We start from the raw sequence: 220,653 nt of genomic DNA on the forward strand, positions 1-220,653 counted from the left end.
ACGTTCCCAGCCCGCGCCATTCGCTGATGCGGCGCTTCTGGCGGATCTTCCGCCTCCTTGCGCTGCTCTCCATCGCCATCGCGGCGATCGCCGTCGTACTCGTCGCGCGAGGGGACGACGGAACGCACATCCACATGCTGATTGCCACCGCTTTGGGTGTCGGCCTTACCGTCCTGCTCGGCACAGCGCTGATGACGCTAAGCTTCCTCAGCTCTTCCAGCGGCCATGACGAGCAGGCGGCCACCCGCATCCGTGAGGACCCAGAATGACCGATGCCCATCGCGAGCCGATCCTGCGAATCGTGCCCGGACCGACTGACATCAACGCCAATGGCCACATCTTCGGTGGCTGGGTGCTAAGCCAGATGGACATCGCCGCAGGTATCGTCGCGTCCCGCCGCGCCAAAGGACCCGTCGCGACGGTCGCGATCGAAGCAATGGAGTTCATCGCTCCCATCCACGTGCGCGATGTGATCTCGGTCTACGCGACGGTGGAGCGGGTCGGCCGAACGTCGATGGGCGTGCGGATCGAGGTCGTTGCGCATCGCGATCTCGGCGCGACCGAGGTCAAGGTCACGGAGGGGCTGTTCACCTTTGTCGCGCTCGATGCGAATAACCGGCCGCGGGCCGTAGAGGCGCCCGTCAGTTGAGCGAGTAGGACAGCGTCCTGCTGCCATTCGCCGGCACGCTGACGCGCCAGAGCTTCCAGCCCTCTCGAGCGGGGAGGGGCTTCGTCGACGAGACCTCGGCCTGCGTTGGAAGCTCCACCTCCACCTCCTGGGTGGACGGCAAGTCGTTCGTGATGACCAGGCGAAAGGCGGTCGCCTTGTCGCGTCGAAGCTCGGTCTGTCGCGCGCGGACACCCGGAGAGGTGCCGACGGTCATTTCGACCTTGTCGCCGACGGCGCGATCGTCGAGGCTGCCTTCGCCGACAAGCAGCCGATGCCCGTCTTGCCTTCGGAACAGTGCAAGCTTGCCCGCCGGCAGTGCCAGGCCGAGACCGCTGGCCTGGTCGTTGCGCGTCCTCAGAATCCTGTTCACCGGCATTTCGAATGACCCTGGCGGAGCCCGCAACCGCAGGACGTACCGGACCTTGACCGAAGGCCGTTCCAACAAGGCGATCTGCTTCTGAGAGCGTGGAGCCACGCTGACCGCGATCGGAATACGATAGAGCCGGAGGTCACCCAGCCGCTCTTCACTCGCCATCACCTTCGCCATCACGGCCTGTGGAGCCGGCGGAGGTGGGGGCGGCGGCGCTCCGTCAAACTCGGCCCGCCGTCTGCCCGTGACGACGATATCCTGGCGGTCGTCCGGAAGGTCGCTGGTGGTGCCGCTCGGCCAGCACTGAATCCGGATGGGCTCGGCGTCACCTTGCTCAATCCGGATCCGGCGCCGGTTGAGCTTCCCTGCGACCGCCTGTGTCGCCGCCTCGGACAGAGCCGTCTCGTCGCCGTTGGCGAGGGTCAACCATCCGAACAGCCTGAGCCGGGATCCATCCTGCGAGAGTTCGCCGATGTAATCCGCCTGCCAGTCGAAGTTGTTGGTGATGTACGACAAGGTGACGTCGCGCTCGATCGGCTCGGGACTGCGGATCCGGACGGAAAGCGTCGGCTTGGCCGAGAGCGCGGGCGGCACCTGCTGTGCGAGGAGTGTCTCCGGCAAACCCGAGCAGCGCAGCGTCTCGATCCCTTCGGCGGTCTGGATCACCACGCCATCGGCAGTCGCGCGTACGATCGCATCCTGCTCCCGCACGGCACCGGTCGCGGTCGATGTCCGACGAAGTGTGAGCCGCTGGCCAAGCGACGCACTCAGCAATGCTCCCGGCGACAGCAGCCGCGCATCGCGGTTCTTCTCGAGCACCGCCTGGCCAAGGCCGGTCACGATCGCGCTCTGCGGGACGATGCCGCCGGTCACGCCTTCGAAACGCAGCTCGGTCTCGCCTGCCGGCAGGACGACGTGCCGTGTTTCGCTGACGAGCGCGTAGCCGCCAAGCCATCCGAGGTTCAATGGTTCGAGCCCGCGCTCGGGATTGCGGTAGACGGTGACCGCCACCCGGTCGGGCCGCGGTGAAGTGACGATCGGCTGCGCAACGGCCGCGCCGGCAGCGGGTAGCGCGCAGACGAGCAGCACCGGCCAGCGCATCCGTGGCTCAGTAGCGTGTTTCAAAGGTCGCAGTGAGCACGGCGCTACCGTTCGCCGGAACCGGAACGTGCCATAACGTCTCGTCGTCGCTTTGCTTCTCGGAAACGATGCTCTCCTGGATCACGCGTGTGTCCCACGAGAGACCAGACTGGTGCAGGTCGACGGTGACGGGATTCCGCCGGGCGTTCGTGACAACGTAGCGCATCTGCGTGCGCCAAAAGGTAAGCGGCCGCTCGAGCGTGCCGGTTTCGACCGTGCCGTCGCCGCGGCGGATGCGGTAACGCTCCGTCTGCTGCCACTCGGCGCCGCTAATCGTCTGCCTAGAAGCGACAATCGGCCGCACCTTCACATCGAAGGCCTGGCCTGTCGCGAGACTGATGTCCGAGCCCATCGGTGTGTGGCCGATCCGGTGCTCGCCCACGAATTGAGGATGACCGCGAGCGTCGCGTTGATAGACCCGGACCGTCCCGGCGGGGAGGGCGTCGCCCAGACCTTGATCGCGCGAGCTGGAGAAGCGCAGGACCGTGGTTGCGCTGATTGGTTCCGGGGCGGTCGACAACCAGCCGTTGCGGAACTCGTACCCGCGGCGAGATGGCGCGCCATGAACGTCGAGGAAGCTGACCTGCTTGGTTTGCTTGTCCGCGATCGTGGTGCGCTCGCGCAGGGGGTACAGATAGAAGTCGCCGATACGCTCGCGGCCGGCAGTCTCGGTGCCGGCGCGAATTAGACCCGAAGGGGGTGGAGGAGGCGCATATCGCTCGACATCCTCGCCGTCATCATAGGAGGAACGCCGGCCGACTGACCCCGCAACCAGCAGGGTCGAGGCATTCACGTACGGCGTTCCGCTGGAGTTCGTCAGCGTGATCCAGCCCTGGACGTCCATGCGACTGTTCGTCTCGTCGAACAGCGCGACGTAATCGGCGGACCAGCCCAGGCCGGGGGTCAGGTAAGTGAGTGTGACTGGCCTGGTTCCGCCGCCTTCTGTGTCGACAGTGACCGAGAGGGTCGGCCGCGGGCGGAGAGTAGATGGAACCGCGTCGAAAATGACGCGAGCGGGCAGGCCGTCGTCGCGAAGCACCTCGATGCGGTCGCCGATCTGCATCACGACGCCACCGTTCGCCGCAAGGACGATCGCGCGCTCGCGGGTTTCTACGCCGCTCGCGGGATTGACGCGCACAAGCGTGACCGTCTGGCCCACTGCATTCTGCATCAGCGCGCTTGGCGAGAGCAGGTCGAAGTCGAAATTCTGCTCGACGATGCCGACGCCGCGGCCGCTCAGGGTGACGGTAGCAGGCTCGATCTGGGCGGAGACGTCGCGGAACTCCTGGCGGCTGCGGCCGCCGGGCAAGTTCAACAGGCGCTTGTCTTCGACCAGGGGCGCGATTGTTGTTGTAGATGGTTACGGCAATGTCACCCTGCGCAGTCTGCTGCGGAGGCGCGACCAGCGGCTGGGCCGGCACGGAATCAGCCATCGCCAGTGCGCAGATGCAGGACGCACTCAAAAGCAATCGCATCGACCAGCCCCTCTCTCGACGGGAGGAGCATGATACATTGTAACGTCGACTGTCAAGCAGCGCGCATCTAGGCTGCGGCGACTTAGGCTGCGGGCGCAACCTCATCGTCGTCGGCCGGACGCGGGCGGGGAGCCCGGCGGCGCGGCCGCGGCGCAACCTCGTCCTCGACGGGAAGCGCCGTGACATTGTCGGCGCCAATCGCCGGCGGCAGGATGTCTGCGATCCCACCATTGCCGTTCACGTGCGCCGGCGCATCTGCACCGCCATCGTCGGAGTTGCCGCCGTCCCGGGTGAAGCGCGTACGCTCACGGCGTGCCGGACGCTCGGAGCGCTCCTGGCGATTGCCACGCTCCGGGCGCTCACTGCGCTCTGCCCGCTCACTGCGCTCGGGCCGGTCGTCGCGATCGTTGCGCGCCTGGCGTTCACCGCGCGGCTGCCGGTCTTCACGATCCTGGCGGTCGCCCCGCGGTTGGCGGTCGTCGCGATCCTGCCGATCATTCCGATCCTGCCGGTCGTTGCGATCATCCTGCTGATCGTCGGATGCGTCGAGCATCTCCTCGTCGCCATCCTCGTCGTCGAGATCGTCGTCGCGCGAGCGGCGCTGGTCCTCGAACCGCGAACGGCTCTCGCCGAGCACGCGGAAATAGTGATCGGCATACTGGAGGTAATATTCGGTTTGCACGCGGTCGCCGGCGAGCTGTGCATCGCGCGCCATGCTCTTGTACTTCTCAAGGAGCTGGGCGGCGTTGCCACGCTGGCGATTGTCTTGCCGATTTCCCGGCTGACCGCCGAGATTCTGACCTCGCTGGCCTCCACGACCGCGCCTGCGGCCGTTCTGACGATTATTGATCAAATGCCTACGTCCTTACGCAGTGTCTAAGCCCCCTGTGCCCCTCAGGCGGACAGGGCAGCGCTCCGGTTGGGGAGGCTGGCTCCTGACCCTCTCGTCCCTGTCTTGCGCTGAAGCGCCAAGTGCGGCCGATTGCGTCGGGGGTTGGCACGGGATGCGCTCGGCAGCTGATCTGGAGCGGCCCGGTCCTGACACTGATGTAGTGACCGCAACCCTTTCTGCCAAGTGAATTTAATCAAATCCAGGTTAGTAGCACCGCGCGGTCGCGTCCGCCGAGATCCTGCGCGACGGTTGCGCGCAGCCTGTCGCGGGCAAGCAGGCTGACTACCGCCTCGCCCTGGGAAGCGCCGATCTCGATTGCCGCCAGCCCGCCGGGGCTGAGCAGCTTCGGCAATTGCGGCGCAAGGACGCGATAGGCGCTGAGGCCTTCATGGCCGGCGAACAGTGCCTCGTCCGGCTCGTATTCCGCCACTCCGGGGCCAAGCTCGGCGCCCTCCGCGACGTAAGGCGGATTGCACAGGAGCAAGTCGAAGCGCTCGGCGATGCCTTCGGCCCAGTTCCCCATCCGGAGCGTTGCCCGGGTGTCGAAGCCGAGGCGCCGCGCATTGGCGGCCGCGTACGACAGTGCCTGACGCGATACGTCCACGCCAACTCCTGTCGCCTCCGGCCAAATGTCCAGCGCGGCCAGCAGCAGCGTTCCTGGGCCGGTGCCGAGGTCGAGAATCCGTCGCGGACCGGCAGTGCCGTCGAAATGCGCGATTGCCGAGCCGATCAGCACTTCGCTGTCCGGCCGCGGAACGAGTACGCCCGGCCCGACGTGAAGCTCGATGTTCCAGAAGGCGCGGCGGCCAGTGATGTAGGCAACGGGTTCGCCGAGCTTGCGGCGCTCGATCATCTCCCAGAAGCGGTCCGGCACAGGTCGGCTCGGCGGACTGAGGATCAGCCGGTCGCGGTCGATGTGCAGAGATTCGGCCATGAGCAACTCGGCGTCGAGACGCGCAGTGTCGCTCGTCGGCTCGAGTTGGCGCGCGGCATCCGCCAACGCGCGGTCGATCGCTTTCACGCCTCGTCGAGCCCGGCGAGCCGCTCGGCCTCGTCCTCGGATACGAGCGCGTCTATGATCTGGCCGAGCCCCGGGCCCTCAAGCACCTCCTCCAGCTTGTGCAGAGTCAGGTTGATGCGGTGATCGGTGATGCGCCCCTGCGGGAAGTTGTAGGTGCGGATTCGCTCCGACCGGTCGCCTGATCCCACCATCGATTTGCGCGCGCCGGCACGTTCGTTCGCGAGCCGTTCGCGCTCCAGCTCGAAGAGGCGCGTCCGCAGCACCTTAAGCGCCTTGGCCTTGTTCTTGTGCTGCGACTTCTCGTCCTGCTGGATCACCACGAGGCCGGTCGGAAGGTGCGTGATCCGCACGGCGCTGTCGGTCGTGTTGACCGACTGCCCACCCGGCCCGGAAGAGCGATACACGTCGATGCGGAGGTCCTTGTCGTCGATGTGAACGTCAACGTCTTCCGCTTCGGGGAGGACTGCGACCGTCGCTGCCGAGGTGTGGATGCGCCCGCCGCTCTCGGTGACCGGCACGCGCTGCACCCGGTGAACGCCGCTTTCGAATTTCAGCTTGGCGAACACGCCCGGTCCGTTGATCGAGGCGATTGCCTCCTTGTAGCCGCCGACCTCCGAGGCGCTTGCGGAGATCAGCTCGAACCGCCAGCCCTGCAACTCCGCGAAGCGCTGGTACATGCGCAGCAGGTCGCCGGCGAACAGCGCAGCCTCATCGCCCCCCGTGCCAGCGCGGACTTCGAGCATCGCGGCACGGTCATCGGCAGCGTCGCGGGGCAGCAGCTGGACTGCGAGCGCGCGCTCCGCATCCGGGAGCTTGTGGCGGATCTCGTCGGCTTCCGCGGCCGCCATCTCGCGCAGCTCGGCTTCGGCGCCGGGATCGGCAACCAGGCCGTTGAGGACCTCCAGCTCGGCCCGCAGGCGCCGGACCTCCCGCGCGGCATTGGCCACGGGCTCGATCGCCGCATAGTCCTTCGACAGACGCACGAACTCGTCCGGCGCGAGATCCTGCGCGGCCATCGCCTGCGCCAGTTCGTGCCGCCGCGCCTCGATCGAAGCGATCCGTTCCGACGAGATCTGCGTCACCGGGCGATCGCGTCCGCAAGCAGGTCGAGCGAAACAGCGCGCTGCTCGCCCGAGGTCAGGTCCTTGAGCTGCGCCTCGCCGGAATCGAGTTCGTTATCGCCAATGATGAGAGCGTAGCGCGCGCCCGACGTATTGGCCCGGCTCATCCGCTTCTTCATGTTCCCGCGATAAGCGAGGTCGGCGGCGATGCCGGCGGCGCGAAGCCCGGAAGCGATGCGCTTGGCCTCTGTTTCCGCGCGCTCGCCAATCGGCACGATGGCGACATCCGGCCGCTCGGGCGGCGGTGCATCGATCATCATCGCCAATCGCTCGATGCCGGCTGCCCAGCCGACCGCGGGCGTGTGCGGCCCACCAAGCGCCTCGATGAGCCCATCGTAGCGCCCGCCGGCCAGCACTGTTCCTTGCGCGCCCAGGCGGTCCGTCACGAACTCGAAGGCGGTGTGGCGATAGTAATCCAGACCGCGCACCAGCCGCGGCGCCCGTTCCCACTGCACGCCTGCAGCGTCGAGGCCGGAGGTGACCTGGGCGAAGAAATCGGCCGCCTCGCCGGTCAGGAATTCGTCGATAGCCGGAGCGCTGTCGACAATCGGCCAGTCCTGGTGCGCCTTGCTGTCCAGGATGCGGAGCGGATTGCGCTCGAGCCGTGTGCGGCTGTCTTCGCTGAGATCGGCAACGCGTCCACCGAAATGCTCGTGCAGCGCATCGCGCCAGGCCGCGCGAGTTTCCGGATCGCCCAAGGTGTTGAGCTTGAGGATGGCACCTTGAATGCCCAGCTCCTTGAGAAGCTGGTCTGCGAACGCCAGCAGTTCGACATCGGCCTGGGGCTCGCCGGCGCCGATGATCTCGGCGTCGAGCTGGTGGAACTCGCGGAAGCGGCCCTTCTGCGGGCGCTCATAGCGAAAGGCCGAGCCGTGCGTCGCCACCTTGATTGGCGCAAGCTGCTGCCAGCCTTCGGACAGATAAGCGCGGCATATGCCCGCCGTGAACTCCGGGCGAAGCGTGATACCTTCGCCGCCGCGGTCCTCGAACGAGTACATTTCCTTGGACACGACATCGGTGGTCTCGCCGATGGTCCGCGCGAAAACCGCCGTATGCTCGATGACTGGCACTTCGACGCGGCGAAAGCCGTACAGGCGGCGGACGCGGTCGAAGGCGCCGATCACCGCGTGAAGGCGGTCGGCATCTTCTCCGAGCAGGCTTTGGGTGCCGCGAACCGGCTGAAGTGAACTCATCGGCGCGCGCTTAAGCGCTTCGGCGATTGGCGGCAATCAGCGGCTGGTGGTCCCCTGCTGCTGCTCGCGTTCGCGCTGCTGCCGGAAGAAGGAACGCGAGGGCAGGAACAGCTTGCGGATGCTGATCAGCACCGTCCGGCCGAGCGGGTCGAGAAGGTCCGGCTGATAGCTGAAGGGCACGCGCCCGTTCGCATCGCGGACGTTCGGCCGCGCATTGAACAGGTTATTCACTTCGAACCGGACTTGCGTTCCGCGCAGCCACGGATGTTTCACGGTTAGCTCCGGAATGTCGCCCGGATTGGCGAACAACCGCAAGTTGAACGTCGCCAGCGATGAGAATCGCAGATCGTCGCCGGTCAGGTTATTGACGGTCGTTCCGCTCCTCCAGTTTGCCCCGAGGCGCGCGCCGAGACCGTTGTTGAAGTAACCGGCCTGCGCTTCGACCAGATGCCGCGGTGTTCCACCGCTTTGACCGGCGGCGCCGCCATGCAGATAGTCGAGCTCCGGCAGCCCTGGCGCGATCGTGACCTTGTCGACGAACGTGATCGTGTCGGTGAGCGAGAATTGAAGCCTTCCGCGGCTCCCGCCACCACGCCCGCCGAACCCGCCGCCACCGCCGCCACGGCGTCCGCCGAAGCCGCCGAAGCCGCCCGGCGGAGGACCTCCCGCCACGTCGGTCTGGGGAGGAGCTCCGGCTGGAGCTGCACCGCCCGCGGGCGCCGCGCCATTGGTGGCCGGAGCGGTACCGGCTGGCGGCGGCGGCGCATTGTTGCCCGAACCTCCGCGGCGGCCACCGCCACCGAATTGCGCGCGCATCTGGTCCAGAACTGCCTGGGAAGGACGGCGTGACTTCAGCGGTTTGGAAAAATCGAATCCCAGCCGCAGCGTGTCACGTTGCGAGCGATCGAAGTTCACTGGGCGCAAGTCGACGCGGACCAGACGGCCCGAAGCATCCCGCGTGAAGCGCTCCGGGAACGCGGACTCGATCGACTCCGTCACCGTGATGTTGGAGATCGGGTTGTCGATCGTCTGGCGCACGTACTCGGCACGAAGCCGCAGGTCGGTAGTCTCGAACGGCTGCCAGTTGGTGCTGAGCTTCAACACATTGCGCCGATCCGCCTGCAGGTTCGGGTTGCCGCCGGTGACGGCCGTCGCAAGCACCGTTTGGCCGGTCGTGAAGTCGAAGATGCGCGTGCCCTGCGTCTCAAGCACCGGGTCCCCGAGCTGCTGGATGGTCGGAGCTCCCTCTTCGCGAGTCCAGCTCGTGATGAAGTTCAGCCGAGCGACGGGCGACCAGTTCGCGCCCGCGCCGATGGTGGTCAGCGTGCCGAAATCCGAGAGCTGCTCGACCTCGGCATTCGCGTTCAGCGTCAGGTTGCCAAGAGCGCTGAAGTCCCTGCCGCGCCTCGAGATCGGGAGATCGACGTTAACGCCGGCAGTTCCGGTGGTGCGTCCGAGGGAGGTCTTCGTCCTCCCGTCGACATCTTCGCGCTCGCTGTTCAGGTGCGCCGTGCTGCCCCCAACGCGGACCGTCGTGCTGACGTCGCCGGCGGGGAGCTTGAAGAGATTGCCGTTCGCGGTCGCCAGGAAATCGCCCGACGCACGGGTCTCATGCGCACGATCTCTGCGAAAATCAGCGTTGTCGCGATCAGTCCGCGTGGTGTCACGCTCCAGGTCGGCATTGCTGGTCACGCTCCAGCGCCAGTCCCACTTGTCCCAGTTGAGCGCCAGCCCGGCGTGCGCGCTGTCCGCGGTCGTCTTGCGGCCGAGGTCTTGCAGAAGCGTGTCCGAGAGGCCGATCAGCGACCGCCCGTCATTGTGTTCGACTTCGGTGTTCAGCGTCGCCGACACGTTGCCAAGCACGTTACGATTGAAGGTCGCGCCTGCCCGCAGGTCGCGCTTGGTGCCAAGCAGGGACCTCGCTGCGAGGTCCTGCTGCGTGATCACGTCACCGGTCGTGCCCTGCTGCTGCAGGTCGATGTTCCGCTCGGACTCCCGCAGCATGCCGTTGCCTTCAGCGTGCAGGTTCACCGTCGTGCGACCGTTCCGCTGGATCATCAGCCGGGTCAGGTCGGCATTGGCGGAAGTGTAGCCGCCCTCAGTCGCCGTGCTCGCGCCAACTCTCGCAGTGGTTGAGCGGAAGCGTGGCCGCAGCACGAAGTTTACGACCTTCTGGTTGGCGCTGTAGCCGTACTTCAGGGCGACTTCCTCGGGCAGGATCTCGACCCGCTGGATGGCCTCGGTGGGGATGTCGCGCAGCTCACGGAAACCCGATATGCGCTGGCCGTTGAGCAGTAGCACCGGTCGCTCGCCGCCCCGCCCGCGCGAGCTTCCGATCTGCGGGGCGATTGCGTCGAGCAGCTCGGTGATGTCAGTCGCGCCGGTTGCGCGAACGTCTCCCGCATCGAGAGTGTTCTGCGGCGGGATGTCGCCGATGACGGAGCCGCGCGGCTTGCTGCCGACGACGACGATCTCCTCGCCCGCCGCGTCCCCGTCCTCCTCGGCAGCCTCGTCCGCTGGAGCCGCGGTCGCCTCCGTGGCCGTCGTCGGCTGACTGCTTGCCGGCGCCGGCTGACCTGCTGGCGGGGGCGGAGGCGCAGGCTGCTCGGCGGCAGTGCTGGTCGGGGCTGCAGTGGTCCCGCTCGGCTGGGTCTGCGCCATGGCCGGCGAGGCGAACGCGGCGCCGGCAAGGAGCGCGCTGATAGACAGTCTTGAGATCATGTGTGGCCCCTACCCCCGGCGAGTGAACGAACCCTGACAACGCCATTTGCTTCGACAAAGTGCCGAAGGGCACCGACCAACGGCCATCAAGCGCGCGTTGCATCCGGCGCCGGAATCTATGTAGAGGATCGAACCTCTACTGTTCCATCTCCAAGGAGTACCCGATGCGTCGAGCCGCGCTTGCACTGCTGCTGATGACGGCCGCTGCCTACCCGGCATACAGCCAGATCGTCCCCCCGCAGAACAGCAAGCCGGTGCAGATAGCCAAATCGGACCGGGTCCCGGCACCGCGCGATGTTCCCTATCCGGGCACGCTCCAACTGACGGTGGACGCGACGGACGTGACCCGCGGAATCTTCAAGGTGCATGAGCGCGTGCCGGTCGCTGCGGCGGGCGACCTCGTCCTGCTCTACCCGAAATGGCTTCCGGGCCATCACAGCCCCAGTGGCGAAATCCGCAAGGTTGCGGGCCTCAAGGTCAGCGCCAATGGCCAGCCCCTGAAGTGGGTCCGCGACCCGCTCGACGTGTATGCCTTCCACGTCGACGTTCCCGCGGGCGTGCAAGCGGTGGACGTAGACTTCCAGTTCCTGTCCGCGACAACCGGCAACCAGGGCCGGATCGTCATGACTCCGGATATGTCGAGCATCCAATGGGTCTCCAATTCTATGTACCCGGCGGGTTATTTCGTGCGGCAGATTCCCATCCAGGCGTCGGTCATCGTTCCGGCCGGGTGGAAGGTCGCGACGGCGCTCCGTCCGAGCGGGCAGACCGGCAACCGCATCGACTATCCGGTGACTAGCTACGAAATCCTGATGGACTCGCCGCTGATCGCCGGAGCGCACTACCGCCGCATTCCCCTCAGCGATCGTGTCGCGCTCGACGTGATCGCCGATACCGAGTCAGAACTAGCGGCAACGCCGGCGCAAATTGCCGCGCATCGCCGACTGGTCGAGCAGGCGGTCAAGCTGTTCGGCGCCCAGCACTACGATCATTATGATTTCCTGCTGACGATTTCGAACAGCCTCGGCGGCAGCGGCCTAGAGCATCACCGCAGCTCCGAGGACGGGGTTCGGCGCGGCTATTTCACGGAGTGGGAGACCCAGGGTTCGGCTCGGAACCTGCTGCCGCACGAATATACCCACAGCTGGGATGGCAAATACCGCCGCGGCGCCGACCTCTGGACGGCCGACTACAACGTGCCGATGGAAGGATCGCTGCTGTGGGTCTACGAAGGCCAGACCCAGTTCTGGGGCTATGTGCTCGGCGCCCGTTCGGGAATGCTGTCCAAGCAAGATACGCTCGACGCGCTCGCCGCCACTGCCGCTGCTTATAGCGAAGGCACGCCTGGCCGCGCCTGGCGGCCGCTCGTCGACACGACGAACGACCCGACCATCGCCGAGCGCCAGCCCCAGCCGTCGCGCAGCTGGCAGCGCAGCGAGGACTATTACAGCGAAGGCCAGCTGATTTGGACGGACGTCGACCGGATAATCCGCCAGCAGTCTCACGGCCGCCGCTCGATCGACGACTTCGCGCGGTTTTTCTATGGCATGAGGGATGGCGACTTCGGTGAGCTGACCTACACGCTCGACGACGTCGTCGCGACGTTGAACCGGGTGCAGCCTTATGACTGGCGAAGTTACCTGCAGCGCAGGGTCTATGACGTCGCCGCGCAGCCGCCGCTCGAAGGCATCAATCAGGGCGGTTACCAGCTCGTCTATACCGATGAGCCGACGAACTGGATCAAAGGCAACGAGAAGCGCGGCAAGTTCACCGACCTGACCTATTCCGGCGGGTTCAACGTCGGCGGCGACGGCAAGATCGGCAGCGTGATCTGGGACAGCCCCGCCTTCAACGCCGGCCTGACCATCGGCACCGAAATCCTCGCGGTGAACGGCCGTGCGTTCGACGGCGATGCCATCAAGGCCGCGATCACCGCAGCCAAGGGCACCAGCGCACCGATCCAGCTGCTGATCCATGACGGCGATGTGTACCGCACCGTCAATCTCGATTGGCACGGCGGGCTGCGCTATCCACGCCTGCAGAAGACCGGCAAGGGTCAGGGAACGCTCGACGCGCTGCTTGCACCGCGCTGAGAAAAGAGGGGGCTGTAATGCGTAAGATTGCGGGTTCGCTTTGTGGGTTCGGCGCAGGCTTTGCGCTCGCTGCCGCGGGATCCTCGGCTGCACAGCCGCTGCCACCCGGCCAGGCGCAGGCAGCGACGGCAGCGGCAATTGCCCGCGTGCAGCGCATCGATCCTTCGCTCCACTCGGTGATCGCGCTCGATCCGACCGCAATGGCGCAAGCGCAGCGCGTGGACGGCAGCGGTCTCCGCGGCCCGCTCGCCGGTCAGCCCGTCCTCATCAAGGACAATATCGAAGCGATCGGTCCCCTGCCGACCACCGCCGGCAGCCTCGCGCTTGTGGGGAACGTCACCAACCGTGACGCTCCGCTCGTTGCGCGTCTGCGCGCCGCTGGAGCCGTCATCCTCGGCAAGACGAACCTCAGCGAATGGGCGAACATCCGCTCGACGCATTCGATCTCCGGCTGGAGCGCTGTCGGCGGCCAGACCCGCAACCCCTGGGCGCTCGACCGTAACACCTGCGGAAGTTCGAGCGGCAGCGGCGCGGCAGTCGCGGCCGGCCTCGTCCGCTATGCAATCGGCACCGAAACGGACGGGTCGGTCACCTGCCCCGCCGCAATCAACGGCATCGTTGGCCTGAAGCCGACCGTCGGCCTCGTCAGCCGCACCCACATCGTCCCGATCAGCCACAGCCAGGACACGGCGGGCCCAATGACTCCCAGCGTCCGCCAGGCTGCCGAGCTGTTGACGGTGATCGCCGGCAGCGACCCCGCCGATCCCGCGACCCGCGACGCCGACCGCCACAAGATCGACTACTCCACGCAGCTCGACGCCGGCTCGCTGAAGGGCAAGCGCCTCGGCGTCATGCGCTTCGCATCCTCGCCAACCCTGGATCCTGCGTTCGAGACCGCGCTCGCCATCCTTCGGCAGCAGGGCGCGATCCTCGTCGACATCAAGAAGTTCGATCAGAAGGGCATCGGCGACAATGAGAACACGGTCCTTCAGACCGAGCTCAAGGCCGACATGGCCACCTACCTCAAGAGCAGCCCGGCACCGATCGCCGTCCGCAGGCTTGCCGACCTGATCGCGTTCGACAACGCGCATCAGCGACAGGAAATGCCGCTGTTCGGCCAGGAGTATTTCGAGCAGTCGCAGAAGACCAAGGGACTGAATGACCCTGCCTACAAGAGGGCCCGTGCAACGAGCTTCCAGGCGGCGGGCCCGAACGGCATCGACCGGCTGCTCCGGCAGTACAATGTCGTTGCGCTGGTCGGCCCGACGGCCGGTCCGGCCTGGCACATCGATGCGGTCAACAACGACCTCTACACGGAGGGCGGCGCCGGCAATCTGGCCGCTATCGCGGGCTATCCACATCTCACCGTCCCGATGGGGCTGATCAAGGGCTTGCCCGTCGGTCTAAGCTTCATGGGCCCGAAATGGTCCGAAGCCCGGCTGCTATCGCTCGGCTATGCTTACGAGCAGGCGCGCGGGCCGTTCCCGACGGCAAAGTTCTACCGCTCGATCGAAGAGAGTCCGCAGGTCATGCCGCTGCTTCTGCCGCAGCGCTAATGCCCGCGGCACATCAGGGAGGTATCGATGGGAGTGCACGGTATTGGCGGGCTGTTTTTCCGGGCCCGCGACCCTGAGGCGCTAACCGCCTGGTACCGCGAGCATCTCAACGTGGGCGCCGGCTGTGTCGCTCCCGGAGCGAGCGCTGGGGAGCCCGACGCATGGTCATGGATCACCACCGGGGGACCGGTCGTCTTCGCTCCCTTTGCAGCGGACACGAACCATTTCCCGGCCGACAAGGCGTTCATGCTGAACCTTCGCGTCGGGGATCTTCCCGCGCTCATCGAGCAACTGAACGGGCAAGGCATTGAAGTCACCACGAACGCGGAATGGGACCATCCGGACGTCGGCCGGTTCGCCCGGATATGCGACCCCGAGGGCAATCCGATTGAACTCTGGGAGCCGCCGGCCACCGGCGGCTAGGCTCAGCCGGCCTGGTGCCCCGCGTCCGAACGATCTGTGATCATGCGATCGCTCGCCGCGCGCAGATCCCCGGTTTCGATCTGCTTGCGCAGCCGCTCCCGGTCCCTCGAACGATAAAGCTCTTCCGCCCGGTCGATATCTTCATCGCGAACGTCGAGTGAATGAAGTGCCATCCGCGCCATCTTCACCGCGGACTCCATCACCTCGCGAACGATGTAACAGACTGGCGCATGTTCGAGCTTCACGACTGCCCGGCGGTCGAACGCGCGCAGGTAGATGTTGGCGCGAGGAAAAGCCTCATGGACCGCGTGGAGCATGTCAGCCGTAATCTGGTCGCCATCGATGCAGAACAGGATTAGCTCCGCCTGCTCTGCACCGGCCTGTCGCAGCATGTCGATCCGCGTTCCGTCGCCGAAATACACCTTCGCGCCGAAGTCGCCGGCAACGTCGATCATCTCGACGTCGGTATCGATCAAAGTGACGGGCACGTCGTTGGCAATCAGCATCTGCGCGACGGTCTGGCCGAAGCGCCCGTAGCCGACGATCAAGGCATTGGCGCCGTCGTCCTGCGGTCCGTCGCGAACTTCGCCGCGCTCGATCGGTCCCTCTCGCAGGTTGCGCGTCGCCCCCATCAGGAACGGCGTCGTGACCATCGATAGCGTCACGATGGCGCCGAACAGGCTCGCAGTTTCGGGCCGGATCAAGCCCGAACCCTGCGCCTGTGTGAACAGGACGAACCCGAACTCGCCGCCTTGACTCAGGAGCAGGCCAAGGCCGAGGGCGCTTCGCCAGGTCATCCTGAAGGCCAGCCCCATAGCCGTGATCACCGCCGCCTTCACCACAATCAGGGCGACGGCCATGCCGACGACGAAAAAGGGTCGCTCGGCAATCGCGCCGAGGTTGAGCAGCATGCCGACGGAAAGGAAGAACAGGCCCAGCAGAATCGACCGGAACGGCTCGACGTCTGCCTCCAACTCGTGCCGGTACGGTGTGTCGGCGAGCATCACCCCGGCGATAAAGGCGCCAAGGGCCGTCGACAGGCCGAGCCACTGCATGAGGGCCGCCGCCGCGAGCACCGTGAAGAGCGCCGCCACGACGAACATCTCGCGTTCGCCGAGATTGCCGATCAGCCCGAAGAGCGGACGGAGTGCAAAGCGGCCGAGCGCGATCAGCCCGGCAATTGCCAGCACCGTGTACAGCGCCAGTTGCCAGCCGGGAGGGCCGCTCGCTTCGGCACGCGTCGGACCGAGTGCCGCGACGATCGTGATCAGCGCAATGATCGACAGGTCCTGGAACAGCAGGATCGCAAATGCGCGCTCGCCAAACGGGGTCCGTAACCGCCCGGACGACTGAAGTAGCGGCAGCACCTGCGCAGTCGACGAGAGCGCCAGCGGCAAGCCGAGCGCCAGAGCCGCGGCAAGCGGAACCTTGGCGGCAAGCCAGATCAGACCGGTCACCAACAGCCCGCAGACCGCGACCTGGATCAGGCCCAGGCCGAGGATGTCACGCTTCATCATCCACAGGCGGGAAGGATTGAGCTCCAGGCCGACAACGAACAGGAGCAGGGTGATGCCAAGCTCGGCGACGCTGTTCTTTTCTTCCGCGCCGCCGACCAGCCCGAGCACGCTCGGCCCGACCACGGCGCCAGCGAGCAGGTAACCCAAGGTTGCACCGAGGCCGATACGCCGGAACAGCAAGACGAAGCCGAGCGCGAATCCGAGCAGCAGCACTCCGTCCCGGACTAGGAAGGCTTGGCCAGCGTCCTCCATGGTCAGGAGATCCTCAAATCAGCAGCAAAGCGATCCCATGGTGGAAATCACGGCACCTGTGAAGATGGTGCGGAGCCGGCGCGCAGGTGAAGCAGCCAACCCTATTTGGCACATTGAAGCGCCATCAGCGAACCGGAACAGGATGCGGGTATCGCTGACGCTCCACTATGTCCTCGTCCTATCCATCCCACGCTTGGCCCCGGCAGGGGTTTGAGGCTACTCCTCCAGGCCCAATGGACATCTATCTTCCGATCGCCGGCCAGTCCGTGAATGCGCTGCTGATCGTGGTGCTCGGCTTTCTGGTCGGCGTGCTGTCGGGCATGTTCGGCGTGGGCGGCGGCTTCCTGACCACGCCGCTGCTCATCTTCTACGGAATTCCGCCGACGGTCGCGGTCGCATCGGCGTCGACGCAGATTACAGGCGCCAGCGTATCGGGCGCGATGGTCCACATGCGGCGTGGCGGCGTCGACCTGAAGATGGCCGGCGTGCTGATCGCCGGCGGCCTGCTTGGCTCCGTGATTGGGGCCGCGCTGTTCAGGATTCTCCAGTCGAGCGGACAGATCGATGTCGTGATCAACCTGCTCTACGTGGTGATCCTCGGCGGCATCGGCGGGCTGATGCTGAAGGATTCGCTGGTGACGCTCGGCTGGATTGGCGGAAAGGGCGAGGCCGAGCCGCGCCGCCGCAACCGCTGGGTGGCATCGCTGCCGCTTCGCTGGCGCTTCCACAGCTCAGGCCTCTACCTCTCACCGATCGCGCCGTTCACGATCGGGGGGGTGACCGGGATTCTTACGGTATTCCTCGGCATCGGCGGCGGTTTCATCCTGGTTCCGGCGATGATCTACCTGCTGGGGATGCCGGCCCGCGTCGTCATCGGCACCAGTCTCGTGATGGTCCTTACCGTCACGGCCGGAACGACGATCGTCCACGCGGTCACCACCCGCGCCGTCGACATCGTCCTTGCCGTTCTGCTCCTCTGCGGGGGCGTCATCGGAGCGCAATATGGAGCCTTGCTGACCACCCGCCTCAAGCCTGACTACCTGCGCCTCGCGCTGGCGATCGTCATCCTCCTGGTCGCCCTCCGCATGTTCCTAGGCCTCTTCTGGCGCCCAGACGAAATCTTCTCGATCGAATATCTGTGAGCCGCCGCTTTCTCGCCCTTGCGCTGCTTGCAACGACGCCGCTGCTCGCGGCGGCCGACAAGCCGCTGCTCGTTCCGGACGTCTCCAACCGCAACGTCGAGATCCGCTACACGTTCACGGGCGCGCAGCTGCTGCTGTTCGGAGCGATCATCTACCCCGGCGGGCGGGCGCCGACCCGACCGGCGGACATCGTCGTGGTGCTCCGCGGGCCGGTGCAGCCGATCTTGCTCCGCGAGAAGCAGAAGATCGCCGGTATCTGGATGAACGCAGACTCGGATCGCTTCCGCTCGGCGCCTTCCTTCTATGCGGTCGCCGCCTCGCGGCCGATCCCAGACCTCGTCGACGAGCGCACCGCCGCCATCTACGAGATGGGGATTCACAACCTGCAGCTTTCGCCCGGCGGCGGCGCGCTCCCGGAGAAGGAGCGGCGATTCGAGGCAGGCCTGCTCGACCTGCGTCACCGAACTGGTCTCTATGCGGAGAACCCGCACGGGGTCGAGATCACGCAGGGCGTGCTTTACCGGGCCAACATCACGATCCCGAGCCAGGTGCCGATCGGCACCTACACGGCCGAGACTTTCCTGGTCGATCGCGGCCGCGTGCTTGCCGCGGCGACGCGCGACATCGACATCAGCAAGTCCGGTTTCGAACGCTATGTCGCGCTTGCCGCGCGGCGCCACTCCTTCATCTACGGGATCACCGCCGTCCTGCTGTCGCTCTTCCTCGGCTGGGCAGCCGCAGCGATCTTCCGCCGCCGGTTCTGAGGCCTAAGCCAATCTTAATCCATTTTCGGTAGTCCCAAGCCTGAGTTTTCACCGGTGTTGGGACCCGTAAGCACATGAACGATCAGCCGAACCTGCGTCAGTTCCTCGACGAAGTCAGCAGCTTCAGCAGCGAGGACGATGGCGCCGCCGGATCCGCAGCCGCCGCGCCGAACGTGGGCGCGATCGGCAAGGTGATCGAGATCGCCGGCTCCGGCTCACAGGTCTGCCTCAGCACCGCGTCGCTGCTGGCACTTCAATCGCATTCGGACCCCGCCATCACGATGTCTGGCCAGGTCGGCAGTCAGGTGAAGATGGTCGTGGGCAACGCATGGTTGATTGCCAACGTCCGCACGCTCCGCGCCGACAACAGCGGCGAAATCGTCGCCCAGGTCGACTTCCTCGGGGAAGGCAATCGTGATGCCAACGGCAAGATGGGCAACTTCCGCCGCGGCGTTACTCGCTATCCGATTCCGGGGTCCGAGGTGTTCCCGGTCACAACGTCCGACCTCCGCTCCATTTTCGCAGCCAGCGATGAGCCGAACATCGAGATCGGCACGGTCTACCCGACCGACGACATTCGCGGCGCGCTCTACGTCGACCCGATGCTATCAAAGCATTTCGCGGTGCTGGGATCGACCGGTACCGGTAAATCGACCTCCGTGGCCCTCATCCTGCACCGCATTTCGCAGCTGAGCCCCGAAGGTCACATCGTCATGATCGACCCGCACGGCGAATATTCCGCCGCCTTCAAGGGTTGCGGCGAGCTGTTCAACGTCGACAACCTGCAGCTGCCGTACTGGCTCATGAACTTTGAAGAGCATTGCGAAGTCATGCTGACGACGCAGGACGCGGAGCGGCAGCGCGACGCAGACATCCTCGCCAAGTGCCTCCTGCAGGCGCGGACCAAGGGCAAGGACCTCAGCCAGTATGGCAAAGTGACGGTCGACAGTCCGATTCCCTACCTTCTGACCGATTTGAACGGCATTCTGGTTTCCGAGATGGGCAAGCTCGACCGGGCCGGCGATACGCTCCCGTTCCAGCGCATCAAGAACAAGCTCGACGAGCTTCGCTCCGACCCGCGCTACACCTTCATGTTCTCGGGCATGCTGGTTTCGGACTCGATGGGCAGCCTGCTCGCGAAGATGTTCCGTCTGCCGAGCCACGGCCGTCCGATCTCGATCGTCGACGTTTCCGGGGTTCCGTCGGAGGTCACGTCGGTCGTCGTCTCGGTGCTCGCCCGAATGGTCTTCGACTATGCGATCTGGTCCCGAACCGAGGCCCAGCGGCCGCTCCTGCTCGTCTGCGAAGAGGCGCACCGCTACGTCCCCAAGGACGAGAACGCGACTGGCCAGGCCGTCCGCAAGATCCTCGAACGCATCGCCAAGGAAGGCCGTAAGTACGGCGTCAGCTTGGGTCTCATCACGCAGCGGCCGTCGGACCTTGCCGAGGGCGTGCTGTCGCAGTGCGGCACCATCATCTCCATGCGTCTCAACAATGACCGCGACCAGGCCTGCGTCCGCGCGGCGATGCCGGAAGGTGCACGAGGCTTCCTCGACGCCATCCCGGCACTTCGTAACCGCGAGTGCATCGTCTGCGGCGAAGGCGTCGCAATCCCCATTCGCGTCCGCTTCGACGACCTCGAGCCCGAAAAGCGCCCAGCCTCCTCGGACCCGAGCTTCGCCCGTCTGTGGCGCGAAACCGGCGACGAAGAAGGCATCATCCAGCGCACCGTCAAGCGCTGGCGCGGTCACGGCCGGTAGGGCGCAAAGGCTCACTTGTGGGGCCTCCATAACTTAGGTGAGTAGGCCTAAGCACCGGTGCTGCTAGCCGCGGCGCATGCCCAAATACTCGATCCGGCTGACCAACAGCCAGTTCCAGGCGCAGGACGAGCCTCGCGACTACGACAGTCTCGAACAAGCCGTGAAAGCGGCGCTCGGCTCGGCTGTCGACATCGTCCGCGACCTCGTCGACGACGCCGGCGAACGCTCAGCGACGATCGAGGCTGATGTTCTAGAAGACGAGCGCGTCGTCGCCCGCCGGATCGTCACGATCAGCGCTCTCCTTGGCGATGATGAATAGGGTCGCCCGTCACACGGCGGTGCTGCTGGTCGCACTGATGGTCATCGCGGCATTCGGCTATTCAGCGTGGGTGAACCTCGGCCGCTGAGCCCCCCAACTTGCCCGGATTCGGAACTTGGCGGCGTGAGCATCGTATCGCGTTGGACCTCCGATGATTGAAGCCCATCTCCGCAAGCTCCGCACGCGCGATGACATCTCCGCCGAAGAAGAGGCGGCAATCCGCGACGCTCTGGGCGAGGCCAAGACGGTTGCGGCGCATCGGACGATCATCCGCGCTTGGGAGCCGCTGAATTTCAGCACCCTTCTGCTGCGGGGTTGGGCGGCGCGTGTAAAGGACCTCGAAGCCGGGCAACGGCAGATCACCGAGCTTCATGTGGCAGGCGACTTCGTCGACATGCACAGCTTCACGCTCAAAAGGCTCGACCACGACGTGGTAGCGTTGACCAACTGCGAACTGGTCACGGTGCCCCACGAGCGGCTCGAGGAAATCACGGTCAAGCACCCGCACCTGACGCGGGTCTACTGGTTCGGGACAAACCTCGACGCCGCCATCCACCGCGAATGGATGCTCTCGGTCGGCCGTCGCTCGGCCCTCGCCTGCGTCGCTCATCTCTTCTGCGAGCTTCTGATCCGCCTGCAGATCGCCGGCCTAGCGGATGAGGACGCTTTCGATTTCCCGCTGACGCAGGTTCAGCTCGCCGACTGTGTCGGGCTGACTTCCGTCCACGTCAATCGGACGCTGCAGGAGCTACGCAAGCGGGGTCTGATCGAATTGAAGGACAAGCGGCTGCGCATACTAGACCTGCCCGGTCTCCAGCGCGTCGGAGAGTTCGATCCCGCTTACCTTTACCTCGAAAAGCGGCGGCGTTAGCCCCTCAGCCGCGGCGCTGGCCAGTGCTCAGCAACGCCTGGAGCCTTGCCTTCACTGCGGTCGCCAGGCCGCGGTCGACGATCTGCACGGAAGCGAAGCGAACCGAGAGGGGATTCACGGGTGCGCCGTTCTGGCGAACCTCGAAGTGCACGTGCGGCCCCGTCGAGAGGCCGCTGGAGCCGACATAGCCGATGAGCTGGCCCGCCCGGACCATGCTTCCTGGCTCGGCGACGATTTGGCTCATATGGCCGTAGATGCTCGTCATTCCCCCGGCGTGGGCAATCTGCACCTCGCGGCCATATCCTCCCGCCCAGCCGGCGCTGACGATGCGACCGTCGCCCGCCGCGACGATCGGGCTCCCCCAGCTTGCTCCAATGTCGAGACCGGCATGGAAGCGCGTGAAGTGAAGGATCGGGTGATAGCGATTGCCGAAGTACGACGTGATGTGCCCCGAGACCGGCATCATCATGCCGCTCTGAACCGGTGCAGGACGCTGGACGTTCGCGGCGTCGATCCACTCGACACGGCCGCCCGCCGTCCAGCGCACCAGCTGAAGCGGATTATCACCGCTGCGGTTGAGCCCCGCGTAAAGTAGGTTCCGCCCGCTGCCGAGAACGAGATCGAAGCCGTCGCCAGGAGCGACGTTGCCGACGTCAGTCTCGGACGCGAGCGCCGTTAGATAGGCAGCCGCAACCTCGGGTGAAGCGCCGGCTGCACGAAGCGACCAATAAAGGCCCTCGCCGACACGCCCGCGGATGCGCACGGGGCCGGTCGCGACTAGGGCAGCGGTCGGGACTGGCGCCACCACCAGTTCGGCGCGAACGGGACGAAGGGGAGCCAAAGCAATCGGCGCGGCAGCATCGGTCGGCGCCATCGCCATCCCCGTTGAGCCGCGGTTTGCCAGTGGGCTGACGCCGAGCGCCCGCCACTGAATCTGCTCGTCGCTCGATCCGCTCGTCAGGTGCGGCAGCGATGCCCAGCCGACGGTGCTGCACAGGACTGCAAGCGCGGCGAGGCTCTTCCAGCCCGGCAGCGGCCAAGTGCGCGCGATCGCAGCCGCGTCGCCACGACGGCCGAAGCTCCGCGCAGGGGTCATTGCTGCCAACATCCCCGCCTGTCTGGCGAATCGAGGTTAAAACCCGCTTAAAATCAGCGCGGAATCGGCATTTGGAACCTTGCGTTCTCCCTGCGCGCTGCCACATTCGCGATGATGGCGCCGCGTTCAGACGCTACGGTCCGGGCGATCCTCGGGCCCACCAACACCGGCAAGACGCACTTGGCGATCGAGCGGATGTGCGGCCACTCATCCGGAGTCATCGGCTTTCCGCTGCGGCTTCTCGCCCGCGAGGTCTACGACCGCGTCGTCGCGATCAAGGGCGAGAATCAGGTCGCGCTCCTCACCGGCGAAGAGCGCATCGTCCCGCCGCAGGCCCGTTACTTCCTCTGCACTGCCGAAAGCATGCCGGTACCCAGTGCCGGCAAGACCGGAGACGGTGAGTTCCAGCGCGACTTCGCTTTCGCAGCGATCGATGAGGCCCAACTCGGCATCGATCCAGAGAGAGGGCACGTCTTCACCGACCGCATGCTTCGCGCCCGCGGCCGCGAGGAAACCCTGATCCTCGGCTCCGATACGCTCCGCCCGATTATCCGCGAGCTTCTGCCCGACGTGGAGATCGTCCGCCGCCCACGCTTTTCGACGCTCCGCTATGCCGGCAGCACCAAGCTCTCGCGCCTGCCGCCACGGTCGGCGGTGGTCGCCTTCTCGGCGGAGCAGGTCTACGCGCTCGCCGAAATGCTGCGCCGCTTTCGCGGCGGCGCGGCCGTCGTCATGGGCGCTTTGTCGCCGGCCACCCGCAACGCGCAGGTCGCAATGTTCCAGCGCGGCGAGGTCGACTATCTCGTCGCCACCGACGCGATCGGCATGGGCCTCAACATGGATGTCGCCCATGTCGCCTTCGCCGGCCTGGAGAAATTCGACGGCCGCCGCGAGCGCCGGCTGTCGATCGCCGAGATGGCGCAGATCGCCGGTCGCGCCGGACGGCACCAGCGCGACGGCACTTTCGGCGCCCTCGGTCTCGGCAGCGCCAATGCCGAATTCACCGACGAAGAGATCAATGCCATCGAGGAGCATCGCTTCCGTCCGCTCGACTCCCTCTACTGGCGCAATGCCGACCTCGACTTCACCGACGTCCGCGCGCTGATCGCCAGCCTCGAGCGCAAGAGCGACGACCCACTCCTGCGCTCCGCGCCCCAGGCGATCGACCTCGCGGTCCTCAAGCTCCTCGCCGAGGACCCGTCGATTGCCGACCGCCGGGGCGTCCAGGCGCGGCGCCTGTGGGCGGTCTGTGGCCTGCCCGACTTCCGCAAGGTCGGGCCGATGCACCACGCCCGCATGGTCCGCCGCCTGTTCAGCTATGTCGGCGAGGGCGGCCACGTGCCGCACGAATGGTTCGCCGCCGAGGTCGCGCGTCTCGACAACATGAGCGGTGACATCGAGGCGCTGGCCGACCGCCTCGCGGGGATCCGCAGCTGGGCCTACATCGCGCACCGCTCCGACTGGCTGCAGGACCCCGCCAAATGGGTCGAGCGCACGGGCGAGGTAGAGGCGCGGCTCTCCGACGCGCTGCACGAGCGTCTCACGCAGCGTTTCGTAGACCGCCGCACCGCCGTCCTCGTCCGCGACATCGGCTCGCGCGGCGCCAACGCGCTTCCGGTCACCGTTGCGGCTGATGGCGAAGTCAGCGTCGGTCCGGAGCCGATCGGACACCTCACCGGCTTCGACTTCCGCGTCGATCCGAACGCCCGCCTGGCGGACAAGCGACTGCTTCTCGCCGCTGCCGAGCGCCGCTTGGGAGAGGAGCTCGATCGGCGCGCCGGCACGCTGGTCGACGCGCCCGACGAGTCATTCGCCGTGCTGGCGGAAGACAGCGGCGCGATAGCTGTCGGCTGGGAAGGGCAGGTCCTCGCCCGGCTAGCGCCCGGTCGCTCGTTGCTCGAACCGGCCCTCAGGACCGCCCGCACGCTGGATCGCCTGTCGGCCCAAAGCCGGGCCGCCCTTCGCGAGCGGCTTGAACGTTGGCTGGACGCGCAGATTGACGCGAACCTCAGGCCCCTCAAGCGCATCGCCGCCGCGGCTACCGACCCGGCCAACTCGCCCGGCGTCCGTGCCGTCGCAGCGATGCTCGCCGACGCCGGAGGCGTGCTCCCGCGCAAGGCGATGCTTGGACCGATCGCTCATCTCGAACAGGCCGACCGCCGGGCCTTGCACGCGCTCTGCATTCGCCTCGGCCCGCTCGACGTGTTCCTGCCGCCACTGCTCAAGCCGGCCGCTCAGCAGTGGCGGGCAGCTCTGGTAGCAGTCCGCACGACCCAGTCTATGCCAACGGTCCCGGCCGCAGGCGCGGCGATGCTCGCCGCCGACGCCGACCCGCGCGGCGCGGCGCTTGCCTTCCGCCGCCTCGGCCGACGGTGGATCCGGATCGACCTTGCCGACCGCCTCGCTAGCCACGCCCGCAAGGTCCGCTCGGCTGGCGGCGACAATCCGGTCAACGCGGATCTCGCGACCTCGGTTGGCCTCGACGAGGAGGCTGTCTCGCTGCTGATGGCCGAAGTCGGCTTCACGCGTGCCGGCGACGCGTGGAAATGGCGCGGCCGGCGCCAAGAGCGATCGGGCCGCCAAGCGCCGAAGTCCCACGCGTTCGCCGAACTGGCGAAGCTCAAGCGCTAGGCTGCCGTGCGGATTGACCGTTATCTCCACTGCATTCGCCTGGTTAAAAGCCGCACCATCGCCCAATCCGTCGTCGCCAGCGGCTATGTCCGCATTGACGGCAAGCGCGTCGAAAAGCCGAGCGAGGAGGTCCGCGTCGGCAGCACCGTCGCCCTTCCGCTTCATGACCGGGTGCGCATCCTGCGAGTCCTGTCGCTGCCGCTACGACGTGGCCCGGCCGCCGAAGCGCGCCTCTGCTACGAAGAGCTGGGAATTGACGCCGCAAACGCGCCGACATAGCGACGCGCCAAAGGGAGCCCGAAGCACATGACCTATGTCGTCACTGACGCCTGCATCCGCTGCAAATACATGGATTGCGTCGAGGTCTGTCCCGTCGACTGCTTCTACGAGGGCGAGACGATGCTCGTGATCAACCCGAACGAGTGCATCGACTGCGGCGTGTGCGAGCCCGAGTGCCCCGCCGAAGCCATCCTGCCGGATACCGAAAGCGGCCTCGAGAAGTGGACCGAGCTCAACTCGACCTTTTCGGCGCAGTGGCCGAACATCACCCGCAAGAAGGACAGTCCAGCCGACGCCGACGAGCACAAGGGCGAGGAAGGCAAGTATGACAAGTATTTCACGCCAGAGGCGGGTTCAGGCGACTAATCTCGCTTAGCTGCCACCATCGCGGGCAGCGCCGAACAGCCTAGCGGCGGATTCGGAAGGTATAATTCAGGCCGGCGCCGCCGGAGAGCTGATTACGGGAGCCGAACTCGCGGACGATCGGTGACTTGGCTGCATCGCCGACCAGCCGCTCATAGCGCGCATACCCGAACATGCCCCAGCGATCATTGAACTGGTAAGAAAGTCCGCTTGCTGCGCCGAGCGAGTGAACGCCGCCGCCCGGACGATAGGTCGGGAGCCCGGTTGCCAGCGCAGCGGCCAGCGTCACGCCGAAATAGGCACGCTGATAGCGTCCATCAGAGAAGGAGACTCGCGGCCCGATCGAAAAGACATAGCGGTCGTGATCGCGCCAGATGCGGTCGGCGCCGAGCGTGCCAACCACGCCCTTGTGACCGCCGATGCCTTTTACGACCTCGGCACGAAACCGGATCGACTTGATTGCGTCGTATTGGACGAATGCTCCGGCTTCGAAGGTGGTCGGCACCTTACCGACGGGCGCTCCGACGTCCGAATTTTTCCGGCTTCCCTGAATGTTGGCCGCTGGTCCGAACGAGAAGCCATCCTTCGAAACGAGGGCAACGCCGAAGCGACCGTCGGGCGCCTTGAACTTGAACTCATTGTCGCCCCGCGCGGTGTCGATGCGGAATAGCGGCCCAAGCTCCGTGCTGCTCGCTCCAATGAAATCAGGCCGCAACTGAGCCCCGACCCCTGCGCGAACGCGCATCTCGTGAGATTCCTGCGCCGTAGCCGCACTCCAGGCTGGCAGAAGGACAGCCGACGCGATCAGAATGTGTTTCATGCTGCCGTAACAGCCGTCGGTGACTTTTAGTTGCACACCCGTATCGGGTGCAGTTTTGCTACCCTGATTCTGGTCATTCGCACTTGAGCCCAAGCGATCGGTTCACCACCGTTCTAGCGATTAGGTCGGCGGCCTCGTCCGCACCCATCCCGGACGTCTCGATATGGATCTCCGGGTGTTGCGGCGGTTCGTATGGACTGTCGATTCCGGTGAAGTTCGCGATCTCCCCGGCGCGTGCCTTGGCATAGAGGCCCTTGGCGTCCCGTCTTTCCGCTTCGGAAAGCGGCGTGTCGACGAAGATCTCGATGAACTCGCCCTCCGGCAGCATCGCCCGCACCATCTCGCGGTCGGCGCGGATGGGCGAGATGAACGCGGCGAGGACGATGAGGCCAGCGTCGGCCATCAGCCGCGCGACCTCGCCGACGCGGCGGATGTTTTCGATGCGATCCGCCTCGGTGAAGCCGAGGTCCCGGTTAAGCCCGTGCCGCACATTGTCGCCGTCGAGCAGGAACGTATGCCGGCCGAGCGCGGCCAGCTTCTTCTCGACGAGGTTTGCAATCGTCGACTTTCCGGCGCCGGACAGGCCCGTGAACCACAGCACCGCGGGCCGCTGGCCCTTGAGCGCTGCGTGCGTCTCCCGGCTCACCTCGAGGTGCTGGCGGTGGACATTGAGCGAGCGGCGCAGCGCGAAGTGCAGCATCCCGCAGGCGACGGTCACATTGCTGAGCTTGTCGATGAGGATGAAGCCGCCAAGCACGCGGTTGGGGCTCGCGCCTTCGACCGCATAGGGCTCGAAGACCAGCTCGCGATCGGTCGCGATCTCGGCGACGGCAATGGAGTTGAGCTCCATGGTCGCGGCGGCGAGATGCTCGAGAGTGTTGACGTTGATCTCGTATTTCGGACTGTGGACGGTGGCGCCGACGGTCTGCGTTGCGAGCTTCAGCCAATAGCTTCGGCCCGGGATCAGTGCCTCGTCGGCCATCCACACGATGGTCGCTTCGAACTGGTCCGCCGATCGGGGCGGCGCCGTGGCCGCAGCCACCACCTCCCCGCGCGAGCAGTCCACTTCGTCGGCGAAGGTCAAGGTGACGGACTGGCCGGCCACGGCTTCGTCGAGGTCGCCATCAGCCGTGACGATGCGGGCGATTGTGGTGGTGCGCCCGGAAGGCAGAAGGCGGACCCCGGCGCCCGAAGCGATACTTCCCGACGCGACTTGGCCGGCGAAGCCGCGGAAGTCGCGGTTGGGCCGGCTTACCCATTGCACCGGCATCCGGAACGGCTTGTCCGCGTCGGCGAGTGCGTCGACCGGCACCGCCTCCAGCCAACCCAGCAAAGTCGGACCGCCATACCAGGGCATGCTGTCGGCCTGGCGGGCGACGTTGGCCCCGGTGGCGCCCGACAGCGGGATCGGCTGCCACGTCTGGATGCCGATCTCCGCGGCGAACGCGCGATAATCGCTGCAGATCGCCTCGAACGCGGCCTCTTCGAAGTCGACGAGGTCCATCTTGGTGACGGCGAGGGCGACCTGTCGGATCCCCATCAGCTTGGTGATAAAGGAATGACGGCGGGTCTGCGTCAGCACCCCCTTTCGGGAGTCCACCAGGACCACTGCAGCGTCAGCGGTCGAGGCGCCGGTCACCATGTTGCGCGTATATTGCTCGTGTCCGGGCGCGTCGCCGACGATGAACTTTCGCGTGGGCGTCGCGAAATAGCGGTAGGACACGTCGATCGTGATGCCCTGTTCACGCTCGGCCGCGAGGCCGTCGACGAGCAGCGCCAGGTCGAGCGCCTGGCCCTGCGTCCCGTGGCGCCGGCTGTCCGCCTCCAGCGCGGCAAGCTGGTCCGCCGGCACTTGCCCGGTGTCGTGCAGCAGGCGCCCGATCAGCGTCGACTTGCCGTCGTCGACGCTGCCGCAAGTGATGAAGCGGAGCAGGTCGGCGCTCAGAAATAGCCCTCCTGCTTCTTGCGCTCCATGCTGGTGCTGCCGCCGTCGCGGTCGATTACCCGGCCCTGCCTCTCCGAGCTGTTGGACGCGCGCATCTCGGCAATCACGTCCTCGACGGTTGCCGCATCGCTCTCCACCGCGCCAGACAATGGGAAGCAGCCAAGCGTCCTGAACCGCACGCGCCGGGTCCGTATGCGCTCGCCGTTGCCGAGCCGCAGCCGCTCGTCGTCGACCATCAGTATGACGCCGTCGCGCTCGATCGTCGGCCGCTCGGCCGCGAAGTAGAGCGGCACGACCGCGATCCGCTCGCGAGCGATATATTGCCACACGTCGAGCTCGGTCCAGTTGGACAGCGGGAACACGCGCATGCTCTCGCCCGTGCCGACACGTGCATTGTACAGTGACCAAAGCTCCGGGCGCTGGCGCTTCGGATTCCATCGATGGTTGCGGTCGCGGAAGCTGAAGATCCGCTCCTTGGCCCGGCTCTTCTCCTCGTCACGGCGAGCGCCGCCGAACGCCGCGTCGAAGCTATAGCGGTCGAGCGCCTGCCGGAGCCCCTGCGTCTTCCACATGTCGGTATGGAGCGGGCCGTGGTCGAGCGGGTTGATCCCCTGCCGCTCCGCCTCGGGATTGCGCCAGACGATGAGTTCGACGCCCTCGGTCGCCGCGACCCGGTCGCGCTCGGCGTACATGTCCGCGAACTTCCAGCCGGTATCCACGTGCAACAGCACGAACGGCAGCGGGCCGGGGAAGAACGCTTTGCGCGCAAGGTGCTGCATCACGGCGCTGTCCTTGCCCATCGAATAGAGCATGACCGGGCGGGCCGCCTCGGCGACCGTCTCCCGAAGAATGTGGATGCTCTCGGCCTCGAGGCGATCGAGATGGCTAAGTGCGTGCATTCGCGCTAGCGATAGGCAATCGGCGACCAAGGGCAAGCAATGGCTGCAGCGGCAGGTTCACCGCGCAGCAATGTCGCCCTGCGGTAGAAGGCGCCGCCTTTCGAATTCCCGCGCGGCACGGTTCGGCCGCGAAACACAGGAGAATAACATGATCAACTCCACTCTTCGGCTCGCCGCGTTCGGCAGCGTGCTCGCTCTGACCGCCTCGGGCCCAGCCTTTGCGCAGGCCGCAAAGCCTGCAACCGCGCCCTCGCAGATCACGCGCACCCAGCTCGGGCAGCAGCTTGACGCCGAGTATAAGGAGCTCGACGCCAACGCCGACGGCAAGCTGACCAAGGCCGAGATCGAGACTGCGATGTCTCGCCGCGCGTCGCAGGCCCAGACTCAGCTTCGTCAGGAGCAGAAGAGCGACTTCGACAAGCTCGACGCCGACCATAACGGCCAGCTCAGCCTTGCCGAGTTCCAGGCCCAGGCGACGATCACGCCGCGCGCCGGCCTCGCCGATGCCCGGGTCCAGCTACTCGACACCAACAAGGACGGCTCGATCTCGGCGACCGAATATCGCAACGGCACGCTCACGCAGTTCGATCGCGTCGACAAGAACAAGGACGGGGTCGTTTCGGCAGCGGAAGCCTCCGCCGCCCGCCAGTAATCGCCTAAAGCCGCTCGACGGCCGTGGCGCGGATCAGGACCTCTTCCTGGTCGAACATGGCTTCGAGCTTCTTGCGCCACTCGGCCCATTTGCGGCGGTCGAGCGTCTCGGCGACCACTTCGAAGATGACGATGGAGTCGCGTTCGGCGGCTCCGTCGTCATTTTTCCATCGTCCCTCGGCGGGTGCGCGGCTGTAAGCGGTGACGCCGCCGAAATCGTCCATCAGCGACTTGCTCACTCGCTCGAAAAGATCGCGCGGCTGGGGCGAGCCGTCGTTCCGCTCCAGCGGCAGGAAGATCTCGATCACGAACATCCCGCCGCGAACGCGCCGGGGTGGCGCCCGGCTCCGCGTGGGCCTATCCGCAACCTCCCCGGGGAGCCGCAAGGCTGAGAGTCGGTCGATTGGGATGAGCCCGGCGGCCGAGACCCGCTGAACCTGATGCCGTTAGCGCGGCCGTAGGGAGGCAAGACATGGCGGACGTTCCCGCACGCACCGAACTCAAAGTCACCACCGGCCCGATCCGCGGATCGCGCAAGATTCACGTCGGCGCGCCCAATCGCCCCGACATCCGTGTCGCCATGCGGGCCGTCGACCTCGAGCCCTCGTGCGGTGAGCCGCCCGTCGTCCTCTACGACACCAGTGGGCCCTACACCGACACCGTCGCCCGCATCGACATCATGGCCGGCCTTCCCGAGCTTCGCGCCAAGTGGATCCGCGAGCGCGGCGACGTCGAGGAAGTCACCCAGCGCGAAGTCCGGCCCGAGGACAATGGCCAGCTCGGTCCCGACCGCAGCGGCGGCGTCCAGCCGTTCCCCAACGTCCGCAAGCGCGTGCTGCGCGCCCGCCCAGGCGCCAACGTCACCCAGATGCACTACGCCCGGCGCGGCATCGTCACGCCGGAGATGGAATATGTCGCCACCCGCGAGAACCTCGGCCGCGAAGCCGCTCGCGAGGCCTTGGCGCGGGACGGCGAGGACTTCGGCGCCGCCATCCCCGACTTCGTCACGCCCGAGTTCGTCCGCGACGAAGTCGCCCGCGGCCGCGCCATCATCCCCAACAACATCAACCACCCCGAATCCGAGCCGATGGCGATCGGCCGCAACTTCCTGGTCAAGATCAACGCCAACATCGGCAACAGCGCCGTCGCCTCCGATGTCGCATCCGAAGTCGACAAGATGGTGTGGGCGATCCGCTGGGGCGCCGACACGGTCATGGACCTCAGTACCGGCCGCAACATTCACGACACGCGCGAATGGATCGTCCGCAACTCGCCTGTCCCGATCGGCACCGTCCCCATCTACCAGGCGCTGGAAAAGGTCGGCGGAGTCGCCGAGGACCTCAGCTGGGAAGTCTATCGCGACACCCTGATCGAGCAGGCCGAGCAGGGCGTCGACTATTTCACCATCCACGCCGGCGTGCGCCTGCCCTACGTCCCACTGGCCGCCAACCGCGTCACCGGAATCGTCAGCCGCGGCGGCTCGATCATGGCCAAATGGTGCCTCGCCCATCACCGCGAGAGCTTCCTGTACGAGCGCTTCGATGAGATCTGCGAGATCATGAAGGCCTATGACATCGCTTTCAGCCTCGGCGACGGCCTGCGCCCCGGAAGCACTGCCGATGCCAACGATGAAGCCCAGTTCGCGGAGCTCTACACGCTCGGCGAGCTGACCAAGAAGGCGTGGGAGCAGGACGTCCAAGTCATGATCGAGGGCCCCGGCCACGTGCCGATGCACAAGATCAAGGAGAACATGGACCGCCAGTTGGAGGTCTGCGGCGAGGCGCCCTTCTACACGCTCGGGCCGCTCGTCACCGACGTCGCCCCCGGCTACGATCACATCACCAGCGGCATCGGCGCCGCCATGATCGGCTGGTTCGGCACGGCGATGCTCTGCTACGTCACCCCGAAGGAGCACCTCGGCCTTCCCGACCGCGACGACGTCAAGGTCGGCGTCGTCACCTACAAGCTCGCCGCCCACGCCGCCGACCTCGCCAAGGGCCACCCCGCCGCGAGACTCCACGACGACGCGCTGTCGAAGGCGAGGTTTGAGTTCCGCTGGCGAGACCAGTTCAACCTCAGCCTCGACCCCGAAACCGCCGAGCAATATCACGACCAGACGCTCCCCGCGGAAGGCGCCAAGACCGCCCATTTCTGCTCCATGTGCGGCCCCAAATTCTGCAGCATGAAGATCAGCCAGGAAGTGCGGGAGTTTGCTGCCCGCCAGAACACTCCGATCGAGCAGTCGATTGCGGTCGAGGAAGCCGAAGTCGGCATGGCCCAGATGAGCGAGCGCTACCGCGAAGGGGGCGCGCTCTATGTTCTGGCAGCAGAATGACGATTCGCTTCAGCCCGGAGCTGGACAAAACGTCGCTCGCATCGGAGCTCGCTAACCGCCGCCGCGTGCAGATCCGCAATGTTTTGCAATCGCAGTCTGCGGCGCGTGTGCACGACATCCTCCAGAGCCGGACCCCATGGTGGCTCGCATATAACGAAGGGGACTCAGTAGCACAGGTCTCGCCCGAGCAGCTGGCGGCGCTCACTCCTGCGCAGATGGGGCGCATACTCACCGGCATCGCCCAGCGGGCCCGCTCCCAGTACCAGTTCGTCTACCGTTTCTTCCCGGTCATCAGCAGCTACTTCGCGCAGCCCCGTCCCAACGTCCCGATCTTCGAAGTCTTCGAGTTCCTTAACAGTCCCCACTCGTTGGATTTCTTCCGCGAGCTGACCGGCCAAGCCGACATCCAGTGGGTGGACGCTCAACCGACGCTCTACCGCCCGGGCGATTTCCTGAAGTCCCACTCTGATCTGGATCCGGCCAACGCGCGGGTTGCAGCCTATGTGCTGAACTTCACGCCTGTATGGGAGCGGGATTGGGGCGGCTACCTGCAGTTCTTCAACGCCTCTCACGACATGATTGAGGCGCTGCGGCCAATCTTCAACGGCATGAACATCTTCATGGTGCCGATCGATCACAGCGTCGGCATCGTGGCACCGTTCGCAACCGCCCCGCGTCTGTCAGTGACTGGCTGGTTCCGCCGCGACGCTCCTCCGGGGAAGATCGGCATTTAGCTCCGGTACACGAGGTCAGCACCGTTGAGTCAGCTTCAACTCAATTTCGACAGCGCGAACGCCGCCAGGAACCCCGCGACGGCGATGATACCCGCATAATCGTGCGTGCCCTCGAAGGCTTCGGGCACCATCGTGTCGACGACCATCGACAGGATCGCGCCTGCCGCCGTCGCCTGTACTGCGGCGACCGGCCCGGGGCCGAAGCCTGCGAAGGCGACATAGCCGGTCCACGCCGCGAGCCCTGATACCAGGGTGATCACCGCCCACATGCCCATGACGAACGCCAGCTTGCGCCCTTCCGCCTTCATGCCCGCGGCGCTCGAGAGCCCCTCGGGGATGTTCGAGAGGAACACGGCGATTACCGCGACCAGGCCGACCGCGCCGCCGCGCAGCAGGCTGACTCCGATGACGATTGATTCCGGAATGCCGTCGAGCAGCGCTCCGATCGCCAATGCGCCGCCGTTGTCCGAGTTCTTCTGCTTGTCCTTGGTCCGCTTCGCCGGGTCCGCGCGCTTGCGGTGCTTGGCGCCCCATTCGGCGACGATCTTGTTGGCGATGGTGTAGGCTAGCGCGCCGCCGAAGAACCCGGCGGCAACCGGCGTGAAGCCGCCGCTGTCCCAAGCCTCGTCCATCAACTCGAAGCTCAGTGCCGAGATCAGCACCCCCGCCCCGAACGCCATGATCGCGGCGATCACCCGCCGTGACATCGGCACGAACCAGCCGACCAGCGCGCCAAGCAGCAGCGCCGAGCCGCTCAACAAGCCCCACAGGCCGGCCTGGATGGAAACTGGCATTCGTCAGGAAAGCACGTGCCGGGCGAACTGTTCCGAGGAGTCCCGCGACCAGGCGGAAGCACCGGCTCGGCGCCGCGTCGTGACAGCAGCGCCTGCGACCGCTAACGGCAGTTGATGGATAAGTTTCCAACTGCAACTTCAGACGCTCTCAAGAGAAACAACGTTCGGGTCAGCGGGACCGGCGAACCGACGATCGTGTTCGCGCACGGATACGGCTGCGACCAGAACATGTGGCGCTTCGTCGCGCCGGCCTTCGAGGGCGAGCACCGCGTCGTACTGTTCGACCATGTCGGCGCAGGCGACTCCGACAAGGCTGCCTGGGACGCGTCGAAATATGCCACGCTGCGTGGCTACGCATCGGACCTCGTGCGGATCGGGCGGGAACTCGGTCTTGAGGGCGCCGTCTTTGTCGGCCACTCGGTAAGCTCGATGATCGGCATCCTCGCCGCCAAGGAGGCGCCCGAGCTGTTCTCGAAGCTCGTGCTGGTCGGCCCCTCGCCCTGCTACATCAACGACGCCCCCTATGTCGGCGGGTTCGAGCGGCAGGACATCGAAGAGCTGCTGCAGTTCATGGACAGCAACTTCCTCGGCTGGTCGAGCGCCCTCGCACCGCAGATCATGGGCAACGCGGACCGGCCCGAGCTCGCCGGCGAGCTGACCAACAGTTTCTGCCGGACGGATCCGGAGATCGCCAAGCACTTCGCGCGGGTCACCTTTCTGTCCGACAACCGCGACGATCTGGAGGGCGTCGACGTCCCCGCGCTCATCCTGCAATGCTCGGACGACGTGATCGCCCCCGATGCTGTCGGCGAGTACATGCACCAGCGGCTCCCGGGCAGCGTCCTCAAGCGGATGAAGGCGACGGGTCATTGCCCGAACCTCAGCGCGCCGGAAGAGACGATCGAGGCCATTCGGAGCTGGCTCTAGCGTGAGAGACGTCAACCGGCCGCCCGGTGATGGAGAGCTGCAGCCCACCGCGGAGCAGCTCTACGAAGAGGCTCCGTGCGGCTATCTGACGACCTGGGCGGACGGCACCATCGTCCGCGTCAACCGCCGCTTCCTGCAGTGGACCGGTCATTCCGCGGAGGAGGTATGCGGCCGCAGGTTTTCCACCCTGCTGACGCTTCCGGGGCGAATTTACTTCGAAACTCACTTCGCACCCTTGCTGACGATGCAGCGGGAGGTTCGGGAGATCGCCTTCGACATCGTCTGCAGGAACGGCGACCGGCTGCCGACCCTCCTCAACGCCGCGTTGCGCGACGGAATAGGCCAGGCCGGTGGCGCCATCCTCATCACCCTGTTCAACGGGAGCGACCGCCGCCGCTACGAAGAGGAGCTGCTCCGCGCCCGCGATGAGGCGACGAAATCGGCACACGCGCTTGCCGAGCTGAACCGGGAACTCGAGCAACGCGTCGCAGCGGAGGTCGCCGAGCGGCTGAAGGCCGAGGAACAGCTTCGCCAGGCGCAGAAGATGGAAGCCATCGGCCAGCTTACCGGAGGCGTCGCGCACGACTTCAACAATCTCCTGACCGTCATCATCGGCAGCCTCGACAGCATGAGGCGCGACCTCCCTGCCGTCACGGACGGGAAGGTGCGCATGCGCCTGGAGCGCCTCCGCGACATGGCGAACAGCGGGGCCGACCGCGCGGCGAGCCTGACGTCCCGCCTGCTCGCCTTCGCGCGGCGCAAGCCGCTCGATCCGCGGCCGATCAACCCGAACGAGATGCTGAAGGGGCTCGCGGACTTGCTGCAACGGACGATCGGCGAACAGATCGAGCTCGAGTGTGTCGCCGCCGCCGGGCTCTGGCAGGCGCTCGCCGATCCGAACGAGCTTGAGAGCGTGATTGTAAACCTGGCCGTCAACGCCCGCGATGCCATGCCGGAAGGCGGCAAGCTGACGATCGAAACCGCGAACGTGTCTCTCGACGACCATTATGTCGAGGCGTTCGCCGAGCCCATCCCGCCCGGACAGTTCGCGATGATCGCGGTGACCGACACCGGCACCGGCATGGACCAGCAGACCTTGCAGCAGGTTTTCGAGCCCTTCTTCACGACCAAGGAGGCAGGCAAGGGCACCGGCCTTGGACTGAGTCAGGTCTACGGGTTCGCACGTCAATCCGGCGGCCACGTGCGCATCTATTCGGAGCTCGGTCACGGCACGACCGTCAAGCTTTACCTGCCGCGCTCCACCCAGGTGGCCCAGGAACCGGCGCCTCGCGTTCCGGAGCCCCGGGTCGCAGGCGGCGACGAAGCGATCCTCGTCGTCGAAGATCATGAGGATCTTCGCAGCTATTCGGTCTCGACGCTGCGCGAACATGGGTACTCGGTCACCGATGCACCGACTGCACAGCTTGCGCTCGAGTTATTGGAGCGGTCACAGGAATTCGACCTTTTGTTCACCGACGTCGTGCTCCCGGGCGGGATGAACGGCCGCCAGCTCGCCGAAGCCGCAAGGCAGCTGAAACCAACGCTCAAGACGCTCTTCACCACGGGCTACACGCGCAACGCGATTGTCCACAACGGTCGACTCGATCCCGGTGTGGCGCTCATCAGCAAGCCCTTCACTTCGGACCAGCTCGCAAGGAAAGTCCGCCAGGTCCTCGACCAGCACTAGGGCGCTCGCTCGAAGTACCCGCCGCTGGCCCATCGCGTGGTCTCCAATCCCAGGCCACATCGCCGTGCCGAACGCCGGACTTCGCTAGTTCCCCAACCGCACCAAGGCGGTATCGAGCGCCTGCAAAAAGCGCGAACGGTCGGCCTTGGCGAACGGCGGTGGGCCGCCCGTCACTCCGGCGCCGCTGCGCAGGTCGGCCATGATTGCCCGCGTCGCGACGGCACCGCCGATGCTGGCGCTCGTGAACGGCTTGCCGTTGTGGCCGATCACCGTCGCGCCCGCCTTGAGGCAGCGATCGGCCAGCAGGATGTCGCCGGTGACCACCACGGTTTGCGCGTCCGCATGTTCCGCGATCCAGTCGTCGGCAGCGTCGAACCTGTCCGACACGACGATTCTTTCGAGCAGCGGATGGGCGGGCACGCGCAGCCAGCTGTTGCTGACGATGCTGACGGGCACTTCGCGGCGCCAGGCGACACGATAGACTTCGTCCTTTACCGGGCAGGCGTCGGCATCGACCAGGATCTTCACGGGCATCGCTGCTCCCCAGGCAGATCACCAACGCCGCCGTCCTGCGCGTCGGCGAGGCGCTGCAGGCTTGAGAAATCGTCCGGCATTGGCGCACTTCACAACACCGTGCGCGCTCAGGCAACCGAATGCGCACTCCACACGTTCGGAACGACCATGGCTAGTTTGCGTATCGCCGCCATTGTGCCGGCACTGCTTCTCGCATCTGCATCGGCGGCGACGTCGGTCCACATGCCAGTCGATCCTCTCCGCTTCTTTGCGGGCCGAACCGAAAGCGTCGGCCGCGTGAAGGTGATGATGCAAAGGGAATATGCGACGCGCAGCAGCGGCCTCGGCCGGATCGAGCGCGACGGCAGCCTGACCCTAGTCCAACAGGTGTTCGACGCTGGGAAGCCACCGCACCAGCGGACCTGGCGCGTTCGGCAGCTCGGCCCGGACCGTTATGCCGGAACGATGACCGAAGCCGCAGGCCCCGTTGCAATCGAGCGCGTCGGCGAGCGCTACCGCTTCCGCTTCAAGATGAAGGGTGGCCTCAAGGCCGAGGAGATCCTGACGCCGCTGCCAGGCGGGCGTGCGGCGAGCAACACCCTTCAGGTGCGCAAGTTCGGGATGGTGGTCGCAACCAGCTCCGGAGTGATCCGGAAGATCGGCTGACCCTTAGTCCTTGCTGAGCCCGCCCGATCCCTTGGTCGACGGATTGGCGGCGATCGTCTTCACCTTCGCCTTCTTCGGCTTGCGGGCTTCCTTGTTGGACTTCATCTGACCCTTGGCCATGCTTCACTCCTGCATGCGTTTGCTGCCAACAAGCATAGCGGCGAACGCGGCGCGTTCCTACTGCGCACGAGGGCGTCTTCGCCACCTCTCGGCCGCTGGCGCGTTGCACGCTCATGCTTGAGAACATACCCCACTGGCTCGGCCGTGCGCTGACCAACTTTCGCGCGGGCCATGACAAGCTGATGCTCGCGCGGCTGGACCTCGACAGGACCGCATCGCTCAGCCTGACAAGTCCGGCCTTTGCGCCCGGCGGACGGCTACCGCCGCGCTTCACGGCAGATGGCGAAGGCGTCTCGCCCCCCCTGGCCTGGGGCAACGGCCCGGAAGGGACTGCCAGTCTAGCAATCATCGTCGAAGATCCGGACGCGCCAACGCCTCGGCCGATGGTCCATGCGATCGTCTTCGACATCGACCCGGAGCTGAACGGCTTGGCCGAAGGCGCAATCCGGCCGGACGGCCCGGGCGGACGGGACAAGAATGTGGGCCGGAACTCAGGCCTTTCCGAAGGTTGGCTGCCGCCAGACCCGCCTACCGGCCACGGACCGCATGACTACGTGTTCCAACTGCTCGCATTGCGCGCTGGCGAGGGGAGCGACGAGCCGAGTCCCGGGCGTGATGACTTCAGCGGATATGCCGCTGGCCGTATTCTCGCGGCCGGCGTGCTCGTCGGCACTTACTCGCGCGGCGAAGAGGCGGATATCGGCGCCGTCGGCGCAAGCACCGCAGCCGCCCAGGCCTGAAGCGCTCGACACACGAAAAAGGGGCGCCCGCGACTAGCGCGAGCGCCCCCATGTCCGGCGCGTGCTCTTGCCGGATTAAAGGGTGTTGCCGCCGGCCGTGTTTCCGCCGGTCGAATTGCCGCCGGTTGTGCCGGTGTCCGTCGTGTTCCCGGTCGCGTTGGTGGTCCCGGTCGCGCCGGCACCAGCGCCTGCGGCGTTGAGGTCGGTGGTGCCGCCGGCGTTCATGTCGGTCGTCGCGTTGAGATCCGTCATGCCCGCATTCATGTCGGTCATGCCGGCGTTCATGTCGGTCGTCGCGTTGAGATCCGTCATGTTGGCGTCGGTGTTATTGGCGTTGTTGCTGCTACAGGCTGCAAGGGCGGCGAAGCCGGCCATTGCAACGAGAGTGGTCTTGATTTTCATGTCGCGTCCCCTGTGGTGGTCGGCCCGCATCAGCGCGCCGCGCGGCAAGGGGTTCCTACTGCTGAATCAGATTCGGCATGCGGCACCCGCAGAGGAGTGCCGTCCGCGCACGAAAAAAGGGCGCCCGCGGCGTGCACGCGCCCTTCTCTTCCAACGCGTGCTCTCGCGCGAAGGCTTACTTGTTGTCCGTCGCGTTATCCGCTGTGTTGCGGACCGCGTCCGCCTTGTTGTCGGCCGCATTCTTGATCGCGTCGGCCTTGTTCTCGGCGTCGTTCTTGATCTCGGCCGCCGCATTGGACGCGTTGTCCGTCAGGTTCTCGGCGACGTTGTCGGCATTGGCCGTGATGTTCTCGGCAGTGTTGTCGGCGTTAGCCTCGATCTGATCGGCGTTGTTTTCGGCCGGGCTCTGCTTGTTGCAGGCGGCGAGCGCTGCGAGGCCGGCGGCAATGGCCAGAGTCTTGGTAATCTTCATCGAATGTCCCCTGTGTGCTGAAACAGCAGTACGTAACCGCGTAACAGCCGTAACGGTTCCGTTGTGACCGCCGCCTTGCCGCAGGGTTAACTCTTGAGTGCCTTCACGGCCGCGAGCGTCTTCGCGACGTGCTCGCTCCAGTCGAGGTCGGAATGCACCATCACCACGCGGCCCTTCCGGTCGATCACGTAGGACGTGCGGTTGGTCAGGCCGGGCGCCTTGTCGAAGGCGACGTCGTAAGCACGGATGGTGCCCGGCGTCGCAGTCGCGACCGGAAAGGCGCTGCTGCATTCCTTGACGGAAAAGCGCTTGAGCGTGGGGAGGTCGTCTGCCGACATGCCGATCACCTCGGCGCCGGCCTTGTGGAACTGGGCGGCCGCCTGGCTGAAGGCGTGCGCTTCCAGCGTGCAGCCTTCGGTGAATGCCTTTGGAAAGAAGTAGAGGACGACGGGTCCGTGGCGCAGTTGCCGCTGAAGATCGAGCCGGAACGCCTTGCCGCCAATCGCCCCGGTCGTGACAAACTCCGGCGCCTTGGCGCCGACGGGTAGCGCAGCCCCTACGGGAGCGGCGAAGCTGGCAAGGGCGGCGATAGCGAGCAGTCGGCGCATCGGAAGTCTCCTAGTGGGCCGTGCCGAACAGCAAGGCGCGCCCGTCAGCGTCCGCCCGCAGCGCCGGAGAGTCAACGCTCCGGCGCTACCCACGCTGCGATCACGTAGAGGAGGAGCATGATCGGGCCGGTCAGGAGAGTCGCTGCGACGAAGCCCAGGCGGATCAGCGTTGCGTCGATGCCCGTGTAATCGGCAAGGCCGGCGGCGACGCCCATCAGCTTGGCGTCGGCGCGGTTGAGAGTGAAACGTGCGTTCATTTCGAATGTCCTGGTGAAGGGTGTGAGCTCAGGCGATCGGCAGCGAGGTTGCTGCAGAAACGAAGAGCATCGCGGTGATGAAGGCGCCGGCGAAAGCAGTTGCGGCCTGGCGAGAAGAAGAGAAAGTCGCGAACATTGGTAATCCCCTTTGAACTGTGCGGACCCGACCACCGGGTCCTGCTCACTTCATTGCAGGGACCGTGCCAATTCGAAAAAGTGCTTATATTACAGTCGCGACTTGCTGCGGCGCGCCAGAAGGCACGCCGCAGCTTGGGAATTTACACCAACATTAGGAAAGCGCGCGGCTCGCGGGGAGCAGCTCAGCTCGAGGTGAAGTCCCCGCCGTCGGGATGGAGCACCTGGCCCATCATGTAGCTCGAGTCCTCGCAGGCAAGGAACAGGAACGCGGGCGCGACCTCGTTCGGCTGGCCAGGACGTCCCATGGGCGTGTCCTTGCCGAACTCGGGGATCTTCTCGGGAGGCTGGCCGCCGAACGGATTCAGAGGCGTCCAGATCGGACCAGGAGCAACCGCGTTGACGCGGATTCCCTGCTTGATGAGGTTTTTGGACAGCGACCGCGTGAATGCCGTGATCGCGCCCTTGGTAGCGCTATAGTCGAGCAGCTGCGGCGAGCCCTTGTACATCGTCACCGACGTGCAGTTCACGATGGCCGACCCCTCTTTCAGATGGGGCAGCGCGGCCTGGGTCAGGAAGAACATGCCGAAGATGTTCGTCTGGAACGTCCGCTTCAGCTGGTCTTCCGTGATGTTGCGGATGTCCTCGTCGGGGTGCTGCTCACCCGCGTTGTTGATCAGAATGTCGAGCTTGCCGAGTTGATCGACGGTCTGCTGCACGGCCTGTTCGCAGAACTGCTTGTCGCCGATATCGCCGGAAATAGTGATCGCCCTGCGGCCTTCACTCTCGACGATCTGCTTGCTCTTCGCGGCGTCGTCGTGCTCGCAGAGATACAGAATGGCGACGTCCGCACCCTCCCGAGCGAAGAGCGCTGCGACCGCCCGGCCAATCCCGCTATCCGCGCCGGTGACGAGCGCGACCTTGCCTTTCAGACGATCCGATCCGCGGTAGCGCGGCTGCCAGTCGGGCTTTGGATCGAGCTGGCTTTCGTGGCCCGGCAGTTGGTCCTCGTGGACCATTGGCTCCATGACGTCAGACATTGCGCTTACTCCTTTGCCGCGACGCCCATTCCGCGTTCGCCGAATTCTTCGATCTTGGCCTGGTTCTGCGCGTCGTTCTCAGGCGCCTTCTCCACCGGCGTCTTGCCGACGGGACCCGGCTTGTCGGTCAGGCGGTGACCGTCGCCGGGATCATCCGACATGGCGTTGTTCTGGTTCTGCGTAAGCGGTGGATTCGAAACGTGACTGTTCTGGCCCATGGTTCACTCCTTTGCCCAAGAGGGTTTGTCAGGAGAACCTTCGCGCCGTGAAGTCAGTTCCGGCGGGTCAACGCGCTGTAAAAGCAGGCCAACCCAATCCGCAGGTTAACCGCGGCGCGCGTCCGTCGGAAGGGTCCGCGGCTCCTCGCTGCGAGCAGCAGCGGCCGGCACTGAGCCCTTGCGGCATTGGGCCAGCAGCGTCGGGAAGTCGAACGCGTTGTTCTGGTCTAGCGCCTGGACCGTGGCAGCATCGCAATCGGCAGCGCTGGAGTAGCGGGTCGGCAAGGTCGCAACGGGCGTGCAGGCCGTGCCGCCGTCGGCGCAACCCAGGATGGCGATGACGAAATATGCCGGACCCATTGTTGATTCCTTGTTGAACGCCCTTTGAGAACAGTCGCTTTGTCCTTTGGTTCCAGTCGTTTCGTCGCACGTTTGCGAGAGGGGCGCCGCGTTCCTACCTAGAGGGGGATGGCGGATCAGCAGGAGGAAGTGGCAGCGCGGCCAAGTGGCGGATTCGCAGCACTGTGGCGATTTCTGCCGATGCTATGGCCAAAGCACAACGCCGAGCTGAAGGCGCGCGTCATTGCCGCGGTAGTACTGGTCCTCGCCGGCAAGGCCGTGACCCTCGTCGGACCCTACGCCCTGAAACTCGCCGTGGACCGGATGAGTGCGCATGCGGCGTTCGCGGTCGTGATGGGCCTGGTCATTGCCTACGCAGGCGCGCGGTTCGGCGGCGTGCTGTCAGACAACCTGCGCAATGCTGTGTTCGAAAAAGTCGGCCAGGATGCCGCGCGCCGGCTCGCCGGTCAGGTGTTCCGCCACGTCCACGAGCTGTCGCTTCGCTTCCACCTGGAGCGGCGCACCGGGTCGCTGACCAAGATCGTGGAGCGCGGAACCAAGAGCATCGACATGATGCTTTATTTCCTGCTGTTCAACATCGCTCCGACGATCATCGAGCTCGGCGCGATCTGCGTCATCTTCTTCGTCAAGTTCGGCATCGGCCTGGTCGCCGCGACGCTTGCGATCGTCGCCATCTACATTGCCTTCACGCGGTGGGTGACCGACTGGAGGTCGCAGATCCAGCGGCAAATGAATGACGTCGACAATCGCGCGATCGGCCGCGCCGTCGACAGCCTGCTGAACTACGAGACGGTCAAATATTTCGGCGCCGAGGAGCGCGAGGCGAAACGCTATGATGAGGCGATCGGCGCCTTTGCGCGCGCTTCGGTGCGCAACGAAGTGTCACTCGCCTGGCTCAACATCGGCCAGTCGCTGATCACCAACCTGATGATGGCCGGAGCCATGATCTTCACGGTCTGGGGCTGGAGCCGAGGCCGCTTCACGCCGGGTGACGTGGTGTGGATCAACGGCCTGCTCATGCAGCTCTTCCGGCCCCTCGACATGCTCGGCTGGGTCTACCGCTCGATCCGCCAGGGCCTGATCGACATGGAAGCGATGTGGGCGCTGCTCGACACGCCGACCGAGGTCACGGACGTGTCCGACGCACCGCCGCTTCAGGTCGGCCGCGGCGCCATCCGCTTCGAGAACGTGCACTTCGGCTACGAGAGCGGCCGCGAGATCCTCAAGGGGCTGGACATCGACATCAAGCCGGGCACCAGCTGCGCCATTGTCGGTCCGTCCGGCGCCGGCAAGTCGACGATCGCGCGGCTGCTGTACCGCTTCTACGACCCGCAGGTGGGTCGCATCCTGATCGACGGTCAGGACATTGCCACCGTCACCCAGAAGAGTCTGCGGCAGGCCATCGGCATCGTTCCGCAGGACACGGTACTCTTCAACGACACCCTCGGTTACAACATTGGCTACGGGCGAGAGCAGCCAAGTCAGGCGGACATCGAGGCGGCCGCGCGCGGCGCAGCGATCGAGCGGTTCGTCGACGTGCTCCCAGAGCGATATGAAGCAATGGTCGGTGAGCGCGGCCTGAAGCTCTCGGGCGGCGAGAAGCAGCGGGTGGCGATCGCCCGCACGCTGCTCAAGAACCCGCCCGTCCTCGTGCTCGACGAGGCCACCAGTGCACTCGACAGCCGGACCGAACAGGCGATCCAGGAAACGCTCGACCGCGTTGCCGAAAGCCGCACGACGATCATGATCGCGCACCGGCTCTCGACCGTCGTCAACGCCAACCAGATCGTCGTGCTGGACGAGGGCCGCGTTGCAGAGCGTGGCACGCACGAGCAGCTGCTCGATGCCGACGGGCTATACGCCGAGCTCTGGTACCGCCAGGCCGCCGAGCGCCTCCAGGAAGAAACACAGGAAGCCGCCGAGTGAAGGCAGTTTCACTCCGTGGCCCTCTCGGCTAGACAGTGCGCCCACACCCGCGCCAGCTCGGTCGCGCAGCCCAGAGATGATGACCGACCCGCACCGCATCCTCAAAGAGACGTTCGGCTTCGACGAGTTCCGCGGTGTGCAGGAGCAGGTGATCGACCGTGTGCTGGACGCGCAGCATACGCTTGCCGTCATGCCGACGGGCGCGGGCAAGTCGCTATGCTACCAGCTGCCGGCGCTTGCGCGTGCCGGAACTGCGCTGGTCGTGTCGCCCCTGATCGCCCTCATGCACGACCAGATCCGCAGCGCCGATGCGCTCGGCATCCGCGCGGCGTCGCTGACGTCGGCCGATGGCGACCGCGAGCGGACGGGCGAGCGGCTGCGAAGCGGAGAGCTCGACCTCATCTATGTCGCGCCGGAGCGGGTGAACACGGCCGGCTTTCGGCAGTTGTTGCGCGACGTTCCGCTCGCGCTGATCGCCATCGATGAAGCGCATTGCGTCAGCGAGTGGGGGCACGACTTCCGCCCCGATTACCGGCAGCTCGCGGCCCTGCTGGATGACTATCCGGACGTGCCGCGGCTTGCGCTCACGGCCACCGCCGACGAGCGCACGCGATCGGATATCCTCGCGCAACTCGGCATTCCCGATGAAGGACTGATCGTTGCGGGCTTCGATCGGCCGAACATCCGCTATCATGTGCGGCCGCGCGACGGGATCGGCGGGCAGCTCAAGGCTCTGCTGGCGAGCCAGAGCGGGCCGGGCATCGTCTACGCGCCGAGCCGCGACCAATCCGAACGTATCGCCGAGCAGCTGCAAGCTACCGGGCGTCCATCATTACCATATCACGCCGGCCTTGAGCCGCAGGTGCGCGCACGCAACCAGTCGGCGTTCGTCCAGTCGGAGGAGCTGGTGATCGCCGCCACCGTCGCGTTCGGGATGGGCATCGACAAGCCCGACGTGCGCTTTGTCGCGCACGCGGCAATCCCGAAGTCGATCGAAGCTTATTATCAGGAAACCGGGCGCGCCGGCCGCGACGGCGACCCTGCCGAGGCGTGGCTATTCTGGTCCGCGGAAGACTTCGCGCGCGCTCGCCGCCGCATCGAAACGGAAGTGGAGCCGGACCGCCGCGCCGGTGAGCGCGAGCGTCTCAATGCGCTGGCGGCGCTGGTCGAGACCTCGGAATGCCGCCGCGCGATTCTGTTGCGCCACTTCGGCGAGAATCCGCCGGAGCGCTGCGGCAATTGCGACAATTGCCTGGATCCCCCGGCCGCGATCGATGTGACCGAAGTCGCGCGAAAACTCCTGTCCGCCGCGTTCCGCACCGAAATGCGGTTCGGTGTCGCCCACCTCGCCGAGGTGCTGGCCGGCAACGACAGCGAGAAGGTTCGGAGCTTCGGCCATGACCGCTTGTCCGTGTTCGGCATCGCTTCCGCAGACGAAGTCGCGATGATCCGCCCGACGGCCCGAGCACTGATCGCGCGCGATGCCTTGCGCGCGGACGCCTACGGGGGACTGAGCTTCGGACCGGGCGCGAAGCCGGTCCTGAAAGGCGAGCAGACGGTGACGATCACGGTTCCGCCCGCGAAGCGAAGCCGGAAACGCGGCGCGCGCGACGAAGGGCCGGTCGATCCGGTGTTCGAGCGATTGCGCGCTGCCCGTCGGGCGATCGCTGCCGAAGCGAAGGTCCCGCCCTACGTCGTCTTCCACGACTCGACCCTGCGGGAGATCGTCGCGGCACAACCGACCAGCCTGGACGAACTCGCAGCCGTGCAAGGGGTCGGCGCCGCCAAGCTGGCCCGGTTCGGCGAGGCAATGCTGGCCGCGCTTCACGAAGCGGATTGACATTCACCACTGCGAAAGCGCGAAGCGTCTTGAAACAAACGATAGTTTCCTGGGGAGTATCGATGATCCGTGCACTTCTACTTGCAACCGCAACGATTGCCGTGTCGGCGCCCTTAGCCGCAGCGCCTGCCCGCAAGGCTGCAGCCGGTCCGGCGACCCTTGCCGCATCGAACCCGTTCGCCAAGGCGAGCACGCTGCCCCTCCAGGCGCCGGATTTCTCGAAGATCCGCGACCGGGACTATCTGCCAGCACTGCTCGCCGGGATGGCGCAGCAGAAGGCGGAAGTGAGCGCGATCGCCAACCAGAAGGCGAGCCCGACCTTCGACAACACCGTCACTGCAATGGAGCGCTCCGGCGTCCTGCTGGAGCGGGCCAACCTCGCCTTCTCGGCAGTGAACGGCGCCAACACCAACGATGTGCTTCAGGCGACCGACACCAAGACGGCGCCGCTGTTCGCCGCGCACAATGACTTCATCTACCTGAACGCCAAGCTGTTCCAGCGCTTCAAGTACCTGCACGACCACCAGTCGGAGCTGAACCTGAACCCTGAGCAGGCGAAGCTTCTCGACGTTTATTACAAGCAGTTCCTGCACGCCGGTGCCGAACTGACGCCGGCCAAGCAGGTCCAGCTCAAGGTCATGAACAAGCAGCTCAGCACGCTGCAGACCGCCTTCAACCAGAAGTTGCTTGCCGCGGCGAAGGCGGGTGCGCTGCACGTAACGGACTCCTCTGCGCTGGCGGGGCTCTCGGCGGAGCAGGTCGCCGCCGCCCAGCAGGCGGCCGCCGACCGCAAGGTCGCCGGCTACGTGCTGCCGATGCAGAACACCACGCGGCAGCCGGCGATGGAGTCGCTGACGAACCATGCGACGCGCCAGGCACTCCTTGATGCAAGCCTCACCCGCGCCGAGAAGGGCGACGCAAACGACACCCGCGCGACCATCAGCGAGATCGCCCAGCTGCGGGCGAAAAAGGCTGCGCTGCTCGGCTATCCCACCTGGGCCGACTACGCGCTCTACGACCAGATGGCGAAGAACCGGCAGACGGCGGTTGCTTTCCTCGACCGGTTGGCGCCGGCGACCGCGGCCAAGCAGCGCCAGGAAGCCGCGGACATCCGCGCCCTCGCCAAGTCGCAAGGTGCCACCTTCGAGGTCACACCAGCGGACTGGGACTATTACGCCCAGCAGATCCGCAAGAGCCGGTACGCTCTCAACAACGATGAGCTGAAGCCGTACTTCGAGTTCAACAAGGTGCTGACGGACGGCGTCTTTTATGCCGCGAACCAGCTGTACGGGCTGACCTTCAGCGAGCGTAAGGACATCCCGACCTGGAACCCTGACATGCGCGTGTTCCAGGTCACGGACCAGGACGGCAAGCAGATCGCGATCTTCATGATCGACCCGTGGAAGCGCGACAACAAGCAGGGCGGCGCCTGGATGTCGAACCTGGTGAACCAGTCGTATCTGCGCGGCACCCAGCCGGTGATCTACAACGTCGAGAACTTCGCGAAGCCTGCCGCCGGACAGCCGGCGCTGATCAGCTGGGACGATGTCACCACGATGTTCCACGAGTTCGGCCACGCTCTGCACGGCATCTTCGCCGCGCAGACCTACCCGACCTTGTCCGGAACGAACGTGGCGCGTGACTTCGTCGAGTTCCCCTCTCAGTTCAACGAGAACTGGGCGCTCGATCCGAAGGTCCTCCCGCACTACGCGGTTCACTACCAGACGGGTCAGGTCATTCCCCAGGAACTCGTCGCCAAGATCAAGCGCTCGAGCACATTCAACCAGGGCTATGACAACGGCGAGACGCTCGAAGCCGCGCGGCTCGACCTCGACTGGCACTCGCTCCCGGCAACCGCCCCACGCCAGGACGTCGACAAGTTCGAGGCGGAGGCCCTGGCGCACGGCGGCTTCGACGTTGCCGACGTTCCGCCCCGTTACCGCTCGAGCTATTTCCTGCACATCTGGAGTAACGGCTATTCCGCGGGCTACTACGCCTATCCGTGGACCCGCATGCTGGGGCAGGACGCCTTCAATTGGTTCGAGACGCACGGCGGCCTGACCCGGGCGAATGGCCAGCGGTTCCGCGACATGGTGCTGTCGCGCGGAAACACGCTCGACCTGGCCGAGATGTACCGGGCATTCGCCGGCCACGACCCGAGCATCCAGCCGTATCTCGAATATTACGGCCTTGTCGGCTCCGACGCTGCGGCGACTGCGCCGGGCAGCGACAAGACGGCCAAGTAGGGTGATCCGCAAACTGGACGACGGCGCACTGGTCTGCAGCCAGATCGCACCAGGCGACGTCGCCCGGCTCGCGGAGCAGGGCGTCACGGTGCTGGTCAACAACCGGCCCGACGGCGAAGAGCCGGGACAGCCGGCCGCCGCAGAGATCGAGGCAGCGGCCGAAGCGGCAGGCATCGCCTACCGCTTCGTGCCCGTCCAGCGTGGGATCGGCCCTGCCGAGATCGAAGGGATGCGAGAAGCGATCCGCGCCGCCGGCGACGGCAAGCTGCTCGCCTTCTGCCGGTCGGGAACTCGCTCGGCGCTGACCTGGGCGCTCGCCAAGCGCGCGGAAGGCGCTTCGGCGCAGGACGTCGTGCGAAGCATCGCGCAAGCCGGGCTGGATCCCAGCCCGATCGCTCACCTGCTCTAGGCGGAGCGCGCCTTCACCAGGGGAAAACGTCTCCGGCGGCAATCTCGTCAGGCCGCGGTGCCCGGCCCAGCATGGCGTTGCGATGCGGGAAGCGGCCAAACTTCTCGATCGCGTCATGGTGTAGCTTCGCGTAGCGAAGGAGGGTTGCGTCACCCAGTTGCGTGAAGAGCAGGACGGACTGGTTCTGGTCCGCCACGCTCTCGCTGTGCTCAAACGGCATGTACAGGAAGCCCCGCTCCGCCGGCTCTAGTTCCTCATCTAACGCAGCCCCGATTGCCGCCTTGGCGATCGCGAGAGCGAGGTGATCGGTCGAAAACTGGTCGGCGTGACCGCGGAACATGTTACGCGGAAACTGGTCGAAAAGGATGATTGCGGCGAGCGCAGTGAGCGCGTCAGTGACGAAGGATTGGGCGGGCAGCTGCCGCTTCTCGTTCCACAGCTTGAGGAAGCGCTGGCGGATGTCGTCGTCGAGGTCCGGCCCGCCGCGCCACCATTGTTCGAAGGATAAACCGAACCAGAACTTGAGGACTTCGGCACGCCAGTCCGCAGCGGCCATTACGCGGCCGTTCCCCCGACTGTCAGGCCATCGATGAGCATACTGGGCTGGCCCACGCCGGCAGGGACACTCTGACCCGCCTTGCCGCACACGCCGATGCCGGGATCGAGCCCGAGATCGTTGCCGATGCCCTTCACCCGGGTGAGGACCGTCGGTCCGTCGCCGATCAACGTCGCGCCTTTGACGGGCTCCGCAATCCGGCCGCCGCGGATCCGGTACGCCTCGGTGCAGGAGAACACGAACTTGCCGCTTGTGATGTCGACTTGTCCGCCGCCGAAGCTCTTGGCGTAGATGCCGTCCTGCACCCGCTCGACCAGCTCGGCAGGATCGTCCTGGCCTGCCAGCATGAACGTGTTCGTCATGCGCGGCATCGGCGCATGTGCGAAGCTTTCACGCCGGCCGTTGCCGGTCGGCGCCATGCCCATGAGACGAGCATTGAGCCGGTCCTGCAGGTAGCCCTTCAGGATGCCGTCCTCGATCAGCACGGTCCGGCCAGTCGGCGTTCCCTCGTCGTCGATCGTGAGCGACCCACGCCGTTGCTCCATCGCGCCGTCGTCAACGACCGTAACACCGGGAGCAGCAACGCGCTCGCCGATTCGGCCGGAGAAAGCGGAAGTGCCCTTGCGGTTGAAGTCGCCTTCGAGGCCGTGGCCGACCGCCTCGTGGAGCAAGACCCCGCACCAGCCGGGCCCGAGGACCACCGGCATCTCGCCGGCCGGAGCGGCGGCCGCATCGAGGTTGGTCAATGCCTGAGCAAGAGCAACATCGATAGCGTCGCTCCAGGTCTCTTCCTGGAACAACTGGTCGTAGAGGTAGCGCCCGCCGAGGCCCTGGAAGCCCAGCTCGCGGCGCCCGTTCTGCTCGACAACGATCTGCACGCCCAGGCGCACCAGCGGGCGTACGTCGGAAACAACGAAATTGTCCGCACGGACGATGTCGATGACGCTCCAGCTGCCCGACAGCGTCACGCTGACCTGCGCCACCCGGGGGTCGCGCGCGCGCGCCGCGGCGTCGATACGCTCGCAAAGCGCGACCTTGTCCGCGAACGGCACGGCGGCGAGCGGGTCATCGGCGCCATACATTGACCGGTTAGTGCGCGCCGGCGCAGGTGAATGGGGCCCCTTGGCAGGGTCGAGCAGCTTGAGAGTCGCAGCAGCGCGCTCGATCGCCGCCTCGCTGATTTCATTGGCGTGGGCGAATGCCGTGGTCTCGCCAGTAACCCCTCGCAGGCCGAACCCGGATGTACTGTGGTAGTCTGCGGTCTTCAGCCGACCATCATCGAAGCCGAATGCCTCGCTAGTGCTGTACTGGAGGTAGAGCTCGCCATCGTCGCACGCGGAGAGATGGCGAGCGGCAAGTGCGCGCCCGGCGTCCGGGTCGAGGTTGCGGTAGAGGAAACGGCGCGGATCGGCGGCACTCATTCCGATTGGGTGTCCGCAGGTCCCCCAATGGTGACGAAACGGCGGTCGCAATAGCCGCACTCGACGAAGCCGCGCTCCGGATCGATGCGAAGGTAGACGCGCGGGTGGCCCAGCGCTGGATCAATCTCACCGGAACCGTCGCAGACGACCTGCGCGGTGGAAACACGGAAGACTTCGGGCGGGGGCTGAACTTGCATGAGAGCGAGGTAGCAACCCGCCCGCGACGGTTCAATGACGCGGCTTATTGATAATTGGCGCTGACGTTGAAGGTTGCCGTGTACACGCCTTCCGGCTGGTCGGCGGCAATCTGCAGGATGCCCCCGATTCCGAAAAAGAATGCGCGCGTGGTCGGGTCGATCTGCTTGATCGGCGAGCCCTGCAATGTGAGCGCGAGGACCGTGATCTTGTCACCGGCCGTGCTGGCAAGCTCGGTTGGCTGGGTCATCGTTACGATAACTTGCTGGTTCGGAGTGCCCGCGCCGCCGAAGTAGGCGCGATGACCCACTGCGCTGGGCACGCCGGTCACCCCGCCGCCGAGCGTGCGGTTGCCGGTCGTCGCGTCAATCGAGACAAATCCGGAGACCGCGGACGGAATCAAAGTGCCGAAGTCGAGGTCGTCGATCTTGGTGAGGGTCAGCGGCACGAGCACCAGCGCCTTGCCGCTCGCGTTCTTGTCCGGAGCGACGGGCTGGGCCGTGGCGGCCGTCGCCAACGACAACGCCGTAGCTGCAATGATGATGCTTCCGTAACGCACTGTCGCTTGCCCCATTGGCCCGTTCGATTGGACCGCCACAATGGACGGCCCCCCTAACGGTCCCTTGAAGATTCTAGGTAAGCGCAGGATTAATCCTGAATATCAACGCTCAAGGATATTGGACGTCCACCGTGAAAGTGCCCACGTAGGTGCCTTCCACCTGGTTGGCGTTGACGTGGAGCGTGCCGCCGACCTTGAAGGCATAGGTAGACTTCGAAGGCACGTTGCGGCGGCTGGTGCCGTCCAGCGTCCATGTGTCGACGGTCATGGTCTGGGTGCCGCCGACGCGAGTGAGAACCGACGCGGCTTTTGGCAGGCGAATGATGACGACATTGCCTGTGGGAGTAACGCCTTCGAACACGGCCGAATGCGGGAACCCGCCGACTGCCACCACGCCGCCGGTCGTCGTGATCTTGTCCGTGTTCGGGTCGACGACCGCCGTGCCCGCCGTCGTTACGGTCGCGAGCCCGAAGTCGAGGTCGTAGTTCTTCTGGACGCCGATCGGCTGGTAGATGTTGACGGCAGCAGTGGCGTTCCGGTCCGGAGCGACCCGTGTCGGAGCAGCCGCCGCCAACGGCGCCGCGGCAGCGCCGGCGAACAGGAACGCAAGACAAGAGGTGAAGGAGCGGCTCACGCGCTCCCGGCTAGACGGTTAACGTCAAGATGATTCTATCTCTTAGGGTAAACAGTGGATTTACCTTCAGCGCTTGTCGCCCAACGGGACCGCTCCTATGCCGCGGCTGGCCATGACCGAGCCCGCAATCCGCATCGAATCCCTGTCCAAAGTCTATGCAGGCGGAAAACGTGCGCTCGACGACGTCAGCTTCGATGTGCCGCGTGGCGAGATCTTCGGGCTGCTCGGGCCCAACGGCGCCGGCAAGTCGACACTGATCAACATCCTCGCCGGACTGGTCGTGAAGACCGGCGGCAAGGTGACGATCTGGGGCTTCGACATCGATCAGCACCCGAGGAACGCGAAGCGTTCGATCGGCGTGGTTCCGCAGGAGATCATCTTCGATCCGTTCTTCTCGCCGCGCGAGACGCTCGAGATCCAGGCCGGGCTTTATGGAGTGCCCGCTTCGGAGCGTAAGAGCGACGAGCTGCTTGCCGCGATGCACCTGAGCGACAAGGCCAATGCTTACGCCCGGACGCTGTCCGGCGGCATGAAGCGCCGGCTGCTAGTCGCGAAGGCCATGACCCACTCGCCGCCCATCCTGGTGCTCGACGAGCCTACTGCCGGTGTCGACGTCGAGCTGCGCCGCCAGCTCTGGGAATATGTGCGCAGGCTGCATGCACAAGGTGTCACCATCGTCCTGACAACGCACTATCTCGAAGAAGCGGAGCAGCTGTGCGACCGGATCGCGATCATCCACCATGGCCGGGTGATCGCCAATGAGCCGACGCGGCAGCTGATCGCCAAGGCGCAGGACAAGTCGGTCGTGGTCACCTTCGACCGCGACATCGTCAACGTGCCGACCAACAGCTGTTTCGAGAACATCTCGCTGGTCGACGAGCGAACGCTCGAGATCAGCTACCGCAAGGACCGCGTGAACGCAGGCGAGGTGCTGAGCGCGCTTGCTGCAAACGGGCTCGGCATCGTCGACGTAACCACGCGGGATCCTGACCTGGAGGACGTGTTCCTGAGCCTCGTCGGCTCTGACCAGGCCGCTGCGTGAGCATCGAGACCGACGTCCTCATCGTCGGATCGGGTGCGGCCGGGCTGACTGCTGCGCTGAACCTTGCCGAGACGCACAAGGTGGCGGTGATCGCCAAGGGCGCGGTCGGCGACAGCGCAACGGGACGCGCCCAGGGGGGGATTGCTGCCGTCCTGGAAGAGGGCGACAGCTTCGAATCGCACGTCAACGACACGATGATTGCCGGTGCGGGCCTTAACGACGTTCACGTGGTCGAGCATGTGGTCGAGGCGGCGCCGCGCGCGATCGAGCACCTGATCCAGCTGGGCGTGCCTTTCGCGACCGACGGGAACGCGCTCCATCTCACGCGCGAGGGCGGGCACAGCCACCGCCGGATTGTCCATGTGGCAGACGCAACGGGCTACGCGATCCAGCAGGCGCTGGAGAGTGCCGCCGCCAAGCACCCGAACATCACGCTTGTCCCGGACATGGTCGCCATCGACCTGCTCACCGGACGCAACGCGACCCACTTCTCGACCAACGGCGCGATCCACGGGCTTTACGCCTGGAACCGGCGGACGAGGCGGGTGGAACGGCTGACCGGCCGGGCAACGCTGCTGGCGACAGGCGGCGCGGGCCGCACCTACCTCTATTCGACGGCGCCGCGGGGAGCGACCGGGGACGGCATCGCGATGGCGTGGCGCGCCGGCTGCCGAGTGTCGAACATGGAATTCATGCAGTTCCACCCGACCTGCCTCTACAATCTCGACGTCAAGAACTTCCTCATCACGGAGGCTGTCCGCGGCGAGGGTGGGCAGCTCAAGCTTCCGCCAGGAGTGAAGGGCGGCGGCACTCGCTTCATGCCCAACTTCGACGAGCGCGCGGAGCTCGCCCCGCGCGACATCGTGGCCCGCGCTATCGACCACGAGATCAAGCGGCTCGGCCTCGACTACGTGCACCTCGACATCTCGCACCGCGACGAGGACTTCGTCAGGGCGCATTTCCCCAACATTTACGACAAGCTGCTTGGACTCGGGATCGACATCACGAAGCAGCCGATCCCGGTCGTGCCGGCGCAGCATTATACCTGCGGCGGCGTCGTCGTTGACCTTGATGGCCGGACGGATGCTCCCGGGCTCTATGCTGCCGGCGAAGTCACCCAGTCCGGACTCCACGGTGCCAACCGCCTCGCCTCCAACAGCCTGCTTGAATGCCTCGTCTTCGGGGAAGCCGCGGCCAAGCACATTGCCGCAAATTTCGGCGACCTGCCCGAAGTGCCCGAGATCCGGCCTTGGGACGAAAGCCGGGTCACCGACAGCGACGAGGAAGTCGTCATCGCCCAGACCTGGGGCGAGATCCGCCGCTTCATGTGGAATTACGTTGGCATCGTCCGCTCGACCAAGCGGCTGGAGCGCGCCAAGCATCGAATCGACATGCTCCGCCAGGAAGTTCGCGACTATTACGCGCACTTCCGGGTCACACCGGACCTGATCGAGCTTCGCAACCTGGTAGACGTCGCCGACCTGATCATCCGCTCGGCCTTGTCCCGGCACGAGAGCCGCGGCCTTCACTACACCCTCGATTATCCCGGCCTGCTACCCACCGCGACCGACACGGTGCTGGTCCCGTAGCACTCGCAGCTCTTATGGAGATTTTTGTTAAACTTGCGGCAATTCACTAACGTAAGTGACTCAAGAACGGCTGAAATCCGTGCTAGCCATTGGGCCAGAGCAGCCGATTCGGCTTGCTCGAGCTGGCCATCGGGGGGTGGGCGCATGACTTCCGAAGTCGAATATTACAGCCGAAGAGCCCGCGAGGAGCGGGAAGCGGTGGTCCGCACGGGGCACCCGCAAGTACGCGAAGTCCATCGGCAGCTTGCAGAAGCGTATGAGCTGCGTGTGCGCGACAGCGCGGCGCGAGTGCGTCGCTCGGCCATGTACCTGGTCGTCAACGCCGCCTGACCTAACGGCGGGGCGCACAGCGCTCCTGTTTGCCGAGTTTCGAGGCTTGTTCCCGCTGCTGGCATCGGACCGTCACGCCCGCTAGACCGGCTCGTTCATGTCCGACGTCCAGCCCACCAATCCGCAACCCCATCTCTATTTGGTCGATGGGTCCAGCTACATCTTTCGCGCCTACCACCGGCTGCCGCCGCTGACGAACCGGCACGGCCAGCCGGCAGGCGCGGTCTATGGCTACACGACGATGCTATGGAAACTGGCCGGCGACCTCAGCCGGGCCGACGGGCCGACCCACATGGCCGTCATTCTGGACGCGTCGGAATCCACGCACCGGAACGTCATGTACGACCAGTATAAGGCGCACCGGCCGCCACCGCCGGAGGATCTCGTCTCGCAATTCCCGCTGATCCGGGTCGCGACGCGCGCCTTCTCGATCCCTTGCATCGAAGAAGAGGGGCTGGAAGCCGACGACATCATCGCCTGCTACGTGACCGCGGCGCGGACTGCCGGCTGGAAAACGACCATCGTCAGTTCCGACAAGGACCTGATGCAGCTGATCGAAGACGGGCATGTCGACATGCTCGACACAATGAACGACCGGCGGATCGACGAGGCCTATGTCGTTGAAAAGTTCGGCGTCGGGCCCGGCAAGGTCGGCGACGTTCTGGCGCTGATGGGTGACAGTGTCGACAACGTCCCCGGGGTGCCCGGGATCGGCCCGAAGACGGCGACACAGCTCATCCAGCAATATGGCGACCTGGAGACCGTGCTCGCCTCCGCCGACCAGATCACCAAGCCGAAGCTCAAGCAGTCGCTGATCGAGCACGCGGGCGACGCCCGACTGAGCCGGGAGCTGGTCAGGCTGGTCTGCGACGCGAAGCTGCCGCAGCCGCTGGAAGAACTGGCGCTGCAGGGAATCCCGCCTGGGCCGCTCGGCGAGTTCCTGGCCGAGCAGGGTTTCAAGACATTGCTGACCCGGCTGGAGGGTGGCGGCTCGGTGCCGCAGGGGCGGACCAGCAGCGGCGGTGGGATCAATGCCACCATGACGTCACTCGATTTGAAGCCGAACGCGCCCGCTGCGCCCGAGCAGATCGAGGTCGACCGCTCCAAGTACGAGACGGTTACGGACGAAGCCGCGCTCGACCGCTGGATCGCGGAAGCCGGAGCGCAGGGCTTTGTCGCTCTGGATACCGAGACCGACTGCATCGATTGCGTGATTGCGCGGCTGGCCGGCATCAGCCTGGCGACCGCTCCAAACCGCGCCTGCTACATCCCGGTTGGGCATTCCGGTGCAGACCTCTATTCCGATGCGCCGAACCAGCTTCCGCTCACACTGGTACTCGAACGATTGAAGCCGCTGCTGGAAGATCCGGCGGTGCTGAAGATCGGGCACAATCTGAAGTACGACTGGGTGATGTTCGAGAAGGCGGGCATCGAGGTCGCCCCCTACGACGACACGCTGCTGCTCAGCTTCGATCTGGAGGCCGGCAGCCACGGCCATGGGCTGGACGAACTGGCGAAGCTTCACTTCGAGCACGAGTGCATCCCGTTCAAGCAGATCTGCGGGACGGGCGCCAAGCAGATCACCTTCGACAAGGTGCCGCTCGACGCCGCAACGGAATATGCTGCCGAGGACGCCGACATCACATTGCGCGTGTGGCTTCGCCTGAAGCCGCGCGTGGCGCAGGAGAACATCGCCCGGGTCTACGACCGGGTCGACAGGCCGCTAGTGGCCGTCATCGGCAGGATGGAACGACGCGGTGTGAAGGTCGACCGCGACTATCTCGCGCGGCTCAGCCGGGAATTTTCCGAAGAGATCGTCAAGCTCGAAGATCGGATCTACGAGGCTGCGCGTGGGCCGTTCACGATCGGTTCCCCGCAGCAGCTCGGGGAAGTGCTGTACGGCCGGCTAGGGCTCAAGGGCGGCCGCAAGGGCAAGAGTGGGCAATATTCGACGGACGTCAACGAGCTCGAGCGGCTGGCCGCCGAGGGTGTGCCGTGCGCCAGCCTGGTGCTCGAATGGCGACAGCTAACGAAACTGAAGAACACGTACACCGACGCACTTCAGGCCCAGATCAATCCGGAGACCGGTCGCGTCCACACCAGCTTCTCGCTGTCCGGCGCGCAGACCGGGCGGTTGTCGTCCAACGACCCCAACCTGCAGAACATCCCGATCCGGACGGAGATCGGCCGCAAGATCCGCGACGCCTTCGTCGCCGAGCCCGGCAACGTCCTGCTGTCGGCCGATTATAGCCAGATTGAGCTCAGGCTCGCAGCGCACATGGCCGACGTGCCGCAGCTGAAGGAGGCGTTCCGCGGCGGCGCTGACATCCACAGCATGACTGCGGAGGAATTGTTCGGATCGTCCGACCGCGACAACCGCAACAAGGCGAAAACCGTTAACTTCGCGATCCTTTATGGCATCTCGTCGTGGGGTCTCGCCGGCCGCCTCGGAGTCCCGAAGGAGGAAGGGCAGGCAATCATCTCGCGCTACTTCGATCGCTTCCCGGGCATCCGCAATTACATGGACGAGACGCTGCAGTTCGTCCGCGCCAACGGCTTCACGCGGACCCTGTTCGGGCGCAAGACCCACTTCCCCAACATCCGGGCCGGCAATCCGTCGATACGGGGCGGCGCCGAGCGGGCGGCGATCAACGCGCCGATCCAGGGTACCAGTGCGGACCTCATCAAGCGGGCAATGGCGCGGATGGACCAGGCGCTTGCGGAGGCCGGCCTCGATGGCGTCCGGATGCTCCTGCAGGTTCATGACGAACTCGTGTTCGAAGTGCCCGATGGGCGGCAGGAAGAAGCGGCGGCAGTCATCAAGGACGTCATGGCCAAGGCCGCCGAACCGGCAATGACGCTCGACGTACCACTGGATGTCGAAGTCGGCTGGGGCGAGCATTGGGGCGCCGCGCATTGACGGACTCGGGGCGGATCGAGGGGGCTGCCAAGGAAGCGCAAGAGACTGCCGCGCCCGACGCGGACATGGCGACGCTCGCCCGTGGCGGTCGGCTGAATGTTTTCGGGTTCGTCCTGCGACTCGCCGCGCGACTGCCGTTCCTGTTCATTGCGGGGCGCATCTACGGAGCCGCCTCGCTCGGCAGGTTCGCTTATGCCGTGCTGGTCGTCGAATTCGCGGCGCAGCTCGCGGCGCTGGGATTGAGGCGGGGTCTTGCCCAGCTCCTCGCAGACGCAAAGAAGCCGGAAGTGTGCGTCGTCGCCGATGCGTTGCTGGTGGCCGCGATCGGGTCCGTCATCGGCATGGCGATCCTGTTTGTCTTTCCGAAGGCCATGTATCCGACCACGTCGGTACACGGGATGGATCGCCTGCTTGCAATCACCGTCCTGGCCATCGCGTGGACCGACATCGCGCTCGCTGCGCTAGCCTATCATGACGACGTCGCTGCCACCGTCCGTGCGCGGTCCGTCGTAGAGCCGTGGACGATCAGCATCGTTGCCTTTGCCTGGGCCTACGTCTCCACCGAGGACGGGCTGATCGTCGCTTACGTCTGCTCGATGGTCGCAGCACTCGTCGCCGCCTTGATCCCGCTGCTGCGGTGCTATGGCATCCCGCGCGGGTGGAAACCCGACCTGCCGACCGCCTGGCGGACGGCCCGGCGCAACGTGCCCGTCGCCGCCGCGGACGCGGTGGAATGGGCGTCCCGGCGCATCGACCTGGCGGTGCTGGGCGCCTTCATGCCGGCAGCGTTCGTTGGCATCTATTATGTCGCGCAGCAGGTTGCGACCTTGCCCGCCAAGCTCAAGACCAGCTTCGAGCCGGTGCTCGGACCGGCAATCGCGCGCAAGATTGCAGCGGGGGACCTGCTTTCCGTCGCCAAGCAGGTCCGGCAGGTCGCCTACTGGATCATCGCCGCGCAGGCAGGGATCGCCCTCGCGCTCGCAATTCCCGGGCGAGCAGTGATGGGACTGGTAGGCTCGGGCTTCACCGGCGGCACGGCCATGCTCGCGTTCCTGCTTGCAGCCGAAGTGATTGCCGCCGCGGCGGTGGTCAGCGAAGCAGCGCTGATCTACGTCGCGCGGACCCGCAACATGGTGATCAGCCTCGCCATGCTCGCGATCGAGGCTGTGCTTGCAGCTGCACTGATCCTGATCATGCGACAGGAGGGATTTCCTCCAGCTTTCCAGGCAACCGGGCCGGCAATGGCCCTGTGCATCGCGCTGGCGTTCGCCTCGATCACCAAGTCGCGGCTACTGTCCCGTAAGCTCGGCGCACGAGTCTCGGGCTGGCGATGGGACGTGGCCTGGGCCACGGCGGCTGGGCTCGCCGTCGGAGCCGGCGTACACTGGCTCCTGCCGGATGTCCTGCAACTCGCTATCGGCGTGCCGGCGATCCTGATCGCCTTCGGGACCGTCTTGTGGACTACGGGCTTTGGGCCTGAGGACCGCGAACTGTTCCGGATGAACAAGAAGGACGTGCGTGAGCTTCGGGCGGCAGAACAGGCGGCAGAAGCCCGCGACCAGATTCTAGACGACCTGGTCTGATTAGTGCCGGAAGTGGCGCATTCCGGTGAACAGCATCGCCAGACCAGCTTCGTCGGCGGCCGCGACCACCTCGTCGTCACGGATCGACCCGCCGGGCTGAATCACTGCCGTAGCGCCGGCTTCGACAGCGGCGAGCAGCCCGTCGGCGAACGGGAAAAAGGCATCCGAAGCGACTGCTGAGCCGATCGTGCGCGGCTCGCTCCAGCCGTTCGTCTCCGCAGCTTCGCGAGCCTTGGCGGCAGCAATTCGAGCGCTGTCGCGCCGGTTCATCTGTCCGGCACCCACGCCCGCGGTCACTCCGTCCTTGGCATAGACGATCGCATTGGACTTTACGTGCTTGGCGACGGTCCAGGCGAACAGGCAGTCGCGGACTTCCTGCTCTGTCGGCTCCCGCTTGGTCACGCACTTGAGCTGGTCGCGGGTGACCGTGCCGTTGTCGCGATCCTGGATGAGGATGCCGCCGGCAATGACGGCGATCGTCTGCCCGGCGCGCGCGGGGTCGGGCAGTCCGCCGGTCAGAAGCAGGCGCAGGTTCTTCTTGCGGGCAAAGATGGCTCGCGCTTCCGCGTCGGCGTCGGGAGCGACCACGACTTCCGTGAAGATCTGCGTAATCGCCTCGGCAGTTTGGGCATCGAGCGGACGATTACTCGCGACGATGCCTCCGAAAGCCGAAACGCTGTCGCAAGCCAGCGCCTCGTTCCAGGCGTCGAGAAGATTGTCCCTGGTGGCCACGCCGCAGGGATTGGCATGCTTGACGATGACGATGCTCGGCGCCGCATCCCGGAACTCGGCGACAAGCTCGAGTGCCGCATTGGCGTCATTCAGATTGTTATAGCTGAGCTCCTTGCCTTGAACCTGCTCCGCCTGGGCCACACCCTTCGCGGCCGGGCCGACGGGCACGTACAGTGCCGCCTGCTGGTGCGGGTTCTCGCCGTAGCGGAGAGGCATCTTGAGCTTGCTTGCCCGGGTCCAGGTCTCGGGGAAGCGCTCCTGCTGGTCTGCGAACGCGAACCATTGCGAGATCGTAGAATCATATGCCGCGGTGAGAGCGAAGGCCTTGGCCGCAAGCCGCTTGCGCAGCTCGAGGGTCGTGGCGCCGCCGACCGCGTCAAGCTCGCCCAGCAGTGCGGCGTAGTCCGACGGATCGGTGACGATCGCCACGTGCGCGTGGTTCTTGGCGGCCGAGCGCACCATCGAGGGGCCGCCGATATCGATGTTCTCGATGATCGTGTCGCGGTCGGCACCGCTCGTGACGGTATCGAGGAACGGGTAGAGATTGACCACCACCAGGTCGATCGGAGCGATCTCGTGCTCCTCCATCGCCGCGGCGTGCTCGGGATTGTCGCGCACGCCGAGCAGCGCACCGTGGACCTTGGGGTGGAGCGTCTTCACCCGCCCGTCCATCATCTCTGGAAAGCCCGTCAGATCACTGATGTCGCGCACGGAAGCCCCGTGTTCGCGAAGCTTCGCCGCCGTGCCGCCGGTGGAGACGACCTCGACGCCGTGGCGTGCAAGCCCTGCTGCGAGCTCGGCGAGGCCGGTCTTGTCGGAAAGGGAGATGAGCGCCCGCCGAACGGGTACCAGGTCCGTCATTACTGCTCCTTTTAGCTGGTCCGGCGAAACTGCCAGCCAATTTCTCCGCCGAGGCCCGAGACCTCGCCAACGACGACGATCTGCGCAGTTCGCTGCGGCGCGCCGCGGCCGTCGACCCAGAGGCTTTCCTCTGTAGTCAGATTGCCGCCCCGGCAGCGGAAGTTCCATGGTGGAGCGCCTCGCGATCGAAGGATCGCGCCCATCCCGTCGGCAGTCGTCGTGACCTCCACCCCCGGCGAGAGGTGGAAGCGGACGGCATAGGGCACCGACTCGCGGATCTTCCTACGCCCCTTGGCAATGAGCTGATCGGCGCCGCGCATTTCCTTGCCGTCATTACCAAGCATGATGCTGCGCTTGTGGATCAGGCCGAACGCCCGGACGTAGCCGTCGTGGCTTGCCTCGAGCCGGCTTGCGTCATTGTCCTCGCTGCGGTCGATGGTGACGTCCTCGACGCCTTTCCCGAGCGATCCGTCCGGCTGGATGTTCGTGGAATTGGTGTCCGACAGCACCAACGTACTGTGCGCCGCCGTAGTGCGAAGGGCTTCCACGAGCTCGGGCGGAAGATCCGTCGGCACAGGCCCGGGGCCGCCGCAGTTGACGATGAGCCGCTGGCCACCGTCCGACATCTCGAATGCCAGCGTGGAAGCGGAGCCTTGGCCGGCGAGGCGCTGCGCCGGCGGCGGAGCGGCGTCGAGGACGACAATCGTCCCGAGCGCCGAGAGCCGTTGATAGCCCCAGCCCCGAGCCTGCCGCAGAGGGCGGGCGCGAAGCCCGCAGCCTTCCGTAAGTGCGGTCAATCTGGACGCCTCGCCGGGGTTGCAGCCTTGCCAGCTCGAGAGAGCACCATCGCCGAGAGTGACGCCATGGAGCGCGGACAGTGCGGCAGCAGCGGCGGTCTCGATGCCTTCGGGAATGGTCTGCTTCGCTGCTGAGTAGCAGGCGCGCAGGAGCCCGAGGCGGTCCACCAGAAGCGCCTGCTCGAAGGGTGAGCGGCTGACGAGGCCGCCGTCGTCGAACTGGGCACCCGCCAGCGCGCGGGCGAGGCCTGCCTCTCCGCGTGCCACACGCGGCACCCCGCCCTGGACCAGCAAGCCCGCGGCGACGACGCCGCACCAGGCCGTGACTCGCTTGAGACCAGCGGGAGCTTTTTCGGCATTCGCGTCGAGGTGGCGCGCGCCCCGGGCCAGCGTATTCAGCAAGGCCGAGCGATAGCCTGAGTCGGTGCTCGACAGGATGTACGGCGCGTAAGCGGTCCAGTAGAGAATTCGCTCGCCCCACAAATGCGGAGCCCAGGCGTCGTCGATTCGAGTGCCGTGGCCCAGGAGCCAACGGCCGACGATCGCTTCCGCCGTGGCGGCACCTCGCTCGCGTCCGGTCGCCGCGGCGAGGTCGCGGAGCCAGGAAAACCCTTGCAGGTTCTCCGCCAGCGCACCGGCCGTCGCAGCAGCGAAGTCGAGGTCGGGCAGCTCCAGCGACTCACCGCCGAAGGTGAAGCGTCCGGCGGCAAGCGCCTCCCCACGCTGACGGTCGCCGGGGACGTGGTCGCGCGGGACGGCGACCAGCTTGAGCGGCTGGCGTCCGGAGCGGGTGAAGCGCGACAGCAGCGACCCGCGGGCCAGCTTGCGGACGATCGCCCGGTCTTGCGCCGAGCCTTCTGCGGTCATTCCGGGCCTTTCAGCGCTCGAATGTTGGCAGCGTAGGAATCGGGACCGCCACGGAACGCCGCGGTTCCGGCGACGAGAACGGTTGCGCCGGCGCCCACGGCTTGCCTGGCTGTTTCAGCGTCGATGCCGCCGTCCACTTCCAACTCGACCGAGAGGTTCTCCTTCGCGATGCGCTTGGCGATCGCTTCGATTTTCCGCAGCTGACTGCTGATGAACTTCTGCCCGCCGAAGCCCGGATTGACGCTCATGACGAGGACGAGGTCGACTTCCTCCAGCACGTAGTCGAGCGCCTTCGCCGGCGTCGCCGGGTTGAGCGACACGCCGGCCTTCTTGCCGAGCGCCTTCACGCGCTGGACCGTGCGATGGAGATGGGGGCCCGCCTCGGGATGGACGGTGATGACGTCGGCTCCAGCGTCCGCGAACGAGTCGAGGAACGCGTCGACGGGCGAAATCATCAGGTGAACGTCGAACGGCCTGGTGGTGTGCGCTCGGAGCGCCTTTACGACGGCAGGCCCGATCGTCAGGTTCGGGACGAAGTGGCCATCCATGACGTCGATGTGGATCCAGTCTGCGCCCGCCGCGTCAATCGCGCGTACCTCCTCGCCCAGCTTGGCGAAATCGGCGGACAGGATCGATGGGGCGATGAGCGGCATGCGCCCGATTAAACGGGTTCAGCCCCTGCGGACAAGGCGCGCGAGAAAGAAGCCGTCGAGACCGCCTTCGGCCTCGAGCAACCCCGGCAGGATACGCACCCAGCCACGGTACAAGGGAGCTGCTTCGACAGGCAGTTCGCCCGTGGCGGGAGGCTGGAGTGCAAAGGACGCATCGGCCTTCAGGAAAGTCGCGACGCGTTCCTCGCCCTCCTCCCGTTCGAGCGAGCAGACGGAGTAGACGAGCGCTCCGCCGGGCTTGAGCCACTGCGCAGCGCGCTCGAGCAGCCGCGCTTGAAGCGCGCTGTTGTCGGCGACGATCTTCGGTCGCGCCCGGTAGAGGACCTCGGGATGGCGCCGGTAAGTGCCGGTGGCGGAACATGGGGCGTCGAGCAGGATCGCGTCAAACTGGCGCTTGGGCTTCCAGACGAGCGCGTCGCCGGCAACGAGGTCCACGCTGAGATGCGTTCGGTCCAGATTTTCCCGGAGTCGCCCGAGACGACTTTCCGACGAGTCGACGGACGTCACGCGATGCCCCGCCGCGGCGAGCTGCATCGTCTTGCCGCCCGGCGCAGCGCAAAGGTCGAGAACGTCGCCTGCTTCTCCGGGGATCAGCCGCGCCGGCAGCGACGCCGCGAGGTCCTGAACCCACCAGCCGCCAGTACCGAAGCCGGGCAAGTCCGAGACGTTGCTGCTGTCGAGACGAACATGGGCGCGCGCGAGTGAGCGCCCCCCGTGCTCCTGCGCGAAGCGGTCCGCGGCGGTAGGATCGGCAAACGTGAGGTCGAGTGGTGGCCGCTTCGCAATGAGGCGCCGGGCGGCAAGGACGACGTCCTCACCCCAAGCCGCCCGCCAGCGGTCTTCCACCGCTTCGGGGAGTTCGCAAACGTCCATCTGCGGCAAGCCACGCCGGAGCAGGGTCCCCAGCACCCCATGCACAAGGCGCCGCGGACCGCCGTCGACGAGCGGCAATGCCGTCGCGACCACCGCGTGGTCGGGCGTGCCGAGGCCGACCTTCTGGGCGAGCGCCAGGCGAATCACGGCACGAGCTTTCGAGTCGTCCGGCAGTCGCTGCCGAGTCGCGCTGTCGATGAGCGCATCGAGGTCCGGGATCCGGCGTAGGGTTTCACCGGCGATCGCCATCGCCAAGGCGCGGTCGACAGCGACGAGGTTGGTCGCTTTGCCCGCCGCAGCCTCCAGCGTCTGGCCGCGCCGCAGAACCGCGTCGAGCATCTGCAGTGCGGCCCGGCGGGCGGGAAGACCCTCAATGGTTGGCATTCGTGCTCCGGAACATCATCTTGGCGTCATGAAACGCCCGAAGCATCTGGATGCGCCCGCCTACCTTAGCAAATCGCCGCCCGTGCCGGAGCCAGAGCCCCGTACCGACGCGACGCCGCCGGCCGGCGAAGAGCAGCGGCTGGATCCCACGCGTTATGGCGACTGGGAGAAGAAGGGCATCGCAATCGATTTCTAGATTGCCTCGGCCTTGGGTGGCCGGGACAGCAGCGCTTCGAGCACCGCGTCGACGCTGAGCCGACCCGCAATGAGATCGGCAACCGCGGCGACGATCGGCATGTCGATGCCGTCATCCTGGGCGATGCGCGCGAGCACCGGCGCAGTGAATGCACCCTCGGCGATTGTTCGGCGGTCGGCCAGCAGCTCGGCGGCAGGGCGACCCTCGCCGATGCCCTTGCCAAGCGAATAGTTGCGCGAGCTTGTAGACGAGCAGGTCAGGACCAGGTCGCCGAGCCCCGACAGCCCGGCCAATGTCTCGCGCTTGGCGCCACGCGAGAGGCCGAAGCGCGTCATCTCAGCGAAGCCTCGGCCGATCAGCGCGGCACGAGCATTTTGGCCAAGACCGCGCCCCTCGACGACCCCGCAAGCGATCGCGAGCACGTTTTTGACGGCGCCACCGATCTCGGCGCCGGCAACGTCGCCAGACACGTAGATGCGGAAGGCTGGGACGGCGATCGCCTGGCGGAGCTGCTCGGCGAGCGCGAGGTCCTGCGCGGCCAAAGTAACGGCTGTCGGCAAACCCTGCGCGACTTCGTGCGCGAAGGTGGGACCTGAAAGGACCGCGAGCTGCGCGGAGGGGCACAGCTCCCGGGCAACCTCGTGCACCAGCTTGCCGCTGCGCTCCTCAATTCCCTTGGCGCACAGCAGCAGCGGAACATCGCATGACGAAGTCTGCTCCAGGACGGAGCGCATGTGCTGGGTTGGGGTCACCACGAGCCAGGCGTCGCAGTCCTGCAGCTCCCCGAGATCGCTAGTGGCGCGGATTGCGGGGTGCAGCGCGACGCCGGGCAGGAATATGGAATTCTGGTGCGAGCCGTTGACCGCTCCGACGACCTCCTCTTCCCTTGCCCACAGCAGGGTCTTTCGACCGCCGCTTGCAGCGACCTGGGCCAGTGCCGTTCCCCAGGCACCGCCGCCGATCACGCCAATCTGCTCGAAGTTCACGCCTTCACTCCCGCGCCGCGAACTTTCTCCGCGCTTTCGTCCAGCGGCCAACGGGCGCGTGCCGGCGCATCGAGACCGTCGCAAAGTCCCGCCGTGAAGCGTTCCGCACCCGCCCATGCGATCATCGCGGCATTATCGGTGCACAGCCAGCCGGGCGGAACACTGAACTGCCGGCCGTGGGCGGCAGCAAGCTCCGCCAGCGCTCCGCGGATCGCTTCGTTCGCAGCGACCCCGCCGGCGACCACAAGGGCAGGAGCGCCGCTCTGCCGCAATGCCAGCCGAGTACGATCGACGAGGCAATCGACCACCGCCTGCTGGAAGCTGGCGGCGATGTCCTGAGGCCGGAATTCGCCCGAGACGACTGCGCGTTGCACGGCACTCTTGAGCCCGGCGAACGAGAAATGCGGATCCGCCGAGCCGACCAGCGGCCTGGGCAGCGGCACCGCTTCGGGATCCCCGCTCCCGGCGATCTCTTCGATTGCGGGACCGCCGGGGTAGCCGAGGCCGAGAAGTTTCGCCGCCTTGTCGAACGCTTCCCCGGCGGCATCATCGATCGTCGTCGCCAGCCGGCGGTAATGGCCAACGCCGCGCACTTCGAGCAACTGACAGTGCCCGCCAGAGACGAGCAGCAGGAGGTAGGGGAAGCCGAGGTCGGGATCAGCCAGGCGGGGACTGAGTGCGTGTCCTTCGAGGTGATTGACGGCGACGAGGGGCTTGCCGGCGGCAAGCGCGAGGCCCTTGCCTGCCAGGAGCGCCACCATGACGCCACCGATCAGACCGGGGCCGGCAGTCGCCGCGACGGCGTCGACATCCCGGATCGACAGCTTGGCTCGTCTCAAGACATCGCGGATCAGGGACGGCAGGATCTCCACGTGCGCTCGAGCGGCTATCTCGGGGACGACGCCGCCATAGGGCTGATGAGCCTCGTTCTGGCCGACCACGGCCTGCGTCACGATTCGCCGGTCGCCGGTAACCAACGCCGCAGCGCTGTCGTCGCACGACGATTCGAGGCCCAGGATCAAAGTCATTTCGCGACCGGCCCTTTGCCTGAATGCCTCGCCATGCACTAGAGGTAGGGGCATGCAGGGACGGCTCAAGCTTGGGACACGCGGATCGCCGCTGGCGCTTGCCCAATCACGCAAGGTGGCGGCGGCAATCGAGACGGCGCAGCGCTGGCCCGACGGCTATATCGAGATCGTGCCGATCAAGACGACCGGCGACAAGGTCCAGGACCGGCCCTTGGCGGAGATTGGCGGCAAGGGCCTGTGGACCAAGGAGCTGGATCAGGCGCTCCTCAACGGCGATGTCGATTTCTGCGTTCACTCGATGAAGGATGTCGAGAGCGTCCGCCCCAAGGCGATCCATATCGCGTCGGTGCGACCGCGCGGCGACGTGCGCGATCGTTTGATCGGTGCGGAAGCGATCGACAAGCTGAAGGAAGGCGCGACCGTCGGAACATCGTCGCCGCGACGCAGAGCGCAGCTTCTGGCGATGCGGCCGGACCTGCAGATCGTCGCCTTGCGAGGCAACGTCGAGACGCGCCTGCGCAAGGTAGAGGAAGGCGAGATCGACGCGACGTTGCTCGCCTGTGCGGGCCTCAAGCGGCTCGGCATCGAGGCCGGCACCGCGATCCCGACCGAAGTCATTCTCCCGGCGCCCGCCCAAGCGGTGATCGGCATGGAGTGCCGCACCGATGACACGCGAACGCAGAGCGTACTCACCACGGTCAACAACCAGATCACTTATTCCTGCGTGATGGCCGAGCGGGCGTTCACGCGGGCGCTCCGCGCCAACTGCTCTTCACCGGTGGCGGCCTTTGCGGTGCTCGACGATGGCGATCTGAGGATCCGCGCGCAGATCTTCAGCGAAGACGGCGAGGATATCATCGAGCAGCGCGGCGTGTTCGAGTGCGGCGACGACAGGAGCCCCACGGCCATGGCTAGGGAAATGCTCGAGCAGGCGCCCGATTCCATCCGGAAGCTCTTCGATCCAGAATGAGCCGCGTGATCGTTTTGCGTCCGGAGCCGGGCGCCACTGAGACAGTCGAACGCGCCCGCGGGCTGGGGCTGGAAGCAACTGCTGTCCCGTTGTTCGCAATCGAGCCGCTCGAATGGGAGGCGCCGGAGGCGAGCAGCTTCGATGCGCTGCTGCTGACGAGCGCGAATGCGGTCCGATCGGCTGGCGAGCAGTTGAAGGATTTGCGAGGTTTGCCCGTCCATGCGGTCGGCAAGGCGACGGGGGATGCTGCGCGCGAAGCCGGGTTCGACATCGCGAGCAGCGGCGATGCCGGAGCCGAGCGGCTGCTTCGCTCGCTCGAGGCCGACATGAAGCTCCTGCACCTGTGCGGCGAGGACCGGACTACCTCCGAGGGAGCCCGACAGCAGATTACCGCCATACCGGTCTATCGCTCACACGCGATCGAGCCTGCCCCGAATCTCGAGGCGGCGGGGGCTGCGGTCGTGCTCGTCCATTCTCCCCGGGCAGGAAAGCGGCTCGGCGAGCTTGCCGGCGAGCAAGGCCTCGATCGCAAAAACATCAGCCTGGCCGCCATCAGCGCGGCGGCGGCAGACGCAGCGGGAGAGGGCTGGAAACTGGTCGAGCACGCCGAGCGGCCGACCGACGATGCGGTTCTGGCCCTCGCCGAGCGGCTGTGCGACAATCGCCCGCAGGCATGAACGCGACGACATACGGGAGGGGAACGGGCTGGGGCGCCCGGCTGGCGATCGGCATCGCACTGGTGCTGGTCGGCGCCGCCGCGGCGACGTGGGGCCTCGCCCATTATCAGTCCGCTGCGCGCTTCCTGGGCGTGGTGCCGCGTCAGCAGCAGGCGCCAGTCCAACGCATCCTTGAGGTGCCGCAAGCGCAGGTAAACGCCGCGCCGACTGTAGCCGGCCCAGCGGAGCAGGCGGAGATCGCCCAGCTGGAACAGCGGCTTTCGCGCGTAGAGAGCGCGACCCAGCAGGCCCAGGGTTCAGCCGGCCGCGCCGATGCGCTTGTGGTCGCCTTCGCAGCGAGGCGCGCGGTGGATCGCGGCGTGGCGCTCGGCTATCTCGAACCCCTGCTCGCCAGCCGCTTCGGCCCGGGGCATCAGCAGGCCGTCGCCAGCATCATCACGGCCGCCCATCAGCCGGTCCGGCTCAACGACCTGATCACCGAGTATCAGGCACTCGGGCCACAGCTGCGCAGCGGTGGGCCGAGCGACGGCTGGTGGAGCAATCTGAAGCGGCAAATGGGCACGCTGATCGAAGTTCACCGCGCCGATCGGCCGGCATCGAACCCAAGTGCGCGCTACACGCGGGCCCTTCAGCTTCTTTCCGGCGGCGACGTCGACAGCGCGCTTGCCGAAACCATGCGCCTGCCGGGGGCCGCAGCGGCGAGCGGCTGGGCGTCGCAAGCGCGGCGCTACGTGGCCGCCCACCGCGCCCTCGACGAGCTCGAGGGCGCTGCACTGATGGGCGGAACAGCCTCTCGGGGCTGACCCGGAAGAGGGTTGGCAAGCGGATCCGAGGATGCGAATCTGTGTTGGCCCGACACAGCGGGGGTTCAGCTGAAGCGGGCTAAACTGCTGGAAACCAAGCAAGTGTTCTGGAGCGGTGGGATCATGACGTCATTTCGCAGGCGGCTCGGCTTCGGCCTGGTCATGGCCGCCATGGCACAGGTCGGCGCATCGGCTGCGGAGCAGCCGGCGCCTGCTGGACCGCGGCTGCGGCCGGTTGCGCCGAAGCCGCACGCGCTCGTGGCACGGGCGCCCGCGCCTGCAGCCCTGCGTGACAGCATCTCGGCGCTGGGCCGCAGTTTCGAGGGCAAGGCCGGCATCGCGGTCGTTTCCCTTCGCGAAGGCTGGGAAGCGAAATGGAACGTTCAGACCCTCTTCCCGCAGCAGAGCTGCTCGAAGTTGTGGGTGGCGATCACGGCGCTCGACGCGGTGGATCGCGGAAGGATTAATCTAGATCAGAACGTCGCACTTGGCCGCGACGACCTGACCTTGTTCCACCAGCCGCTTGGAGATCGCATCCTCGCCGGAACTGCCAGGACGATCAGCCTGCGCGATTTGATGTTCACCGCGATCACGCAGAGCGACAACACGGCCAACGACAAGCTGCTGCGTTCGATCGGCGGCCCGACTGCTGTCCGCGACATGATTGCGCGCAAGGGCCTGGGCGCCGTTCGCTTCTACAACGGCGAGCGAGCGCTGCAGTCGAAGATCGCCGGACTCACCTGGCAGCCGGGCTACTCGATCGGCAGGGCCTTCTACGATGCGCGCACGGCCTTGCCCATGAGCGTTCGCAAGGCCGCGTTCGACCGCTACCTGCGGGATCCCTACGACGGTGCATCGCCGCACGCGGTAGCCAACGCCCTGGCGGCCCTAAAGAGCGGCCAACTGCTCTCGCCGCAATCGACCGCGCTGCTGCTGTCGACGATGGGGCAGACGAAGACCGGTGGAATGCGCGTCCGCGCCGCGCTGGCGCCGGGCTGGGAGTGGAATCACAAGACCGGTACCGGGCAGGAGCTCAATGGCAGGATCGGCGGGATCAACGACATCGGTCTGCTGACCGCACCCGACGGGTCGGTCTACGCGGTGGCGATCATGACCATTCCCGACCACACGGATGGAAGCGCGCAGGAGCTGATGCGCAACGTCGCGAAGACCGTGATCGACTACCACGAATCAGCTCGCGGCGGCTGAGCTTCACTCGACGCGGTTGCCGGCGGCGTCCTCGAGCGGCCGCACGTGCACGCTCTTGATGTTGACGAACTCCCGGATGCCATAATCAGCGCACTCACGCCCATAGCCTGAGTGCTTGACGCCACCGAACGGCATGCGCGGGTCCGACCGGACATTCTCGTTGACGAAGCTCATGCCCGCCTCGAGCTCTTCCTCGGCGATGCGGCGGCCGCGGTCGAGGTCACCCGTGAGCACGCCCGAGCCGAGCCCGAACTCGCTCGCGTTGGCGATGCGGATTGCGTCCGCTTCGTCTTCTGCAGCGATGATGGCGGCAACCGGCCCGAAAACTTCCTCGTCATGCGCCGGTTGACCCGGACGTACGTTGCTGAGCACGGTCGCCGGGTACCAGGCTCCTGCGCGGTCCGGAACTTGGCCGCCTAAAAGCAATCTGGCGCCCGCCCGCACGCTGTCGGTCACCTGTCGATGGATCTCGTCGCGCGCCTGGATGCTCTGCATCGGGCCCAACCTGGTGCCGTGCTGCGCGGGATCTCCAATCTTATAGGCGCGCATCTCGTCGACGATCGCTTGCTCGAAATCCTCAAGCACGTCGCGCACCACAATGAAGCGCTTGCCGGCGATGCAGCTCTGGCCGCCATTGACCATGCGTGCCGTAGCGCAAACCTTTGCGGCTGCCGCGACGCCTGCGTCTTCGAGGACCAGGTAGGCGTCAGCGCCGCCAAGCTCGAGCACGCACTTCTTGAGGACGCTGCCGGCCGCTGTGGCGACGCTCTTGCCCGCGGCGACACTGCCGGTGAGCGTGACCGCGGCGATATTGTCGTCCTTGATCAGCGCCTCAACATCCTTGCTCGGCAGAAGAAGGGTCCGGAAGAGATCGTGCGGTACCCCGGCCTGGTGCAGCACGTCCTCGATCGCGAGGGCGCAGCCGGGCACGTTGCTGGCGTGCTTCAGGAGCGCGCCATTGCCGGCCATCAGCGCCGGGGCGGCGAAGCGGAACACCTGCCAGAACGGAAAATTCCACGGCATTACGGCGAGTACGACGCCGATCGGATTGAAGGTGACAAAGGCCTCGGGACCATCAAGATTGACCGGCTGCGGCGCGAGATAATCCGCGGCGTGATCCGCAAACCAGTCACAGTGGAACGCGCATTTCTCCACTTCGGCACGGCCGTCGTCGACCGTCTTGCCCATTTCCTCGGTCATCAGGCGAGCAAATTCGTCCTGCCGGGCGCGGAGGATCTCGGCTGCCTTCCGCACCACCTGCGCGCGTTCGGCGAATGATGTGCGCCACCACTTCGCAAACGCGCTGCGGGCCGCCCTGGCGGCGGCCCTGGCGTCCTCGAGCGTGGCCGGATCGTAGGATTTGCCGGGTTCGCCAGTCGCCGGGTTCACGGTCTTGATCTGGTCGCGGGTTCCGGGACGAGTGAGTTCAGCCTGTTCGGCCATGATGCGTCTCCTGCCTGGGCCAGATAGTGACCCGGTGAACGCATACCAACCCGGTGATTAGACAGCTGGAGCGGGCGAAGGGATTCGAACCCTCGACCCCAACCTTGGCAAGGTTGTGCTCTACCCCTGAGCTACGCCCGCTCTGAGCTGACGCCGGCTTGCTCAATGGCTGGCCGACGGAGGTGAGGCGCGCGCCTAGCATGGCCCCGAGCCTTCCTGCAAGGCCGGTCGGACGTGCTTGTCGCGCCAGCCGTAGCCGCCCATATGAGCGCCGCGTCCCAGTCGACAAGGAGCAGCGTAAGGCCGTGGCAACTCTCGGACTGAGCGAAGGGGAACGTGAGGAGATCGAGCGCTTCGAGCGCGATGTCGTGGCGCCGTCGATGGACGCGCTCGTCATCCTCGACTTCTGGGCGGAATGGTGCGGGCCCTGCAAGCAGCTCTCGCCGACTCTCGAGAAGATCGCAGCGGATTATGCCGACAAGGGCGTGAAGCTCGCCAAGATCGATGTCGACAAGGACAAGCTGATCGCCGCGCAGTTCCGCATCCAGTCGATCCCGACCGTATATGCGCTTTATCGCGGCCAGCCGGTCGCGGACCTCACGAACTATCGCAGCGAAGGCCAGCTTACGCGCGCCATCGACCAGTTGCTGACCCAGCTGAAGATCGAAGGCCCGGCCGCGGCTGCGGAGGCCGAGATCGAACCGCTCATTGCGATGGGCGAGCAGATCCTGGACGAAGGCGACGCCGAGCGGGCGATCAACGTGTTCCAGCAGATTCATGAGATGGCACCGGACCGCCCCGACGTGATCGGTGGCCTCGGTCGCGCGCTCATCGCTGGCGGACAGGTCGATGCGGCGCGCAGCCTCCTGGATGCAGTGCCGGAGGAGGTTGCGCGAAAGCCGGAAGTCGCGCGGGCCAAGGCCGCGCTGGAGCTTGCGTCGGCAGCTCCGGCCGCGCAAACTTCGGCGCTTGAGGCAAGGCTCGCGGCCGATCCCGAGGATCACGAGGCGCGGTACGAGCTCGCAGGAGCGATGATGGCGGCCGGAAACCGCGATGGTGCGGCCGATGCCTTGCTCGATCTCATCCAGCGCGATCGCGAATGGAACGGCGGTGCTGGCCGGACGCGGTTCCTGCAGCTGCTGGAGGCGCAAGGTCTCGAAGACCCGTGGTCGCGTGCCCAGCGCCGGCGCCTGTCCGCCGTCCTGTTCACATGAGCCGCTCGCTCGTCGTCCCGATCTTCCCGTTGCCGGGCGCCATTCTGTTCCCCCGGTCACAGCTGCCGCTGCACATCTTCGAGCCACGTTACCGGGAGATGGTTCGCGAGGCGATCGACGGCCCCGGGCGCATTGGCATGATACAGCCGCAGCGGGTCGACGATGACAACAAGGCGCCACTCTACGCCGTCGGCTGCCTCGGCGACGTTGTGAACGTCGAGGAACTGGACGACGGCCGCTACAATATCGTTTTGCATGGCGCGAACCGGTTCCGGGTCGTCGGCGAACGCGCTTCCGATTCGCTCTATCGCTGCGCGGAAGTGGGCATTGGAGCCTTCGACGACAGCGAGCCGGCGCCGCTGTCGCTGGGGCAGCGTGCCGAGGTCGAGCGCGAGGCACGGCGGCTTGGCGACGCGTTGGGATTGGCTGTCGATTGGGACGCTGTCGGTCGTCTGGACGACGAGATGCTCGTCAACGCGATCGCTCAGGTCGGGCCGTTCGACGTCGGTGCGAAACAGGCTCTTCTGGAGCAGGCGACGCTGGACGGTCGCGCGGACCTCCTCGTCCAGCTGATGCAGTTCCACCGTGCAGCGGTCACCGGCGGGATCGAGATCGAGCCGACGCTCCAGTAATCAGATCGGCAGGCCGCGCAGCAGAAGTGGCAGGTCCCCGCTGGTGCCCCGCGCCTCCGACATCATGCGGTTGCGGACCGGCGACAAGCGATCGATCACACGCATTCCCAAGCGGCGCACCGCCGAAGCCGTATGGCCCGGAACTGCATAGAGGCGGGTCAGGGTGTCCGTTGCGAAAGCGACGGACAGCGCATCGAGAGAGCGCCAGCGGTGGTAGCGGTCGAGCAGCTGGCGATCGCCGAGGTCGAGGCCAAGCCGCGCACCGTCGACCAGCACCTCCGCCAAAGCGGCAGCATCACGGAAGCCGAGGTTCAGCCCCTGTCCGGCGATCGGGTGGATGGCGTGCGCTGCATCCCCGACCAGCGCCAGCCTCTCAGCGGTGATTACGGCCGCGTGGTGGAAGCCGAGCGGGTAGGAAGAACGCGGCGCCAGCATCTCGATCTTGCCGAGGAAGCTTCCCATCGCCGCCTGTGCCTCGCCGGCGAAGTCATCGTCACTCAGCGACAGCCATCCGGCCGCATCGGACTGGGGCACCGACCAGACGATTGCGGAACGATGTCCGCCTGCGTCGTCGGTCATCGGTAGGATGGCGAACGGACCGGTCGGATAGAAGATCTCGTAGGCGACATGGTCGTGCGGCATCTCGATGCGGAGCACGGACACGATCGCCTGATGTTCGTAGCGCCAGCGGGCGACGCGGATGCCCGCCTCCTCGCGCGTCCGCGAGTTCCGCCCGTCGGCGGCGACCAGCAGCGGCGCGCTCAGCTTTCGCCCATCGTCGAGAGACACGACAACCCCGTGCTCGTTTCGCTGGACGTCGGCGACCTGAGATCTCCAGAGCAGCCAGGCATTGCGAGCCGCCTCCGCACGGGCATGCAGCGCGGCGCGCAGATTCCGGTTCTCGTGCATCCAGCCGAGCGGCTCATCATCGTCCGGCTCGAAGTGGAGGCCTCCCGGCTCTAGGCGATCGGCCACGGCGATCTGCCGAATGGGGCAACCTGGCTCGGAGAGATGGGCGGCAACGCCGATGGCGGTGAGCATCCGCATCGAGCTAGACGACACGGCGCTCGTGCGACCGTCGAACGCCGTGCCGGTCCGCTGGCCGGGATCCGCCGGATCGACGACGATGGCCGACAGGCCGCTGCAGTCGAGTGCGGAGGCGAGCGCGAGCCCCACCATGCCGCCACCGAAGATGATCACGTCCGCGCGGTCCATCGGCTCGCCCTAGCCCCGTGCCGCATCGACGCCAACAAGTTCGCTTGACCGCGGAGTCCGCGTGGGGGATTCTAGCGTCGAAACTGAACCGGGTGGGATCGATGGCGACCGTTGCAGCAGCCCGCGCTTCGAAGCGCGAACTGGCGCCCGACTGGCGTGACGCACTGCGCGACGCCGTGCGGCGTGTCTTTGTGCGCGGCATCGGCTTGCTGCTGGTTGGCGTTGCAGTTGCGTTCGCCGTCGCACTGGCAAGTCACAGTCCCAATGATCCGTCACTGAGCACGGCAGCGGGCGGACCGCCAGCGAACTGGCTGGGCAGCGTCGGCGCCTACGCCAGCGACCTGCTCCTGCTGTTCTTCGGACTCGGCTCGATCCTGTTCCTCCCGGTCATCGCGCTTGCGGGCATTCGCATGATGCGCCTTCGCGATCCCGGCCGCATCGGCCGTGGGATGCTGATTGCTGCCGGGGGCGCGGTGCTGATCGGAGTGGCGCTCGGGCTGACCAGCGGATCCGCCGTATCCGGTCTCCCGGGCGGTTGGGGAGGAGCGCTTGGGCTTGCCGGCGCGCATGGCGTTGCGGCAGCCGTCGGCCTAATTCCCAATCCTTCGATCGCCGGGCCGCTGCGCCTCACGATTTTGCTGCTGTTCGGACTGGCTGGTCTCGCGCTTGGCTACGTCGCGGTGGGCCTGGGCGACGAGGAACGCGTTTGGGTGGCCGGCCTGGCTCGTGCGCGTGGCGGCCGTGAACGCCGCGCCGCGCCGCGCGCCACCGAGATCCGCGACGAGGGGCCGGCGCCCGCCTCGCCGCCCAAGTCGCGCCCGGCGGTTGCGGTGGTCGAGCCGACGCGATCGGCTCCTCCGGCCACCAAGGGTTCGAACCGGAAGGTGTCGGCGCAGCCGAGCCTCGCACTGGGCGACAGCTTCCAGCTGCCAACTGTGGAGCTACTTGCTCCGCCGCCCGAGAAGGGCAAGCAGCAGATCGATCGCGCGGGACTGGAGCGCAACGCCCGGCTCCTCGAATCGGTGCTGGAGGACTTCCACGTACGCGGCGACATCGTCGAGGTGCGTCCCGGCCCAGTGGTCACGATGTACGAGCTGGAGCCGGCAAGCGGCATCAAGGCCAGCCGGGTCATCCAGCTCGCCGACGACATCGCCCGAAACATGTCGGCGCTCTCGGCCCGCGTGGCGACGATCCCGGGCCGCAGCGTTATCGGCATCGAGCTTCCGAATCCCAAACGCGAGGCAGTGAGCCTGTCGGAGCTGATCGGCAGCCAGGCTTTCGAAGACCAGAACATGTCGCTGCCGCTGATCCTGGGCAAGAATATCGCAGGCGACCCGGTCATCGCCGATCTCGCGCCGATGCCGCACCTGCTCGTCGCCGGCACGACCGGATCGGGCAAGTCGGTCGGGCTGAACTGCATGATCCTGTCGCTGCTCTACCGGTACGGTCCGGAAGACTGCAAACTGATCATGATCGACCCGAAGATGCTGGAACTGTCGATGTACGACGACATTCCGCACCTGCTCGCGCCCGTTGTGACCGAGCCCGGCAAGGCGGTGCGCGCGCTCAAATGGACAGTCGAGCAGATGGAGGAGCGCTATCGCATGATGGCGAACCTTGGCGTTCGAGCGCTTCCGAGTTTCAACGCCAAGGTCCGGGAAGCGAGGGCGAAGGGCGCCAAGCTCGGCCGCCGCGTCCAGACCGGCTACGACGGCTCCAGCGGTCAGCCGATCTATGAAGTCGAGGAGCTCGAGTACGAGGTCCTGCCGCAGATCGTCGTCATCGTCGACGAGTTGGCCGACCTGATGATGACGGCGGGCAAGGAAGTCGAGTTCCTGATCCAGCGGCTGGCGCAAAAGGCGCGCGCCGCCGGCATCCACTTGATCATGGCGACTCAGCGCCCGTCGGTCGACGTCATCACCGGCGTCATCAAGGCCAACCTGCCGACGCGGATCAGCTTCCAGGTCACCAGCAAGATCGACAGCCGGACCATCCTGGGCGAGCAGGGCGCGGAGCAGCTGCTGGGCAAGGGCGACATGCTCTACATGCCCGGCGGCAAGCAGATCATGCGCGTCCACGGTCCTTTCGTCAGCGACGACGAGGTCCGCGCCGTCGCGGAGCATTGGCGCAAGCAGGGAGCGCCCGACTACGTCCAGGCGGTCACCGAAGAGCCGGAGGACGGCGGCTATCTGTTCGACGGCCAGCCGACCGGCGAGGACGACGCGGAGACCCAACTCTACCGCAAGGCGATCCAGATCGTCGCCGAGAGCCAGAAGGCATCGACGTCCTACCTTCAGCGTCAACTCCGCGTCGGCTACAACAGCGCCGCCCGGCTCATCGAGCGGATGGAAAAAGACGGCATGGTCGGCCAGCCGGACCATGTCGGGCGCCGCGAAGTGCTGATCGACTCCGACGGCCATCCGATCTGATCGGTTCGTTCCTGAACCGTACGGCACTGCCAAGTTCAGTATGCATTCAAGGGCGAAGCGCCATTCGTGCCGCCAATTTCCCGGGAGTTGAACATGAATTTCGGCAAGTCTTTCGCGCGTGTGCTCGCGCCGGTGGCGATCGTCGCCGCCGCAGCGCCTGCCGCTGCGGCGGACAACGCGGACCTCGCGAAGGTGAACGCGCACATCACTTCGGTGCAGACCATGACGGCCGATTTTCGCCAGACGGACGGCCGGGGCCGCTCGGTCGTCGGAACGCTGCAGCTGAAGCGTCCCGGTCATGTGCGCTTCCAGTACGGAAGCGGCGACCTGCTGCTGGTCGCCGACGGCAAGCGCCTGTGGTTCCTCGACTACCAGGTCGGCCAGAAGAACAGCTGGGACCTCAACAAGACGCCGCTCGGCATCCTCCTGTCGTCCAACCCAAACGTGAAGCGCATCGGGCGCATCCAGCCGACCAAGGACAACCGCATTGTCGTCATCCGCGCGAGCGGCGGGATGGGTTTCGGCAGCCTGATCCTGGCCTTCCTGCGCTCGCCTTCCGCACCGGGCGGCCTGCAGCTGTACGGCTGGACGGCCATCGATGCGCAGAACAAGAAGACGACCGTCCGACTCTCGAACGTCCGCTACAATGTGGCCGTTCCGGACAGCGCCTTCTCGTTCCGGTTGCCGACGAAACACCGGTAATAATCCGTTTCAGATAGGGACTTGTTCATCGCTGCGTCATCGGCGGCGGGATATGGAGAAGTTCGATCTGGTGGCTAGGGGTTTCCCCCCTGTTACCCTTGCCTCGGATCCCTTGCGTGACGAACGCTTGGCGGCCCTCGCTCCATGCCCCCGGAGCGGGGGCCTTTGCTTTACGTGCATACCCTGTCCCGGCGGACGCTTCGCTCGCAAAGACGAAGCGGCGTGGCTACATCGGCAACCGTGGCTACCATCAAGATCGCGTCATGGAACATCAACTCGGTGCGCGCGCGGATCCCGCTCGTGGAGCGGCTGATCGCCGGCGAGCAGCCGGACGTACTTTGTCTTCAGGAAACCAAGGCTCTCAACGAGGTCTTCCCGGCCGACATGTTTCGCGCGCTCGGCTACCGGCACCAGCAACTGAACGGGCAGAGGATGCACCACGGCGTTGCGATCCTGAGCCGCCTCCCCCTTTCCGACCCGGGCCGCTACGACTGGCAGGACAATGGCGAGGCGCGGCATATCGGAGTGCGCCTGGAATGCGGCATTCGCCTCGAGAACGTCTACGTGCCCGCCGGTGGCGACACCCCCGACCGGACAGTGAACCCGAAGTTCGGCCAGAAACTCGATTTCATCGAACGCATGACGCGCTGGTCCGAGGGCCTGCGGGAGCCCACTGTTATCGTCGGCGACTTCAACGTCGCGCCGCTCGAGTGCGACGTCTGGAGCCACAAGGCGCTCGTCAACGTGGTCAGCCACACTCCCGTGGAAGTCGCGGCGCTCAACCGCCTCCAGCAGGCCCACAACTGGATCGACATCGGCCGCCGCTTCGTGCCGGCGCCCGAACGCTGCTTCACCTGGTGGAGCTACCGCTCGCCGGACTGGACGAAGAACGATCGCGGCCGCCGACTCGACCACATGTGGGCCTCGCCCGAGCTTGCCGGGCACCTGAAGGCCCACACGGTCCTCGAGCCCTGCCGCATGTGGGAGCGGCCCTCCGATCACGTGCCGCTGATCTGCGAGATCGAGGCTTGAGGCAGGCGACGTCGCCGGTGCGACACGCCATCGCGGCATTGCGCGCGGGGCGTCCGGTGTGGATCGATTCGGCGGCACCGGTGACGGTCCTCTCGGTCGAAACTGCGACACCCGAACTGCTCGAGTTGCTCGATGCGGACAGAAGCGCCCGGCTGCTGATCACCGGCGAACGGGCAGCCGCCCTGGCGCTGGGCAACATGCGAGATGCCGCTGACGCCAAGGCTCCCGTCCTGGTCGCACGCGAGGAGTGGCTGAATGTTGAGACGGCTCTCGCGCTCGCGGATCCCGGCCGCGACCTCGGTCGCGGTCTCATCGGCCCTCTGCACCCACTGCCGCTCGACTGCACCGACTCGGCCGCCGCGGCAGTGAAGCTCGCGACAGCCGCGGGGCTTCTACCGGCGCTTTGGGTCCTCGCGGAACCGGTTGCGCAGGCGGCAGTCAGCGCCGCCGAAGCCCTGGGCAGCGGAGGTGCCGTTCAGCTCCTCACGCGGGCGAAGCTGCCAGTCGAAGGGCTCCCGGATACACAGATCGTCGTCTTCCGGTCGGTCGCCGATGGGCAGGAGCATGTGGCGCTGGTGGTCGGCGCATTCGGCGGCAAGCCGCCGCTGGCCCGACTCCACAGCGAATGCCTCACCGGTGACGTGTTCGGGTCGCTCAAGTGCGATTGCGGGCCGCAGCTCAGGGAAGCGCTGCATATCCTGGGTGAGAATGGCGGCGGCATATTGCTCTACTTGCGCCAGGAAGGCCGCGGAATCGGGCTCGCCAACAAGATCCGCGCCTATGCGCTGCAGGACCGCGGCCTCGACACGGTCGATGCCAATCGCCGACTAGGCTTTGCCGACGACGAGCGCGGCTATGCCGACGCGGCTGCGATGCTGCGAGCGATCGGCGTCGACCGTGTTCGGCTGCTCACCAACAACCCTTCAAAGGTGGCGGGGCTCGAGGCTGCCGGCGTTTCGGTGATGGAGCGCGTGGCGCACCACATGCCCGCCAATCCGCACAATGCAGACTATCTCGCGACCAAGCGCAAGAGGAGCGGCCATCTAGCCTAGGCCGACCATGCGGCGGACGTCATCGAAACTATAGGCAATCTCGCTGACACCGAGCTCGCGAAGCATGTGGTCATGTCCGTCGAAGCAGTGCGACCCGCCCGCGAAGCCGATGACCCGCGCGCCGGACGCCAGTGCTCCGGTCGCTCCGACTCTCGAGTCCTCCAGGATGACGCACTGGTTGATGGGCACCTCGATGCGCTCCGCGGCATGCAAGTAGATGTCGGGCTGCGGCTTGCCGCGCTCGACGTGCTCGCGGCCGCTGTAGACGTGGTCGCCGAACGCATCGCTCAGTCCCAGATGCGCGAGGTGGCCCCTAATCCACTTGGTGGAGCTCGACGAGGCCACGGCTCTCGGCAGCGTCGGCGGCAGAGACTGCACGAAGTCGACCGCGCCGACTACGGCCGCGATGCCCTCGCGCAGAGCATTGCGGCTCCGCTCCCGCAGGCGTTCGTGAAATTCGGGCGGGAGTTCCGCCCCGATCCTCCCCTCGATCGCAGCGACGAAGTCGGGGCCGGCCAGTCCCGTGTAATGCTTGATTGTCTCGGCAGCGCTGTGCCGGTGGCCAAGGTCGGTCAATAGCTCGGCAAGCGTGACGTTACCCTCGAACTCGCTTTCGAGCAGTACGCCGTCGAAGTCGAAGATGATGGCGCCGAGGTCAGGCATCGTCGTCGAACAGCGCGCTTCCGACCCGGACCGCCGTTGCACCGAGCATGACCGCCGAGCGGTAGTCCGCCGACATGCCCATGCTGAGACCCGTGACGTCATGCCGCCGTGCCAGCTCTGCGAGAAGCGCGAAGAACGGCGCCGGCTCCAGGCCAACGGGCGGAATGCACATGAGCCCGGCGAGCGGCAGCGGGGATGTGCGCACTGCTGCGACCAGTTCCCCGGTTTCGCCAATTGCACAGCCGCCCTTCTGCTCCTCCTCGCCGATGTTCACCTGGATGTAGACCGCGGGGTGCCGGTCAACCTTCTCGGCCTCGCGCACGAGGGCCTCCAGCAGCGAGCGACGGTCGAGCGAGTGGATGACGTCGAACAGGCGCACCGCTTCGGCGGCCTTGTTGGACTGCAGGCGCCCGATGGCGTGCAGCCGCAGGTCCGGGTGGCGGGCGAGCGCCGGCGTCCACTTCGCAAGTGCCTCCTGGACCCGGTTCTCGCCGAAGCTGCGCTGCCCGGCCGCGATGAGCGGCTCAATGGCTTCGATCGGGCGTCCTTTGCTCACTGCAACAAGTTGCACGTCGCCCGGCTCACGGCGGGCGACGCGGGCGGCCGCGGCCATGTCGTCGAGGATATGTTGCCGGCGGTTGGCAGCGCTGCTCATCGTCCGGCGCTATAGGAAGCAGCATGAACAGTCGCCAGAGACCTTGGCCCCGGCAGTGGCTCATGACCGACGAGCGCCTCGGAGACCGGCTTTGGGACGCCATCGCGCGGCTGCCGGACGGCGAGTCCGGAATCGTGTTCCGCCACTACGCGACACCCGAGCGCGAACGGCAGGCCTTCGGACTGAAGATCGCGGAAGCGTGCCGGGCACGGTCCATCGTGCTCGCCGTCGCCGGTGACTCCGGCCTGGCGCAGCGGCTGGGCGCGGACTTGGTCCACAACCCTTCTTGGCCGCCCGGCGACATGCCGTTTTCCCTGCCTGTCCACACGCTCGACGAAGCGGCCCGCGCGAGTGCACTGGGCGCTACGGTGGTTTTCGTGTCGCCGGTGCACCCGACCCGATCCCATCCCCATCGGGTGGCGCTTGGCCCGTCGGCGGCCGCGCAGATGGCGGAGGCGGCTCGCGTACCGGCGATCGCTTTGGGTGGGATGAATGCGCGCGCGTTCGCGGCGTTACCCGAACGCGTCTTTTACGGTTGGGCCGGAATCGATGCCTGGCTCAGCCCGGCAGATTAGAACTTGAAGGCGGTGCCCACGTAGACGGCCTGGCTGTCGCGCCGCTCGTCGCGGAGTGGCGTCAACCGCTCACGATCGACCTGGTAGCGGACGCCGCCGGTCAGATCGAGGCGCTTGGAAAGCGAATAGGAGCCGCCAAGGTCGAGCGAATAAGCCTCGCCTTCCCGAAGCGCGGCAACCGCCCGACCTTGGGGCCGGTCAGCACCGACTGCGACGCGGCCAGTGAACCGCGGAACGGAATAGCTGACACCCACAACTGCAGTCTCGCGACCGCCGAGCGTGTGTTCGGCATCCTTGGACTTGGCGACGTCTCCTGAGACAGCGAACCGGCGCCAACCAAGCGCTACGCCGAGGTTGTAGCTGGCGACCGTCAGGCTGGTGAGCTTCGTCGGAGCGCTCGCAGCAGCGACTCCGCGCACGGCCGGTGCGGCGGCGCGAGCCCGGATTGCGACGCGAACCTGTGACGGACGCCCCTTTGCGGCCGCCGGAGTGAAGGTCAGATCGGTCAACGAGAGCGGCCGATTCGCGAAGGCTTTCGCAAGGCGCGGATCGCCGTTTGCAGGGGTGAACGAACCGATCGGATCGAAGCTCAGCGAGACTGCAGGCGCGCGCTTCTTCGTGGGATTAGAAGTGGTTGCGAGCGCAGGCGACAGTGCGAGGCCGGCCACGGCGCCAAGCGCCGCCACCCAAATCGCTGTCGATGCACGCCGGCTCGGCACTCTCATTCTCCCCGTGTCGAGAGTCGATATAGTCCGGCCAGCCTGAAGGTTCCATGAGCGGAATCGATTCGGCTGCAGGCTGTTGCCGACTCACAACAATACCGGCCCAGGGCGGGACATGCTTGCGAGAGGCCCTTGACCTCCTATAACGCACGCCAACTGCTTTGACGCTCTTCGAGGACCACCGAATGCACCGCCTTCCCAAAGCCGCTGCCGCACTCATCGTCCTGGCGATCGCCACCGGAGGCTGCACCCGTAACCGCACCCTGCCCACGACACTGGCGCCGTCCCGGATCACGACGATCGGCGTCAACGCCTACCTGTGGCGCGCGGCCATCGATACCGTTTCGTTCGCTCCGCTGCTGCAGGCGAATGAGACGAGCGGCGTCATCATCACCGACTGGTACGCGAACCCCCGCGCCCCCGGAGAGCGCGTCAAGCTCACGGTCTCGATCCTTGACCAGGACCTGCGCGCCGACGCGCTGCGCGTGGCGGCGTCGCGGCAGGTCCAGCAGAATGGCGCCTGGGTCGATGCGCCGGTGTCGGCGGCGACCGTACAGAAGCTCGAGGACATCATCCTGACCCGGGCCCGGGACCTCCGCCGCGCCACCATTCCCGGCTAAAGAGTTCGCATGACCGGGCGCTTCGACCCGAGCGCGGCCGATAGCCGCTGGCAGGCGCGTTGGGACGAGCAGGGCTGCTTCGCCGCCGACAGCAACAGCAACAAGCCGAAGACCTACGTCCTCGAGATGTTCCCCTATCCATCGGGGCGCATCCACATGGGCCACGTCCGCAACTACACGATGGGCGACGTGATCGCCCGTTACCGCCGGATGCAAGGCCACGAAGTGCTTCACCCGATGGGTTGGGACGCGTTCGGCATGCCGGCCGAGAATGCGGCGATGGAACGCAAGGTTCATCCGGGCGAATGGACCCGGTCCAACATCGCGACGATGCGCGAGCAGCTCAAACGGCTTGGCTTTGCTCTCGACTGGAGCCGCGAGCTCGCGACCTGCGATCCTGCCTATTACGGGCATGAGCAGGCGCTCTTTCTCGATCTGTTTGAAGCCGGACTGGTCTACCGCAAGGAAAGCGAGGTCAACTGGGACCCCGTCGACATGACCGTGCTCGCCAACGAGCAGGTGATTGACGGTCGCGGCTGGCGGTCAGGGGCGGTGGTCGAGCGGCGCAAGCTTGCGCAATGGTTCCTGCGCATCACCGATTTCGCGGAAGAGCTGCTCGAGGGGCTCACGTCACTCGACGATTGGCCGGACAAGGTGCGGCTGATGCAGGAGAACTGGATCGGCAAAAGCCGCGGCCTTCAGTTCAGCTTCCGGCTGACGGAGCCCGTTGCGGACACTGAGGCGGTCGAGGTCTTCACGACCCGACCGGACACCATCTTCGGAGCGAGTTTCCTGGCCGTTGCCGCTGGGCATCCGCTGGCGGCCGCGGCTGCGGCGGCGGATCCCGGCGCGCGCTCTTTCGTTGACGAGTGCCGGGCAGGTGGCACCAGCGCTGCGGAAATAGAAACTGCGGAGAAGAAGGGCTACCGGACGAGCTTCGAGGTCGTGCATCCCCTCGATCCCGAGTGGCGGTTGCCCGTCTACATCGCGAACTTTGTCCTGAGTGACTACGGCACCGGAGCGCTATTCGGCGTTCCTGGTCACGACCAGCGCGATTTCGAATTTGCGACGCGGTATCAGCTTCCGATCCGGAGGGTCGTTGCGGCGGGTGCGGAACTCGCGTCGGAGCCGATCGGCACGGAAGCGGAGAACGCGCCCGGGATCGCGGTCAACTCACGTTTCCTGGATGGACTGACGAGCGCCGAGGCCAGCGCCGAGGTGATCCGCCGCGCCGAGGCTGCTGGCTGGGGGAAAGGGACGGTCCAGTACCGGCTTCGCGACTGGGGCGTGTCGCGCCAACGCTATTGGGGCACGCCGATCCCGATCATTCGCTGCGAATCGTGCGGGCCGGTGCCGGTCCCGCGCGAGCAGCTCCCCGTGGTCCTGCCGGACGACGTCAGCTTCGACGTGCCCGGCAATCCGCTCGACCGGCATCCTACCTGGAAGACCGCGTCCTGTCCCAGCTGTGGCGGGGCGGCCACTCGTGAGACCGATACGCTCGACACCTTCGTTGATTCGAGCTGGTACTTCATCCGCTTCGCAAGCCAGCCGGCGGACAAACCGTTCGACCGCGCGGAAGCCGAGGCGTGGCTGCCGGTTGCGCAATATATCGGCGGGGTCGAGCACGCGATCCTGCACCTGCTCTACGCGCGCTTCTGGACCCGCGCGCTGCAGCATATCGGGAAGATCGGCATCGACGAGCCGTTCCGGGGGCTTTTCACCCAGGGCATGGTGACGCACGAGACCTACCGCGCCGGCGACGGCAGCTGGCTCAGCCCGGACGAGGTCCGCCGCGAAGGCGACGACTGGATCCACATCGAAAGCGGCCACCCGGTTGCGCTCGGCCGAATCGAGAAGATGTCCAAGTCCAAGCGCAACACCATCGATCCGGAACCGATCGTCGACCGCTACGGCGCGGACGCGGTGCGCTGGTTCATGCTCTCGGACAGTCCGCCGGAACGCGACCTCGAATGGTCGGAAGCGGGCATCGAGGGCGCGTCGCGTTTCGTCCAGCGGGTTTGGCGGCTTGCGACCACTCCGAAGAGCGGGGGCGGGGATGACGAAAGCCTCCGCCGCAAGCTCCACCGGACGACCGCCGCTGTCGGCGAGGCGATCGACGGCCTCCAGTTCAATAAAGCCGTGGCGGCGCTCTACGAGCTGGTGAACGCGCTGGAAAAGGCTGCCCCCTCCGAGACCCGCGACGAAGCTGTGAAGGCGCTGGTGCTTCTGATCGCGCCGATGACGCCACATCTCGCCGAGGAGACCTGGGCGGCGCTGAACGGAGCAGGCCTCGCTGCAGATGCGCAATGGCCGCCGTTCGATCCGGCCTTGCTCGTCGACGATCAGGTGACGCTCGCCGTACAGGTGAATGGCAAGCTCCGCGATACTCTCACCGCACCGCGCGGGCTCGACCGCGAGGCTGCCGAGGCGCTGGCACTCGGATCCGAGAAGGTGCAGCGGCAGCTCGCCGGTGCTACCCCGCGCAAGGTGATCGTTGTCCCCGACAGACTGGTGAACGTCGTCGCATGACGCGAGCCGTCACCATTTTCGTTGTGGCGCTCTCGTTGTCCGCTTGTGGGCTGCAGCCCCTGTATGGCGGCGGCAGTTCGGGGCCAGTCGCGGCAACCCTCCGGTCGGTCGAAGTGTCGCCAATCCCGGAGCGCACGGGCTGGCTGCTGCGCAACAAGCTTGTCGACCGGCTCGGGGAGAGCGGGACGGCAAGACCGGCATATCGCCTGGACGTGACACTGGACGACAACATCACGGCCTTTGGAATCCGTGGCGACCGTGCGGCCACTCGCGAACGCCGGATCATCCGCGCCCGCTATCAGCTGGTCGATCTCGCCACGGGGACTGTCGTCGTCGATGCGACGGCTGGGTCCGACGCCGGCATTGACATCGTCAGCTCGGAATATGCCACGGTTGCTGCCGAACAGACAGCTGCAGAGAACCTGACGGAAGTCGTCGCCGACCAGATCGTCGCGCGGCTCGGCGCTTATGCGCTGCGCACGTCACCCCGGTGAAGGCGAGCAAGAACTCCGTCTCACGCGCGGTCGACCAGCCCGACCCTAACGTCCGCTTCTACCTTATGCACGGCGCCGACGAGGCGCAGTCGCGAGCGCTTGCGAACCGCCTCCAGGCAGCGCTTGGCGCCGAGCGCTTCGTCATTGCAGGAAGCGCCGTCCGTTCCGACCCCGCACTGCTCGCCGATGAAGCTGGCGCGATGAGCCTGTTCGGCGGCAAGCGCCTGATCTGGGTCGAACCTGCCGGCGAGGAAATCGCGCCCGCGGTCGAGGCGCTCCTGACCGCTGGCCCCACCGAGAGCCCTGTCGTCGCAATCTCCGGGTTGCGGCCCAAGTCCTCCGGGCTCCTCAAGATCGCCGAAGCGGCCCCGAACGCGCTCGCAATCGTGTCCTATGTGCCCGAGGGCCAGGACGCCGTGCGGATGGTCATCGACGTGGCGCGGCGCTTTGGCCTGAAGGTGGATTCGGGCGTTGCTGCAAGGGTTGCCGATGCGTGCGGCAACGACCAGGCCATCGTCGGCCGCGAACTCGAGAAGTACGCTCTGTACGTGGACGCTTCGCCCCAATCTCCAAAGGAGCTTGGCCATGACGCCGTGGATGCGGTCGGCGCCGATGTCCCGGAAGGGGAGCTGTTTCACCTCGCCGACCTCGCGCTGGCCGGCAACATCGGCCAACTCTCGGAAGAGCTCGCGCGCCTGCCGGGTACGCTGGAGGCCATCCCGGTGGTCCGATCATTGCAGCGTCGCCTGCTGATGCTGGCGCCTGCCCGCGCCCGGATCGAGCGCGGAGAACGTGCCGAAGCCGTCATGGCGTCAGTGGGCAGAGCCTTGTTTTGGAAGGATAAACCGCTGATCGAACGTCTTCTACAGCAATGGACGGCGGATGATCTCGCACGCGTTTCCGAACGCACCGGCAAGCTCGAGCGATCCTTGATCTTCAGTCCCGCACCGGACCAGGCGATGCTTGGCGAGGAACTGCTGGCGATCGCGAGAGCTGCGCGCGGACGCCGCTAGATCGGTTCGCCCGACAGCCGCTGGCAAATCATGTCGAGCTGGTCGAGCGTGCTGTAGTTGAGTTGCACGCTGCCGCTCGTCCCCTTGTGCTGCACCTTGACCCGAAGCCCAAGCAGGTCGCCGAGCTGGCGCTCCAGTGCCTGGAGGTCGGCACTCGCGACTTTCGATCCGTTGCGGGCGCTTGCCCGGCCGATGTCAGAGCCGGGGCCCGGGCGCACCTTCTGGGCGAGCCGCTCCGTCTCGCGGACGGACAGACCCTTGGCGATGACCTCGCGCGTCAACTCTTCCGCGTTCTCGGACGCCGCGACGGCGCGGGCATGACCCATCGTGATATCGCCTCGCATCAGCGACTGGCGGACGAATTCGGGCAGATCGAGTAGCCTGAGGAGGTTCGCAACGTGGCTGCGCGACTTGTGGACGATGCGACCGACATCATCCTGGGTGTGACCATAGCGTTGGATCAGCTGGCGATAGCCCTCAGCCTCTTCAATCGCGTTCAGGTCCTGACGCTGGATGTTCTCGATCAACGCTATTTCCGCGGTCGAGGTGTCGTCGATGTCGCGCACGATGGCCGGAATGCTGTGTAGCTGGGAGCGCTGAGCAGCACGCCAGCGGCGTTCCCCGGCAACGATCTCGAAATAGTCGCCTGCGGGCCTCAGAAGGATTGGCTGGAGGACACCCCGCGCCGCGATCGACTTTGCGAGATCATTCAGAGCTTCATCGTCGAAGTGAACACGCGGCTGGTCCGGATTGCGCCGAATGCGTCCGATCTCAATCTCGCGAACGCCGCCGCGCCCCTCGTCTTCGCGCCCCTCGGGCAAAGGCCGCACGGCTTCGCCCAAGAGGGCCGACAGCCCCATTCCGAGGCCTTTGGCGTGCCGTTCGGCGCTCATGCTGCCTCCGCCAGTTGCGGGCAGCGCCCGATGAGTTCACGCGCCAGGCTGATGTACGCCTCAGATCCGGGGCACTTGAGATCGTAGATGAGGGCCGGCAGCCCGTGGCTGGGCGCTTCCGAGAGGCGTACGTTGCGTGGCACGACGGTCTTGAACACGGCTTCACCTAGGCAGGCTCGGACGTCCTCCGATACCGCTTGCGAGAGATTGTTACGGCGATCAAACATTGTCAGCGCCACGCCGAGGATCGCCAGCTGCGGATTGAAGGCGGTGCGAATTCGCTCGACGGTCTGCAGCAGCTGGCTGAGGCCCTCCAGCGCGAAGAATTCACACTGCAGCGGCACCACAAGGTGCTGGGCAGCGACAAGAGCGTTGACCGTAAGAAGCCCCAAAGAGGGCGGACAGTCGATCAGGCAAATGTCCCAACGCCCCGGCGGTATCGCTGCCAAGGCACGTTCCAACCGGCGCGCACGGTCCTGCAGGCCGACCATCTCAACCTCGGCACCCGACAGATCGACGGTTGCTGGAAGCAGATCGAGACGGGGAACCCGAGTCTGGACCACGCTCTCCAGGACAGAGGCACTGCCGATCAAGACGTCGTAACTAGAGCGGACCCGCGATGACGCACTGATGCCGACACCTGTCGATGCGTTGCCTTGCGGGTCGAGATCGATCAGCAACACGCGCGAACCGGTCGCCGCGAGAGCGGTCGCGAGATTGATGGCGGTAGTCGTCTTGCCGACCCCGCCCTTTTGATTCGCGATGGCGATGTGGATCATGACGCCTTGGCCCTCACCCCTGTCCCGACGATGATCGATGAATCATCGTCAGTGACACTCCGTTCCACGTGAAACGCACCTTGCCACGTCCGTTGCGCCTCGGCCAGTTCCGAAGCGGCGCTGCGTCCTTTGGGCAGGATCCAGGTGGTTTTTCCTGTGGACAGATGCTGGGATATCTCGAGCAAGTTGCGGAGCGGCGCTAAAGCGCGAGCAGTGATGACCTCGTACCGCCCAGTGACCCTCTCCGCTTTCGCGCAGAGCACTCTAGCATTCAGTTCGAGCGATTCGCTGACCCTGTGGAGAAACGCGGCTCGCAACCGCCTGGGCTCGACTAACGTGACGGGTCCGTCGAGCAGACATGCGAGTACAATCCCGGGCAATCCGGCGCCGGAACCCAAGTCGATCCACGAGGCGTTGGTCGGAGCGAAACGTACCAATTGAGCCGAGTCGAGAATGTGGCGGTTCCAAACATCGTCGAGCGTGGCACGCGACACCAGGTTCTGCCTGCTACTTTCATCGTGAAGCAGAGCGACATAGGCCTCAATTTTCTCGAGCGTTTCACGTGAAATTGGCCGCGCGGCCGCGGCCTCGAGCTGATCGATCACGCCGCAGCTTTGCGAGAAGCCGCGACGTAGAGCGCCGACAAAGCCGCAGGCGTCACTCCGGGTACTCGCGACGCTTGGTCGAGAGATTCTGGCCTCACACGCTCCAGCCGCTCTACCATCTCGGTGGAGAGGCCCGGAACGGAACGATAGTCAAATGACGCTGCCAGTCGGATACGAGGGTCGCCACGTACCGCGTTCCACTCGCGCTGCTGCCGATCCACGTAAGGCCGGTACAAATCGTCGGCCCGACCCTCCTCCGTCTGAGACCAGTCGGGTGCGGCACGATGCTCAAGGTGCCGTTCGATAAACTCCCGCCGCCGCGCAGACAGGCATCCACTATCCAGAGCTGCCTGGCCCAAACGCGACGTTGCATTATCAGCCCTTAGCGATAGGCGATATTCCGCTCGTGCCGTGAGCATGCGATAGGGCTCCGTTACTCCCTGGAGCGTCAGATCGTCGATCATCACGCCGATGTAGCTCGTCCTCCGGTCGAAATGCACACCTGGAGCTCCCAAGGCCGAAGCAGCGGCGTTGAGTCCTGCGACGAGGCCCTGCGCCGCGGCTTCCTCATACCCAGTCGTTCCGTTGATCTGCCCGGCAAGGAATAGCCCGGGCACGTCACTGACCTCCAAGGTCGACCCGAGCTTGCGCGGATCAACGAACTCATACTCGACGGCGTAACCAGGGCGAACGACTTCCACTCGCTCGAGACCGGTGATGCTGCGCAGGAACGCGAGCTGGACGTCCACCGGGAGGCTGGTCGAAATCCCGTTCGGGTAGACAAGCGGATCATCGAGACCTTCTGGCTCGAGGAAAATCTGATGGGTGTCGCGATCGGCGAATCGCTTCACCTTGTCTTCGATTGAAGGACAGTAGCGTGGCCCCCGCCCTTCGATCGCGCCATCGAACAGTGGCGATCGACTGAAATTCGCGCGAATGATGTCATGCGTCCGCGCATTGGTCCGCGTGATCGAACAGCGAAGCTGGGGAAGGCGGACGCCGTCGTCCAACGCTGACATTGTAAAATGACGTTGGTCGCTCGGTTGCTCCTCGAGTTGAGACCAGTCGATCGTTCGTCCGTCCAGCCGCGGTGGCGTCCCGGTCTTGAGCCGACCCTCTCCGAGGCCGATGTCACGGACCTGAGCGGCCAGGGGAATGGATGCGCGTTCGCCGCGCCGACCGCCGGTCAGCACCTCATTCCCCACGAACATCCGAGCGTCGAGGAAAGTCCCCGTAGCGATGACGAGGGCACGGCAAGCAATTTGCCCCGTGCTGGTCTCGACGCCAACTACGCGACCGCCTCTCAACTTGAGGCGCAGAGCCTCAGTGGCGATAATCTCGACGCGGTTCGAAGCCAGCATATCTCGGATGGCATTGCGATAGAGCTTGCGATCGCCCTGGACCCTTGGACCCCAGACCGCCGGTCCCTTGCTGAGGTTCAGCATTCGGCGATGAATCGCGGCTTGGTCGGCTGCTCTGCCCATCAGGCCATCGAATACGTCGAGCTCACGCACAAGATGGCCCTTGCCGACGCCACCGATCGATGGGTTGCACGACATCTGGCCGGCATCTTCCGGACGGAACGTCAGCAACCCCACGCGCGCGCCGCGCCGCGCCGCAGCGGCGGCGGCCTCGCAGCCGGCGTGACCAGCACCAATGACCACAACGTCGTGCATCAGCAGCACATAGACGAGGACTGTTCCACGTGGAACTACTTGCCGAGGCAGAACCTGCTGAACAGTGTGTCGAGGAGATCTTCGACGCCCGAGCGACCCGTCAGTCCATCGAACGCGCTGCGGGCGGCCCGTAATTCTTCGGCAAACATTGGGAGGTCGACCGTATGGGCGGCTCGCGACAGCGCGTCGCTGGCGAGCTCCAGCAAACTCGCCTGGCGACGGTTGATTGCGATTGCCCCCTCGCTCGGTAACACTTCGCGCGCCAATCGCAGAACCCGGTCGAGCAATTCGCCGATGCCTTTCCCTGTGCGAGCGGAGACGGGCAGCGTCCCATCAGCCGCGGCAGGGCGTCCAGACAGATCCGCCCTTGAATGAACCAAAACCAACCGCCGATGTGCCGGTGCGTGATCCGGCTGGCCAAGCCAGACCAGAACATCGGCGGCTTCCGCCAGCGACTTGGCGCGGTCGACGCCAATCGCCTCGACGGCATCATCCGTTTCGCGCAGTCCCGCGGTGTCAGTCAGCCGAATGGGAACGCCACCGATGGCGACCGACACTTCGATGTGATCGCGCGTAGTGCCGGGAACATCGGTGACGATGGCCCGCTCTTCTCCCGCTATAGCGTTGATAAGACTGGATTTTCCGACGTTCGGCGGTCCCGCGATCACAACCAGTATGCCATCCTTCAGCCGCTCTATGGGCGGCCGCACCAGCCATTCGCGCAGCTCAGCCGCCATGACGTCACATTGCCGGAGCAGCTCGGGATCGAGCGCCTCGTCTTCCTCATCATAATCGATCGCACGCTCTGCCGCAGCGGAGAGCTGAAGCAGTCGGGACTGCCACTCCTGAACCTCGCGGCGCAGCCCGCCCTCGGCGAGCGCAAGTGCAGCCTTCCGCTGGCTCTCCGTCTCCGCTTCGAGCAGGTCGGCCAGGCCCTCGGCTTCGGTCAGGTCGATCCGGCCGTTTGCAAAGGCTCTGCGGGTAAACTCGCCCGACTGCGCTGCGCGAAGCCCATCAAGCTTGCCGAGTACGGACAGCAGCGCATTCACGACGGCCCGGCCGCCGTGGCACTGAAATTCGATCGCATCTTCACCTGTGGCGCTTGCAGGGGCATCGAACCGAAGGACGAGCGCTTCGTCCAGCATTTCGCGCGATCCAGGGTCCCGCAGCTCGCGAACGGAAGCGAGCCGGACCTGGGGCAACTCTCCAGCGATGAGGCGAGCGGCTTCGTGTGCCCGAGGGCCGCTGATGCGTATGATCGATACTGCTGCGGGCGGCGGCCCGCTCGACAGCGCGAAGATCGTGTCCTGTCCGCTCACGAGCGTGAGCCCTTAAGCGAGTAGCGGCGCGACGTCGTGCCAGCCTTCCCAAATCATCTTGAGAGCAACGTAGAGGATCATGATCAGCCCCGCCCAAGCCAGCAGCGGGAAACGGTGGATCAGCCGCGCCACGAAGCTCGCTGCGACCCCCATGAAGGTTACCGAGAGGACGAGACCGACGAACAGCACTGCGGGGTGCTCCCGGGCCGCAGCTGCGACCGCAAGGACGTTGTCCAGGCTCATGGACAGGTCCGCGATCGTGATCTGCACGGCCGCCTGCAGGAACGTCTTGCTTGGCGGCGGGCCTTCGACTGCGGAAGTTTCGGGATCGTCCGCCGTGACCACCTTGCCCGGCTTCAGCTCGCGGAACATGTTGTAGGCGACCCACAGGAGCAGCAGCCCACCGGCAAGCAGCAGACCGGTGATCTTCAGCAGCTGGGTGGCAATCAGCGCGAAGCCGATCAGGAACACGACGGCGATCGCAACGCCGAGCATGATGACCTTGCGACGATCGCGGGCCGGCAGCCCCGACGTCAGTGTTCCAATGATGACGACATTGTCGCCCGCCATCGTCAGGTCGATCAGGATGACCTGGAGGAGCACGGCGAGCCCCACCGGCGTCAGAATCTCGGCGAAGTTGAAAATCCCGTCAGGCATGGCGGGCGCCTAGCCTACTGGTTCATCGAAGCGAAGAAGTCCTCGTTCGATTTCGCATCCTTCATCTTGTCGAGAAGGAACTGCATCGCGTCGACCGTCCCCATCTGCATGAGGATGCGGCGCAGGACCCACATCTTGGTGAGGATCGCCTGCTCGACCAACAGCTCTTCCTTGCGAGTACCGGACTTGCCGACGTCCAGGGACGGGAAGATGCGCTTGTCTGAGACCTTCCGATCGAGCACGATCTCGCTGTTACCCGTGCCCTTGAACTCTTCGAAGATGACCTCGTCCATTTTGGAGCCGGTGTCGATCAGCGCGGTCGCGATGATGGACAGCGAACCGCCTTCCTCGATGTTGCGCGCGGCGCCGAAGAAGCGCTTCGGGCGCTGCAGCGCGTTGGCGTCCACACCCCCGGTCAGCACCTTGCCGGAGCTCGGCACCACCGTGTTGTAGGCGCGGCCGAGACGGGTGATGGAGTCGAGCAGGATCACGACATCCTTCTTGTGCTCGACCAGTCGCTTGGCCTTTTCGATCACCATCTCGGCAACCTGGACGTGGCGTTGCGCAGGCTCGTCGAACGTCGAGGAGATCACCTCGCCTTGCACCGAGCGCTGCATGTCGGTGACTTCTTCCGGACGCTCGTCAATCAGCAGGACGATCAGGAACACTTCCGGATTGTTGTCGGTAATCGCCCGCGCGATGTTCTGCAGCAACACGGTCTTGCCGGTCCGCGGCGGCGCCACGATTAGAGCGCGCTGCCCCTTGCCGAGCGGAGCGACGATGTCGATGACCCGCGCCGACTTGTCCTTGATGGTCGGATCGAGCGTGTCGAGGCGGAGCTTCTTGTCGGGATACAGCGGCGTCAGATTGTCGAAATTGACGCGGTGGCGAACCTGGTCGGGCTCGTCGAAGTTGATCGAGGTGACGCGAGTCAGGGCGAAATAGCGCTCACCCTCCTTGGGCCCGCGAATCTCGCCCTCGACGGTGTCCCCAGTGCGCAGGCCGAAGCGGCGCACCATCGACGGCGCGACGTAGATGTCGTCCGGACCGGCGAGGTAATTCGCCTCGGGCGAACGCAGGAAACCGAAGCCGTCGTTCAGCACCTCGATGGTGCCGGAACCCATGATCTCGACGCCATTCTCGGCCTGAACCTTGAGGACGGAGAACATCAGGTCCTGCTTGCGCAGGGTCGATGCGCCTTCGACGCCCATTTCCTCGGCCATGGCGACGAGCTCGGCGGGGGTTTTCTTTTTCAGATCTTTCAAGTGCATGTGATGGTCTTTTCTTGGGGATTTCTGGCCTGGGATTGTCGGCAGGGAAGCTCTGGAAGGGCGCGGCAGGACACCGCTTGGAGTGAGCAGCCGCCGGCAAAGGGAAGAACTGGCCGAACAGCCGTCTTGAGTCGGAGGTATGTTTCGACGGGGCCGCTGTCAATCAGGTGCGGTGCAGCGAACGACGAATCGTTCGCCAGAAGCGAGGGCCGCTCGCCGCCTAGAAGGGCTTCACGATTACCAGGACGACAATCAATGCCGCTGCGATGCCGGGCACCTCGTTGAGCATCCGAAGAGCGCGGTTGGACAAGGGCCGCTCGCCACGCGAAAGCTTCTTTCCGTAAAAGGCGAGCCAGCCCTGGTAGCCACTCAGCAGGATAACGAGCAGGAACTTGGCATGAAACCAGCCCATGCTGAACGCACCGATGTCGAACGCCAGCATGAGTCCGAGCACCCACACGATCACCATCGCCGGCGTCAGAATGATCGACCGCACGCGCGCCTCGCGTTCGATCCAGGCGCGGTCCTCCGGCGAGCCAGCCGCCGTCTCGTGGTGATAAACGTAGAGGCGCGGCAGCAGGAAGAGACCGGCGAGCCAGAAAATGACGAAGGTCACGTGGGCCGCCTTCACCCAAGGGTAAGCGACACCGAGGAAGCCCGTCAGCTGATCCACTAAGCCCCCTTCACCAGAGCAACCAGCTCCTCGACATGTGCGATCGGCGTGTCCTGCAGGATTCCGTGCCCTAGATTGAAGATGTGTGGCCGCGCAGCGAACGCGTCAAGCATGCGCGCGACGGCGGAACGAAGCGTCTCGCCGCCGGCGAGCAATGCAAGCGGATCGAGATTGCCCTGGACGGGAAGATCGGACGGCAGCTCGCCATCGGCCCACGCGGGGTCCACCGTCTCGTCCAGGCCGACGGCGCTCACGCCCGTTTCGCGGGCGTAAGCGGCGATCTTCCCGCCGGCGCCCTTGGGGAAACCAATGACCGGCAGGTCCGGGAAGCGGCCGCGGAGCCGCTGCACCAGCCGTGCTGTCGGAGCGATCACCCATCGCTCGAACTCGGCTGGTGCGAGGCTGCCGGACCAGCTGTCGAACAACTGCACCACCTCTGCCCCCGCTTCGACCTGACCGCAGAGATAGTCGATCGTGACTGCCTCGATCCGCTCGATGATCTCACTGAAGGCTTGCCGGTCGCCATAGGCAAGTCGCCGCGCTTCCGCCTGCTCGCGGCTACCCTGGCCCGCCACCATGTACGTCGCGACGGTCCACGGCGCCCCGGCGAACCCGATCAGCGTGGTTGCCGGATCGAGCGCCGCCTTCACCTTCGCGACCGTCGCGTAAATCGGGTCGAGGCGCGCGGGGAAGCTTTTGAGGTCGTCCAGCCTGGCGGCAGCCAGAGGGGGTGTCAGGCGCGGCCCCTCGCCCGCGACGAAAGTCAGGTTCTGGCCGATCGCGAACGGCACGATCAGAATGTCCGAGAACAGGATTGCCGCATCGAACTTCGGAAACCGGCGCAGCGGCTGGAGCGTCACATCGGCAGCCGCATCGCTGTCGTAGACCAGATCGAGAAAACTGCCCTTGTCACGCCGAAGCTCGCGGTATTCAGGCAAATAGCGACCGGCCTGTCGCATCAGCCACATGGGTGCCGGGTCGCGCCGTTCCCCGCGGAGCACGGCAAGCAAGGGCTTTTCGGCTCCAGCCGGCGACCGGTCGTCAGGCTGCAAGGCCACTCTCTTCTCTTTCTTATATATAATTAGAAGAAGATTGATGTTGTTATTGGGCAGGGGACAGCGGGGTTTAGGCAGCGCTCCCGCATTTGCCAACAAGTGCCGTTGCGCCGCTGTCTCCGAAGAGTCGCGAGTCGCTTCAAGTTGCGCCCGTGATTCACAGGCTGGGGGCGAGATTCATCCCCGTGGATAAAAGGATGAACAAGGGTCGACCGAATGGCCGGAAATGGCCGCGTTGGGCATTCCCCCATCTTCGCGCTAGGTCTGTGCAGTGCTTTTTCCACAAGGTTGTCCGATTGACCCTGATCCTCGCCTCCGGAAGCCAGATCCGTCACCAGATGCTTGCGGGTGCCGGTATCGAACATCGGGTCGTGAAGCCCGACGTCGACGAGGCGCTTGTCAAAGCTCGGTTGAGCGTGCCGGAAGAGGTAGCAAGCGATCTTGCCGCCGCGAAGGCGCTGACGGTCAGTTCTAGGAATCTCGAGGACTGGGCGATCGGGAGTGACAGTGTCCTCAGCATCGAGGGGCGGCTGTTCGACAAGCCGGCCGATCGTGCACAAGCGACCGACCACCTGCGCTATTTCTCCGGGAAGACGATGCAGCTGACGAGCGCGGTCGCACTCGCTCGCCGCGGCGCAGCGGAGTGGCGGTACGTCGAGACTGCCGAACTGCACGTCCGTCCGCTCAGCGACACATTCATCTCCGAGTATCTGGACGAAGAGTGGCCGGAGGTGAGTTATTGCGTGGGCGTATTCCGGATGGAGGCGCGCGGGGTCCAGCTCTTCTCCTCGTTACGCGGCGATTACTTCACCATTCTGGGCATGCCGCTGCTGCCCTTGCTCGGCGCTCTCCGCGAGCGGGAAGTAATTCCGTCATGACGAAGCTGGCACTCACCGGTTCGATTGGCATGGGCAAGTCGACCGTAGCCCAGATGTTCGCACGCGCGGGAATCCCGGTGTTCGATGCCGATGCGGAAGTGCGGCGGATGCAGGCGAACGATCCGCAGCTGATCGCAGCCATCGGCGAGCGCTTTCCGGGCACTGTTACCGGCACCGTGCTCGATCGAGAGGCATTGGCGGCTCACGTCCTTGGACGGCCGGAGGAGCTCGAAGCGCTGGAGGAGATTGTCCATCCTGCGGTTCATGCGGCCCGTACGCGCTTCATTCTTGGGAACCAGGGCCGTCCTGCGCTCCTGTTCGACATTCCGCTGCTGTTCGAAACCGGTGGCGAGGAGGCGTTCGACAAGGTGATCGTCGTGTCTGCTCCGGCTGCTGTTCAGCGTGCGCGGGTGCTCGACCGCCCGGGTATGACGGCTGCCAGGCTCGACGCGATTCTAACCCGCCAGACGCCCGACGAGGAAAAGCGCCGCCGCGCGGATTTCGTCGTCGACACCGGCACTGATCTATCCACAACCGAAGCCCAGGTGGCGGAGGTTCTCGCTTGCCTCGGGCTCGGGGGAGGAGGATAGATTCTCGCATGCGGGAAATCGTTTTCGATACCGAGACGACGGGTCTGAGCCCGGCCGGCGGCGACCGGATGGTGGAGATTGGCTGCGTCGAGATCGTCAATCGTTGCGAGACGGGCCGTCACTTCCACGCATATTTCAACCCCGAGCGGCCAATGCCGGCGGAAGCGGAGGCCGTGCACGGGCTGAGCACGATATTTCTTTCCGACAAGCCGCGCTTTTCGGAAGTTGCCGAGGAATTGCTCGCTTTCATCGAGGACGCGCCCCTCGTCGCCCACAACGCCACCTTCGACTTTGGCTTCCTCAATCACGAGTTCGAGCGGTGTGGGCGCACCGGCGTGTGCACGAGCCGGATGGTCGACACGCTGACGCTCGCCCGCTCCCGTCACCCCGGCGCCAAGCACAGCCTTGATGCCTTGTGCATGCGCTTCGGCATCGATCGCAGCCATCGCGTGAAGCACGGCGCACTTCTGGACGCCCAGTTGCTGGCCCAGGTCTATGTCGAACTGACCGGTGGACGGCAGATCGGGCTTGGCCTGGTTGCCGACACCGGGGCGCTCAACGTCGCCGCCTCGGCATCGTCCGTTCGGGTGCGGGAACGTCGTGAGCCGCGGCCGCACGCACCCTTGGTCGAGGAACTCAATCGCCACCGAGCGTTTATTGAGAAGCTCGTCAATCCGCTCTGGTCACGTTTCGCGGAGCTCGGTTGACGGGTCTTCGAGGGCGGTCCTAAGCGCCCGCCACCAGTCGGGAGCATGCACAAGTGGACGTTCGGGTCTCGGGTCACCAGGTCGAAACAGGGGAATCGTTGCGGGAGATTGCGGCAACACGCATCGCCGAGATCAGCGAAAAATATTTCTCGCGGGGGATCGGGGCGAACGTCACCTTCAGCCCCGGGCCGAACAATGATTTCCACTGCGACATCGTCGCGCCGGTCGTGCAAGGCGTCGTCTTGAAGGCTAGCCATAGCGGGCGAGAGCCGCAGATCGCCTTCAATGGTGCTGCCGACCGGATCGAAAAACAGCTTCGCCGTTATACGAGGCGACTGAAGGACCATAAGGCCGACGAGACTGCCGCCTATGTCGAGAACGCCGCCTACACCGTCTTCTCGGGCGGACCGGACACCAGCGAGGACGACGTCGCCGATGCCCCCACCATCGTGGCCGAGACGCGCGTCGACATACCGGACTCAAGCGTCTCGGACGCGGTGATGCTCATGGACCTGCGCAACACCGGCGCCCTGATGTTCAGGAATTCGGCGACTGGCGAGTTCAACATGATTTATCGCCGCGAAGACGGGAACATCGGTTGGGTTGAGCCGCACACCGACTGACACCATCAATTTCAGCGGTCCGTGCTCGAGGGCTCGCCAAGCAAGAGTGCATTTCAATGCAACTGTCCGAATTCCTCGACTTCGACGCAATTAATACCAGGCTTTCCGGCAACAAGCGGTCGCTGCTGCAGCAGCTGTCGAACATTGCCGGTCAGCGGCTCGGTATCGATTCGGCGGAGATCCTGGCCAGCCTCAGCGAGCGCGAGCAGCTCGGCTCGACAGGCTTCGGCCAGGGCGTCGCTATTCCGCACGGTAAGATCGAGGCGCTCGGCAGGATTTATGGACTGTTTGCGCGCCTTGCGGAGCCGATCGATTACAAGGCGATCGACGGCCGGCCGGTGGACCTTGTCTTCCTCCTCCTCTCGCCGACTAACGCCGGCGCCGAGCACCTGAAGGCGCTAGCTGCGGTCAGTCGGGTGACTCGCAACGTTCCGACGCTGGAGAAAATGCGCGGCGCCGACAGCCGGGACGCCCTCGCCGCGGTGCTGATGGGGGCGGATGAGCGCGACGCCGCCTGAAGGAGGATGAGCGACGGCCGCCTCGCCGCGGAGCTCGAAGCGACCGGCCTGCTGAGGCGCGTCCAGGCCCAAGGAGACTTTGCAACTCTCTTGCGCAAGGGCGACCCGCACAGCGGAGCGCTGCTACTTCTGATCACCAGCCGAGGCGCCCATTTCGGGTGTCTGGAACGCGTGCTCAACCTCGACGGTCGCTACGCCTGGCAGCGCTGTGGACCGCCCGAATCGGCAAGTTCCGCCGACGTTAGGGATTTCCTCGCGCGACGAACTCGGTTCGACCCAGATTTGTGGGCGATCGAACTGGACATCGCGGCACCCGAACGGTTCATCGCTGAAACGACCGCTTCGGGTTGACCATCCGGTTCGTCGCGGTGAAACCCTGCTCAACAACAAGAGCGGGGGGCATTCTCCGACCGGAAAGAACCGGCGGGATGCCACGCGAGACGGGGAATCACTAAAAGGGGCCAAGCGGGAAGCACTCCGCTTATCTATTCTGCCTTATAATAGTGTGATTCACCGCACGTTTTGCGGTTTTCATGTTCGTATCTATTCGATCGTCGGTACTTCTTTGCCTTGCCTTGTGCGCGAGTTCTGTAACTCCCGCTATTGCCGGAGAGGCCAGCGAGCCAACCGTGGCAGCAACGCAGGCGATCATGCCGCAGGTTGCCACTCCAGAAGTTCTCGACATCGACGGCAAGCCCACCCTTTCGGGCGGCGACACCGAGACCATCTCTCCAGTTCAAGACGCTGCTCCCGTCGCAACTCCTGCGGTTGCTCCAGCCGGCGATCTCTCCGAGGTCGTTGCGCAGCTGCGCGATGCAGATGCCGGTAGTCACGAGCTCGAATGCCTCGCCACCGGCGTTTATTTCGAAGCGAAGAGCGAGCCGCTCGCCGGCCAGTTGGCGGTAGGCAAGGTCATCGCCAATCGCGCTGCCTCGGGCGGCCGCTTCCCGCCGTCTTACTGCGGCGTCCTGTTCCAGCGCGGGCAGTTCTCGTTCATCCACGGACGCGCCCTCCCGTCGGTCTCGCACTCGAGCCGCCAGTGGCAGACTGCCGTGGCGATCGCCAAGATCGTCGACGGCCACCTGAAGGAGTCCGCGGTCGGCAATGCCCTGTTCTTCCACGCGCGTTACGTCTCGCCCAGCTGGCGCCTGAAGCGCGTCGCCGCGATCGGCAACCACATCTTCTATCGCTAATCGGAAGCGGCGGGGCGAGCGGGACTGCTGAACGGCAGTCCCGCTCACTTCTATAATACTAGTGCATTGGCGGTGTTCTCCGGATGTTCTATCGAGCGCCGGTGGCCACACAGCTTGATTCTTCCTGCTTCCGCGATGCACCGCCGATCGCCGCGGAGGTCGCACGCGGAGTCACGCGCCTGCTGTGCCGACATGACCTGTTCGCGATTTGCGAAGTGCCACTCCCGAACGGCCGCCGCGCCGACATCATGGCGATCGATCCCAAGGGCGGGCTGACGATCGTCGAGATAAAGGTGGCGAAGTCCGACCTCGTCGGAGACTGCAAGTGGCGCGACTACCTCGAATATTGCGATCGCTTCTACTGGGCAGTGCCACCGAGCCTGGCAGCGATCCTGGACGAAGAGCGCTACCTGCCGGGCGAGGCGGGGCTCATCGTCGCCGACCGCTACGATGCCGCCATCGCCCGCAATGCAGCGCACCGGCCGCTGGCAGCCGCTCGCCGGAAGGCCGAGGTGCTTCACTTTGCGCGCAGGGCTGCACGGCGTCTTGCCGCCCAGATTGACCCCACGCTGGGCGAGGGCCGCTAGGCGCCTGCCTTCGGCTTCTTCTGCTCGATCATTTGCAGGATCTCGCGCGAGCGGTTGTCCCGCTTCGCATAGTCGCGGGCCGAGAAACCGGCGACTGAATCTGTCCGGTCCGGGTTGGCGCCTTGATTGAGTAAGACCTTGGCGATCCGCGGCTCGCGTAGCTGCACCGCGATGATCAGTGGAGTCTCGCCGCGCCGGTTTGCCGTGTCGACCTTGGCGCCAGCGCTGATCAGCCACTCGACGGCTTCCGCATAGCCCGACTTGGCAGCCGCGATCAGAGGCGTGTCGCCGTCCTGGCCGGCGAGATTCGGGTCGGCGCCCCCGTTGATCAGGAAGGCAGTAAACGCCTCGTCGTTGTTGCTGATGGCCGCGATCAGGGCGGTGTCGCCTTTCGCACCCTTGGCGTCGACGATCCGGCGTCCGACGGACTGATACAATTGCATGGCCTTCCCGGTATCGCGGCTGCGCACTGCGCTGACGAAGTCGGATCCCTTGGTGCCGTTGTCCTGAGCGACGGAGGCCGTGGTCGATGCCGCGAAGCACAGGCCCGCCAATGCCAATTTCATAAACTTCATGGACTTAGCCCCACCGGTACGCGCTTGATCGGCGTTGGATAGCAGAGCAAGGGTGGCCTTGTCATGAACGCTGCCGGTCCGCGCTTCTGGGAAAAACCGCTTGCCGCGTTGAACAGCGGCGAGTGGGAAGCACTGTGTGACGGCTGCGGCCGCTGCTGCGTTCACAAGATCGAGGACGAGGAAACTGGCCTGCTCTACGCGACGAACGTCGCCTGCAAGCTGCTCGACCGCCGCAACGGCCGCTGCCTCGACTACAAGCACCGCATGAAACATGTTGCCGATTGCGTGAAGCTCGACCGCAGGTCGGTCGACGGGCTCGACTGGCTTCCCGAGACTTGCGCCTATCGCCTGCGCGCCGCGGGCGAGCCGCTTCGTGAATGGCACTATTTGATCTCCGGCAGTCGCGAGACCGTACACGAGGCAGGCCAGTCGACGCGCGGCTGGACGGTCAGCGAAGAGGATGCCGGCGAACTGGAATGGCATGTCGTCGATCGGCCGCTCTGACCTGCTGGTGACAGCCGGCGACCTGCCGGTGCCCGTCGAAATTCGTCCACTCCGCACCGCCCGCCGCGTGCGTTTGCGCTATGACGAGGTCCGCGGCGTCCTGAAGCTGACTTGTCCAGCGTCGATGAGCCGCCGCAAGGCGGTCGCGTGGGCCCTCGATCAGCGTGATTGGATCGACGCCCAGATCAAGCGCGCTGAGCAGCCGCAGCCGTTCGTCGCCGGATCGACCATCCCGGTGGCAGGGGAGGAGGTGCGGCTGATCTGGGATCCGGACGCGCCCCGCACTCCGCAACTCGCGCCTGGCGAACTGCGCTGCGGCGGCCCTGAAGGGGGCTTCGAGCGCCGCATCGAGACCTATCTGAAGAAGCTCGCACTGCAGACCATGAGCGCCGAAGTGGCTGAATACGCGCAAAAGGCGCAGGTGCGGCCCAGCAGCGTTAGCGTCGGGGATGCCGGCGCTCGCTGGGGCAGCTGCTCGTCAGAGCGCCGGATCCGCTTGAGCTGGCGGCTGATTCTCGCCCCACCCGCAGCGCGCCGGTACGTCGTGGCGCACGAGGTCGCCCATCTGGTTCATCTGGATCACAGTCCTGACTTCAAGCGCGTCGAGGCCCAGCTGTACGGTCCTGGCCTGGCCAGCGCGAAAGCCGAGCTGCGGCTAGTAGGGCCTCGGCTCCGGCTGTTCGGGCGGAGGCGCTGACCCGTCCTGCTGCTGTTGCGGGTCGGGATAAGCGGGACGTGGCTGGCGCTGATAGGGCTGACGGACGCCAGGCTGTCCTTGCGGAGCCGGTGGGAACGCCTGGTCGAGTTCCTGCTGGCTTGGGTCTCCGGTGCCGTCCGGGCGGATCATCGGCGGCGGCCCCGAATTGTCGCCCGGCGCGGCCGGGAACGGATCTCCATTCTCGTCGACGAGCGGCTGCCCTGCACTGCTCTGATCGAGCGCCTGGTCGCCGAACAGCTCCTCTTCGGGCGTCAGCTGCCAATCAGGCATCGGCACTTGCGTCTCGAACGGCTCGGCCGGCCGGTTCGCCACAGCGACGGTCATGAAATCATGGAAGGCGCGCGCGGGTGCAGTACCGCCCTGCAGCCCCGCGATCGGCTTGGCATCGTCGCGGCCCATCCACACGCCCGTGGTAAGGCCGCTCGAGAAGCCGATAAACCAGCCGTCCTTGTTCGAGGTCGTGGTGCCGGTCTTGCCGGCCACCGGACGGCCGATCTGGGCGGAACGGCCGGTCCCGCTCAGCACGGCCGATTGCAGCAGATCGGTCATCTCGGCAGCAACCCACGGTGCGACCAGCACCCGATTCTCCGAAGATTCGTGCTGGTAGAGCAGTCGACCGTCAGCGGTGACAACCTTGCGGATCGCGTAAGGGCTGACGGCTACCCCCTTGTTGGCGACGGCAGCGAAGGCGCGGGTCATCTCGATCAGCCGTACGTCGCTGCTCCCGAGCACCATCGACGGGTAGGTGGAGATCGGCGTGGAGATTCCGAAGCGCCGCGCCATGTCGGCGATGGTGCTGAACCCGACCTGGGCGCCGATCTTCGCGCTGATGGTGTTGATCGATCGCGAGAATGCTTCCCGCAGCGTGACCTGGCCCAAGTTGGTCCGCGTCGAGTTGCGTGGGGTCCAGCCGTCGATCGTGACGGGCGAATCGACGATCGTGTCGGTCGGCTTCATCCCCGATTCGAGCGCCGTCAGGTAAACGAACAGCTTGAACGCGGAGCCCGGCTGGCGCGTGGCCTGCGTGGCGCGGTTGTAGATCGAGTTGATGTAGTCCTTGCCGCCGACCATGGCCCGCACGGCGCCGTCGCGGTCGAGCGAAACGAGAGCGCCCTGGGCGCCCTTGGGAGCATTGGCTGCAATCGCCCGATCGGCCGCAGCCTGCATGCCGGTGTCGAGCGTCGTCCAGACGTCGATCGGATCCTGCGTCTGGTCGATGAGGGTGTCGAGCTGCGGCAACGCCCAGTCGGTGAAGTAGCGGACACTGTTCTGTTTCGTCGTCGGCTGGATGCGGATCTGCGCGGGATCGACAGCGTCAGCCGCCGCCTCGCTGATGAAGCCGTTCTTCGCCATCGTTTGCAAGACGACGCCGGAGCGTGAGCGCGCTGCCTCGACATCGGCGGTGGGCGAGTAATTGGACGGTGCCTTCACCAGCCCGGCGATGATCGCGGCTTCGCCAAGGCTCAGATGATCGGCGCCGTGTCCGAAGAAGCGGCGTGAAGCGGCATCGATGCCGTATGCGCCGCCGCCAAAATAGACGCGGTTCAGGTAGAGTTCGAGCACCTGGTCCTTGCTGAACTTCCGCTCGAGCGCGAGCGCCAGGATTCCTTCCTTGATCTTGCGCCCGAAATTGCGGTTGTTCGTCAGGAAGATGTTGCGCGCGAGCTGCTGCGTGATGGTCGAGGTCGCACTGACCCGATGACCCTTGGTGACCGCGGAAACGATCGCACGGCCGATGCCGATGGGATCGACGCCGAGGTGACTTCGAAATCGACGGTCTTCGGTCGAGATCATCGCCGCCCGCATCTCCGGCGGGATTTGGTCGTAAGACAACCATTGCCCGAAGCTCGGGCCCATCGACACCAGCACCTGCCCGTTGGCGGCGCGCACCCGGATCATCTGGCCGAGGTCGGACCGCTTGGTCAGCTCGGAGTAACTCGGCAGGTAGGAGGTCGCGACTGCGACCGCGACGATCAGCGCGAGAATGCCGACCAGCGCCGAGTAGGCCAGCCACTTGATAGTCGTCATGAAAGTCGAGCGCCCGGATGATGCGCTGGCGGTGGGCGTACGGGCCATTCGTCAAGCTGGATAGGAACTAGTCCGCCGCTCGACAATAGCCGTAAGCTACTTGTCCTCGCTCCTGTCGAACTCGAGCGCTGCCGAGTTGATGCAGTAGCGCAGCCCTTCTGGCCCGGGACCGTCCGGGAAGACGTGGCCGAGGTGACCTTCGCAGCGGGCGCAGCGCACTTCCGTGCGGATCATGCCGTGGCTGGAATCTGAGTGCTCGTCGACGGCGTCAGGCGACATCGGGGCCGTGAAGCTCGGCCAGCCACTGCCGCTTTCGTACTTGGTGTCCGTGGAGAACAGCGGCTCCCCGCACGCGGCGCAGCGGAACTCGCCCTTGTCCTTGACGTGGAGGAGCGCGCCGCTGCCCGGCGGCTCGGTCCCGCCCTGCCGGAGAACGCGATATTGTTCAGGGGTGAGGGTTGCGCGCCATTCGGCGTCGCTGCGGTCGATCTTTTCCATGAACGTGACCCTGCGCTGGCGGTTATTAGCCGCCCATTAACCCTGTTTTAGCTCCTCCCCAATAGAGCGGGGCCATGGGCCGGCCTGTGAACATCGCCATCATCGCGGCGCTCGTCTGCTGTGTGGGCGCATCGGCCGCTATCGGGCAGTGCCGGTTGTGCAAGACGCCGACGACGAGCCGCATCGATTCTGCCGACGCGGACAAGGTGGCGCTCGAGGTCGAGACCAGCCTGAACTTTGACAAGCTGATCGTCGACGGCAGCGGCAGCGGAAGCGCCACGATCCGTCCCGACGGCTCCACCCAGAACGTTGGCGCAGTCACTGATGTCAGCCCGCGCGCGATGGTCGGCACGGTCGTCCTCCATGGCCAGCCCGGGCGCACGATCCGCATCGAGCTGCCCAGCCGAATCGTTCTTCATTCGCTAAGTGGCGGTCAGATCAGCTTCGACGATGTGGTCAGCGACCTTCCTTCACTGCCGCGACTCGATTCAACGGGAAAGCTGACGTTCCGATTCGGCGGACGCCTTCGCGTTACCGGTGATGCCGAGGGGCAGTACCGGGGCGACCTTCCGATCACTGCGGAATACCTCTGAGCGAGACTGCTCCAGAGCGGAGACATTCCTAACCGCCGTTTAACCATCCCTTTGAGGGAAGCCGTAAGCGGGCAAGGTTAATGGGGATGCCACGGGTGACCGGGACAACGGCCAGCCGCCAAACGTTCGAAACTGTGGGGATTGAACCAGATGACCAATTTCATTCGTATGACCTCGCTGGCGGCGACGGTTGCAGCCCTTGCGCTCACGGCCACGCCGGCCGCGGCCGTTACCGGTCCGACCATCGTTCAGCCGGACAAGCAGGCCACCGCGACCGCTCGCGTCGTCAAGCCGCTGACGCTGACCTGGGTGCGTGACCTCGACCTCGGCACGATCGTGCTGTCGGGTTCCGGCTCGTGGACCGGCGCGACCGTCGGCATCGACAAGGCAGGCGTATTCAGCTGCACCAGCCTCAACGTGACCTGCTCAGGCGCGACGAAGACCGCCGGGTACAAGATCACGGGTACGAACAACCAGATCGTCACCGTGAATGCCGGCAATGTGACCCTGAAGAATCAGGCCGACACGACGAAGACGCTGACGCTGACGGTCGACAGCCCGGCGACGGTGGACCTGGCCAGCTCCGGCTCTTCCGGCACGCCGCTCAACATCGGCGGCAGCATCACGGTTGCGTCCGACACGCTCGACGGCACGTACGTCGGCGATTTCGCGGTTACCGTGAACTACTAATCCTCGTTCCGGCTTCGGCCGGTCCGACCAGCGAAGGGGCTGCCGGAGACGGCGGCCCCTTTTCTTGTGCTTGCGGTGCAGGGCCGCGACTCCTCACTGGCCCATGGTTGACCGAAATTAAACCATTACGGAGGTAATCCGCACGGTCGGGGACATCTCGTTCCGGAGAGACAGAGACGTGCGCCATGTTGCCCGCAGGGGCATTCGGACAATCGGAGTATTGGTCGTGGCTTTCGCCGCGTCCGCTCCCGCGTCCGCGGCGCCGACCGCAACGGTCTCGGCCACCATCGTCAAGCCTCTGACGCTGACCTGGCTCAAGGATTTGAACCTCGGCTCGATCGTGCTTGGTCCGGGTACCTGGAGCAACGCCAAGGTATCGATCAGCCAGGCGGGCGTGTTGAGCTGCACCAATGCGAACGTCACCTGCATGGGTGTCACGTCGGTCGCGCAATATAACGTTGTCGGCACTAACAAGCAGACGGTCCACATCAACGTGCCCAACGTGACCATGGTCAACCAGAGCGACGCGACGAAGACGGTGACGCTCACGGTCGACAGCCCGACGTCGCTGACTCTGGCGAACTCCGGCCAGCCCGGGTCGAACTTCAGCATTGGAGGATCCGTCACGGTCAGCTCGACGAGCCCCGACGGCCTCTACACCGGCACGTTCAACGTGACCGTAGACTACTGAGCGCAGCCGCAGGGTCGATTCACCGATCATGGTTGACCGAAAATCAACCATTCCGGAACAATAATCGAGCGAACAATCCACAACGGACCAAGGTGGGGCTCGCGATCATGAAATCATTCGTTCTCTCAGTGCTCGGAACAGCCGCGGCTATGCCGCTTCTCGCGCTTTCCAGCTCTGCTCAGGCAGGCGTTGGCGACCTGCTCGTAGCGCCGACGCGGATCGTCCTCGACGGACGCAAGGGCGCCGAAGTCATCCTGAACAACATCGGCGAAGAGCCCGCGACGTACCGCGTCTCGGTCGAGTTCCGCCGGATGACCGACGACGGCCGTCTCGTCGACGTAACCGAGCCGACGACCGAGGACAAGCTTGCCCAGGACATGATCGTCTATGCGCCGCGCCGCGTTACGCTGGCGCCGCATCAGCCGCAGGCGATCCGCATTTCGGCCCGCGCTCCGCAGGGCCTAGCCGACGGCGAATATCGCGTGCACATGCTGTTCCGCGCGATCCCGCCGGCCACTCCGGTGGCTGCAGCTTCAGCGAGCCCGGGCGACGCGCCAAAGGGCCTGCATTTCCAGCTCATCCCGGTCTACGGCGTCACCATCCCGGTCATCGTCCGGCTCGGCAATCTCCAGGCCACGGCAGGAATCGCCAACGTCCGCCTCGACAAGGCTGACGGCAAGCCGGTCGTCGATCTCGACCTCAGCCGCTCGGGCGCTCGCTCCACCTTCGGCGAGGTCCGCGTCCTCAAGGGCGGCGTGAAGAATCCGATCGCCATCCAGAAGGCCGTCGCCGTCTACAAGGAAATCGGCGTTCGCCACGTCTCGGTTCCGATCGACCAGAGCTTCCAGGGCGACCCGCGCGGACCCGTGACCGTCCAATATGTCGAGACCTTCGACGACGGCTCGCACGTCATCGCTCAGACCGACGCCGAGCTCCGCTAGGAGAGCACGGAGGCGGAGGCTCTCACCATGCCGGGCGGCCGCAAGTGGCTGCGCAAGGCCGTTATGCTGCTGGCGCTCTGCGCCGGCGGCGTTTCGGCGTCCACGGCACCCGTAGTCTCCGCCAAGTCCTGGACCGCCGATCCCGACGATCAGTTCCTGCTCGATGTCGACATCCACCAGTTCAAGCTCGGCGACGGAGTCCGCGCCTACAACACGCCGGAAGGCACCTGTGTCGTCTTAGGCGACTTTCTGACGACTCTAGACGTGCCGGTGAAGGTCGACCTGGTCGCGAAGAAGGCGAGCGGCTGGGCATTCAAGGAAAGCAACCGCATCGACGTGGATGCGGCTGCGATGCAAGTCACGCATGCCGGTAGGACCGAGGCGATCACACCCGGCACCATCCGCGAGACGCCCGAAGGCTGGTGCGTGCAGACCGCCGCACTGTCGCGCTGGTTCGGCATCAGCGTGAAGCCGGTGACATCGGGATCGGTGCTGTTGCTCGAGTCCGACGTCAAGCTGCCGGTCGAGCTCGCGATGGAGCGCCAGCAGCGCGCCCAGCACCTCAAGCCCGCGGCGTTCGATCTGGCCGGCCTGCCCCAGGTCCGCCTGCCCTATCGCATGTGGCGCGCACCGGCTCTCGACTTCGTCGTCAGCGCCGGCGTGACGTACCGTCCCAAGCAAGGCATGCGCATCGATCGCCGGGCATCGGTCTACGCGGCCGGCGAAATCGCGCGCATGTCCTACGACGCGCAAATGACGACCACCGACAAGGGCGTGCCAAGCAGTGTCAGGGTCCGTGCGTACCGCTCCGATCCAGACGCCGGCCTGCTCGGGCCTTTGCATGCAACACATTTCGGTGTGGGCGATGTGGTCGGCTTCGACAGCCGGTTGAGCGGATCGGCGGCAAGCGGCCGCGGCGCGCTTGTCACCAATCGTCCGCCGACGACGCAAACGGCGTTCGATCGCACGCGCTTCGAAGGCGACCTGCCGATCGGCTGGGATGCCGAGATCTATCGCAACGGCGAGCTTCTGGGCTTCGCGAAATCGGACGGCAGCCAGCGCTACGTCTTCGACGACGTTCAGCTTCTCTATGGCGAGAACCGCATCAACATTATCCTCTACGGCCCCCAGGGCCAGATGACGACCCGATCGGAATTCATCAACGTCGGCCAGGACAACGTTCCGAAAGGCAAAACTTGGTACTGGGCGGGCTTCAATGAGCCCGGCCGTGACCTGTTCACGATCCAGAAGCCCCCCGATTCGAACTCGCAACCCAGAGCGCAGGCGAGTCTCGCACTCGAGCATGGCATCGACGACAGGACGTCCGTCGGTGCACTCGCGCGCATGATGCTCATCGACGATGAGCGCGTTACGGTCATGGAGGGCTCGGTTCGTCGTTCGATCGGCCCCGCCATGATCGAAGTATCCGGCGCGAAAGAGACGGGCGGCGGAACAGCTGCGCGAGCCCAACTTCTCGGCAAATTCGGCCAAGTCAACGTCAGCGCAGAAGCGCTTGTCGCGAACGATTTTCATTTGCAGGGCGGACGCGAACGAACCTTCCGTAATGCAGGTGTCGCTGTCGATGCTCCTCTGCGGATCGGCCGGACGGTGGTTCCCGCACACGCGGATGTGCACGTTACCGACTTCATGGACGGCACGTCGCAGGTTGAAGCAGCAGCGCGGATGTCCGCGAACATCAACCGCTTCAACCTTGGTGCGGCGCTAACCTACACGAAGCAGCACCTGGCCTCCGGCCGTGCGCCACCCGGTCAGCTGAATCTCGACTTCATTGGGAGCGGCCACATCGGCGACGTGCGGATCCGTGGCGAGACAAGCTTCGACATGACACCCGCGCGGTTCCGATATGCGGAGCTGTCGGCCTACTGGTCGGCGTCCGAGGATGCCGATTGGGAAGGCAGCGTCGGCTATGACGGCGAGGGCCATCGCGGCCGTGTCGCACTCACGCACGTCCGCAGGTTCAGGAGGATGGCGGTGGCGCTGACCGGCGAGGCTGCGACTGACGGCGCTGTCGCGTTCGGCGTGAACCTCAACTTCTCGCTCGACCCGTCGCGAGGCTTTGCGCTGTCGCGGCGTCCGCTTGCGCAATCCGGCATCGTCCACGCCCTCGTGTACCGAGATCTCAACGACAACGGCCTCCGGGACCGCTCGGAGCCGGTCCAGAAGGGAGCCCTGATCACGACCGGCACGCGCCAGTCAGACGACCCGACGGACTCGAGCGGCTCCGTGACAATCGCGGGGCTCAGCGCGTTCGTCCCGGTCGCCGTCGGTATCGACGAAACCAGCCTCGACGATCCAATGCTGGTGCCGAAGAAGGCGCTACAGGTCGTCGTTCCGCGTCCCGGCGTGCCCGCGGAGGTCGAGATCGGCCTCGTCGGCGGCGGCGACATCGAGGGTGCGGTGGTCAAGAGCGGCGGCGTCGGCTTCGAGGGTCTCGACCTCGAGCTCGTCGACGGTGCGGGCAAGGTCGTCTCGACAGCGCGCAGCGATTTCGACGGCTTCTTCCTGTTCGAGCGGGTGCCCTACGGCAGCTATTCGGTGCGCGTCGCCAGCAGTTCGGCGGCGGCAGCGAAGATTGCCGTCGACCTCAACATCCGTGCTGCAGTCACGCCGGAGAAGTCCACCGTCCGCCTCGGCGCGGTCCACGTGACCAGCGTCCCGGCGATTGCCGCAACGGACACTCACCCGAACCCGTAGTATGCCGATTGAGAGCTGACGTCGCCGGGCCCGTGATCAGACTGGTGCGGTCGAGAAGACTCGAACTTCCACGGCCTTTCGGCCACAGCGACCTCAACGCTGCGCGTCTACCAGTTCCGCCACGACCGCACGTCATGAAATGAGCGAGCGCACCCGAAAGGGCGGCCGCCACTGGCAAGGCGGCGCCTCTAGCAAAGCCCCCAACAGCGCGCAATGCCGCTACTGATCACCTTGCTCGGCGGCTATTTTGTCCCAGCCCGGGACGGTCCTTAAGACTTTCTTTACCATTCGCTCGACCGCGCGTTACGTGGCGCAATGGTTCTTCTGATTGCATCCGTGCTAGCTTCGTCGAGTGCGCCGACATCGCCGCCCCGCGTCGCGGTGGCGCCGCTTGTGCAGGCGCGCGCGACGGTACGGATCCTCGCGGGCGCAAGACTGCAGCTCGGCCACGCGAACGGCGTCGAAGGGCAGCAACTGCGGTTCACTCAAGTGTCGACGCCGCAGGGCATTCGGAAGGCCCGCCTGGTCGAGTTCGAGTAGGCTAGGCTTTCGGCGCGCCGAGGCTGATCGTCAGGTCCTCGCCGCCGGCCGGAACGCTGACTTCCGTACTGTTGAATGACGCGCTTGCTCCGGGGCCAAGGCTCGGCGCGGGGGGCGCAATCGTCCAGCTGTAGATGACCCGGCCGTTGCGGCTCTTGAGCTGCGCGTAGATGGGCGGGATCGTGTGCGTCGCTTCGGTCGGGTTGATGACCCTGCCGCTGATGGTCAGGGACTCCTGCCCGCTCGCGAGCTTCTGCCGGTCCGGATGGGTGATCATCAATTCAAGCGGCGTCGCCGCATCCGCGAGCCCGACCCGCGCCTTCCACTCGGCAGGTGCAAGGAACCAGAAGGCTGCCGCTACCGCTGCGATGACGATGACCAGGATAGCGACCGCGAGAAGCGGGCTCCGCCGGCGCGGCTCACGCTGGTCGCGATCCGCGAACGGGCTGAACTCATCATAAGGCTGCGGCTCGATCGCGGGCGGCAGATCGTAGTCATCCTGCTCTGACCGCGGCACTTCGAAGTCGGACGACAAGCCCGTGGCAACGAGCCCTCTCTCCGGCGTAGGGCCCGCGACCGTGTCGGCGCTTTCAGGTTCAAGCGGCGGCTCAACATCGGCCGTTTCCTCGGCGCCGATGATCGCTTCCTCGTAAGCGCGTTCCTCGGCTTCGGGACCGCTGCGCGGTTCGATCAGCGTCGCCTCGGCAATGGACTCATCGTCCGCTGCGCGCTCCTCGGCGAAAGACGGTTCGTCGACAGCTGCGGAAGCCTCAGGGTTCGGTGCCGCTTCAGGCGGGGGAACCGCTTCCTCCTGCTGCGCGCCAGGGTCCTGGTGCCAACTGTGCTTGCAAGCTGCACAGCGGACCTGGCGCCCTTCGGGGGGAATGGCGCCATCCTTCACCAAATATTGCGTTCCGCAACTCGGGCAGGTGAGGATCATTTCACAAAAAGCCCTCTTCCGGGACGGTCAAGCGCGGGTAAACAGGAATGCGTAGCTGTTGGCAAGGCGGGGACCTTCGCGCAACGATGGCTGCAAGCGGGAGGACACAGGCTGGCTTCGGTTGCTGAATTCGATAGCGTCGGGCTGCGCTATGGCACTGGCGGCGAAGTGCTGCGTGATCTGGACTTCCGGCTGACGCGCGGCGGCTTCTATTTCCTGACTGGCCCGTCGGGCGCCGGCAAGACGTCACTACTGAAGTTGCTCTACCTGGCGCAGCGGCCGACCCGCGGCCGGATCAGGTTGTTCGACGAAGAAATGACCGACGCGCCGCGTGCTTCGCTGCCGGAGTTCCGTCGCCGGATCGGCGTCGTGTTCCAGGACTTCCGGCTCATCCGCCACCTGTCCGCCTTCGACAACGTGGCCTTGCCGCTGCGCATCGCGGGAGCCAGCGAGGCCGACGTCGATGGTCCGGTTCGGGAAATGCTCGCCTGGGTTGGCCTCGCCGATCGCGCCAGCGCCCGCCCCGCCACGCTGTCCGGCGGCGAGCAGCAGCGGGTCGCGATTGCCCGGGCGGTAATTGCCCGGCCCGAACTGCTGGTGGCTGACGAACCGACGGGCAACGTCGACGCTGAGATGGCAACGCGGTTAATGCACCTGTTCACGGCCTTGAACCGCCTGGGAACGACGGTCGTGATCGCTACCCACGACGTCGGCCTGATCAGCGCCACTCCGGGCGCTCAGCTGGTGCGGCTCGAAAACGGGACGATGGTCGATCCCACCGGCTCGCTGCGCAATCCGCCGCCGCCGCGGGGCGCATCCTGATGTTCGACTGGCTGTTTCCCTCGGCGTCGGAACGGCGCCTGCTCGGCGGCCGTGGGCTCCGGGGAGCGACGCCGTGGCTGATCGCCATCATGAGCTTCACGATGCTGATCGTCGCGGCAGCAGGTCTGGCGCTCGCGAACACGGCGTCTCTGGTCGCCCATGGTACGGCGTCGCGCTATTCGGTGCAGGTCCCAAACGCGGGCGAGCTCGACCGGATCGTCGCGACCGTCCGCTCAACGCCGGGCACCGCGGCCGTCGAGCCGGTGCCCGAATCCGAAATGCGCCGCACTCTTGAACGTTGGCTCGGCCCTGCCGGTGCTTCTGCCAATCTGCCTGTGCCGGGCCTCGTCACCTTTGACGCCCAGGGGGCACTCAATGCATCGGATTTGCAGGCGCGGCTAAAGTTGGCCTCCAGCGGCGCGCAGCTCGTGGCGCATCGCGACAGCCTCGGCCCAGTGCTGCGCTCGTTGCGGCTGCTGCAATGGCTGTCGCTGGCGCTGGTGCTCCTGCTCGGCGGCGCTGCAGCGGCGGCTGTCGTCCTCGCGGCAAGAGGCGCGCTCGATACGCACCGCTTCACGATTGAGGTCATGCATGGCGTCGGCGCCACGGATGTGCAGGTCACGCGCCTGTTCCAGCGCCGGATCGCGATCGATGCACTGACGGGCAGTGTTGCAGGCGCGGTGCTCGCCTCCGTCGTCCTGGTGGCAATTGCCGCCGGTGCATCGTTCGCGGGGGAGTTGACGGGCGGAGCAACGCTGACCGCCGTCGATCTCCTGCTACTTGCCCTTCTTCCCTTCGCACTGACTTTGCTTGCGACCTGGGTTGCCCGTGCGACTGTTCTGGCCGCATTGCGCCAGGCCGTATGATCGCGCGTGCGCTTGCCCTGGTTCTGCTGCTGTACGCGATCGGGTTCGTGGTCTTCGCATTGACGCTCGGCAAGGCCGCTTCGTCGGCAGCCCCGGTCACGGATGCGGCGGTCGTGCTGACCGGAGGGCCTGGGCGCATTGAGCATGCGGTCGACGTGCTCCGCGCGGGCGGGGCGAAACGCCTCCTTGTCGCGGGTGCCGATCCGCTGGTCACCAAGGCCGACATGGGCCGACGCCTGCGCGGCAGCGAGAAGCTGTTGAAGTGCTGCGTTGACCTGGGCAGCGAGTCCGTCGACACCCGCTCGAACGCAGAAGAGGCGGGGCGCTGGCTGGCGCTGCACCACTTTGCTTCCTACCGCCTGATCACCAGCGACTGGCACATGCGCCGTGCGCGCTACGAGTTCGGAAAGGCACTCGGGTCCCAGTACGAGGTGGTCACCGATGGCGTCCGCTCGGACCCCAGCTTCCTCACCTTGTTCGCCGAATACAATAAGTACGTCCTGCGCCGCCTGGCGGTCTGGATCGACATCTGATGCAACGCGCGCGTTCGCTGCTGTTCGCCGCGATCTTTTATCCGATGACGCTACTGTGGGTGCTCGCCGGAATGGCTGCCAGCGTTGCAGGAGCGGCACCAGCGCGGCGCGTGGTCCTCAGCTGGACCTCGGTGTTCAACTGGCTCGCGCGCCACCTGCTCGGCATTTCTGTCCGCGTGGAGGGAGCAGTCCCGGCGGGATCTTACCTGATCGCCGTGAAGCACCAATCCATGTTCGAGACCCTGGAGATGGTGCGTCACACGCAGATGCCGATCATCGTCCTGAAGCGCGAGCTTGCCGACATCCCGCTCTTCGGCTGGATGACGCGGCGCTATGGGGTCATTCCCGTCGACCGTGAGGCAGGAGCGAAGGCGCTGCGTGAACTGGTCGCCGACGGAAAGGCCGCGGCGGCCAGCGGGCGACCGATCCTGATCTTCCCCGAAGGTACGCGGGTACGCGTCGGCGAAACGCCGCCCCTGCAATCCGGCTTCGCGGCGCTCTACCGAGCCCTTGGCATGCCAGTCGTCCCCGTGGCGGTCGACAGTGGCCGCCTGTGGGGGCGGGGCCTGCTCAAGCAGCCGGGTGTCGTCACGTTCAGGGTTGGGAGCACTATTCTTCCCGGGCTGCCCCGGAAGGAGATCGAGGCCCGCGTGCACGAAGCCATCAATGCTCTTGAGCTAACCTCGGAGACGAGCGCCTAGCTTTTCCGCTGCGGTGACGATGCGGCGCGAGACCTCGGCAATCTGCTCGTCCGTAAAGCTCTTCTCTGCCGGCTGGAGCGTCACCTCCACAGCGAGCGAGAGCCCGTCCGAGATCTCGAACCGGTCGAACAGCCGTGCGCCGGTGATGGTCGCCTTGTCGGCTCCGCGAACTGCCCGGAGCAATACCTCGGCCGAAAGCTCGACGGGAACGATGAAGGCGAAGTCGCGGGTAACCGCCTGCAGCGCCGCCGGTGCGAACACGGCGCGGGCCCGGCCTGCGGAGCGCTGCGCCGGAATCGCGTCGAGGAAGATTTCACCGGCGACCAGCCTTGACGGGGCGTCGAGCGTCTTGCGGAGACCGGGGTGCAGCTCACCGAAGGATGCAAGGATGGTCTTCGGGCCCAGTCCGAGCTTTGCCGAGCGGCCTGGATGCCAGGTCGATCCGGCGTCCGGCAGCACCAGCAGGTTCGCGACAGGCGCGCCCGCAGCCTCAAGCAGCGCGAGCACTTCGGCCTTGGCATCGAATGCGTCGAATGCCTGCGCCTTGCCGTTCTGCCATTCACGAGGGCGCCGCTCGCCCGCGAGCACGAATGACAAGGTCGGATGCTCTGCCTCGGCCAGGTAGCGCCGCCCGATTTCGAACAGCCGGACGGATGATGCGCCGCGGTCCAGGTTACGCCGCGCCGCACCGATGAGTGCCGGAAGAAGCGACGGTCGCATGACCTTCATCTCCTCGCTGATCGGGTTGGCGATGCGCCAAGCCGCGCCGCCGAAGGGGGTTGCGTCCGCCTCAGAGATGAAGCTCCACGTGACAGCTTCGTCGAGACCGCGGCCGGCAGCCGTTCGGCGAAGGCGCCGCTCGAGCAACTGCGAGCGTGTCGCAGTCGGCCTGGCCACACCCGGCGCGCGCTCCAGCGGAGTAGCGGGGATGCTGTCGTAGCCGGTGATCCGAGTCACTTCCTCGACCAGGTCCGCGGGGTCTTCGACGTCACGGCGCCACGTCGGCACGGTGACGGCGTTACCCTCGACCTCGAAACCCAGGCTCTCGAGAATGGCCTGCTGGCGCTGTTCGGGGACTTCGATGCCGCCCAAAACTCGCGTGCGGCCGTAGTCGAAGGTGATCGTCCTGCGCTCGGTCGGTGGACTGCCGACGCGAACTTGCCCGGATGGCTCGCCGCCGCAGATATCGATGATCAGGCCAGTCAGGATCGCGAGGCCTTCGTCGAGAAAACCCGGGTCGACGCCCCGCTCGAAGCGGCTGCGAGCGTCACTGGTCAGTGCAAGCGCCTGACCCGTGCGCGCGATCCGCTCCGGCGTGAAGTAGGCCACCTCCAGCATCACCTCGCTGGTAGCCTCGCTGACGCCCGAATCCTGGCCGCCCATGATGCCGCCGATGTCATGCACCTGCGCTTCGTCGGCGATGACCGTCATGAACGATTCCAGGGGATATTCCTTGCCGTTCAGCGCGAGCGCGGTTTCGCCGTCGCGCGCTGCACGGGCAGTGAGCCCGCCAGTCAGCTTCGCGACATCGTAGGCGTGGCTGGGCCGACCGAGATCGAGCATCACATAGTTCGTGATATCGACGAGCGCCGAGATGGGCCGCTGCCCGGCAGACCTCAGGCGCTGCTGCATCCACTCGGGGGACACGCCATTCCTCACGCCGCGGACTGCGCGGCCGAAGAAGGCCGGGCAGCCTTCCGGGTCCTCGATACGGACTGTTACCGGGCACTCGAAGCTACCTTCGATCTGCGGCACGGCAAGCGGCTTGAGCGTGCCGATACCTGCCGCGGCGAGGTCGCGGGCAATGCCGCGCACGCCCATGCAGTCCTGGCGGTTCGGCGTGACTGCGACGTCGAACACGGGATCGTCGAGCCCTGCGTAAGCCATGTACGGCGTGCCGACCGGCGCGTCGTCCGGCAGATCGATGATGCCGCTGTGGTCGTCCGCAAGCTCGAGCTCGCGCGACGAGCACATCATCCCTCGGCTCTCGACACCTCGGATCGCGGCAACCTTCAGCGTGACATCGATGCCGGGCACGTAGGCGCCGGGCGGACCGAACACGCCGAGCATGCCCGCGCGGGCATTAGGCGCGCCGCAGACCACCTGCACCGGCCCATCACCGCCATCGACGGTCAGGACCTGCAGCTTGTCCGCCTGCGGATGCTTCTCGGCGGTCAGCACCCGCGCGACCTTGAACGGAGCCAGCGCTTCGGCGGGGTTGGATAGCTCCTCCAGTTCAAGTCCGATCGCGGTCAGCTTCTCCGCGATCTCGAGTGCCGACGCCTGGGTATCGAGATGAGCCTGCAGCCAGCTCAGCGAGAACTTCATGCGCCCACTCCGCCCGACAGCGTTGGGACGTCGAGCGCCCGGAACCCGTAATGCTTGAGCCAGCGGATATCGCCGTCGAAGAAGGCGCGAAGGTCGTCCATACCGTATTTCAGCATGGCCAGGCGATCGATCCCGCAGCCGAAGGCAAAACCCTGCCACTGGTCGGGGTCCAGTCCGGCATTGGCGATCACACGCGGGTGGACCATGCCGCTGCCCAGCACTTCCATCCATCCCTGGTTGCCGCCGACCACGCGGCGGCCCTTCTCCATCGACCAGCCGATATCGACTTCGGCCGAAGGCTCGGTGAAGGGGAAATAGCTGGGGCGCAGGCGAAGGACGATGTCCTCACGCTCGAAGAATGCCTTGAGGAACGTCTCGAGCGCCCACTTGAGGTGGCCCATGTGGATCGCCCGGTCGATCACCAGCCCTTCGACCTGGTGGAACATCGGCGTGTGCGTCGCGTCGCTGTCGGACCGATAGACCCGCCCGGGAGCGATCACCCGCAGCGGCGCGCCCTTGGCTTCCATCGTCCGGATCTGCACCGGCGAGGTGTGCGTCCGCAGCACCCGCGCCTCGCTCTCGCCCTCGCGCGGCTCCAGGTAGAAGGTGTCCTGCATCGCCCGCGCCGGATGGTTCTCCGGCATGTTGAGCGCGCTGAAGTTGTACCACTGGGTCTCGATCTCGGGCCCCTCCGCGACCGCGAAGCCGAGGTCCGCGAAAATCTCCGCAAGCTCGTCCATGACTTGGCTGACCGGGTGGACCGAGCCGGTTGGCGTCTCGGGCGCGGGAAGGGAAAGATCGAGCTTCTCGGTTGCCAGTCTCCGGTCGAGCTCGGCTGCTTCAAGCGCCTCCTTGCGATCCCTCAGAGCGGCAGTGATTGCCTCGCGAAGAGCGTGGACCTTTGGTGCTTCAGCAGAGCGGAGATCCGGAGCCATCGCGCCGAGTGATTTCAACCGGCTGGTGATTTCTCCCTGCTTGCCGAGCATGCGAACGCGCAGCGCTTCGACTGCGGCCAGGTCGGCTGCGCTTGCAATTTCCTCGATGATTTCCCGCTCTTCGGCCATGCGCGGCCTCTAGCCGCGCTGCGGCGCAAAATGCAAAGCGCTGTGCTAAGGCTTGGCCATGAGCGACTGGCCCGAACTTACTGCCGCTCGCGACCACGAGACCCTCGCGATCCTTCACCTGGCAGCGCAGATGCTCGGCAAGCTGCGGGTTGCCCACTCGCCGTGGCTGAATCACGGCTGGCACGTCGCGCTCCAACCGAATGCGCGTGGACTGTCGACCTTGCCGACCGCCGCGAGCGGAGACCGCACGTTCACGCTGAGCCTCGACCTCTGCCGTCACGCGATCGTTCTGTGGGTAAGCGACGGGTCACGCGAGGAATTGCCGCTCAACGCCGGGAGCATCGCGGCGCTTCATCATCGCCTCGTTACGATGCTCAACCGTCATGGCCTGCCGTCGAGTTTCTCGGGGCGGCCAAGCGAGATCGCCGATGGTCTCCCATTCGTCAGTGATTCGACGCCCCGCACATATGATCGCGAGTCCGCTAGCCGCTTCAGGGAAGCACTCGCCGCCGTTTTCCCGGTCTTCGAACGTCTTCGGGCAGGATTCACCGGCAAGGCCAGCCCGGTTCACTTCTGGTGGGGCAGCTTCGATCTCGCGGTGACACGGTTCTCCGGCCGGCCTGCACCGCAGCACCCAGGTGGCGTCCCCGGCTTGCCTGATCGAATCACTCGCGAAGCCTACAGCCACGAAGTTTCGAGCGCCGGCTTCTGGGCGTCCGGTGTCATGCCGGTGGAGCCGTTCTTCTACAGCTACGCATACCCCGAGCCGCAGGGCTTTCGCTCGAGCCGAGTGAGCGAGGGCCGTTTCGACGAAAGCTATGGCGAGTTCATGTTGCCCTATGCCGACGTGCGCGCCTCGTCGGAGCCTGACCGTATGCTCGGCAGGTTCCTCCAGTCCACCTACAAAGCGGCAGCCAGCCTCGCGCACTGGGATCGTGCAGCGCTCGAACGCGAAGCCGTCGCTCCATAGAAAAGGGCGCCGCGGATTGCTCCGGGCGCCCGAATTCTCATCACTGTCGAAAGTTCAGGCTGCTGCCTGCTCCTTCTTCTCCAGCGCGCCCTTCGCCTGGGCGATGATGGCGCTGAACGCTTCGCCCTCGTGCATCGCGATATCCGCGAGCACCTTGCGGTCGAGGGTGATGCCGGCGAGGTTCAGCGCGTGGATGAACTCGCCGTAGGTCAGCCCCTCCGCGCGAACCGCCGCGTTGATGCGCTGGATCCACAGGGCGCGGAAGCTCCGCTTCTTCACCTTGCGGTCGCGATAGGCGTACTGCCCGGCCTTCTCGACAGCCTGGCGGGCGATTCGGATCGTGTTCTTGCGACGGCCGTAATAGCCCTTCGCCTGGTCCAGGATCCGCTTGTGCTTGGCGCGGCTGGTTACGCCGCGTTTGACGCGTGCCATGGTGCTCTAGCTCCTTACTTCAGGCCGTAGGGCGCCCAGGCCTTCACGCGCGCCGTATCGGCGTCGGCGAGAACTTCTGTGCCGCGGTTCTGACGGATGTACTTGGCGTTGTGGCTGATCAGGCGGTGGCGCTTGCCGGCGACACCGTGCTTGATCTTGCCCGTAGCCGTGAGCTTGAAGCGCTTCTTGACGCCGCTCTTGGTCTTGAGCTTGGGCATTTTTGTCTCCTCTAAGCATCCGCTTGCGGATGCGACACTTTAGAACCGCCACGGCAGCCCTTACTGGCCGGGCCGTTCTGTTTTCCACGAAGCTGGAAAGCGCGCGCCTATAGATGCGGACGCGCTGCAAGGCAACCGCTACCAGTCGTGCCGGGAGCCGTCACGCTTGAAGAAGCCGCCGCTGTCGTCCGGTCCCAAGCGCTCGATCAGCGCCCCGCATCTCGGCGACGCTTTGTTCCGGAGGCAGCGGCGCATTGGGGCCGCCCATCCGCGTCTTCACCCAGCCGGGATCGAGCACCGCCGCGACAACACCCGACCGCTTCGCTTCGATCGCCAGCGAGTGCCAGGCCATGTTCAGCGCCGCCTTGGAGGTCCGGTACGGCACATAGCCGCCGCTGCTTTCCCCGATACTGCCCATGCCGCTGGTCAGCGCGATCAGCTTGCCGCCCGCTCTGCCGACGGTGCCGAGCACGGACTTGGTGAGCAGGAACGGGGCGATCGTGTTGGTGACCAGCATCTGCGTCCAGGCGCGTCCTTCCTCGGCTGTTTGGGCCTGCTCCGGGATCCACGTGCCTGCGTTGGCGATCAGGAGGTCGAGATCGCTCATTCGCTCGCCCAGCCCGACAACGGCATCGAGGTCCTGCATGTCGAGCTGCTCGACGCGCACACCAAGGCCGTCGAGTTCGGGGCTGGACTGGCGAGCGGTCGCGATGACGTCCCAGCCGTCGGCGGCATACTGGCGCGCGAACTCCAGGCCGATGCCGCGGTTCGCGCCGGTGATCAGGACATTGGGCATGGCGCTTCAACGCAGCGCGGGGCGGGAGTTCCCTAGTCGAACAGGCTGGAAACGGAGGCTTCGTCCGAAATGCGGCGGATCGCCTCGGCGAGCAGCGGCGCGACCGTCAGCCGCCGGATCTTCGAGTCCTTCGGATCGGGCTCGCCGCTCCAGATCGAGTCGGTGACGACGAGTTCGGTGAGCTCCGACTTCGACACGCGGGCTGCGGCTGCGCCCGACAGCACGCCGTGCGTGCAGTATGCGAACACCTCGTTCGCGCCCTGCTGCTTGAGCGCTGCCGCGGCGTTGCAAAGCGTGCCAGCCGAATCGACGATGTCGTCGATCAAGATGCAGGTGCGGCCCTCGACGTCGCCGATGATGTTCATGACTTCGGATTCGCCGGCGCGCTCGCGGCGCTTGTCGACGATCGCCAGCGGCGCGTTGTTGAGCCGCTTGGCAAGGCCGCGGGCGCGAACCACGCCGCCGACGTCCGGCGAGACCACCAGCATTTCGCGGTTGCCCATCCGGGCTTGGATGTCGGCGGCGATCACTGGCGAGGCGAACAGGTTGTCCGTCGGGATGTCGAAGAAGCCCTGGATCTGACCCGCGTGCAGGTCGATCGACAGGACGCGGTTGGCACCGGCGGTGGTGATCAGGTTGGCGACCAGCTTGGCCGAGATCGGCGTTCGCGGCCCCGGTTTGCGATCCTGCCGGGCGTAGCCGAAATAGGGCAGCACCGCAGTGATCCGCTTCGCGGACGCGCGGCGAAGCGCGTCGATGCAGATCAGCACTTCCATCAGATTGTCGTTGGCCGGGTAGCTGGTCGACTGGATCACGAACACGTCCTCGCCGCGGACGTTTTCGTTGATCTCGACGAAAACTTCCTCGTCGGCGAAGCGGCGGACGCTGGCATCGGTCAGCGGCATCTCGAGATAGTCCGAGATCGCCTTGGCAAGCGGCAAGTTACTGTTACCGGCGAGCAGTTTCATCGTGACGATCTCCAGCGGAGAACGGCCTTTAGCGAGCCACTTGCAAGTCCGTAAAGGTTGCTACGGCGCCGAGCGTCGCTAAATCGCCTGCATGGCCGCGTCCGACACCCAGCGTCTCAAGATTGCGCTTGCGCAGATGAACCAGCGGGTCGGCGACCTCGGATCAAATGCCGCCGCCATGCTGGAGATGCGCCGTCAGGCGGGCGATGCCGACCTGCTCGTCTGTCCGGAACTGCAGCTGACCGGCTATCCGCCCGAGGATCTGGTGCTTAAACCCGAGTTCGTCCGGCGGACGATGGAGCATGCCGAGCGACTGGTCGATGCGACCGCGGAGCCGGGGCCTGCGATGCTGATCGGAACGATCATCAACGAGGGCGGGCAGAATTACAATGTGATGCTGCTGGCCGACGGCGGGCGGGTGATTGGACGGACGCTGAAGCGGGAGCTGCCAAACTACGGCACCTTCGACGAGAAGCGTGTGTTCGCGTCCGGACCGGTGCCGGAGCCGTTGGACTTTCGCGGCGTCAAGATCGGCGTGCCGATCTGCGAGGATATCTGGCAGGAAGTCGTCTGCGGTCACCTCGCCGATGCCGGCGCCGAGTTGCTGCTCGTGCCGAACGGCAGCCCCTACGAGCTCGACAAGGATGACTTGCGCCAGCGGCTGGTCCGCGCGCGCTGCGTCCAGACGGGCCTCCCAATCGGCTATCTGAACCGCGTCGGCGGCCAGGACGAGTTGGCTTTCGATGGCTCATCCTTCGTCATGCACTCGGACGGCGAGCTGGTCGTGCAGATGGCAGACTGGGAGGAAGACCTTCTGGTCACGGACTGGGAGCGGCAGGCGGACGGCTGGCAATGCCTGACGCGCGCCAGGCATGCGCTCGATCCCTACCCGGCCGACATCTACCACGCGATGATCGTGGCGCTTCGGGATTACGTCACGCGCAACGGCTTTCCTGGTGTCATCCTTGGGCTTTCCGGTGGGATCGACAGCGCCTTGTCCGCGGCGGTAGCCGTGGATGCGCTTGGACCCGACAAGGTCTGGGGCGTGATGCTGCCGTCCAAGTACACCAGCGACGAGAGCCTCGACGACTCGCGCGATTGCGCCCGCCTCTTGGGCTGCCGTCTTGACGTCGTGTCGATCGCGCCCGCGGTATCGGCTGTGGACGAGATGCTTCCGCAGCTGACTGGTCTGGCCGCTGAGAACGTGCAGGCGCGGCTGCGCATGGTGAGCCTGATGGCGCTCTCGAATGCGCATGGGCACATGCTTCTGACGACCGGCAACAAGAGCGAGATGAGCGTCGGCTATGCGACTCTCTATGGCGACATGGCTGGCGGCTATTCGGTTCTAAAGGATGCCTACAAGACCACGGTGTTCGCCCTGTCCAAGTGGCGCAACCGCGTGAAGCCGGAAGGCGCCCTGGGTCCCGACGGTCCGGTGATGCCCGCAAGCGTGATTACCAAGCCCCCGACGGCGGAGCTCCGGCCCGACCAGAAGGACGAAGACAGCCTCCCACCTTATTCCGTGCTGGACCGCATCCTCGAAGGGCTCGTCGACAAGGAGATGTCGGTGAAGGAGGTCGCGCTCGCGACCGGCCAGGAAATTGCGCTCGTCGCTGACATCGAATCCAAGCTGCTGAAGGCCGAGTACAAGCGCAGGCAGGCGCCACCGGGCGTCAAGATCGGCAGCCGCAACTTCGGCCGCGACCGCCGCTACCCGATCACCAGCGCGTTCCACACCGGCCCGCAGGTCAAGCTGCCGCGATGAGCGTCGTTGCGCGGTTTGCGCCTTCGCCAACGGGCCGGCTGCACGTCGGCAATATCCGGACAGCGCTTCACAACTTTCTCTTCGCCCGCAAGCACGGCGGCGAGTTCATCCTGCGGATCGACGACACCGACCGGGAGCGATCCACCGCCGAGTTCGACCGGCAAATCCGCGACGATCTGGACTGGCTGGGCCTCACACCGGACCGCGTGGTCCGCCAGTCCGAACGGTTGGACCTGTACGAGCGGGAATTCGAGCGGCTGAAGGCCTCAGGGCGGGTCTACGCCTGCTACGAGACGCCGGATGAACTGGACCTTCGCCGCAAGGTGCTGCTCGGCCGCGGCTTGCCGCCGGTCTACGAGCGCAAGGCCGCCGATGCTCCGGTGCCGGAGGGCCGCGCACCACACTGGCGGTTCCGGCTCGATCCCGATCGTCCGATCGCATGGGACGACCTCGTCCGCGGTGAGCAGAAGTTCGACCCCAAGCTGCTCAGTGATCCCGTCGTCCGGCGCGAGGACGGAAGCTGGCTCTACCTGCTGCCAAGCGTCATCGACGACGTTGATCTCGGCATCACGCACATCGTGCGCGGCGAAGACCACGTGTCGAACAGCGCCAGCCAGATCCAGATGTTCGAGGCGCTGGGTGCTAACCCGCCGGGCTTCGCACACGAAGCGCTGCTCGTCGCCGCCGAGGGCAAGCTCTCGAAGCGGCTGGGCGCCTACGGGATTGAGCAGGTCAAGGAAGCCGGCCTCGAGCCGATGGCGCTGTTGTCGGTCCTGGCGCGCATCGGCACGTCGCGGCCGGTCGAGCCCTTCGCATCGCTCGACGAACTCGCGTCCGACTTCGACTTCTCCACCTTCGGCCGCGCTCCTGCGCATTTCGACCCGCACGAGGTCGAGCTGATCAACGCGCGGCTGATGCACAGCCTCGATTACGGCCAAGTGGCCGACCGGCTGCCGGCTGGCGCTACCGAAACTGACTGGCTCCTGCTCCGTCCCAATCTCCAGTCCCTCGCGGACTTCCCTGGCTGGCTTGGAGTGCTCCACGGCGAACTGGAACCGACGGAACTCGGCCACGACGAGCGGCTGGTGGTCAGGGAGGCCGCCAGCCGGGCAGCTACGCTCGACTGGAATGGCGAGACCTGGCGACAGCTCACGAACAGCGTGAAGCAGGTCACAGGCAAGAAGGGCCGCGACCTCTTTCACCCGCTGCGGCTGGCGCTGACCGGTCGCGACAGTGGTCCGGAAATGGCCGGATTGCTGGCCGCGATGGGCAAGGAGAGGGCATTGCGCAGGCTTGAGGCAGCCGCAAAACGCTAGTCGAGCACGGCGCTGCAAATCTCCTCTTGCGGAACAAATGTAATGATGTAACATTTCGTTCATACTAGTGCGATGAAGGAGAGGCCAATGCTAGCCTATGCCGCCAATCGCCCGGACCCAGCCGGACGCCGTTCCTCACCGAACACGATGCTGTTCATCATCGCCGCCCACGTTGCCGGCATCGCGGCACTGATGGCGTGGAAGATGGATCTCCCGGCGCGCGAGGCGGACCCGCCGATCATCGTCACCATGCCCCGTGACCCGACGCCACCGCCGCCAAACGACGAGACGAAGGCGACAAAGCCGACGCCGCAGCCGTCCAACGAGTGGCTCACCCATCCCAAGCCGCAGGTTCCAACCGATCCGATAAAGCAGGACCCTGTTGACCTCAGCGGGACCACTACGTTCGATCCCGGTCCCATCGTCGGCCCAACCGTGGACCCGATCCCGCTGCCGCGTCCGATACCGCGGCCGGTCACGGTAGAGCCTCGGCTTCTGACTCCGCCCTCTCAGCTCCGCCCGCCGTACCCCGAGGCGAAGCTCGCCAATGAAGAGGAGGCCGTGCTTCACCTGAGGCTTGCGATCGGCGCCGACGGGCGGGTCACTTCGGTCGAACCGGTCGGACGCGCCGATCCGGTCTTCCTCCAGGCCGCCCGGCGCCATCTGATCGCCCACTGGCGCTATAGTCCGGCAACCGTGGACGGCCGCGCCGTTGCGACCACGACCGTCATTACATTGAGCTTCCAGCTCGACGCTTGAGGCTCATGGGCGCGGACTAGCACCCCGCTGTGCCGCGCCCTATCTTCCCTTGCATGTCGATCCTGCCCAAACCCGTCGGCCCGGCGGCTGCATTCCGCGACTTGGCGGCCTTCATGCGCCAGCGCAGCCGCGAGCAGGTCATCGGCGCGATGCTTTCGGTCCTGGTCACCACAATCATCATCATCGTTTTCCTCGTCGATCCGAAGGTCAACACGCAGCCAGGCGAGCAGATCGTCTATGCCGAGAGCTGGCCCGAAAACCGGACCGACGCCGAGATGGCCGCCGACCAGAAGAAGGACCAGGCCGCGCTCGAAGCCGCTAAGAAGGAGAAGCGGCGCCAGTTCCAGCAGCTTGAGAAGCAGTTCGGGATTGAGTGACGACCGCCGGTTCATGGCCGAGGCGCTTGCGCTCGGCGAAGACGCGAGGGGCCTGAGCGCTCCCAACCCGAATGTCGGTTGTGTCATAGTCGGAGCGGCCGGCGACATCGTCGGGCGCGGCGCGACGGCGCGTGGCGGACGCCCTCACGCGGAAGCGATCGCTATCGATCAGGCGGGCAGCCGCGCGACGGGATCGACCGTCTACGTGACGCTCGAGCCCTGCGCTCATGATAGCCTGCGCGGGCCCGCTTGCGCCTCGCTGCTCGCCGACGCGCGGCCGGCTCGCGTGGTCATTGCGCTCAAGGACCCCGATCTACGTACCTCCGGCAAGGGAATCCGGCGCCTCCGCGACGCGGGCGTGACCGTCAAGCTAGGTGTGGGCCGTGAGGCTGCCAGGCACTCGCTTGCGGGCTGGCTGACCCGCGTCGAGCTTGGACGGCCGCGCATCACCCTCAAGCTCGCACTGTCGATCGACGGCAAAATTGCGCTGCCGTCAGGCGAATCGAAGTGGATCACGGGAGAGGACGCCCGTCGGCATGTACATGTCGAGCGCGCTCACTCGGACATGATCCTGGTCGGTCGCGCCACCTATCTCGCCGATGCCCCGCGTCTCGACGTTCGGCTTCCAGGGATCGAGGACCGCTCGCCGCGCCGTGCGCTGCTGACCCGCGGCGAAGCTGTCGATGGCTGGGAAACCGTGCGTTCTCCGGCGGGTGTGCATCGGCTTCATGACGTCAACGACCTGCTCGTCGAGGGCGGATCGTCGACCGCCTCGGCATTCCTGGCGCAGGACCTCGTCGACCGCATTCTGATCTACCGGGCACCCATCATCGTCGGAGAAGGCAAGTCGTCGTTCGGTTATGTCGGCCTCGACCACATCGCCGATGCGCACGGCCGATGGCAGCTGGTCGAGGAGCAGCGCCTCGGCGTCGACCGGCTCGAAGTTTACGAGCGGGTCCGGGAAAGCTAGGCGCGGGCGATGTTCACGGGGATCGTCACCGATGTCGGCACCGTCCGCAGCGTCGAGCAGCGCGGCGACCTCCGGCTGACCATCGCGACCACATTCGACATGGCCAGCGTCGACCTTGGCGCTTCGATCGCCTGCTCCGGCGTGTGCCTGACCGTCGTCGACAAGGGGGACGACTGGTTCGCCGTCGACGTTTCGGGCGAGACTGTGTCGCGGACGGCCGCCGATCTGTGGCGCGAAGGGGCGCGCGTGAACCTGGAACGGTCCCTGCGTCTTGGCGATGAGCTTGGTGGGCATATCGTCACCGGTCACGTCGACGCGGTTGCCGAGGTCGTCGGGGTCTGTGCGGAAGGGGATTCGACGCGCATCGGCTTGCGGGTCCCGTCGGCGCTTGCCACTATGATCGCCCCCAAGGGATCGGTCGCGCTCGACGGCGTGTCGTTGACGGTGAACGACGTGCGGGACGCAGAGGATGGGGCCGCGCATTTCTCCATCAACGTGATCCCGCACACGGCCCAGCATACGACCTTCGACGATCTCACCGTAGGCCGACAGCTCAATGTCGAAGTTGACGTGTTGGCGCGGTACATTGACCGCATGATGGCCGCCCGCGCACAGTAGGAACATCGCTGTTCCTGCTTTTCATCACATTGCAATGTGATACAGTGCGCTCATGAGCACCACACTTATGGAACGGCTTAACGCCATCATCGAGACCGGCGAGGTGAGCCGCTCCGGCCTCGCCCGGGCGGCCGGCCTCCACCCCAACAGCCTGCGCAAGCTTGGCCAGCCCGACTGGAATCCGACCGCCGACACCCTGACTCGGCTCGAAAAGCTGATCCAGGGCGGCAACACCGAAGTCCTGGTCGGAACCGAGACGCTGATCAACGAGGCCCGCAACGGCCGCATGTTCATTCTCGTCGACGACGAATCGCGCGAGAATGAAGGCGACCTCATCATCCCGGCGCAGATGGCGACTCCGGACGCGATCAACTTCATGGCCCGGCATGGCCGGGGGCTGATCTGCCTGACCCTGACAAAGGATCGCGCCGACCAGCTCGGCCTGGAGCCGATGACGCGCACCAACCGCAGCCGCAACGAGACGGCGTTCACGGTGTCGATCGAAGCGAAGGAGGGCATCTCGACGGGCATCAGCGCGGCCGACCGCGCCCGCACCATCGCCGTCGCGATCGATTCGTCGAACGCAGTCGACGCGCTGGTGTCGCCGGGCCACGTTTTCCCGCTCGTCGCGCGCCCCGGTGGCGTGCTCGTCCGTGCCGGCCATACCGAGGCCGCAGTCGATATCTCGCGGCTTGCCGGCCTCAACCCGAGCGCGGTGATCTGCGAGATCATGCGCGACGACGGCACCATGGCCCGCCTTGACGACCTCATGGAGTTCGCACGCACGCACGGCCTCAAGATCGGCTCGATCCGCGACCTGATCGCCTACCGCTTGAAGAAGGACCACCTCGTCGAGCGCGTGGCGGCAGCGTCATTCACTGCCCGCAGCGGCGCGCAGTGGCAGGCCCAGGTCTTCCGCGACAAGGCCAACGGCGAGGAGCAGCTCGCGCTTGTCTACGGCTCCGTCGACCCGTCACAACCGGTGCTGGTGCGCATGCACAGCCTCGACCTGTTCGCGGACGTGCTTGGCGAATCGGGGCCGCGCGCCGGCCTTCTGCACGGCGCCATGCGGGCCATCGAAGACGAGGGGTCAGGAGTCCTCGTCGCGCTCCACGCCGCCGCCGCCGGATCGCTCTCGCGCACCATCGGCGAGCGCTCGGGCAAGCCAGCCGAAGCCGGCGATGCGGTCCGCGGCTACGGCATCGGCGCCCAGATCCTCGCCGCGCTGGGCGTCCACGACATGATCCTGCTGACCAACAGCCATCACTCGCCGGTCGCGCTGTCCGGCTACGGCCTGGCGATCATTGAAGAGCGGCCGATCCCGGAGGCGAGCTGAGCGATGTCGACCATCCTCCTCGCCGAGGCGCGCTTCTACCCGCAACTCAACGACATGCTGCTAACTGGAGCACGCTCGGCGATCGAGGCCGCCGGCCACAGGCATGAGACGCTCACCGTACCCGGCGCACTGGAACTCCCCGGCGCCATCGCGCTGGCCGCGCGGAGCGGCCGCTTCTGCGCTTTCGTCGCGCTGGGCGTCATCATCCGCGGCGAGACCTACCATTTCGAAGTGGTCTCCAACGAAAGTGCGCGGGGACTGATGAACCTGACGCTGCAGGGCTTCGCGATCGGCAACGGCATCCTCACCGTCGAGAATGAGGAACAGGCGCTCTACCGCGCCGATCCGGCGCGCGGAGACAAGGGTGGCGCCGCCGCCCAGGCTGCGCTCGCCATGTATGAGCTCAGAAACAAGTACGCGCCCTAGTGCATCGCGGCGCGCGCCCGCTATGCGCGCCAGGTGACCGCAACCAAGCCTCATCGCCTTGCCTTTCCGGCGTTGCTGTTCGGCAATGTCGCGCTGGCGTTCGGTCCGTGGCTCGTCCGCCTTGCCGATGTCGGGCCGGTTGCGGCAGGCTTCTGGCGCCTGACGCTCGCGCTGCCATTCCTGCTGATTGTTGCCCGCATCGCCGGGCAGCCGCCGCGCTGGCCGAAGAAGGCGCTCCTCATCACCGTCGTGATTGCGGCGATCTTCTACGCACTCGACCTCGCCAGCTGGAACGCCGGCATCCGCATGACCAAACTCGGCAATGCGACCCTGTTCGGTAACAGCGGCAGCTTCGTGTTCGTGATCTACGGCCTGTGGCTGGCCAGAACCATGCCGACGACCCGTCAGGGCAGCGCGCTCGCGCTGGCGGTCGGAGGTGCTGCGCTGCTGATGAGCAGCAGCTACGAACTCTCCCCGAAGAATCTGGCGGGCGACCTTCTCACCCTCGTCGCGGGCATCCTCTATGGCGGCTATCTGATCTTCGTCGAGCGCGCCCGGACCGAGCTCCAGCCGATGCCGCTCCTTCTGCTTGCGACGCTGTTCGCCATCCCGCCGCTGCTCGTCATCAGCAGTGCGACGGGCGAGCGCATCTGGCCGCACGACTGGACGCCGCTGCTTATCTTTGCGCTGTCCAGTCAGGTGCTCGGTCAGGGGCTGCTCGTCTATGCCATCGGCACGCTTCCGCCGATGGTCGTTGGCCTCGCGCTCCTCACCCAGCCCGCCGTCTCGGCGATGATCGGCTGGCTCGCCTATCACGAGCGGCTCTCGCCCGCCGACTTCATCGGAGCAGCGGCCATCGCCGCCGCACTCGTGCTGGTCCGCCTGCCGGAGCGGGGGTTGCGAACGGGCGAGCGCCAGCCCAGTTGAGCGGCATGGACGACCCGAGTCCCCTCGAGCAGCTGCGCCGCCGCCTTGCTCTCGCCGTTGGCGAGAACGCCGTGTTCGACGGCTGGACGATGCAGGCGGTGGACAGCGCCGCCGGGCAGCTCGGCATCGACCCCGTTCAGGCGCGCCTTGCCATGCCGAAAGGGCAGGCAGCGATGGTCGACCAGTACATCCGGGAAGTCGACCGCGCGCTCGACGCATGGTTCACGCCGGAGCGGCTGCAGACCCTGAAGATTCGCGAGAGGATTCGAGCCATCGTCTGGCGCCGCCTGGAGATCATGGCGCCCGCCCGCGAAGCCGTGCGCCGGGGTCTCGCCATCCTCGCCATGCCGCAGAACGTCCCGCTGTTCTTGCGGATCAGCTGGCGGACGGCCGACGTCATTTGGCGCATCGCCGGCGACACCAGCACGGACTTCAATCACTACACCAAGCGAATGACGCTGGGTGCAGTCTACGGCTCGACCCTGCTCGTCTGGCTCGACGATCAGAGCGAGGGCATGGCGGAAACTTCCGCCTTCCTCGACCGGCGGATCAATGACGTCATGAACTTCGAGAAATGGAAGGCCGAATGGCGCGGCTCCTCCGACCGCCGCCTCAGCCTTTCGCGGTTCCTTGGTCGACTGCGCTATCCCCCTCGTTGAGGGCTGCTTGACATCCGGCGAGCCGCTTTGATGCTGCACAGACCTGTTTCGTGGGAGCATCTATGCGCGCGGCGTTTCTCGGCCTTCTCCTCATGACGATCGTCACCACCGGTGCGACCGCCGCCCAGCAGGCCGCGACGCCGGGGGATCCGTACATCTGGCTCGAGGACGTTTCCGGCCAGAAAGCCATGGACTGGGTCAACAGCCACAACGCCAGGACCCAGTCGGTTCTGGAGGCGGACCCGCGCTACCGGCAGTATTACGACGAGGCGCTGCAGATCGCTCAGGCGACCGACCGTATCCCCTACGGCAGCTTCCGCGGCGATCACGTCTACAACTTCTGGCAGGACGCCAGTCACGTGCGCGGGATCTGGCGGCGGACGAGCCTGGCCAGATACTCCAGCGGCAACCCGCAGTGGGAAACGGTGCTCGACCTCGACCTGTTGTCCGCGGCCGAAAAGGCCAATTGGGTGTGGAAGGGCGCCGACTGCGCCCGCCCGCTCGAGCGCCGCTGCCTGATCAGTCTGTCCGACGGCGGCGAGGACGCGGTCACGGTCCGCGAATTCGACCTCGGCACCGGCAAATTCGTGCCCAACGGCTTCAAGCTTCCCAAGGGCAAGCAGCGCGTCAGCTGGGTGGACGAGAATACGCTCCTGATCAGCCGCGAGTGGAAGCCGGGCGAGCTCGGCCGCACCGGTTATCCTTACATCGTCAAGCGCCTCAAGCGCGGGCAGCCGCTGTCGGCGGCGGTCGAAGTGTTCCGCGGCAAGCCCGATGACGGCGGCTACGGCGTCACTCCCTATGTGCTTCGCGACGGTCAGGACCGCACGTTGGCCGTGATCTCGCGCCCGCTCGATACCTTCCACTCCGAGACCTACATCCTCACTCCGAAAGGCGCCGAGCGCGTCGCCATGCCGGAGAAGAACAACCTCTCGGATCTGGTCGCCGGCAAGGTGATTGCATCGCTCGAAGAGGATTGGGCGCCGGCCGGCAATCGCGGCGACAAGTTCGCCGCCGGCTCATTGGTGTCGCTGGACCTTGCACAGCTGCGGGCTGACCCCGCGCACCCCAAGGCGACGCTGATCTACCAGCCGGGCCTGCGTGAAGCGCTTCAGGGCACCAGCTCGTCGAAGAACGTGCTGCTCGTCTCCACGCTCGACAATGTGCGCGGCCGGACCTTGCTGTTCACGCCCGCCGCTGACGGCAGCTGGCACCGGCAGGCGATGGACCTGCCCGACAATTCCGACGTGTTCGTCGCCAGCACCAGCAACACCGATGATCGGGCCCTGATCGGCGTGACCAGCTTTCTGGCGCCGCCGTCGCTCTACCTGGCCGACGCAGCCAGCGGCGCGGCGCAGAAGATCATGGCTCAGCCGGCGAAGTTCGATGCAGCCGGCCTGACGGTCGATCAGCGCGAGGCGACGTCCAGCGACGGCACCAGGATCCCCTATTTCATCGTCCACCGGGCTGACATGCCGCTCAACGGCGATAACCCGACCCTGCTCTACGCCTATGGCGGATTCAGCGCTGCAATGACGCCCAGCTATTCCGGGATCAACGGCAAGCTCTGGCTCGAGAAAGGCGGCGTCTACGTCCTGGCCAACATTCGCGGCGGCAGCGAGTTCGGGCCCAAGTGGCACGACGCCGGCCTCGGCGTTCAGCGCCAGCGCATCTATGACGACTTCGCTTCGGTCGCAAAGGACCTGATCGCGACCCGGGTCACCAGTCCGGCGAAGCTCGGCATCCAGGGTGGCTCCAACGGCGGCCTGCTGATGGGCGTGGAATTCATCCAGCACCCCGAATTGTGGAAGGCGGTGCTGATCGAAGTCCCGCTGCTCGACATGATCCGCATTTCCAAGATCGCCGCCGGCGCGTCCTGGGAAGGCGAATATGGCAGCATCGACAACGACCCCGCGGTCCGCGCCTTCTGGGAGAAGACCTCGCCCTACCAGAACCTGCGCCGCGACGGCCGCTATCCAGAGCCCTTCATTTTCACCACGACGAAGGACGATCGCGTCGGTCCGCAGCATGCCCGCAAGTTCGCCGCGCGGATGGAGGAATACGGCCTGCCGTTCTATTATTATGAGAATACGGAAGGCGGCCACGCGGCCGGTGCGAACCTCAAACAAGTCGCCCACACGGACGCGCTCGAGATGGTCTATCTTACCCGCAAGCTGATGGACGGGTCGCCGTCGTCGCCAGCGGCGAAATAGCTGCGCCCTGGAGGGGTGGAAATCCTCTCCGGTTAATGATAATCACTTGCAAGAATGAACGCGCCCGTCGACCTGGGGACGATCCCGCTCGACCAGCTTGAGCTGGGGTCCCGTGCGCGCGTCCTGTCGATTGACTGGGATGCGCTGGACGAGAGCGAAGCGTGCCGGCTGCGCCACTTCGGCTTCGACGAGGGCGTGGCAATCGAGCCGCTCCACCTCGGTCCGTTCGGGCGCGATCCGATCGCCGTCAGGGTCGGGCGAATGACCGTGGCGATCCGCCGCCGCCACGCCCGCGCGATTCGCGTTCTCCCCGCCAAGAAGTGAACCCGCTCCCGCTCGTTGCGATCGCCGGAAATCCGAATGCCGGCAAGAGCGCCCTGTTCAACGCTCTGACCGGCGCTCGCCAGAAGGTCGGCAACTATCCTGGGGTCACGGTCGAACGGAAGTCGGGACGCCTGACTCTTGCCGATGGCCGGCCGGTCGAAGTGGTCGACCTGCCCGGCTCCTACAGCCTTGATCCCGTCAGCCCTGATGAAGCGGTCACTCGCGACGTGCTCCTCGGCAAGCAGAAGGGGGAGCGCCAGCCCGACGCCCTGCTCATCGTCCTCGACGCCTCCAACCTCGACAACCACCTGCGCTTCGCACTGCAGCTGATCGACCTCGGGCTTCCCACGATCGTCGCGCTCAACATGGTCGACCTCGCTCGCCGTGACGGCCTCGAACTCGACCAGGCGAAGCTGGAGCAGGAGCTTGGCGTCCCGGTGATCGAGACGGTCGCGGTGCGCCGCCGCGGCATTCGCGAGGTGCATGCAGCGCTCGACGACATGCTGTCGTCACCCCGCTGTGGCGTCCACACCCACGTCAAGAGCGACCTGATTCACCTGCAGAAGCGGGCTCGGGAGATCGCCAGCGCCGCGGTGGTCAGCGAGACACCGGTGCGCCGCTGGACGCACCGCCTGGACGCCGTGCTTCTGCATCCCCTCGTCGGGCCGATCATCCTCGCGCTCGTGATGTTCCTGATGTTCCAGGCGGTGTTCTCGTGGAGCGAGACACCGGTGTCCTGGATCGAAGGCGCAGTCGCATCCCTGTCGGCAGCGGCAAGCGGCGCGCTCCCCCCAGGCCTGCTGCGGTCGTTGGTCGTCGACGGCGCCATCGCCGGCGTCGGTGCGGTGATCACCTTCCTGCCGCAGATCCTGATCCTGTTCTTCTTCATCCTGCTTCTTGAGGGCACCGGCTACATGGTCCGCGCCGCCTTCCTCATGGACAAGCTGATGCACGGCGCGGGCCTGTCCGGGCGGGCCTTCATTCCGTTGCTGTCGAGCTTCGCCTGCGCAGTTCCCGGCATCATGGCGACTCGCACCATCGAAGACCCGAAAGACCGGTTGACGACCATCCTGGTGGCGCCGCTGATGACATGCTCGGCGCGGCTCCCCGTCTACACGCTGATCATCGCTGCCTTCATCCCGAATCGGCGGCTGGTCATCGGCATCGGGCTGCAGGGCGTGGTCATGTTCAGCCTCTACATCTGCGGCATTGCCGGTGCGCTCATTGCCGCCCTCGTGCTTCGCCGCGGCGTCCTCAAGGGCGGCGGCGGCGGCTTCATGATGGAGCTTCCAAAGTACCAGTGGCCGCCGGTCAAGGACGTTGCGCTCGGCCTGCTCACCCGCACCGAGATCTTCCTCAAGCGCGCCGGCACCATCATTCTCGGCACCACCATCGTCCTGTGGGCGCTAGCGAGCATCCCGCAGGCCGCACCGGGCCAGAAGCAGAGCGACATCTCCATCGCCGGCCACATCGGCAACGCGATCGAAACCGTCGTCCGGCCGATCGGCTTTAATCACGACATCGCCATGGCCCTCCTGCCGACGATGGCTGCGCGAGAAGTCGCCGTCAGTGCGATCGCGACGATCTACTCGATCGACTCGAATGACGAGACTGCGGCGGCAAGCAGCCTCGAAGACAAGCTGCGCCAGCGCTGGCCGCTTCCCACGGCGCTCGCGTTCCTCGCCTGGTTCGTATTTGCCCCGCAATGCATCTCGACCATTGCGGTCACTCGCCGTGAGACCAACGGCTGGAAGTGGCCGCTGTTCATGGTCAGCTATCTGTTCGTGCTTGCCTACATTGCGGCCGGCGCGACCTACTGGACGGCGGTCGCGCTCGGTTTATAGCTGTCGCTCGATTCTAGGAGAGTGACATGGCGGGCGTGAACAAGGTGATCCTGGTCGGCAACCTCGGCGCGGACCCGGAGTCGCGTTCGTTCAGCAACGGCGGTGAGGTGGTGAACCTCCGCGTCGCGACGTCGGAGAACTGGAAGGACCGTGACGGTAACCGGCAGGAAAAGACCGAATGGCACTCGGTCGCGATCTTCAACGAGAACCTCGGCCGGGTCGCCAAGAATTACCTGAAGAAGGGCTCCAAGGTTTACCTCGAGGGCCAGATCCAGACTCGCAAGTGGCAGGATCAGTCCGGGAACGACCGCTACACGACCGAGATCGTGCTCCAGAAGTTTCGCGGCGAGTTGGTGCTTCTCGACGGGCCCGGTGGTGGCGGCGGCGCGGGCGGTGGTTCGCGCGGCGGCTTCAACGAAGGCTATGACGAGTTCGGCGGCGGCAGCGGCGGCGGTGGTGGAGGCGGCTCCAAGCCGCAATCGCGTCCGCAGCCTGCGGCCTTCGACAGCGACCTCGACGACGACGTTCCTTTCTAGGAGCTTTCGTTGCCCTTCCGCAGTGCCGCGAGGGCCGCGAAGGGACCGGCCTGTTCTTCCGAAATCACGCCCGCTTCCTTGAGCGCCGCCTCGGCACCCGGGCTGCGCGGATAGGGGTTGAGGCTGAGCGCCAGCGTGTCGGCGATCGCCGCGCCCAGGTCGATCGTGCTGCCGTCATGAAACACGACGTCGCAATCGGCGGACCCAAGCTCGACTTCCTCGTCGGACCGCGCGGGCTCCGGCTCCGGCGTGAAGACGATGTCGAAAGGCTCGTCGAGGTGAGCGGGGACGGGGTCGCCGGTCACGACGCAGCTTTGGTGGAGCGAAGCCATCACCCGGCCTGTCGCCTCCACGACCATGCCCTTGCGGCTGAGCACCGCGTGCGCGTCGAGCCGCTCCAGGCTTTCCAGGCCGAGCCGCTCCGCCGTCGCCTGCCGCTCGCTCTCCGAAGCGACGAGGTCGAGCCGGTCGCCATCACGGATATGATCGATCTTCAAATTGTGCGCGAAATTGGCGCTCATCCGATCCTTCCTTCGGCAATTTCCCCCGTCGGCACGGCCTTGAGCCGCGACCAGAGCTGGCGCAGCGCCTGGCTGTTGTGCTCGCTACCTTCGGCGAGGCCCTCGAGGCTCTCGACGGCAGCGGCGTTGAAGTCTCCGCCCCCCGTTGCCGAGCGCCACAGCTCGACACGGCGGCCGAGCGCCGACACCAGCTTGCGCACCTTGCGGCCAAGCGCTGGATCGCCAAGCCCGAGCTCACGATGCTCGGCTTCCATGATCTCCACGAACCGCTCCGTCAGCGCCACGCCGGCGGCCTCGCCTCGGAGCCCACCTTCCTCCAGTCGAACCAGCACCAGAGCGGTGATCGTCGACAGGACGGCGAAGCGACCGTCCAGCGAGTCGGGGACCTGCCCCTCGACATACCAGTGCGGCTGGCGCGCCTCGTGAGTGACGGCGGCGAACAGCTCGGCACCGCGCGCGGGACGCGCCGTTAATCGCGGGAACAGGAAGCGGAGCATAGCGTGCGTTTGGTCTCGATTGGCGCCAAGCCTTGCGCCTGTGCGGGAGCCAAGGATATTGAGGCGGACGCGCCGACAGGCAAGAGCGGCGGCAATTCCCGCTAGGCTCCGGCGCTCAAGAGAGGTTCGAAACGATGAAGCTTGCGCTGTTGAAAGTCACCCTCGCCGCCGCCGGCGTGGCGTCGCTCGCGGGCTGCGCGGGCGTCCGGGCCCACCGGGGCGCTGTGCTCGACCCGCAGCTCGTGACCGGGATCCAGCCGGGCGTCGACAACAAGGATTCGGTTGAAAAGACCCTCGGTCGCCCAACCTTCGCTGGCGAGTTCACGGCGAACGACTGGTATTATATCGCCCGCGACACCTCGACGTTCGCGTTCCGCAATCCGCGCGTGACCGACCAGACCGTGCTCCACATCCGCTTCGACAATGCCGGCAACGTCGCCGCGGTTGAGCGAACCGGCAAGAACATGGTCGCCAACATCGACCCGACCAAGCGCTCGACGCCGACGCTGGGCCGCAAGCACGACATCTTCAGCGAAATCTTCGGCGGCATCGGCAGCGTTGGCGCTCCCGGCATGGGGACGCCGAGCTCCGGCAACCAGGGTCAATAGCGGCGAGCTTCCTCGCCTGGCGGCTTTCCTATAGTCCGGCGGCATGACCGCCACGCCAGCTGGCATGACCTATGCCGACTATCTGAAGCTCGACGAGCTGCTGACCGCCCAGCAGCCGCTGTCGAACCTTCACGACGAGATGCTGTTCATCGTCATCCACCAGACCAAAGAGCTGTGGATGAAGCAGATGCTCCACGAGCTGGAGCTCGCCATCCCGCTTGTCGGCACCGACTCCTTCGCTGCAGCCTACAAGGCACTGGCGCGGGTCAGCCGGATCCAGTCGGTAATGACGCTCTCGTGGGACGTGCTCTCGACCCTCACCCCAGTCGACTATCTCGCCTTCCGGCACGTGCTTGGCACATCGTCGGGTTTTCAGTCCGCGCAGTTCCGCGAACTCGAATTCCGCCTCGGGCTCAAGGATCCGGTCTATTTGCGGCACTATGCGGAGGGCACGGACGAGCGCCGCCGTCTCGACCAGGCGCTTGCGGCGCCGAGCCTGCGCGATGAATCCCATGCTGCGCTGGAGCGATCGGGTTTCGATCTCGGCGATCGGTCGCAAGCCGCACTCGCTGCCGCGTGGCTGGAGGTCTACCGCGACTCCGAGCGCTGGTTCGACCTCTACCAACTCGCTGAAAAACTGGTCGATCTGGACGACGGGTTGGCGTCCTGGCGTCACAAGCACGTGCTGACCGTAGAGCGGATCATCGGCAGCAAGGCGGGGACCGGCGGCTCCGAAGGTGCGTCCTACCTGCGCTCAACGCTCGACAAGCGCATCTTCCCCGAGCTGTGGGCGCTGAGGACCGATCTTTGAGCTTCAAGCCGCTGTTCGCACGAAGCCTCGCGGCGGACCCCGACCGGCTGCACTTCGCAGCGCACAGCCATCACCTCTGGCCCGACGCCAGCTTCGAAGGCCAGGTGGAAGCGTGGAACGACGCGGCGAGGCTCGCCGACCGCAAGTGGGACAAGGTGATCGGCGAGGTCTGGCCCGAAGCCCAGGCCAATGTCGCGCAGGAACTCGGCACGGGCATGGCCGACGCCATCGTCTTTGCCGCGAACACCCACGACTTCCTGATCCGGCTGTGGGCTGCGGCGCCGCGCCGTGGGGGACAGCCCTTGCGCGTGCTTGCGAGCGGCGGCGAGTTCCACAGTGCGCGCCGCCAATTCGCCCGCTGGGTCGAGAGCGGGGACATCCTCCTGGAGGAGATCGCCACCCACCCGTTCGACACCTTCGCGTCGCGCTTCCTCGCGGCCGCGGCAAGCGGCGAGCACGACCTCGTCCTCGTCAGCCAGGTGCTGTTCGGCAGCGGCCGCATCTTCACTGCGGTCGACGAGCTTGCAGGACTCAGTCGCCCGGAAGGCCCGTGGGTCGTGATCGACGGCTACCACGCGTTCATGGCGCTCGACCGGCCGTTCGCAGGAAGAGCAGCCGACACCGCCTTCTACCTCGGTGGCGGATATAAATACGCAATGGCGGGCGAGGGCTGCGCGTTCATGCATGCGCCCGCAGGCTTCGGCCCGCGCCCGCCGGTCACCGGCTGGTTCGCCGAGTTCGAGGACCTGAGCCTGCCGCCTGGGAGCGTCGGTTACGCCAGGGACGCGAGCCGGTTCATGGGCGCGACCTTCGACCCGTCAGCGCTCTACCGGTTCAACGCAGTCCAGCGGACGCTTCGCGAGAACGACCTCACCACCGACCGTATCTCTGCTCATGCCGGACGATTGCAGGGCTTGCTGCTCGGGCAGCTTGCCGGGTCTCCGTTGGCTGAGGCCGAACTGCTGAATACGCCGGGCGAAGGTCCGCAAGCGCGCTTCCTGGCCTTCCGCCATCCGGACGCGGAACTCTGGCACGCCGCCCTCAAGGCCCGCAACTGCATCACCGACGTCCGCGGCGGCGTGTTGCGTATCGGCTTCGCCATCTATCAGGACGCAGAGGACGTCGAGCGGCTCACGCAGCTCCTGCACGACCTCTAACTACCTGAACAACAAAGAAATATGAGGTTCACCCTAGTGGGGTAGACGGGTCGGTCGAACAGGTCGGTTGCGGAACGACGCTCATGCCGAGCCGTTGGCAGCGACGAAGGAGATCCACCATGACGAAGGTCATGTTGATTGCGGGCGTTGCGGCGCTGGCAATCGCGACGCCCGCTCCGGCGGGACCGCACGGCGGACATGGAGGCGGCCATGGCGGGCACGCGTCCGCCCCGCATCAGAATCACGGCGGCGGCGGTCAACGGCGCGCCGAGCGGCCGGCCCAGCGTCAGCAACACGCCCAGCGTCAGGCCCGCGCGTTCCAGCAGCGCGAGCGGGGCAACCAGCAGCGCCAGGCACGCCCGTTTCAGCAGCGTGAGCGCGGCAATCAGCAGCGTCAGGCACGCGCCTTCCAGCAGCGAGAGCGGGCCAGTCAGCAGCGACAGGCTCGTGCCTTCCAGCAGCGCGAGCGCAGTCACCAGCAGCGTCAGGCGCGCGCGTTCCAGCAACGGGAGCGCAGCCAGCATCAGCGGCAGGCCCGAGCGTTCCAGCAGCGCGAGCAGCGCCAGGCGCACGTCTTCCAGCAGCGGCGGCGCATCGAGCAGCAGCAGGCGCGTGCGTTCCAGCAGGAGCGACGCAACGAGCAGCGGCAGGCGCGTGCCTTCCAGCAGCGGCGGCACAATGACCAGCGCCAGGCGCGCTTTTTCCAGCAGCAGCAGCAGCAGCAGCGCCGCATGGAAGCGCAGAACCGGATTTTCGAGCGGCGCCAGTACGTCGCCGACCGGATGGAGCAACGTCAGTGGCGTGACCGTCGTTCGCAGCGATATGCGGATTACGGCCGCTTCGAGAACCGCCGCTACGCCAGCAACGACTTCCGGGTCCGCTACGCGGATGACCGTCCGCTGCGGCTGCTCGGATCGCCGCTTGCCAGCGCCGCTTCGTACGGCTCGCTCTACGAACTGCCGCGGCAGGTCAGCTATCTGTATCCGGAAACGCCGAACTATTATTACCGCTACGGGGACGGCTACCTCTATCAGGTCGACCGCAACACCAATGTGATCGACGAGCTGCTGCCGCTGATCGGCGGCGGCTACCTGCCGGGCATGACGTTCCCCAGTTCGTACATGAACAGCTATGTGCCGGCCGGCTACGGGTTCGACACCTTCTACCCGGACACGTCCTATGCGGACTACCGCTACATGGACGGCAACGTCTACTCGCTCGACCCCTATTCGGGGACGATCCAGGATGTCGTGCCGACCTATGCCTACGGCTATGGCGTGGGGCAGATGCTTCCGGCGGGCTATGGCTATTACAACGTGCCGACCCAGTACCGCAGCATGTACTACAACACGCCGGACTCGAATTACTGGTACGCTCCGGGAGCGATCTACCAGGTCGACCCGAACTCGCAGCTCATTACCTCGGTGGCCTCGCTGCTTGCTCCGGGCATGAGCGTCGGCCAGCCGCTGCCGATGGGCTACGACACCTACAACGTGCCGCTCGCCTATCGTTCGACCTATTACGACACGCCGAACGCCTGGTATAGGTACAACAACGGCTACATCTACCAAGTCGACCCGACGACCCAGATCGTCCAGGCCATCGTCGCCTCGCTTCTGACCTGAGGTAATTGCAACATTGCGAGCGGCCCGGCATGTCGTTGCCGGGCCGTTTCGTTTCGGCTGCATGTGGAAGGAGTCCCATGAACAAGACGGCACTCATGCTCGCAACTGGGATCGCCCTCATCCTTGGTGGGTGCGGAAGCGGCGGCGACGGCAGCAAGTCGGGGCAGACGCCCGCCGCAGCGAAGGCGGCGGGAGGCCAGACGATTGCTGCCGGACTTCCAGCCAACAGCCGGTTCATGGCGGCGGCCCGTGCTGCCGGGATCGACAAGACGCTCGCCGGTCCTGGCCCTTACACGGTCCTCGTTCCCGACGATGCGGCCTTCGCCAAGCTTCCTGACGGAGCGCTCGGCAACCCCGGCGACCCGCAGCAGCGCTCCAAGCTGACGCCGATCGTGACTTACCTGATCCTGCCCGGCACGGTGCTTGCCGCCGACATCGGCAAGACGATCGACAATTCGAAGGGCAAGGCCCTGATCATGTCGGTCAGCGGCCAGACGTTCACGGCAACCCGCGACGGCGGCGCGATCGTGCTGACGGATGCGCAGGGCAACCAGGCCCACCTGGTCAAGGCCGATCAGCAGTTCTCGAACGGCGTAGTGCACCAGATCGACGCCGTCCTGCTGCCCCCGGCACCCGGCGGAGACGCCAAGCCGGCCAAGTAGTAGGCCGGCCGCGCGCTCCCGCGCATTCAAGCACTTCACCGCGCGTGATCGCTCGCTATAACGATGCGACGGCGTGGCTGATGGGGCGAATGGGCGATGAAGGCGACGATTGAACGGGCGACACTCTTGAAGAGCCTCGGCCACGTCCAGTCGGTCGTCGAACGCCGAAACACCATTCCCATCCTGTCCAACGTCCTGCTCGAGGCGCGCGAGGACGGCTCGCTCCGGCTGATGGCTACCGACCTCGATCTGCAGGTCGACGAAAGCGTGCCCGCCAACGTCACCCAGCCGGGCGCGACCACCGTTTCCGCGCACACGCTGTTCGACATCGTTCGCAAGCTTCCTGAGGGCAGCCAGGTCGAAATCACCGCCGCCGAAGGCAAGATGCAGGTCGTTGCCGGCCGCGCTCGCTTCAATCTCTCCACGCTTCCGCGCGACGACTTCCCGGTCATTGCCGAAGGCGAGCTTCCGACCCGCTTCGAGCTGCCGGCCGCGACCCTTCGCGAGGTCATCGAGAAGACCCGTTTCGCCATCTCCAGCGAGGAGACGCGCTATTATCTGATGGGCATCTTCCTGCACGTCGTCGACGACCAGCTGCGCGCCGCGGCCACGGACGGCCACCGGCTGGCCCGGGTGACGCTGGCGCGCCCTGACGGCGCCGATGAGATGCCGGACATCATCGTCCCTCGTAAGTGCGTGCAGGAGCTGTACCGGCTCCTCGAGGAAGTCGAAGGCACGGTCGAGATTTCGCTTTCTCCCACCAAGGTCCGCTTCGGCCTTGGCACCGCGGTCCTGACCAGCAAGCTGATCGATGGCACCTTCCCGGACTACAACCGCGTCATCCCGACAGCGAATGACAAGCTGCTCAAGCTCGATCCCAAGAGCTTCTCGGCCGGCGTCGACCGTGTTTCGACCATCGCCAGCGAGAAGACGCGGGCGGTCAAGATCAGCGTCGACCGCGACAAGGTGACCCTGTCCGTGACTTCGCCGGAGAACGGCGTCGCAACGGAAGAACTGGCGGCGGACTACGGTTCGGACGGCATCGAGATCGGCTTCAACGCCCGCTACCTGCTCGACATCCTGTCCGAGATCGACGGCGACACGGTTGAAGTGCATCTGGCGGACGCAGCGGCGCCAACCCTGCTGCGTGAGAACGACAAGTCGAACGCCCTGTACGTGCTGATGCCGATGCGGGTTTGACGTCCGAATGATCTGCCGAGTTTGGCGGGGATGGACGACGCTCGAAAATGCTGCCGCTTATGAGCGCGTCGTTCGCGGCGAAGTGATCCCCGTGATCGAGGCAAGCAACATTCCGGGTTTCCGCCACATCGACCTGATGAAGCGCACGTCCGCGGACGAGGTCGAATTCCAGACGATCATGTGGTTCGACACGATCGACGCAATCCGCAGCTTCGTCGGCGAGGACTATAGCGTTAGCCATGTGCCCGCCGCGGCCAGAGCCGTTCTCAAGCGATTCGACGAGCGCGCGGACCACTACGAAGTCATCGACCGCCGTCCGCAATAGCGTATAGACGGCCACGGTGCCCGTCACCCGCCTCACGCTCACCGATTTCCGGTCCTACGTGGCGACCTCCGTCGAGCCGGGCCCAAGTTTCGTTCTGCTGTTCGGGGAAAACGGCGCGGGCAAGACCAACATGCTCGAAGCGGTGTCGCTACTCGCCCCCGGCCGCGGCCTGCGCGGTGCTCCGCTCGGCGACATGGCGCGGCAGGGGGGCGCAGGCGGGTTCGGCGTCGCTGCCCAGCTGGACGATACCACGCTCGGCACCGGCACCTTGCCCTCAGCGCCGGAACGCCGTCAGGTCCGCATCAACAGCGCTCCCGCGTCCGTGAACTCGCTAAGCGAGTGGCTGTCGATCCTGTGGCTGACCCCGGCCATGGACCGCCTGTTCGTCGGCACCGCCGGCGACCGCCGTCGTTTCCTCGATCGTCTCGTCCTCGCGCTCGAGCCCGCGCACGCGCACCATGCATCACGCTACGAAGCCGCCATGCGCGCCCGCAACAAGCTGCTGGCCGACGAGACTGCCCCGGACCCGGGTTGGCTGAACGCGCTCGAGGAATCCATGGCCGAGCACGGCACCGCAATCGCTGGCGCCCGTTCCCGCACTATCGCAGCACTCGACGAGCGCCTCGGCCTCGCGCCCGGGGATGCCTTCGCCCCGGCTCGCATTTCGCTCGAAGGTTGGTCAGGAGGCGACTTGTCGACCGTCCTGCGCGCCAACCGCTCCCGCGACGCCGCAGCCGGGCGCGCCACCGAAGGCCCGCATCGTCAGGACCTGCTCGTGTTCCACCGCGCCAAGGCCATGCCTGCCGCACAGTCTTCCACGGGTGAGCAGAAGGCGCTGCTTCTGGGCCTCGTTCTCGCTCACGCCGACCTCGTCGCGGACCGGCGCGGCGCCGCGCCCATCCTCCTCCTCGATGAGGTGGCCGCCCACCTCGATCCGCTCCGCCGCGAAGCCCTGTTCGGGCGCCTCGAAGGTCGCGGGCAGGTGTGGATGACCGCGACCGAAGCGGCGCTGTTCGACGGCATCGGCACGGCCTCCCGCTTCCACGTCGAACCGGGCCGGATCGCATCCGCTTGAGCAGTGGGTGGACTTTTCAGCATTTCCCTCTATATCGCACTGCAGCACGAGGCGCTTTCCAAGCGGCGTGATCGGTCCAGACGCAAAGCGCAGTGACCGGCCCGCGCCTCGATTTAGAAGTTCTCCACATCACGCGGGGTTCTTGGGTTTCCCGCTCGCCGGGCGCTCAAAGCGCGTCCGTGCGGCACTCGTTTGTGGAAGTTTCTACCAATGTCATTTCAAAATCTCGGGCTCTCGAAGCCCCTCCTCGACGCGCTCGCGGCCCGTAATTACACGCAGGCGACGCCGATTCAGATGCAGGCGATCCCGACGGTCCTGACCGGCCGCGATCTCCTCGGCATCGCCCAGACCGGCACCGGCAAGACTGCGGCATTCATGCTGCCGTCGCTCGACCGCCTGGCTGCCAACCGCCAGATGCCCAAGCCGGGCCAGATCCGCATGCTGGTGCTTGCGCCGACCCGTGAGCTCGCCTCGCAGATCGCCGCCAGCGCCGAAGCCTATGGCAAGTTCATGCACCTTTCGGTCGGCGTGATCTTTGGCGGCACGCCCAACAGCAAGAGCCTGCGCACGGTCTCGCGCGGCCTCGACGTTCTCGTCGCCACGCCGGGCCGCCTGCTCGACCTCATCGACCAGCGCGCCCTCTCCCTTCGTGAGCTCGAGATCCTCGTCCTCGACGAGGCCGACCAGATGCTCGACCTCGGCTTCATCCACGCACTGAAGCGGATCGTCGCTTTGGTCCCGCCGAAGCGCCAGACCCTGTTCTTCTCGGCCACCATGCCGAAGGCGATCAAGGAACTTGCAGACCGTTACCTGACCAAGCCGGCCGAAGTGTCCGTGACTCCAGCGGCGACGACCGTGCAGCGGATCGACCAGAGCGTGACGATGGTGAACCAGTCCGAAAAGACGGCGCTGCTGACCATCTTCCTGCAGTCGAACGAGGTCGAACGGGCGCTGGTGTTCAGCCGCACCAAGCACGGCGCCGACAAGATCGTCCGTCAGCTCGAAGCCGCCGGCCTCGCCGCCAGCGCGATCCACGGCAACAAGTCGCAGCCGCAGCGCGAGCGCGCCATCGCCGCCTTTAAGACCGGTGAAGTGCCGGTCCTGGTCGCGACCGACATCGCCGCGCGCGGGATCGATATCCCGGGCGTCAGCCACGTCATCAACTTCGACCTGCCGGACGTGCCGGAGCAATATGTTCACCGCATCGGCCGCACCGCGCGCGCCGGCGCAGCGGGCATCGCCATTGCCTTCTGCAGCCCGGATGAGCGCGGCAACCTGCGCGATATCGAGCGCACGACCCGCCAGAAGATCGCCGCCGCACCGCTTCCGGAGAACTTCATGGCGGCAGCGGAGACGCTGAAGCGCTTGAAGCCGGCTGCGGTCGTTCGTCCGCCGCAGCCCTCGACCAAGGGTCAGCGCCGGGCGACTGGCCAGCGCCACGATCAGCGCAACGATCGTCCGCAGCAGCGCCACGGCCAGCGTGCGGACGGCCACGCCGGTCATCGCCCCGAAGGCGGCAGCGGCAACCGGCGCTCTCGCGGCCGAGGTCGTGGCGGTCGTCCGGGCGGAGCCCGCGCCCAGGGCTAAACGGTCAGCGCCGCCTCGTTGGACGATCGCTTCCCCTCGGCGGCGGCCTTCAACCCATTGCCGGTATCCGGCAGATGAATAAGGTGGCGTGATGATTTCGCGATATCGGCTGTTCCTTGCCGCAGCGTTCGGCCTCTTGCCAATTGGCGGTTCGACAGCGGCGAGGACAGCATGGCCGAGCCGCTCCCCACAAGTTGCGCTCACACGTGCGGGCCACGTCCCGAAGGGCCTGAAGCGACTGACCATCCGGTCGGTCGGCAGGGTGGAGCCCGCCACGGACGGGAACCTGCTGAGGCAATGGCCCGGAACCTACTTCGAGACGCGCTTCCGCGGGCCCGGTGCCTTCTTCAAGGTCGGGCCGGGTGAGGTCAGCCTCCGAGTCATCGTCGATCATGGACCGCCTGAGAAGCTCGTGAAGCCACAGCCCGGCTGGTATGCCGTCACCGGTCTGCAGCCTGGCATTCACGAACTGCGGGTTGCAGTGGCCAGCGAGAGCCAGTCCGCTCCGACGGAGTTCGGAGGCTTCTACGCTCCGCCAGCGGTCGCGCCGCTCACGCCTCTTCAACCGTCGCGCCAGATGGAGTTCATCGGCGACTCCCACACTGTCGGCTACGGCAACGTTTCGCCGACGCGCCAGTGCAGCGACGCGGACGTCTGGACGACCACCGACACGACGCAAGGCATCGCCGCGCTGACGGCGGCGAAATTCGGTGCCGACTATGAGGTGAACGCAATCTCGGGCCGCGGCGTGGTTCGCAATTACAACGGCTTTGCCGCCGACACGCTGCCGCAAGCCTATCCCTTCGGGCTGTTCGACAAGAGCGAGCCGGCGAACGATCCCGACTGGCACCCGCAAGTGGTCGTGATCGCTCTTGGGACGAACGACTTCTCCACACCGCTAAATGCCGGCGAGAAGTGGCAGTCGCGTCAGCAGCTGCATGCCGATTACGAAGCCACTTATGTACGCTTCGTCCAGTCGCTTCGCGTGCGCTACCCGGCTGCCCGGCTGGTGCTTTGGGCAACGGATCTCAGCGAGGGCGAGATTCTGTCGGAAGTCCGGAAGGTCGCGGCCAGGCTCAAGGCCGCTGGAGAGACCCGCATCGACGTGGTGCCCGTTTCAGGGCTGGCGCTCACCGCGTGCAATTATCACCCGAGCGTAACGGACGATGCCGTGATTGCGTCGGCGCTGACGAAAACGATCAACCTGCATCCCGAAGTCTGGCGCTCGAGAGCGAACCCGCTCCGCGGAACCTCAGGGCACCGGCACGCGCGCACGCGCTGAGGAGGCTGTCCTTCAGGTGCTCAGCTAATTCCCTCGTCGGATGCAGCGTCGGACCGCAAGACTTGCAGTCTGCTCTCGCAATTAGAACAAGCTGTCCTACACGCCGAATGACGTGCCAGGGGGACGCTTGAGCTTACGCGTGAATTGGACCGCAGTCCTTCTACCGTCCTTGGCGCGCGACCTCGTCGTCACTGCGAACATTGGGAACATTCGCGTCCCGACTCACGCGTGCGCACACACGCGCGCACGCGTGACTTCCCGGCGGAAATCCCTATATCCGGACTATGGCAACCGACCCCAATCAGAATGAATATGGCGCGGACTCGATCAAGGTCCTGAAGGGCCTCGACGCCGTCCGCAAACGCCCCGGCATGTACATCGGCGATACGGACGATGGGTCCGGCCTCCACCACATGGTGTTCGAGGTCTCCGACAACGCGATCGACGAAGCGCTGGCCGGCCACTGCGACCGCATCCTTATCCAGTTGAACCCGGACGGCTCGGTGACGGTCGAGGACAATGGCCGCGGGATCCCCACTGGCATTCACGCTGAGGAAGGCGTGTCGGCAGCCGAGGTCATCATGACCCAGCTCCACGCCGGCGGTAAGTTCGAGAACACCAGCGACGACAACGCCTACAAGGTCTCGGGCGGACTCCACGGCGTCGGCGTCAGCGTCGTCAATGCGCTGAGCGAGTGGCTCGATCTGACAATCTGGCGTGACGGCGAGGAGCATTACATGCGCTTCCGCCACGGCGATGCCGAAGCGCCGCTGAAGGTCGTCGGACCGGCTCCCGAAGGCAAGAAGGGCACGCGGGTCACCTTCCTGCCCAGCCCCGACACCTTCAAGATCACCGAATATGATTTCGAACGGCTCGAGCACCGCTACCGCGAGCTGGCGTTCCTGAACTCGGGCGTCCGCATGATCCTCGCCGACGCGCGGCACGAGGAGCGCGTCGAGCACGAGCTCTATTACGAGGGCGGAATAGCGGCCTTTGTGAAGTATCTCGATCGCGCAAAGACACCGCTCTTCCCGGAGCCGATCGCTATCTCCGCGGTTCGCGACGGCATCGGGATCGACGTCGCTCTCGAGTGGAACGACAGCTATTACGAGAACGTCCTGCCGTTCACGAACAACATTCCCCAGCGCGACGGCGGCACCCACATGGCCGCGTTCCGCGCCGCTCTGACCCGCACTATCAACAGCTATGCCGAGAAGTCGGGCATGCTGAAGAAGGAGAAGGTGACGCTGACCGGCGACGACATGCGCGAGGGCCTGACCGCGATTGTTTCCGTCAAGCTGCCGGACCCCAAGTTCAGCTCGCAGACCAAGGACAAGCTGGTCAGTTCCGAAGTCCGCCAGCCGCTCGAAAGCCTGATGAGCGACAAGATGACGGAGTGGCTGGAGGAGCATCCCGCCGACGCCCGCTCAATCATCCAGAAGGTGATCGACGCCGCGGCAGCACGCGAAGCCGCCCGCAAAGCGCGCGATGCAAGCCGCAAGTCGGTCATGGGCATCGCCTCCCTGCCCGGCAAGCTCGCCGACTGTCAGGAACGCGACCCGAGCCTCAGCGAACTGTTCCTGGTCGAGGGTGACAGCGCCGGCGGCTCCGCCAAGCAGGGTCGCAATCGTCAGAACCAGGCAATTCTGCCCCTCAAGGGCAAAATCCTGAACGTCGAGCGGGCGCGCTTCGACCGCATGCTCGGCTCGAAGGAAATCGGCACCCTGATCCAGGCGATCGGCACGTCGATCGGCGCCGAAGAGTTCAACATCGACAAGCTGCGCTACCACAAGATCGTCATCATGACGGACGCCGACGTGGACGGCGCCCACATCCGTACTTTGCTGCTGACCTTCTTCTACCGGCAGATGCCGGAGCTCATTCAGAAGGGGCACCTCTTCATCGCCCAGCCGCCGCTCTACAAGGTCGCGCGCGGCCGGTCGGAGGTGTACCTGAAGGATGACGCCGCGCTCGACGACTATCTGGAGGAGGCGGGCCTCGAAGGGCTCGTGCTCGAGACCAGGGATGGGCCGCGCTCGGGCAAGGACCTGAAGCAGCTGGTCGACCACGCCCGCCGCATGCGCACGCTGATGCGCTATGCTCCGCGCAAGTATGATCCGGCGCTGGTCGAGGCGTTGGCGATCAACGGCGCACTGACACCGGACCTCAACGCGTCCGGCCGGGCCGAAGCTATCGCCCGCGTTGCACAGTGGCTGGGCGCCGGCGATCTCGAGGCAAACTGGTCCGGTGAAGTTGCGGCCGAGGGCGGCTACCTGCTCCGCCGCTTCTGGCGCGGAGTGACCGACGTCGCGATCATCGAACCCACATTCCTGGTTTCGGCAGAGGCCCGCAAGCTCGACAGCCTCTCCAAGGAACAGGCCGCGGCCTACGCGTCGCCGTCCACCTTGCGCACGCTCAAGAAGGGCGCCGCGGAGGTCGAGCCCACTGTCGGCAGTGGCGAGGGGGAGGAAGCGGCGGAACAGGCTGCGGCCGACACCAAGGGCAAGCCCGTCCCGATCACCCGTCCGTCCGAGCTCCTCGACGCGGTCCTCGCCGCTGGTCGCAAGGGCCTCAGCATCCAGCGGTACAAGGGTCTCGGCGAGATGAACGCCGAGCAGCTCTGGGAGACCACTCTCGACCCCGCCAACCGTTCGCTGCTGCGGGTGGAAATCAGTCAGGCCGATGTCGCCGACGAGATCTTCACGCGGTTGATGGGCGACGTCGTCGAGCCTCGGCGCGAGTTCATCCAGGATAACGCCCTCAGCGTCGCCAACCTGGACGTTTAGGAACTTCGACCAATGGCTGTTGTTGGCGCCTGGTGAGCAGCGGGCCCACCCTTACCCTCGCGTCGTACAACATGCGCAAGGCGGTTGGGCTGGACCGCCGCCGCGATCCCAAGCGCGTGCTCGAGGTGCTGCGGGAGATCGACGCCGACATCGTCGCTCTGCAAGAGGCTGACAAACGCGTCGGCGGCCGGGGCTCCGCAGTCCCCCACGAGCTGATCGACAGTCATGGCCTCTACAAGCCCGTGCACCTCGGCGTCCGCCACAAGCGCATGTTCGACAAGGCGCGCCAGCACACGGACCGGATCCTCAAGGTCAACACGCGCAATATCGGCTGGCACGGCAACGCCATTCTCGTCAAACAGCATATTGGCGTGCTCGACTGTGCGGCCCTGGAGCTGCCGACCCTCGAGCCGCGGGGAGCCGTGATCGCCGAGCTGCTGGTGAATGAGCAGCCGCTGCGAATCGTCGGCATGCACCTGGATCTCTCCGGGCTGTGGCGGAAGCGGCAGATGCGGGCGATTCTGGCCGCCATCGCTGCTCGCCCCCAGAAGATGCCGACCGTGCTGATGGGCGACACCAATGAGTGGCGGACCGAAGCCGGCTGCCTGCGCGAGATCGAACCGGAGTTCCATGTCGCGCCGACGGGCCCGAGCTTCCACGCGCGCCATCCGGTCGCCGCGCTCGACCGCATCATCGTCCACAAAGACCTGAGCATCGAGGCCGCCGGCGTTCACATGAGCGCCGCCGCGCGGAAGGCCTCCGACCACCTGCCGATCTGGGCGCGGGTTAGCGCCTAGCCGCCAATCTTCCGCATCCTGCGGCGCTGGATTGAAGAGCCGATCCCCATCGCCTCCCGATACTTGACGACTGTCCGCCGAGCGCAGTCGAATCCCTTCTCCTTCAGCAGTCCCGCAATCGCGTCGTCGCTGAGGATCTCGTCTTCCGCATCGATCAGCGACTTGATCGCGGCCTTCACCGCCTCCGCCGCCGCGCCGTCTCCTTCGGCGGACGCGACGCCCGAGCCGAAGAAGTACTTCAACTCGTACATGCCGCGGTCGCAGAGAAGATATTTGTTGGAGGTCACCCGGCTGACCGTCGACTCGTGCATCTCGATGGCCTCGGCGACCTCGCGCAGCGTCAGCGGCTTCATCGCCGTGACTCCACGCTCGAAGAAGCCGTTCTGCCGCTTCACGATCTCGGACACGACCTTGACGATCGTCCGCGCGCGCTGGTCGAGCGCCTTCACCAGCCAGTTCGCGGTCACCAGGCACTCGCTCAGCCACGCCTTCGACGCCTTGTCCTGCGGACCCGACTTAAGCTCCTGGTAGTAACGCCGGTTGACCAGCAGCCGCGGCAACGTCGCCTGGTTGAGTTCTACCGCGTAACCGCTCCGCGTGCGGCGGACGAACACGTCGGGCGTGACCTCCTCGGCGGCCGAGCGGGAGAACTGGCAGCCGGGCTTGGGATCGTAGGCGCGAAGCTCGCGGATCATGTCGGCGAGGTCCTCGTCGTCCACCGCGCAGATGCGCTTGAGGTCGTTGGTTCGGCCCTTCGACAGCAGGTCGAGGTTATCGATCAGCCGCGCCATCGCCGGATCATACCGGTCGGCCGCCCTGGCCTGCAGCGCCAGGCATTCCGCCAGGCTCCGCGCACCGATTCCCGCCGGCTCGAGATCCTGAACGAGGGCCAGAGCCCGCTCGACCGCTGCGACCGGCTCGCCCGTAAGAGCAGCGATGTCGGCGAGCGGCACATTGAGATAGCCAGTCTCGTCGAGCGTCTCCGCGATCAGTCGCGCAAGCGCGCCTTCTGAGCCCGACACGCCATGAAGCTGCCCCAGCAAGTGTTCCGCAAGCGACGCCGCCGCATACTCCAGGCGGTCGAAGTCGAACGCCTCCTCCCCACCGCCGGAGGTCACGACGTCGGCGAAGCTGTCCGTCTCCAGCGCGTCTGCGTTCCAGTCGTGGTCGAGTGGTCGGTCGTCCTCGGCGCGGGCGGAGATCAGGTCGTCGGCGCCAGGGTCGTCTGGTGCCTCGTCGCTGCCGGCGTCATCGGAGGCGAAGTCCGCCGCAGCCGGCTCGCCATCCTCGTCAGGCGGCGTTTCGAGCAGTGGGTTCTTGGACAGTTCTTCCGCGATGAACGCGTCGAGCTCGAGGTTGCTGAGCTGCAGCAGCTTGATCGCCTGTGTCAGCTGCGGCGTGAGGACCAGCGACTGGCTTTGGCGGATGCTTAGTGAGGGCCCCAAGCCCATGGTGCGTGGCCGCTACAGCGCGAAGCTCTCGCCGAGGTAGAGGCGCCGGACCTCCTGGTCGGCGACCAACGCTTCGGGAGTACCCTGGAACAGCACCTGACCGTCGTAGATGATGCAAGCCCGGTCAACGATGTCGAGCGTCTCGCGAACGTTATGGTCGGTGATCAGCACGCCGATGTCGCGCTTCTTCAGCTCACGCACCAGCTCGCGGATGTCGGAGATGGAGATAGGATCGATGCCCGCGAACGGCTCATCCAGCAGCATGATGCTCGGGTCCGCCGCAAGCGCTCGCGCGATTTCGCAGCGCCGCCGTTCGCCCCCGGACAATGCCATTGCCGACGACTGCCGCAGGCCGGTCAGGCCGAACTCGCTGAGCAACTGCTCCAGACGGTCGCGGCGCGCCTGGCGGTCGCTGACCGAAACTTCCAACACTGCCATGATGTTCGCTTCGACCGACAGGCCGCGGAAGATGGAGGTTTCCTGCGGCAGGTAGCCGAGCCCGAGGACAGCGCGCCGGTACATCGGCAGCTCGGTAATGTCCTGCTCGTCGAGGAAGATGCGGCCGCTGTCGGGTTTCACCAGCCCCATGACCGAGTAGAAGCACGTCGTCTTGCCTGCGCCGTTGGGTCCAAGCAGGCCGACGACCTCGCCACGGTGAACATCAAGCGAGACGTCGTGGAGCACTGCCCGCCGATCGTACGCCTTGGCGATCGAGCGCACTTTCAGGCCGCCGCTCACCTGCTCCTGCTCTTGCGCAGGGCGGCGGATCGTGGCGGCTTCGTTCATCCGCCTAGCGCTGCTGGCGCTGCGGAACGGTGAAGTGGCCAGTGACTCGGCCGCCGCTGGAATTCACTCCGGGCGGTCCGCCGTCGATCACTGCGCGGCCCGAATCGAGGTCGATGACCAGCCGCGACCCGTTGACCTGGTTGCTGCCCTGGTTGAGCTGGACGTTGCCGAGCACCGTGATCAGCCGACGGTCGATGTCGTAGATCCCGAATTCGCCCTTCGCCGTCTCGGACGGGCTGCGCACGACCACTCCGCCTGCGGCATCGAGGCGGTGGATCTGGACACCCGAGCCGTTCCCGCCGCTTGTGGACGGCTTGCTCGCGTAAGCCACCGTCAGGCGGTCGGTGTCGAGCGTGAGATCGGCCTGCCGAACGTGGACGTTGCCGACAAACATCGCGCGGTCGGCGCGGTCCTGCACCTCGATCCGCAGCGCGGAAACGTCGACCGGCGCGTTGGTGTCGTGGCCCTTGAGCGCCGACGCCATTCCCTTCTGTTGCTGGGCAAGCGCCGTCGTTGCCGCGACGCTGGCAAGACCAATTATTGTTGCAAAGATCGTGCCGCGCCTGCCCATGCCCCTCATCTGACCGCGCCCTGCACGATTTTCAAGCGAGCGCCGCCATCCAGCACGACAGTCCGGGTGCCGAGGTCGGCATGCAGATGCCCTGCCTGGAACTGACCGAGCCGCATTTGTCCCTGCACAGGTCCAGTGCTCGCCAGCTGCCGCTTCTTCATGTCCACGTTCACGGCCTGCGTCCCGAGCCGATAGCCGTCGGGCCCCGTCACCTTCACGGTGCCCGGGATTGCGACCTTCTGATTGTCGATGTCGTACTGCCCTGCGTCGGCGGAGATCGTTACGGGGCCATTCTTGAGGCCGAGCTTGGCGAGGACGCCCTGGATGTCGACCAGCGGCACGTTGGAGCTGCGCTGGATGGCGCGATTGGCGCTGATCTGAAACTGCTGGCCCTTGTCATCGGTGCCGACATAATGCGCCGACTCGAGACGCATACGCTCCTGCGCTGTCTCGACCTTCTTCTTGTCGAGGATGAAGCTGACGTCGCCATGCTTATCGAGCGGCGCGAGCGCGAGCACTGCGATGAGGACGCCGACAGCACTGGGCAGTGCGATCTTCGACAGCCGAACGAGCTTGTCGTGGCCGCTGCCCGGCAGTGCCCAGCGTTGCTCCGCCGGGGGCTGGCGAGGTGAGGCATCAGCCATCGTGGGCGAAGATGTCCTGTTCTGGCCAACCAGCAAGGTCGAGCAATGCGCGCGTCGGAAGGAAGTCGAAGCAGGCTCGGGCGAGCGCGGTGCGCTCCTCGCGCTCCAGACGTTCGTCGAGGCGCTCCTTCAGCGCGTGCAGGTAGCGAACGTCGCTTGCAGCATATTCGCGTTGCGCCTCGCTAAGCTCGTCGGCGCCCCAGTCGCTCGTCTGCTGTTGCTTCGACAAATCGTGGCCGAGCAGTTCCTTGACCAGGTCTTTGAGGCCGTGCCGGTCGGTGTAGGTGCGGACCAGCCGAGAGGCCGTGCGCGTGCAGTAAAGCGGCGCCGCCATGATCCCGAGATAGGCTTGCATGATGCCGATATCGAACCGCGCGAAATGATAGAGCTTGAGCCGGTTTGGGTCGCCGAGGAGTGTCTTCAAGTTGGGCGCGCTATAGTCGCTGCCCCGGCCGAAGCGGACGAGATGCTCGTCGCCGCTGCCGTCGGAAAGCTGGACCAGGCACAGCCTGTCCCGGCTCCAGTTCAGGCCCATGGCCTCGGTGTCGACGGCGATCGCACCATCCCGGAAGCTCACGTCACCGGGGAGGTCTTCTTCGTGGAAATGAACCGCCATTGTCACTCCTGAGCCAAGTCGTGAAACCGCTTTAGTCCGGGCATCGCCCGCCTTGCCACCCCTGCGCCGGATTCAATCTAGGCCCTGTTATGATTTTCGGCTAAGGGGGCCGACGGTGCGTGACTCGAACACGCGTCGTAACCGGTTGCGCCGATAGCCCAGCGCGGTGGTTTTATGTTGTTGTGGGCACACGGAAGTTTGGACGGGCATGGGTTTCGATAAAGGGCGTAAGGGGGATCGCGGCGGACGCGGTCGCGATAAGCGCGAAAGTTTCGGCGACAATTCTTCAAGCGATTTCGGCGGTGGCGGCTTCCAGGAGCGCGGCGGCTACGGCGGCGGCGGCGGTGGACGCGGCGGCTTCGGCGACCGTCCCAGCTACGGCGGCGGTGGCGGCGGCGGCTACGGTGAGCGCGGTGGCTTCGGCGGCGGCGGCGGCGGCGGCGGTGGCTTCCGCGGCGGTGGTGGCGGCGGCGGCGGATTCCGTGGCGGCGGCGCTGGTGGCGGAATGCCGCCCCAGGTCGTTGGCGAGGGCAAGGGCGTCGTCAAGTTCTTCAACCCGCAAAAGGGCTTCGGCTTCATCGTCCGCGATGACGGCGGGGAGGACGTGTTCGTGCACATCTCGGCGGTCGAGCAGGCGGGCCTCACGGATCTCGCTGACGGTCAGCCGCTCGAGTTCACGCTCGTCGATCGCGGCGGCCGCATCTCAGCGACCAACCTTCGCATCGAAGGCGAGCCGATGCCTGTCGAGCGTAGCGGCGGCGGAGCCAGTGCAGGCGCGGGCGCGGCCCCGGGCGGCGGCGGACCGCAGCGTCAGCTGACGGGCGAAAAGGCCAGCGGCACGGTCAAGTTCTTCAACGCGATGAAGGGCTTCGGCTTCATTCAGCGCGACGACGGGCAGCCCGATGCCTTCGTGCACATCTCTGCAGTCGAGCGTGCAGGCATGCCGACCTTGAACGAGGGCGACCGCGTGTCGTTCGAGATCGAGGTCGACCGCCGCGGCAAATATGCCGCGGTGAACCTCCAGCCTTCGAGCTAACAACCCTTTTCGCAGGGGGAATGAAGCGCCCGTCCGGACCTGTTCCGGGCGGGGGCTCTTTGACCGAATATCAGGTCGCCATCGCCAGCAGCGTCGCGATCTGGTCGGCTTCCGCAGCCGGCTTGTCGGTCCGAATGCGGCTCACGCGAGGGAAGCGCATAGCGAGGCCAGACTTGTGCCGCGTGCTCGCGTGGATCGAATCGAACGCCACTTCCAGCACCAGGCCCTTCTCGACCTCGCGCACCGGTCCGAATCGCTGGACCGTATGGCTGCGCACCCAACGGTCGATCCACTTCAGCTCTTCGTCGGTAAATCCGAAATAGGCTTTGCCGACTGGAAGCAGCTCGCCCGAGTCGCTCCAGCACCCGAACGTGTAATCCGAATAGAAGCTCGACCGCTTGCCCGATCCGCGCGCGGCATACATCAGCACGCAGTCGGCGGTGAGCGGATCACGCTTCCACTTGTACCACAGGCCTGCACGGCGGCCGCCGACATAGGGGCTGTCACGGCGCTTCAGCATGATGCCCTCGATGGCTGAATCGCGGGCATTGGCCCGGAGGTCCTCCAGCGCCTCGAAGCTGCTTGCGCCTATCAGCTGCGAGACGTCGAAACGTTCGCGATCGAGCCGAGTAGCGAAGGCTTCAAGCCGCTGCCGGCGCTCATTCCATGGCAGTTCGCGCAGGTCCTCGTCGCCGTCGAACAGGATATCGTAGAGCCTGACGAACGCCGGATAGGCCGAGAGCATCTTGCTGCTGACCGTTTTCCGGCCGAGCCGCTGCTGAAGCGCGTTGAAGCTCGCCGCGGCGCCGCCGTGCAGGTCGGCATTGCCCTGCTGGTCGCCACGCACCAGCAGCTCGCCGTCGAGCACGCCCGGTACGGCAAATGCTTCCGCCACATCCGGGAAGCTGCCGGAAATGTCGTCGCCGGTCCGGCTGTAGAGTCGAGTCTCGCCGCCCGAGTGGACGAGCTGGGTGCGGATTCCGTCCCATTTCCACTCGGCCGCATAATCATCCAGCGACACCCGCGCGTCGTCGAGCGCATGGGCAAGCATGAACGGCCGGAACACGGGGACGTCGCGCGTGATCGGGCGGTCACCGCGCCCTTCCGCCCAGGCGAACAGCTCCAGATATGGCGGCGCCAAGCCGTGCCAGACTTCCTCGACCGCTTCGACCTCAAGACCGAAGGCATCGGCGAGCGCCTGCTTGGCAAGCCGCGCGTTGATGCCGACCCGGAGTTCGCCGGTTGCGAGCTTGAGAAGCGCGAACCGGCCCGACGCATCGAGATGGTCGAGCATCGTCGCAAGGACTCGCGGCGCTTCCAGTCGTGTCGCCGAGCGCAGCCCGTCGATCGCGTCGGAGATCCGGACGGTTGCATCGTCGACTTCAGGAACGCCGTCCGCTGCGGTCGGCCACAGCAGCGCCACCGTTTCGGCCATGTCGCCGACATAGTCCCGGCTCATGTGCAGGAGGACTGGGTCGATCCGCTCCTCCGCAATCGCTCGCACCGCCGCATGCTTCACCGCGGGAATACCCAGTTCGCCCGTCAGGGCAGCGAGTGCGTAGCCGCGATCGGGGTCTGGCGTTTCCTGGAGATAGTCGCCGATCAGCTTGAGCTTGGTGTTGCGCGATCGCGTGTAGACGAGGTCGTCGAGCAGCTGGGAAAAGGCGCGCATGGGTCCGTAACGAACCCTGCTCGTCTGCGGTTGCTCAGATCAGTGAAGGCGCACGGCGACCGCGGCCATGATCGCGTTGCAGTCACGCTGCGATTCGCATGAAAAGGTCTCGTCGACATGCTCCAGGCAGGACTGCATCGAGACACGATGGCCGGGAAGGAGTGCGAGCTGCGCCGAGCACCGGGCCAGCTCCTCAAGAGCGGCAAGCCCGTGATTGGCGGCGAGCTGGCGGATGGCGTCCATGCGCGCGTGCAGGTCGAGCGGCGAAATCCGCGGTCCGACTGCCCGGATCTCGGCGACGCGAACGTCGACCACTGCCCGTACTTTCGCCAGCGGATCGGTTGCCATATCTGTCTCCTGCTGAACGCAGGCTCTCGCACTTTAGTTAAGCACCCGTTACGTGCGCGTGGCGGCTGGCTTCAGCACCGGCCGGAAGCTTGACAAAAAGCGGCTCGCAGACCACAGACGCGGCCGAACGGGCGGCGAAAGGCCGCTTTTGTTTTTTCAAGCATTTGGGACTTTCCGATGGCCAAGCCGGCAACCGTCAAGATCAAGCTCGTCAGCAGCGCCGACACCGGCTTCTTCTATGTGACGAAGAAGAACCCGCGCACGCAGACCGAGAAGCTGAGCTTCAAGAAGTACGACCCGGTCGCCCGCAAGCACGTCGACTTCCGGGAAGCCAAGATCAAGTAAGCGCCGGCGCGCCTTCGCGGCGCGTCACTGCTCTTGTCCGCCCTGCCTATCGACGCGGGGCCCTGCTTCTTCAGCATTTGGGACAGCTGCCGGCCCTGAGTCGACCTGCGGCTCCGGTTCTTCCGGAATCTCGTCGGCGGGCTTCGGGGCGAGCAGTAGCTGCTCGACAGTCTCGGCAAATCGCATCACCGAAATCGGCTTCGAGACGTAAGCCTGAGCGCCCGCCGCACGGATGCGCTCCTCGTCCCCCTGTGCCGAATAGGCGGTCACGGCCATGATCGGTACTTCCGACAATTGCTCGTCGGCGCGGATCAGGCGGATGAGCTCGAGCCCCGTCACGTGCGGCAGCTGGATGTCGGTGATCACCAGGTCGGGATCGAGATTATGGGCGGCATCGAGCGCCTGCCGGCTATCGGTCACCGCTTCGGGCTGATGGCCATGCGCCGCGAGCAGGTCGCAGAACAGCTTGATGTTGAGGGCGTTGTCCTCGACGATCAAAATCTTCGCCAACCCACTCCCCTCACCCTGCAAGCCCAAGATTAGGCCATGACGGACCCGACGCCAAACGACCCGTACACAGTCGCGCTTGGAGCCCTCGCCGCGACGATATCGGACGAACGCAGGGCGCAGCGGTTCCTTGACCTGACCGGAATCGAGACAGATCAGCTGCGCGCCCGGGCTGGCGATCCGGACCTGCTTGCCGCGGTCATCGGCTTTCTCGAAGCGCACGAGCCGGATCTGCTGGCGGTAGCGGGGCAGATCGGCGTAGAGCCCGCCGCCATCGTCGCCGCCCGGCGGGCGCTCGGCGGGACTGAGGAGATGCAATGAAGACGATCCTTATCACTGGAGCGACGGCCGGAATCGGCCAGGCTTCGGCCCGGCGCTTTGCTGCGGACGGCTGGCGGATCGTCGGAACCGGCAGGCGCGGCGAGCGGCTTCGGGCACTCGCCGAGGAGCTCGGCGATGCGTTCCTGCCGCTCCAGATCGACATGCGCGATGTTGCCGCCGTCGAATCGCTCGCGCGTCTCGAGGCGCCTTGGGGTGAGATCGATCTGCTCCTCAACAATGCCGGGCTCGCCCCGCCGACGGACCCGCTGCCGGAAACGGAATGGCAGCGGCTCGAGGATGTCATCGACACGAACGTGACGGGCCTCGTCGCCCTGACGCGGGCACTGCTTCCGGCGATCGTTCAGCGGAAGGGCTCGATCATCAATCTCTCGTCGGTCGCGGCGACCTATCCCTATAAGGGCGGGGCGGTCTACGCGGGCACCAAGGCATTCGTCCGGCAGTTCTCCCTCGACCTTCGCTCCGATCTTCACGGCACGGGCGTGCGGGTCACCTCGATCGAGCCTGGAATGGCGGAGACGGAGTTCACCATCGTGCGCACGGGCGGTGACGAAGAGGCGTCGCAAAAGCTCTACGCCGGCATGAACCCGATGACGGCCGACGATATCGCCGAGACTATCTGGTGGGTCGCGACGCTGCCGCCGCACCTCAACATCAACGCGCTCGAAATCATGCCCGTGAACCAGAGCTTCGCCGGCTTCCAGGTCCACCGCGAGGGTTGATTCGGCCCGTCTCCAGTGCTTGGGGCAGACCCATGAGCATCGATCAGCGACTTGCCGAGCTTGGCATCAACCTCCCGCAGGCGGCGGCCCCCGTCGCGTCCTACGTTCCGGCGGTCGAGCAGGGCGGACTCCTGCATATCTCCGGACAGATCAGCTTCGCCGAGGACGGCGGGCTGATCAAAGGACGGCTCGGCGAGGATGTGGAGCTCGACGGCGGCATCGCGGCAGCCCGGCGTTGCGGCGTGATGCTGCTCGCGCAGATGAAGGCGGCGCTCGGCTCGCTCGATCGCGTCGAGCGCGTCGTGAAGCTGGGCGTGTTCGTCAACAGCGCGCCCTCGTTCACGGATCAGCCCAAGGTTGCCAACGGCGCGTCCGAACTGATGCAGGAAGTGTTCGGCGAAGCCGGCCGGCACGCCCGCAGCGCGGTCGGCGTCGCAGTGCTTCCGCTTGGCGTCGCAGTCGAAGTGGACGCGATCGTCGCCGTCCGGGCCTGATCCTCTCGATCCCGGTGCAGCGGGATTCGCGCACCGCGGCCTTCACGTAGGCACCGCATTCCCTGAGAACAGCTTCCTCGCCTTCGCTGCAGCGCTCGAGTTCGGCGCTGGCATTGAATGCGACCTGAGGCTGACGTCGGACAACCGGATTGTCGTTTTCCACGACGCCAACGCATGGCGACTGTGCGCAAGCCCGATGCGGATTGGCCAGTCCACGCTTGCCGAGCTCGCGCGCCTGCAGATCGGCGGGCACCCGATCCCGACCCTCGAAAGCGTCTTCGAACTGGTCGGCGGCCGGGTGCCGCTACTGCTGGAAGTCAAAGTCGACCGAGACGTCTGGCGCTGGGTGCCCGCGCTCACGGGCGCCCTGGCGGGCTATAAAGGTCCCTACGGGGTCATGAGCTTCGATCCGCGCCTGCCCCGACTCCTGAGAACGAACTTGCCAGAGGTGCGCCGCGGCCTTGTCGTGCGGGCTGACCTATCGCCGCTCCGGCGCAGGGTAGCGATTGCGTTGGCATCGCCCCAATTCGTCGCAATTGACCGAGCCGCGCTCCGCCAGCCGTGGGTTGCAGCATTCCGGCGCAAACTGCCGCTCTATAGCTGGACAATCCGAACGCCCGACGAGCGGGCGCAAGCCGCGGTTCAGGCCGACGCACTCATTTGGGAAGCCGATGGCCGACCGCGAATCTGAGATCACTGCGACGATTGCCTCGGGCGTTTCCGGACTGAATTCGCACGCCTGGGATCGCCTGTCGGATCGACGCGACCCGTTCGTCAGTCACGCCTTCCTTTCGGCGCTCGAAGATTCAGGCAGCGTCGGGCCGGGCACCGGCTGGACGCCGGCTCCGATTCTGGTCGAGGACGATGCCGCGCACCTGATCGCCGCCGCGCCCGCTTATCTCAAGAGCCACAGTCAGGGCGAATATGTCTTCGACCACGCGTGGGCCGATGCGTGGCAGCGCGCGGGCGGCGAATATTACCCGAAACTTCAGATCGCAGTGCCGTTCACCCCGGTGCCGGGACCGAGGCTGCTCGGGACCTGGCCGCAGCAGCTGCTAAGGGCGATTGAGGCGGTAACCGAGCAGAACTCGATCTCGTCGGCGCACATCACCTTTCTCGACGAAGCGGGCGCTGCGGAATGCGAGCGGCGAGGCTGGCTCATGCGCCACGGCGTGCAGTACCACTGGTTCAACCGCGGCTATGCGAGCTTCGACGAGTTCCTCGCCGCGCTCTCCAGCCGCAAGCGAAAGGCGATCCGCAAGGAGCGGGCGACCGCTCGCGAGGGCCTCGAGTTCCGGGCGCTTCGGGGCTCGGAAATCGGCCCCGTCGAGTGGGACGCCATGTGGGCCTTCTATCAGGACACCGGCAGCCGTAAATGGGGCCGCCCTTATCTGACGCGAAGCTTCTTCGATCTCGCCGGCGAGCGGATGGGCGACCAGATCCTGTTATTCCTCGCCTCCCGGAACGGACGGCCGATCGCCGGTGCGCTCAACTTCATCGGCAGCGATACGCTCTATGGCCGCTATTGGGGCTGCACAGAGGACGTGGCCTTCCTGCACTTCGAGCTCTGCTACTATCAGGCGATCGAATGGGCGTGCGAGCACGGCGTCGCGTCAGTCCAGGCCGGCGCGCAGGGCGAGCACAAGGTCGCGCGCGGATATGAGCCGGTCGTCACGGGATCGGCTCACTTCCTGCCCAATCGGAGCTTCCGCGACGCCGTCGCCGAGTTCCTCGCAAACGAACGACGCGGCGTTGAAAGCGAAATCGAATGGCTCCGGGAAGGGCTGCCTTACCGTTCGTCTTCCTCGGAATAGATCGCGACGGTCTGGCCGTTCGCGTCGGCCAGGCCGCGATACATGGCGGGTGTGGTGAAGCCCCATGCCGCGTCGCCATCCGGCGCGACCGCAATAAGGCCGCCAGTGCCACCAAGCGCCCGGATATCGCCAAGCGTGTCGTCGAGTGCCGACTGCAGCGCCTGCCCGCCGATGCGGACGCGCTCGGCAAGCTGGTGGGCCGCAACGGCGCGGATGAAATACTCACCGGAGCCTGTTGCGGACACCGCGGCGGAGCGATCGTCGGCATAGGTGCCAGCGCCAATCAGCGGCGAATCGCCGACGCGGCCCCAGCGCTTGCCGGTGAGCCCGCCCGTCGATGTAGCGACGGCAACATGACCATCGACGTCGACTGCAACCGCTCCGACTGTGCCGTATTTTACCTCGTCATCGAACCCGGGTCCCGCGCTCAGCTCATCGAGCTGGCGCCGACGCTCGGCGGTCTCGAACCAGTTGTTTTCGACTTGCTCGAGGCGGGCTTCCGCCGCGAACCGGTCGGCTGCTGCTCCTGACAGAAAGACGTGAGGTCCCTTGTCGAGCAGCAGCCTTGCAAGGCTGATGGGAGCGCGCGTCGTGCGCAGTCCGGCCACTGCTCCCGCCCGGCGCGTGCGACCGTCCATCATCGCCGCGTCGAGTTCGATTGCTCCGTCGGCAGTCAGGACGCTGCCGCGACCGGCGTTGAAGCTCGCATGCTCTTCGAGCACCCGAACCGCCGCCTCGACGGCGTCGATTGCAGCTTCCCGCTGCTCCAGAATCGCGGCGCCGGCCGCGAGCGCCTGCTCCAGCCCCGCTCGCGCGGCCTGCTCCGCCTCCGGCGCGAGCCGATCGCGCCGCATCGAGCCTGCGCCGCCATGGATTACCAGCCGCCATCGTCCCATCGGGCGGGCCATAGCGAGCGCCCTTTGCGCGCGCCAGTTGACAGCCGCCAAGCTCGCATATTATTATGATATCATATTTAGGAGGTGACGATGGGGAACGAAAAGGTCATTGCGCTGACTGCGACCAGCGAGCGGACGGCAGCGACGATGGGCGGCTACGCAATGCTGATCGCCCTGCTGCTCGCCATTGCCGCCGACGCCTACGGCATTCGCCTCGTTACCGCCGACGCGCCTGTCGCCGGCGTAGCAACCATCGTCCTCGCGACGCTGATTTTCATCCTGATCATGCCGGGCTTCTACATGCTGCAGCCCAACCAGGCAGCGGCGATCACGCTGTTCGGCGACTATCGCGGCACCGATCGCGTCACCGGCCTGCGGTGGACCTGGCCGTGGATGGCCAAGAAGAAGGTGTCGGTTCGCGCCAACAACTTCATTTCTGACAAGATCAAGGTGAACGACCTGCGCGGCAATCCGATCGAGATGGCGGCCCAGATCGTCTGGCGTGTCGTCGACACCGCGCAGGCGCTGTTCGACGTCGACGATTACCGCGCGTTCGTCAGCGTGCAGGTCGAAGCGGCGATCCGCACGATCGGCTCCCGCTACCCCTATGACGACTTCGAGCATCTGGAAGTCACCTTGCGCGGCAATCACGACCAGGTCGGCGTGGAGCTCCGCGGCGAGCTTCAGGCGCGGCTTGCCGTTGCCGGGATCACCGTCGACGAATGCGGCTTCACGCACTTGGCTTATGCGCAGGAGATCGCCGGCGCGATGCTCCGCCGCCAGCAGGCGCAGGCCGTCGTCGCCGCCCGCAAGACCCTCGTCGAGGGCGCCGTCGGAATGGTGGAGATGGCGCTGGAGCAGCTGTCCGCAAAGAACGTCGTCGAACTGGACGATGAGCGCCGCGCGGCCATGGTCTCGAACTTGATGGTCGTGTTGTGCGGCGAGCGCGACACGCAACCCGTGGTCAACACCGGCACGCTGTATACCTGACCCTGTGAGCAAGGAGCGTAAGGCCTACCCGCTGAGGGTCGACCCCGCCTTGTTTGCGGCGGTCGAGCGCTGCGCCGCTTCCGACTTGCGCAGCGTCAACGCCGAAGTCGAATGCCTCTTGCGCGAGGCGCTTTCGGCGCGAGGAGTGCGGTTGAAAGCGCCGGAAGCACGCAAGCGCGGCCGGCCGCCGAAAGGAGAGAGCAAATGAGCAACGGACCCGAGTGGTTCGCCCCGAAGCGCTACGGCTATGGAGCGGGCCTGCCGATCAGCTGGCAGGGCTGGGTGCTGTTCATCGGTTATCTCGTGCTGGTGACCGGGGCGAGCGTGCTGATCCCGCGAACGATCGTGGGCTACGTCAGCATCGTAACAATCCTCACTGTGGCTTTCGTCGTCATTGTCTCGCGAACCACGCAAGGCGGCCCCTGGCGCTGGCGCTCGGGAAAGGACGACTGAATTTCACCGGGCGCTGATTGAGACCCTTTCACCCGATCGCCAGGTCGTGCTGCTGATTCACCAGCCGCCACTCGTCGAGATCGGACAGCATCCGCCGCGCCGCCTGTTCCGTCAGGTCCGCTGCGCGCATCAGGGTCGGACCCTTCCCAAGCTCCTGCTCGATCTGCCGCAAGGCCTCCGCCGTGGCTTTGGAGCGCACCGCACTGCCACCGAAGTCCGCCTGAAGCCGGATCCCGAAGACGGCCGTGCCGAGCGCCGGAAAACCAGCAGACACCAGAGTCGCCCAATCGCTGAACCTCTCGACGGTGTGCGGTTCTACCAGCAGGCCCGCCACGGTCGTGACGCAAGCGACGAGCGTGGCGAGGAACAGCAAGGTGCCAAGGGCTTCCAAGCGATGATCCAGGGCGTCGATCTCGCGCGCGTGCCGCTCGTGGTAGGCGACCTGCGGCGCCACCTCGAACTCGGCGACTGCACTTGCGAGCTGCCCGGCGCTCTCCCTGGAAATCGCGCCGGCCGGGCAGCCCATCGCGCGCCACACGCCGCGGGCATACCAGTCGACCCAGCGCCGCGGCAGCGGGTTGGTCGGCGTCCCGGGCGGGTCGGGTGCTGCAAGGCCGAGCAGCTTGAGGCTGCGCATTGGCCGGAGTCGCTCGGCCAGCTGGCGGTAGTCGAGCCAGCGGCGGTGCCACTCGTGCCGACGGCCGACCTGCGTATTCACGACGATCGCCAGAGCGCACGCGAACTCGGCGATTGCGAACCCCAGCTTCGCGTGCGGCGCAATGAACGCGATGAGCCCGAGGCACACCGCGACCCCGCCGAGAACGAAGTTGAAAATGTGCCCGCTGCGATAAGTCTGCGCGAAGTGCGCGGCGAGCCTGTCGCTCCAGCTATAGGCGTCTTCGAGCAGCTGAAGCGGAGCGGAGACGTGGTGCCGCGAAGCGCAGCCCTCTTTGTATTCGCGCCATTCGCGCTCGATGTCCTCGGCGGCGGACGAATCGCGCACTTGCCGCGTGCGGAACCGCGAGACGCCAGCGGCTGCCAGAAGGAGCGGATATTCGATCCGGCCGCGGATCCGCCGCGGCCGCTCGCCTAGAAAGAGCTCAAGGAATCGATGCTCCGCCGGATCGGGCGGGGGAAGCAAAAGTGCGCCGATCAACTCGTCCAGATGCTGACGGTCGAACGGGCGCTCGGCAAGCGGCTCGACCCGTGACGTAACAACGGCGGGATCGAACGCGCTCCACAGCAGCCGTGGCGGCAGCGACGAGTCGACCGGAATGTGGAGCACCGGACTACCACGGGCCATTGCGAGATCGACGACCTCCGCAGTGCCGCCGCGGCCGCGAGGACTAAGCCCGTCCCACACCGCGATCAGCAGGTCACAATGCGCGATCGTCGCTCGTCCTGTCATGACGTATGCGTCGAAGTCGTCCGCCGGGTCGCCGGGAAGCTCGAGCACGCATTCGCTTCGGGCAAGCAGCGCATCGAACCGGGCAAGCGCGCCATTGCCCATGAGTGACGCCCGGTAATCTTCACGGCTGAACGGAAGCACGGCGTGCATCCTGAAGCCGAGGTCCAGGGCTGCCTCCGCCGCCAGCTGATCGGCGCCGTCCGCGAGCGGGGAGACCATCTGGAGTCGTGGAGCCTCGTCCGAGGATCGGCTTCTGGCCGCGGCGTGCACGGAGCAGGCGGATTCGTGGATGAGGCGCAGTGCAGTGCGCAACTCGGCGGCGATGCGCTCGGTTGCGCCGGCCGGCAGTGCGTCGCTGCGATGACCGGTGACGCCAACGGAGAAAACGAACGGCAGTTGCGGCGGGCGAGCGATCGCCGTGCGCGCCGCAATTCCCTCCGGACCGGGAGCTTCCGCCTTCGGAGATCCGGTCAAGTCTTCCCGCCGTTCGAGATGATCGGGTCGAAGGGCTCGACGGTGAACGGCGCGTCGCACGTGAAATTCCACTGGTAGCTGACGTTCATCGGACCGTTTTTCGCCGGATTGCTGTTGTTGTCGGTGAATTGCGCCCGCTTCTGCGGGGCATTGTTGTTCATTGTCTCGCCGACCACCTGGGTCGACTTGTTGCCCGACCCTGTCGGCGGACAGCCGGTCAGATTGTCTGCGGCGTCGAGGCTGGCAAACTTCACGTTCGCGCCAGATTGGTCGTTGAGCGTGAACATGAAGTGCGTTGCCGGTGCGTTCGTCGGCAAGGCCGCACCCCCTTTGCCGATGATCGAAATCGTGGTTCCGTTGACACTCGTCGTCAGCGGTATTGCGTGCTGCGGCCCTCCCGGTTGCGGATTGCCCACGTGCGGTTGCGGCTGACTTGACGCAGATGTCTCAGGTGGTGTGCTCATCACTTCCTCCTTGACGGGTTCTCACGCACGCCCGAACTCGGGCTCTCGATAGCCCATGGCTGAAAGCTTGCTGGCGAGCCGCGCGGCTTCCGCCGTGCGCCCGAGCCGCTGAAGGAGAAGCTGCCGCGGTCCCATTTCCATCGGCCGCTCCGTTATGCCGACGGGGATAGCCGCGAGGCCCGCTGACCAGGCCGCGCGAGCCGCATCGCGGTTTCCCGCCGCGCGCTCCGCATCGCCTAGCAAGAGATAGGCTCTGGCGATCGCGTAGCGGTCATCAATCCGATCGGTACTGTCGACAGACTTGGCGACGGCGAGGCCCCGGCTCGCCAGAGTCAGTGCTGCCGGGTCGGCAGTGGCCAGGGCGACGGTTGCCGCGACGAGAAAACATTGCCGGCGGAGAATCCGCCAGGCAGCAACGTTGGCGTCCTTCGCAAAGAGGCGGTCGGCAAGGGCGCAGCCCTTTGCCGCTTCCGCTGCGGCTGCTGCCGTCTTGCCCTCCGCGAGCAGATATTTTCCCCAGTCGAGGTGCGAACTTGCGGCGCGTTCCACCCACTTGCTGTTGGCGAATTCGACCGCCAGCAGCTGATCGGCCTGGCCGGCGGCCAGCTGAGCGTGCTCGACTGCGAGTTCCATATCACCGCGGACGGCGAACAGGCTGGCGAGCGTTCGCTCGGCCGCGATGAGCTTGGCGCGAAACTCGGAATCGCGGGTCTGGGCCAGCAGTTGCTCGATCAGGGCGACATCCCGTTGGCGATCCGCGATGGCGGCGTCGATTCTGCCTTCGGCCAAATGGGAATCGGCGAGCCAGGCAAGCGACTCCACCATCGACTTGCGGTAGTCGATGTTGGTCGAGTCGGCCGCGGTAAAGGCCTTGATTGCGCCAAACGCCTGTTCGAATTGTCTGGATGCCTCCCTGAAACGTCGCTGGTTGAACAGCATGACGCCCAGGTTCGCATCGGCGCTCTGGACCTCCATCCGCCACTTCATGTTGTTCGGATCGAGCGCGACTTCGCGGTTGGAGAGCGCTTTGTATTCACGGAAGGCCGCCTCGGCGGCTTTCTCGTCGCCGCGGCGAATGGCGATGTCCCCGACGTAGAAGACGTTTTGTGCGTGGTCGAAAATGCGTTGAGGATCGCTCGGCTTGCGGCGGATGGCTTCCGATGTGCCGGCCAGCGCTTCCCTGTATAGCTGCGTCGCGCCGGGCAAATCGCCGCGCGAGTTCGCGACGCTCGCCATCAATGACAGCGCCTTCGACCGCTGCATGAGCGACGAGTCGGACAAGGCCGACGTGTCCTGCTTGCGGTAATAATCGAGGACGCGGCTCCCGACGCCATCGAGCGCGTCCAGCCGTCCGATCGGTTCCAGCTTGTCCTTCAGGTCGCCCAGCATGAAGCTGATCAGGCCTTCGGCCTCGCGCCTCTGGTCACGCGCGTTGTCCCGCGCCTGGACCGCCGTCAGGGCGAGGGTGCTGGTCACGGCCATTCCGGCGAGCGACGCCGCCGCCAGCCACGCAAGTTGACGGTGCCGCCGGGTAGTCTCGCGCTGGACAAGTTCGTCGAGGCCGACCCCGAGCATTCCGGCGATGATCTTGAGCAGGGCGAGACGCCTGCCTTCGCCGCTGTCGCGTAAGTCGGCGGCCAACGGCTCTGCTCGGCGAGTGGTCGGCCGGCCCCGCCGGTCATAGCGATACCGCAGCGCGCGCGGGAAGCACTCCTCGTCTTCTCGCCCGGGGATGTCACTGGCGTAAGGCTCGCCGCCGACGATCGCCGCAAACACGCACCCGTCCGGTCGGCTCCGCTTGAAGCATTCGATCTCGGCATTGGCCCAGTGCGATCGTGCGCTGTCCGGCGAGCAAAGCACGATCAGGAACTGCGAAGATGCGAGTGCCGACCGGATTTCCGTCCCGAGATCGTCCGCAGCCGCAAGCTCGTGGCGGTCCCGGAACACCGGACTGAGGCGCTTGGGGACGACTCCGTTCGCAGTGAGTCGCCCGGCGAGTGACCGCGGAACCCGGAAGCGCTCGAGCTCGCGATGCAGCCAGTCGGCGTCTGCGCTGTCTTTGTGGCTGTAGCTGAGGAAGGCGTAGAACCTTCGCCGGAAAAAAGCCGTGGTTTCCACGGCCGCGCCGTCAACGGGCGCGCTGCCTTGCACCGGAAGTCGGGCAAGCTTCCCCATGTTGCCCCCAATCGCCGTTAACCGCATTAACACAAGGCGGCTGCGGGTGCGACTCTGCGCCGCTGGTTCCCCAGCGGAGCGCAAGCGCCTATATGGCGGCCATGTCCTCCCTTCGTCCCTGGCGCAGCATAGAGCGGCGCGCGTCTCGTCAGATCATGCTTCGCGACGTTCCCGTTGGCGGCGATGCGCCGATCACCGTGCAAACCATGACGAACACGCCGACGGAGGATGCAAGGGCCACGATCGACCAGATCCGCCGTTGCGAAGATGCGGGCGCCGACATCATTCGCGTCTCCTGTCCAACCCCCGACGCCACAGCTTCCCTGCGCGAAATCGTCCGGGCAGCGCGGGTTCCGATCGTCGCCGACATCCACTTCCACTACAAACGGGCGCTGGAGGCAGCCGACGCGGGCGCCGCCTGCCTGCGCATCAACCCGGGGAACATCGGTTCGGAAGAGCGAGTCCGTGAAGTGATCGCGGCGGCGCGCGCCAACGGTTGCGCCATCCGCATCGGCGTCAATGCCGGGAGCCTCGAAAAGGACCTGCTCGAGAAGTACGGCGAGCCGTGCCCCGAAGCGCTGGTCGAGAGCGCTCTCGATCACATCCGCATCCTCGAGGACCACGGCTTTCGTGAGTACAAGGTGGCGGTGAAGGCCTCCGACGTGTTCCTCGCCGTCGCTGCCTACCAGCAGCTGGCCGATCAGGTCGATTGTCCGCTCCACCTCGGCATCACCGAGGCCGGCGGCCTGATCGGCGGAACGGTGAAGTCGTCGATCGGGATCGGCAATCTGCTGTGGGCGGGTATCGGCGACACCATCCGCGTCTCGCTCTCGGCGGAGCCCGAAGAAGAAGTTCGCGTGGGCTACGAGATCCTCAAGAGTCTCGGCATCCGCAGTCGCGGCGTGCGCGTCGTTTCCTGCCCGAGCTGCGCGCGCCAGGGGTTCGACGTGATCCGCACCGTCGAAGCGCTCGAAGAGCGCCTCCAGCACATCAAGACTCCGATGTCCCTGTCAGTGCTCGGCTGCGTCGTGAACGGCCCTGGTGAGGCGCGCGAGACCGATATCGGCATTACCGGCGGCGGCAACGGCAAGCACATGGTATTCCTGTCCGGCGTGACCGACCACCACGTGCAGGACCGCGGAATGATCGACCACATCGTGCGGCTCGTCGAGCAGAAGGCTGCGGAGATCGAGGCCGCTGCAATCCCTGAAGCGACGCTCGACGCAGCGGAGTAGAGGCCGCTAAGCGCCGCGGGTGAACCGCGTCGCGCAGCATCCGGTCAAAGCCTTCGCGGTTGCGCTCGCCGCAGTCGCGCTCCTGTCCATCATGGATGCGGTCATGAAGGGCCTTGTCATCGCCATCGGCATCGTTGCCGTGAGCGTCTGGCGCGCCGCTGCGAACTTCCTGATCTCGGCCGCACTTTACCTGCCCGCCGGGCAGTCCTGGCCAAGCCGATCGACGATGCGCATCCACGTCGTCCGCGCCATCGTCGTGACGATCATGGCGGGTCTGTTCTTCTGGGGAATTGGCCGAGTCCCGCTTGCGCAGGCAATCGCCCTCACGTTCATCGCTCCGCTTCTGGCGCTGCTGCTTGCCGCAGCGTTCCTCGGCGAGAAGATCGGCCGGCGATCCGTCATCGGCTCCCTTGCAGCGTTCATGGGCGTGGTGGTCATCGTGTTCGGCCAGGCTCGGGCAGCACCGGGTGCGGAGCTCCTCATCGGTAGCGCCGCCATCGTCGGCTCGGCACTCTGCTACGCGGTGAACATCGTCATGATGCGCCAGCAGGCGCTCGCCGCCAGGCCGCTGGAGATCAATTTCTTCCAGTCGCTGATCGTCGGCGTGCTGTGGCTCTGCGTGGCACTCGTCGCGGGGCTGCCGTCCTGGCCCGCGACCGGTTGGCCCTGGGTCATCGTCGCGTCCCTGCTGTCGACCTCGGGCGGCCTGCTGTTCTCCTGGGCCTATGCGCGCGCCGAGGCGGGCTACCTCGCCGTCACGGAATATAGCGGGTTCCTGTGGGCATCCGCGCTCGGGTGGCTCGTCTTTCGCGAGCCGCTGTCGCTCTACACGCTGGCCGGCGCGGCCATGATCGTCACCGGCAGTTTCATCGCCGTTCGCCGCGGCCGCCCGCCGCCGGAGATCGAACTCGCCGCCTAGCCTCCGCCCAGGGCGTTGATGGTAAAGGCAAGCACGCCCAGGTTGAAGATGAATGCCGCCACGCAATGGCCGATCGACACCCGCCGGATCCGCTGCGACGTAATGTCGCAGTCCGACGTCTGGAAGGTCATTCCGAGCGTGAAGCCGAAATAGACGAAGTCCCAGTAGTTCGGCTCCTTTGTCGACGGGAACGCGATGCCCCCGGCGTCGCCGCCGCGCTTCGACGAGGCGTAGTACATGTGGGCGTAGTGGAGCGTGTAGACGACGTTCCCGAAAAGCCAGGCGAGTAACAGCGTCGCGATGATCAGCGCCGCGTCGGCAATCCGCAGCTGCCGGCTGTCGGCAATCACCGCGCCCACCGCCAGCAGGATCACCGTCGTCACGGTGACGCTGATCCCCAGCAGCAGAGCCGGATTGGCATCGTTGGTACGGGAATGGCGCCGCATCTGCTCGCTGTTGTCGTTGAGCAGCGACAGGCACGAGGCAAGGAATGCGAAAGCGGCCACGTCGAACCCCGCCATCACGCCCTCGACCGACCGCCAGTACCAAAGCGCACTGCCAACCGCGACGACCAGCACCCCGACGAACATCCCGAACCGCCCGGGCTTCAGCTTGGATCTGGCCATCAATCCCCCCGAACCCAGCGGTAGCGCTGGAACTCCGTGCAGGCTAACGCCTTCCCATGCCATGGCTACTGCTGATTGTCGGCGGCCTCTTCGAGGTCGGCTTCACGACCTCGCTGCGTTTCGTCGACGGCTTCCGCAACCTGCCGTGGACGCTCGCCTTCCTTGCCTCCGTCGCCGTCAGCATGACCCTCCTCCAAGTCGCCTCGCGCAACATCCCGATGGGCACCGCCTATGCGGTCTGGGGCGGGATCGGCGCCGTCGGCACGGTCATCGTCGGCATCCTCTGGTTCCACGAACCCTCGAGCACCGTGCGAGTGCTGCTCATCCTCGCCATCGTCGCTGCCATCGCCGGCCTCAGGCTCACCGCCTAGCGACGTCGAGCGGCTCGCGCGGGGTAGCTCCTCTCCGCTCCGATTACCGCTTTCGTACAGCCAAACTGGAGCGGGTATGTCAAGTTTAATAACGCCTACAGCTAACCAGATGGGTTATCACCTCGGGCCCATGGTCATCCCCGTCATGTGCGACCGCTGCCGCGCCACAGGCAGTGCTGGCGAAGGCCTCTCGCCTGCGCGCACCGGCCGCCTGCTCCTTGCGGGCCAGCGCCTCAACGAACGTGGCGAGCGCGAGGACGGAGCGTCCATCGAGCGTCGCCCCGAGCGGGCGGAGGACAGCACCGTGAAAAGCTGCTGCGCTGCCGCCGCGCCTATCTGGCTCAGATCGCCGCCAGTCACGGCAAGCGCGCCGCGTTCGAGATCCTCACCGACCCCCCGATTTACTGGAATCGCGCCGAGCGCCTGAGCCGCAAGCCGACGAGCCTTGGCACCTCGCCAATCAGCGCCAGCCCGAAATAATTCTGACCGCCGAAAGCGGCTGGAGCTTCGGGGAGATGGGCTACGGCTAAAACGGCAAGGCGTAGGCCCAGCAAACCATCAACAACCACTGCGCCGCACAGCGGCTCGAGCCGATCCGCTGGGGCCGCGACGAGGAGGAGGAAGAATGAGGAACCTTCACACCTGAAAGGCGGAATCGAAGATGACGAAGTCATCCCGGACTTGATCCGAGATCTGCCTTCAATTCAGAGCTGTGTCCTTTAAGTACCGGTCGCGGTGCCAGCGCAGGAATGCGGGATCGGGCGCATCAGATTGGGTCGTGCGGGTATTGCGCACGTCCGCTCGCGTTCAAGATCTTCCGGATGCCATCAACATCGTTGATGAGGTTCGAAATCAGAATCGTCGCGTCATCCGCGACGGTCAGCAGCCCTCGGTCAAACATTCGATGGGACAGTGCCGGACAGGGCAAACCGTTCTGCACAAAGTCTGGTCGCCTGTCCTGGGCGGACTTGATGTGCGCCGCCCCTCCACCGCCATTGATGCACTGAAAGCAGGCGAAGGCGCACCGCTAGTCCTAGCTTGAGCACTCGCCCTCTGAACACGCGATCACGGACCGTGCGCAGCGTCAGCATTTGAACTCGGCCCTGCTCGAGAGCGTAAGGCGCCTGGTCTTCCGCAACTGCAGCCAAGCTGATCTCTTCTCCGGACCGGGGGAGCAATCGCTCGTCGGTGACGAGACCGAGTGTAACGATGCGGTTGAAGTCTTCAGCGGGGATCGTGCGGAGGGCGGCTGGAGCTCGCGCGGGCACGCGGCCCTGCTCGTGGAGAACGTTACGCTACGGGTAATCTCCGCCTCTTTGAAACGCTACGTCGTGGTAGAAATTGAGGTAAGAGAGAGGATCGAATGATCGCCAGGTACATGCCTGAGTGGCGCGGATCCGGCGTGATGCGTGCGGCTCTGGCTGCAGCTTCAGCTGGTTTCCCGGGTTCCGCGGGAATGACGAAAAACGAGCGCCGACTTACGCTTCATCCCCCATCCTGAGCGCAGCAATAAACGCCTCCTGCGGGATGCTCACGTTGCCATATTCCCGCATCCGCGCCTTGCCCTTTTTCTGCTTCTCCAGGAGCTTGCGTTTGCGCGTCGCGTCGCCGCCGTAGCATTTGGCGGTGACGTCCTTGCGCATGGCGCTGATCGTCTCGCGGGCGATGACCTTGCCGCCGATGGCGGCCTGGATCGGGATCTTGAAGAGGTGGCGGGGGATCAGTTCCTTGAGGCGCTCGCACATGCCGCGGCCACGGGCCTCGGCGGTGCCGCGGTGGGTGATCATGCTGAGCGCATCGACCGGCTCTTCATTGACCAGGATGCTCATCTTCACGAGGTCGCCCTCGCGCCAGCCGATCTGCTCGTAATCGAACGACGCATAGCCCCGGCTGATCGATTTCAGGCGGTCGTAGAAGTCGAACACCACTTCGTTGAGCGGAAGCTCATAGGTCAGCTGGGCTCGGCTGTGGGCGCCGCTGCCGACATAGGTCAGGTTCTTCTGGATGCCGCGGCGGTCCTGGCACAGCTTCAGGATCGCGCCGAGATATTCGTCGGGCGTGTAGATGGTCGCCAGGATCCACGGCTCCTCGATGCTCTCGATGCGATTGGAGTCGGGCATGTCGGCCGGGTTGTGGAGTTCGATCGTCTGCGCCGGCTCGTTCTTCGAGTGGGTGAGGTGCATCTTGTAGACGACGCTCGGCGCGGTGGTGATGAGGTCGAGGTCGTACTCCCGCGTGAGCCGCTCCTGGATGATCTCGAGGTGGAGCAGGCCGAGGAACCCGCAGCGGAAGCCGAAGCCCAGCGCCGCGCTGCTCTCGGTCTCGAAGCTGAACGAAGCGTCGTTGAGGCGCAGCTTGTAGAGGCTGTCGCGCAGCTTCTCGAACTCGGCGGCGTCGACCGGGAACAGGCCGCAGAAGACGACCGGCTGGACCAGTTTGAAGCCGGGCAGGGCCTCCGCGGTCGGGCGCTTGGCATCGGTGATCGTGTCGCCGACGCGGGTCTCGGCGACTTCCTTGATCTGGGCGGTGATGAAGCCGATCTCGCCGGGGCCGAGCTCCGCCAGTTGCTCGATCTTGGGGCGGAAGCAGCCGACGCGGTCGACGAGGTGCGTCGTGCCGGCGGCCATGAACTTGACCTGCGCGCCCTTGCGGAGCGTGCCGTCGATGACCCGAACCAGGATGACGACGCCGAGATAGGGGTCGTACCAGCTGTCGACCAGCATCGCCTTGAGCGGCGCGTCGATGTCGCCCTTGGGCGGCGGGATGGTGGCGACAATGGCGTCGAGGACTTCGGTGATGCCGATGCCGGTCTTGGCACTCGCGAGGACGGCGCCTGAGGCGTCGAGCCCGATGATCTCCTCGATCTCCTGCTTCACGCCTTCGGGGTCGGCGGCGGGGAGGTCGATCTTGTTGATGACCGGCACAATCTCGTGGTCGTGTTCGATCGACTGGTAGACGTTGGCCAGCGTCTGGGCTTCGACGCCTTGGGCCGCGTCGACGACGAGGAGGGCGCCTTCGCAGGCGGCGAGGCTGCGGCTGACTTCATAGGCGAAGTCGACGTGGCCGGGGGTGTCCATCAGGTTGAGCTCATAGCCCTTCCAGTTCAGCCGCACGGTCTGCGCCTTGATGGTGATGCCGCGCTCGCGCTCGATCTCCATGTTGTCGAGGACCTGGGCGTTGCCGGTCATCTCGCGGTCGGTCAGGCCGCCCGTCGCCTGGATCAGGCGGTCGGCAAGCGTGCTCTTCCCATGATCGATATGGGCAATGATGCTGAAGTTACGGATTCTATCAAGATCGGCCATTTGACGGGGCGGCTAGCAGAGCGGGTGCGGCAGTGCGAGCGGCTTTGCGGTGAAGGCCGTTGGTCGAAAATCCAGGATGGTCGATGGGCAAGCGTTGCGCGATGCCGTTGCCGGGTTAAGGTTGGCGGCGAAGAACGAACATATTCGGAGATTCGAAGCCGATGCGCCTTGCCAGCCGCCTCGCACTGCTCGCCGCCGCAACTGCCCTCACCTCACCAGCCGTCGCCGCCCCGCTCGAGGGCGTGCCGGTCCCGACCCTGGTCAAGCAGGTGTCGATCCCGCACAGCACCTTCCGGCTGGCGAATGGCCTCACTGTGATTGTCCACGAGGATCACAAGGCGCCCGTGGTTGCGGTGAGCGTCTGGTACAACGTCGGCTCGAAGGACGAGCCCGCCAGCAAGACCGGTTTCGCGCACCTGTTCGAGCATCTGATGTTCAACGGCACCGAGGACCTGCCCGGCGACTATTTCACGTACCTGACGCAGATCGGCGCCACGGATTACAACGGCACGACGTCGTACGACCGGACCAATTATTTCGAGACGGTGCCCGCCGGCGCTCTCGAGCGGGCGCTGTTCATGGAAAGCGACCGGATGGGCCACCTGCTCGGTGCGATTACCCAGGGCGTGCTCGAAAATCAGCGTAGCGTAGTGCAGAACGAAAAGCGGCAGGGTGACAGCAGGCCAGGCGGGCTGGTGCAGTACCAGTTGTTCGGCAACCTGTTCCCGGCCGGTCATCCCTACCACCACACCACCATCGGCTCGATGGAGGACCTGGATCAGGCGAGCCTGGCGGACGTGAAGCAGTGGTTCCGCGACAAGTACGGCCCCAACAATGCGGTGCTGGTGATCGCCGGTGACGTGACGTCGGCGCAGGCGCGCCCGCTGGTGGAGAAGTATTTCGGCGGCATCGCTCGCGGGCCGGTGAACAATCCGGCGACAGCGCCCGTGCCGACGCTCGCCAAGGCCAAGACGATCCCGATGAAGGACGCGGTCGCGACGACGACGATCCAGCGGTACTGGGCGGTGCCGGGCCTGCTCGACAAGCGCCTCGCGGCGATCGACATCGGCGGTTCGGTGCTCGGCGGACTCGCCAGTTCTCGGCTCGACAAGATCCTCGTCCGCGACGAGAAGATCGCCGTCTCCGTCAGCGCTGGGCTCACTGCCCTGCAGCGCGCAGGCATTTTCAGCGTCAGCGCGTCCGTGAAGCCAGGCGTCGACCCGACGCTTGTCGAGAAGCGGCTCGACGAGATCATGGCGGACTTCATCGCGAAGGGCCCGACCGACGACGAAGTCCATCGTGCCGTGATGAGCGAAGTGTCGAACCAGATTCGCGGGCTCGAGGAAGTCGGCGGCTTCAGCGGCAAGGCCGGGACGCTCGCCGAGGGCCAGACCTACGCGCACAACAGCGACTTCTACAAAACCACGCTCGCATCCTACGCTTCGATCACGCCGACGGCGGTGCGGACGGCGATGCAGCAGTGGCTTCGGCGTCCCGCGCTGACGATCGTCCTGGCGCCGGGCGAGCGCGAGACTTACGCGGAGGCGAAGGCTGTTGCCCAGGTGAAGCCCGCGGCCAAGGACGCGGGCGCCGTTCACGGCACCCTGCAGCTGCCGCCGGTCGGCCAGCTTGCGGCGCTGCAGTTCCCGGCCATCACCCACGACACGCTGTCGAACGGGATGCCCGTCGAATATGTGCGGCGCGCGGCTGTACCGGTGACGCAACTGGCACTGGCGTTCAATGCCGGCGATGCAGCAGATGCGCCCAATTCGCGCGGGCTTGCGGCTTTCACGATGAATCTGCTCGACGAAGGCACGGCCACGCTCAACTCGCAGGAGTTTGCGGAAGCCCAAGAGCGGCTCGGCGCGGACGTCAGCGCCAGCAACTCGGCGGACCGTTCCTACGTCATCCTGAATGCGCTTTCGCCGAACCTCGCACCGTCGCTCGACCTGCTGTCGGACGTCGTTCACCAACCCGCCTTTGCGCCGGCTGAAATCGAGCGCGTGAAGACCCAGACTCTGACCGGCATCGCGCAGACCCTGAAGGACCCCACGCGCGTGGCGAATCGGCTGCTGCCGACGGTCCTGTTCGGCGCTGCGCACCCCTATGGCGGACCGCCTGGCGGCGATCCTAAGGCCATCTCGGCCTTTACCCGCGCGGATCTCGTCGGCTTCCAGCAGCGCTGGCTCCGTCCCGACAATGGCAAACTGTTCGTGGTCTCGAGCCTGCCCTGGTCCGAGGTGAAGCCGATGATCGATGCGCGCTTCGGAACCTGGGCTCCACCCGCCGTCGCCAAGGGCGCGAAAACATTCACGCCGCCGCCGCGGCGGCCGGCAGCGCAGAAGATCCTGCTGGTGAACCGCCCGGGCGCTCCGCAGTCGAGCATCGTCGGCGGCCAAGTCTTGCCGGTCGACCCGCGCGGCGATGTCGTCCCGCTCGGCGCGGCCAACGACGTTCTGGGCGGCGATTTCCTGTCGCGCCTGAACATGGACCTTCGCGAGGAAAAGGGCTGGTCATACGGCGTTGGGGGCAATCCGCGTCTGCTTGCCAATGGCGCAAGCTATGTGATCTCCGCGCCGGTCCAGGCCGACCGCACGGGGGATGCGCTCGCCGCGCTGAATGCCGACATCGGTCAGTTCATGACGACCAAGGGCGTCACCGACGAAGAGCTGCACCGGACGATCGACAAGAGCATCAACGAGCTGCCCGGCGAATTCGAGACCGCCGGCGCGGTGCTCAGTGCAATGATGGGGATGGACCTGCTCGGCCGGCCTGACAATTACTACCAGGTGCTGCCTGCACGCTATCGTGCGCAGACGGCGCAAACGCTGGATACGGCAATCCGCAGCGCCATCGACCCGAAGGGCTTCACTTGGATTGTCGTTGGAGACGCCGCCAAGGTTCGGCCGCAGCTCGAGAAGCTTGGCCTGCCCATCGAAGTAGTCGAGGCGCAGTAGTCTGGCACCCGGAGCGCTGCCGATGGGCTCAGACTTGCGGCTGGTACCCTGACCGGCGGTAGTCCGGTTGCGTCCCGGTGGACCTCCAGTAATCCTCAAGCCCGATCCGGCTGGTCAAGGCGCTGAATCTGCGGTCCTGCCGAGCGCTGGCCATCGGGCGGGTGAACAGCAGGTCCGTGTAGCGGCGCGGATGCGGCCCGAGCGGAAGCGGCGCGCCGAAAGTGCCGGCATTCAGCAGGTATCGCTCAAGTCCGGCAAAGGTGAGGTCGAGCCGGCCGAGCAGCGCGAGAGCCTGCACGGCATCGCCGATCGCTCCCGGATCGCGCTGTATCAGCTGAACCTGGCTTTCGACTGCAGACTGGACGTCCTTCGGCTCGCCGGTGTCGACGGCCTTTGCGAGCACGAGCAACGGCTGCACGTCAGCTGGCCCAACGCCGGAGGGCAGATTCTCCGGCTCGGTCACGAATGCCGCTGCGGACCGGGGGCGCCCGGTCGTCAGCAGGTGCGTGTACTTCGTGAACCAGAGCATTGGATGCGCCGGCCAGCGGTCCAGCGCCAGCTTGAGCAAGGCGTCGGCTTCCTGGATGCGTCCGGCGATCGATAGCGCGCCGACGGTGAACCCATAAGCGGGTGGAATCATCGGGTCGATCGCAATGACGCGCTTTTGATGGACGATCGCCTCATCGACGCGGCCCACCTGGCGGAGGACCATCGCCAACCGGCCATGGCACAGCCAATGGCCGGGGAAACGTTGAACCAGCTCACGCAGGCGCGCCTCGCTGGCGGCCCAGTTGCGATAAAAGGGCTTTACGGAGACCAGGGCCAGCAGCGCGTCCGCATTGTCGGGATCGAGATCCAGAGCGCGTCCCGCGGCTGACTGGATCCGGCCCGCCAGGCTAGCGAGTTCGCCTTCGCTGAATCCGTCAAGCGTGTGGGTCTGCGCGAGCGCCAATGCACCCCAGGCAGCGGCGTAGTCGGGGTCGATCTGCACCGCCTGCTCAAGATAGGACACTGCCTGCCGGGCTTGCGAGGCGATCCCGATGCGCTGCGCGAGATCGCCGCGGCGGTAGAGGTCCACGGCTTCGGCGGGCGGGCTGTGCCTGCTCGGAAATCGCCAGACGATGGCGCCAGCCAGGACTACGGCCGTTGCTGCGCCGCCGGCAATGAGCGTTCGCCGGGAAGGCCACTCTGCTGCTTTGGCCGCAGGGAGTTGAACGGGCGTTTGCACGGCGTGCAGGCCGGTGTTCGGAACGAGCCGATAACCGACCTTGGTGATCGTCTCTATCGTGAAGTTGGCACCCGCCCCGACCTGGCGGATGCGAGAGACGACGCGGTTGATTGCGTCATCCGTTACGATCCGCCCCGCCCAGCAGAGATCGATCAGTTCGTCCCGGGTGACGACCTGGCCCGATGCCCGGGCCAGCGCAACGAGCACCTCCATGACGCGCGGCTCCACCGTCTGTGTTCGGCCGCCTGCTTCGATTTGCCGCGTTGCCGGGACTACGCGTGCCCGGCCAAGTTGAAACGGCGGTTCATGCGCAAGCACAACCCGCCCAGGAATTGCCAAACCATCGTGTTTTAGCTCTTCCATTACGGTAGCTTAACAAACTTTTGGGACGATTGCACTCGCAACCTCCCTCCGTTCATCGGCACAAAATCGGCAAATCATCACGTTCCGGTCCGCGCCGGGAGAGGGGCGGCTCCCTACAGCCGTGCGCCTGCGGGACCGTTCCCGCGGTCATGAGGGAGACAGTGAGATGACAAAGAGCTTTATCGTCGGAGCTGCCATTGCAGCGCTTGTTGGTTCTACCCCGGCGCTTGCGGGCGAAGTGTCGGGCAACGGCAAGGACCTGCCGCTCAACGGCCGGTCACTCTGCGCTTATTCCGGGCAGAACGACACGCCGGACGGCCTGTGGGTGCCCGACGGGCAGGGCGGCTTCATCCAGATCGATCCGGGTGGCCACGTGCAGTCCTATGGTTATTTCAAGGCGCAGCAGGACTTCCTGCCGAGCCCCAGCGACAAGGACGCGCGCAATCCCTTCTCCTTCCCCGGATTGGGCTGCAATCCGATCAAATAGCGTGCCGGCAGCAAGAATGGGGAGGACGGACAGGTGTGCGTCCTCCCTCACTTCCCGCATCCACCGATGAGGTCACGATGATTACCTTCATCCTGCTTACGCTGGCGGCGCTCGGCGCCGCTCAGCCGCCCGCTCGTGCTGATGCCACGTCCGGCCTCGCCGTCTCACGTGCCCGCAGCGACGTCTGCTACGCGCTGGCGACGGCTCCCGCATATGCGATGAAAATCTCGCACTGCCTGCAGATGGCCAAGACACCGGAAGCGCAGTTCGCCAACGGAGTCTGCAGCTTCCTTGGCGAAACCGGACAACTCGACGACTTTGGATTCGGCGACATCGGCGCCTGCATCCGGTCAGGCGAGTTCCGCTGATTGCATTCCAGCCTCGGCGACCTCAGCTGCGGCCGACGCGCGTGACGTGCCCCATCTTGCGCCCCGGGCGAGCTTCGCCCTTGCCGTAGATATGGACGTGGGCGCCGGCTTCCGCCACCAACTCGGGCCAGCGATGGACGTCGTCGCCGATCAGGTTCTCCATCGAAGCACGGCCCGTCACCAGCCCCGTCGGGCCGGGCGGCAGGTCGCAAATCGCACGGATGTGCTGCTCGAATTGGGAGGTGACGGCGCCTTCGATTGTCCAGTGCCCGCTGTTGTGCACGCGCGGGGCAATCTCGTTGACGAGCGGGCCTGACTCGCTCGCGAAGAACTCGACCGTGAGAACGCCGATATGTCCCAGCGCTTCGGCAATCCGCAGCGCTGCCGCCCGCGCGTCTTCCGTTTGAGCTGCGCAGGCATCGCTGCACGGAACGCTCGACAGGTGGAGGATGCCGTTGCGGTGCTCGTTTTCCGGCGAGTCCCAGAAGCTATGCCTGCCGTCCGCCCAGCGGGCGACGATGATCGAGAATTCGGCAGTGAAACCGACGCCCGCTTCCGCAATCGCCGGCGCATGCTCGATGGCGTCCCACGCGCTCTCGGCATCGGCGTCCGACCGGATCCAGGCCTGGCCTTTGCCGTCATAACCGAAACGCCGCGTCTTCAGAACGATCGGCACGCCGAGGTTGCCGACGGCGGCGCGGACCTCGTCCAGGCTCGAGATTTGCCGCCACCGGGCGACTCGCGCGCCGCAGCCCTCGATGAACGCTTTTTCGCGCGCGCGGTCCTGCGAAACGGCAAGCGAGCGTGTGCCGGGCCGGAGCTTCTCGCCGAGCACTTCGAGCGGCGCCGCGGGCAGGTTCTCGAACTCGTAGGTCGCGACGTCCACCTCACCGCCGAACCTGCGGAGCGCCTCGATGTCGTCGTATGCTGCCCGCGTGAACGACGCGGACACGTCAGCGGCCGGGGGATGATCGTCGGGGTCGAAGATGTGGCACTTGTAGCCGAGTTGCGCCGCGGCAACGCTGAGCATGCGGCCAAGCTGGCCGCCGCCGATGATTCCGATCGTCGAGCCGGGCGGAACGATCATTCGGGGCTGTCGGCCACCGACTGGGTCTGCTCTTCGCGATAAATGTCGAGCCGCTGGGCAAGGGCCGAATCCTGCAAGGCCAGCACCGAGGCGGCGAGCAATGCCGCGTTGATGGCGCCCGGCTTGCCGATCGCGAGGGTCCCGACCGGCACGCCTGCTGGCATCTGCACGATCGAAAGGAGGCTATCGAGGCCACTCAGCGCCTGACTTTCGACCGGCACGCCGAAGACCGGGAGCGGGGTCATCGACGCCGCCATGCCCGGCAGGTGGGCTGCCCCGCCGGCGCCGGCGATGATCAGTCTCAGGCCGCGGCCGCGCGCGCTGCTTGCATAGTCGTACAGCCGCTGCGGGGTCCGGTGAGCCGAAACGACCTTCGCTTCGAACGGGATGCCAAGCGTCCCGAGGGCTTCCGCGGCATGGCGCATGGTTTCCCAGTCCGACCGGCTGCCCATGATGATGCCGACCAGCGGCTCGTCCATTGTCCCGCCTTGAAGCAGTTGCGCCAAGCGCGCTCGTTTAGGGGGGGTGACTGTGGCATGTAAACCGCACCGGCGAATTCCTGCATTTTCAGGTGCTTGGAATCACGCTATGGCATGTAGCTGAAGCAGGGGTGCTCGAGGCATGATTGACGAGGTTACCGAGGTCTCGGACTCGGATCGTCTGCGCGGCGAAATCAGCCGTCTTCAGGAGGAGGTTGCCCACCTCCGGCACCGCGTCGAGCAACTCGACGAACTCGCCCATCGAGATAGCTTGAGCGACCTGCCGAATCGGCGCGGGTTGATGCGCGTTCTGGAGCGACTCATCGATCGGGTGAAGCGCTACGACGAGCAAGCCGCACTGCTGTTCGTCGACCTCGACGGTCTCAAGATGATCAACGACTGCTTCGGCCATGGCGCGGGCGACGAGGCGCTGATCCAGGTCTCGCGGCTCCTCGTCGACGGCATCCGCAAGAGCGACCTGGTAGCCCGCATGGGTGGGGACGAGTTCGCGATCCTGCTCAGCCATGTCGACGAAACGAGCGCCCACGAAACCGCTGCCCGGCTGATCGACCTCATCGCCGACTGCGACTTCAAGCACGACGGCGAGCTTCTGCCGCTGAGCGTTGCGATCGGCGTCGCCATGATCACTGGCGAGGATACGCCGGAGACTGCCATCGCCCGCGCCGACGCGGAGATGTACCGGCACAAGGCTGCGGCTTAAGCCTCAGGCGTCCCGAAGATAGTAGCGGCGCTCGACGGTCAGATCGTCCGCGAGATCATAGACGATCGGCTGCCCGGTCGGGATCTCCAGGCCGACGATCTCGTCGTCGCCGATTTTCGACAGGTGCTTGATGATGCCGCGCAGAGAATTGCCATGGGCAACGACCAGCACGCGCTTGCCGCTCTGCAGCGCCGGAGCGATCTCTCTCTCATAATAAGGCACGGCGCGGGCCACGGTATCCTTGAGGCTCTCCGTTACGGGCACCGACACGTCGGCATAGCGACGGTCGGCGGCGACATCATAGCGACTGCCCGGCTCCAGCGGCGGCGGCGGGATATCGTAGCTGCGGCGCCAGATCTTGACCTGCTCGGCCCCGACCTTGTCGATCATCTCCTGCTTGTTCAGCCCCGTGAGACCGCCGTAATGCCGCTCGTTCAGGCGCCAGTCCTTGATCACCGGGAGCCACAGCCGCTGCATCTCCCCAAGGGCGAGGTCGAGCGTGCGAATGGCGCGGGTGAGGACGCTGGTGAAGCAGCAGTCGAAGTCCATTCCGCGGTCGCGCAGAAGCGTCCCGGCGGCGCGCGCTTCCGCCACGCCTGCGTCCGTCAGATCGACATCCCACCACCCGGTAAAGCGGTTCTCCAAATTCCACTGCGATTGCCCGTGGCGGAGGAGAACGAGGGTCGGCATCAGGCGGTGACCTTTTCCCGGTTCGCTCCGAGAGCGGCAGACTTGAGCTCGGGCAGGATGGCATGCAGCGCGTCGAGGCAGGCGTTGGCGAGATACTTGGAGCGCTGCGGCGACCAGCCGTAGACCTCATCCGGCAAATCGAAATTGTCCTTGAAGGGCATCTCGAGCGTCATCGACACGCACCCGTAGCGCTCGGCCAGCTGCGTCGTCGACATCGACATATTGGCCTGCCCGGGAGCGGGGACTTCGTAGCCCTGCGCGCGCTGGAAGTCCGGCGACAGCCGCTCGAGCGTCTCGCTGAATTGCTCGAAGAGCCGGCTCTGGCGCTCGGTTAGTGACGGGATCCCCTCGAAGCCCGCAAGGAAGTTGGCCGGGATCGCCTCGTCGCCATGGACGTCCATTGCGAAGTCGACGCCGGTCTCATCCATCGCATTGCGGACGCAGAGGACCTCCGGGCTCTTCTCGGCCGAAGGTGCGTGCCATTCGCGATTGAGGTTCACGCCGACTGCGTTGGTCCGCAGGTGCCCGCGCCGCGACCCGTCCGGGTTCATGTTGGGAACCACGCGGAAGGTGCATTCCTTGCGCAGCACGCGGGCGACGGGATCATCCTCGTCGACGAGCTTCTCGAGCGCGCCTTCCATCCACCACTCGGCCATGCTCTCGCCGGGGTGCTGGCGCGCATACAGCCAGACGCTGAGCGGTCCCTCGCCGATCGTCAGGCAGTCCAGATCCTGACCGTCGTGGCTCTTGCCGAGCGAGCGATACTGGACTCCGGGAATGCTCGCGGTCTGGGTCACGAGGTCGTGGTGGCGTTCCATCGAGTAGGGCGCGAAATAGGCGATCCACACGACGTCCTGCGGCGGCGTCAGACTCATGGTCAGCACGCCGTCGGCGTAACTCGTGTCCTGGATGCGCACCCATTCCTCGCGGTCGAGGCTCATCACGCCTTTGTAGTCGGGCCAGCCGTGCGGATAGGCGGACGCCGCGCAATTCGTGATGCGCAGCGTGATCTCGCGCCCGGCAGCGCCGGACACCCGGAAATAGAACCATTGGTAGAAGTCGGACATGTGATCCGTGACGATCTCAAGGTCGACGCGGTCGCCTTCCTGAGAGGTCACGCGAATGTTCCCGGCGTCAAAGGCGCTGGAGATCGTAAGGCTCATGGAAGTTGCTACTCGGATGAGGTGGAATTTGCGGCGGCTGATAGTGCGCCGCCGCTCAACAGGCAAACGTCCGGGCTAAACACCGCCGCGGCAGCGCGCCAGCTAGGGGAAGAAGACGAAGCGCTGAGTCAGGCGCGGGCTGCTGAAGCGGCGCTCGTCGGCAATCCAGTCGCCGGCGATTTCGCCCGAATGCGGAATGAAGCCAGGATAGATCGCCATCCGGTTGAACGCGGCTTCGACACGTCCGCGGAACTCGTACTCGCCGTTGCTGCTCGTCAGATAGCCGCTCTCCGACTGTTCGCTTCCCCCGCCGGGCACGCGTTCGAAGAACAGCGTGCCGCCGCGCTCTTCCCGATTCAGGTAGATCAATCCGAAGACGGGCACGGGGTCGACATGGGGAAGCCGCTGCGTCGGCGACAGCTCGTCGGGATGAACGTCGATGATCGCGAAGTCCGTTAGCACCTTTCGAAACGCCGTGATCTGCTGCCCGTCCTTGGCGAGCGGCGGCACGCGTCGCAGGTAATGTTCGTTGGCAACCCGGAGTGCCCAGGCGCTGATCGCCTCAAGCGAGGGGCTCAGAGGTGGAGCGGCGATCTTTCCAGGGTAGGCGTATGGCGGAGACTCGAACTGCAGACCAAGCGCGAACTCCCGAATTTCGTCGGGCCGCTCATAGACCTCGTCGATGAGCAGGACGGGGATCGACCCGCCTGCGGTCATCAATCGCGCAGTGGCCGAGGCGGAAAGCCTGAACAGGTCGTCGGCAGTTTGCATTCGGCCTCCTTAGGTCCGCCCGCCGCGCGTCGGCAATCGCTGGAATTCGCTGCCCGGGTTCGCTAGCGGCTCGACCCATGAACAAAGTCCCAGTCCTCGTCACCGGCGGTGCCGGCTATATCGGCAGCCATGCAATGCTCGCGTTGAAGGATGCCGGGTGGAGCGTGTCCGTCATCGACAATCTGTCGAACGGTGTCCGCGAGGCGGTGCCCGATGACGTGCCGTTCTACGAAGGATCGGTCGCCGACAGCGCGCTGGTCGCCCGCATCGTTGCGGAGCAGGGCATCCAGGCCATCATGCACTTTGCAGGATCGATCGTGGTCCCGGAGTCGGTCGAGAAGCCGCTTTTCTACTATCTCAACAACACCGTTGCGACGCACGCGCTGGTGAGCGCCGCGGTTGAAGCGGGCGTGAAGCACATCCTCTTCTCGTCGACCGCGGCTGTTTACGGAGCGCCCGAGCGGGTGCCGATCGAAGAGGGGGACCCGAAGGAGCCCATCAACCCGTACGGTGCGTCCAAGCTGATGACCGAGCGGATGTTGGCGGACGCTTCGGCGGCACTTCCATTCAACTACGGGGCGCTGCGCTATTTCAACGTCGCCGGGGCCGACCGGGACGGCCGCGCCGGCCAGCGCGGCAAGGGTTCGACGCATCTGATCAAGGTGGCGGTCGAGGCGGCGGTCGGCAAGCGCGACCAAGTCGCGGTATACGGCACCGATTACCCGACGCCCGACGGCACCTGCATCCGCGACTATATCCACGTCAGCGACCTCGCAGCTGCGCACGTCGCTGCGTTGGAGCACCTGATCGCGCACCCCGGCGAAAACCTCGTCCTCAACTGCGGCTACGGCAAAGGCCTATCGGTAATGGAGGTGCTAGACGCAGTGGACCGCGTGAACGGGACCCCCGTGCAGCGGGAGACCGGCCCGCGCCGGGCCGGCGACCCGCCGATGCTCGTCGCCGCCAATGCGGCGCTGCTGAGCACGCTCGAGTGGCGCCCAGCCAACGCCGACATCGATCGTATCGTCGGCGACGCTCTCGCCTGGGAGCGCAAGCTCGCCGGCTAAACCAAGGGGCCGAACTTGACTTCAGCCGTGGCTCTCCTCTACGGGAGCCGCCGGTTTTCGAAGAACCTTCCAACAACTAGACGCATAGAGAACGAGGCAGGCGCCCGGCCATGAAGATTCGCAATAGCTTGAAGTCGCTGAAGTCGCGCCACCGCGATTGCCGCGTGATTCGCCGCCGTGGCCGCACCTACGTCATCAACAAGACGAACCGCCGCTTCAAAGCGAGGCAGGGCTAAGCCCATGCGCAGCCGGGCCCGGCCGAACTCGGCAGGGTCAACGGAGGTCGCGCGCGTCCGCTCGTGACCTGAGCCGGACCGGGCGGAGCGACGCCTCGGCGCTCCTCACCGACTATCGAAATTTCGCCGGCGCTCGCCTGTGGCTGGCGCTGGCGCTGATGCTTGGCGGCGCGATTGCCGAAGGCGCCGGCATCCTCCTTCTGGTCCCGCTTGCCACCATCGCCATCGGTGGCGCCGCGACGGCGGGCACTTTGGCCGGCCTGACCAATTTCGCCGACGCCTTCACGCCCGAGCGGCGCTTCACGCTGGTGCTTGTCGCTTTCATCGTTGTCATGGGTCTGCGCTCCGCGATTGTTTTCGCCCGGGACAAGCGGCTCGCCCAGCTGCAGGCCGGATACGAAGCGTCGCTGCGCCTGCGCTCGGCATCGACGCTTGCGGCCCGCGGCTGGACCTTCGCCAGCGGGATCGGTCAGGCGGGCATGCAGTCGCTCCTGCTCAACGACGTTCCACGGGCCGCCCTTGCGGCTGCCCAGGCGCAGGCTTTCGCCGTCGGCGCCGTAATGCTCTTTGTGCAGTTCGTCCTGGCGGCGCTGTTGTCGCCGCTCCTGAGCCTGCTTGCACTCGCGATTGTCGCAGCCGCCTCGATCCTGGCGATCGGCTGGTTGCGGCGCGGGGTCCGCAGCGGAATGGCGCTCGTCGAAAGCTCCGAAGCAAGCACGGGCTCGGGGTTCCGGCTGCACGCCGGCCTGAAGGCGGCGCTGGCGCAAGGCACCGTCTCGCAGTTCCTGGTCGAGTATCGCTCGACCCTCAAGCGTACGCGAAGCGAAGTTGCCCGCTATCAGGGTGACATAGCCGCAGCGCGGGCACTGGCGTTCACGGCAAGCGCGATTGCTGCGGCGGTTCTACTGTTCGTCGGCTACCGCCTGCTCGGGCTGCCATTCCCGATCCTGGTCACCAGTCTCGTCCTGTTCGCGCGCATGGCCGTGCCTGCGCAGCAGCTGCAGCAGGCTGCACAATATGTCGCCGCCTACGCTCCGTCTTTCGGCGCTGTCCGAGACCGACTGCACGGCATCGAGGACGCGCCGGCGCACCGGACTCGGGCGGAACCGCTTGAGTGGCGGACGCTTACAGCCGACGCGGTCGCCTATGTGCACGCCAGCAGCGCCGGTCTTCGCTCGGCATCCTTCGAGCTTCAGGCGGGAGAGTGGGCTGGCCTCGGTGGGCCATCGGGATCCGGGAAGACGACCATGCTCGACGTGCTTACCGGCTTGCTTGCTCCCCAGCGGGGGACCCTCAGCATCGACGGTGTCCCGCTCACGGGTGAATGGCTGGAACGCTGGCGCTCGTCGCTTGCATATATCGGCCAGGACGGGGCGCTGTTCGACGATAGCGTCCGAGCCAACCTCCTCGCCGACGGAGCGGAGGCAAGCGACGATGTGCTGTGGTCCGCTCTCCGCGCGGCGGGTCTGGAGCAACGTGTGCGGTCGTTTGCCGCGGGCCTGGATCAGCGCATTGGCGATCGCGGCAGTCAGCTCTCGGGGGGAGAGCGACAACGCCTCGCCATTGCCCGCGCGCTGCTGCGGCGTCCGACCCTGCTCATCCTCGACGAGGCGACCAGCGCCCTCGACCCCGAGTCCGAAGCTGCCGTCATTGCCGCGTTGCAAGGCCTCGAACCCCGCCCCGCGGCGGTCCTAGTCGCGCACCGGGCGTCGACCCTAGGCCATTGCGATTCGCGCTTCCGCATCCAAGATGGGGTATTGGAGCCCGAAACAGGGGCGGCTCAGGGCGTGGAAGAACAGTAAGCGCCCGTTCACTGGCCCTGCGCTAAGAGGGACCATGAGGAGTATTCCGACGATGCACGCGATCCGAAAGGCGATCCTGGTAACGACTGCTGCAGCGTTGGGCGCAGCGGCGTACAGCAGCGTGGCCGTCGCGCAGAGCCGTCCGACGCCGCCGAAATGGGGCTACGAAATCCGCGACGGCAAGCGCGTGCCCAAGACCAACAATCGCGTCACCAAGCCGGACGGAAGCTGGCGCGAGGAAGTCCGCCAGGGCAAGTGCGTCACCATCAAGGAAAAGTCGGCCTCCGGCGAGTACAAGGAAACTCGCCAGTGCGACGGCGCCTGAGGGGCCCCGCCTGGACGTTCACTCCGGCTTGTCGAAATTGCCTTCCGGCCGCTTGCTGATCACGCACGGCGGCAGTCCGGTCCCGGGAACGTCCTTGCAGTCACGGACCTGAGCGCTGCCGTCGGGGCCCGCGAAGATTGCCCAATCGCGCCCGGGACAGCGGGCCATCCACTCGTCCAGATTCTTGTACCTGCCGACGAAACCGGCGTCGGTGACGCGCTTGCAGCTGTAGCCGGCGTCGTAGATTGCTCGCTTCAGGCCGATGCCGACGTTGAAGGCATCGAGCTGGTGCAACTGCTTTTGCTCGTCACTCTGAACCCGGATCTCGCGCCGCGGCGCGTTGTTTCCTGAATTCTGCTCATTGCAGGCGCCTAGCGAGAGCAAGCCGACGGCGATGGCAAGGGCATTGGCTGGTCGGCTTCGCATCTGGGCCTCCGTTGATCTCAATTGTCGTAACGAATGCGAACGCGCGCGGCTGCAGCCTTCGCACGGCCAACGGCGTCCTCCCAATCGTCTCCACGGGCAAGCGCAACGCCCATGCGGCGATTATTCAACGTGTTCGGCTTGGCGAAGAGGCGCAGGTCCACGGGCTTACCGCGCGACCCCAGCGAGAGCGCTTCGGCCACCCCCTCGAATCCAAAGTTGTCGCTCTCCTGGGACGCGAGGATGACAGCCGATGCCGACGGACCGGCGAATTCGACGGACCGGATCGGCAGTCCGAGAACCGCGCGGAAGTGCAGCTCGAACTCGTTCGGAAACTGGGAGATGAGCGTCACCATACCCGTGTCATGCGGTCGCGGGCTCAATTCCGAGAATATCGCCTGGTCACCGCGGATGAAGAATTCGACGCCGAAGAGGCCGTGCCCGCCAAGTGCCTCGACTACCTTGCGCGACTGGTGTCGGGCCGAGTGCAGGGCTTCCTGAGGGATAGCGGCGGGCTGCCAGCTTTCGCGATAGTCCCCGGCTTCCTGGCGGTGGCCGATTGGCGGGCAGAAGATGACGCCTTCCTTGGTGGCGACGGTGAGTAGCGTGATTTCGCTGTCGAAGGCGACGAACTCCTCGACAATGACGCGCGGCCGGTCGCCGCGCATGTTCGCCACCGCATAGTCGTACGCGGCACCGACTTCGCCGGAGTTGCGGACGGTTGTCTGGCCCTTGCCAGAACTCGACATGACGGGCTTGATCACGCACGGCAGCCCGACTTCGGCGGCGGCTGCGATCGCTTCCTCGCGCGTCTCGGCGAAGCGGTAGTGCGAGGTCACGAGGCCAAGCTCGCGCGCGGCGAATTCGCGGATGCTGTCCCGGTTCATGGTGAGTTGGACGGCCTTGGCGGAAGGGGCGACGCGCCAGCCTTCTCCCTCGAGCTGAGCCAAGGTCGCCGTGTCTATGGCCTCGATCTCGGGGACGATCAGGTCCGGCCGGTGCTTCTCGACCGCGGCGCGCAGCGCGCTTCCGTCGAGCATTGCGAAGACCTCGAATGCATCGGCCATTTGCATCGCCGGAGCGCCAGCGTAGCGATCGCACGCGACGACCCGGCAGCCGAGTCGCTTCGCCGCGATTGCGAACTCGCGTCCCAACTCGCCGGATCCAAGCAGCATCAGCGTCGCGATGTACATCGAAGGAGCCGATAGCCGCCGGCGTTTTGCTCCGCTAGACCATGGCGCACGAGGGGGAGAAAACCATGCGATCCTTTGTACTTGCCGCCGCCGCCGTGCTGCTGACCGGGGCGGCGCCTGCCGCCCAGCCCGTTCCTCCCAACATCCCGGTTGCCCCACCAGCAGCGCAGCCGCTGCTTCCACCCAACGTGGCGGCGCCGCCTGCCGCGAAGCCGCTCACGCCCGGCGATATCGTTGGTGCTGCGGCTCCTGCGGACTGGCGGACGATTGACCCCGATAATCTTCTGGTCATGGATCTTGCCGGCCGCGGGCGAGTCGTCATTCAACTCGCGCCCGAGTTCGCGCCCGTGCACGTCTGGAACATCAAGTTTCTCGCTCGCGGGCACTATTGGGATGGTGCCACCATCTACCGTCTTCAGGACAATTACGTTGCCCAATGGGGGCTCAACGAGAGCAACCGCCCGTGGCCCGCAGGCGTGGTTGCCAAGCCGCCGGCGGAATATACCCGCGCTCTCGCCGGTCTGAACGTCAGGCCGCTCGGCTATGGCGATCCGTACGCACCTTCGACGGGCTACGCCGATGGCTGGCCCATTGCTTACGATCGAACGGCTGGCTGGGCGACTCTGACGCACTGCTATGGCAGCGTGGGCGTCGGCCGCGACCTTGCTCCCGACACGGGCACCGGCGGGGAGCTTTATGCCGTGATCGGCCACGCACCGCGGCAGCTGGACCGCAACATCGCGCTCGTGGGCCGGGTGCTCGAGGGGATCGAGCGGCTCAGTTCCCTGCCACGCGGGACGGGCGCGCTAGGCTTCTACGCTGACAAGGCGCAGTACGTGCCGATCACCAACATCCGACTCGCCAGCGACATGCCGCCGGCGGAACGCCCTGCCTACGAGTATCTGGAGCCGAACAGCGCCTCGTTCGCCACGTGGCTGCGCCTGAAGGCCAACCGCAAGGACGATTTCTACGAAGTGCCGGCAGGCGGGGTGGACGTGTGCAACGCCCAGGTCCCAATCCGGAAGAGGGCCTAGCCTAGGCTGCGGCCCAGGCCGGCGAGTGGCGGTTCTTGTGCTGAATGACCGTCGGTGTGTTGTGGGATCGCGTGCTCGCCTCCGCCAGCGGCAGCGCTGTCGCGCAGAAGGCGCATTCGGCCGACACCCGGCCGATCAGCCAGTGAGTCCGCCCACAGCCGGGGCAGTGGTTGACCTCGTGTTCGCGGTACACCGCGTGATACCCTCGTTCGAAGGGTCTGCGCATCTCGCTGAACGCCGTACTCGCCATGCCATGCTTCCTTTCCCGACCGGGAAGGAACGAGCGACCCGGCGTGCGGTTGCACCTCGAGCCTCCTTTGAGACAGCGTCCATCGCAATTTTCAAACGCCGCAGCCGCGACCGAAATTAGGCGCGCTTCAGGCCCTCGAGCGAGATCGGCTCGGCGAACTCGGCGCCCAGCTTGTCCCCGGCAATCCATTTGACGACTGCGTTTGCCCGCTCCCGGCCTGGCAAGATCAGCCACACCCGGGTGCCGACCTCGAAGTCGCCCTGCGCCTCGGCCATGAAGCCGCTCTCGGAGATGTTAAGGACGCGGGCTTCTACTCCATTTGCGCCAAGTTCGCGCATTTTCGCATCCATAGCCACGTGCCGGCGGGCGTAGCGCCTGCGCTCGCTCTGGTCCTCAGCGTCGGCAATGCGCGCACGGATCATCGAAAAGCTCATCTCCATGGCCGGCTTACTCCCCGCCCGCGGCAAAGGACAGACCGACCCGCCCGCTCTTCGCCCAGATAACCTGGGCGGCGATCTGGCCACGGTCAAGCAACTGAACACGAACCGTTTCCCCGATGTGCGGCACATGCGGGAAGATGATCATCGCACCGGATGACGAGACGTTGACGAGCCGGACGACATGGCGGCGGCCACGAAAGTCGAGCACTGCCGTGCCGGACACAGCAGCGTGCCGCAGTTCGCCACGCTCATCGATCACCCGCTCGCTCGTGCGAGGGATCATTCCGCCATCAAGACTTAGTTCGGACACCACTCTCGACATCTCCCCACAAGCTGTCACCAGCGTCTTAACCCACTGAAACTTAAACTTTGGTGTCCTGCTATCGACGAGCGGTTCAACTGTGGCGTTGGGATCACTGGCGGGTGCTGTTCTTCCCGTGTATGCAGGAAGTGGGGCATGGGATGTCATTGAAAACGAACGGATTGGTGCTGCCGATGAGCGCGGTGACGAAGTGTGTGTTGCTGTTGAGTGCCGGAGCGCTGCTGCCGGCCTCCGCATTGGCCCAGGTCCGCTACGGCCGGCCAGTCCCCGGTCCCGTTCTTCCGACCAGGCCGTCCGGCCCCGCCGCAATGCAGCCCGGCGCGCCTATCCCGGGCAATCCCGACTACCAGGTCGCGCAGCCGACTGCGCCCGACCGCCTTGCGCCGGTCCAGCTGCCGCCGGTGATGTGGGATTATCGTGACGCTCAGGACCTGCTTGCCTACATCGCGCAAGTCGGTGCCGAGGGCCTCAACCCTTCGGATTACGATCCGACGGCTCTCTCGGCGGCGATTCGCAGCGGCAACCCGATGGTCATGTCCGCGGAGGCGACGGACCGGTTCAATCGCCTGTCCTGGGACCTGGCGATGGGCCACGTCCGCAAGGCCGCGCGCGTCGACTGGTATGTCACGGACAACGATCTCAACAGCGCCAAGCAGGATACGCTTCTGCGCAGCGCACTTGCGCAGCACCGGGTTCCGGACGCGCTGCGCTCACTTTTACCGACGCATCCCCAATATGCGGCCTTGAAAGCGGCACTCGCAGGCGCTTCCCTCGCGGACACCGCCAAGGTCGAGCGCATCCGCCTCAACATGGACCGCTGGCGCTGGCTCCCGCGCGACCTCGGCAACAAGTACATCATCGTCAACGTGCCCGGCTTCCATGCCACGCTGGTCGAGAACGGAACCAACCGGTGGAAGGAGCGGGCGATTGCCGGCAAGCTTTCCACTCCGACTCCGCAGCTGTCGGCGACCGCCGTGGGCGTGATCCTGAACCCGTGGTGGGAAGTGCCCAAGAGCATCCAGCACGAGGCCGCGGGCAAGCGGGGCTTCGTTGCCGTGAAGGGTCCGGACGGCAAGGTGCAGCGCTGGCGTCAGCCGCCGGGACCGACCAACGCGCTCGGCCAGATCAAGTTCGTGATGCCCAACTCGCAGGCAATCTACCTGCACGACACGAACGCTCGCAGCCGTTTCAACAGTGACGTTCGCGCGCTCAGCCACGGCTGCATCCGCACGCAGAAGATCATGGACCTCGCCACGCAGCTGCTTGGTGATGACGGCGGCGAGTGGACATCGGACAAGATCCATTCCGCGCTCGCGAGCAAGAAGACAGTGCAGGCGAATTTCGTGAAGCCGCTGCCGGTCTACATCGTCTATTTCAGCGCGGCGGCGCTGCTCGACGGCAAGATTGTGGACTATCGCGATCTCTATGGCCGAGATGGGAAGGCGATGGCCGCGCTGGCCATGAAGGATGGCGGAGCAAGCCTGGCGCCGAAGCCCAAGGCCGACGCTCCAAACCAGGTGGCGGCGAAGTAGCGCCGATCGGGAGCGGTCACGCCGCTTGAGCGGTTCGCGCCGCTTGCCGGCGCCAGATGTGATCTGACGCGCGAAACTCAGCGTTGATTATGTTCGTACGCGCTCGTTGCGGAGCGCCTTACAAGACCGCTTAGGCTTCGAGCGGCTTGTCGGCGTAGATCATGCGCCCGCCCGCGAGCTTGCGCATTACTTCCCACTGGCTCTTGCGCGACATCGCGAAGCAGCCTTCCGAGCGGCCGAGCTTGCCGTGCATGGCAATCATCTCGGGCTCGGCATACCAGGCATTGTGGATGACGATGGCGCGCGCCTCGGCATTGTTGTTCGACCAGTCGAGTCCACGAACCTTCATCGAAAGCCCGTACTTGCCGTTGTAGTAATCGCCGGTGACATAAGCGCCGTTCGAGGTGGCGTACGAACCGAAATCATTCGAGAAGCGCTCGACGAAGCCGGAGTGATCAGGATCGGAGCCGCGGCCGTGACAGACACGGTGGCTCTCGACAGTGCCGCTGCGGATATCGAGAACGTGGAAGCGCGGGTCGCTGGACGCGTCGGAGAAGTCGACAATGCCCATGGAGTCACGCGGAACGCCGCGGTGGGCATCAAGGGCTGCCTTGGCGCGGGCAAACAGTTGCGGATCGATGCCCGCAGGAGCGCTCGGGGCCGCAGCAACCTGCGCGGGCACCCTGGCGAGCGTCGTCGGTGGCAGCGGCTGGAAGGCCGGCTGCGTCGGATAGATGATCTTGGGCAAGACGCTCGAGCTCGCCGCGGAAGACAGGATCGCACCGGCGGCGCCGAGACCACCAAGACGCAACATTTCCCGTCGATTCAATGTCATTCGATTCCCTCCGCTCAAGGGCAACCTTTTATCATTCAAAGGGTTAAGAGCCGATAACCCATTTGCCGCAATGGCGGCCTTTGTCCCGCGCGATACTCGACTCGTCGCAGCGCTTTGGCGTGTTCGGCCATCCGATCGGGCAGTTTGCCGAATCAGACAGGCGTTAATTCCAGCGACTAGGCAGCATCCCGCAGTTGAGGTGGGAGCCTTGCGACTTGATGCTGTGGTAGGGCGCTGCTATGGGCGCGCCTCCGCTGCAGGTCCTGCCTGCGGTGGCAAGGGACATTGGCTGTAGTCCGGACGGTGCCAGAAGGCGCCGGGGTTACTGTGGCACGGCCGGATCGAAAGCGATTCGGCCATGATCAATTCTGGGAGTGTGACGGCAGTTTATGCAGATCATCGTTCGCGACAATAACGTCGAGCAGGCGCTGCGCGCGCTCAAGAAGAAGCTGCAGCGCGAAGGCGTCTACCGCGAGATGAAGCTGCGCCGGCATTACGAGAAGCCGTCGGAGAAGCGCGCCCGCGAGCGTGCGGCTGCAATCCGCCGCGCCCGCAAGCTCGAGCGCAAGCGCGCCGAGCGCGAAGGCGCCCGCTAAGTCGACTGGCGGCGTGTCCGTCGCCTCTCTTGCGCATCCGAAACGCCGCGGCGGTACCGCCGGGCGGCTCGGGATTGCATTCCTCGTGCTGATTGCCGCCGCTCTGGCGCTGGCCTGGTTCGGTGCAGGCTCCCTCCGTCCTGAACTCACGAGCAGCGGACTCCAGTTCCGAACGATCGTGGCCGGAACGGGCCAGCCGATCCAGCGCACTGACGCGGCTCTGCTCGACTATGTGCTGACGACCAACGACGGCACGGTCTTCGACAGCAGCGAAACGCACGGCGGGCCACAGCCTTTCACGATGGACCAGGTGTTCCCCGGCTTTGCAGAGGCGATGACCCGGATGCAGGCCGGCGGTCAGTACCGCTTCACGATGCCGCAGGAACTTGCCTTCGCCGGCAATCCGCCGCCGCCGGCGTGGCCCAAGAACAGCCCGCTAACGTTTGATGTGCGGGTCCGCAAGATCGTGCCCGGCGGCGCTGCGATGATGCAGCAGCAGCAGATGATGCAACAGCAGCAAGGCGCGCCGCAGCCCTAGTAGCGGCTAGCTGGAGACGACCTCCGGGGGATCCGGATCGTCGCGCGCATGTTGCTTGCTGAGGTCCACAAGCACGACCTTGAGGGACGCGAGTATCGGGTCCGCGAAAAGCACACCCAAGATTCCGAACAGCGCGCCCATCAGCAGCTGCATGGCGAGCACGATCGCCGGAGCCAGGTCGACGGTGCGGCGGGCGATGTAGGGCACCACCAGATAGCCGTCGATGTTCTGGACGAAGAAATAGACGAAGATCGCGTAGAGACCTTGATTGGTGCCGGCGCTGAACCCCACCGCCACCATCAGGATACCGGACGTGATCGCGCCGATGTTCGGGATGAAGGCGAGCACGCCGGTAACCAGACCGAGAAGGCCGGCCATCGGCACTCCGCCGAGCGACAACATCAACCACGTGAACACGCCTTCGAACACCATTCCCACCAGCCGCCCGAAGAGCAGTCGGCGGATGGTGAAGCCGACATGCTCGGCGATCCGGTAGAAACCACCGCGCACCCGCAGCGGCAGCATCCATGCGACGCCACGGTCGTAGATCCGCGGCTCCGACGCGAGGAAGATGCCGATCACGAGCATTGCGACGACGCTGGTTACGGCTCCGACCGCGCTTCCAAGCGCGCTGCTCAGTCGGCCGACCGAACCCATGAGCTCGGTTCCGATTTCCGGCTTCTGCCCGGCGGGAATCAGCCCGAGCGAAGCAGCGAAGTCCATCATCCGGTGGAACTGCGTCGTCACCACGGCCCGGAGCGCCTCTGCCTGGCTGCCGATCATTGTCCCGGCGAACCAGAACACCCAGCCGATGAACCCGAACCCGAGCAGAATGACGATGAGCAGGCGCCACCCGCGCGGGATTGGCAGTGCCCGGCCGAGCAGGCGGACACCGCCGTCAAGGAACACGGCGAAGATCGCGCCGCCGATGATCAGCAGCAGCGGCTGGGCGAGGACGACGACGCCGATGATGGCGAGCGCCATTCCAAACCACACCGCGGCCTTCTGCATCTCCCGGAGGACATGGGGGTCGCGGAACTCCGCCGGACCAGGCCGCTCGACATGGGGCTCGGTCGTGGCGGGGCGTTCGGCCATCAGTTCTGCCGAAGCGACGTGCCGGAGCGGCCCGGGCGAAGCGCCTTCAGCCAGGTCAGCGGATTGTACGAGACGCTGGTGCCATCGAGCGAGAAGGTGATGAACTCAGCGCGGCCGCCAATGTTTTCCCACGGTACGGGGCCGCCAAGACCGCCGCCAATTTCCGGAACGCGGCTGTCGGCGCTGTCATCGCGGTTATCGCCCATCAGCCACAGATGGCCGGCGGGGATGCGGACCGGAGCGAAATCGTCCTCCGTCGAGCGGCCAAGTTCCACCGTGTCGTAGGTGCGTCCGCCCGGAAGCGTCTCCCGGACGACGGGCACGCGGCAGTACATCCGTCCGCCGGGCCCCTGGACGCGATAGTTGTAGAGCGCCGGGTCATGCTCCGAACCGCAGGGCGAGTTAGGATCGATCGGCAGCAGCGAAGACTTCTGCCACTCGCGCTTCACGCGCTGGCCATTGATGGTGAGCTGGCCGTCCGACATCTGGACGATGTCGCCGGGCAAGCCGATCACGCGCTTGATGTAGTCGCTGGTCGTCCCGGGCGGAGTGACGATGACGATATCGCCGCGCTTCGGCATCCGGCCCAGCAGCCGTCCCTGCCAGTGCGGGAAGATATGGAAGCTCGGGCTCACCCACGACCAGCCGTAGGGATATTTGGTTACCACGAGGCGATCGCCCGTCAGCAGCCCCGGCATCATCGATTCCGACGGGATGTAGAAGGGCTTGGCTACGAAGCTATGGAAGGCGAGCACCGCAAGCAGCACCCAGACCATGCCCTTGATTTCGCGCCAGAGGACGGAGCCGCCGTGCTCAGCAACCTCTGCTGGCGGCGGAGCCTCGTCGGCCGTCAAAGGTGTGGGATTGTCGCTCAGGTCACGGCTCCAGCTTGCGGGCAGTCAGGATCACAAAGGCCTGCGCCCAGGGATGATCGTCGGTCATCGTCAGGTGTATGTCGATGGCGTGGCCTGCCGGCGCAAGGGCGTCAAGGCGCGCCTTGGCACCGCCGGTTGCGACGATGGTCGGCGCGCCTGACGCTGCATTCACGACGCCAATGTCCTTCATGAACACCCCGCGCCGAAAGCCGGTGCCGACCGCTTTCGAGAAGGCCTCCTTCGCCGCGAAGCGCTTGGCGAGGGTTCCGGCGGTGGTGAGCGGACGGGAAGCGGCCTTGGCTTTCTCGACATCGGTGAACACGCGATCGAGGAAGCGGCCGCCAAAGCGGTCGAGCGAATGCTGGATCCGATCAATGTTGCACAGGTCCGAGCCGATACCGATTATCATCGGGCGGCGCCCATCAGCTCGCGCATGCGCCGGACGCTTGCATCCAGTCCCGTGAAGATAGCCTCGCCGATCAGGAAGTGTCCGATGTTGAGCTCGGCGATCTGTGGGATGGCCGCGACGGGAATGACATTGTCGAACGTGAGGCCATGGCCGGCATGCGGCTCGACGCCATTCGTCGCGGCAAGGGCGGCACAGTCGCTGATGCGCTTGAGTTCGGCCGATTGCTCGTCACCTGCAGCGTGGGCGTAGCGCCCGGTGTGGAACTCGACGACGGGAGCGCCCAGCCGCAACGCCGCTTCGATCTGCCGTTCCGATGGCTCGATGAACAGGCTGACGTGGATTCCGGCGCCGACGAGCCGCTCGACGTAGCTCGCCAGGGATGCGAGCTGGCCGGCAGCATCGAGCCCGCCCTCGGTCGTCCGCTCTTCGCGGCGCTCCGGAACGATGCAGGCGGCGTGCGGCCGGTGGCGCAACGCGATGTCGAGCATCTCCTCGGTCGCCGCCATCTCGAGGTTCAGCGGCAACTGGATCTCGGCCATCAGGCGGTCGATGTCGCGGTCGGTGATGTGACGGCGATCCTCGCGCAGATGGGCAGTAATTCCGTCCGCACCCGCATCTGCGGCGAGGCGAGCTGCACGTACCGGATCCGGGTGATCGCCGCCGCGCGCGTTCCGGATGGTCGCGACGTGGTCGATGTTGACGCCAAGACGCAGCTTGCTCACGCGGCGGCGCGGCTCCCTGGCTTCACTGCCGGGATGGCGGCGAGGTCGGGCGGGAGGGCTTCGGCGTCGAAGGTCGGCACGTCGATGCGAATGAGCGGCGTGAAGGGAACGCCGAGCTCCGCCGTGCCGCCGGAGCGGTCGACCAGCGCCGACGCGCCGATCACCTTGCCGCCTGCACGCTCGATGGCCGCAATCGCTTCGCGCGACGAGAGACCGGTGGTGACGACGTCTTCGACCATCAGGACGCGCTCGCCGCGCTCGAGCCGGAAGCCGCGGCGAAGCTCGAACGTTCCTTGTGGGCGCTCGACGAACATGGCTGGCTTGCCGAGCGCTCGCGCCACCTCATGGCCGATGATCACGCCGCCCATGGCGGGCGAGACGACCGAATCCACCTGATCGCGAACATCCGAAGGCAGCTTGGCGGCCAGTGCGCGAGCGAGCCGTTCCGCGCGGGCCGGGTCCATCAGCACCCGCGCGCATTGCAGGTAGCGCGGGCTCCTGAGCCCCGACGAAAGGATGAAATGTCCTTCCAGCAGGGCGTCGGCGTCGCGGAATTCCGCGAGGATTTCGTTGTCGGTCATTGCCGCTCCTCGGTTTGCAAGGTGGCAATAGGCCCGCCCAGACAGGCCTTCAACCGCGGTGTCCGCGAACGCCGATCAGGCGCTTGAGGCCCAGGGAAGCCGCGCCTATAGAGCCTCGCAAATCATGGAGGCGCATCCGCGCTGCCGTTCCCAACACGTCAGGGGTACGAATGAGACTGATTGGATGGGCGATTGCCTTGGCCGCTGCCGGGCTGACACCCGCAGCTGCGCAGAACACGGCGAGTGCGCCTGCCCCCAATGCATCGGCGCAGCAGCCCCCTGCCGGCTTCGCCCAGCAGCCGACGCAGCCGGACGCGCCCACTGCGCCGGTGGCGCAGCAGTCTGCCGCCGGTGGTCCGACTGTCGCCGCGACGCCGAAGGAAAGCTACGGCGCTTACAAGGAAACGCCGGCCGCAACCGACGTCGGCGTGCCGATCTTCGGACGAAAGGGCATTCAGGAGCAGGTCACGCCGATCGGTCAGGAAGCGTCCCACTTCCACAACGACTGGCTGCTGCCGCTCTGCGCGATCATCAGCGTCATCGTGCTCGGTCTGCTCCTGTGGACGATGATCCGTTACCGCCGCGGCGCCAATCCGACGCCTTCGCGCAATTCGCACAACACCGTGATCGAGGTTGTCTGGACCCTCGTTCCGGTGCTGATACTCGTCGCAATCGCGATCCCGTCCATCCGCCTTCTTCGCCACCAATACAGCCCGCCGCGCGCGGACGTGACGGTCAAGGTGACCGGCCACCAGTGGTACTGGTCGTACGAGCTGCCCGACTATGGCGTGTCCTTCGACAGCTACATGTTGAAGGAAGCGAACGATCCGACTCGTCAGAAGGACCAGCGCGCGCGGACAAACGCGGACGGCCCGCCGCTTCTTGCCGTCGATCAGCGCCTGGTGATTCCGGCCGGCAAGGTCGTGAAGTTCATCGTCACCGCCGACGACGTCATCCACAGCTTCGCCGTTCCGGCATTCTGGGTGAAGCAGGACGCGAACCCGGGCCAGCTCAACGAGACGTGGGCCAAGGTCGATCGCCCCGGCGTCTATTTCGGGCAGTGCTCCGAGCTCTGCGGCGCCCGTCACGCCTACATGCCGATCTCGGTTGAGGCCGTTCCGCAGGCGCAGTTCGCCGCCTGGGTGGCCTCGAAGGGCGGCTCCATGCCAGGCGCCAAGCCGGCCGCAGCTCCGGGCGGCACGACGACCGACGGTCCAGCCGGAGAGATGACTACGCCGGCACCTGCAGCCGCAGGGGGCGCCAAGGCGACGCCCGCACCGGCACCGAACAACCCCAACGTCGCCAATCGCGCGACGGCTAACGACTGATCACCAGGACCCGAACGCCATGAGCACGACCGCCGCCGACGCCCTCCACCTCCAGCCGCACGAGGCGCATGACGCGCATCACGATGCGGACCACAAGCCGGCGTTCTTCACCCGCTGGTTCATGTCGACGAACCACAAGGACATCGGCACGCTCTACCTGATCTTCGCGATCATCGCGGGTGTCATTGGCGGCGGCATCTCCGGCATCATGCGCTGGGAGCTGATGGAGCCCGGCATCCAGGTCCTCAACCGCGCCTGGCCGATCGGCGCCGGTACCGCGAGCTTCGACGAGTGGACCCACCACTGGAACGTGCTGATCACGGCGCACGGCCTGATCATGGTGTTCTTCATGGTCATGCCGGCGATGATCGGCGGCTTCGGCAACTGGTTCGTGCCGCTCATGATCGGCGCGCCTGACATGGCGTTCCCGCGCATGAACAACATCAGCTTCTGGCTGCTCGTCCCGGCCTTCCTGCTCCTTCTGGGCTCGACCTTCGTACCGGGCGGAACGGGGCTTGGCGCGGGCACTGGCTGGACCGTCTATGCGCCGCTTTCCACGTCAGGATCGACCGGTCCTGCTGTCGACATGGCGATCTTCTCGCTCCACCTCGCCGGCGCCAGCTCGATCCTGGGCGCGATCAACTTCATCACCACCATCTTCAACATGCGCGCGCCGGGGATGACCCTGCACAAGATGCCGCTGTTCGTGTGGTCGGTGCTGATCACCGCCTTCCTGCTGCTTCTGGCACTGCCGGTGCTAGCGGGCGCGATCACCATGCTGCTGACCGACCGCAACTTCGGCACGACGTTCTTCGACGCGTCGGGCGGCGGTAACGTGGTCCTCTACCAGCACCTGTTCTGGTTCTTCGGACACCCCGAGGTGTACATCATGATCCTGCCGGCGTTCGGCATGATCAGCCAGATCGTCGCGACGTTCAGCCGCAAGCCCGTGTTCGGTTATCTGGGCATGGCCTACGCGATGGTTGCCATCGGTGTGGTTGGGTTCGTCGTCTGGGCCCACCACATGTTCACGACCGGCATGAACGTGAACGAGAAGATGTATTTCACGGCGGCGACGATGATCATCGCGGTTCCGACCGGCGTGAAGATCTTCTCGTGGATTGCCACCATGTGGGGCGGATCGATCACCTTCGAGACGCCGATGCTGTGGGCGATCGGCTTCATCTTCCTGTTCACGGTCGGCGGCGTCACCGGCGTCGTCCTCGCGAACGGCGGCGTCGATAACTACATGCACGACACCTACTACGTGGTTGCGCACTTCCACTACGTGCTCAGCCTCGGCGCGGTGTTCGGGATCTTCGCGGGCTTCTACTACTGGTTCCCGAAGATGAGCGGCCGCATGTACAACGAGTTCCTCGGCAAGCTGCACTTCTTCATCATGTTCATCGGCGTGAACATCGTGTTCTTTCCGATGCACTTCCTTGGGCTCGATGGCATGCCGCGGCGCATTCCCGACTACACACCGGCGTTCACCGAGTGGAACCGCGTCTCGACGATCGGCTACATGATCACCGTGGTCGGCGTGGCGATCTTCTTCGTGAACATCTTCTGGTCGCTCGCGGCCGGCAAGAAGGCTCCGGCGAACCCGTGGGGCGAAGGCGCAACGACGCTGGAGTGGACGCTGTCCAGCCCGCCGCCGTTCCACCAGTTCTCGACCCTGCCGCGCATCGACTAGGCCGGCAAACAAATTAGGAAGTGCCCGCCGCGGAGGACCGAGGCGGGGCTTTTCTTTGCTTGGGAATTGCCGGGGAGCGAGCGCGCCGCTCCTCTTACTTCACCCGCGTGGCCTTGATGATCTTGATCGTGGGGTCGAGCATCTGGCCCTTCATTGGGCCGATGCCCTTCGTCGCAGAAACGGGCGCTGCGAAGATCTGCCTGACGATGTCCATTCCCTCCGTCACGTGACCGAATGCCGCGTAGCCGTCAGGATCCGCGCCCGATGGCTTGGCGTCGAAGCTGGGCATGTCCGAAAGCAGGATGAAAAAGTCCGCGGTCGCGCTTCCCGGAGCGCCGCGCGCCATGGAGACCGCTCCGGCGGTGTTGTGGACGCCCGTCTTGCTGCTCGGTTCGTCCGCGATGGGCGGGAACAGCTTGCGAGCGTCGCTGGTGATGCCGCCCTGGATGAGGCCTCCAGCACCCACGTGCATGGCGCGGTAGAAGCTTTCGCCATCGAGTCGGTGCGCGTCGACATAGTGCAGGAAGTTGGCCGTCGTGATCGGCGCGCGCCCACGGTCGAGCGCGATAACGATGCGGCCGAGGCTGGTGTCGAGCGCCACCGGCACCAGATCATCCTTCGGTGCGGGAGCTCCGGTTGCGGCGGGCGGTGCCGGCGGCGCGACCTGGGCGAGGGCTGGCGTTGCAAGAAGTGCGGCGAGCAGGGCGATTCGGTTGATCATTGCCCGAGCATAGCTTGCTCGCTTGTAAGGGGGAGAGGGGGTTTTCGGAGCGGCGCCAGCGCCTTATAGGCGCTCCGTGCCCACCATCGAAATGACCACCCCGGCCGCGCTTCCGGCGGATTGGCGCGACCTTCTCGCGCTGACCAAGCCGCGCGTCATGAGCCTAGTGGTGTTCACGGGGCTGTGCGGACTGCTCGCCGCGCCGGAGATGCCGGCGCTGGCGCTCGGCTTCACGGCGATCCTCTGCATCGCGCTCGGCGCCGGCGCCTGCGGTGCGCTCAATCAATGGTACGAGGTGGAAATCGACGCGAAGATGCGGCGGACCGCCAAGCGCCCGCTGCCGGCCGGGCGGATGGAGCGGCAGTCCGCGCTCCACTTCGGAGTCGGAGTCGGCGCCTTCTCTGTCCTGCTGATGGGCCTGGCCACGAACTGGCTCGCGGCCGCTTTGCTTGCCGCTTCGATCCTGTTCTACGTCATCATCTACACGATGTGGCTGAAGCCGCGGACGGCACAGAACATCGTCATCGGCGGGGCGGCCGGCGCGTTTCCGCCGTTGATCGGCTGGGTCGCGGTAACCGGTCAATTCGCTGTTCTGCCGGTCCTGCTGTTCGCGCTGATCTTCCTGTGGACTCCACCGCACTTCTGGGCGCTGTCACTGTTCGTGCGGTCGGATTACGCGGCTGCCGGCATACCGATGCTGCCCGTGGTCGCAGGCCCCCAGAACACGCGTCGCCAAATCTTCATCTACAGCCTGCCTATGGCTGCTGCGGCAGTCGCGCCTTGGCCGCTGCACCTGACCGGGCCGATCTACGGCATTGCGGCAGCAGTCCTCAGCGCCGTGTTCGTTGCGCTTGCAGTGCCGGTGCTCACCAATCGCGCCACCGAGCCGAGCGCAATGGCTCCGGAAAAGCGCCTTTTCGGCTACTCCGTGCTCTATCTCTTCGCTTTGTTCGGCGCGCTGGTCGCCGACCGCTGGATCGCATTGTGAACCCCGACGAGGAGGTCGTCCGGCGGCAGCGTCAGCGCGCCCGCATCTTCGCATGGCTGCTCGGCGCCTTCGTCGTCCTGATGTTCTTCATCACGATCGCCAAGACGAGCCGCAACTGGTGACTGCTGCCGTGCAGAGGAACAACCGGGTTGCGCTGATCACGGCAGTCATTGCGCTCGCCGCCCTCGGCATGGCGTTCGCCTCGGTGCCTCTCTACCGCGCATTCTGCCAGCTGACCGGGTTCGACGGCACTCCGATCCGCGCCGAGCGCGCGCCGGGAGCTGTCGCCGGACAGATCGGCGTCCGCTTCGATGCCAACGTTCATCCTGGCCTGCCCTGGCGGTTCGAGCCGATGCAGCGCACCGTCCGCATCGCGCCGGGAGCAAAGACCCAGATCTTCTACAAGGCGACCAACCTCAGCGGACGCACCATCACCGGCCAGGCAGTCTACAATGTCAGCCCGGACACGGCGGGGCAGTATTTCAACAAGATCCAGTGCTTCTGCTTCAACGAGCAGACGCTGAAACCCGGCGAGACGGCGATCATGCCGGTGATCTTTTTCGTCGATCCCAAGCTTCGCGATGACGAGGACACCCGCGACATCGACGAGATCACGCTAAGCTACACATTTTACCCGGTGGAAAGTGCCGCAACGGCCCGCTAGAGGCCGGAGCCTACGACCCGACGAACGAGACGAGGGAAGCTGAGACGATATGGCCGGAGCCAAGAACCACGACTATCATCTCGTCGAGCCGGATCCCTGGCCACTGATCGGCGCTTTCAGCGCTTTCGCGCTGTTCGGCGGAATGGTCATGTGGTTCCACGACAACCGCTACGGGCCGATCGTCGCCGGGATCGGCCTCGCGGCCGTCCTCTTCACCATGTACAACTGGTGGCGCAACACCGTCATCGAGGCTCACGAGGGCTATCACACCCCGGTGGTGCAGCTTCACCTGCGCTACGGGATGATCCTGTTCATCGCCTCAGAGGTGATGTTCTTCCTCGCGTGGTTCTGGGCATTCTTCGACAGCTCGCTCTTCCCGTCGGCAGTCGACGCGGTGGGCGGCGTCTGGCCGCCCAAGGGTGTCGAAGTGCTGAGCCCCTGGGGCTTCCCGCTGCTCAACACCTTGATCCTGCTCTGCTCGGGAACGACGGTGACCTTCGCCCACCACTCGTTGATCCACGGCGACCGGCAAGGGCTAAAGCTCGGCCTGTGGATGACGATCCTGCTCGGCCTGACGTTCACCTTCATCCAGGGATGGGAATATGCCCACGCGCCGTTCGCCTTCAAAGGCAACATCTACGGTGCGACCTTCTTCATGGCGACCGGCTTCCACGGTTTCCACGTCATCGTCGGCACGATCTTCCTGATCGTCTGCCTGATCCGCTCCTACAAGGGCGACTTCACCCCGCGGCAGCACTTCGGTTTCGAAGCCGCGGCCTGGTACTGGCACTTCGTCGACGTCGTGTGGCTGTTCCTGTTCACCTCGATCTACGTCTGGGGCGGCTGGGGCGCGCCGCACGCGGGGTGAGCCGGCGGGGCTCGCATGGCTGAGCCCACGGCCCTTCAGGTGGCACTCACGGGCGCCTGCCCGCGCTGCGGAGCGCGCACCCTTTTCGCGGGTTGGGTGCGGTTCGCGGCGGCCTGCCGCAATTGCGGCCTCGACCTCAGCGCCTTTAATGTGGGCGACGGGCCTGCCGCCTTCCTGATCCTGATCGTCGGCGCGCTCGTCGTTGTTGGCGCCCTTGTCCTCGATGCCGCCGCTGAGCCACCCCTCTGGGTGCACCTCGTGTGGGTCCCCGTGGCCGCGGCTCTGACGATTGGCGGGCTGCGCCTGGCGAAAGCCTTGCTGCTGGCGCAGGAGTACCACCACCGCGCGCGCGAAGGGCAACTCGCCAAATGATCCGGCGCCTTCCCGTTATTCCCACCATCATCGTTGCCGCAGCAGTTGCGGCCATGATTGCGCTCGGCGTCTGGCAGCTCCGCCGCGCGACGTGGAAAGATGGCCTCATGACGCGATATGCGCAGGCGCAGAAACTGCCGCCCATCGCCTGGCCCACCGTGCCGTTGCGCGAGGACCAGCTGCCGCTGTTCCGCAATGCAACGGGCATGTGCCTCCAGCCCATCGGCAAGCGCGCAGTTGCCGGTGAGAACCTTTCTGGGGAGCCGGGCTATTCGCAATTGATCATGTGCCGCACCGGCGCCGAGGGGCCTGGCATGGCCGTTGAGGTTGGCTGGTCCAAGAACCCGAACGCGCCGGTGAACTGGCGGGGCGGCCCGGTCAGCGGCATCATCGCTCCGGACTCGCATACGGGGATGCGGCTGGTGGCCGCGAGCGCGCCGCCGGGCCTCCAGCCGAGCGCGCCGCCTTCCCTGCAGTCGATCCCGAACAACCACCGCTCCTACGCCTTCCAGTGGTTCGCGTTCGCGCTGGTGGCGCTCGTCATTTATGGGCTGGCCGTGCGCAAGCGCTGGTCGGCGGGAGCGGCGAAGTCGTGACCGCGCAGCTGCAGCGCCTCTCCAACGGGCTGACCGTCGCCGTGGACCCGCTTCCGGGCGCGGAATCCGTGGCGCTAGGGCTTTACGTAAAGGTGGGATCGCGATCCGAGGCGGAGCCGAACGGCGGCGTTGCTCACCTCGTCGAGCACATGGTTTTCAAGGGGGCCGGCGGCCGCGACACGCGAGCTCTCGCGGAAGTGATCGAGGATGTCGGGGGTTCGCTGAATGCCTGGACTGCGCGAGACCAGACGGCATTTCATGGCCGCTCGCTCGCCCGCGACCTGCCGCTGCTCGCCCAGCTGATCGCCGACCTGGTCCGCGCACCGCATTTCGAAGAGGAGCATCTCGAGCGGGAGAAGCAGGTCATCCTGTCCGAGCTGGGGGAAAGCACCGACTCGCCCGAGGACCTCGTCCACGATCACCTGTTCGAAGCTGCGTTCGAGGGGCAGCCGATCGGCCGCCCGGTGCTTGGCACGGAGGCTTCGATCAAGGCCGCCACCCGCAAGGATTGCTGCGACTGGCTGGAGCGTGAGTTCGTCCCGTCGCGGATGATCCTTTCGGCAAGCGGCAAGGTGGATGCGGACGAGGTTGGAACACTCGCGGAGCGCCTGTTCGGCGACATGGAAGCGCGCTCCGAACCGGCGATCGAACCGGCCCGATTTACCGGCGGCCTTCGCAACGACCGGCGAAGCTTCGAGCAGGCGCACTGGTGCCTGGCATTCCAGGGACTTCCCGCGGCCGACAACGGCACGCCGGCGCTCACGTTGTTCGTGCAGGCGCTCGGCGGCGGCACGTCGTCGCGCCTGTTCCAGGAGCTGCGGGAAGAGCGCGGGCTCGCTTATTCGATCTACGCCTGGAACCAAACTTTTGCCGATGTCGGGACGGTTGGGATCGGCTGTGCCGCCGAACGCGCGCGCGCTTCCGAATCGATTGCACTCGCCCGCGATCTCGTTGCGGCAACTGCCGATAGCCTCACCCAAGCCGAACTCCAGCGCGCGCGGGCCCAGATTGAGGCGTCGCTGCTGATGGCGCTCGAAACTGCGCAGGGGCGGGCCGACCACCTGGCGCGCTCGATTGAAGTGTTTGGCCGTCCACTTGAGACGGACGAACTTGTTGCCCAGTTGCGGGCTGTCGACGTTGCCCAGGTTCGCGCCGCCGGCGCAGCATTGCTCGAAGGGCCGCTCGCGATTGCGTCGGTGGGCGCCAAGCTCGCACTGGCAGCGTGACCGTTCTCCAGACGCTCGTAGCGGAGCCGTGGGAGGACTGGGCACTCCTGGACTGCGGGCACGGACAGAAGCTTGAGCGCTACGGGGATGTGATCGTCGCCCGGCCGGAGCCGCAGGCGATGTGGGCTCCCGCGCACGAGAACTGGGATCCGGACGCGACCTTCGTTCCCGGTTCGGACGAGGAGGGCGGCGGCCGATGGGTGCAGCATCGCCCGGTCGCCCGACAGTGGGAGCTCGCGCGCGGCAACGTCCGCTTCCACGCTTCGCTCACGCCGTTCCGACACCTCGGCTTCTTCCCGGACATGGCGCCGCAATGGGATTGGATGCGGGCTCGTGCGGCGGATGCCGACGTCCTCAACCTGTTCGGCTACACGGGCGTCGGCACGTTGCTGCTGAGCGACGCCGACGCCCGCCTGGTCCACGTCGACGCATCAAAGAAGTCGGTTGAGGTTGGCAAGGACAACGCACGGCTGTCTAGAATGAGTGATCGCCAGATCCGCTGGATGGTCGACGATGCGACAAAGTTCACGGCGCGCGAGGTACGGCGGGGCCGGCGTTACGGCGGGATCCTGCTCGACCCGCCCAAGTTTGGCCGTGGGCCTGAAGGCGAGGTCTGGCGGCTGGAGGAGAATGTCGCGCCGCTGCTTGCCGACTGCCGCCGACTTCTGGACGCGGACAGCCGCTTCCTGGTGCTGACGGTCTATGCCGTTCGGATGTCGGCGTTGGCGATCGGCGAACTTGTGAAGCAGACACTCGGCGACCTCGGCGGGATGGTCGAGTTTGGCGAGATGGCCGTTCGCGAAGAGGCCCGGGGGCTGCTGCTCCCAACGGCGATCTTCGCCCGCTGGAGCAGGGCCTAGCTTCTTGCAGCTCTGATCGAAGCGCCGGCGACAAACGGCGCGGCCGCCGTGAGCAGCAGCGATATCGCCGCCTCGAGCAGTAATCCGCCTGAATCCCCCCCGCTGCTCGCCGCACCGAAGATGAGCAGCGGCACGGCTAGCGGGAACAGCAGTACTCCAGCTAGCGACGATGCCCGTGGCATCCCGGCAGTCACCGCCGCTACGGCAACCGTCAGCGCTGCAAGCGCCGGCGTCCCGACCGCCAGCGCAAGCTCCGTTCTTCCAAGGCTTCGCCCGTCCATGCCGAGCAGTGCCGAAGCGGGAACGGCTGCGATGAGCAGCAACGGTGCGAAGGTGAGCCAGTGCGCGACGATTTTCGCTGCGGCGATGCTTTCCTCGGCAGCGCCGCCAAGTGCGAGCTGGTCGAGCACGCCGTCGGCCCGGTCCGGCTCAATCAGGCGTTCGATCGGAAGCAGCGCTGCAGTGAGGGCTGCAATCCACAGCGCACCCGCGCCAACGCGGCCGAGCAGCGCCGCATCGGGACCGATCGCGAACGGCATCAGCGTCGCGACGAGCAGGAAGAAGGCGATCGGCAGCCACGCCGCGCCGGTCAAGCCACGGCGCAGGTCCCGCGCGATGAGCCGCCCGATCAACGGCCCAGCTCCAGTACCCGCCAGTTGCCCGGCAGCGGCTGGTGCGACGCGGCGATCACGGCACCGCCCGACGCCCGATGTTCAGCGACAAGCATCGCGAGGCGCTCTGCCCCGTCGGCATCGAGCGCATTGAGCGGCTCGTCGAGCAGCCACAGCGGCGCACCCGAGGCGGTCACCCGCACCAGCGTCGCGCGCTTCTGCTGACCGGACGACAGCAGCCGCACCGGTACGTCGCGAAGGTAGGCTATTCCGAGAGCCTCCATCGCGGGCTCGACCGGCATGATCCAGAACCCAAGCGCGCGGCCAAGCGGCAGTTCGCGGTCCAACGCGAGCGAGTCATCGGCGAGGGCCACCCGGCTGCGCCGGACTTCGCCGGATGTTGCGCGGAGGAGGCCCGCGCACAGCCTGATCAAGCTGGACTTGCCGCTCCCGTTAGGACCGAGCACGTGCAGCGCGTCCCCCGCACCAAGTTCAAGATCGAGATTCTCGAAGAGTCGTCGCCCCCCGCGCTGGAGCGTTACCCCCGAGAAGCGCAGCAGCGGCTCGTCACGCAAGGTGTCATCCGCCGACGGCGTTGGTGCGACGCTCCGCATGACCATCGCATAGGGTTGCCAGGCGAGAAGCTGCAAGGTTGCCCCGCGGGCCGCCTCTCCTTAGATGGGCCCGCTTCCAGGCTATTCTGGTTTATGCAGCCCACGGGTTGCGGGCGGAGCGGTGGCCGAGTGGTCGAAGGCGCTCGCCTGGAAAGTGAGTATACGGCAAAACCGTATCGAGGGTTCGAATCCCTCCCGCTCCGCCAATTCGCTGTTCCGGCAAGCTGCCGGAGCTGCTCAAGCGACGATGCGTAGCTTTCCGCGCTTGGCCGGCGTTGCGTAGCCGACGCCGAGTTCTTCCTGGAGACGGGCAAGCTCGCGCTCCTTGGCGGCGCGGGCGTCTTCGGCGTAGCGCTTCTCGCACGCTGCCTCTTCGTCCGTCTGCGGGCGCATGTAGGAGATGCTGATCTTGCGGCCGAACACTTCGTCGCCGCGCAGCCGGAGCTCTGGTTCGGCGTCGGACGGCAAGCCGTCACGAAGCTCGACCAGTTTTTCGATCAGGTCATCGATCGACGAGTGGTCGTCGATGTCGACGAATTCTTTGACGCGCCTGCTCATTTACCGACCCTCCCCGGCCCCGGGGCTAATTACCGCTCGCGCGAATCCCTGCGCAACGCATATGTGCTTTTTATCCCCAGGAGAGTTTCGCGGCTGTGAATAGATCACTCATCCTTCGTGCAGGAAATCTGCGGCTCGATTTGCGGCCTGACCTCGGCGGCAGCATTGCCGGGCTTCATTGGATGGAGGGCGGCACCGAGCGTCCGATCCTCCGACAATCCCCCGAACCGCTCGACAAGGTGCTCGAGGCGGCAAGCTTTCCCCTCGTGCCTTACGTCAACCGCATCCGCGGCGGCTTCTTCAGGTTCCGCGGCCGCGAGGTCCGCCTTGCGCCCAACATGGCCGGCGATCCGAGCCCCCTGCATGGTCAAGGCTGGTTGAACGCGTGGCAGATCGGTTCCGCTGATGAACGGAGCGCAGTGCTGACGTACCGGCATGAGGCCGCCGAATGGCCGTGGACCTATGAGGCGGCGCAGCGTTTCGCGCTCGACCGCGGCGGCCTCTCGCTGCGGCTGACCTGCCGCAACGCGAGCGAAGAGCCGATGCCGTGCGGAATTGGCGTGCACCCCTACTTCCCCTGTGGACCGCAGACGCGGATCAACACGAACGTCGATGCGGCTTGGACGATCGACGCTGAGGTGCTGCCGGTCGACAAGGTTCCGGCGACCGGTCGCTACGACCTCAAGGACCGGCTCGTCTGCGCTCAGGACCTCGATAACGGCTTCGGCGGTTGGGGCGGGGAGGCGGTTCTGTCCGATCCCGATTGGCCGTACGAAATCGCCGTTGCCTCCCCCCACGCGAAGTTCTTTCAGCTCTACTCGCCGCCGGCAGGAGGCATTTGCGTGGTTGAGCCTGTCACTCACGCCAATGCGGCGCTGAACGCCCCGGAGGCCGAATGGCCCCAACTAGGCATGCGCGTGCTTGAGCCGGGTGAGGAGATGAGCCTGGACTCGCGGATCGAAGTGCGGCCGGCACGGGCCGGTTGAACCGCCTCGAACCCGCCACTATAGCCCTCGGCTCTGCCGCATCCGGAGACGTGGGTGAGTGGCTGAAACCAGCGGTTTGCTAAACCGCCGTACGGGGATTTCCCGTACCGAGGGTTCGAATCCCTCCGTCTCCGCCAGTGCGGCGCGCGCTTGTTCGAAGACTAACGCGCGCCGCTTCTACAGTTAACTAGCTGCTGCGCGCTTCGCCGGAACGGTCGTCGCGGTGGAAGAAGCCGAAATAGGCGGCTCCAGCGGCGAGGACGATGTGCAGCCAGACGTCGTGGCTGAACAGCGGCACCAGTCCAAAGGTCGTGTTGAGACCTGGGACGAGGCCCATGATCACGAACACGGCATAGATGACCGCGGTGATGCGGGCGTAGGTCTTGGCTGCGTCCCAGCTGCGATAGGCGATGATCCCCCAGATTCCGAAGATCAGGTGGACCCCGTCATGGATGAGATTGACGGGGAACAGGCCGAGTTCACGGCCGTACATCGCGTCCATCGAGAGGTTCGGGTCATTCATTCCGGGCGGCTGCAGCAGGCCGGGGATTACGCCGCCTGCGAAGATCACCAGGAAGAGGATGCCCCAGATCAGAGCGAACCTGCGAGTGTCCATCAGCTTGCCTCCTATACTGTTGTTTTACTGCTGTTCTTGTTTGGATTCGCCATAGGGCCAACGGCTTTACTGAACGAAAGTTCAATCAACTGAGGCGTGGCAGGCTTTGTTCTGCAAAGCCCCAGCCCTTCAGGGAGCGAGATCTGGAGCGTTTCAGCAGTTCTTCGACGGCCGCGATGGTGAAGGCGTCCGAGCGATCGACGTCGCGCAATTCGTCCCACGTGACCGGTGCAGCGACCGGCATTTGGGCCCGCGCCCGGGCAGAATAGGGCATGACTGCCGTGGCCGTGCGCTGGTTGCGGAGGAAGTCGAGGAAGATGCGGCCACGGCGCTCCTTCTTGGGAAGCGCGACGGTAAATCGTCCGGGGTCCGCATCCGCGAGAGCGGTGCAGAAGGACTTGGCGAACTCCCGAAGCTCGTCCCACTCAGCCTCTGGTCCCAGCGGCACGACAATGTGGATTCCCTTGCCGCCGGTGAGCAGCGCGAAACTTTGCAGGCCGAGCGCTTCGAGAGAGCGGTGAAGCTGGAACGCGGCGTCCTTGACGGCCGCGAAGCCGAGCTGCGGGTCCGGGTCGAGATCGATGACCATCCGGTCGGGAGTCTCGACCTCGCCGGCGCGGCTCGCCCAGCCGTGGAACTCGACCGTCTGCACCTTGGCGCAGGCGACGATTTCCTCAACGCCTTCGACGTACAGGTAATCCTCGGTCCTGCCGTTCTTCTGAGTGACCGGTTCGAAGTGGACCAGGGCGTCGAACTCCTTGCCGGTCGGCGGATGCTCGCGGTTGCGTTGGAAGAAACACTTGCCTTCGCGGCAGCGGAACAGGTTGAGCAGCCGGCGGTCGAGGAACGGCAGCATGATCGGCGCGACGATCTGGTAGTACAGAGTCGTTGCGCGAACGCTGATCTCGGGCTTGTCGTAGGTCGGCTCGGGCGTCCACACCATGCGCAGCGAACGCTCCACCCGACCTGCTTGCTCCTGCCAGCGTGAGAGCTATTGGTAACGCTAACAGGCGAGTGGGGGAGAGCATGCGTTTGCACCGGATCGTCAGCGCCGCAATTGCGCTGCTTGGGATCAGCATCGCTGCGCGAGGCGATGCAGCAGCGTACCGCCATTTCCGCGCGGCGATTTACGTCACCGTCGGCGACACGAAGAAGCTTGCCGATCCGGCGACTTTCGAGCGTCAGTTCGCGCGCGTCTCGTCGCAGCTCCAGTTCGACAAGGTGTACATCGAGGCCATATCGCGACCGGAAGTTCGCGACCGATGCGGAGCTCGAAACCGTCAAGCGCCAGTTCCAGGCCAAGGGCATCCTGACGTCCGGCGGGATCACTCTGGCGGCGGGCGGCTCGGGCGGACAGTTCGGCACGTTCGATTACGAAACGCCCTCTGATCGCGCCGAGTGCGAGCGCGCCGTGCGCCTGATCTCGCGGCACTTCGACGAGGTCGTTCTCGACGACTTCTTTTTCTACAATACCAAGTCGGACGCCGATATTGCCGCGAAGGGTTCGCGCAGTTGGACGGACTACCGCATCGGCCGGATGCGCGAGGTCAGCCGCGACCTCGTGCTCGGGCCCGCGCACCAGGAAAACCCGCGTGTCCGCGTGATCATCAAATATCCCAATTGGTACGAGCATTTCCACGGCACCGGTTTCGACCTGGCCGACGAAGCGCACATGTTCGACGCGATCTACACGGGCACGGAAACTCGCGATCCGGAGATCACGGACCAGCTTCTGCAACAGTACGAGAGCTACAACGTCGTCCGCTATTTCTCGAACATCCGTCCGGGCGCGAACATGGGCGCATGGGTCGACACCTACGATATCCGCTCAATCGACCGATATCCCGAGCAGCTGTGGGACGGCCTGTTCGCCAAGGCGCCGGAGCAGACCTTGTTCGAGTGGGGCGCAATGGCGAGCGACAAGCCGGCGACTGCGGGCGAGCGGCCGTGGGCGAAACAGGCAACCAGCTTCCGCTGGCCGGTTGGCGCCGGCGGCTGGGCAAGCGCGGCGAATGAAGCGCTGCACGTCGTCGACAGCGTGCTGGGAGACCTCGGCAATCCCCTCGGCGTCGCGAGCTACAGGCCGGCGCACGCCAGCGGCGAGGACTTCCTGCACAATTACATCGGCAACCTCGGCGTGCCGATCGAGCTCTATCCCGAGTATCCGACGCGGGCGCACACGATCCTGCTGACCCAGGCAGCGGCGACCGATCCGCAGATCATCGCGAAGATCCAGGCCAGCCTGCACGGCGGCGCCAATGTCGTCGTCACGTCCGGTTTCCTCGGGGCGATGCAGGGCAAGGGTTTCGAGCAGCTCGCCGAGTGGCACATGACGGGCCATACAATCTCGATCGACCGCTACTTCGACGGGTTCGGAGCGGGCGCGGGCAAGGAGCTCAAGGAAGCAGCAAAGTCGAAGCCGGTGCTGTTTCCCGAAGTGCGCTTCTACACCAACGACAGCTGGGGAATCATCCGCGGCGTAGCGGCCAAGAAAGGCTTCCCGATCGCTGTCATGGATCACTACTCCAACGGGACGCTGTACCTGTGGAACATCCCGGAGAATTTCGGCGACCTCTACAATCTGCCCCAGCCGCTGATCACGCGCCTGAAGCAGTATCTGTTCGCCGATCAACCGGTACAGATCGACGCGCCAGACCACGTCGCGCTGTTCACCTACGACAATGGCGCGTTCGTCGTCGAGAACTTCCGGGACGATGCCGCTCGGGTGAACGTGACCGGCAAGACGAAGCAGGCCGTGACGATCCTGCCGCACAGCTTCCGCGTATTCAAACCCTGAGCGCTGCAGCGACCTCCGCGTCGCGCTTCAGGTTGCGGGCAAGCTGGGCCATGCCGTTGAGATATTGCGGCGGCACGTGGACTCCGCGGTAGTCGAGCGCTGCGGCGGCACGGAGCGTCCACATCGGATCGATGAGGTGGGGGCGGCCTAAAGCCACGAGATCGGCGCGGCCCGCCGCGAGAATGGAATTGGCGTGGTCGGGCTCATAGATGTTGCCGACGGCCATTGTCGCGAGGCGGCCCTCGTTGCGTAGCTTGTCGCTGAATGGCGTCTGGAACATGCGGCCGTAAACCGGTTGCGCGCCGGTCCACGTCTGTCCCGCCGAAACGTCGATCAGGTCCGCGCCTGCACGGGCGAATGCTTCGCCGATCGCGACTGCTTCTTCGGGCGTGATGCCGTCGTCGCCCGCCCAATCCGTAGCCGAGATGCGGACGGACATCGGTCGACCGGCCGGCCATGCGGCACGCATCGCGGCGAACACTTCGAGCGGGAAGCGCAAGCGGTTCTCGAGGCCGCCACCGTATTCGTCGGTGCGGCGGTTCTGCAGCGGCGTGAGGAAGCTCGACAAGAGATAACCGTGCGCCGCGTGCAGCTCGATCATGTCGAAACCGGCGTCCAGCCCGAGGCGCACCGCGGCGACGAACTGATCGCGCACTTCGTCCATGTCCGCACGGGTCATCGGACGCGGCATCTGATTGAGGGGCGACCATTGCACCTCACTCGCCGCTATCACCGGCCAGTTGCCGTCCTCGAGGGGAAGGTCGTTGCCTTCCCAGCCGACGCGCGTCGAACCCTTGCCACCCGAATGGCCGAGCTGCAGGCAGATCTTCGCGCGTGAGCTGGCGTGCACGAAATCGACAATGCGCTTCCATGCGGCGACGTGATCAGTGCTCCACATTCCTGTGCAGCCGGGGCTGATCCGGCCTGCGGCCGACACGCAGGTCATCTCGGTGAACACCATGCCGGCGCCGCCCATGGCGCGCTCGCCGTAGTGCACGAGGTGGAAGTCGTTCGGAGTCCCTTCCTCCGCCGAATACATGGCCATCGGCGACACGGTGATGCGATTGCAAAGTTCAAGCTCGCGCAGCTTGAAAGGCGCAAACATCGGCGGCGCGCTCTTGCCCGGAACGCCCGCGCGCTGCCAGAACCATCGCTCGACTTGCTCCAGCCATTCGCGGTCGCGCAACCGCAGGTTCTCGTGACTGATCCGCTGGCTTCGCGTCAGCAGCGAGTAGGCGAATTGCAGCGGCTCGAAATGCAGATAGCGATGCAACGTTTCGAACCACTCGGTCGAATTGCGCGCGCTGTTCTGAAGCTTCAGCACTTCGAGGCTGCGCTCCGACTGATATTCGTCGAGGGCAGCCTGCAGCGACAGCTCGTCGCGGTTCAGCACCTCGGCAAGCTTGATCGCGTCCTCAAGCGCAAGCTTGGTGCCGGAGCCGATGGAGAAGTGCGCGGTGTGCGCAGCGTCGCCGAGCAGGATCAAATTCCCGGCATTCCAGCGCTCGCACTTGAGGCGCCGGAAGTTCAGCCATGCCGCCGAACCGACGAGATGCGCGGCATTGGATTGAAGTGAATGCCCGTCCAGATATTTGGCAAAGATCCGCTCGCAGGTGGCGATGCTTTCCGCCTGGTCCATTTGGTCAAAGCCGATGGCTCGCCATGTCTCCTCCGAACATTCGACGATGAAGGTCGAACAGTCCGGAGCGAAGCGGTACGCGTGCGCCCAGACCCAGCCATGCTCCGTCTCCTCGAACGCGAAGGTGAAGGCGTCGAATGCCTTCGAGGTGCCGAGCCAGACGAACTTGTTCGCGCGCACGTCGACGTCGATGCCGAACGCGTCAGCCTGCGCATCACGGAAACGTGAGTTGGCGCCGTCCGACGCAATGACCAGGTCGTAATCAAGCCATTTCGAATCGGCGGGGTCGCACTCGACTTCGAAGTGAATCACGACCCCGAGCGCGCGCGCGCGATCCTGCAGAATCTGCAGCAGGCGCTTGCGACCGATGCCGATGAACCCGTGACCCGAGGAGGTGATGGTTTCGCCACGGAAGTGGACATCGATGTCGTCCCAATGCGCAAACTCACGAGCAATGACTTGGGCGGAAGCAGGGTCGTTGGCGGTGAGGTTCTCAACAGTCTGATCGGAGAAGACGACGCCCCAGCCGAATGTGACGCCTTCGGCATTCCGCTCCAGAACTTCGACCTGGTGCGCGGGGTCGTGCAGCTTCATCGATATCGCGAAATACAGGCCCGCCGGGCCGCCGCCGACGCATGCGATCTTCATTCGCCGCGGTCCGAATGTTCACGAATGTTCCCACTGACGCGGGCACATTCGCGCGCACCAGCACGTGCGTGCGGGGAAGAAGACGTGGGACCGGCAGCGAGGTTGACGGCAAGGACCATGAGCGGCTGAATGACACAGAATGGCGCCTGTAGGACAGTCCGCGGCTCGGCGGGGCTGCGGCGGCGACCCGGGGCGACCGCCGTCCCGCAGTGGGTCAGCGATCCTCGACCCCGTTCACTGCCCGATAACGGGTCCTTAAACCTCGGTGCGTACATGGGAATTTGCCAATCGAGGTAAATGCAATCTTGAGACTGTTCGACCCCGCTGTGCTTCTAGTTGCGATCCTGCGGCACCCGACTCGGGTGAAGGCGGGAGCGGCGGTCGCGCTTGCGCTTACCATGGGCAGCGTCGCTTTGGCGCGCAGCGGTGAGCCGACTGCAGCGGCCTCGGTCACGGTCGCCTTGTCTGAGCTTGAACCGGCCGAGGGCGCGGCGAACCTCGATCGCCCTGAAACGGCCGAACAAGCGAAGGTCTTCAATGCCGCACTTCGGTTCGAAAGCGCGCCGCTCAAGCCGGCGATCCCCTTCGTCCTCGCCGGTGACGGAGAACAGCAGTCCCGCGCCCTCCTATGCCTAACCCAGGCCGTCTATTATGAAGCCGGCTACGAGCCGTTGCAGGGACGACGCGCAGTTGCGCAGGTCGTCCTCAACCGTGTCCGGCACCCGGGTTTCGCCAAGTCCATCTGCGGAGTCGTCTTCCAGGGGGCCGCCACGGGGACATGCCAGTTCAGTTTCGTCTGCAATGGCGCGCTCGACCGCCGGCCCGAGCCACGCGCATGGCGCGAGGCCGAGCTGATCGCTCGCCAAGCGCTGTCGGGCTATGTCGAAGCTTCGGTCGGCGAGGCGACCCATTATCACGCCGACTATGTCGCTCCCGCCTGGGCGCCGGCACTCGCGAAGGTCGCCGCGATCGGCCAGCACATCTTCTATCGCCTGCCGGGAGGCTGGGGCGAACCAGCCGCCTTCTCCGCCCGTTACATGGGTGAAAGGGCGGAAATCACGAACGAGCCAGAAGCGCACGCTAGCGCTCCGAAGCCGGGGCTGGATTATCGCATCGCAGCGCTGCTCGACACCTCTGCGCAACCGTCGGCGCTCGACGAAGCAAGTGGCGACAACGCCCAGGGAGCGGCTGGCGCCCGAGCCTCGGGCAAGTAGTAGCGCGCCGTTTTAGCTGCGCGAGTCGACTCCGCGGATGAACGCATTCACCAGCGTGTTGAACTGATCCGGCTGCTCGAGATTTCCGAGATGGCCGGCACCCTCGATCGGTTCGTAGCGAGCGCCCGGCACTAGCCTGGTCAGCGCCGTAGAAAGGGGTGGCGGCGTTGGCCTGTCCTGGCTGCCGCAAAGCACCAGCGTCGGCACGCGGATCTCATGAGCACGCTCGCGCTGGTCGGCGAGCCAGACGGCGGCGGCGCCGATGACATAAGCCGCAGGGTCGATGCGCGCCATCGTTTCGATGACTTCGTGCCGGACTGCCGGATCGGCGGGTTGCGCGAGCAGCACGTCGGCGCGTGATTCGGCAAGCGCACGCATGTCGCCGCTGCCGGCGACCGACCGTTCGTAGATTGCGCGGCCGTCCGGGTGCTCGGCAAAGGTATCGGCGAGAATGAGAGAAGCGAGGCGATCGGGCGCTGCGTGATTCATTGCAATGGCAACGATTCCGCCGAGCGAGAGGCCGCAGACGTGGGCGCGTGCGACGCCAAGCTCAGCCATCGCGTCGAGGATTGCCGTCGCATAGGTGTCCCGGGTCGTGCCCTCAAGCGTCGGGTCGCTGTCCCCGTAGCCGGGGTAGTCGAACGCCAGCGCGCGCCGTTCCGACCGGAAATGTTCGAGCTGGCGCCGCCACACCGACTTGTCGGAACCGACTCCGTGGAGGAAGACGATCGGCGTCCGCTCTCCGTTGCCAGCGTCCTCGAAGCCGAGGGCAATGCCCAGCGAAGTCTCCACCCGCCCCATCGCGCCATATTGGCAGCGCCGGCTTTCCCGCGCTAGCCTGCGGCGATGGCGAAGATGACGGTCAATGGCGAAGCGGTCGAATACAGGCTCGATCCGCAGACGCCGCTGCTTTGGGCACTGCGCGACGCATCCAACCTGACCGGCACCAAATATGGCTGC

228 protein-coding genes, 4 tRNA genes and 3 pseudogenes (2 of these 235 only partly in view) are annotated in these 220,653 nt (G+C 65.7%); 133 read left to right on the top strand and 102 right to left on the bottom strand.

All coding sequences use genetic code 11. The annotated features are described in order from the left end of the window. Together ACUXST_RS08635 and ACUXST_RS08640 are read left to right on the top strand one after the other, a co-directional pair. Positions 1 to 269 carry the 3' portion of a hypothetical protein gene (locus ACUXST_RS08635; RefSeq protein ID WP_458389575.1) on the top strand. It extends 16 nt beyond the left edge of the window, so only the last 269 of its 285 coding nucleotides appear in the window; the start codon falls outside the window, past its left edge; the stop codon is at positions 267 to 269. Then, complete coding sequence (locus ACUXST_RS08640) at positions 266 to 649, top strand: acyl-CoA thioesterase (RefSeq protein WP_458389576.1); 384 nt, start codon at positions 266 to 268, stop codon at positions 647 to 649. The genes ACUXST_RS08635 and ACUXST_RS08640 overlap by 4 nt, the downstream gene beginning before the upstream one ends. On the opposite strand, the gene ACUXST_RS08645 is transcribed toward ACUXST_RS08640, so the two are convergent. The 7 genes and pseudogenes from ACUXST_RS08645 to ACUXST_RS08675 form a co-directional block, all read right to left on the bottom strand. Beyond that, the gene (locus ACUXST_RS08645; RefSeq protein ID WP_458389577.1) at positions 642 to 2,141 is read right to left on the bottom strand and encodes a DUF4139 domain-containing protein; all 1,500 of its coding nucleotides are present in this window, start codon (positions 2,139 to 2,141) and stop codon (positions 642 to 644) included. The two genes, ACUXST_RS08640 and ACUXST_RS08645, sit on opposite strands and share 8 nt — an antisense overlap. A gap of 7 nt (positions 2,142 to 2,148) precedes the next feature. Then, a pseudogene (locus tag ACUXST_RS08650) lies at positions 2,149 to 3,613 on the bottom strand (DUF4139 domain-containing protein). 124 nt (positions 3,614 to 3,737) lie between these two features. Continuing rightward, entirely contained in the window at positions 3,738 to 4,508 is a 771-nt protein-coding gene (locus tag ACUXST_RS08655) for a DUF4167 domain-containing protein (RefSeq protein WP_458389578.1), read from the bottom strand. Positions 4,509 to 4,740: 232 nt separating this feature from the next. Further along, complete coding sequence (gene prmC / locus ACUXST_RS08660) at positions 4,741 to 5,568, bottom strand: peptide chain release factor N(5)-glutamine methyltransferase (RefSeq protein ID WP_458389579.1); 828 nt, start codon at positions 5,566 to 5,568, stop codon at positions 4,741 to 4,743. After that, entirely contained in the window at positions 5,565 to 6,584 is a 1,020-nt protein-coding gene (gene prfA, locus ACUXST_RS08665; protein WP_458390035.1) for a peptide chain release factor 1, read from the bottom strand. Before prfA ends, prmC begins: the two co-directional genes overlap by 4 nt. Positions 6,585 to 6,646: 62 nt before the next feature. Continuing rightward, positions 6,647 to 7,882: a histidine--tRNA ligase gene (gene hisS, locus ACUXST_RS08670; RefSeq protein WP_458389580.1), complete on the bottom strand. Its 1,236-nt coding sequence runs from the start codon at positions 7,880 to 7,882 to the stop codon at positions 6,647 to 6,649. Positions 7,883 to 7,918: 36 nt separating this feature from the next. Then, complete coding sequence (locus ACUXST_RS08675; RefSeq protein ID WP_458389581.1) at positions 7,919 to 10,603, bottom strand: TonB-dependent receptor plug domain-containing protein; 2,685 nt, start codon at positions 10,601 to 10,603, stop codon at positions 7,919 to 7,921. A gap of 164 nt (positions 10,604 to 10,767) precedes the next feature. On the opposite strand from ACUXST_RS08675, the gene ACUXST_RS08680 reads away from it, so the two are divergent. Genes ACUXST_RS08680 through ACUXST_RS08690 form a run of 3 tightly spaced genes read left to right on the top strand, consistent with a single transcriptional unit; the run spans position 10,768 to position 14,675 of the window. Beyond that, entirely contained in the window at positions 10,768 to 12,696 is a 1,929-nt protein-coding gene (locus tag ACUXST_RS08680) for a M61 family metallopeptidase (protein ID WP_458389582.1), read from the top strand. A 17-nt stretch (positions 12,697 to 12,713) separates the two neighbouring features. Then, entirely contained in the window at positions 12,714 to 14,252 is a 1,539-nt protein-coding gene (locus ACUXST_RS08685; RefSeq protein WP_458389583.1) for an amidase, read from the top strand. A 27-nt stretch (positions 14,253 to 14,279) separates the two neighbouring features. Next, the gene (locus ACUXST_RS08690) at positions 14,280 to 14,675 is read left to right on the top strand and encodes a VOC family protein (RefSeq protein ID WP_458389584.1); all 396 of its coding nucleotides are present in this window, start codon (positions 14,280 to 14,282) and stop codon (positions 14,673 to 14,675) included. Positions 14,676 to 14,677: 2 nt separating this feature from the next. Here the strand turns inward: ACUXST_RS08690 and ACUXST_RS08695 are convergent, their stop codons facing one another. Beyond that, positions 14,678 to 16,444 (bottom strand): cation:proton antiporter domain-containing protein, encoded by a 1,767-nt coding sequence (locus tag ACUXST_RS08695; protein WP_458389585.1) that lies wholly within the window; start codon positions 16,442 to 16,444, stop codon positions 14,678 to 14,680. Between the two features lie 233 nt (positions 16,445 to 16,677). Between ACUXST_RS08695 and ACUXST_RS08700 the strand changes: the two genes are divergently transcribed. The 5 genes from ACUXST_RS08700 (at position 16,678) to ACUXST_RS08720 (ending at position 21,300) form a co-directional block, all read left to right on the top strand. Then, positions 16,678 to 17,586, top strand: coding sequence for a sulfite exporter TauE/SafE family protein (locus ACUXST_RS08700; RefSeq protein WP_458389586.1), 909 nt, complete (start codon positions 16,678 to 16,680; stop codon positions 17,584 to 17,586). Further along, a complete protein-coding gene (locus tag ACUXST_RS08705; RefSeq protein WP_458389587.1) occupies positions 17,583 to 18,350 on the top strand; it encodes a TIGR02186 family protein in 768 nt (255 codons plus the stop codon). The genes ACUXST_RS08700 and ACUXST_RS08705 overlap by 4 nt, the downstream gene beginning before the upstream one ends. A 74-nt stretch (positions 18,351 to 18,424) precedes the next feature. After that, entirely contained in the window at positions 18,425 to 20,110 is a 1,686-nt protein-coding gene (locus tag ACUXST_RS08710) for an ATP-binding protein (RefSeq protein WP_458389588.1), read from the top strand. 76 nt (positions 20,111 to 20,186) lie between these two features. Then, complete coding sequence (locus ACUXST_RS08715) at positions 20,187 to 20,429, top strand: hypothetical protein (protein WP_458389589.1); 243 nt, start codon at positions 20,187 to 20,189, stop codon at positions 20,427 to 20,429. A gap of 151 nt (positions 20,430 to 20,580) precedes the next feature. Further along, positions 20,581 to 21,300 (top strand): Crp/Fnr family transcriptional regulator, encoded by a 720-nt coding sequence (locus ACUXST_RS08720; protein WP_458389590.1) that lies wholly within the window; start codon positions 20,581 to 20,583, stop codon positions 21,298 to 21,300. Between the two features lie 4 nt (positions 21,301 to 21,304). On the opposite strand, the gene ACUXST_RS08725 is transcribed toward ACUXST_RS08720, so the two are convergent. Then, complete coding sequence (locus ACUXST_RS08725; RefSeq protein WP_458389591.1) at positions 21,305 to 22,396, bottom strand: M23 family metallopeptidase; 1,092 nt, start codon at positions 22,394 to 22,396, stop codon at positions 21,305 to 21,307. Positions 22,397 to 22,510: 114 nt separating this feature from the next. Between ACUXST_RS08725 and ACUXST_RS08730 the strand changes: the two genes are divergently transcribed. The 3 genes from ACUXST_RS08730 to fdxA are packed head-to-tail and all read left to right on the top strand — an operon-like array spanning position 22,511 to position 25,672. Further along, the gene (locus ACUXST_RS08730; RefSeq protein ID WP_458389592.1) at positions 22,511 to 25,027 is read left to right on the top strand and encodes a helicase-related protein; all 2,517 of its coding nucleotides are present in this window, start codon (positions 22,511 to 22,513) and stop codon (positions 25,025 to 25,027) included. Between the two features lie 6 nt (positions 25,028 to 25,033). Continuing rightward, complete coding sequence (locus ACUXST_RS08735) at positions 25,034 to 25,306, top strand: RNA-binding S4 domain-containing protein (protein ID WP_458389593.1); 273 nt, start codon at positions 25,034 to 25,036, stop codon at positions 25,304 to 25,306. A gap of 27 nt (positions 25,307 to 25,333) precedes the next feature. Continuing rightward, positions 25,334 to 25,672, top strand: a complete 339-nt coding sequence (gene fdxA, locus ACUXST_RS08740; protein ID WP_458389594.1) for a ferredoxin FdxA — start codon at positions 25,334 to 25,336, stop codon at positions 25,670 to 25,672. A gap of 40 nt (positions 25,673 to 25,712) precedes the next feature. Here fdxA and ACUXST_RS08745 read toward each other — a convergent pair whose 3' ends face one another. The 3 genes and pseudogenes from ACUXST_RS08745 to cysD form a co-directional block, all read right to left on the bottom strand. Further along, positions 25,713 to 26,489: a MipA/OmpV family protein gene (locus tag ACUXST_RS08745; RefSeq protein WP_458389595.1), complete on the bottom strand. Its 777-nt coding sequence runs from the start codon at positions 26,487 to 26,489 to the stop codon at positions 25,713 to 25,715. Positions 26,490 to 26,562: 73 nt separating this feature from the next. After that, a pseudogene (gene cysN, locus ACUXST_RS08750) lies at positions 26,563 to 28,422 on the bottom strand (sulfate adenylyltransferase subunit CysN); the annotation flags it as partial. A gap of 8 nt (positions 28,423 to 28,430) precedes the next feature. Continuing rightward, positions 28,431 to 29,333, bottom strand: a complete 903-nt coding sequence (gene cysD, locus ACUXST_RS08755) for a sulfate adenylyltransferase subunit CysD (RefSeq protein WP_458389596.1) — start codon at positions 29,331 to 29,333, stop codon at positions 28,431 to 28,433. 148 nt (positions 29,334 to 29,481) lie between these two features. Here cysD and ACUXST_RS08760 point away from each other — a divergent pair, with 148 nt between their 5' ends. Beyond that, positions 29,482 to 29,985 carry an EF-hand domain-containing protein gene (locus ACUXST_RS08760; protein WP_458389597.1) on the top strand — a complete coding sequence of 168 codons (504 nt, stop codon included), beginning with the start codon at positions 29,482 to 29,484 and terminating at the stop codon, positions 29,983 to 29,985. A 4-nt stretch (positions 29,986 to 29,989) separates the two neighbouring features. Here ACUXST_RS08760 and ACUXST_RS08765 read toward each other — a convergent pair whose 3' ends face one another. Next, positions 29,990 to 30,292, bottom strand: coding sequence for a hypothetical protein (locus ACUXST_RS08765; RefSeq protein ID WP_458389598.1), 303 nt, complete (start codon positions 30,290 to 30,292; stop codon positions 29,990 to 29,992). Positions 30,293 to 30,456: 164 nt separating this feature from the next. Between ACUXST_RS08765 and thiC the strand changes: the two genes are divergently transcribed. Continuing rightward, on the top strand, positions 30,457 to 32,319 hold the full coding sequence (gene thiC / locus ACUXST_RS08770) for a phosphomethylpyrimidine synthase ThiC (RefSeq protein ID WP_458389599.1): 1,863 nt from the start codon (positions 30,457 to 30,459) through the stop codon (positions 32,317 to 32,319). Further along, the gene (locus tag ACUXST_RS08775; RefSeq protein ID WP_458389600.1) at positions 32,316 to 33,053 is read left to right on the top strand and encodes a 2OG-Fe(II) oxygenase; all 738 of its coding nucleotides are present in this window, start codon (positions 32,316 to 32,318) and stop codon (positions 33,051 to 33,053) included. The genes thiC and ACUXST_RS08775 overlap by 4 nt, the downstream gene beginning before the upstream one ends. A gap of 35 nt (positions 33,054 to 33,088) precedes the next feature. On the opposite strand, the gene ACUXST_RS08780 is transcribed toward ACUXST_RS08775, so the two are convergent. Continuing rightward, positions 33,089 to 33,847, bottom strand: coding sequence for a ZIP family metal transporter (locus ACUXST_RS08780; protein WP_458389601.1), 759 nt, complete (start codon positions 33,845 to 33,847; stop codon positions 33,089 to 33,091). A gap of 114 nt (positions 33,848 to 33,961) precedes the next feature. Between ACUXST_RS08780 and ACUXST_RS08785 the strand changes: the two genes are divergently transcribed. Both ACUXST_RS08785 and ACUXST_RS08790 read left to right on the top strand, forming a co-directional pair. After that, positions 33,962 to 34,774, top strand: a complete 813-nt coding sequence (locus ACUXST_RS08785; RefSeq protein WP_458389602.1) for an alpha/beta fold hydrolase — start codon at positions 33,962 to 33,964, stop codon at positions 34,772 to 34,774. Position 34,775: 1 nt separating this feature from the next. Then, the gene (locus ACUXST_RS08790) at positions 34,776 to 36,461 is read left to right on the top strand and encodes an ATP-binding protein (protein ID WP_458389603.1); all 1,686 of its coding nucleotides are present in this window, start codon (positions 34,776 to 34,778) and stop codon (positions 36,459 to 36,461) included. Between the two features lie 84 nt (positions 36,462 to 36,545). On the opposite strand, the gene ACUXST_RS08795 is transcribed toward ACUXST_RS08790, so the two are convergent. Then, a complete protein-coding gene (locus ACUXST_RS08795; protein WP_458389604.1) occupies positions 36,546 to 36,995 on the bottom strand; it encodes a YaiI/YqxD family protein in 450 nt (149 codons plus the stop codon). A 99-nt stretch (positions 36,996 to 37,094) separates the two neighbouring features. On the opposite strand from ACUXST_RS08795, the gene ACUXST_RS08800 reads away from it, so the two are divergent. Together ACUXST_RS08800 and ACUXST_RS08805 are read left to right on the top strand one after the other, a co-directional pair. Continuing rightward, on the top strand, positions 37,095 to 37,640 hold the full coding sequence (locus ACUXST_RS08800; RefSeq protein ID WP_458389605.1) for a DUF3833 family protein: 546 nt from the start codon (positions 37,095 to 37,097) through the stop codon (positions 37,638 to 37,640). 233 nt (positions 37,641 to 37,873) lie between these two features. Further along, complete coding sequence (locus tag ACUXST_RS08805; RefSeq protein ID WP_458389606.1) at positions 37,874 to 38,500, top strand: YbhB/YbcL family Raf kinase inhibitor-like protein; 627 nt, start codon at positions 37,874 to 37,876, stop codon at positions 38,498 to 38,500. A gap of 75 nt (positions 38,501 to 38,575) precedes the next feature. On the opposite strand, the gene ACUXST_RS08810 is transcribed toward ACUXST_RS08805, so the two are convergent. The 7 genes from ACUXST_RS08810 to ACUXST_RS08840 all read right to left on the bottom strand — a co-directional run bounded on the left by ACUXST_RS08810 (position 38,576) and on the right by ACUXST_RS08840 (position 41,992). Then, positions 38,576 to 38,902 carry a hypothetical protein gene (locus tag ACUXST_RS08810; RefSeq protein WP_458389607.1) on the bottom strand — a complete coding sequence of 109 codons (327 nt, stop codon included), beginning with the start codon at positions 38,900 to 38,902 and terminating at the stop codon, positions 38,576 to 38,578. A 175-nt stretch (positions 38,903 to 39,077) separates the two neighbouring features. Beyond that, on the bottom strand, positions 39,078 to 39,374 hold the full coding sequence (locus ACUXST_RS08815; protein WP_458389608.1) for a hypothetical protein: 297 nt from the start codon (positions 39,372 to 39,374) through the stop codon (positions 39,078 to 39,080). An 86-nt stretch (positions 39,375 to 39,460) separates the two neighbouring features. Next, a complete protein-coding gene (locus ACUXST_RS08820) occupies positions 39,461 to 39,982 on the bottom strand; it encodes a peroxiredoxin (protein WP_458389609.1) in 522 nt (173 codons plus the stop codon). A gap of 71 nt (positions 39,983 to 40,053) precedes the next feature. Further along, on the bottom strand, positions 40,054 to 40,239 hold the full coding sequence (locus ACUXST_RS08825) for a PspC domain-containing protein (protein WP_458389610.1): 186 nt from the start codon (positions 40,237 to 40,239) through the stop codon (positions 40,054 to 40,056). Positions 40,240 to 40,559: 320 nt separating this feature from the next. After that, positions 40,560 to 41,414 (bottom strand): SDR family oxidoreductase, encoded by an 855-nt coding sequence (locus tag ACUXST_RS08830; RefSeq protein WP_458389611.1) that lies wholly within the window; start codon positions 41,412 to 41,414, stop codon positions 40,560 to 40,562. Positions 41,415 to 41,419: 5 nt separating this feature from the next. Then, positions 41,420 to 41,632 carry a hypothetical protein gene (locus ACUXST_RS08835; RefSeq protein ID WP_458389612.1) on the bottom strand — a complete coding sequence of 71 codons (213 nt, stop codon included), beginning with the start codon at positions 41,630 to 41,632 and terminating at the stop codon, positions 41,420 to 41,422. Between the two features lie 105 nt (positions 41,633 to 41,737). Then, positions 41,738 to 41,992, bottom strand: coding sequence for a hypothetical protein (locus ACUXST_RS08840; protein WP_458389613.1), 255 nt, complete (start codon positions 41,990 to 41,992; stop codon positions 41,738 to 41,740). A 108-nt stretch (positions 41,993 to 42,100) separates the two neighbouring features. Here ACUXST_RS08840 and ACUXST_RS08845 point away from each other — a divergent pair, with 108 nt between their 5' ends. From ACUXST_RS08845 to ACUXST_RS08860, 4 genes are all read left to right on the top strand, one after another. Beyond that, entirely contained in the window at positions 42,101 to 43,918 is a 1,818-nt protein-coding gene (locus ACUXST_RS08845) for an ABCB family ABC transporter ATP-binding protein/permease (protein WP_458389614.1), read from the top strand. Positions 43,919 to 43,994: 76 nt separating this feature from the next. Then, entirely contained in the window at positions 43,995 to 45,758 is a 1,764-nt protein-coding gene (recQ, locus tag ACUXST_RS08850) for a DNA helicase RecQ (protein WP_458389615.1), read from the top strand. 62 nt (positions 45,759 to 45,820) lie between these two features. After that, positions 45,821 to 48,004: a M3 family metallopeptidase gene (locus ACUXST_RS08855; protein WP_458389616.1), complete on the top strand. Its 2,184-nt coding sequence runs from the start codon at positions 45,821 to 45,823 to the stop codon at positions 48,002 to 48,004. Position 48,005: 1 nt separating this feature from the next. Beyond that, complete coding sequence (locus ACUXST_RS08860; protein ID WP_458389617.1) at positions 48,006 to 48,413, top strand: TIGR01244 family sulfur transferase; 408 nt, start codon at positions 48,006 to 48,008, stop codon at positions 48,411 to 48,413. A 13-nt stretch (positions 48,414 to 48,426) separates the two neighbouring features. On the opposite strand, the gene ACUXST_RS08865 is transcribed toward ACUXST_RS08860, so the two are convergent. The 5 genes from ACUXST_RS08865 to ACUXST_RS08885 form a co-directional block, all read right to left on the bottom strand. Further along, on the bottom strand, positions 48,427 to 48,969 hold the full coding sequence (locus ACUXST_RS08865; RefSeq protein WP_458389618.1) for a DUF924 family protein: 543 nt from the start codon (positions 48,967 to 48,969) through the stop codon (positions 48,427 to 48,429). Further along, positions 48,969 to 50,390, bottom strand: coding sequence for a metalloprotease TldD (tldD, locus tag ACUXST_RS08870; RefSeq protein ID WP_458389619.1), 1,422 nt, complete (start codon positions 50,388 to 50,390; stop codon positions 48,969 to 48,971). Before tldD ends, ACUXST_RS08865 begins: the two co-directional genes overlap by 1 nt. Continuing rightward, the gene (locus tag ACUXST_RS08875; protein WP_458389620.1) at positions 50,387 to 50,587 is read right to left on the bottom strand and encodes a zinc-finger domain-containing protein; all 201 of its coding nucleotides are present in this window, start codon (positions 50,585 to 50,587) and stop codon (positions 50,387 to 50,389) included. Before ACUXST_RS08875 ends, tldD begins: the two co-directional genes overlap by 4 nt. A gap of 44 nt (positions 50,588 to 50,631) precedes the next feature. Continuing rightward, on the bottom strand, positions 50,632 to 51,144 hold the full coding sequence (locus ACUXST_RS08880) for a DUF4402 domain-containing protein (protein WP_458389621.1): 513 nt from the start codon (positions 51,142 to 51,144) through the stop codon (positions 50,632 to 50,634). Between the two features lie 109 nt (positions 51,145 to 51,253). Further along, positions 51,254 to 51,778, bottom strand: coding sequence for a DUF4402 domain-containing protein (locus ACUXST_RS08885; protein WP_458389622.1), 525 nt, complete (start codon positions 51,776 to 51,778; stop codon positions 51,254 to 51,256). Between the two features lie 112 nt (positions 51,779 to 51,890). Between ACUXST_RS08885 and ACUXST_RS08890 the strand changes: the two genes are divergently transcribed. From ACUXST_RS08890 to ACUXST_RS08910, 5 genes are all read left to right on the top strand, one after another. After that, entirely contained in the window at positions 51,891 to 52,820 is a 930-nt protein-coding gene (locus ACUXST_RS08890) for an ABC transporter ATP-binding protein (protein ID WP_458389623.1), read from the top strand. After that, positions 52,817 to 54,409 (top strand): L-aspartate oxidase, encoded by a 1,593-nt coding sequence (gene nadB, locus ACUXST_RS08895; protein ID WP_458389624.1) that lies wholly within the window; start codon positions 52,817 to 52,819, stop codon positions 54,407 to 54,409. Before ACUXST_RS08890 ends, nadB begins: the two co-directional genes overlap by 4 nt. 144 nt (positions 54,410 to 54,553) lie before the next feature. Then, the gene (locus tag ACUXST_RS08900; RefSeq protein WP_458389625.1) at positions 54,554 to 54,739 is read left to right on the top strand and encodes a hypothetical protein; all 186 of its coding nucleotides are present in this window, start codon (positions 54,554 to 54,556) and stop codon (positions 54,737 to 54,739) included. A gap of 97 nt (positions 54,740 to 54,836) precedes the next feature. Next, entirely contained in the window at positions 54,837 to 57,659 is a 2,823-nt protein-coding gene (gene polA, locus ACUXST_RS08905) for a DNA polymerase I (protein ID WP_458389626.1), read from the top strand. Positions 57,660 to 57,724: 65 nt separating this feature from the next. Continuing rightward, on the top strand, positions 57,725 to 59,242 hold the full coding sequence (locus ACUXST_RS08910) for a lipopolysaccharide biosynthesis protein (RefSeq protein WP_458390036.1): 1,518 nt from the start codon (positions 57,725 to 57,727) through the stop codon (positions 59,240 to 59,242). Here the strand turns inward: ACUXST_RS08910 and purH are convergent, their stop codons facing one another. Genes purH through ACUXST_RS08930 form a run of 4 tightly spaced genes read right to left on the bottom strand, consistent with a single transcriptional unit; the run spans position 59,243 to position 64,427 of the window. Then, on the bottom strand, positions 59,243 to 60,835 hold the full coding sequence (gene purH / locus ACUXST_RS08915) for a bifunctional phosphoribosylaminoimidazolecarboxamide formyltransferase/IMP cyclohydrolase (protein ID WP_458389627.1): 1,593 nt from the start codon (positions 60,833 to 60,835) through the stop codon (positions 59,243 to 59,245). It abuts the gene before it with no gap. A gap of 11 nt (positions 60,836 to 60,846) precedes the next feature. Beyond that, entirely contained in the window at positions 60,847 to 62,499 is a 1,653-nt protein-coding gene (locus ACUXST_RS08920) for a heparinase II/III family protein (RefSeq protein WP_458389628.1), read from the bottom strand. Continuing rightward, complete coding sequence (gene rpe / locus ACUXST_RS08925) at positions 62,496 to 63,152, bottom strand: ribulose-phosphate 3-epimerase (protein ID WP_458389629.1); 657 nt, start codon at positions 63,150 to 63,152, stop codon at positions 62,496 to 62,498. Before rpe ends, ACUXST_RS08920 begins: the two co-directional genes overlap by 4 nt. Before the next feature lie 18 nt (positions 63,153 to 63,170). After that, positions 63,171 to 64,427: an RsmB/NOP family class I SAM-dependent RNA methyltransferase gene (locus tag ACUXST_RS08930; RefSeq protein ID WP_458389630.1), complete on the bottom strand. Its 1,257-nt coding sequence runs from the start codon at positions 64,425 to 64,427 to the stop codon at positions 63,171 to 63,173. 28 nt (positions 64,428 to 64,455) lie between these two features. Here ACUXST_RS08930 and ACUXST_RS08935 point away from each other — a divergent pair, with 28 nt between their 5' ends. After that, on the top strand, positions 64,456 to 64,623 hold the full coding sequence (locus tag ACUXST_RS08935; protein ID WP_458389631.1) for a DUF1674 domain-containing protein: 168 nt from the start codon (positions 64,456 to 64,458) through the stop codon (positions 64,621 to 64,623). Here the strand turns inward: ACUXST_RS08935 and ACUXST_RS08940 are convergent. Continuing rightward, positions 64,620 to 65,609, bottom strand: a complete 990-nt coding sequence (locus ACUXST_RS08940; RefSeq protein WP_458389632.1) for an NAD(P)H-dependent glycerol-3-phosphate dehydrogenase — start codon at positions 65,607 to 65,609, stop codon at positions 64,620 to 64,622. The two genes, ACUXST_RS08935 and ACUXST_RS08940, sit on opposite strands and share 4 nt — an antisense overlap. Continuing rightward, positions 65,606 to 66,637, bottom strand: a complete 1,032-nt coding sequence (gene tsaD / locus ACUXST_RS08945) for a tRNA (adenosine(37)-N6)-threonylcarbamoyltransferase complex transferase subunit TsaD (RefSeq protein WP_458389633.1) — start codon at positions 66,635 to 66,637, stop codon at positions 65,606 to 65,608. Before tsaD ends, ACUXST_RS08940 begins: the two co-directional genes overlap by 4 nt. Positions 66,638 to 66,689: 52 nt before the next feature. On the opposite strand from tsaD, the gene hemC reads away from it, so the two are divergent. The 4 genes from hemC to ACUXST_RS08965 all read left to right on the top strand — a co-directional run bounded on the left by hemC (position 66,690) and on the right by ACUXST_RS08965 (position 70,296). Beyond that, entirely contained in the window at positions 66,690 to 67,607 is a 918-nt protein-coding gene (gene hemC / locus ACUXST_RS08950; protein WP_458389634.1) for a hydroxymethylbilane synthase, read from the top strand. Beyond that, positions 67,604 to 68,284, top strand: coding sequence for a uroporphyrinogen-III synthase (locus ACUXST_RS08955; protein ID WP_458389635.1), 681 nt, complete (start codon positions 67,604 to 67,606; stop codon positions 68,282 to 68,284). The genes hemC and ACUXST_RS08955 overlap by 4 nt, the downstream gene beginning before the upstream one ends. Then, positions 68,281 to 69,087 carry a hypothetical protein gene (locus ACUXST_RS08960; RefSeq protein ID WP_458389636.1) on the top strand — a complete coding sequence of 269 codons (807 nt, stop codon included), beginning with the start codon at positions 68,281 to 68,283 and terminating at the stop codon, positions 69,085 to 69,087. Before ACUXST_RS08955 ends, ACUXST_RS08960 begins: the two co-directional genes overlap by 4 nt. Before the next feature lie 123 nt (positions 69,088 to 69,210). Continuing rightward, on the top strand, positions 69,211 to 70,296 hold the full coding sequence (locus ACUXST_RS08965) for a serine hydrolase (RefSeq protein ID WP_458389637.1): 1,086 nt from the start codon (positions 69,211 to 69,213) through the stop codon (positions 70,294 to 70,296). A gap of 3 nt (positions 70,297 to 70,299) precedes the next feature. On the opposite strand, the gene ACUXST_RS08970 is transcribed toward ACUXST_RS08965, so the two are convergent. Both ACUXST_RS08970 and ACUXST_RS08975 read right to left on the bottom strand, forming a co-directional pair. Then, positions 70,300 to 71,739: an NAD-dependent succinate-semialdehyde dehydrogenase gene (locus tag ACUXST_RS08970; protein WP_458389638.1), complete on the bottom strand. Its 1,440-nt coding sequence runs from the start codon at positions 71,737 to 71,739 to the stop codon at positions 70,300 to 70,302. A gap of 66 nt (positions 71,740 to 71,805) precedes the next feature. Further along, a tRNA-Gly gene (locus ACUXST_RS08975) sits at positions 71,806 to 71,880 on the bottom strand. Between the two features lie 164 nt (positions 71,881 to 72,044). On the opposite strand from ACUXST_RS08975, the gene ACUXST_RS08980 reads away from it, so the two are divergent. Both ACUXST_RS08980 and ACUXST_RS08985 read left to right on the top strand, forming a co-directional pair. Next, entirely contained in the window at positions 72,045 to 72,953 is a 909-nt protein-coding gene (locus tag ACUXST_RS08980; protein ID WP_458389639.1) for a tetratricopeptide repeat protein, read from the top strand. Continuing rightward, a complete protein-coding gene (locus ACUXST_RS08985) occupies positions 72,950 to 73,585 on the top strand; it encodes an LON peptidase substrate-binding domain-containing protein (protein ID WP_458389640.1) in 636 nt (211 codons plus the stop codon). Before ACUXST_RS08980 ends, ACUXST_RS08985 begins: the two co-directional genes overlap by 4 nt. Here the strand turns inward: ACUXST_RS08985 and ACUXST_RS08990 are convergent, their stop codons facing one another. Beyond that, positions 73,586 to 74,800 carry a UbiH/UbiF/VisC/COQ6 family ubiquinone biosynthesis hydroxylase gene (locus ACUXST_RS08990; RefSeq protein WP_458389641.1) on the bottom strand — a complete coding sequence of 405 codons (1,215 nt, stop codon included), beginning with the start codon at positions 74,798 to 74,800 and terminating at the stop codon, positions 73,586 to 73,588. A 101-nt stretch (positions 74,801 to 74,901) separates the two neighbouring features. Between ACUXST_RS08990 and ACUXST_RS08995 the strand changes: the two genes are divergently transcribed. From ACUXST_RS08995 to ribA, 4 genes are all read left to right on the top strand, one after another. Further along, complete coding sequence (locus ACUXST_RS08995) at positions 74,902 to 77,229, top strand: DNA translocase FtsK 4TM domain-containing protein (RefSeq protein ID WP_458389642.1); 2,328 nt, start codon at positions 74,902 to 74,904, stop codon at positions 77,227 to 77,229. Between the two features lie 93 nt (positions 77,230 to 77,322). Continuing rightward, on the top strand, positions 77,323 to 77,931 hold the full coding sequence (locus ACUXST_RS09000; protein ID WP_458389643.1) for a LolA family protein: 609 nt from the start codon (positions 77,323 to 77,325) through the stop codon (positions 77,929 to 77,931). 240 nt (positions 77,932 to 78,171) lie between these two features. After that, positions 78,172 to 78,963, top strand: coding sequence for an exodeoxyribonuclease III (locus tag ACUXST_RS09005; protein ID WP_458389644.1), 792 nt, complete (start codon positions 78,172 to 78,174; stop codon positions 78,961 to 78,963). A 17-nt stretch (positions 78,964 to 78,980) separates the two neighbouring features. Then, on the top strand, positions 78,981 to 80,015 hold the full coding sequence (gene ribA, locus ACUXST_RS09010; protein ID WP_458389645.1) for a GTP cyclohydrolase II: 1,035 nt from the start codon (positions 78,981 to 78,983) through the stop codon (positions 80,013 to 80,015). Here the strand turns inward: ribA and ACUXST_RS09015 are convergent. After that, positions 80,007 to 80,678 (bottom strand): HAD family hydrolase, encoded by a 672-nt coding sequence (locus tag ACUXST_RS09015; RefSeq protein ID WP_458389646.1) that lies wholly within the window; start codon positions 80,676 to 80,678, stop codon positions 80,007 to 80,009. The two genes, ribA and ACUXST_RS09015, sit on opposite strands and share 9 nt — an antisense overlap. Beyond that, positions 80,671 to 81,333, bottom strand: coding sequence for a YggS family pyridoxal phosphate-dependent enzyme (locus tag ACUXST_RS09020; protein WP_458389647.1), 663 nt, complete (start codon positions 81,331 to 81,333; stop codon positions 80,671 to 80,673). The genes ACUXST_RS09015 and ACUXST_RS09020 overlap by 8 nt, the downstream gene beginning before the upstream one ends. A 62-nt stretch (positions 81,334 to 81,395) precedes the next feature. On the opposite strand from ACUXST_RS09020, the gene ACUXST_RS09025 reads away from it, so the two are divergent. Then, complete coding sequence (locus tag ACUXST_RS09025; RefSeq protein WP_458389648.1) at positions 81,396 to 81,908, top strand: thiamine phosphate synthase; 513 nt, start codon at positions 81,396 to 81,398, stop codon at positions 81,906 to 81,908. On the opposite strand, the gene ACUXST_RS09030 is transcribed toward ACUXST_RS09025, so the two are convergent. After that, positions 81,905 to 82,633 (bottom strand): porin, encoded by a 729-nt coding sequence (locus tag ACUXST_RS09030; RefSeq protein WP_458389649.1) that lies wholly within the window; start codon positions 82,631 to 82,633, stop codon positions 81,905 to 81,907. The two genes, ACUXST_RS09025 and ACUXST_RS09030, sit on opposite strands and share 4 nt — an antisense overlap. Positions 82,634 to 82,815: 182 nt before the next feature. On the opposite strand from ACUXST_RS09030, the gene ACUXST_RS09035 reads away from it, so the two are divergent. Genes ACUXST_RS09035 through holA form a run of 4 tightly spaced genes read left to right on the top strand, consistent with a single transcriptional unit; the run spans position 82,816 to position 87,286 of the window. Beyond that, positions 82,816 to 83,250 carry a DUF3576 domain-containing protein gene (locus tag ACUXST_RS09035; protein ID WP_458389650.1) on the top strand — a complete coding sequence of 145 codons (435 nt, stop codon included), beginning with the start codon at positions 82,816 to 82,818 and terminating at the stop codon, positions 83,248 to 83,250. Positions 83,251 to 83,259: 9 nt separating this feature from the next. Further along, positions 83,260 to 85,779 (top strand): leucine--tRNA ligase, encoded by a 2,520-nt coding sequence (gene leuS / locus ACUXST_RS09040; protein WP_458389651.1) that lies wholly within the window; start codon positions 83,260 to 83,262, stop codon positions 85,777 to 85,779. Next, positions 85,776 to 86,273: an LPS assembly lipoprotein LptE gene (gene lptE, locus ACUXST_RS09045; RefSeq protein WP_458389652.1), complete on the top strand. Its 498-nt coding sequence runs from the start codon at positions 85,776 to 85,778 to the stop codon at positions 86,271 to 86,273. Before leuS ends, lptE begins: the two co-directional genes overlap by 4 nt. Further along, on the top strand, positions 86,270 to 87,286 hold the full coding sequence (gene holA, locus ACUXST_RS09050; protein WP_458389653.1) for a DNA polymerase III subunit delta: 1,017 nt from the start codon (positions 86,270 to 86,272) through the stop codon (positions 87,284 to 87,286). The genes lptE and holA overlap by 4 nt, the downstream gene beginning before the upstream one ends. Here holA and ACUXST_RS09055 read toward each other — a convergent pair. The 9 genes from ACUXST_RS09055 to hemE all read right to left on the bottom strand — a co-directional run bounded on the left by ACUXST_RS09055 (position 87,283) and on the right by hemE (position 96,211). Next, positions 87,283 to 88,179: a ParB/RepB/Spo0J family partition protein gene (locus ACUXST_RS09055; protein ID WP_458389654.1), complete on the bottom strand. Its 897-nt coding sequence runs from the start codon at positions 88,177 to 88,179 to the stop codon at positions 87,283 to 87,285. The two genes, holA and ACUXST_RS09055, sit on opposite strands and share 4 nt — an antisense overlap. Beyond that, positions 88,176 to 88,958 carry a ParA family protein gene (locus ACUXST_RS09060; RefSeq protein WP_458389655.1) on the bottom strand — a complete coding sequence of 261 codons (783 nt, stop codon included), beginning with the start codon at positions 88,956 to 88,958 and terminating at the stop codon, positions 88,176 to 88,178. Before ACUXST_RS09060 ends, ACUXST_RS09055 begins: the two co-directional genes overlap by 4 nt. Further along, entirely contained in the window at positions 88,955 to 89,563 is a 609-nt protein-coding gene (gene rsmG, locus ACUXST_RS09065) for a 16S rRNA (guanine(527)-N(7))-methyltransferase RsmG (RefSeq protein ID WP_458389656.1), read from the bottom strand. The genes ACUXST_RS09060 and rsmG overlap by 4 nt, the downstream gene beginning before the upstream one ends. Beyond that, complete coding sequence (gene mnmG / locus ACUXST_RS09070; RefSeq protein ID WP_458389657.1) at positions 89,560 to 91,239, bottom strand: tRNA uridine-5-carboxymethylaminomethyl(34) synthesis enzyme MnmG; 1,680 nt, start codon at positions 91,237 to 91,239, stop codon at positions 89,560 to 89,562. The genes rsmG and mnmG overlap by 4 nt, the downstream gene beginning before the upstream one ends. 35 nt (positions 91,240 to 91,274) lie before the next feature. Beyond that, positions 91,275 to 92,558, bottom strand: a complete 1,284-nt coding sequence (mnmE, locus tag ACUXST_RS09075) for a tRNA uridine-5-carboxymethylaminomethyl(34) synthesis GTPase MnmE (protein ID WP_458389658.1) — start codon at positions 92,556 to 92,558, stop codon at positions 91,275 to 91,277. Between the two features lie 12 nt (positions 92,559 to 92,570). Further along, complete coding sequence (locus tag ACUXST_RS09080; protein ID WP_458389659.1) at positions 92,571 to 93,215, bottom strand: YjbE family putative metal transport protein; 645 nt, start codon at positions 93,213 to 93,215, stop codon at positions 92,571 to 92,573. Between the two features lie 14 nt (positions 93,216 to 93,229). Then, entirely contained in the window at positions 93,230 to 94,486 is a 1,257-nt protein-coding gene (gene rho / locus ACUXST_RS09085; RefSeq protein WP_458389660.1) for a transcription termination factor Rho, read from the bottom strand. Between the two features lie 220 nt (positions 94,487 to 94,706). After that, positions 94,707 to 95,159: a CopD family protein gene (locus ACUXST_RS09090; protein WP_458389661.1), complete on the bottom strand. Its 453-nt coding sequence runs from the start codon at positions 95,157 to 95,159 to the stop codon at positions 94,707 to 94,709. Continuing rightward, positions 95,159 to 96,211 (bottom strand): uroporphyrinogen decarboxylase, encoded by a 1,053-nt coding sequence (hemE, locus tag ACUXST_RS09095; RefSeq protein ID WP_458390037.1) that lies wholly within the window; start codon positions 96,209 to 96,211, stop codon positions 95,159 to 95,161. The genes ACUXST_RS09090 and hemE overlap by 1 nt, the downstream gene beginning before the upstream one ends. Before the next feature lie 299 nt (positions 96,212 to 96,510). On the opposite strand from hemE, the gene ACUXST_RS09100 reads away from it, so the two are divergent. The 8 genes from ACUXST_RS09100 (at position 96,511) to ACUXST_RS09135 (ending at position 101,310) form a co-directional block, all read left to right on the top strand. Further along, on the top strand, positions 96,511 to 97,092 hold the full coding sequence (locus tag ACUXST_RS09100) for a Maf family protein (RefSeq protein WP_458389662.1): 582 nt from the start codon (positions 96,511 to 96,513) through the stop codon (positions 97,090 to 97,092). Beyond that, on the top strand, positions 97,089 to 97,682 hold the full coding sequence (coaE, locus tag ACUXST_RS09105; protein WP_458389663.1) for a dephospho-CoA kinase: 594 nt from the start codon (positions 97,089 to 97,091) through the stop codon (positions 97,680 to 97,682). Before ACUXST_RS09100 ends, coaE begins: the two co-directional genes overlap by 4 nt. 8 nt (positions 97,683 to 97,690) lie before the next feature. Continuing rightward, positions 97,691 to 98,389, top strand: coding sequence for a DNA polymerase III subunit epsilon (dnaQ, locus tag ACUXST_RS09110; RefSeq protein ID WP_458389664.1), 699 nt, complete (start codon positions 97,691 to 97,693; stop codon positions 98,387 to 98,389). Between the two features lie 53 nt (positions 98,390 to 98,442). Continuing rightward, a complete protein-coding gene (gene hpf, locus ACUXST_RS09115; protein WP_458389665.1) occupies positions 98,443 to 99,012 on the top strand; it encodes a ribosome hibernation-promoting factor, HPF/YfiA family in 570 nt (189 codons plus the stop codon). A 56-nt stretch (positions 99,013 to 99,068) separates the two neighbouring features. Further along, positions 99,069 to 99,530: a PTS sugar transporter subunit IIA gene (locus ACUXST_RS09120; protein ID WP_458389666.1), complete on the top strand. Its 462-nt coding sequence runs from the start codon at positions 99,069 to 99,071 to the stop codon at positions 99,528 to 99,530. A gap of 6 nt (positions 99,531 to 99,536) precedes the next feature. Beyond that, a complete protein-coding gene (locus tag ACUXST_RS09125; protein WP_458389667.1) occupies positions 99,537 to 99,881 on the top strand; it encodes a DUF1491 family protein in 345 nt (114 codons plus the stop codon). 278 nt (positions 99,882 to 100,159) lie between these two features. Then, positions 100,160 to 100,723: a cell wall hydrolase gene (locus tag ACUXST_RS09130; protein WP_458389668.1), complete on the top strand. Its 564-nt coding sequence runs from the start codon at positions 100,160 to 100,162 to the stop codon at positions 100,721 to 100,723. Positions 100,724 to 100,824: 101 nt separating this feature from the next. Then, positions 100,825 to 101,310, top strand: coding sequence for an MmcB family DNA repair protein (locus ACUXST_RS09135; protein WP_458389669.1), 486 nt, complete (start codon positions 100,825 to 100,827; stop codon positions 101,308 to 101,310). Here ACUXST_RS09135 and ACUXST_RS09140 read toward each other — a convergent pair. Then, positions 101,307 to 101,885: an ankyrin repeat domain-containing protein gene (locus ACUXST_RS09140; RefSeq protein WP_458389670.1), complete on the bottom strand. Its 579-nt coding sequence runs from the start codon at positions 101,883 to 101,885 to the stop codon at positions 101,307 to 101,309. The genes ACUXST_RS09135 and ACUXST_RS09140 overlap by 4 nt on opposite strands. Positions 101,886 to 101,948: 63 nt before the next feature. Between ACUXST_RS09140 and ACUXST_RS09145 the strand changes: the two genes are divergently transcribed. Continuing rightward, on the top strand, positions 101,949 to 102,389 hold the full coding sequence (locus tag ACUXST_RS09145) for a YcgN family cysteine cluster protein (RefSeq protein WP_458389671.1): 441 nt from the start codon (positions 101,949 to 101,951) through the stop codon (positions 102,387 to 102,389). Next, complete coding sequence (locus ACUXST_RS09150) at positions 102,346 to 103,086, top strand: M48 family metallopeptidase (RefSeq protein WP_458389672.1); 741 nt, start codon at positions 102,346 to 102,348, stop codon at positions 103,084 to 103,086. The genes ACUXST_RS09145 and ACUXST_RS09150 overlap by 44 nt, the downstream gene beginning before the upstream one ends. Here ACUXST_RS09150 and ACUXST_RS09155 read toward each other — a convergent pair. Both ACUXST_RS09155 and msrB read right to left on the bottom strand, forming a co-directional pair. After that, the gene (locus ACUXST_RS09155) at positions 103,045 to 105,183 is read right to left on the bottom strand and encodes a PBP1A family penicillin-binding protein (protein ID WP_458389673.1); all 2,139 of its coding nucleotides are present in this window, start codon (positions 105,181 to 105,183) and stop codon (positions 103,045 to 103,047) included. The genes ACUXST_RS09150 and ACUXST_RS09155 overlap by 42 nt on opposite strands. Positions 105,184 to 105,231: 48 nt before the next feature. Then, entirely contained in the window at positions 105,232 to 105,633 is a 402-nt protein-coding gene (msrB, locus tag ACUXST_RS09160) for a peptide-methionine (R)-S-oxide reductase MsrB (protein WP_458389674.1), read from the bottom strand. A gap of 74 nt (positions 105,634 to 105,707) precedes the next feature. Here msrB and ACUXST_RS09165 point away from each other — a divergent pair, with 74 nt between their 5' ends. From ACUXST_RS09165 to ACUXST_RS09185, 5 genes are all read left to right on the top strand, one after another. Further along, positions 105,708 to 106,226, top strand: a complete 519-nt coding sequence (locus ACUXST_RS09165) for a DUF4402 domain-containing protein (protein WP_458389675.1) — start codon at positions 105,708 to 105,710, stop codon at positions 106,224 to 106,226. Between the two features lie 150 nt (positions 106,227 to 106,376). Beyond that, positions 106,377 to 106,916: a DUF4402 domain-containing protein gene (locus ACUXST_RS09170; RefSeq protein ID WP_458389676.1), complete on the top strand. Its 540-nt coding sequence runs from the start codon at positions 106,377 to 106,379 to the stop codon at positions 106,914 to 106,916. Positions 106,917 to 107,142: 226 nt separating this feature from the next. Then, the gene (locus ACUXST_RS09175) at positions 107,143 to 107,607 is read left to right on the top strand and encodes a DUF4402 domain-containing protein (protein ID WP_458389677.1); all 465 of its coding nucleotides are present in this window, start codon (positions 107,143 to 107,145) and stop codon (positions 107,605 to 107,607) included. A gap of 107 nt (positions 107,608 to 107,714) precedes the next feature. Next, a complete protein-coding gene (locus ACUXST_RS09180; RefSeq protein WP_458389678.1) occupies positions 107,715 to 108,548 on the top strand; it encodes a fimbrial biogenesis chaperone in 834 nt (277 codons plus the stop codon). A 27-nt stretch (positions 108,549 to 108,575) separates the two neighbouring features. Beyond that, positions 108,576 to 111,263, top strand: coding sequence for an MSCRAMM family protein (locus ACUXST_RS09185; protein ID WP_458389679.1), 2,688 nt, complete (start codon positions 108,576 to 108,578; stop codon positions 111,261 to 111,263). A 42-nt stretch (positions 111,264 to 111,305) separates the two neighbouring features. On the opposite strand, the gene ACUXST_RS09190 is transcribed toward ACUXST_RS09185, so the two are convergent. Beyond that, a tRNA-Leu gene (locus ACUXST_RS09190) sits at positions 111,306 to 111,392 on the bottom strand. Between the two features lie 186 nt (positions 111,393 to 111,578). On the opposite strand from ACUXST_RS09190, the gene ACUXST_RS09195 reads away from it, so the two are divergent. Beyond that, positions 111,579 to 111,803 carry a hypothetical protein gene (locus tag ACUXST_RS09195; RefSeq protein WP_458389680.1) on the top strand — a complete coding sequence of 75 codons (225 nt, stop codon included), beginning with the start codon at positions 111,579 to 111,581 and terminating at the stop codon, positions 111,801 to 111,803. Between the two features lies 1 nt (position 111,804). Here ACUXST_RS09195 and ACUXST_RS09200 read toward each other — a convergent pair whose 3' ends face one another. Beyond that, on the bottom strand, positions 111,805 to 112,743 hold the full coding sequence (locus ACUXST_RS09200; protein WP_458389681.1) for a zinc-ribbon domain-containing protein: 939 nt from the start codon (positions 112,741 to 112,743) through the stop codon (positions 111,805 to 111,807). Between the two features lie 111 nt (positions 112,744 to 112,854). Here ACUXST_RS09200 and ftsE point away from each other — a divergent pair, with 111 nt between their 5' ends. From ftsE to ACUXST_RS09220, 4 genes are read left to right on the top strand one after another with little or no spacing between them, the layout of a single operon-like run. Beyond that, entirely contained in the window at positions 112,855 to 113,565 is a 711-nt protein-coding gene (ftsE, locus tag ACUXST_RS09205) for a cell division ATP-binding protein FtsE (protein WP_458390038.1), read from the top strand. After that, positions 113,565 to 114,431 (top strand): cell division protein FtsX, encoded by an 867-nt coding sequence (locus ACUXST_RS09210; protein ID WP_458389682.1) that lies wholly within the window; start codon positions 113,565 to 113,567, stop codon positions 114,429 to 114,431. The genes ftsE and ACUXST_RS09210 overlap by 1 nt, the downstream gene beginning before the upstream one ends. After that, entirely contained in the window at positions 114,428 to 114,964 is a 537-nt protein-coding gene (locus ACUXST_RS09215) for a YdcF family protein (RefSeq protein WP_458389683.1), read from the top strand. Before ACUXST_RS09210 ends, ACUXST_RS09215 begins: the two co-directional genes overlap by 4 nt. Further along, positions 114,964 to 115,665: a lysophospholipid acyltransferase family protein gene (locus tag ACUXST_RS09220; RefSeq protein ID WP_458389684.1), complete on the top strand. Its 702-nt coding sequence runs from the start codon at positions 114,964 to 114,966 to the stop codon at positions 115,663 to 115,665. Before ACUXST_RS09215 ends, ACUXST_RS09220 begins: the two co-directional genes overlap by 1 nt. Here the strand turns inward: ACUXST_RS09220 and pheT are convergent. Together pheT and pheS are read right to left on the bottom strand one after the other, a co-directional pair. Next, positions 115,642 to 117,993, bottom strand: coding sequence for a phenylalanine--tRNA ligase subunit beta (gene pheT / locus ACUXST_RS09225; protein WP_458389685.1), 2,352 nt, complete (start codon positions 117,991 to 117,993; stop codon positions 115,642 to 115,644). The two genes, ACUXST_RS09220 and pheT, sit on opposite strands and share 24 nt — an antisense overlap. Continuing rightward, positions 117,990 to 119,057, bottom strand: a complete 1,068-nt coding sequence (gene pheS / locus ACUXST_RS09230; RefSeq protein ID WP_458389686.1) for a phenylalanine--tRNA ligase subunit alpha — start codon at positions 119,055 to 119,057, stop codon at positions 117,990 to 117,992. Before pheS ends, pheT begins: the two co-directional genes overlap by 4 nt. A 58-nt stretch (positions 119,058 to 119,115) precedes the next feature. Here pheS and ACUXST_RS09235 point away from each other — a divergent pair, with 58 nt between their 5' ends. Next, entirely contained in the window at positions 119,116 to 120,027 is a 912-nt protein-coding gene (locus ACUXST_RS09235; RefSeq protein ID WP_458389687.1) for a DUF5996 family protein, read from the top strand. Between the two features lie 54 nt (positions 120,028 to 120,081). On the opposite strand, the gene rplT is transcribed toward ACUXST_RS09235, so the two are convergent. From rplT to ACUXST_RS09255, 4 genes are all read right to left on the bottom strand, one after another. Beyond that, positions 120,082 to 120,459, bottom strand: coding sequence for a 50S ribosomal protein L20 (rplT, locus tag ACUXST_RS09240; RefSeq protein ID WP_458389688.1), 378 nt, complete (start codon positions 120,457 to 120,459; stop codon positions 120,082 to 120,084). Between the two features lie 14 nt (positions 120,460 to 120,473). After that, positions 120,474 to 120,677 (bottom strand): 50S ribosomal protein L35, encoded by a 204-nt coding sequence (gene rpmI / locus ACUXST_RS09245; RefSeq protein WP_349807883.1) that lies wholly within the window; start codon positions 120,675 to 120,677, stop codon positions 120,474 to 120,476. 160 nt (positions 120,678 to 120,837) lie between these two features. Then, the gene (locus ACUXST_RS09250) at positions 120,838 to 121,473 is read right to left on the bottom strand and encodes an SDR family NAD(P)-dependent oxidoreductase (protein ID WP_458389689.1); all 636 of its coding nucleotides are present in this window, start codon (positions 121,471 to 121,473) and stop codon (positions 120,838 to 120,840) included. A gap of 32 nt (positions 121,474 to 121,505) precedes the next feature. Then, entirely contained in the window at positions 121,506 to 122,441 is a 936-nt protein-coding gene (locus tag ACUXST_RS09255; protein ID WP_458389690.1) for a ribose-phosphate pyrophosphokinase, read from the bottom strand. Positions 122,442 to 122,532: 91 nt separating this feature from the next. On the opposite strand from ACUXST_RS09255, the gene ACUXST_RS09260 reads away from it, so the two are divergent. The 14 genes from ACUXST_RS09260 (at position 122,533) to ssb (ending at position 136,511) form a co-directional block, all read left to right on the top strand. Next, positions 122,533 to 124,206 (top strand): NAD+ synthase, encoded by a 1,674-nt coding sequence (locus ACUXST_RS09260; RefSeq protein WP_458389691.1) that lies wholly within the window; start codon positions 122,533 to 122,535, stop codon positions 124,204 to 124,206. Continuing rightward, positions 124,203 to 125,522: a glutamate--tRNA ligase gene (gltX, locus tag ACUXST_RS09265; RefSeq protein ID WP_458389692.1), complete on the top strand. Its 1,320-nt coding sequence runs from the start codon at positions 124,203 to 124,205 to the stop codon at positions 125,520 to 125,522. Before ACUXST_RS09260 ends, gltX begins: the two co-directional genes overlap by 4 nt. Before the next feature lie 87 nt (positions 125,523 to 125,609). Further along, positions 125,610 to 126,281 (top strand): energy transducer TonB, encoded by a 672-nt coding sequence (locus ACUXST_RS09270; RefSeq protein ID WP_458389693.1) that lies wholly within the window; start codon positions 125,610 to 125,612, stop codon positions 126,279 to 126,281. A 53-nt stretch (positions 126,282 to 126,334) separates the two neighbouring features. Continuing rightward, positions 126,335 to 126,658, top strand: coding sequence for a hypothetical protein (locus ACUXST_RS09275; RefSeq protein ID WP_458389694.1), 324 nt, complete (start codon positions 126,335 to 126,337; stop codon positions 126,656 to 126,658). Between the two features lie 13 nt (positions 126,659 to 126,671). After that, positions 126,672 to 127,628 carry a bifunctional diaminohydroxyphosphoribosylaminopyrimidine deaminase/5-amino-6-(5-phosphoribosylamino)uracil reductase RibD gene (ribD, locus tag ACUXST_RS09280; RefSeq protein ID WP_458390039.1) on the top strand — a complete coding sequence of 319 codons (957 nt, stop codon included), beginning with the start codon at positions 126,672 to 126,674 and terminating at the stop codon, positions 127,626 to 127,628. Between the two features lie 9 nt (positions 127,629 to 127,637). After that, on the top strand, positions 127,638 to 128,246 hold the full coding sequence (locus tag ACUXST_RS09285; RefSeq protein WP_458389695.1) for a riboflavin synthase: 609 nt from the start codon (positions 127,638 to 127,640) through the stop codon (positions 128,244 to 128,246). Between the two features lie 52 nt (positions 128,247 to 128,298). After that, positions 128,299 to 129,582, top strand: a complete 1,284-nt coding sequence (gene ribB / locus ACUXST_RS09290) for a 3,4-dihydroxy-2-butanone-4-phosphate synthase (protein WP_458389696.1) — start codon at positions 128,299 to 128,301, stop codon at positions 129,580 to 129,582. A 3-nt stretch (positions 129,583 to 129,585) separates the two neighbouring features. After that, positions 129,586 to 130,008, top strand: a complete 423-nt coding sequence (gene ribH, locus ACUXST_RS09295; RefSeq protein ID WP_458389697.1) for a 6,7-dimethyl-8-ribityllumazine synthase — start codon at positions 129,586 to 129,588, stop codon at positions 130,006 to 130,008. 33 nt (positions 130,009 to 130,041) lie between these two features. Next, positions 130,042 to 130,935, top strand: coding sequence for a DMT family transporter (locus ACUXST_RS09300; protein WP_458389698.1), 894 nt, complete (start codon positions 130,042 to 130,044; stop codon positions 130,933 to 130,935). A gap of 5 nt (positions 130,936 to 130,940) precedes the next feature. After that, entirely contained in the window at positions 130,941 to 131,594 is a 654-nt protein-coding gene (locus tag ACUXST_RS09305; protein ID WP_458389699.1) for a COQ9 family protein, read from the top strand. Between the two features lie 62 nt (positions 131,595 to 131,656). Next, a complete protein-coding gene (locus ACUXST_RS09310) occupies positions 131,657 to 133,807 on the top strand; it encodes a prolyl oligopeptidase family serine peptidase (RefSeq protein ID WP_458389700.1) in 2,151 nt (716 codons plus the stop codon). A gap of 54 nt (positions 133,808 to 133,861) precedes the next feature. After that, complete coding sequence (locus ACUXST_RS09315; RefSeq protein WP_458389701.1) at positions 133,862 to 134,131, top strand: FeoA family protein; 270 nt, start codon at positions 133,862 to 133,864, stop codon at positions 134,129 to 134,131. Next, a complete protein-coding gene (gene feoB, locus ACUXST_RS09320) occupies positions 134,128 to 135,975 on the top strand; it encodes a ferrous iron transporter B (protein ID WP_458389702.1) in 1,848 nt (615 codons plus the stop codon). Before ACUXST_RS09315 ends, feoB begins: the two co-directional genes overlap by 4 nt. A 26-nt stretch (positions 135,976 to 136,001) precedes the next feature. Further along, positions 136,002 to 136,511 (top strand): single-stranded DNA-binding protein, encoded by a 510-nt coding sequence (ssb, locus tag ACUXST_RS09325; protein WP_458389703.1) that lies wholly within the window; start codon positions 136,002 to 136,004, stop codon positions 136,509 to 136,511. Here the strand turns inward: ssb and ACUXST_RS09330 are convergent. Beyond that, on the bottom strand, positions 136,508 to 137,032 hold the full coding sequence (locus tag ACUXST_RS09330; protein WP_458389704.1) for a YceD family protein: 525 nt from the start codon (positions 137,030 to 137,032) through the stop codon (positions 136,508 to 136,510). The two genes, ssb and ACUXST_RS09330, sit on opposite strands and share 4 nt — an antisense overlap. Continuing rightward, positions 137,029 to 137,529, bottom strand: coding sequence for a ubiquinol-cytochrome C chaperone family protein (locus ACUXST_RS09335; protein WP_458389705.1), 501 nt, complete (start codon positions 137,527 to 137,529; stop codon positions 137,029 to 137,031). Before ACUXST_RS09335 ends, ACUXST_RS09330 begins: the two co-directional genes overlap by 4 nt. A gap of 134 nt (positions 137,530 to 137,663) precedes the next feature. On the opposite strand from ACUXST_RS09335, the gene ACUXST_RS09340 reads away from it, so the two are divergent. Genes ACUXST_RS09340 through ACUXST_RS09350 form a run of 3 tightly spaced genes read left to right on the top strand, consistent with a single transcriptional unit; the run spans position 137,664 to position 140,105 of the window. After that, a complete protein-coding gene (locus ACUXST_RS09340) occupies positions 137,664 to 138,137 on the top strand; it encodes an outer membrane protein assembly factor BamE (RefSeq protein WP_458389706.1) in 474 nt (157 codons plus the stop codon). Positions 138,138 to 138,180: 43 nt separating this feature from the next. Beyond that, a complete protein-coding gene (locus ACUXST_RS09345; protein WP_458389707.1) occupies positions 138,181 to 138,948 on the top strand; it encodes a tryptophan 2,3-dioxygenase in 768 nt (255 codons plus the stop codon). Continuing rightward, positions 138,945 to 140,105 carry a class V aminotransferase gene (locus ACUXST_RS09350; protein ID WP_458389708.1) on the top strand — a complete coding sequence of 387 codons (1,161 nt, stop codon included), beginning with the start codon at positions 138,945 to 138,947 and terminating at the stop codon, positions 140,103 to 140,105. The genes ACUXST_RS09345 and ACUXST_RS09350 overlap by 4 nt, the downstream gene beginning before the upstream one ends. Here ACUXST_RS09350 and ACUXST_RS09355 read toward each other — a convergent pair. After that, a complete protein-coding gene (locus ACUXST_RS09355) occupies positions 140,102 to 140,896 on the bottom strand; it encodes a hypothetical protein (protein WP_458389709.1) in 795 nt (264 codons plus the stop codon). The two genes, ACUXST_RS09350 and ACUXST_RS09355, sit on opposite strands and share 4 nt — an antisense overlap. On the opposite strand from ACUXST_RS09355, the gene ACUXST_RS09360 reads away from it, so the two are divergent. The 9 genes from ACUXST_RS09360 to ACUXST_RS09400 all read left to right on the top strand — a co-directional run bounded on the left by ACUXST_RS09360 (position 140,837) and on the right by ACUXST_RS09400 (position 151,444). Next, positions 140,837 to 141,730 carry a hypothetical protein gene (locus ACUXST_RS09360; RefSeq protein WP_458389710.1) on the top strand — a complete coding sequence of 298 codons (894 nt, stop codon included), beginning with the start codon at positions 140,837 to 140,839 and terminating at the stop codon, positions 141,728 to 141,730. The two genes, ACUXST_RS09355 and ACUXST_RS09360, sit on opposite strands and share 60 nt — an antisense overlap. A 77-nt stretch (positions 141,731 to 141,807) precedes the next feature. Beyond that, a complete protein-coding gene (locus tag ACUXST_RS09365; protein WP_458389711.1) occupies positions 141,808 to 142,392 on the top strand; it encodes a fasciclin domain-containing protein in 585 nt (194 codons plus the stop codon). 96 nt (positions 142,393 to 142,488) lie between these two features. Then, entirely contained in the window at positions 142,489 to 143,592 is a 1,104-nt protein-coding gene (gene dnaN, locus ACUXST_RS09370; protein ID WP_458389712.1) for a DNA polymerase III subunit beta, read from the top strand. A 7-nt stretch (positions 143,593 to 143,599) separates the two neighbouring features. Beyond that, positions 143,600 to 143,917, top strand: a complete 318-nt coding sequence (locus ACUXST_RS09375; RefSeq protein ID WP_458389713.1) for a hypothetical protein — start codon at positions 143,600 to 143,602, stop codon at positions 143,915 to 143,917. 16 nt (positions 143,918 to 143,933) lie between these two features. Further along, positions 143,934 to 144,992, top strand: a complete 1,059-nt coding sequence (gene recF, locus ACUXST_RS09380) for a DNA replication/repair protein RecF (RefSeq protein ID WP_458389714.1) — start codon at positions 143,934 to 143,936, stop codon at positions 144,990 to 144,992. A gap of 210 nt (positions 144,993 to 145,202) precedes the next feature. Continuing rightward, a complete protein-coding gene (locus tag ACUXST_RS09385; RefSeq protein ID WP_458389715.1) occupies positions 145,203 to 146,579 on the top strand; it encodes a DEAD/DEAH box helicase in 1,377 nt (458 codons plus the stop codon). A gap of 91 nt (positions 146,580 to 146,670) precedes the next feature. Beyond that, the gene (locus tag ACUXST_RS09390; RefSeq protein WP_458389716.1) at positions 146,671 to 147,861 is read left to right on the top strand and encodes a GDSL-type esterase/lipase family protein; all 1,191 of its coding nucleotides are present in this window, start codon (positions 146,671 to 146,673) and stop codon (positions 147,859 to 147,861) included. 284 nt (positions 147,862 to 148,145) lie between these two features. Then, on the top strand, positions 148,146 to 150,647 hold the full coding sequence (gene gyrB, locus ACUXST_RS09395; protein ID WP_458389717.1) for a DNA topoisomerase (ATP-hydrolyzing) subunit B: 2,502 nt from the start codon (positions 148,146 to 148,148) through the stop codon (positions 150,645 to 150,647). A gap of 32 nt (positions 150,648 to 150,679) precedes the next feature. Beyond that, entirely contained in the window at positions 150,680 to 151,444 is a 765-nt protein-coding gene (locus ACUXST_RS09400; RefSeq protein WP_458389718.1) for an endonuclease/exonuclease/phosphatase family protein, read from the top strand. On the opposite strand, the gene rpoN is transcribed toward ACUXST_RS09400, so the two are convergent. Genes rpoN through ACUXST_RS09425 form a run of 5 tightly spaced genes read right to left on the bottom strand, consistent with a single transcriptional unit; the run spans position 151,441 to position 155,512 of the window. After that, positions 151,441 to 152,895: an RNA polymerase factor sigma-54 gene (gene rpoN / locus ACUXST_RS09405; protein ID WP_458389719.1), complete on the bottom strand. Its 1,455-nt coding sequence runs from the start codon at positions 152,893 to 152,895 to the stop codon at positions 151,441 to 151,443. The genes ACUXST_RS09400 and rpoN overlap by 4 nt on opposite strands. A 12-nt stretch (positions 152,896 to 152,907) precedes the next feature. Then, a complete protein-coding gene (lptB, locus tag ACUXST_RS09410) occupies positions 152,908 to 153,681 on the bottom strand; it encodes an LPS export ABC transporter ATP-binding protein (RefSeq protein ID WP_458389720.1) in 774 nt (257 codons plus the stop codon). Between the two features lie 4 nt (positions 153,682 to 153,685). Beyond that, on the bottom strand, positions 153,686 to 154,252 hold the full coding sequence (locus tag ACUXST_RS09415; RefSeq protein ID WP_458389721.1) for an LptA/OstA family protein: 567 nt from the start codon (positions 154,250 to 154,252) through the stop codon (positions 153,686 to 153,688). 5 nt (positions 154,253 to 154,257) lie between these two features. Beyond that, positions 154,258 to 154,896: an LPS export ABC transporter periplasmic protein LptC gene (gene lptC, locus ACUXST_RS09420; RefSeq protein WP_458389722.1), complete on the bottom strand. Its 639-nt coding sequence runs from the start codon at positions 154,894 to 154,896 to the stop codon at positions 154,258 to 154,260. Next, positions 154,889 to 155,512 carry a ribonuclease D gene (locus ACUXST_RS09425; RefSeq protein ID WP_458389723.1) on the bottom strand — a complete coding sequence of 208 codons (624 nt, stop codon included), beginning with the start codon at positions 155,510 to 155,512 and terminating at the stop codon, positions 154,889 to 154,891. Before ACUXST_RS09425 ends, lptC begins: the two co-directional genes overlap by 8 nt. Positions 155,513 to 155,720: 208 nt before the next feature. Here ACUXST_RS09425 and ACUXST_RS09430 point away from each other — a divergent pair, with 208 nt between their 5' ends. Continuing rightward, complete coding sequence (locus ACUXST_RS09430) at positions 155,721 to 156,548, top strand: cold-shock protein (protein ID WP_458389724.1); 828 nt, start codon at positions 155,721 to 155,723, stop codon at positions 156,546 to 156,548. A gap of 70 nt (positions 156,549 to 156,618) precedes the next feature. Here ACUXST_RS09430 and ACUXST_RS09435 read toward each other — a convergent pair whose 3' ends face one another. Both ACUXST_RS09435 and ACUXST_RS09440 read right to left on the bottom strand, forming a co-directional pair. Continuing rightward, positions 156,619 to 158,220, bottom strand: coding sequence for a cisplatin damage response ATP-dependent DNA ligase (locus ACUXST_RS09435; protein WP_458389725.1), 1,602 nt, complete (start codon positions 158,218 to 158,220; stop codon positions 156,619 to 156,621). Positions 158,221 to 158,259: 39 nt separating this feature from the next. Further along, on the bottom strand, positions 158,260 to 158,568 hold the full coding sequence (locus ACUXST_RS09440) for a hypothetical protein (protein ID WP_458389726.1): 309 nt from the start codon (positions 158,566 to 158,568) through the stop codon (positions 158,260 to 158,262). A gap of 177 nt (positions 158,569 to 158,745) precedes the next feature. Between ACUXST_RS09440 and rpmG the strand changes: the two genes are divergently transcribed. Then, positions 158,746 to 158,913 (top strand): 50S ribosomal protein L33, encoded by a 168-nt coding sequence (rpmG, locus tag ACUXST_RS09445; protein WP_458389727.1) that lies wholly within the window; start codon positions 158,746 to 158,748, stop codon positions 158,911 to 158,913. A gap of 153 nt (positions 158,914 to 159,066) precedes the next feature. Here the strand turns inward: rpmG and ACUXST_RS09450 are convergent. Next, positions 159,067 to 159,414: pseudogene (locus tag ACUXST_RS09450) on the bottom strand (response regulator); the annotation flags it as partial. 45 nt (positions 159,415 to 159,459) lie between these two features. Between ACUXST_RS09450 and ACUXST_RS09455 the strand changes: the two are divergent. From ACUXST_RS09455 to ACUXST_RS09475, 5 genes are read left to right on the top strand one after another with little or no spacing between them, the layout of a single operon-like run. After that, positions 159,460 to 159,741 carry a DUF3572 domain-containing protein gene (locus ACUXST_RS09455; protein ID WP_458389728.1) on the top strand — a complete coding sequence of 94 codons (282 nt, stop codon included), beginning with the start codon at positions 159,460 to 159,462 and terminating at the stop codon, positions 159,739 to 159,741. Then, complete coding sequence (locus ACUXST_RS09460) at positions 159,738 to 160,481, top strand: SDR family NAD(P)-dependent oxidoreductase (protein WP_458389729.1); 744 nt, start codon at positions 159,738 to 159,740, stop codon at positions 160,479 to 160,481. Before ACUXST_RS09455 ends, ACUXST_RS09460 begins: the two co-directional genes overlap by 4 nt. Before the next feature lie 32 nt (positions 160,482 to 160,513). Continuing rightward, positions 160,514 to 160,975, top strand: a complete 462-nt coding sequence (locus tag ACUXST_RS09465; protein ID WP_458389730.1) for a RidA family protein — start codon at positions 160,514 to 160,516, stop codon at positions 160,973 to 160,975. After that, on the top strand, positions 160,929 to 161,666 hold the full coding sequence (locus ACUXST_RS09470) for a glycerophosphodiester phosphodiesterase family protein (protein ID WP_458389731.1): 738 nt from the start codon (positions 160,929 to 160,931) through the stop codon (positions 161,664 to 161,666). The genes ACUXST_RS09465 and ACUXST_RS09470 overlap by 47 nt, the downstream gene beginning before the upstream one ends. Beyond that, positions 161,647 to 162,789: a GNAT family N-acetyltransferase gene (locus tag ACUXST_RS09475; protein WP_458389732.1), complete on the top strand. Its 1,143-nt coding sequence runs from the start codon at positions 161,647 to 161,649 to the stop codon at positions 162,787 to 162,789. Before ACUXST_RS09470 ends, ACUXST_RS09475 begins: the two co-directional genes overlap by 20 nt. Here the strand turns inward: ACUXST_RS09475 and ACUXST_RS09480 are convergent. Then, a complete protein-coding gene (locus tag ACUXST_RS09480) occupies positions 162,765 to 163,697 on the bottom strand; it encodes an isoaspartyl peptidase/L-asparaginase family protein (protein ID WP_458389733.1) in 933 nt (310 codons plus the stop codon). The genes ACUXST_RS09475 and ACUXST_RS09480 overlap by 25 nt on opposite strands. A 78-nt stretch (positions 163,698 to 163,775) precedes the next feature. Here ACUXST_RS09480 and ACUXST_RS09485 point away from each other — a divergent pair, with 78 nt between their 5' ends. From ACUXST_RS09485 to ACUXST_RS09495, 3 genes are read left to right on the top strand one after another with little or no spacing between them, the layout of a single operon-like run. Next, positions 163,776 to 164,675 (top strand): SPFH domain-containing protein, encoded by a 900-nt coding sequence (locus ACUXST_RS09485; protein WP_458389734.1) that lies wholly within the window; start codon positions 163,776 to 163,778, stop codon positions 164,673 to 164,675. Positions 164,676 to 164,679: 4 nt separating this feature from the next. After that, positions 164,680 to 164,883 carry a toxin-antitoxin system HicB family antitoxin gene (locus ACUXST_RS09490; RefSeq protein ID WP_458389735.1) on the top strand — a complete coding sequence of 68 codons (204 nt, stop codon included), beginning with the start codon at positions 164,680 to 164,682 and terminating at the stop codon, positions 164,881 to 164,883. Next, the gene (locus ACUXST_RS09495) at positions 164,880 to 165,128 is read left to right on the top strand and encodes a hypothetical protein (RefSeq protein ID WP_458389736.1); all 249 of its coding nucleotides are present in this window, start codon (positions 164,880 to 164,882) and stop codon (positions 165,126 to 165,128) included. The genes ACUXST_RS09490 and ACUXST_RS09495 overlap by 4 nt, the downstream gene beginning before the upstream one ends. Positions 165,129 to 165,156: 28 nt before the next feature. Here ACUXST_RS09495 and ACUXST_RS09500 read toward each other — a convergent pair whose 3' ends face one another. From ACUXST_RS09500 to ACUXST_RS09510, 3 genes are all read right to left on the bottom strand, one after another. Then, positions 165,157 to 167,010: a hypothetical protein gene (locus ACUXST_RS09500; RefSeq protein ID WP_458389737.1), complete on the bottom strand. Its 1,854-nt coding sequence runs from the start codon at positions 167,008 to 167,010 to the stop codon at positions 165,157 to 165,159. Then, entirely contained in the window at positions 167,007 to 167,327 is a 321-nt protein-coding gene (locus ACUXST_RS09505; RefSeq protein WP_458389738.1) for a hypothetical protein, read from the bottom strand. Before ACUXST_RS09505 ends, ACUXST_RS09500 begins: the two co-directional genes overlap by 4 nt. Positions 167,328 to 167,495: 168 nt before the next feature. Continuing rightward, a complete protein-coding gene (locus tag ACUXST_RS09510) occupies positions 167,496 to 169,649 on the bottom strand; it encodes a TIR domain-containing protein (RefSeq protein WP_458389739.1) in 2,154 nt (717 codons plus the stop codon). A gap of 101 nt (positions 169,650 to 169,750) precedes the next feature. On the opposite strand from ACUXST_RS09510, the gene ispG reads away from it, so the two are divergent. Both ispG and ACUXST_RS09520 read left to right on the top strand, forming a co-directional pair. Further along, on the top strand, positions 169,751 to 170,884 hold the full coding sequence (gene ispG / locus ACUXST_RS09515) for a flavodoxin-dependent (E)-4-hydroxy-3-methylbut-2-enyl-diphosphate synthase (protein ID WP_458389740.1): 1,134 nt from the start codon (positions 169,751 to 169,753) through the stop codon (positions 170,882 to 170,884). A gap of 19 nt (positions 170,885 to 170,903) precedes the next feature. Further along, a complete protein-coding gene (locus tag ACUXST_RS09520) occupies positions 170,904 to 171,803 on the top strand; it encodes a DMT family transporter (protein ID WP_458389741.1) in 900 nt (299 codons plus the stop codon). Here the strand turns inward: ACUXST_RS09520 and ACUXST_RS09525 are convergent. Beyond that, positions 171,800 to 172,429, bottom strand: coding sequence for a DUF1345 domain-containing protein (locus ACUXST_RS09525; RefSeq protein ID WP_458389742.1), 630 nt, complete (start codon positions 172,427 to 172,429; stop codon positions 171,800 to 171,802). The genes ACUXST_RS09520 and ACUXST_RS09525 overlap by 4 nt on opposite strands. 56 nt (positions 172,430 to 172,485) lie before the next feature. Here ACUXST_RS09525 and ACUXST_RS09530 point away from each other — a divergent pair, with 56 nt between their 5' ends. After that, positions 172,486 to 172,800 carry a DMT family transporter gene (locus ACUXST_RS09530; protein ID WP_458389743.1) on the top strand — a complete coding sequence of 105 codons (315 nt, stop codon included), beginning with the start codon at positions 172,486 to 172,488 and terminating at the stop codon, positions 172,798 to 172,800. 766 nt (positions 172,801 to 173,566) lie between these two features. Here the strand turns inward: ACUXST_RS09530 and ACUXST_RS09535 are convergent. Continuing rightward, positions 173,567 to 173,800 carry an HNH endonuclease gene (locus ACUXST_RS09535; RefSeq protein ID WP_458390040.1) on the bottom strand — a complete coding sequence of 78 codons (234 nt, stop codon included), beginning with the start codon at positions 173,798 to 173,800 and terminating at the stop codon, positions 173,567 to 173,569. Between the two features lie 478 nt (positions 173,801 to 174,278). After that, positions 174,279 to 176,102 (bottom strand): translation elongation factor 4, encoded by a 1,824-nt coding sequence (gene lepA, locus ACUXST_RS09540; protein WP_458389744.1) that lies wholly within the window; start codon positions 176,100 to 176,102, stop codon positions 174,279 to 174,281. A gap of 161 nt (positions 176,103 to 176,263) precedes the next feature. Between lepA and ACUXST_RS09545 the strand changes: the two genes are divergently transcribed. Next, positions 176,264 to 179,059, top strand: coding sequence for a M16 family metallopeptidase (locus ACUXST_RS09545; protein WP_458389745.1), 2,796 nt, complete (start codon positions 176,264 to 176,266; stop codon positions 179,057 to 179,059). Between the two features lie 28 nt (positions 179,060 to 179,087). Here the strand turns inward: ACUXST_RS09545 and ACUXST_RS09550 are convergent, their stop codons facing one another. Beyond that, positions 179,088 to 180,650 carry a winged helix-turn-helix domain-containing protein gene (locus tag ACUXST_RS09550; protein ID WP_458389746.1) on the bottom strand — a complete coding sequence of 521 codons (1,563 nt, stop codon included), beginning with the start codon at positions 180,648 to 180,650 and terminating at the stop codon, positions 179,088 to 179,090. 166 nt (positions 180,651 to 180,816) lie between these two features. Here ACUXST_RS09550 and ACUXST_RS09555 point away from each other — a divergent pair, with 166 nt between their 5' ends. Continuing rightward, positions 180,817 to 181,137 carry a hypothetical protein gene (locus tag ACUXST_RS09555; RefSeq protein ID WP_458389747.1) on the top strand — a complete coding sequence of 107 codons (321 nt, stop codon included), beginning with the start codon at positions 180,817 to 180,819 and terminating at the stop codon, positions 181,135 to 181,137. A gap of 77 nt (positions 181,138 to 181,214) precedes the next feature. After that, on the top strand, positions 181,215 to 181,505 hold the full coding sequence (locus tag ACUXST_RS09560; protein WP_458389748.1) for a hypothetical protein: 291 nt from the start codon (positions 181,215 to 181,217) through the stop codon (positions 181,503 to 181,505). 22 nt (positions 181,506 to 181,527) lie between these two features. Here the strand turns inward: ACUXST_RS09560 and ACUXST_RS09565 are convergent, their stop codons facing one another. Further along, on the bottom strand, positions 181,528 to 182,592 hold the full coding sequence (locus ACUXST_RS09565; RefSeq protein WP_458389749.1) for a 5-(carboxyamino)imidazole ribonucleotide synthase: 1,065 nt from the start codon (positions 182,590 to 182,592) through the stop codon (positions 181,528 to 181,530). Further along, positions 182,589 to 183,071 (bottom strand): 5-(carboxyamino)imidazole ribonucleotide mutase, encoded by a 483-nt coding sequence (purE, locus tag ACUXST_RS09570; RefSeq protein ID WP_458389750.1) that lies wholly within the window; start codon positions 183,069 to 183,071, stop codon positions 182,589 to 182,591. Before purE ends, ACUXST_RS09565 begins: the two co-directional genes overlap by 4 nt. 142 nt (positions 183,072 to 183,213) lie before the next feature. On the opposite strand from purE, the gene ACUXST_RS09575 reads away from it, so the two are divergent. After that, on the top strand, positions 183,214 to 183,792 hold the full coding sequence (locus ACUXST_RS09575; RefSeq protein ID WP_458389751.1) for a GGDEF domain-containing protein: 579 nt from the start codon (positions 183,214 to 183,216) through the stop codon (positions 183,790 to 183,792). A gap of 3 nt (positions 183,793 to 183,795) precedes the next feature. On the opposite strand, the gene gpmA is transcribed toward ACUXST_RS09575, so the two are convergent. The 3 genes from gpmA to ACUXST_RS09590 form a co-directional block, all read right to left on the bottom strand. Continuing rightward, complete coding sequence (gpmA, locus tag ACUXST_RS09580; RefSeq protein WP_458389752.1) at positions 183,796 to 184,482, bottom strand: 2,3-diphosphoglycerate-dependent phosphoglycerate mutase; 687 nt, start codon at positions 184,480 to 184,482, stop codon at positions 183,796 to 183,798. Next, on the bottom strand, positions 184,482 to 185,645 hold the full coding sequence (locus tag ACUXST_RS09585; protein WP_458389753.1) for a M14 family metallopeptidase: 1,164 nt from the start codon (positions 185,643 to 185,645) through the stop codon (positions 184,482 to 184,484). The genes gpmA and ACUXST_RS09585 overlap by 1 nt, the downstream gene beginning before the upstream one ends. Positions 185,646 to 185,747: 102 nt before the next feature. Further along, positions 185,748 to 186,416 (bottom strand): DUF6445 family protein, encoded by a 669-nt coding sequence (locus ACUXST_RS09590; protein ID WP_458389754.1) that lies wholly within the window; start codon positions 186,414 to 186,416, stop codon positions 185,748 to 185,750. 77 nt (positions 186,417 to 186,493) lie between these two features. Here ACUXST_RS09590 and galE point away from each other — a divergent pair, with 77 nt between their 5' ends. From galE to ACUXST_RS09610, 4 genes are all read left to right on the top strand, one after another. Next, complete coding sequence (gene galE / locus ACUXST_RS09595; protein WP_458389755.1) at positions 186,494 to 187,483, top strand: UDP-glucose 4-epimerase GalE; 990 nt, start codon at positions 186,494 to 186,496, stop codon at positions 187,481 to 187,483. Positions 187,484 to 187,593: 110 nt separating this feature from the next. Further along, complete coding sequence (ykgO, locus tag ACUXST_RS09600) at positions 187,594 to 187,719, top strand: type B 50S ribosomal protein L36 (protein ID WP_006833921.1); 126 nt, start codon at positions 187,594 to 187,596, stop codon at positions 187,717 to 187,719. 158 nt (positions 187,720 to 187,877) lie between these two features. Further along, entirely contained in the window at positions 187,878 to 189,521 is a 1,644-nt protein-coding gene (locus ACUXST_RS09605; protein ID WP_458389756.1) for an ATP-binding cassette domain-containing protein, read from the top strand. A gap of 34 nt (positions 189,522 to 189,555) precedes the next feature. Next, a complete protein-coding gene (locus tag ACUXST_RS09610) occupies positions 189,556 to 189,846 on the top strand; it encodes a hypothetical protein (RefSeq protein ID WP_458389757.1) in 291 nt (96 codons plus the stop codon). Between the two features lie 18 nt (positions 189,847 to 189,864). On the opposite strand, the gene ACUXST_RS09615 is transcribed toward ACUXST_RS09610, so the two are convergent. Both ACUXST_RS09615 and purT read right to left on the bottom strand, forming a co-directional pair. Next, positions 189,865 to 190,272, bottom strand: coding sequence for a hypothetical protein (locus tag ACUXST_RS09615; RefSeq protein WP_458389758.1), 408 nt, complete (start codon positions 190,270 to 190,272; stop codon positions 189,865 to 189,867). A 17-nt stretch (positions 190,273 to 190,289) separates the two neighbouring features. Further along, positions 190,290 to 191,462, bottom strand: a complete 1,173-nt coding sequence (gene purT / locus ACUXST_RS09620; RefSeq protein ID WP_458389759.1) for a formate-dependent phosphoribosylglycinamide formyltransferase — start codon at positions 191,460 to 191,462, stop codon at positions 190,290 to 190,292. A gap of 65 nt (positions 191,463 to 191,527) precedes the next feature. Between purT and ACUXST_RS09625 the strand changes: the two genes are divergently transcribed. Beyond that, entirely contained in the window at positions 191,528 to 192,496 is a 969-nt protein-coding gene (locus ACUXST_RS09625; protein ID WP_458389760.1) for a peptidylprolyl isomerase, read from the top strand. Between the two features lies 1 nt (position 192,497). On the opposite strand, the gene ACUXST_RS09630 is transcribed toward ACUXST_RS09625, so the two are convergent. The 3 genes from ACUXST_RS09630 to ACUXST_RS09640 all read right to left on the bottom strand — a co-directional run bounded on the left by ACUXST_RS09630 (position 192,498) and on the right by ACUXST_RS09640 (position 193,469). Further along, positions 192,498 to 192,746, bottom strand: coding sequence for a hypothetical protein (locus ACUXST_RS09630; protein WP_458389761.1), 249 nt, complete (start codon positions 192,744 to 192,746; stop codon positions 192,498 to 192,500). 116 nt (positions 192,747 to 192,862) lie between these two features. Next, the gene (locus ACUXST_RS09635) at positions 192,863 to 193,168 is read right to left on the bottom strand and encodes a PilZ domain-containing protein (RefSeq protein ID WP_458389762.1); all 306 of its coding nucleotides are present in this window, start codon (positions 193,166 to 193,168) and stop codon (positions 192,863 to 192,865) included. 25 nt (positions 193,169 to 193,193) lie between these two features. Next, positions 193,194 to 193,469, bottom strand: coding sequence for a PilZ domain-containing protein (locus tag ACUXST_RS09640; RefSeq protein WP_458389763.1), 276 nt, complete (start codon positions 193,467 to 193,469; stop codon positions 193,194 to 193,196). A 179-nt stretch (positions 193,470 to 193,648) separates the two neighbouring features. Between ACUXST_RS09640 and ACUXST_RS09645 the strand changes: the two genes are divergently transcribed. Continuing rightward, positions 193,649 to 195,040, top strand: coding sequence for a L,D-transpeptidase family protein (locus tag ACUXST_RS09645; protein ID WP_458389764.1), 1,392 nt, complete (start codon positions 193,649 to 193,651; stop codon positions 195,038 to 195,040). Positions 195,041 to 195,170: 130 nt separating this feature from the next. Here the strand turns inward: ACUXST_RS09645 and ACUXST_RS09650 are convergent, their stop codons facing one another. Then, positions 195,171 to 195,875 carry a murein L,D-transpeptidase catalytic domain family protein gene (locus tag ACUXST_RS09650; protein ID WP_458389765.1) on the bottom strand — a complete coding sequence of 235 codons (705 nt, stop codon included), beginning with the start codon at positions 195,873 to 195,875 and terminating at the stop codon, positions 195,171 to 195,173. A gap of 389 nt (positions 195,876 to 196,264) precedes the next feature. Between ACUXST_RS09650 and rpsU the strand changes: the two genes are divergently transcribed. Together rpsU and ACUXST_RS09660 are read left to right on the top strand one after the other, a co-directional pair. Further along, the gene (gene rpsU / locus ACUXST_RS09655; protein ID WP_155265546.1) at positions 196,265 to 196,471 is read left to right on the top strand and encodes a 30S ribosomal protein S21; all 207 of its coding nucleotides are present in this window, start codon (positions 196,265 to 196,267) and stop codon (positions 196,469 to 196,471) included. Between the two features lie 13 nt (positions 196,472 to 196,484). Next, positions 196,485 to 197,009: an FKBP-type peptidyl-prolyl cis-trans isomerase gene (locus tag ACUXST_RS09660; RefSeq protein ID WP_458389766.1), complete on the top strand. Its 525-nt coding sequence runs from the start codon at positions 196,485 to 196,487 to the stop codon at positions 197,007 to 197,009. A 6-nt stretch (positions 197,010 to 197,015) separates the two neighbouring features. On the opposite strand, the gene ACUXST_RS09665 is transcribed toward ACUXST_RS09660, so the two are convergent. Genes ACUXST_RS09665 through pyrE form a run of 5 tightly spaced genes read right to left on the bottom strand, consistent with a single transcriptional unit; the run spans position 197,016 to position 200,691 of the window. Then, complete coding sequence (locus ACUXST_RS09665; protein WP_458389767.1) at positions 197,016 to 198,104, bottom strand: AI-2E family transporter; 1,089 nt, start codon at positions 198,102 to 198,104, stop codon at positions 197,016 to 197,018. Further along, complete coding sequence (gene lepB, locus ACUXST_RS09670; protein WP_458389768.1) at positions 198,104 to 198,958, bottom strand: signal peptidase I; 855 nt, start codon at positions 198,956 to 198,958, stop codon at positions 198,104 to 198,106. The genes ACUXST_RS09665 and lepB overlap by 1 nt, the downstream gene beginning before the upstream one ends. A gap of 22 nt (positions 198,959 to 198,980) precedes the next feature. Then, positions 198,981 to 199,388, bottom strand: a complete 408-nt coding sequence (gene acpS, locus ACUXST_RS09675) for a holo-ACP synthase (RefSeq protein WP_458389769.1) — start codon at positions 199,386 to 199,388, stop codon at positions 198,981 to 198,983. Beyond that, positions 199,385 to 200,110 (bottom strand): pyridoxine 5'-phosphate synthase, encoded by a 726-nt coding sequence (locus tag ACUXST_RS09680; RefSeq protein ID WP_458389770.1) that lies wholly within the window; start codon positions 200,108 to 200,110, stop codon positions 199,385 to 199,387. Before ACUXST_RS09680 ends, acpS begins: the two co-directional genes overlap by 4 nt. Continuing rightward, positions 200,107 to 200,691, bottom strand: a complete 585-nt coding sequence (gene pyrE / locus ACUXST_RS09685) for an orotate phosphoribosyltransferase (RefSeq protein ID WP_458389771.1) — start codon at positions 200,689 to 200,691, stop codon at positions 200,107 to 200,109. Before pyrE ends, ACUXST_RS09680 begins: the two co-directional genes overlap by 4 nt. A 170-nt stretch (positions 200,692 to 200,861) precedes the next feature. On the opposite strand from pyrE, the gene coxB reads away from it, so the two are divergent. After that, the gene (coxB, locus tag ACUXST_RS09690) at positions 200,862 to 202,019 is read left to right on the top strand and encodes a cytochrome c oxidase subunit II (RefSeq protein WP_458389772.1); all 1,158 of its coding nucleotides are present in this window, start codon (positions 200,862 to 200,864) and stop codon (positions 202,017 to 202,019) included. A gap of 19 nt (positions 202,020 to 202,038) precedes the next feature. Next, on the top strand, positions 202,039 to 203,715 hold the full coding sequence (ctaD, locus tag ACUXST_RS09695) for a cytochrome c oxidase subunit I (protein ID WP_458389773.1): 1,677 nt from the start codon (positions 202,039 to 202,041) through the stop codon (positions 203,713 to 203,715). 94 nt (positions 203,716 to 203,809) lie between these two features. On the opposite strand, the gene ACUXST_RS09700 is transcribed toward ctaD, so the two are convergent. After that, positions 203,810 to 204,436: a peptidylprolyl isomerase gene (locus ACUXST_RS09700; RefSeq protein ID WP_458389774.1), complete on the bottom strand. Its 627-nt coding sequence runs from the start codon at positions 204,434 to 204,436 to the stop codon at positions 203,810 to 203,812. A gap of 91 nt (positions 204,437 to 204,527) precedes the next feature. Between ACUXST_RS09700 and ACUXST_RS09705 the strand changes: the two genes are divergently transcribed. From ACUXST_RS09705 to ACUXST_RS09740, 8 genes are read left to right on the top strand one after another with little or no spacing between them, the layout of a single operon-like run. Continuing rightward, a complete protein-coding gene (locus ACUXST_RS09705) occupies positions 204,528 to 205,424 on the top strand; it encodes a heme o synthase (RefSeq protein WP_458390041.1) in 897 nt (298 codons plus the stop codon). Next, positions 205,421 to 205,546 carry a hypothetical protein gene (locus ACUXST_RS09710; RefSeq protein WP_458389775.1) on the top strand — a complete coding sequence of 42 codons (126 nt, stop codon included), beginning with the start codon at positions 205,421 to 205,423 and terminating at the stop codon, positions 205,544 to 205,546. Before ACUXST_RS09705 ends, ACUXST_RS09710 begins: the two co-directional genes overlap by 4 nt. Positions 205,547 to 205,554: 8 nt before the next feature. After that, complete coding sequence (locus tag ACUXST_RS09715) at positions 205,555 to 206,088, top strand: cytochrome c oxidase assembly protein (protein WP_458389776.1); 534 nt, start codon at positions 205,555 to 205,557, stop codon at positions 206,086 to 206,088. Positions 206,089 to 206,137: 49 nt separating this feature from the next. Beyond that, positions 206,138 to 206,956: a cytochrome c oxidase subunit 3 gene (locus ACUXST_RS09720; RefSeq protein ID WP_458389777.1), complete on the top strand. Its 819-nt coding sequence runs from the start codon at positions 206,138 to 206,140 to the stop codon at positions 206,954 to 206,956. 15 nt (positions 206,957 to 206,971) lie between these two features. After that, positions 206,972 to 207,328 carry a DUF983 domain-containing protein gene (locus ACUXST_RS09725; protein ID WP_458389778.1) on the top strand — a complete coding sequence of 119 codons (357 nt, stop codon included), beginning with the start codon at positions 206,972 to 206,974 and terminating at the stop codon, positions 207,326 to 207,328. Continuing rightward, positions 207,325 to 207,924 (top strand): SURF1 family protein, encoded by a 600-nt coding sequence (locus ACUXST_RS09730; protein ID WP_458389779.1) that lies wholly within the window; start codon positions 207,325 to 207,327, stop codon positions 207,922 to 207,924. Before ACUXST_RS09725 ends, ACUXST_RS09730 begins: the two co-directional genes overlap by 4 nt. After that, positions 207,921 to 209,150 (top strand): M16 family metallopeptidase, encoded by a 1,230-nt coding sequence (locus ACUXST_RS09735; protein ID WP_458389780.1) that lies wholly within the window; start codon positions 207,921 to 207,923, stop codon positions 209,148 to 209,150. Before ACUXST_RS09730 ends, ACUXST_RS09735 begins: the two co-directional genes overlap by 4 nt. Next, complete coding sequence (locus ACUXST_RS09740) at positions 209,147 to 210,010, top strand: class I SAM-dependent methyltransferase (RefSeq protein ID WP_458389781.1); 864 nt, start codon at positions 209,147 to 209,149, stop codon at positions 210,008 to 210,010. The genes ACUXST_RS09735 and ACUXST_RS09740 overlap by 4 nt, the downstream gene beginning before the upstream one ends. On the opposite strand, the gene ACUXST_RS09745 is transcribed toward ACUXST_RS09740, so the two are convergent. Both ACUXST_RS09745 and ccmA read right to left on the bottom strand, forming a co-directional pair. Beyond that, positions 210,007 to 210,642, bottom strand: a complete 636-nt coding sequence (locus tag ACUXST_RS09745; RefSeq protein WP_458389782.1) for a heme exporter protein CcmB — start codon at positions 210,640 to 210,642, stop codon at positions 210,007 to 210,009. The genes ACUXST_RS09740 and ACUXST_RS09745 overlap by 4 nt on opposite strands. Continuing rightward, a complete protein-coding gene (ccmA, locus tag ACUXST_RS09750; protein ID WP_458389783.1) occupies positions 210,639 to 211,235 on the bottom strand; it encodes a heme ABC exporter ATP-binding protein CcmA in 597 nt (198 codons plus the stop codon). Before ccmA ends, ACUXST_RS09745 begins: the two co-directional genes overlap by 4 nt. A 115-nt stretch (positions 211,236 to 211,350) precedes the next feature. Here ccmA and ACUXST_RS09755 point away from each other — a divergent pair. Next, positions 211,351 to 211,441: transfer RNA gene (locus ACUXST_RS09755), tRNA-Ser, on the top strand. 31 nt (positions 211,442 to 211,472) lie between these two features. On the opposite strand, the gene ACUXST_RS09760 is transcribed toward ACUXST_RS09755, so the two are convergent. Next, on the bottom strand, positions 211,473 to 211,793 hold the full coding sequence (locus ACUXST_RS09760) for a hypothetical protein (RefSeq protein ID WP_458389784.1): 321 nt from the start codon (positions 211,791 to 211,793) through the stop codon (positions 211,473 to 211,475). A gap of 95 nt (positions 211,794 to 211,888) precedes the next feature. On the opposite strand from ACUXST_RS09760, the gene ACUXST_RS09765 reads away from it, so the two are divergent. Continuing rightward, positions 211,889 to 212,779 (top strand): aldose 1-epimerase, encoded by an 891-nt coding sequence (locus ACUXST_RS09765; protein WP_458389785.1) that lies wholly within the window; start codon positions 211,889 to 211,891, stop codon positions 212,777 to 212,779. 44 nt (positions 212,780 to 212,823) lie between these two features. Next, a tRNA-Ser gene (locus tag ACUXST_RS09770) sits at positions 212,824 to 212,916 on the top strand. Positions 212,917 to 212,966: 50 nt separating this feature from the next. Here the strand turns inward: ACUXST_RS09770 and ACUXST_RS09775 are convergent. Together ACUXST_RS09775 and ligD are read right to left on the bottom strand one after the other, a co-directional pair. Further along, on the bottom strand, positions 212,967 to 213,395 hold the full coding sequence (locus tag ACUXST_RS09775) for a DUF4383 domain-containing protein (protein ID WP_458389786.1): 429 nt from the start codon (positions 213,393 to 213,395) through the stop codon (positions 212,967 to 212,969). Positions 213,396 to 213,480: 85 nt separating this feature from the next. Then, positions 213,481 to 214,356 carry a non-homologous end-joining DNA ligase gene (gene ligD, locus ACUXST_RS09780; RefSeq protein ID WP_458389787.1) on the bottom strand — a complete coding sequence of 292 codons (876 nt, stop codon included), beginning with the start codon at positions 214,354 to 214,356 and terminating at the stop codon, positions 213,481 to 213,483. A gap of 132 nt (positions 214,357 to 214,488) precedes the next feature. Between ligD and ACUXST_RS09785 the strand changes: the two genes are divergently transcribed. Further along, on the top strand, positions 214,489 to 216,192 hold the full coding sequence (locus ACUXST_RS09785) for a hypothetical protein (protein WP_458389788.1): 1,704 nt from the start codon (positions 214,489 to 214,491) through the stop codon (positions 216,190 to 216,192). Here the strand turns inward: ACUXST_RS09785 and ACUXST_RS09790 are convergent. Continuing rightward, positions 216,182 to 218,479 (bottom strand): bifunctional salicylyl-CoA 5-hydroxylase/oxidoreductase, encoded by a 2,298-nt coding sequence (locus ACUXST_RS09790; RefSeq protein ID WP_458389789.1) that lies wholly within the window; start codon positions 218,477 to 218,479, stop codon positions 216,182 to 216,184. The genes ACUXST_RS09785 and ACUXST_RS09790 overlap by 11 nt on opposite strands. Positions 218,480 to 218,784: 305 nt before the next feature. Between ACUXST_RS09790 and ACUXST_RS09795 the strand changes: the two genes are divergently transcribed. Then, the gene (locus ACUXST_RS09795; RefSeq protein WP_458389790.1) at positions 218,785 to 219,693 is read left to right on the top strand and encodes a cell wall hydrolase; all 909 of its coding nucleotides are present in this window, start codon (positions 218,785 to 218,787) and stop codon (positions 219,691 to 219,693) included. A 12-nt stretch (positions 219,694 to 219,705) separates the two neighbouring features. On the opposite strand, the gene ACUXST_RS09800 is transcribed toward ACUXST_RS09795, so the two are convergent. Further along, positions 219,706 to 220,485: an alpha/beta fold hydrolase gene (locus ACUXST_RS09800; RefSeq protein ID WP_458389791.1), complete on the bottom strand. Its 780-nt coding sequence runs from the start codon at positions 220,483 to 220,485 to the stop codon at positions 219,706 to 219,708. A 54-nt stretch (positions 220,486 to 220,539) separates the two neighbouring features. On the opposite strand from ACUXST_RS09800, the gene ACUXST_RS09805 reads away from it, so the two are divergent. Then, positions 220,540 to 220,653, top strand: partial view of a (2Fe-2S)-binding protein gene (locus tag ACUXST_RS09805; protein ID WP_458389792.1) — the start only. 423 nt of this gene lie beyond the right edge of the window; 114 of the gene's 537 nt are visible here — the first part of the coding sequence; its start codon is at positions 220,540 to 220,542; the stop codon falls past the right edge of the window.

The sequence above is a fragment of the Sphingomonas sp. F9_3S_D5_B_2 genome (assembly GCF_054263715.1).

Excerpts from the sequence above, each read along its gene's own strand:
- ACUXST_RS08640 (WP_458389576.1), top strand. The coding sequence starts at position 266 with ATGACCGATGCCCATCGCGAGCCGATCCTGCGAATCGTGCCCGGACCG.
- ACUXST_RS08645 (WP_458389577.1), bottom strand. The coding sequence starts at position 2,141 with ATGCGCTGGCCGGTGCTGCTCGTCTGCGCGCTACCCGCTGCCGGCGCG.
- prfA (WP_458390035.1), bottom strand. The coding sequence starts at position 6,584 with ATGGCCGCGCAGGATCTCGCGCCGGACGAGTTCGTGCGTCTGTCGAAG.
- hisS (WP_458389580.1), bottom strand. The coding sequence starts at position 7,882 with ATGAGTTCACTTCAGCCGGTTCGCGGCACCCAAAGCCTGCTCGGAGAA.
- ACUXST_RS08675 (WP_458389581.1), bottom strand. The coding sequence starts at position 10,603 with ATGATCTCAAGACTGTCTATCAGCGCGCTCCTTGCCGGCGCCGCGTTC.
- ACUXST_RS08680 (WP_458389582.1), top strand. The coding sequence starts at position 10,768 with ATGCGTCGAGCCGCGCTTGCACTGCTGCTGATGACGGCCGCTGCCTAC.
- ACUXST_RS08685 (WP_458389583.1), top strand. The coding sequence starts at position 12,714 with ATGCGTAAGATTGCGGGTTCGCTTTGTGGGTTCGGCGCAGGCTTTGCG.
- ACUXST_RS08690 (WP_458389584.1), top strand. The coding sequence starts at position 14,280 with ATGGGAGTGCACGGTATTGGCGGGCTGTTTTTCCGGGCCCGCGACCCT.
- ACUXST_RS08695 (WP_458389585.1), bottom strand. The coding sequence starts at position 16,444 with ATGGAGGACGCTGGCCAAGCCTTCCTAGTCCGGGACGGAGTGCTGCTG.
- ACUXST_RS08700 (WP_458389586.1), top strand. The coding sequence starts at position 16,678 with ATGGACATCTATCTTCCGATCGCCGGCCAGTCCGTGAATGCGCTGCTG.
- ACUXST_RS08710 (WP_458389588.1), top strand. The coding sequence starts at position 18,425 with ATGAACGATCAGCCGAACCTGCGTCAGTTCCTCGACGAAGTCAGCAGC.
- ACUXST_RS08715 (WP_458389589.1), top strand. The coding sequence starts at position 20,187 with ATGCCCAAATACTCGATCCGGCTGACCAACAGCCAGTTCCAGGCGCAG.
- ACUXST_RS08720 (WP_458389590.1), top strand. The coding sequence starts at position 20,581 with ATGATTGAAGCCCATCTCCGCAAGCTCCGCACGCGCGATGACATCTCC.
- ACUXST_RS08725 (WP_458389591.1), bottom strand. The coding sequence starts at position 22,396 with ATGACCCCTGCGCGGAGCTTCGGCCGTCGTGGCGACGCGGCTGCGATC.
- ACUXST_RS08730 (WP_458389592.1), top strand. The coding sequence starts at position 22,511 with ATGGCGCCGCGTTCAGACGCTACGGTCCGGGCGATCCTCGGGCCCACC.
- fdxA (WP_458389594.1), top strand. The coding sequence starts at position 25,334 with ATGACCTATGTCGTCACTGACGCCTGCATCCGCTGCAAATACATGGAT.
- ACUXST_RS08745 (WP_458389595.1), bottom strand. The coding sequence starts at position 26,489 with ATGAAACACATTCTGATCGCGTCGGCTGTCCTTCTGCCAGCCTGGAGT.
- cysD (WP_458389596.1), bottom strand. The coding sequence starts at position 29,333 with ATGCACGCACTTAGCCATCTCGATCGCCTCGAGGCCGAGAGCATCCAC.
- ACUXST_RS08760 (WP_458389597.1), top strand. The coding sequence starts at position 29,482 with ATGATCAACTCCACTCTTCGGCTCGCCGCGTTCGGCAGCGTGCTCGCT.
- thiC (WP_458389599.1), top strand. The coding sequence starts at position 30,457 with ATGGCGGACGTTCCCGCACGCACCGAACTCAAAGTCACCACCGGCCCG.
- ACUXST_RS08775 (WP_458389600.1), top strand. The coding sequence starts at position 32,316 with ATGACGATTCGCTTCAGCCCGGAGCTGGACAAAACGTCGCTCGCATCG.
- ACUXST_RS08780 (WP_458389601.1), bottom strand. The coding sequence starts at position 33,847 with ATGCCAGTTTCCATCCAGGCCGGCCTGTGGGGCTTGTTGAGCGGCTCG.
- ACUXST_RS08785 (WP_458389602.1), top strand. The coding sequence starts at position 33,962 with ATGGATAAGTTTCCAACTGCAACTTCAGACGCTCTCAAGAGAAACAAC.
- ACUXST_RS08795 (WP_458389604.1), bottom strand. The coding sequence starts at position 36,995 with ATGCCCGTGAAGATCCTGGTCGATGCCGACGCCTGCCCGGTAAAGGAC.
- ACUXST_RS08805 (WP_458389606.1), top strand. The coding sequence starts at position 37,874 with ATGCTTGAGAACATACCCCACTGGCTCGGCCGTGCGCTGACCAACTTT.
- ACUXST_RS08810 (WP_458389607.1), bottom strand. The coding sequence starts at position 38,902 with ATGAAAATCAAGACCACTCTCGTTGCAATGGCCGGCTTCGCCGCCCTT.
- ACUXST_RS08815 (WP_458389608.1), bottom strand. The coding sequence starts at position 39,374 with ATGAAGATTACCAAGACTCTGGCCATTGCCGCCGGCCTCGCAGCGCTC.
- ACUXST_RS08820 (WP_458389609.1), bottom strand. The coding sequence starts at position 39,982 with ATGCGCCGACTGCTCGCTATCGCCGCCCTTGCCAGCTTCGCCGCTCCC.
- ACUXST_RS08825 (WP_458389610.1), bottom strand. The coding sequence starts at position 40,239 with ATGAACGCACGTTTCACTCTCAACCGCGCCGACGCCAAGCTGATGGGC.
- ACUXST_RS08830 (WP_458389611.1), bottom strand. The coding sequence starts at position 41,414 with ATGTCTGACGTCATGGAGCCAATGGTCCACGAGGACCAACTGCCGGGC.
- ACUXST_RS08835 (WP_458389612.1), bottom strand. The coding sequence starts at position 41,632 with ATGGGCCAGAACAGTCACGTTTCGAATCCACCGCTTACGCAGAACCAG.
- ACUXST_RS08840 (WP_458389613.1), bottom strand. The coding sequence starts at position 41,992 with ATGGGTCCGGCATATTTCGTCATCGCCATCCTGGGTTGCGCCGACGGC.
- ACUXST_RS08845 (WP_458389614.1), top strand. The coding sequence starts at position 42,101 with ATGGCGGATCAGCAGGAGGAAGTGGCAGCGCGGCCAAGTGGCGGATTC.
- recQ (WP_458389615.1), top strand. The coding sequence starts at position 43,995 with ATGATGACCGACCCGCACCGCATCCTCAAAGAGACGTTCGGCTTCGAC.
- ACUXST_RS08855 (WP_458389616.1), top strand. The coding sequence starts at position 45,821 with ATGATCCGTGCACTTCTACTTGCAACCGCAACGATTGCCGTGTCGGCG.
- ACUXST_RS08865 (WP_458389618.1), bottom strand. The coding sequence starts at position 48,969 with ATGGCCGCTGCGGACTGGCGTGCCGAAGTCCTCAAGTTCTGGTTCGGT.
- tldD (WP_458389619.1), bottom strand. The coding sequence starts at position 50,390 with ATGAGTGCCGCCGATCCGCGCCGTTTCCTCTACCGCAACCTCGACCCG.
- ACUXST_RS08875 (WP_458389620.1), bottom strand. The coding sequence starts at position 50,587 with ATGCAAGTTCAGCCCCCGCCCGAAGTCTTCCGTGTTTCCACCGCGCAG.
- ACUXST_RS08890 (WP_458389623.1), top strand. The coding sequence starts at position 51,891 with ATGACCGAGCCCGCAATCCGCATCGAATCCCTGTCCAAAGTCTATGCA.
- ACUXST_RS08900 (WP_458389625.1), top strand. The coding sequence starts at position 54,554 with ATGACTTCCGAAGTCGAATATTACAGCCGAAGAGCCCGCGAGGAGCGG.
- polA (WP_458389626.1), top strand. The coding sequence starts at position 54,837 with ATGTCCGACGTCCAGCCCACCAATCCGCAACCCCATCTCTATTTGGTC.
- ACUXST_RS08910 (WP_458390036.1), top strand. The coding sequence starts at position 57,725 with ATGGCGACGCTCGCCCGTGGCGGTCGGCTGAATGTTTTCGGGTTCGTC.
- purH (WP_458389627.1), bottom strand. The coding sequence starts at position 60,835 with ATGACGGACCTGGTACCCGTTCGGCGGGCGCTCATCTCCCTTTCCGAC.
- ACUXST_RS08920 (WP_458389628.1), bottom strand. The coding sequence starts at position 62,499 with ATGACCGCAGAAGGCTCGGCGCAAGACCGGGCGATCGTCCGCAAGCTG.
- rpe (WP_458389629.1), bottom strand. The coding sequence starts at position 63,152 with ATGCCGCTCATCGCCCCATCGATCCTGTCCGCCGATTTCGCCAAGCTG.
- ACUXST_RS08930 (WP_458389630.1), bottom strand. The coding sequence starts at position 64,427 with ATGCCAACCATTGAGGGTCTTCCCGCCCGCCGGGCCGCACTGCAGATG.
- ACUXST_RS08935 (WP_458389631.1), top strand. The coding sequence starts at position 64,456 with ATGAAACGCCCGAAGCATCTGGATGCGCCCGCCTACCTTAGCAAATCG.
- tsaD (WP_458389633.1), bottom strand. The coding sequence starts at position 66,637 with ATGACTTTGATCCTGGGCCTCGAATCGTCGTGCGACGACAGCGCTGCG.
- hemC (WP_458389634.1), top strand. The coding sequence starts at position 66,690 with ATGCAGGGACGGCTCAAGCTTGGGACACGCGGATCGCCGCTGGCGCTT.
- ACUXST_RS08955 (WP_458389635.1), top strand. The coding sequence starts at position 67,604 with ATGAGCCGCGTGATCGTTTTGCGTCCGGAGCCGGGCGCCACTGAGACA.
- ACUXST_RS08960 (WP_458389636.1), top strand. The coding sequence starts at position 68,281 with ATGAACGCGACGACATACGGGAGGGGAACGGGCTGGGGCGCCCGGCTG.
- ACUXST_RS08965 (WP_458389637.1), top strand. The coding sequence starts at position 69,211 with ATGACGTCATTTCGCAGGCGGCTCGGCTTCGGCCTGGTCATGGCCGCC.
- ACUXST_RS08970 (WP_458389638.1), bottom strand. The coding sequence starts at position 71,739 with ATGGCCGAACAGGCTGAACTCACTCGTCCCGGAACCCGCGACCAGATC.
- ACUXST_RS08985 (WP_458389640.1), top strand. The coding sequence starts at position 72,950 with ATGAGCCGCTCGCTCGTCGTCCCGATCTTCCCGTTGCCGGGCGCCATT.
- ACUXST_RS08990 (WP_458389641.1), bottom strand. The coding sequence starts at position 74,800 with ATGGACCGCGCGGACGTGATCATCTTCGGTGGCGGCATGGTGGGGCTC.
- ACUXST_RS08995 (WP_458389642.1), top strand. The coding sequence starts at position 74,902 with ATGGCGACCGTTGCAGCAGCCCGCGCTTCGAAGCGCGAACTGGCGCCC.
- ACUXST_RS09000 (WP_458389643.1), top strand. The coding sequence starts at position 77,323 with ATGAATTTCGGCAAGTCTTTCGCGCGTGTGCTCGCGCCGGTGGCGATC.
- ACUXST_RS09015 (WP_458389646.1), bottom strand. The coding sequence starts at position 80,678 with ATGCCTGACCTCGGCGCCATCATCTTCGACTTCGACGGCGTACTGCTC.
- ACUXST_RS09020 (WP_458389647.1), bottom strand. The coding sequence starts at position 81,333 with ATGAGCAGCGCTGCCAACCGCCGGCAACATATCCTCGACGACATGGCC.
- ACUXST_RS09025 (WP_458389648.1), top strand. The coding sequence starts at position 81,396 with ATGACCGACGAGCGCCTCGGAGACCGGCTTTGGGACGCCATCGCGCGG.
- ACUXST_RS09030 (WP_458389649.1), bottom strand. The coding sequence starts at position 82,633 with ATGAGAGTGCCGAGCCGGCGTGCATCGACAGCGATTTGGGTGGCGGCG.
- ACUXST_RS09035 (WP_458389650.1), top strand. The coding sequence starts at position 82,816 with ATGCACCGCCTTCCCAAAGCCGCTGCCGCACTCATCGTCCTGGCGATC.
- leuS (WP_458389651.1), top strand. The coding sequence starts at position 83,260 with ATGACCGGGCGCTTCGACCCGAGCGCGGCCGATAGCCGCTGGCAGGCG.
- lptE (WP_458389652.1), top strand. The coding sequence starts at position 85,776 with ATGACGCGAGCCGTCACCATTTTCGTTGTGGCGCTCTCGTTGTCCGCT.
- ACUXST_RS09055 (WP_458389654.1), bottom strand. The coding sequence starts at position 88,179 with ATGAGCGCCGAACGGCACGCCAAAGGCCTCGGAATGGGGCTGTCGGCC.
- ACUXST_RS09060 (WP_458389655.1), bottom strand. The coding sequence starts at position 88,958 with ATGATCCACATCGCCATCGCGAATCAAAAGGGCGGGGTCGGCAAGACG.
- mnmG (WP_458389657.1), bottom strand. The coding sequence starts at position 91,239 with ATGCACGACGTTGTGGTCATTGGTGCTGGTCACGCCGGCTGCGAGGCC.
- ACUXST_RS09080 (WP_458389659.1), bottom strand. The coding sequence starts at position 93,215 with ATGCCTGACGGGATTTTCAACTTCGCCGAGATTCTGACGCCGGTGGGG.
- rho (WP_458389660.1), bottom strand. The coding sequence starts at position 94,486 with ATGCACTTGAAAGATCTGAAAAAGAAAACCCCCGCCGAGCTCGTCGCC.
- coaE (WP_458389663.1), top strand. The coding sequence starts at position 97,089 with ATGACGAAGCTGGCACTCACCGGTTCGATTGGCATGGGCAAGTCGACC.
- dnaQ (WP_458389664.1), top strand. The coding sequence starts at position 97,691 with ATGCGGGAAATCGTTTTCGATACCGAGACGACGGGTCTGAGCCCGGCC.
- ACUXST_RS09120 (WP_458389666.1), top strand. The coding sequence starts at position 99,069 with ATGCAACTGTCCGAATTCCTCGACTTCGACGCAATTAATACCAGGCTT.
- ACUXST_RS09125 (WP_458389667.1), top strand. The coding sequence starts at position 99,537 with ATGAGCGACGGCCGCCTCGCCGCGGAGCTCGAAGCGACCGGCCTGCTG.
- ACUXST_RS09140 (WP_458389670.1), bottom strand. The coding sequence starts at position 101,885 with ATGAAGTTTATGAAATTGGCATTGGCGGGCCTGTGCTTCGCGGCATCG.
- ACUXST_RS09145 (WP_458389671.1), top strand. The coding sequence starts at position 101,949 with ATGAACGCTGCCGGTCCGCGCTTCTGGGAAAAACCGCTTGCCGCGTTG.
- ACUXST_RS09150 (WP_458389672.1), top strand. The coding sequence starts at position 102,346 with ATGCCGGCGAACTGGAATGGCATGTCGTCGATCGGCCGCTCTGACCTG.
- ACUXST_RS09155 (WP_458389673.1), bottom strand. The coding sequence starts at position 105,183 with ATGGCCCGTACGCCCACCGCCAGCGCATCATCCGGGCGCTCGACTTTC.
- msrB (WP_458389674.1), bottom strand. The coding sequence starts at position 105,633 with ATGGAAAAGATCGACCGCAGCGACGCCGAATGGCGCGCAACCCTCACC.
- ACUXST_RS09165 (WP_458389675.1), top strand. The coding sequence starts at position 105,708 with ATGGGCCGGCCTGTGAACATCGCCATCATCGCGGCGCTCGTCTGCTGT.
- ACUXST_RS09170 (WP_458389676.1), top strand. The coding sequence starts at position 106,377 with ATGACCAATTTCATTCGTATGACCTCGCTGGCGGCGACGGTTGCAGCC.
- ACUXST_RS09180 (WP_458389678.1), top strand. The coding sequence starts at position 107,715 with ATGAAATCATTCGTTCTCTCAGTGCTCGGAACAGCCGCGGCTATGCCG.
- ACUXST_RS09185 (WP_458389679.1), top strand. The coding sequence starts at position 108,576 with ATGCCGGGCGGCCGCAAGTGGCTGCGCAAGGCCGTTATGCTGCTGGCG.
- ACUXST_RS09195 (WP_458389680.1), top strand. The coding sequence starts at position 111,579 with ATGGTTCTTCTGATTGCATCCGTGCTAGCTTCGTCGAGTGCGCCGACA.
- ACUXST_RS09200 (WP_458389681.1), bottom strand. The coding sequence starts at position 112,743 with ATGATCCTCACCTGCCCGAGTTGCGGAACGCAATATTTGGTGAAGGAT.
- ACUXST_RS09210 (WP_458389682.1), top strand. The coding sequence starts at position 113,565 with ATGTTCGACTGGCTGTTTCCCTCGGCGTCGGAACGGCGCCTGCTCGGC.
- ACUXST_RS09215 (WP_458389683.1), top strand. The coding sequence starts at position 114,428 with ATGATCGCGCGTGCGCTTGCCCTGGTTCTGCTGCTGTACGCGATCGGG.
- ACUXST_RS09220 (WP_458389684.1), top strand. The coding sequence starts at position 114,964 with ATGCAACGCGCGCGTTCGCTGCTGTTCGCCGCGATCTTTTATCCGATG.
- pheT (WP_458389685.1), bottom strand. The coding sequence starts at position 117,993 with ATGAAGTTCTCGCTGAGCTGGCTGCAGGCTCATCTCGATACCCAGGCG.
- pheS (WP_458389686.1), bottom strand. The coding sequence starts at position 119,057 with ATGGCCGAAGAGCGGGAAATCATCGAGGAAATTGCAAGCGCAGCCGAC.
- ACUXST_RS09235 (WP_458389687.1), top strand. The coding sequence starts at position 119,116 with ATGAGCGACTGGCCCGAACTTACTGCCGCTCGCGACCACGAGACCCTC.
- rplT (WP_458389688.1), bottom strand. The coding sequence starts at position 120,459 with ATGGCACGCGTCAAACGCGGCGTAACCAGCCGCGCCAAGCACAAGCGG.
- rpmI (WP_349807883.1), bottom strand. The coding sequence starts at position 120,677 with ATGCCCAAGCTCAAGACCAAGAGCGGCGTCAAGAAGCGCTTCAAGCTC.
- ACUXST_RS09250 (WP_458389689.1), bottom strand. The coding sequence starts at position 121,473 with ATGCCCAATGTCCTGATCACCGGCGCGAACCGCGGCATCGGCCTGGAG.
- ACUXST_RS09255 (WP_458389690.1), bottom strand. The coding sequence starts at position 122,441 with ATGAAACTGCTCGCCGGTAACAGTAACTTGCCGCTTGCCAAGGCGATC.
- ACUXST_RS09260 (WP_458389691.1), top strand. The coding sequence starts at position 122,533 with ATGGCCGCGTCCGACACCCAGCGTCTCAAGATTGCGCTTGCGCAGATG.
- gltX (WP_458389692.1), top strand. The coding sequence starts at position 124,203 with ATGAGCGTCGTTGCGCGGTTTGCGCCTTCGCCAACGGGCCGGCTGCAC.
- ACUXST_RS09270 (WP_458389693.1), top strand. The coding sequence starts at position 125,610 with ATGCTAGCCTATGCCGCCAATCGCCCGGACCCAGCCGGACGCCGTTCC.
- ACUXST_RS09275 (WP_458389694.1), top strand. The coding sequence starts at position 126,335 with ATGTCGATCCTGCCCAAACCCGTCGGCCCGGCGGCTGCATTCCGCGAC.
- ribD (WP_458390039.1), top strand. The coding sequence starts at position 126,672 with ATGGCCGAGGCGCTTGCGCTCGGCGAAGACGCGAGGGGCCTGAGCGCT.
- ACUXST_RS09285 (WP_458389695.1), top strand. The coding sequence starts at position 127,638 with ATGTTCACGGGGATCGTCACCGATGTCGGCACCGTCCGCAGCGTCGAG.
- ribB (WP_458389696.1), top strand. The coding sequence starts at position 128,299 with ATGAGCACCACACTTATGGAACGGCTTAACGCCATCATCGAGACCGGC.
- ribH (WP_458389697.1), top strand. The coding sequence starts at position 129,586 with ATGTCGACCATCCTCCTCGCCGAGGCGCGCTTCTACCCGCAACTCAAC.
- ACUXST_RS09305 (WP_458389699.1), top strand. The coding sequence starts at position 130,941 with ATGGACGACCCGAGTCCCCTCGAGCAGCTGCGCCGCCGCCTTGCTCTC.
- ACUXST_RS09310 (WP_458389700.1), top strand. The coding sequence starts at position 131,657 with ATGCGCGCGGCGTTTCTCGGCCTTCTCCTCATGACGATCGTCACCACC.
- ACUXST_RS09315 (WP_458389701.1), top strand. The coding sequence starts at position 133,862 with ATGAACGCGCCCGTCGACCTGGGGACGATCCCGCTCGACCAGCTTGAG.
- ssb (WP_458389703.1), top strand. The coding sequence starts at position 136,002 with ATGGCGGGCGTGAACAAGGTGATCCTGGTCGGCAACCTCGGCGCGGAC.
- ACUXST_RS09330 (WP_458389704.1), bottom strand. The coding sequence starts at position 137,032 with ATGAGCGCCAATTTCGCGCACAATTTGAAGATCGATCATATCCGTGAT.
- ACUXST_RS09335 (WP_458389705.1), bottom strand. The coding sequence starts at position 137,529 with ATGCTCCGCTTCCTGTTCCCGCGATTAACGGCGCGTCCCGCGCGCGGT.
- ACUXST_RS09340 (WP_458389706.1), top strand. The coding sequence starts at position 137,664 with ATGAAGCTTGCGCTGTTGAAAGTCACCCTCGCCGCCGCCGGCGTGGCG.
- ACUXST_RS09345 (WP_458389707.1), top strand. The coding sequence starts at position 138,181 with ATGACCGCCACGCCAGCTGGCATGACCTATGCCGACTATCTGAAGCTC.
- ACUXST_RS09360 (WP_458389710.1), top strand. The coding sequence starts at position 140,837 with ATGGAAGCGCAGAACCGGATTTTCGAGCGGCGCCAGTACGTCGCCGAC.
- ACUXST_RS09365 (WP_458389711.1), top strand. The coding sequence starts at position 141,808 with ATGAACAAGACGGCACTCATGCTCGCAACTGGGATCGCCCTCATCCTT.
- dnaN (WP_458389712.1), top strand. The coding sequence starts at position 142,489 with ATGAAGGCGACGATTGAACGGGCGACACTCTTGAAGAGCCTCGGCCAC.
- ACUXST_RS09375 (WP_458389713.1), top strand. The coding sequence starts at position 143,600 with ATGATCTGCCGAGTTTGGCGGGGATGGACGACGCTCGAAAATGCTGCC.
- ACUXST_RS09385 (WP_458389715.1), top strand. The coding sequence starts at position 145,203 with ATGTCATTTCAAAATCTCGGGCTCTCGAAGCCCCTCCTCGACGCGCTC.
- ACUXST_RS09390 (WP_458389716.1), top strand. The coding sequence starts at position 146,671 with ATGATTTCGCGATATCGGCTGTTCCTTGCCGCAGCGTTCGGCCTCTTG.
- gyrB (WP_458389717.1), top strand. The coding sequence starts at position 148,146 with ATGGCAACCGACCCCAATCAGAATGAATATGGCGCGGACTCGATCAAG.
- rpoN (WP_458389719.1), bottom strand. The coding sequence starts at position 152,895 with ATGGGCTTGGGGCCCTCACTAAGCATCCGCCAAAGCCAGTCGCTGGTC.
- lptB (WP_458389720.1), bottom strand. The coding sequence starts at position 153,681 with ATGAACGAAGCCGCCACGATCCGCCGCCCTGCGCAAGAGCAGGAGCAG.
- ACUXST_RS09415 (WP_458389721.1), bottom strand. The coding sequence starts at position 154,252 with ATGGGCAGGCGCGGCACGATCTTTGCAACAATAATTGGTCTTGCCAGC.
- lptC (WP_458389722.1), bottom strand. The coding sequence starts at position 154,896 with ATGGCTGATGCCTCACCTCGCCAGCCCCCGGCGGAGCAACGCTGGGCA.
- ACUXST_RS09425 (WP_458389723.1), bottom strand. The coding sequence starts at position 155,512 with ATGGCGGTTCATTTCCACGAAGAAGACCTCCCCGGTGACGTGAGCTTC.
- ACUXST_RS09430 (WP_458389724.1), top strand. The coding sequence starts at position 155,721 with ATGGGTTTCGATAAAGGGCGTAAGGGGGATCGCGGCGGACGCGGTCGC.
- ACUXST_RS09435 (WP_458389725.1), bottom strand. The coding sequence starts at position 158,220 with ATGCGCGCCTTTTCCCAGCTGCTCGACGACCTCGTCTACACGCGATCG.
- ACUXST_RS09440 (WP_458389726.1), bottom strand. The coding sequence starts at position 158,568 with ATGGCAACCGATCCGCTGGCGAAAGTACGGGCAGTGGTCGACGTTCGC.
- rpmG (WP_458389727.1), top strand. The coding sequence starts at position 158,746 with ATGGCCAAGCCGGCAACCGTCAAGATCAAGCTCGTCAGCAGCGCCGAC.
- ACUXST_RS09455 (WP_458389728.1), top strand. The coding sequence starts at position 159,460 with ATGACGGACCCGACGCCAAACGACCCGTACACAGTCGCGCTTGGAGCC.
- ACUXST_RS09460 (WP_458389729.1), top strand. The coding sequence starts at position 159,738 with ATGAAGACGATCCTTATCACTGGAGCGACGGCCGGAATCGGCCAGGCT.
- ACUXST_RS09465 (WP_458389730.1), top strand. The coding sequence starts at position 160,514 with ATGAGCATCGATCAGCGACTTGCCGAGCTTGGCATCAACCTCCCGCAG.
- ACUXST_RS09475 (WP_458389732.1), top strand. The coding sequence starts at position 161,647 with ATGGCCGACCGCGAATCTGAGATCACTGCGACGATTGCCTCGGGCGTT.
- ACUXST_RS09480 (WP_458389733.1), bottom strand. The coding sequence starts at position 163,697 with ATGGCCCGCCCGATGGGACGATGGCGGCTGGTAATCCATGGCGGCGCA.
- ACUXST_RS09485 (WP_458389734.1), top strand. The coding sequence starts at position 163,776 with ATGGGGAACGAAAAGGTCATTGCGCTGACTGCGACCAGCGAGCGGACG.
- ACUXST_RS09495 (WP_458389736.1), top strand. The coding sequence starts at position 164,880 with ATGAGCAACGGACCCGAGTGGTTCGCCCCGAAGCGCTACGGCTATGGA.
- ACUXST_RS09510 (WP_458389739.1), bottom strand. The coding sequence starts at position 169,649 with ATGGGGAAGCTTGCCCGACTTCCGGTGCAAGGCAGCGCGCCCGTTGAC.
- ispG (WP_458389740.1), top strand. The coding sequence starts at position 169,751 with ATGTCCTCCCTTCGTCCCTGGCGCAGCATAGAGCGGCGCGCGTCTCGT.
- ACUXST_RS09525 (WP_458389742.1), bottom strand. The coding sequence starts at position 172,429 with ATGGCCAGATCCAAGCTGAAGCCCGGGCGGTTCGGGATGTTCGTCGGG.
- ACUXST_RS09530 (WP_458389743.1), top strand. The coding sequence starts at position 172,486 with ATGCCATGGCTACTGCTGATTGTCGGCGGCCTCTTCGAGGTCGGCTTC.
- lepA (WP_458389744.1), bottom strand. The coding sequence starts at position 176,102 with ATGGCCGATCTTGATAGAATCCGTAACTTCAGCATCATTGCCCATATC.
- ACUXST_RS09545 (WP_458389745.1), top strand. The coding sequence starts at position 176,264 with ATGCGCCTTGCCAGCCGCCTCGCACTGCTCGCCGCCGCAACTGCCCTC.
- ACUXST_RS09550 (WP_458389746.1), bottom strand. The coding sequence starts at position 180,650 with ATGGAAGAGCTAAAACACGATGGTTTGGCAATTCCTGGGCGGGTTGTG.
- ACUXST_RS09555 (WP_458389747.1), top strand. The coding sequence starts at position 180,817 with ATGACAAAGAGCTTTATCGTCGGAGCTGCCATTGCAGCGCTTGTTGGT.
- ACUXST_RS09560 (WP_458389748.1), top strand. The coding sequence starts at position 181,215 with ATGATTACCTTCATCCTGCTTACGCTGGCGGCGCTCGGCGCCGCTCAG.
- ACUXST_RS09565 (WP_458389749.1), bottom strand. The coding sequence starts at position 182,592 with ATGATCGTTCCGCCCGGCTCGACGATCGGAATCATCGGCGGCGGCCAG.
- purE (WP_458389750.1), bottom strand. The coding sequence starts at position 183,071 with ATGGACGAGCCGCTGGTCGGCATCATCATGGGCAGCCGGTCGGACTGG.
- ACUXST_RS09575 (WP_458389751.1), top strand. The coding sequence starts at position 183,214 with ATGATTGACGAGGTTACCGAGGTCTCGGACTCGGATCGTCTGCGCGGC.
- gpmA (WP_458389752.1), bottom strand. The coding sequence starts at position 184,482 with ATGCCGACCCTCGTTCTCCTCCGCCACGGGCAATCGCAGTGGAATTTG.
- ACUXST_RS09585 (WP_458389753.1), bottom strand. The coding sequence starts at position 185,645 with ATGAGCCTTACGATCTCCAGCGCCTTTGACGCCGGGAACATTCGCGTG.
- ACUXST_RS09590 (WP_458389754.1), bottom strand. The coding sequence starts at position 186,416 with ATGCAAACTGCCGACGACCTGTTCAGGCTTTCCGCCTCGGCCACTGCG.
- galE (WP_458389755.1), top strand. The coding sequence starts at position 186,494 with ATGAACAAAGTCCCAGTCCTCGTCACCGGCGGTGCCGGCTATATCGGC.
- ykgO (WP_006833921.1), top strand. The coding sequence starts at position 187,594 with ATGAAGATTCGCAATAGCTTGAAGTCGCTGAAGTCGCGCCACCGCGAT.
- ACUXST_RS09605 (WP_458389756.1), top strand. The coding sequence starts at position 187,878 with ATGCTTGGCGGCGCGATTGCCGAAGGCGCCGGCATCCTCCTTCTGGTC.
- ACUXST_RS09610 (WP_458389757.1), top strand. The coding sequence starts at position 189,556 with ATGAGGAGTATTCCGACGATGCACGCGATCCGAAAGGCGATCCTGGTA.
- ACUXST_RS09615 (WP_458389758.1), bottom strand. The coding sequence starts at position 190,272 with ATGCGAAGCCGACCAGCCAATGCCCTTGCCATCGCCGTCGGCTTGCTC.
- purT (WP_458389759.1), bottom strand. The coding sequence starts at position 191,462 with ATGTACATCGCGACGCTGATGCTGCTTGGATCCGGCGAGTTGGGACGC.
- ACUXST_RS09625 (WP_458389760.1), top strand. The coding sequence starts at position 191,528 with ATGCGATCCTTTGTACTTGCCGCCGCCGCCGTGCTGCTGACCGGGGCG.
- ACUXST_RS09630 (WP_458389761.1), bottom strand. The coding sequence starts at position 192,746 with ATGGCGAGTACGGCGTTCAGCGAGATGCGCAGACCCTTCGAACGAGGG.
- ACUXST_RS09635 (WP_458389762.1), bottom strand. The coding sequence starts at position 193,168 with ATGATCCGTGCGCGCATTGCCGACGCTGAGGACCAGAGCGAGCGCAGG.
- ACUXST_RS09640 (WP_458389763.1), bottom strand. The coding sequence starts at position 193,469 with ATGATCCCTCGCACGAGCGAGCGGGTGATCGATGAGCGTGGCGAACTG.
- ACUXST_RS09645 (WP_458389764.1), top strand. The coding sequence starts at position 193,649 with ATGTCATTGAAAACGAACGGATTGGTGCTGCCGATGAGCGCGGTGACG.
- ACUXST_RS09650 (WP_458389765.1), bottom strand. The coding sequence starts at position 195,875 with ATGACATTGAATCGACGGGAAATGTTGCGTCTTGGTGGTCTCGGCGCC.
- rpsU (WP_155265546.1), top strand. The coding sequence starts at position 196,265 with ATGCAGATCATCGTTCGCGACAATAACGTCGAGCAGGCGCTGCGCGCG.
- ACUXST_RS09665 (WP_458389767.1), bottom strand. The coding sequence starts at position 198,104 with ATGGCCGAACGCCCCGCCACGACCGAGCCCCATGTCGAGCGGCCTGGT.
- acpS (WP_458389769.1), bottom strand. The coding sequence starts at position 199,388 with ATGATAATCGGTATCGGCTCGGACCTGTGCAACATTGATCGGATCCAG.
- pyrE (WP_458389771.1), bottom strand. The coding sequence starts at position 200,691 with ATGACCGACAACGAAATCCTCGCGGAATTCCGCGACGCCGACGCCCTG.
- coxB (WP_458389772.1), top strand. The coding sequence starts at position 200,862 with ATGAGACTGATTGGATGGGCGATTGCCTTGGCCGCTGCCGGGCTGACA.
- ctaD (WP_458389773.1), top strand. The coding sequence starts at position 202,039 with ATGAGCACGACCGCCGCCGACGCCCTCCACCTCCAGCCGCACGAGGCG.
- ACUXST_RS09700 (WP_458389774.1), bottom strand. The coding sequence starts at position 204,436 with ATGATCAACCGAATCGCCCTGCTCGCCGCACTTCTTGCAACGCCAGCC.
- ACUXST_RS09705 (WP_458390041.1), top strand. The coding sequence starts at position 204,528 with ATGACCACCCCGGCCGCGCTTCCGGCGGATTGGCGCGACCTTCTCGCG.
- ACUXST_RS09720 (WP_458389777.1), top strand. The coding sequence starts at position 206,138 with ATGGCCGGAGCCAAGAACCACGACTATCATCTCGTCGAGCCGGATCCC.
- ACUXST_RS09725 (WP_458389778.1), top strand. The coding sequence starts at position 206,972 with ATGGCTGAGCCCACGGCCCTTCAGGTGGCACTCACGGGCGCCTGCCCG.
- ACUXST_RS09730 (WP_458389779.1), top strand. The coding sequence starts at position 207,325 with ATGATCCGGCGCCTTCCCGTTATTCCCACCATCATCGTTGCCGCAGCA.
- ccmA (WP_458389783.1), bottom strand. The coding sequence starts at position 211,235 with ATGCGGAGCGTCGCACCAACGCCGTCGGCGGATGACACCTTGCGTGAC.
- ACUXST_RS09760 (WP_458389784.1), bottom strand. The coding sequence starts at position 211,793 with ATGAGCAGGCGCGTCAAAGAATTCGTCGACATCGACGACCACTCGTCG.
- ACUXST_RS09775 (WP_458389786.1), bottom strand. The coding sequence starts at position 213,395 with ATGGACACTCGCAGGTTCGCTCTGATCTGGGGCATCCTCTTCCTGGTG.
- ACUXST_RS09785 (WP_458389788.1), top strand. The coding sequence starts at position 214,489 with ATGCAGCAGCGTACCGCCATTTCCGCGCGGCGATTTACGTCACCGTCG.
- ACUXST_RS09790 (WP_458389789.1), bottom strand. The coding sequence starts at position 218,479 with ATGAAGATCGCATGCGTCGGCGGCGGCCCGGCGGGCCTGTATTTCGCG.